General features: G+C 46.1%; 178 protein-coding genes and 2 pseudogenes (2 of these 180 cut by a window edge). 82 read left to right on the top strand and 98 right to left on the bottom strand.

From position 1 onward, the window contains the following. Positions 1-568 carry the 3' portion of a redox-regulated ATPase YchF gene (ychF, locus tag H8K33_RS11320; protein WP_186891143.1) on the top strand. 524 nt of this gene lie to the left of the window's left edge, so only the last 568 of its 1,092 coding nucleotides appear in the window; the start codon falls outside the window, past its left edge; the stop codon is at positions 566-568. 126 nt (positions 569-694) lie between these two features. On the opposite strand, the gene H8K33_RS11325 is transcribed toward ychF, so the two are convergent. Continuing rightward, positions 695-1,519 carry a hypothetical protein gene (locus H8K33_RS11325; RefSeq protein ID WP_186891144.1) on the bottom strand — a complete coding sequence of 275 codons (825 nt, stop codon included), beginning with the start codon at positions 1,517-1,519 and terminating at the stop codon, positions 695-697. Between the two features lie 288 nt (positions 1,520-1,807). Here H8K33_RS11325 and H8K33_RS11330 point away from each other — a divergent pair, with 288 nt between their 5' ends. Both H8K33_RS11330 and H8K33_RS11335 read left to right on the top strand, forming a co-directional pair. Beyond that, positions 1,808-2,545: a hypothetical protein gene (locus H8K33_RS11330; protein WP_186891145.1), complete on the top strand. Its 738-nt coding sequence runs from the start codon at positions 1,808-1,810 to the stop codon at positions 2,543-2,545. A gap of 345 nt (positions 2,546-2,890) precedes the next feature. Next, entirely contained in the window at positions 2,891-4,018 is a 1,128-nt protein-coding gene (locus H8K33_RS11335) for a GGDEF domain-containing protein (protein WP_186891146.1), read from the top strand. Positions 4,019-4,044: 26 nt separating this feature from the next. On the opposite strand, the gene H8K33_RS11340 is transcribed toward H8K33_RS11335, so the two are convergent. The 3 genes from H8K33_RS11340 to rsmD form a co-directional block, all read right to left on the bottom strand. Further along, positions 4,045-4,305, bottom strand: coding sequence for a YfhL family 4Fe-4S dicluster ferredoxin (locus tag H8K33_RS11340; protein ID WP_186891147.1), 261 nt, complete (start codon positions 4,303-4,305; stop codon positions 4,045-4,047). A gap of 53 nt (positions 4,306-4,358) precedes the next feature. Continuing rightward, a complete protein-coding gene (coaD, locus tag H8K33_RS11345) occupies positions 4,359-4,847 on the bottom strand; it encodes a pantetheine-phosphate adenylyltransferase (protein WP_186891148.1) in 489 nt (162 codons plus the stop codon). A gap of 141 nt (positions 4,848-4,988) precedes the next feature. Next, on the bottom strand, positions 4,989-5,669 hold the full coding sequence (gene rsmD / locus H8K33_RS11350) for a 16S rRNA (guanine(966)-N(2))-methyltransferase RsmD (RefSeq protein ID WP_186891149.1): 681 nt from the start codon (positions 5,667-5,669) through the stop codon (positions 4,989-4,991). Between the two features lie 173 nt (positions 5,670-5,842). Between rsmD and ftsY the strand changes: the two genes are divergently transcribed. The 4 genes from ftsY to rpoH all read left to right on the top strand — a co-directional run bounded on the left by ftsY (position 5,843) and on the right by rpoH (position 9,752). Continuing rightward, on the top strand, positions 5,843-6,952 hold the full coding sequence (ftsY, locus tag H8K33_RS11355; RefSeq protein WP_186891150.1) for a signal recognition particle-docking protein FtsY: 1,110 nt from the start codon (positions 5,843-5,845) through the stop codon (positions 6,950-6,952). A 33-nt stretch (positions 6,953-6,985) separates the two neighbouring features. After that, positions 6,986-7,672, top strand: a complete 687-nt coding sequence (locus tag H8K33_RS11360) for a cell division ATP-binding protein FtsE (protein ID WP_186891151.1) — start codon at positions 6,986-6,988, stop codon at positions 7,670-7,672. Between the two features lie 20 nt (positions 7,673-7,692). Beyond that, positions 7,693-8,610 carry a cell division protein FtsX gene (locus tag H8K33_RS11365; protein WP_186891152.1) on the top strand — a complete coding sequence of 306 codons (918 nt, stop codon included), beginning with the start codon at positions 7,693-7,695 and terminating at the stop codon, positions 8,608-8,610. Between the two features lie 242 nt (positions 8,611-8,852). Beyond that, complete coding sequence (gene rpoH, locus H8K33_RS11370) at positions 8,853-9,752, top strand: RNA polymerase sigma factor RpoH (protein WP_186891153.1); 900 nt, start codon at positions 8,853-8,855, stop codon at positions 9,750-9,752. A 94-nt stretch (positions 9,753-9,846) separates the two neighbouring features. On the opposite strand, the gene H8K33_RS11375 is transcribed toward rpoH, so the two are convergent. The 5 genes from H8K33_RS11375 to H8K33_RS11395 are packed head-to-tail and all read right to left on the bottom strand — an operon-like array spanning position 9,847 to position 13,728. After that, on the bottom strand, positions 9,847-10,458 hold the full coding sequence (locus H8K33_RS11375; protein WP_186891154.1) for an SCO family protein: 612 nt from the start codon (positions 10,456-10,458) through the stop codon (positions 9,847-9,849). Between the two features lies 1 nt (position 10,459). Continuing rightward, entirely contained in the window at positions 10,460-11,344 is an 885-nt protein-coding gene (cyoE, locus tag H8K33_RS11380) for a heme o synthase (RefSeq protein WP_186891155.1), read from the bottom strand. Positions 11,345-11,353: 9 nt separating this feature from the next. Then, entirely contained in the window at positions 11,354-12,418 is a 1,065-nt protein-coding gene (locus H8K33_RS11385; RefSeq protein ID WP_186891156.1) for a COX15/CtaA family protein, read from the bottom strand. A gap of 16 nt (positions 12,419-12,434) precedes the next feature. Then, positions 12,435-13,028: an SCO family protein gene (locus tag H8K33_RS11390; RefSeq protein WP_343043817.1), complete on the bottom strand. Its 594-nt coding sequence runs from the start codon at positions 13,026-13,028 to the stop codon at positions 12,435-12,437. Continuing rightward, positions 13,009-13,728, bottom strand: coding sequence for an SURF1 family protein (locus H8K33_RS11395; RefSeq protein ID WP_186891158.1), 720 nt, complete (start codon positions 13,726-13,728; stop codon positions 13,009-13,011). Before H8K33_RS11395 ends, H8K33_RS11390 begins: the two co-directional genes overlap by 20 nt. A 33-nt stretch (positions 13,729-13,761) precedes the next feature. On the opposite strand from H8K33_RS11395, the gene H8K33_RS11400 reads away from it, so the two are divergent. Beyond that, on the top strand, positions 13,762-13,962 hold the full coding sequence (locus H8K33_RS11400) for a twin transmembrane helix small protein (protein ID WP_186891159.1): 201 nt from the start codon (positions 13,762-13,764) through the stop codon (positions 13,960-13,962). 87 nt (positions 13,963-14,049) lie between these two features. Here H8K33_RS11400 and H8K33_RS11405 read toward each other — a convergent pair whose 3' ends face one another. The 7 genes from H8K33_RS11405 to H8K33_RS11430 all read right to left on the bottom strand — a co-directional run bounded on the left by H8K33_RS11405 (position 14,050) and on the right by H8K33_RS11430 (position 19,964). Beyond that, positions 14,050-14,910: a cytochrome c oxidase subunit 3 gene (locus tag H8K33_RS11405; protein ID WP_186891160.1), complete on the bottom strand. Its 861-nt coding sequence runs from the start codon at positions 14,908-14,910 to the stop codon at positions 14,050-14,052. Between the two features lie 67 nt (positions 14,911-14,977). Then, complete coding sequence (locus H8K33_RS11410) at positions 14,978-15,193, bottom strand: DUF2970 domain-containing protein (protein WP_186891161.1); 216 nt, start codon at positions 15,191-15,193, stop codon at positions 14,978-14,980. A gap of 47 nt (positions 15,194-15,240) precedes the next feature. Continuing rightward, positions 15,241-15,810, bottom strand: a complete 570-nt coding sequence (locus tag H8K33_RS11415; protein ID WP_390319664.1) for a cytochrome c oxidase assembly protein — start codon at positions 15,808-15,810, stop codon at positions 15,241-15,243. Between the two features lie 51 nt (positions 15,811-15,861). Next, positions 15,862-15,966, bottom strand: coding sequence for a cytochrome oxidase small assembly protein (locus tag H8K33_RS19750; RefSeq protein ID WP_222613390.1), 105 nt, complete (start codon positions 15,964-15,966; stop codon positions 15,862-15,864). Between the two features lie 43 nt (positions 15,967-16,009). Next, complete coding sequence (ctaD, locus tag H8K33_RS11420; RefSeq protein WP_186891163.1) at positions 16,010-17,623, bottom strand: cytochrome c oxidase subunit I; 1,614 nt, start codon at positions 17,621-17,623, stop codon at positions 16,010-16,012. 17 nt (positions 17,624-17,640) lie between these two features. After that, positions 17,641-18,831, bottom strand: a complete 1,191-nt coding sequence (gene coxB / locus H8K33_RS11425; protein ID WP_186891164.1) for a cytochrome c oxidase subunit II — start codon at positions 18,829-18,831, stop codon at positions 17,641-17,643. A 215-nt stretch (positions 18,832-19,046) separates the two neighbouring features. Then, positions 19,047-19,964 (bottom strand): methyltransferase domain-containing protein, encoded by a 918-nt coding sequence (locus H8K33_RS11430; RefSeq protein ID WP_186891165.1) that lies wholly within the window; start codon positions 19,962-19,964, stop codon positions 19,047-19,049. Positions 19,965-20,112: 148 nt separating this feature from the next. Between H8K33_RS11430 and H8K33_RS20240 the strand changes: the two are divergent. The 11 genes and pseudogenes from H8K33_RS20240 to H8K33_RS11480 form a co-directional block, all read left to right on the top strand. Then, positions 20,113-20,277: pseudogene (locus tag H8K33_RS20240) on the top strand (double zinc ribbon domain-containing protein); the annotation flags it as partial. A gap of 78 nt (positions 20,278-20,355) precedes the next feature. After that, positions 20,356-20,823: a phosphoribosyltransferase family protein gene (locus tag H8K33_RS20180; protein ID WP_186891166.1), complete on the top strand. Its 468-nt coding sequence runs from the start codon at positions 20,356-20,358 to the stop codon at positions 20,821-20,823. 113 nt (positions 20,824-20,936) lie between these two features. Further along, positions 20,937-21,407 carry a tRNA (uridine(34)/cytosine(34)/5-carboxymethylaminomethyluridine(34)-2'-O)-methyltransferase TrmL gene (gene trmL, locus H8K33_RS11440; protein ID WP_186891167.1) on the top strand — a complete coding sequence of 157 codons (471 nt, stop codon included), beginning with the start codon at positions 20,937-20,939 and terminating at the stop codon, positions 21,405-21,407. Positions 21,408-22,122: 715 nt separating this feature from the next. Next, positions 22,123-22,491 carry a response regulator gene (locus tag H8K33_RS11445; protein WP_186891168.1) on the top strand — a complete coding sequence of 123 codons (369 nt, stop codon included), beginning with the start codon at positions 22,123-22,125 and terminating at the stop codon, positions 22,489-22,491. A gap of 10 nt (positions 22,492-22,501) precedes the next feature. Beyond that, positions 22,502-22,783, top strand: a complete 282-nt coding sequence (locus tag H8K33_RS11450; RefSeq protein WP_186891169.1) for an STAS domain-containing protein — start codon at positions 22,502-22,504, stop codon at positions 22,781-22,783. Between the two features lie 21 nt (positions 22,784-22,804). Next, positions 22,805-25,009: a chemotaxis protein CheA gene (locus H8K33_RS11455; protein WP_186891170.1), complete on the top strand. Its 2,205-nt coding sequence runs from the start codon at positions 22,805-22,807 to the stop codon at positions 25,007-25,009. A gap of 191 nt (positions 25,010-25,200) precedes the next feature. Continuing rightward, positions 25,201-27,303, top strand: a complete 2,103-nt coding sequence (locus tag H8K33_RS11460; protein WP_186891171.1) for a methyl-accepting chemotaxis protein — start codon at positions 25,201-25,203, stop codon at positions 27,301-27,303. 9 nt (positions 27,304-27,312) lie between these two features. Then, entirely contained in the window at positions 27,313-27,885 is a 573-nt protein-coding gene (locus H8K33_RS11465; protein WP_186891172.1) for a chemotaxis protein CheW, read from the top strand. Next, entirely contained in the window at positions 27,875-28,708 is an 834-nt protein-coding gene (locus H8K33_RS11470; protein ID WP_186891173.1) for a CheR family methyltransferase, read from the top strand. The genes H8K33_RS11465 and H8K33_RS11470 overlap by 11 nt, the downstream gene beginning before the upstream one ends. Positions 28,709-28,751: 43 nt before the next feature. Then, the gene (locus tag H8K33_RS11475) at positions 28,752-29,243 is read left to right on the top strand and encodes a chemotaxis protein CheD (protein WP_186891174.1); all 492 of its coding nucleotides are present in this window, start codon (positions 28,752-28,754) and stop codon (positions 29,241-29,243) included. After that, complete coding sequence (locus H8K33_RS11480; protein WP_186891175.1) at positions 29,243-30,337, top strand: protein-glutamate methylesterase/protein-glutamine glutaminase; 1,095 nt, start codon at positions 29,243-29,245, stop codon at positions 30,335-30,337. The genes H8K33_RS11475 and H8K33_RS11480 overlap by 1 nt, the downstream gene beginning before the upstream one ends. 117 nt (positions 30,338-30,454) lie before the next feature. On the opposite strand, the gene H8K33_RS11485 is transcribed toward H8K33_RS11480, so the two are convergent. Both H8K33_RS11485 and rfaE2 read right to left on the bottom strand, forming a co-directional pair. Beyond that, on the bottom strand, positions 30,455-31,234 hold the full coding sequence (locus H8K33_RS11485) for an Hpt domain-containing protein (protein WP_186891176.1): 780 nt from the start codon (positions 31,232-31,234) through the stop codon (positions 30,455-30,457). Positions 31,235-31,319: 85 nt separating this feature from the next. Continuing rightward, positions 31,320-31,802: a D-glycero-beta-D-manno-heptose 1-phosphate adenylyltransferase gene (rfaE2, locus tag H8K33_RS11490; RefSeq protein ID WP_186891348.1), complete on the bottom strand. Its 483-nt coding sequence runs from the start codon at positions 31,800-31,802 to the stop codon at positions 31,320-31,322. A 249-nt stretch (positions 31,803-32,051) separates the two neighbouring features. On the opposite strand from rfaE2, the gene H8K33_RS11495 reads away from it, so the two are divergent. Continuing rightward, on the top strand, positions 32,052-32,618 hold the full coding sequence (locus H8K33_RS11495; RefSeq protein WP_186891177.1) for a glutathione peroxidase: 567 nt from the start codon (positions 32,052-32,054) through the stop codon (positions 32,616-32,618). A 110-nt stretch (positions 32,619-32,728) separates the two neighbouring features. Here the strand turns inward: H8K33_RS11495 and H8K33_RS11500 are convergent, their stop codons facing one another. Further along, complete coding sequence (locus H8K33_RS11500) at positions 32,729-33,643, bottom strand: PhaM family polyhydroxyalkanoate granule multifunctional regulatory protein (RefSeq protein ID WP_186891178.1); 915 nt, start codon at positions 33,641-33,643, stop codon at positions 32,729-32,731. Positions 33,644-33,798: 155 nt separating this feature from the next. Here H8K33_RS11500 and H8K33_RS11505 point away from each other — a divergent pair, with 155 nt between their 5' ends. The 3 genes from H8K33_RS11505 to queC all read left to right on the top strand — a co-directional run bounded on the left by H8K33_RS11505 (position 33,799) and on the right by queC (position 36,510). Continuing rightward, positions 33,799-34,926, top strand: a complete 1,128-nt coding sequence (locus H8K33_RS11505; protein ID WP_222613393.1) for a DUF3108 domain-containing protein — start codon at positions 33,799-33,801, stop codon at positions 34,924-34,926. A gap of 5 nt (positions 34,927-34,931) precedes the next feature. After that, positions 34,932-35,678: a DUF3108 domain-containing protein gene (locus tag H8K33_RS11510; RefSeq protein ID WP_186891180.1), complete on the top strand. Its 747-nt coding sequence runs from the start codon at positions 34,932-34,934 to the stop codon at positions 35,676-35,678. 124 nt (positions 35,679-35,802) lie between these two features. Beyond that, complete coding sequence (gene queC / locus H8K33_RS11515; RefSeq protein ID WP_186891181.1) at positions 35,803-36,510, top strand: 7-cyano-7-deazaguanine synthase QueC; 708 nt, start codon at positions 35,803-35,805, stop codon at positions 36,508-36,510. A gap of 54 nt (positions 36,511-36,564) precedes the next feature. Here queC and H8K33_RS11520 read toward each other — a convergent pair whose 3' ends face one another. Further along, positions 36,565-38,790 carry a bifunctional diguanylate cyclase/phosphodiesterase gene (locus tag H8K33_RS11520; RefSeq protein WP_186891182.1) on the bottom strand — a complete coding sequence of 742 codons (2,226 nt, stop codon included), beginning with the start codon at positions 38,788-38,790 and terminating at the stop codon, positions 36,565-36,567. Between the two features lie 158 nt (positions 38,791-38,948). Beyond that, a complete protein-coding gene (locus tag H8K33_RS11525) occupies positions 38,949-40,232 on the bottom strand; it encodes an Hsp70 family protein (RefSeq protein WP_186891183.1) in 1,284 nt (427 codons plus the stop codon). A gap of 347 nt (positions 40,233-40,579) precedes the next feature. Between H8K33_RS11525 and gshA the strand changes: the two genes are divergently transcribed. Continuing rightward, a complete protein-coding gene (gshA, locus tag H8K33_RS11530; protein ID WP_186891349.1) occupies positions 40,580-42,178 on the top strand; it encodes a glutamate--cysteine ligase in 1,599 nt (532 codons plus the stop codon). Positions 42,179-42,233: 55 nt separating this feature from the next. Here the strand turns inward: gshA and H8K33_RS11535 are convergent, their stop codons facing one another. The 5 genes from H8K33_RS11535 to H8K33_RS11555 form a co-directional block, all read right to left on the bottom strand. Next, positions 42,234-42,851, bottom strand: coding sequence for a hypothetical protein (locus H8K33_RS11535; protein WP_186891184.1), 618 nt, complete (start codon positions 42,849-42,851; stop codon positions 42,234-42,236). A 354-nt stretch (positions 42,852-43,205) separates the two neighbouring features. Continuing rightward, positions 43,206-45,344, bottom strand: coding sequence for a DUF4214 domain-containing protein (locus H8K33_RS11540; protein WP_186891185.1), 2,139 nt, complete (start codon positions 45,342-45,344; stop codon positions 43,206-43,208). Between the two features lie 227 nt (positions 45,345-45,571). Beyond that, positions 45,572-46,249: a phage tail protein gene (locus tag H8K33_RS11545; RefSeq protein ID WP_186891186.1), complete on the bottom strand. Its 678-nt coding sequence runs from the start codon at positions 46,247-46,249 to the stop codon at positions 45,572-45,574. 224 nt (positions 46,250-46,473) lie between these two features. Next, a complete protein-coding gene (locus H8K33_RS11550) occupies positions 46,474-47,163 on the bottom strand; it encodes an aspartyl/asparaginyl beta-hydroxylase domain-containing protein (protein WP_246443540.1) in 690 nt (229 codons plus the stop codon). A 42-nt stretch (positions 47,164-47,205) separates the two neighbouring features. Next, the gene (locus tag H8K33_RS11555; protein WP_186891188.1) at positions 47,206-47,709 is read right to left on the bottom strand and encodes a GNAT family N-acetyltransferase; all 504 of its coding nucleotides are present in this window, start codon (positions 47,707-47,709) and stop codon (positions 47,206-47,208) included. 214 nt (positions 47,710-47,923) lie between these two features. Here H8K33_RS11555 and H8K33_RS11560 point away from each other — a divergent pair, with 214 nt between their 5' ends. The 16 genes from H8K33_RS11560 to H8K33_RS11635 all read left to right on the top strand — a co-directional run bounded on the left by H8K33_RS11560 (position 47,924) and on the right by H8K33_RS11635 (position 79,315). Then, positions 47,924-48,241 (top strand): DUF6916 family protein, encoded by a 318-nt coding sequence (locus tag H8K33_RS11560; protein ID WP_186891189.1) that lies wholly within the window; start codon positions 47,924-47,926, stop codon positions 48,239-48,241. 237 nt (positions 48,242-48,478) lie between these two features. After that, positions 48,479-49,021: an adenylyl-sulfate kinase gene (gene cysC / locus H8K33_RS11565; RefSeq protein ID WP_186891190.1), complete on the top strand. Its 543-nt coding sequence runs from the start codon at positions 48,479-48,481 to the stop codon at positions 49,019-49,021. A gap of 7 nt (positions 49,022-49,028) precedes the next feature. Beyond that, the gene (locus H8K33_RS11570) at positions 49,029-49,877 is read left to right on the top strand and encodes a sulfotransferase (protein WP_186891191.1); all 849 of its coding nucleotides are present in this window, start codon (positions 49,029-49,031) and stop codon (positions 49,875-49,877) included. A gap of 2 nt (positions 49,878-49,879) precedes the next feature. Further along, positions 49,880-59,194, top strand: coding sequence for an Ig-like domain-containing protein (locus H8K33_RS11575; protein ID WP_186891192.1), 9,315 nt, complete (start codon positions 49,880-49,882; stop codon positions 59,192-59,194). 302 nt (positions 59,195-59,496) lie between these two features. After that, positions 59,497-59,805 carry a DUF6916 family protein gene (locus tag H8K33_RS11580; RefSeq protein ID WP_186891193.1) on the top strand — a complete coding sequence of 103 codons (309 nt, stop codon included), beginning with the start codon at positions 59,497-59,499 and terminating at the stop codon, positions 59,803-59,805. A 25-nt stretch (positions 59,806-59,830) separates the two neighbouring features. Continuing rightward, positions 59,831-60,298 carry a DUF6916 family protein gene (locus tag H8K33_RS11585; protein ID WP_186891194.1) on the top strand — a complete coding sequence of 156 codons (468 nt, stop codon included), beginning with the start codon at positions 59,831-59,833 and terminating at the stop codon, positions 60,296-60,298. 41 nt (positions 60,299-60,339) lie between these two features. Further along, positions 60,340-60,894 carry a GNAT family N-acetyltransferase gene (locus tag H8K33_RS11590; protein ID WP_186891195.1) on the top strand — a complete coding sequence of 185 codons (555 nt, stop codon included), beginning with the start codon at positions 60,340-60,342 and terminating at the stop codon, positions 60,892-60,894. Between the two features lie 9 nt (positions 60,895-60,903). After that, entirely contained in the window at positions 60,904-61,419 is a 516-nt protein-coding gene (locus H8K33_RS11595) for a phage tail protein (RefSeq protein WP_186891196.1), read from the top strand. 15 nt (positions 61,420-61,434) lie between these two features. Further along, a complete protein-coding gene (locus H8K33_RS11600) occupies positions 61,435-61,962 on the top strand; it encodes a phage tail protein (protein WP_186891197.1) in 528 nt (175 codons plus the stop codon). A gap of 9 nt (positions 61,963-61,971) precedes the next feature. Further along, the gene (locus tag H8K33_RS11605) at positions 61,972-62,493 is read left to right on the top strand and encodes a phage tail protein (RefSeq protein WP_186891198.1); all 522 of its coding nucleotides are present in this window, start codon (positions 61,972-61,974) and stop codon (positions 62,491-62,493) included. Between the two features lie 142 nt (positions 62,494-62,635). After that, the gene (locus tag H8K33_RS11610; protein WP_186891199.1) at positions 62,636-63,217 is read left to right on the top strand and encodes a hypothetical protein; all 582 of its coding nucleotides are present in this window, start codon (positions 62,636-62,638) and stop codon (positions 63,215-63,217) included. An 85-nt stretch (positions 63,218-63,302) separates the two neighbouring features. After that, positions 63,303-70,487, top strand: a complete 7,185-nt coding sequence (locus tag H8K33_RS11615; protein ID WP_186891200.1) for an Ig-like domain-containing protein — start codon at positions 63,303-63,305, stop codon at positions 70,485-70,487. A gap of 354 nt (positions 70,488-70,841) precedes the next feature. Continuing rightward, entirely contained in the window at positions 70,842-71,405 is a 564-nt protein-coding gene (locus H8K33_RS11620) for a PepSY domain-containing protein (RefSeq protein ID WP_186891201.1), read from the top strand. A gap of 100 nt (positions 71,406-71,505) precedes the next feature. Continuing rightward, on the top strand, positions 71,506-72,126 hold the full coding sequence (locus tag H8K33_RS11625; RefSeq protein WP_186891202.1) for a response regulator: 621 nt from the start codon (positions 71,506-71,508) through the stop codon (positions 72,124-72,126). After that, entirely contained in the window at positions 72,127-73,899 is a 1,773-nt protein-coding gene (locus H8K33_RS11630) for an ATP-binding response regulator (RefSeq protein WP_186891203.1), read from the top strand. Positions 73,900-74,260: 361 nt separating this feature from the next. Beyond that, entirely contained in the window at positions 74,261-79,315 is a 5,055-nt protein-coding gene (locus H8K33_RS11635) for an Ig-like domain-containing protein (RefSeq protein ID WP_186891204.1), read from the top strand. 75 nt (positions 79,316-79,390) lie between these two features. On the opposite strand, the gene H8K33_RS11640 is transcribed toward H8K33_RS11635, so the two are convergent. From H8K33_RS11640 to H8K33_RS11750, 23 genes are all read right to left on the bottom strand, one after another. Then, positions 79,391-80,182 carry a TIGR00266 family protein gene (locus H8K33_RS11640; RefSeq protein ID WP_186891205.1) on the bottom strand — a complete coding sequence of 264 codons (792 nt, stop codon included), beginning with the start codon at positions 80,180-80,182 and terminating at the stop codon, positions 79,391-79,393. Positions 80,183-80,326: 144 nt separating this feature from the next. Further along, entirely contained in the window at positions 80,327-81,391 is a 1,065-nt protein-coding gene (locus tag H8K33_RS11645) for an acyltransferase family protein (protein WP_186891206.1), read from the bottom strand. An 8-nt stretch (positions 81,392-81,399) separates the two neighbouring features. Continuing rightward, entirely contained in the window at positions 81,400-82,332 is a 933-nt protein-coding gene (locus tag H8K33_RS11650) for a hydroxymethylglutaryl-CoA lyase (protein ID WP_186891207.1), read from the bottom strand. A 2-nt stretch (positions 82,333-82,334) separates the two neighbouring features. Beyond that, a complete protein-coding gene (locus H8K33_RS11655) occupies positions 82,335-83,264 on the bottom strand; it encodes a 2-hydroxyacid dehydrogenase (RefSeq protein ID WP_186891208.1) in 930 nt (309 codons plus the stop codon). Between the two features lie 36 nt (positions 83,265-83,300). Beyond that, the gene (locus H8K33_RS11660; RefSeq protein ID WP_186891209.1) at positions 83,301-83,723 is read right to left on the bottom strand and encodes an endonuclease domain-containing protein; all 423 of its coding nucleotides are present in this window, start codon (positions 83,721-83,723) and stop codon (positions 83,301-83,303) included. A gap of 58 nt (positions 83,724-83,781) precedes the next feature. Next, positions 83,782-84,786: an IS110 family RNA-guided transposase gene (locus H8K33_RS11665; protein ID WP_246443549.1), complete on the bottom strand. Its 1,005-nt coding sequence runs from the start codon at positions 84,784-84,786 to the stop codon at positions 83,782-83,784. A gap of 463 nt (positions 84,787-85,249) precedes the next feature. Continuing rightward, entirely contained in the window at positions 85,250-87,244 is a 1,995-nt protein-coding gene (locus H8K33_RS11670) for an acetyl/propionyl/methylcrotonyl-CoA carboxylase subunit alpha (protein ID WP_186891210.1), read from the bottom strand. A 163-nt stretch (positions 87,245-87,407) separates the two neighbouring features. Continuing rightward, positions 87,408-88,448, bottom strand: a complete 1,041-nt coding sequence (gene bioB / locus H8K33_RS11675; protein ID WP_186891351.1) for a biotin synthase BioB — start codon at positions 88,446-88,448, stop codon at positions 87,408-87,410. 20 nt (positions 88,449-88,468) lie between these two features. Further along, positions 88,469-89,155, bottom strand: coding sequence for a dethiobiotin synthase (gene bioD / locus H8K33_RS11680; protein WP_186891211.1), 687 nt, complete (start codon positions 89,153-89,155; stop codon positions 88,469-88,471). A gap of 171 nt (positions 89,156-89,326) precedes the next feature. Further along, on the bottom strand, positions 89,327-90,511 hold the full coding sequence (gene bioF / locus H8K33_RS11685; RefSeq protein WP_186891212.1) for an 8-amino-7-oxononanoate synthase: 1,185 nt from the start codon (positions 90,509-90,511) through the stop codon (positions 89,327-89,329). Continuing rightward, on the bottom strand, positions 90,508-91,872 hold the full coding sequence (gene bioA / locus H8K33_RS11690) for an adenosylmethionine--8-amino-7-oxononanoate transaminase (protein WP_343043818.1): 1,365 nt from the start codon (positions 91,870-91,872) through the stop codon (positions 90,508-90,510). Before bioA ends, bioF begins: the two co-directional genes overlap by 4 nt. Before the next feature lie 325 nt (positions 91,873-92,197). Beyond that, the gene (locus H8K33_RS11695) at positions 92,198-92,980 is read right to left on the bottom strand and encodes an enoyl-CoA hydratase/isomerase family protein (protein ID WP_186891213.1); all 783 of its coding nucleotides are present in this window, start codon (positions 92,978-92,980) and stop codon (positions 92,198-92,200) included. A 166-nt stretch (positions 92,981-93,146) separates the two neighbouring features. Continuing rightward, positions 93,147-94,769: a carboxyl transferase domain-containing protein gene (locus tag H8K33_RS11700; protein ID WP_186891214.1), complete on the bottom strand. Its 1,623-nt coding sequence runs from the start codon at positions 94,767-94,769 to the stop codon at positions 93,147-93,149. Between the two features lie 141 nt (positions 94,770-94,910). Then, positions 94,911-95,288 carry a YchJ family metal-binding protein gene (locus tag H8K33_RS11705; protein WP_186891215.1) on the bottom strand — a complete coding sequence of 126 codons (378 nt, stop codon included), beginning with the start codon at positions 95,286-95,288 and terminating at the stop codon, positions 94,911-94,913. Between the two features lie 192 nt (positions 95,289-95,480). Further along, a complete protein-coding gene (locus H8K33_RS11710; protein WP_186891216.1) occupies positions 95,481-95,777 on the bottom strand; it encodes a DUF7660 family protein in 297 nt (98 codons plus the stop codon). 5 nt (positions 95,778-95,782) lie between these two features. Beyond that, a complete protein-coding gene (locus H8K33_RS11715) occupies positions 95,783-96,181 on the bottom strand; it encodes a rhodanese-like domain-containing protein (RefSeq protein WP_186891217.1) in 399 nt (132 codons plus the stop codon). A 109-nt stretch (positions 96,182-96,290) separates the two neighbouring features. Continuing rightward, positions 96,291-96,896: a 2-hydroxychromene-2-carboxylate isomerase gene (locus H8K33_RS11720; protein WP_186891218.1), complete on the bottom strand. Its 606-nt coding sequence runs from the start codon at positions 96,894-96,896 to the stop codon at positions 96,291-96,293. Between the two features lie 217 nt (positions 96,897-97,113). After that, positions 97,114-98,247 carry an acyl-CoA dehydrogenase family protein gene (locus H8K33_RS11725; protein WP_186891219.1) on the bottom strand — a complete coding sequence of 378 codons (1,134 nt, stop codon included), beginning with the start codon at positions 98,245-98,247 and terminating at the stop codon, positions 97,114-97,116. A 137-nt stretch (positions 98,248-98,384) separates the two neighbouring features. Beyond that, the gene (locus tag H8K33_RS11730; RefSeq protein ID WP_186891220.1) at positions 98,385-99,053 is read right to left on the bottom strand and encodes an SDR family oxidoreductase; all 669 of its coding nucleotides are present in this window, start codon (positions 99,051-99,053) and stop codon (positions 98,385-98,387) included. Between the two features lie 212 nt (positions 99,054-99,265). Beyond that, entirely contained in the window at positions 99,266-100,462 is a 1,197-nt protein-coding gene (locus H8K33_RS11735) for an acetyl-CoA C-acetyltransferase (protein WP_186891221.1), read from the bottom strand. A 290-nt stretch (positions 100,463-100,752) separates the two neighbouring features. Beyond that, positions 100,753-102,519 carry a bifunctional isocitrate dehydrogenase kinase/phosphatase gene (gene aceK, locus H8K33_RS11740; RefSeq protein ID WP_186891222.1) on the bottom strand — a complete coding sequence of 589 codons (1,767 nt, stop codon included), beginning with the start codon at positions 102,517-102,519 and terminating at the stop codon, positions 100,753-100,755. Positions 102,520-102,738: 219 nt separating this feature from the next. Beyond that, positions 102,739-103,923 carry an isovaleryl-CoA dehydrogenase gene (locus H8K33_RS11745; RefSeq protein ID WP_186891223.1) on the bottom strand — a complete coding sequence of 395 codons (1,185 nt, stop codon included), beginning with the start codon at positions 103,921-103,923 and terminating at the stop codon, positions 102,739-102,741. A gap of 219 nt (positions 103,924-104,142) precedes the next feature. Further along, positions 104,143-104,544, bottom strand: coding sequence for a MerR family transcriptional regulator (locus H8K33_RS11750; RefSeq protein WP_186891224.1), 402 nt, complete (start codon positions 104,542-104,544; stop codon positions 104,143-104,145). A gap of 222 nt (positions 104,545-104,766) precedes the next feature. Between H8K33_RS11750 and H8K33_RS11755 the strand changes: the two genes are divergently transcribed. After that, positions 104,767-105,840 carry an MBL fold metallo-hydrolase gene (locus H8K33_RS11755; protein ID WP_186891225.1) on the top strand — a complete coding sequence of 358 codons (1,074 nt, stop codon included), beginning with the start codon at positions 104,767-104,769 and terminating at the stop codon, positions 105,838-105,840. 12 nt (positions 105,841-105,852) lie between these two features. Next, entirely contained in the window at positions 105,853-106,755 is a 903-nt protein-coding gene (locus H8K33_RS11760; RefSeq protein WP_186891226.1) for a DMT family transporter, read from the top strand. A 29-nt stretch (positions 106,756-106,784) separates the two neighbouring features. Here the strand turns inward: H8K33_RS11760 and H8K33_RS11765 are convergent, their stop codons facing one another. Together H8K33_RS11765 and H8K33_RS11770 are read right to left on the bottom strand one after the other, a co-directional pair. Next, positions 106,785-107,036, bottom strand: a complete 252-nt coding sequence (locus H8K33_RS11765) for a hypothetical protein (RefSeq protein WP_186891227.1) — start codon at positions 107,034-107,036, stop codon at positions 106,785-106,787. Between the two features lie 148 nt (positions 107,037-107,184). Then, positions 107,185-108,003 (bottom strand): hypothetical protein, encoded by an 819-nt coding sequence (locus H8K33_RS11770; RefSeq protein WP_186891228.1) that lies wholly within the window; start codon positions 108,001-108,003, stop codon positions 107,185-107,187. A gap of 274 nt (positions 108,004-108,277) precedes the next feature. Here H8K33_RS11770 and H8K33_RS11775 point away from each other — a divergent pair, with 274 nt between their 5' ends. Continuing rightward, positions 108,278-109,021 carry a helix-turn-helix domain-containing protein gene (locus H8K33_RS11775; RefSeq protein WP_186891229.1) on the top strand — a complete coding sequence of 248 codons (744 nt, stop codon included), beginning with the start codon at positions 108,278-108,280 and terminating at the stop codon, positions 109,019-109,021. 19 nt (positions 109,022-109,040) lie between these two features. Here H8K33_RS11775 and H8K33_RS11780 read toward each other — a convergent pair whose 3' ends face one another. Together H8K33_RS11780 and H8K33_RS11785 are read right to left on the bottom strand one after the other, a co-directional pair. Beyond that, positions 109,041-110,252 (bottom strand): exonuclease/endonuclease/phosphatase family protein, encoded by a 1,212-nt coding sequence (locus H8K33_RS11780; RefSeq protein ID WP_186891230.1) that lies wholly within the window; start codon positions 110,250-110,252, stop codon positions 109,041-109,043. Between the two features lie 121 nt (positions 110,253-110,373). Then, entirely contained in the window at positions 110,374-110,838 is a 465-nt protein-coding gene (locus H8K33_RS11785) for an FKBP-type peptidyl-prolyl cis-trans isomerase (RefSeq protein ID WP_186891231.1), read from the bottom strand. Between the two features lie 373 nt (positions 110,839-111,211). On the opposite strand from H8K33_RS11785, the gene H8K33_RS11790 reads away from it, so the two are divergent. Then, positions 111,212-111,727, top strand: coding sequence for a hypothetical protein (locus H8K33_RS11790; protein ID WP_186891232.1), 516 nt, complete (start codon positions 111,212-111,214; stop codon positions 111,725-111,727). A gap of 505 nt (positions 111,728-112,232) precedes the next feature. On the opposite strand, the gene H8K33_RS11795 is transcribed toward H8K33_RS11790, so the two are convergent. Further along, complete coding sequence (locus H8K33_RS11795; RefSeq protein ID WP_186891233.1) at positions 112,233-112,709, bottom strand: nuclear transport factor 2 family protein; 477 nt, start codon at positions 112,707-112,709, stop codon at positions 112,233-112,235. Between the two features lie 369 nt (positions 112,710-113,078). On the opposite strand from H8K33_RS11795, the gene H8K33_RS11800 reads away from it, so the two are divergent. The 4 genes from H8K33_RS11800 (at position 113,079) to H8K33_RS11815 (ending at position 117,159) form a co-directional block, all read left to right on the top strand. Next, a complete protein-coding gene (locus tag H8K33_RS11800) occupies positions 113,079-114,350 on the top strand; it encodes an alpha/beta fold hydrolase (protein ID WP_186891234.1) in 1,272 nt (423 codons plus the stop codon). 60 nt (positions 114,351-114,410) lie between these two features. Beyond that, positions 114,411-114,803 (top strand): BlaI/MecI/CopY family transcriptional regulator, encoded by a 393-nt coding sequence (locus tag H8K33_RS11805; protein WP_246443551.1) that lies wholly within the window; start codon positions 114,411-114,413, stop codon positions 114,801-114,803. Beyond that, positions 114,800-116,431, top strand: a complete 1,632-nt coding sequence (locus H8K33_RS11810; RefSeq protein ID WP_186891236.1) for a M56 family metallopeptidase — start codon at positions 114,800-114,802, stop codon at positions 116,429-116,431. The genes H8K33_RS11805 and H8K33_RS11810 overlap by 4 nt, the downstream gene beginning before the upstream one ends. Before the next feature lie 137 nt (positions 116,432-116,568). Next, a complete protein-coding gene (locus H8K33_RS11815) occupies positions 116,569-117,159 on the top strand; it encodes a dienelactone hydrolase family protein (protein ID WP_186891237.1) in 591 nt (196 codons plus the stop codon). A gap of 78 nt (positions 117,160-117,237) precedes the next feature. Here the strand turns inward: H8K33_RS11815 and pbpC are convergent, their stop codons facing one another. Both pbpC and H8K33_RS11825 read right to left on the bottom strand, forming a co-directional pair. Then, positions 117,238-119,622 carry a penicillin-binding protein 1C gene (gene pbpC, locus H8K33_RS11820; RefSeq protein ID WP_390320267.1) on the bottom strand — a complete coding sequence of 795 codons (2,385 nt, stop codon included), beginning with the start codon at positions 119,620-119,622 and terminating at the stop codon, positions 117,238-117,240. Between the two features lie 109 nt (positions 119,623-119,731). Further along, positions 119,732-120,637, bottom strand: a complete 906-nt coding sequence (locus H8K33_RS11825) for a LysR family transcriptional regulator (protein WP_186891238.1) — start codon at positions 120,635-120,637, stop codon at positions 119,732-119,734. Between the two features lie 479 nt (positions 120,638-121,116). Between H8K33_RS11825 and H8K33_RS11830 the strand changes: the two genes are divergently transcribed. The 7 genes from H8K33_RS11830 to H8K33_RS11860 all read left to right on the top strand — a co-directional run bounded on the left by H8K33_RS11830 (position 121,117) and on the right by H8K33_RS11860 (position 129,745). Next, a complete protein-coding gene (locus H8K33_RS11830; RefSeq protein WP_186891239.1) occupies positions 121,117-123,402 on the top strand; it encodes a TonB-dependent receptor in 2,286 nt (761 codons plus the stop codon). 165 nt (positions 123,403-123,567) lie between these two features. Then, positions 123,568-124,440 carry an alpha/beta fold hydrolase gene (locus H8K33_RS11835; protein ID WP_186891240.1) on the top strand — a complete coding sequence of 291 codons (873 nt, stop codon included), beginning with the start codon at positions 123,568-123,570 and terminating at the stop codon, positions 124,438-124,440. A gap of 32 nt (positions 124,441-124,472) precedes the next feature. Continuing rightward, the gene (locus H8K33_RS11840; protein ID WP_186891241.1) at positions 124,473-125,696 is read left to right on the top strand and encodes a substrate-binding domain-containing protein; all 1,224 of its coding nucleotides are present in this window, start codon (positions 124,473-124,475) and stop codon (positions 125,694-125,696) included. 22 nt (positions 125,697-125,718) lie between these two features. Continuing rightward, the gene (locus tag H8K33_RS11845; protein WP_186891242.1) at positions 125,719-126,540 is read left to right on the top strand and encodes an ABC transporter ATP-binding protein; all 822 of its coding nucleotides are present in this window, start codon (positions 125,719-125,721) and stop codon (positions 126,538-126,540) included. Continuing rightward, a complete protein-coding gene (locus tag H8K33_RS11850) occupies positions 126,533-127,300 on the top strand; it encodes an ABC transporter ATP-binding protein (protein ID WP_246443554.1) in 768 nt (255 codons plus the stop codon). The genes H8K33_RS11845 and H8K33_RS11850 overlap by 8 nt, the downstream gene beginning before the upstream one ends. Positions 127,301-127,486: 186 nt before the next feature. Further along, complete coding sequence (locus H8K33_RS11855) at positions 127,487-128,491, top strand: branched-chain amino acid ABC transporter permease (protein WP_186891243.1); 1,005 nt, start codon at positions 127,487-127,489, stop codon at positions 128,489-128,491. A gap of 183 nt (positions 128,492-128,674) precedes the next feature. Next, complete coding sequence (locus H8K33_RS11860) at positions 128,675-129,745, top strand: branched-chain amino acid ABC transporter permease (protein ID WP_186891244.1); 1,071 nt, start codon at positions 128,675-128,677, stop codon at positions 129,743-129,745. 76 nt (positions 129,746-129,821) lie between these two features. Here H8K33_RS11860 and H8K33_RS11865 read toward each other — a convergent pair whose 3' ends face one another. After that, positions 129,822-131,522 carry an alkaline phosphatase D family protein gene (locus tag H8K33_RS11865; RefSeq protein WP_186891245.1) on the bottom strand — a complete coding sequence of 567 codons (1,701 nt, stop codon included), beginning with the start codon at positions 131,520-131,522 and terminating at the stop codon, positions 129,822-129,824. Between the two features lie 270 nt (positions 131,523-131,792). Between H8K33_RS11865 and H8K33_RS11870 the strand changes: the two genes are divergently transcribed. From H8K33_RS11870 to H8K33_RS11885, 4 genes are all read left to right on the top strand, one after another. Continuing rightward, entirely contained in the window at positions 131,793-132,851 is a 1,059-nt protein-coding gene (locus tag H8K33_RS11870; protein WP_186891246.1) for a M14 family zinc carboxypeptidase, read from the top strand. Positions 132,852-132,864: 13 nt separating this feature from the next. Next, entirely contained in the window at positions 132,865-133,647 is a 783-nt protein-coding gene (locus H8K33_RS11875) for an alpha/beta fold hydrolase (RefSeq protein ID WP_186891247.1), read from the top strand. Between the two features lie 122 nt (positions 133,648-133,769). After that, positions 133,770-137,855 carry a DEAD/DEAH box helicase gene (locus H8K33_RS11880; RefSeq protein WP_186891248.1) on the top strand — a complete coding sequence of 1,362 codons (4,086 nt, stop codon included), beginning with the start codon at positions 133,770-133,772 and terminating at the stop codon, positions 137,853-137,855. Between the two features lie 148 nt (positions 137,856-138,003). Further along, entirely contained in the window at positions 138,004-138,996 is a 993-nt protein-coding gene (locus tag H8K33_RS11885) for an alpha/beta fold hydrolase (RefSeq protein WP_186891249.1), read from the top strand. A 110-nt stretch (positions 138,997-139,106) separates the two neighbouring features. Here H8K33_RS11885 and H8K33_RS11890 read toward each other — a convergent pair whose 3' ends face one another. The 10 genes from H8K33_RS11890 to cysC (H8K33_RS11935) form a co-directional block, all read right to left on the bottom strand. Further along, positions 139,107-140,453 (bottom strand): TolC family outer membrane protein, encoded by a 1,347-nt coding sequence (locus H8K33_RS11890; protein ID WP_186891250.1) that lies wholly within the window; start codon positions 140,451-140,453, stop codon positions 139,107-139,109. Between the two features lie 2 nt (positions 140,454-140,455). Further along, complete coding sequence (locus H8K33_RS11895) at positions 140,456-141,811, bottom strand: HlyD family type I secretion periplasmic adaptor subunit (RefSeq protein ID WP_186891251.1); 1,356 nt, start codon at positions 141,809-141,811, stop codon at positions 140,456-140,458. Continuing rightward, positions 141,808-143,622, bottom strand: coding sequence for a type I secretion system permease/ATPase (locus H8K33_RS11900; protein ID WP_186891252.1), 1,815 nt, complete (start codon positions 143,620-143,622; stop codon positions 141,808-141,810). The genes H8K33_RS11895 and H8K33_RS11900 overlap by 4 nt, the downstream gene beginning before the upstream one ends. 534 nt (positions 143,623-144,156) lie before the next feature. Beyond that, complete coding sequence (locus H8K33_RS11905; RefSeq protein WP_186891253.1) at positions 144,157-145,695, bottom strand: class I SAM-dependent methyltransferase; 1,539 nt, start codon at positions 145,693-145,695, stop codon at positions 144,157-144,159. Positions 145,696-145,827: 132 nt separating this feature from the next. Further along, positions 145,828-147,057, bottom strand: coding sequence for a glycosyltransferase family 4 protein (locus H8K33_RS11910; protein WP_186891254.1), 1,230 nt, complete (start codon positions 147,055-147,057; stop codon positions 145,828-145,830). Positions 147,058-147,102: 45 nt separating this feature from the next. After that, a complete protein-coding gene (locus H8K33_RS11915; protein WP_186891255.1) occupies positions 147,103-147,720 on the bottom strand; it encodes a hypothetical protein in 618 nt (205 codons plus the stop codon). A gap of 230 nt (positions 147,721-147,950) precedes the next feature. Continuing rightward, positions 147,951-153,317 carry a beta strand repeat-containing protein gene (locus H8K33_RS11920; RefSeq protein WP_186891256.1) on the bottom strand — a complete coding sequence of 1,789 codons (5,367 nt, stop codon included), beginning with the start codon at positions 153,315-153,317 and terminating at the stop codon, positions 147,951-147,953. Between the two features lie 259 nt (positions 153,318-153,576). Beyond that, entirely contained in the window at positions 153,577-156,069 is a 2,493-nt protein-coding gene (locus H8K33_RS11925; RefSeq protein WP_186891257.1) for a WD40/YVTN/BNR-like repeat-containing protein, read from the bottom strand. Positions 156,070-156,493: 424 nt separating this feature from the next. Beyond that, complete coding sequence (locus tag H8K33_RS11930) at positions 156,494-157,327, bottom strand: sulfotransferase family protein (RefSeq protein WP_186891258.1); 834 nt, start codon at positions 157,325-157,327, stop codon at positions 156,494-156,496. Positions 157,328-157,428: 101 nt separating this feature from the next. After that, positions 157,429-157,962 (bottom strand): adenylyl-sulfate kinase, encoded by a 534-nt coding sequence (gene cysC / locus H8K33_RS11935; RefSeq protein ID WP_186891259.1) that lies wholly within the window; start codon positions 157,960-157,962, stop codon positions 157,429-157,431. A 456-nt stretch (positions 157,963-158,418) separates the two neighbouring features. Here cysC (H8K33_RS11935) and H8K33_RS11940 point away from each other — a divergent pair, with 456 nt between their 5' ends. Continuing rightward, positions 158,419-161,142 carry a TonB-dependent receptor gene (locus H8K33_RS11940; RefSeq protein WP_186891260.1) on the top strand — a complete coding sequence of 908 codons (2,724 nt, stop codon included), beginning with the start codon at positions 158,419-158,421 and terminating at the stop codon, positions 161,140-161,142. A 743-nt stretch (positions 161,143-161,885) separates the two neighbouring features. On the opposite strand, the gene H8K33_RS11945 is transcribed toward H8K33_RS11940, so the two are convergent. The 4 genes from H8K33_RS11945 to H8K33_RS11960 all read right to left on the bottom strand — a co-directional run bounded on the left by H8K33_RS11945 (position 161,886) and on the right by H8K33_RS11960 (position 174,924). After that, entirely contained in the window at positions 161,886-169,736 is a 7,851-nt protein-coding gene (locus H8K33_RS11945) for a DUF4214 domain-containing protein (protein ID WP_186891261.1), read from the bottom strand. 316 nt (positions 169,737-170,052) lie between these two features. After that, a complete protein-coding gene (locus H8K33_RS11950) occupies positions 170,053-171,417 on the bottom strand; it encodes a tetratricopeptide repeat protein (protein WP_186891262.1) in 1,365 nt (454 codons plus the stop codon). 86 nt (positions 171,418-171,503) lie between these two features. Then, positions 171,504-173,465 carry an adenylate/guanylate cyclase domain-containing protein gene (locus H8K33_RS11955; protein ID WP_186891263.1) on the bottom strand — a complete coding sequence of 654 codons (1,962 nt, stop codon included), beginning with the start codon at positions 173,463-173,465 and terminating at the stop codon, positions 171,504-171,506. 106 nt (positions 173,466-173,571) lie between these two features. Beyond that, a complete protein-coding gene (locus tag H8K33_RS11960; RefSeq protein ID WP_186891264.1) occupies positions 173,572-174,924 on the bottom strand; it encodes a FecR family protein in 1,353 nt (450 codons plus the stop codon). 239 nt (positions 174,925-175,163) lie between these two features. Between H8K33_RS11960 and H8K33_RS11965 the strand changes: the two genes are divergently transcribed. After that, positions 175,164-175,868 carry a Crp/Fnr family transcriptional regulator gene (locus tag H8K33_RS11965; protein ID WP_186891265.1) on the top strand — a complete coding sequence of 235 codons (705 nt, stop codon included), beginning with the start codon at positions 175,164-175,166 and terminating at the stop codon, positions 175,866-175,868. Positions 175,869-176,079: 211 nt separating this feature from the next. Here the strand turns inward: H8K33_RS11965 and H8K33_RS11970 are convergent, their stop codons facing one another. Beyond that, the gene (locus H8K33_RS11970) at positions 176,080-179,436 is read right to left on the bottom strand and encodes a glycosyltransferase family 4 protein (protein ID WP_186891266.1); all 3,357 of its coding nucleotides are present in this window, start codon (positions 179,434-179,436) and stop codon (positions 176,080-176,082) included. A gap of 59 nt (positions 179,437-179,495) precedes the next feature. Continuing rightward, positions 179,496-180,974: a class I SAM-dependent methyltransferase gene (locus tag H8K33_RS11975; protein WP_186891267.1), complete on the bottom strand. Its 1,479-nt coding sequence runs from the start codon at positions 180,972-180,974 to the stop codon at positions 179,496-179,498. 322 nt (positions 180,975-181,296) lie between these two features. Between H8K33_RS11975 and H8K33_RS11980 the strand changes: the two genes are divergently transcribed. The 3 genes from H8K33_RS11980 to H8K33_RS20095 all read left to right on the top strand — a co-directional run bounded on the left by H8K33_RS11980 (position 181,297) and on the right by H8K33_RS20095 (position 184,856). Next, positions 181,297-182,748 (top strand): mannose-1-phosphate guanylyltransferase/mannose-6-phosphate isomerase, encoded by a 1,452-nt coding sequence (locus H8K33_RS11980; protein ID WP_186891268.1) that lies wholly within the window; start codon positions 181,297-181,299, stop codon positions 182,746-182,748. 102 nt (positions 182,749-182,850) lie between these two features. Next, positions 182,851-183,603, top strand: coding sequence for an ABC transporter permease (locus H8K33_RS11985; RefSeq protein WP_186891269.1), 753 nt, complete (start codon positions 182,851-182,853; stop codon positions 183,601-183,603). Continuing rightward, the gene (locus tag H8K33_RS20095; RefSeq protein WP_281387342.1) at positions 183,600-184,856 is read left to right on the top strand and encodes an ABC transporter ATP-binding protein; all 1,257 of its coding nucleotides are present in this window, start codon (positions 183,600-183,602) and stop codon (positions 184,854-184,856) included. Before H8K33_RS11985 ends, H8K33_RS20095 begins: the two co-directional genes overlap by 4 nt. 27 nt (positions 184,857-184,883) lie before the next feature. Here H8K33_RS20095 and H8K33_RS11995 read toward each other — a convergent pair whose 3' ends face one another. The 7 genes from H8K33_RS11995 to H8K33_RS12025 all read right to left on the bottom strand — a co-directional run bounded on the left by H8K33_RS11995 (position 184,884) and on the right by H8K33_RS12025 (position 193,773). Beyond that, positions 184,884-185,990, bottom strand: coding sequence for a glycosyltransferase family 4 protein (locus H8K33_RS11995; protein ID WP_186891270.1), 1,107 nt, complete (start codon positions 185,988-185,990; stop codon positions 184,884-184,886). Between the two features lie 93 nt (positions 185,991-186,083). Next, positions 186,084-187,316, bottom strand: a complete 1,233-nt coding sequence (locus tag H8K33_RS12000; RefSeq protein ID WP_186891271.1) for a glycosyltransferase family 4 protein — start codon at positions 187,314-187,316, stop codon at positions 186,084-186,086. Continuing rightward, positions 187,313-188,290, bottom strand: a complete 978-nt coding sequence (locus tag H8K33_RS12005; protein ID WP_186891272.1) for a GDP-mannose 4,6-dehydratase — start codon at positions 188,288-188,290, stop codon at positions 187,313-187,315. The genes H8K33_RS12000 and H8K33_RS12005 overlap by 4 nt, the downstream gene beginning before the upstream one ends. Continuing rightward, entirely contained in the window at positions 188,274-189,311 is a 1,038-nt protein-coding gene (gene gmd / locus H8K33_RS12010) for a GDP-mannose 4,6-dehydratase (protein WP_186891273.1), read from the bottom strand. The genes H8K33_RS12005 and gmd overlap by 17 nt, the downstream gene beginning before the upstream one ends. A gap of 206 nt (positions 189,312-189,517) precedes the next feature. Next, positions 189,518-190,192: an orotate phosphoribosyltransferase gene (gene pyrE, locus H8K33_RS12015; protein WP_186891274.1), complete on the bottom strand. Its 675-nt coding sequence runs from the start codon at positions 190,190-190,192 to the stop codon at positions 189,518-189,520. A gap of 35 nt (positions 190,193-190,227) precedes the next feature. Continuing rightward, on the bottom strand, positions 190,228-193,215 hold the full coding sequence (locus H8K33_RS12020; RefSeq protein ID WP_186891275.1) for a glycosyltransferase: 2,988 nt from the start codon (positions 193,213-193,215) through the stop codon (positions 190,228-190,230). Positions 193,216-193,236: 21 nt separating this feature from the next. Continuing rightward, positions 193,237-193,773 carry a hypothetical protein gene (locus H8K33_RS12025; protein WP_222613396.1) on the bottom strand — a complete coding sequence of 179 codons (537 nt, stop codon included), beginning with the start codon at positions 193,771-193,773 and terminating at the stop codon, positions 193,237-193,239. Between H8K33_RS12025 and H8K33_RS12030 the strand changes: the two genes are divergently transcribed. Next, positions 193,760-194,530: an exodeoxyribonuclease III gene (locus H8K33_RS12030; protein ID WP_186891277.1), complete on the top strand. Its 771-nt coding sequence runs from the start codon at positions 193,760-193,762 to the stop codon at positions 194,528-194,530. The two genes, H8K33_RS12025 and H8K33_RS12030, sit on opposite strands and share 14 nt — an antisense overlap. Before the next feature lie 89 nt (positions 194,531-194,619). Here H8K33_RS12030 and H8K33_RS12035 read toward each other — a convergent pair whose 3' ends face one another. From H8K33_RS12035 to H8K33_RS12055, 5 genes are all read right to left on the bottom strand, one after another. Continuing rightward, positions 194,620-195,546, bottom strand: coding sequence for a M48 family metallopeptidase (locus H8K33_RS12035; RefSeq protein WP_246443556.1), 927 nt, complete (start codon positions 195,544-195,546; stop codon positions 194,620-194,622). Between the two features lie 44 nt (positions 195,547-195,590). Then, positions 195,591-197,111: an MFS transporter gene (locus H8K33_RS12040; RefSeq protein WP_186891279.1), complete on the bottom strand. Its 1,521-nt coding sequence runs from the start codon at positions 197,109-197,111 to the stop codon at positions 195,591-195,593. Next, a complete protein-coding gene (gene metW / locus H8K33_RS12045) occupies positions 197,111-197,719 on the bottom strand; it encodes a methionine biosynthesis protein MetW (protein WP_186891280.1) in 609 nt (202 codons plus the stop codon). The genes H8K33_RS12040 and metW overlap by 1 nt, the downstream gene beginning before the upstream one ends. Then, positions 197,716-198,843 (bottom strand): homoserine O-succinyltransferase MetX, encoded by a 1,128-nt coding sequence (gene metX, locus H8K33_RS12050; RefSeq protein ID WP_186891281.1) that lies wholly within the window; start codon positions 198,841-198,843, stop codon positions 197,716-197,718. Before metX ends, metW begins: the two co-directional genes overlap by 4 nt. Positions 198,844-199,283: 440 nt before the next feature. Further along, on the bottom strand, positions 199,284-199,988 hold the full coding sequence (locus tag H8K33_RS12055) for an ArsR/SmtB family transcription factor (protein WP_186891282.1): 705 nt from the start codon (positions 199,986-199,988) through the stop codon (positions 199,284-199,286). 75 nt (positions 199,989-200,063) lie between these two features. Here H8K33_RS12055 and H8K33_RS12060 point away from each other — a divergent pair, with 75 nt between their 5' ends. From H8K33_RS12060 to H8K33_RS12070, 3 genes are read left to right on the top strand one after another with little or no spacing between them, the layout of a single operon-like run. Beyond that, positions 200,064-201,257, top strand: coding sequence for a cytochrome P450 (locus H8K33_RS12060; protein ID WP_186891283.1), 1,194 nt, complete (start codon positions 200,064-200,066; stop codon positions 201,255-201,257). A gap of 1 nt (position 201,258) precedes the next feature. After that, complete coding sequence (locus H8K33_RS12065) at positions 201,259-201,603, top strand: antibiotic biosynthesis monooxygenase family protein (RefSeq protein ID WP_186891284.1); 345 nt, start codon at positions 201,259-201,261, stop codon at positions 201,601-201,603. 20 nt (positions 201,604-201,623) lie between these two features. After that, entirely contained in the window at positions 201,624-202,331 is a 708-nt protein-coding gene (locus tag H8K33_RS12070; RefSeq protein ID WP_186891285.1) for a DUF6058 family natural product biosynthesis protein, read from the top strand. Between the two features lie 134 nt (positions 202,332-202,465). Here H8K33_RS12070 and H8K33_RS12075 read toward each other — a convergent pair whose 3' ends face one another. The 11 genes from H8K33_RS12075 to rpmH form a co-directional block, all read right to left on the bottom strand. Beyond that, on the bottom strand, positions 202,466-202,690 hold the full coding sequence (locus H8K33_RS12075) for a hypothetical protein (protein WP_186891286.1): 225 nt from the start codon (positions 202,688-202,690) through the stop codon (positions 202,466-202,468). 493 nt (positions 202,691-203,183) lie between these two features. Beyond that, a complete protein-coding gene (locus H8K33_RS12080; protein ID WP_186891287.1) occupies positions 203,184-204,308 on the bottom strand; it encodes a plasmid recombination protein in 1,125 nt (374 codons plus the stop codon). Then, positions 204,305-204,751, bottom strand: a complete 447-nt coding sequence (locus tag H8K33_RS12085; protein ID WP_186891288.1) for a helix-turn-helix domain-containing protein — start codon at positions 204,749-204,751, stop codon at positions 204,305-204,307. The genes H8K33_RS12080 and H8K33_RS12085 overlap by 4 nt, the downstream gene beginning before the upstream one ends. Beyond that, complete coding sequence (locus H8K33_RS12090; protein WP_186891289.1) at positions 204,748-204,990, bottom strand: helix-turn-helix transcriptional regulator; 243 nt, start codon at positions 204,988-204,990, stop codon at positions 204,748-204,750. The genes H8K33_RS12085 and H8K33_RS12090 overlap by 4 nt, the downstream gene beginning before the upstream one ends. A gap of 86 nt (positions 204,991-205,076) precedes the next feature. Then, positions 205,077-205,640: a hypothetical protein gene (locus H8K33_RS12095; protein WP_186891290.1), complete on the bottom strand. Its 564-nt coding sequence runs from the start codon at positions 205,638-205,640 to the stop codon at positions 205,077-205,079. A 54-nt stretch (positions 205,641-205,694) separates the two neighbouring features. Continuing rightward, the gene (locus H8K33_RS12100) at positions 205,695-206,930 is read right to left on the bottom strand and encodes a tyrosine-type recombinase/integrase (RefSeq protein ID WP_186891291.1); all 1,236 of its coding nucleotides are present in this window, start codon (positions 206,928-206,930) and stop codon (positions 205,695-205,697) included. A 176-nt stretch (positions 206,931-207,106) separates the two neighbouring features. After that, positions 207,107-208,519 carry a tRNA uridine-5-carboxymethylaminomethyl(34) synthesis GTPase MnmE gene (gene mnmE, locus H8K33_RS12105; RefSeq protein WP_186891292.1) on the bottom strand — a complete coding sequence of 471 codons (1,413 nt, stop codon included), beginning with the start codon at positions 208,517-208,519 and terminating at the stop codon, positions 207,107-207,109. Between the two features lie 163 nt (positions 208,520-208,682). Then, positions 208,683-210,407: a membrane protein insertase YidC gene (yidC, locus tag H8K33_RS12110; protein WP_186891293.1), complete on the bottom strand. Its 1,725-nt coding sequence runs from the start codon at positions 210,405-210,407 to the stop codon at positions 208,683-208,685. 45 nt (positions 210,408-210,452) lie between these two features. Next, positions 210,453-210,734 (bottom strand): membrane protein insertion efficiency factor YidD, encoded by a 282-nt coding sequence (gene yidD / locus H8K33_RS12115; protein ID WP_186891294.1) that lies wholly within the window; start codon positions 210,732-210,734, stop codon positions 210,453-210,455. Then, positions 210,731-211,186, bottom strand: a complete 456-nt coding sequence (gene rnpA / locus H8K33_RS12120) for a ribonuclease P protein component (protein ID WP_343043819.1) — start codon at positions 211,184-211,186, stop codon at positions 210,731-210,733. Before rnpA ends, yidD begins: the two co-directional genes overlap by 4 nt. Before the next feature lie 199 nt (positions 211,187-211,385). Then, positions 211,386-211,520, bottom strand: coding sequence for a 50S ribosomal protein L34 (gene rpmH / locus H8K33_RS12125; RefSeq protein ID WP_061535510.1), 135 nt, complete (start codon positions 211,518-211,520; stop codon positions 211,386-211,388). A 666-nt stretch (positions 211,521-212,186) separates the two neighbouring features. Here rpmH and dnaA point away from each other — a divergent pair. From dnaA to H8K33_RS12180, 11 genes and pseudogenes are all read left to right on the top strand, one after another. After that, the gene (dnaA, locus tag H8K33_RS12130; protein ID WP_186891295.1) at positions 212,187-213,593 is read left to right on the top strand and encodes a chromosomal replication initiator protein DnaA; all 1,407 of its coding nucleotides are present in this window, start codon (positions 212,187-212,189) and stop codon (positions 213,591-213,593) included. A 369-nt stretch (positions 213,594-213,962) separates the two neighbouring features. Next, positions 213,963-215,069: a DNA polymerase III subunit beta gene (gene dnaN / locus H8K33_RS12135; protein ID WP_186891296.1), complete on the top strand. Its 1,107-nt coding sequence runs from the start codon at positions 213,963-213,965 to the stop codon at positions 215,067-215,069. 439 nt (positions 215,070-215,508) lie between these two features. Then, positions 215,509-218,034 carry a DNA topoisomerase (ATP-hydrolyzing) subunit B gene (gene gyrB / locus H8K33_RS12140; protein ID WP_186891297.1) on the top strand — a complete coding sequence of 842 codons (2,526 nt, stop codon included), beginning with the start codon at positions 215,509-215,511 and terminating at the stop codon, positions 218,032-218,034. Positions 218,035-218,176: 142 nt separating this feature from the next. After that, positions 218,177-218,881, top strand: a complete 705-nt coding sequence (locus tag H8K33_RS12145; protein ID WP_186891298.1) for a phosphoribosyltransferase — start codon at positions 218,177-218,179, stop codon at positions 218,879-218,881. 319 nt (positions 218,882-219,200) lie between these two features. Then, positions 219,201-220,247: pseudogene (locus H8K33_RS12150) on the top strand (PDDEXK nuclease domain-containing protein). 311 nt (positions 220,248-220,558) lie between these two features. Next, on the top strand, positions 220,559-221,629 hold the full coding sequence (locus tag H8K33_RS12155; protein ID WP_186891299.1) for a ParB N-terminal domain-containing protein: 1,071 nt from the start codon (positions 220,559-220,561) through the stop codon (positions 221,627-221,629). Between the two features lie 3 nt (positions 221,630-221,632). Continuing rightward, positions 221,633-222,532, top strand: a complete 900-nt coding sequence (locus H8K33_RS12160) for a hypothetical protein (protein ID WP_186891300.1) — start codon at positions 221,633-221,635, stop codon at positions 222,530-222,532. 27 nt (positions 222,533-222,559) lie between these two features. Beyond that, complete coding sequence (locus H8K33_RS12165) at positions 222,560-223,504, top strand: DNA cytosine methyltransferase (protein WP_186891301.1); 945 nt, start codon at positions 222,560-222,562, stop codon at positions 223,502-223,504. 174 nt (positions 223,505-223,678) lie between these two features. Then, positions 223,679-224,398 (top strand): PmeII family type II restriction endonuclease, encoded by a 720-nt coding sequence (locus H8K33_RS12170; protein ID WP_186891302.1) that lies wholly within the window; start codon positions 223,679-223,681, stop codon positions 224,396-224,398. 223 nt (positions 224,399-224,621) lie between these two features. Then, a complete protein-coding gene (dcm, locus tag H8K33_RS12175; RefSeq protein WP_186891303.1) occupies positions 224,622-225,929 on the top strand; it encodes a DNA (cytosine-5-)-methyltransferase in 1,308 nt (435 codons plus the stop codon). Positions 225,930-226,053: 124 nt separating this feature from the next. Then, entirely contained in the window at positions 226,054-226,281 is a 228-nt protein-coding gene (locus H8K33_RS12180; protein WP_186891304.1) for a PDDEXK family nuclease, read from the top strand. On the opposite strand, the gene H8K33_RS12185 is transcribed toward H8K33_RS12180, so the two are convergent. Continuing rightward, positions 226,267-226,488: a hypothetical protein gene (locus tag H8K33_RS12185; RefSeq protein WP_186891305.1), complete on the bottom strand. Its 222-nt coding sequence runs from the start codon at positions 226,486-226,488 to the stop codon at positions 226,267-226,269. The two genes, H8K33_RS12180 and H8K33_RS12185, sit on opposite strands and share 15 nt — an antisense overlap. Positions 226,489-226,805: 317 nt before the next feature. Here H8K33_RS12185 and dinD point away from each other — a divergent pair, with 317 nt between their 5' ends. Further along, positions 226,806-227,666, top strand: coding sequence for a DNA damage-inducible protein D (gene dinD / locus H8K33_RS12190; protein WP_186891306.1), 861 nt, complete (start codon positions 226,806-226,808; stop codon positions 227,664-227,666). A gap of 282 nt (positions 227,667-227,948) precedes the next feature. Here the strand turns inward: dinD and H8K33_RS12195 are convergent, their stop codons facing one another. After that, positions 227,949-228,920 (bottom strand): GlxA family transcriptional regulator, encoded by a 972-nt coding sequence (locus H8K33_RS12195; protein WP_186891307.1) that lies wholly within the window; start codon positions 228,918-228,920, stop codon positions 227,949-227,951. Positions 228,921-229,025: 105 nt separating this feature from the next. On the opposite strand from H8K33_RS12195, the gene H8K33_RS12200 reads away from it, so the two are divergent. Then, positions 229,026-229,922 (top strand): dienelactone hydrolase family protein, encoded by an 897-nt coding sequence (locus H8K33_RS12200; RefSeq protein WP_390320239.1) that lies wholly within the window; start codon positions 229,026-229,028, stop codon positions 229,920-229,922. A gap of 17 nt (positions 229,923-229,939) precedes the next feature. Continuing rightward, positions 229,940-230,686 carry the 5' portion of a CmcJ/NvfI family oxidoreductase gene (locus H8K33_RS12205; RefSeq protein ID WP_246443558.1) on the top strand. 135 nt of this gene lie beyond the right edge of the window, so the window shows 747 of its 882 coding nt (coding positions 1-747); its start codon is at positions 229,940-229,942; the stop codon falls past the right edge of the window.

Consider the following 230,686-nt stretch of genomic DNA (forward strand, 5'->3'; position numbering starts at 1 on the left):
AAAGCCGATCCGCGCTATGGGCTTAGACAAAGAAGAAATGGCATTAATCAAACCGATGTGTCTGATTACCGCCAAGCCAGCCATGTATGTCGCCAATGTGTCTGATACTGGCTTCACCAACAATCCATTGCTTGATCAACTGACTGAGTTTGCAGCAAAACAAAATGCGCCTATCGTCGCGATCTGCGCATCGATTGAATCAGAAATTGCTGATTTAGATGATGCCGACAAAACGGAATTCTTGGCAGATATGGGCATGGAAGAACCAGGTCTAGACCGCTTGATTCGTGCTGCATTTAAACTCCTCGGCCTGCAAACTTATTTCACTGCTGGTGTTAAAGAAGTACGCGCATGGACGATTCATGTCGGTGACACTGCACCACAAGCAGCAGGTGTGATTCATACCGATTTCGAGCGTGGTTTCATTCGCGCGCAAACCATCGCCTTTGATGATTACATCGCGCACAAAGGTGAAGCTGGCGCAAAAGAAGCCGGTAAAATGCGCGCTGAAGGTAAAGAATATGTTGTAAAAGACGGAGATGTTTTAAATTTCTTATTCAACGTCTAAACTGTTCTGACGCTTTTGATTAGTCTGAATAATTTAAGCAACGAATGATCGGACAGTCTCCCTCAATAAAAAATCCCAGTCTATCTGGGATTTTTTATTGCTGCCAATGTTGGAAGAAGCGCCAAATCAAAATCCAGCTGTCACGTTGAGCCCATTAAAATTGCGTAGGCGTGGTTCCTGCGAATTACCTTCGATGCTCTCATAAATTAATTCAATCAAGGCATCATCCGTGAATTCCGCATTCAATAAACTTAGTGTGTAACTTGATTTAATCTTGTCAACGACCAAATTTTGTCGACGCTCTCCTTGTACTAAAATCGCTTCTTTTAAACCCATGAATTCGGCGGGAAAACTCAAAGTCACTTTTTTTGTATTGCATGGCCCACCTAAAGCGCGCACCAAATTTCTCGCGACGAAAGGCAAATCGTCATAATGTATCGCCCAAAACATTTCGCACTCTAAACGCAAATCACCTAAGCGTCGCTGATGCGGCAACACAGCTGGACTTCGGACTAAAGGCCACCAACGAAATAAGTCTTTCTTACGATTGATCATCAGCTCTGCACTTTGCGCTTCTGCCTGCGAATCACGTGGCAAACTAAAGCTACCGTCTTCACTTAAAACGATAGGACGACTAAATTCATCTGTGGCCAAACGCAAACTGACACCAATCAAACTCGCCTCTTGCTTACGCGGCTTCAAAATAAACTTATGCTCGGCGCGAGGAGCATGAGCGTGATGTTTTTCAAATGCATCCAAGCCTTTCAACATGGTTTTGTATGATTTCCAGTCGGGGTTTTTGACATTATTAATCTCTATCGATTGGGCCGATTCTACTTGATCTTGATTTTGCTCCTTTGCCGCTGACGAAGTCGCCGACGCTTCCTGAGCGAAGCTGTTCGATGTAAAGAGAAATACAAAAACACAAAATGAAAATACAGGTGATTTCATAGACAAATTGTCGTGGTTTGTTTTGATTGAGGCACCATGATTAGTGGTGTGAGAATGAAGGTCAAGACAATTCTCACAAGTCTCATGACGCTGTATTTCTAAATGCTATTTTATGCCACCCAATGTCCTAAATAACAGCGCGATTTTGTTACTCAAGAACCCAAAACAATAAATAAAAGACTAGACTAAATTAATCTCATTTATTATCATACATATCATTATCACTCCCTTAGTTTAGATCACGAAGCCAACTTCAAAAATTTCCCTTACTCAATACTGAAGCGATCAATGCAAATGAAAATTGTAAAATTCATCGGCTATCTATTTTTTTTCCTTTCTACCTTGACGGCAAGTGCGCAAGATGAAAACAAAGACAGCACAAGTAGGGTCGAAGTGTCTTCGCAAAAAGGCCTAGAACTCAAATCGTATTCACAAATGCAGAAAGGCCTAAAAGCCTATGCCGAGTACAATAAACTAGCTCCCAATTCAGAGCTCTTTTTCATCCTTATCCCCAGATCAAAAAAACTAAGCTTAGAAGGCGTCACGATGCGTCTAGCGAGCGATGAAACCTCAATCAATATCCCAATCGATGCAGATGGCAAATTTCAGTTACCGGACATTGCTCTCAAACATGAGGACGAATATGACCTCATTTTGAATAAGCTTAAAGGTCAGTTCCATTTTGTCGCCCATGTCAAAAGCGAGAATTTAGCTAAAGACGTCAAGCGTATGGGGGATCTCAGACTGGAGTGCCAAGTAAGATGGGCAATCGAGAAACAGGATGTCTCAGTAGTATTTAGTTCCTTTGTGAAATTGTTTGCAGCTGGCAACCCCTGCACCAAAACCATAAGCGTTTATTTCTTTGCGCCTGACGGGATGAACACCGTGACACTCGATACACCAAAACTAAAGTCGGTATATAAAGTTAACGAGAAAAGACAATACACATTGCCACTGTCGAACGCTGACATTATTGACGACGACATTCTTCAATACACAAGTAATATAGCCTCGACTGTGAAATAGTAGAACCTAAACAAGCCCTGGTTAGGAAGCAATTCGATTCAATGAAAACGAATTCATAGAAGATTCGACATGAGCGAATTGTAGAATGTATGGAAGATTCTCAGCGATGCTCCGAGCCAACTTTTTGTATCTGGCGAGGGACGAAATTCAGTTTTTCATAACACACAGAAACTATGTCGCATTACAGCGACAAAAATGTGTGCACGACGTAGAACTTCATTGAATTCAAACTTGTTAAACATAGTAAGTTCATGTGCTTGATCAATGGGCTATGGTAAAGTTGTGATGCAGTAGTGACATTACTGCCAAAAGCACCTCTCTTGAATCACAGTACACAAGAACTCTATGGATAAGTCGTTGATCTCTGGCTCGAATCATCTTGTTGATGCTACCCATAATGAAGTGCATCTTGTCCGTGCTCAATTGCAGGACTTATTAATCGAAGCACGGCATAATCAAGACATTTTGAATCGTCATCAGACCTTAGATTTACAACTGATAGGTTCACATAGTTTTCGTGAACTCATTCAACATATTTTCGTGACGCTGGCAGAGTTGTGTGAACTTGATCAAGTCACTTTGAGTCTGGTCAATAGTCAACATAATCTACAAGATATGCTGGCGGATTTAAAAGTAGATAGCACAGAATTCCCGTTTCTATTATTTGTACAAAGTGAAACCGAGCTACAAATCGAAGCACGTCCACTGAAAAAGCCCGTCTTAGGCAACTATGAAACTGACCTGCACCAAACCTTATTTTCCCCTTGCTTTGAGCAACCAGTCAGCGTTGCCATCATTCCGTTAATACGTCAAAGTAAATTATTGGGTAGTCTGAATCTGGGTAGCATGAATCCTGAACGATTCTCCTTCGACATGGGAACCGACTTCATTGAACGACTCGCTTCTATCATTGCCATTTGCCTAGAAAACGTCATCAACAGTGAGCGTTTAACTCAAATCAGCTTAACCGATGCACTCACCAACGTGAGTAATCGTCGCTATGTAGAGCAAAGAATGTTGGAAGAAATTGGACGGGCGCGGCGCCAGCATTACGGCATTGCTTGCATGTATTTGGATATTGATCACTTCAAAAACATCAATGATCAGCATGGCCATCAAGGTGGTGACGATGTCTTGCGTGAAGTCGCAAAACGGATTAAGGCGGAACTCCGGCTGAGCGATACCATAGGCCGTTTTGGTGGCGAAGAATTTGTGGTTTTGTTGGTCAATACATCACATACCAATGCCTTATTGGTCGCAGAACGCATTCGCGCTAGTATCGCTGATAAACCATTTTTATTGAGCTTAAGCGGTATCTGCGATGTGACAATTTCTATCGGGATCGCGACTTTGTCTGATGATCACAACCTAGGGGAAATCGATAGTGCGGCGAAGGCCTTGCTATTGCGCGCAGACCGCGCCCTATATCAAGCTAAAGATCAGGGACGCAATTGCGTGCGTGAGGCAGAGTAAATTAGGCGAAATGAATCAAAGGAAAATTAGCTTTTTTTCGCCGCCGCTTGCAAAACTTCATACTTCGCCATCAACTGCTCTTTCGTTTCGCGCCAAGCAGGATTAAAAGGAATACAGCTCACCGGGCAGACTTGCTGGCACTGTGGCTCATCGTAATGACCAACACATTCCGTACATTTGTTCGGATCGATCTCGTAAATCTCTGGTCCCATATAAATCGCTTCATTGGGGCATTCAGGTTCACATACATCACAGTTGATGCAGTCATCGGTAATTAATAGGGCCATATTGATCTTCGTTACTAACTAATTTTCTTACTTACTTTTTACTTACTTTTCACTTACTTATTTTGCTCTGCGATTTTTTTCTTTAGCCATGCATCGACTGAAGGAAACACGAATTTTGAAACATCTCCCCCAAACTGCGCAATCTCACGCACGATGGTGCCGGAAATAAATTGATATTGATCAGATGGGGTTAAGAACATGGTTTCGACATCCGGCAGTAAATAGCGATTCATGCCTGCCATTTGAAACTCATATTCAAAATCCGATACCGCACGCAGACCACGCACGATCACTCTGGCGTCATTTTTACGTACAAAATCTTTTAGCAAGCCAGAAAAACTTTCTACCTTCACATTGGGATAATGTCCTAAGACTTCATTGGCGATACTCAAGCGCTCATCTAATGAGAAAAACGGTTTCTTATTTTTACTGTCCGCAACGCCGACAATCAAAGTATCAAACAAACCTGAAGCACGACGCACCAAGTCTTCATGGCCACGCGTGAGCGGATCAAATGTTCCTGGATAGACTGCTGTGACCATAGTAATTTCCTTGGTGTAGAGAGTTTATTGGTTAAGTTCATTATGCTTCGTTGACTTAACTTCTTTGACTTTACTGACTTCTTCGCTTAGTTCTTCACTTACTTATTAATTGACTTAGCAAGACGCGCATTATCCCAGATTTTAACCAGCTTCACCGGACTCAGTGTTGCGTTGCAACAAATGAAAGTGCACACTGCCTGCTTTGTCTTGGCGCAAGATACGCCATCCTTGGTAACACGCCGGTGTATCAGCGGTATCCAAGGCGGGAAGCATTTGTTCTGATTCCACATAAATGACACCGCCCTCGGCTAATAATTCAGCACAAATGGGAAATACTTTTTCCAAAAAACCTTGGTTAAATGGCGGATCAAGAAAGATAAGCTGGAATTTGTCTACACGGGTTGCCAAAGTCTTTAATAGTAAAAGCGCATCGCCTCGCTGTAGATGGATCTGTTCAGCTTTCAGTTTCTGTTTTGTTAGCTCAAGTTGTTTGAATGCTGCAGGGAATGCTTCTAACATCGTCACCTTCGCAGCACCGCGACTTGCAGCCTCGAATCCCAAAGCACCGCTACCTGCAAATACATCCAAGCAAGAAATCGATACCCATTGACTATGAAAAACATGGTTTAACCAATTAAACACAGTTTCACGCACACGATCTGGGGTTGGTCGCAATCCTTCAGCATTGATCACCGTCAAAGGCGTGCGTTTCCAATCGCCACCGATAATTCGAATCTGGTGACTAGTCTGGTTATGCTTAACGGGTTTAGCTGGCTTGGCTTGTGATGCGGCTGGATTCGGGCGATTCTTGTTGTGATTCATAGCGGGCAGCGGAAAATCGCGGTTAGGCTCTGTTAGAATGGCAGCATTCTAAAGGTTTTTCGCTCTAGCTTTGCAATTCTCTGGCATCCAATGCCGATCGCACAGATTTGTCTTAGCTTTCAGGACACCATCAGCGAATCATCTCAACACTACTTTTGAGTATAAATTCATCAATGTTTAGCTTTTTTAGAAAAAAAACACCCGAAGTCCTCGCAACTCCAACGGCTTCCGAGACCAGCAATACGGCAAATCAGGTCAATCATAGCGAATCTAACATCAACGCAGACAGTCAACTCGCCCATGCTCCCGCAGCAGTTGAGGTTAAGGTCGAAGCTGAGTTGGAAGCGAAGTCAGCACCAGCACCAGCACCAGCACCAGCACCAGCAAAATTGTCATGGATCGCACGCTTAAAACAAGGCTTAGCGAAAACCTCTTCCAACTTGACCACCCTATTCGTTGGTGCCAAGATCGACGATGATTTATATGATGAGCTAGAAGCCGCTTTATTGACCTCTGATGCGGGCGTCGAAGCTACTATGCATTTGCTCGACAACTTAAAACGCAAAGTAAAAGAAGAAAAGCTGACTGAGGCTGAGCAAGTCAAAGCTGCACTCAAAACCTTGTTGCTCGATTTGCTCACACCCTTGCAAAAGCCATTTGAACTGGGCCGCCATCAACCTCTGGTGATGATGATTTCTGGCGTGAATGGCGCCGGCAAAACCACCACCATCGGCAAACTCGCTAAACACATGCATGCGCATGGTCAATCCGTAGTGCTGGCGGCGGGCGATACCTTCCGCGCTGCCGCTCGTGAGCAACTGATGGTGTGGGGCGAACGCAATAATATTACCGTGATTGCACAAGAATCTGGTGATCCGGCCGCAGTTGCATTCGATGCAGTCGCATCAGCAAAAGCACGAGGTACCAATGTCGTGATGGTCGACACCGCGGGTCGTTTGCCAACACAATTACATTTGATGGAAGAACTCAAAAAGATCAAACGTGTGATTGCCAAAGGCATGGATGGCGCACCTCAGGAAGTCTTATTAGTCATTGATGGCAACACCGGGCAGAATGCCTTGACACAAGTAAAAGCCTTTGACGATGCGCTGCAATTAACTGGACTCATCATCACCAAACTTGACGGCACGGCAAAAGGCGGCGTCTTGGCAGCGATTGCAAAAACTCGTCCAATTCCCGTATATTTCATCGGTGTCGGTGAACAAATTGAAGATCTGCAAGCATTCAATGCCCAAGAATTTGTTGACGCGCTGTTGCAATAAATTTGCTCAAAATACGATGAAGGAAAGCGCACTATGATTGAATTCCAACATGTGACCAAAGCCTATGCCAATGATATCTACGCTTTACGCGATGTTTCTTTAACGATAGGCGATGGCGAATTGGTTTTCTTGGCTGGCCCATCGGGTGCGGGCAAATCAACCTTATTACGCATGATTGCTGGCTTAGAGAAACCCAGCAGCGGCATGGTACTGATGAATGGTCAAAACATCGGCCAATTGAAAAGTAGCAGCTTGCCTTATTTACGCCGCAAGTTGGGCTTGATTTTGCAGGGCCAAGGTTTGTTACTAGATCGTAGCGTATTGGCGAATGTCATGCTGCCGATGATCGTGGTTGGTGAATCCACCAACGAAGCTGAAACCCGCGCCTGTGCCGCCTTGGATCGCTTAAATATTCTGGACAAAGCGCTTGCCTCGCCACTGGCCTTATCTGGCGGCGAACAACAACGCGTCGCCATTGCCCGCGCCATCGTCAATCGTCCCAAAATCATTTTGGCAGACGAACCTACCGCTTATTTAGACCGCGATAATGCCATCATCGTGATCAATGCCTTAAAAGCATTTCAACGTTCGGGCGTCACTTGCATTATTTCTAGTCACGATGAGCAATTTTTAGATCAGGCCAATCGCGTGATTTATTTGAGCAAAGGCGAAGTTACTGACTCCTGGACCTCATCAGTCGAGCCAGCTGTTGCCGCTTAAATCAGATTTCAAGGATAGATATGACCAACTGGTTCCGCCAACATGCTTACGCGATGCGCAGTGCGTTTACCCATTTACGCGCAGCGCCTGGCAATTTTTTGTTTAATGTTTTAGTCATCGCAATCGCCCTATCCTTACCCATAGCGGGCTTAACAGTTTTAGAAAACATACGCCCTGTCGCCTCACAATTATCGATAGAGCCAGAAGTCAGTGTCTTTCTCAAACCTGAATTAGCAACAGCAGATGCAGCGGCTTTACAAACACCGATCAAAAAGACCCTAAAGGATTTACAGATCAATGCCAAGCTACGCTTTGTGGCCAAAGACAAAGCATTGGCAGCGATGGAAGGCACGAATAATCTAGCGGAAGTTTTAGCGACCTTGGGCGGCAATCCTTTGCCCGATGCGTTTGTACTGTCTTTATCTAGTGCGGACAGCACGAAAGTTGAGCAGCTCACCAGAGCATTGCAAGGTCTCGATCACGTCGATGTAGTGCAAGTTGACTCCGCATGGGTAAAACGTCTAGCGGCACTGTTACACGTATTGCAGATGGCCTTACTATTTTTAGCGGGAACTTTAGCAGTGGTTGTGATCGTGGTGATTTTTAATGCGACGCGCTTACAAGTGATTTCCCATCAAGCCGAGATTAGCGTCAGCCGTATGTTAGGCGCGACGAATAGTTTCATTCATAAGCCGTATTACTATACTGGCGCGATGCTAGGTGTGCTAGCGGGTGGCTTGGCCTTAGGTTTAGTTGCACTCTCTTTACAACCGCTGAATCAAGCAATTGCCGAATTCGCCAAATTGTATGCTTCAGAGTTTCACCTCAGCCCACTTGGCATCTTGCCTAGCCTGGGCTTAATTCTCATCAGTAAGCTACTTGGTTTATGCGGTGCTTACCTCTCGGTACGTCGACAATTATCAAAAATAGCCGCCTGATCCTGAGGAAAATTCATGCATCAGTGCAACTTTTAGTACCTGATTTGGTCTTATATGCAAATTTCGGCACTGAAATGCCAGTGAAAATTAATTTTTTTACAGCAGACACCTTGAAATTCCGCAAAATAAACAGATTATTAGCACTCATGCCGATTGAGTGCTAATATTAGAACTTGAAGGTACCAGAAAATGTTTTTGGTACGGCTCTATAGATACAATCTGATTTGATATCAGGAGGAAACATGACACAAACATCAGCACAAGGCATTTTGCGTTCTTCGGACAGCACCGCTTTAGCACTGGGGTTTTCCGGCACCTTAGGCAATATTGATGCCTATATTTCTGCGGTCAATCGTTTGCCTATGTTATCGCACGAAGAAGAAATCGATCTGGCGACAAAATTAAAATTACATAATGATCTGAACGCTGCGCAACAATTAGTTATGTCGCACTTGCGTCTGGTTGTCTCGATTGCACGTGGCTACTTGGGCTATGGTTTGCCACACGCAGACTTAATTCAAGAAGGCAATATCGGTTTGATGAAAGCAGTCAAGCGTTTCGATCCAGATCAAGGTGTGCGTTTGGTTTCTTATGCCATGCATTGGATCAAAGCCGAGATGCATGAATACATCTTGAAAAACTGGCGCTTGGTGAAAGTCGCAACGACAAAAGCACAACGTAAATTGTTCTTTAATCTGCGCTCGAATAAAGAAGGTCTGGATTCCATGACACCTTCGCAGATCGACAGCTTGGCGAGTAAGCTTGATGTCAAACGTGAAGACGTGATTGAGATGGAAATGCGTTTGTCCGGTCGCGATGTTGCTTTGGAAGGTTCTAGCGATGACGAAGATGAAAAATTTGCGCCGATTGCTTACTTAAAAACCGATGCTGGCGAACCAACCAATGTCATCGAAGCGCAGCAATACGATCGCTTGCAAGGTGAAGGCTTAGAATCAGCATTAGCGAAACTAGACCCACGCTCCCGCCGCATCATCGAATCGCGCTGGTTGCAAAATGATGATGGCTCTGGTGCCACTTTGCATGAATTAGCGGATGAATATGGTGTTTCTGCAGAGCGCATTCGCCAAATCGAAAGCGCTGCGTTAAAGAAAATGAAAACTGCACTTACTGAATTTGCGTAAGCGATAGCAATTTCTATTAGGTATACGCAAAAGGCACTCAATTGAGTGCCTTTTGTTTTATACGCTTCACTACTCACAATGCAGATCTGAAGCTCTACTTCAATAAGATTTGCAAATCATGCACGATAGTTTCTGTTTTTTGTCCGTATTGAATATATAAACGAATCCTGCCTTGCGGATCAAACACATAGCTCGCCGCCGTATGATCCATGGTGTAGCTATCAGGTGTTTTGCCAGGGCTCTTTTGATAGAACACTTTAAATTCTTTCGCAACCTTGGCCGTTGCTTCCGCATTCCCATAAAGGCCTAAAAAGCGTTTATCAAAATTCGGTACATAAGCAGCCAATAGCTCTTGCGTATCGCGCTCTGGATCTACTGTTACGAATAATACTTGCACACGCTCAGCCAAAGGGCCAAGCTGAGTCATGACCTTAGACATCTCAAACATGGTGGTTGGGCAAACGTCAGGACATTGCGTATAACCAAAAAACAAAACCACCGCCTTGCCTTTAAAATCTGCCAAGCTACGTGGTTGACCATTCTGATCAATCAAGGCGAAATCCTTAGCGTAAGAAAGACCCGTCAGATCGGTATTCAAGAATTTCTCTTCTGGCTTATTGCATGCACTCAATATCAAACCAGCCGCAAGAGCTAAACCGCCAGAAACAATTCGCGTCCAAACAGAACGTCTAGAAAGTGTTTTCATATCAAAATTTAATGTAATGATCGACCAGTAATGCGGCGAACAATAAGGAGAGATAGACTATCGAAAACGTGAAGGTTTTACGCGCTAACACATCATCGTAATGGCGATAAATGCGCCACGCGTACCATAAGAATCCCAGCCCCAAAATCACTGCGCTCACCAAATAGATGATGCCACTCATCTTGACTGCATAAGGCAATAAGGTCGTTGCGAACAACGCGATGGTGTACAGCCAAATATGGAAACGTGTGAACTCAAGGCCGTGCGTAATCGGTAACATTGGCAAACCTGATTTCGCATAGTCATCTCGGCGATACATCGCCAGCGCCCAAAAATGTGGTGGTGTCCAAACAAAAATAATTAACACCAATAACCAGGCTTGCATTGGCACTTCATTGGCAATCGCAGCCCAACCTAAAGCTGGCGGCATCGCGCCAGATAAACCACCGATGACGATGTTTTGTGGGGTCGCAGGTTTTAAGATAATCGTGTAAATCACAGCGTAGCCAACAAAAGTAACGAAGGTCAGCCACATCGTGAGCGGATTGACCAAGGCATATAAAATCCACATGCCTGCGCCACCTATCAGAAATGAGAAAACGAGAATCTGCTTGGTACTCATTTCACCTTGCGCGCTAGGGCGACGCGCTGTGCGTGCCATGCGCGCATCAATTTCGCGCTCTACTAAACAATTGACCGCAAAAGCAGCACCTGCTAGCAACCAAATGCCTATCGTCGCAGCCAGCACGATGCGCCAGTCAGGCAAATCTGGGGTGGCCAAAAACATGCCGATCACAGCACAAAAAACAGCAAGCTGGGTAACACGTGGCTTGGTGAGTGCCACATATTGAGAAAAGCGATTTAACAAAGTACTTTGAGTTGTCATTGGGTGCGATTAAGATTCATTAGCAACGCTGGAGCGAACCCGATAGTTTAACATGCTCAGCAACAGCACAAGCACTGCGGCACCTGCATTATGCAAAACAGCAATCGCAAGTGGCCAAGAGAAATAGATTGTCGCTACGCCTGTTATCAATTGCATCAGTAAAACCGCCAAAACGGCATTTGATAGTGTTTTTGTATTGGCATGCTTCCGGCTTAAAAAAGCGACATAACCAAGCACAGCAAACACGATCCATGCAAAACTACGATGCACCCAGTGAATCGTAATCAGCGCTGAAAAAGGTAAGAAATCTCCGCTACCAGTGCGCCCTAATTCGCGCCACAAAACATAAGCGTGCTCAAAATCAAGCTGCGGAACAAGTTCGCCATTACACAATGGATAATCGTGACATGCGAGCGCTGCATAGTTAGTACTGACCCAACCGCCAAGTGCAACTTGTATCAATAAAATGATGAAAGCGATCGGTAAGAGCTTATACAAGGGCCGCGAATAATTAGTCTCAGAGCGCGAGGATTCCCGCTGCCATGCCCACGCCAACATCGACAAAATAATCAGTGCCAAGATTAAATGGATGGTGACGATAATTGGCTGCAACTTCATCGTCACGGTCCACTTGCCAAACGCTCCTTGAATGCCAACCAAGACAAACAAACTGGTTGCTAGCCAAGGAGAAAATGGACGGGTCTTACGCTGCCACCAAGCGATACCCATTTGCAGCATAATCAAGAAACCCACGCTCATGGCAAGGTAGCGATGAATCATTTCTATCCATGCTTTCGCTACCGTCACAGGACCAGTCGGCAAAAGACTTTCCGCAGCTTTGATTTCACTATGTGCTTGGAATGGATTCGCCTCTCCATAGCAACCAGGCCAATCGGGACAGCCCAAACCGGAATCCGTTAGACGCGTGAACGCGCCAAAAATAATCAGATCGAAAGTTAAGAAAAGCGTGACAGCGATTAGCTTTTTATACTTATTCTGCTCTTTTGAAAACAGGACGAAAGCGAGCGGAATCACCGCAAACAAGATCCCAATGATGGCAAGTTGAAGTAGCATGATATGGATTAATGAATTAGCCGATTGCCGATGCCCTGAGCAGCTTAGACAAGTCTTTTTTGATCTTATTCGGATCAGCATCTTTTGGATAACGCATCATCAAATTACCCAAAGGATCAACGAGATATATATGGTCATGAAGATTGGTACCCAACTCCGTTGGCAGCCATTTTTCTAACTTGCTTTTATCACTGCGGAGTAAATGTGTGCCGGCGATACCTGGTTTTAATTTTTCTGCGACTGCTTGCGCATCAGTGATCAACCAAACTCTTTCTATGCGATCCATATTCTTGCCTTGCGCCAGGCGCAATTGGCGGATCTCCAGCAGTTTACGCTGGCAAACTTCAGCGCAACTAGCATCATCTATTTGTAATATCAGCCACTTACCTTTTAAACTGCTGAGCTCAATAACTTTGCCTTCTTCACTTTGCAAACCCAAAGTTGGCATAGGATGTTGGCGCGGATCAATTAAGCTACCATAATTGTTTTTCGGGCCTGGCTTAATCACGTAATAAGTGAAATACGATGCGATCAATGGCGATGCGCACACCGCCAAAACCGCTAGCAATTTCCAACGACCAGCAGTTTTTTTATTTTCTGTTTTTTCCACGACGAATTCCTGTAACAACGAAAAAGATGGCTGCCATCAAAGCCAAGCCATACCATTGAAATGCATAAGCACGATGTTTATCTGACCCAGCCGACGGCTTTGGCCAATCACGTATCAAACCATCACTAGCATTGGATGTTTGCTCCAATACCTTATCAACTATTGCCAATCCAGTTTGCTTGCGCAAATCATCAAATGGCACACTTTGAACTATGCTGGCGGGCTTTAAGATCTCAGATTTTCCGAGCTGCATAGTGCGATCTAATTGATCACGAACGACACCCTCGATCTCAATGATGCCTTGATCAGTCAGCAAAGTGGGTATTTTAGTCCGTTCCACTGGATTGCGCTGCAGCCAGCCACGCGCCACCAAGACCGATTGTTTGCTTCCATCAATCTTAAATGGCATGAGAACATAGAATCCGGCCACGCCATAAAGGGGGCGATTATCCAGATACAAAGACCAGTCACGCGCAAACTGGCCTTTAAGTTTTACTTTTTGAAATGCTCGCAAGCGGCCGAAATCTTGCGAACCACTCAGGACAACAGGCGCTTGTCGTAATTGCTCCTGCATGACCGCGGCAATCGCTTCCTTTTCCTCTGCTCGCCTAGTCTGCCAATTTCCCAATGCAATACCAGTCGCACATAATATTGCCGTGGCAAGCAAGGGCAAGATACGAATCAATCGGGACTTAAGCATTACAATAGCTCTTTTGCGGAAAAAGTGATTATCATGAAAATTCTGGTTGCCATCGCCTTCTTACTCATTTTTTTTAGTTTAGGCTCAGCTTTAGTTTATCTAATGAAAGACAAAGGAAAAAGCAATCGTACCGTAAAGGCTTTGGCTTTTCGCGTCGGTTTTTCCGTGAGTCTATTTGTGTTAATTTTGATCGCTAATCACTATGGATTAATCCAGCCCACAGGAATTCGCTAAATCAAACAGTTTTACGATAAGCCACATGAAGAAAAAGCCGCACACAGTGCGGCTTTTTCTTCAACTGTATTAATTCAGCAGTGGCGATTATAACCAGTACACAACGACATACAAGCCCAACCATACCACGTCGACAAAGTGCCAGTACCAAGCTGCGCCTTCAAATGCAAAATGATTCTCTGCTGTGAAGTGCCCCTTCATCAAGCGATACAGAACAACTGACAACATAATCGCGCCCATCGTGACGTGGAAACCATGGAAGCCAGTTAACATAAAGAATGTAGAACCATAGATGCCAGAGGTCAATTTCAAATTCAAATCGCTGTACGCATGCATGTATTCATAAACTTGGAATCCCATGAAAACTGCACCCAACAAAATGGTGGCAAACAACCAAATGGCTGTTTTAGCGCGAAGACCTTCACGAATAGCGTGATGAGAAATCGTTAAAGTCACACCAGATGCCAACAATAACGCGGTATTGATGGTTGGGATTGGGAATGGTCCCATCGTTTTAAACGCTTCAACCGTACCTGCTGGGCCAACATTACCCCATTGTGCAGCAAAATCCGGCCACAATACTTTGTGATCTAAATCTGCCAACCAAGGCATACTGATGCTACGCGCATAAAACAAAGCGCCGAAGAATGCGCCGAAGAACATCACTTCAGAAAAAATAAACCAGCTCATACTCCAGCGGAAAGATACGTCAATACGTGCACTGTATTTTCCACCTTCTGATTCAGCGATCGCATCACCAAACCACTTGTACAATACGACCAAGGTCAAAAAGACACCAGTTAAATTGAGGTAAGCACCCCATGTGATGCCATTCACCCAGGCAGATGCACCGATCATCGTCAGCAATAAAGTAGTAGCACCTAAGACTGGCCACTGTGAAAGACCTGGCACAAAATAGTAAGGTGCACTAGCGTTGTGAGAACTCATTTCCATCTCCCGATACAATTTTTTAGACTCAATTATTAACTAATATTAACTAATTTCTTTAATTTCTTTATTTTGCAACAACCTGCTTCACAATCAAAACCAACACCGTTATGAAGATTGCCGCGCCTATCAATCCTGCAATAATGACATGGACAGGGTTTAGTTGTGCTGCATCCTGTTCATAAGCACTTTTCTTACGTATTCCTAAAAACGACCACAACACCGCTTTCATGGTCGCCAAAAACGATGCTTTACGTTTTGATGCTTGCTTTAAGTCGTCCATATTTACCTGCGCACTTTCGATCTATTCGAAATCGATGTCGTATTATTTTACGATCCTGTTTTACTCGCCGTTGGCTTTAGACCAACTTCAAAAAAAGTATAAGACAGGGTAATTGTCTTCACATCTTTTGGTAATGCGGGATCAATAAAAAACGATACAGGCATTTGACGTGCTTCATTTGCTTCCAATGTTTGCTGCTGAAAACAAAAACATTCCATCTTCTTGAAAAACGTTCCAGCTTGTTGTGGCGCATAGCTCGGAATTGCCTGTGCATCCATTTTATAAGATTGTTTATTCACAACCTCATAAACAACCTGCGCCATTTCACCGGGGTGCACCTGCAAACTAGAAACGGTTGGACGAAAACGCCAAGGTCCCTGGGTATTTGCATCAAATTCAATCGTGATTAACCGGCTTTTATCTACTTGAGAATTCACAACAGCATCAGCAGAGATATCTTTTGGTGTCAAAATATTGATACCAGTAATCTCACAAATCTGCTTGTAAATCGGAATTAAAGCGTAACCAAAGCCGAACATCACTACCGCAATAATCACTAATTTCTTTAGCATCAAGAAATTAAGTTTTTTGGTAACTACTTGATCTTCGCCGCTCACTTCCGCTGCCTTTTGCTTCAATTCCTCAGACATGTAAATCTCGATTCAGTCTTAACGCAAGAAAGTTTGCTTTGCGAACACGCCAATAAAAAACACCAAAACCACCGATGCCAAGATCAATGCAGTTTTGAGATTAGTTTTATTTTGGTTTTTCATTTTTCAGGTGACCCCAGCGTTAGCCGGAGTCAAATTCCATTATTTATTTAAACACAGGTGGCTCTTCAAACGTATGGAATGGTGCTGGGCTTGGCACAGTCCATTCCAAACCTTCAGCGCCGTCCCATGGCTTATCACCCGCTGGCTTACCACCTTTGATCGATGGGATGACCACGAACAAGATGAAATAAACCTGCATCAAACCGAAACCAAATGCACCCACTGAAGCGATCAAATTAAAATCAGCGAACTGTGCTGGGTAGTCAGCATAACGACGTGGCATACCAGCGAGTCCCAAGAAGTGCATAGGGAAGAAAGTGATATTGAAAGTGATCAGAGACATCCAGAAATGAATCTTACCGCGTGTTTCGTTGTACATGAAACCTGTCCACTTTGGTCCCCAGTAGTAGTAACCAGCGAACAAGGCAAACAAGGAACCCGCAACCAAAACATAGTGGAAATGCGCCACAACGTAGTAAGTATCTTGCAACTGAATATCAATCGGCGTTACCGCCAAAATCAAACCTGTAAAGCCACCCATCGTAAATACAAAGATAAAACCAACAGCGAACAACATAGGTGTTTCGAAAGTCATCGAACCTTTCCACATCGTTGCAATCCAGTTAAACACTTTCACGCCAGTTGGAATCGAAATCAACATCGTTGCGTACATGAAGAACAACTGTGCCGTGACTGGCATACCGGTTGTGAACATGTGATGCGCCCAAACGATGAAGGACAAAATCGCGATAGATGCAGTTGCATACACCATCGATGCGTAACCAAACAATGGCTTACGTGCAAATGCTGGGATGATTTGGGAAACGATACCGAAGGCTGGCAAAATCATGATGTATACCTCTGGATGTCCGAAGAACCAGAAAATATGTTGGTACATCACTGGATCACCGCCACCAGCAGCATTAAAGAAAGACGTGCCGAAATGACGGTCAGTCAAAGTCATCGTAATCGCGCCTGCCAATACTGGCATAACCGCGATCAACAAATACGCAGTAATCAGCCAAGTCCAGCAGAACATAGGCATCTTCATCAAAGTCATGCCAGGAGCGCGCATGTTCAAGATGGTAGTGATGATGTTGATCGAACCCATAATGGAAGATGCTCCCATGATATGCACAGCGAAAATCGCTAAGTCCATACCAGGCCCCATTTGTGTCGACAATGGTGCATACAAAGTCCAGCCAGCAGCAGTTGCACCACCTGGAACAAAGAAGGAACCAGCCAACAGCAATGCTGCAGGTGGCATCAACCAGAATGAAAAGTTATTCATACGGGCAAATGCCATATCGGATGCGCCGATTTGCAATGGAATCATCCAGTTAGCAAAGCCAACGAATGCCGGCATAATCGCACCGAAAACCATGATCAAGCCGTGCATCGTGGTCAACTGATTGAAAAACTCTGGCTGCATCAATTGCAAACCTGGTTGGAACAATTCACTGCGAATACCCAAGGCCATGACGCCACCAAGCATCAACATTGAGAATGCGAACCACAGATACAAGTTACCGATATCTTTATGATTGGTTGCGAACAAATAACGACGCCAGCCATGCGGGTGATCATGATGATCGTGTGCGTGGTCGTCGTGACCATGAGAGTGATCGTGTGCGTGATCAGCTACTGTATTACTCATCTCTATCTCCTGTTCAATTACTTACGCGCAGCCAAAACTTCGGCTGGCTGGACGATATTTTCTGCTGCCTTATTCGACCAGCTATTACGGGTATAAGTAATCACCGCAGCAATTTCTGTATCTGACAATGTAGCTTTCCATGCTGGCATGCCTGCTTTACCATTCAACAAGATGTTGATCTGTTCAGCCTTCGGGCCATTGACCATTGCCGAACCATCTAAAGCGGCGAATGCACCTGGAACACCTTTACCGTTAGCTTGATGGCAAGCAACGCAATTGGCTGTGTAGACGCTTTCTCCGCGTTGTTTCAATTCATCGACGGTCCATACTTTTGTTGGATCATCTGCTTTCGCAGCCATTTCTTTTTTCTTGCCATCAACCCAAGCGGTGTAATCTGCATCGGATACCACGCGTACAACGATAGGCATGAACGCATGTTCCTTACCGCACAATTCAACGCATTGACCACGGTATGTACCAATTTTTTCTGCCTTAAACCAAGTATCACGAACGAAACCTGGAATCGCATCTTGTTTTACACCGAAAGCTGGAATTGTCCAACCGTGGATCACGTCATTAGCTGTCGTGATAATGCGGATCTTTTTATTGACTGGCACAACAACTTCGTTATCCACTTCCAACAAATAATTCACACCGCGTGCTTCTGTAGGAGCAAGGCCTGGAGCACCGACTTGAGTACGTGGAGTCGCTAAGGTCGACAAGAATGCAATACCTTCACCCTCACCTTTGAGGTAGTCGTAACCCCATTTCCACTGCATACCCGTTGCCTTAATTGTGATATCAGCATTCGACGTATCTTTCATTGCCACGACAGTCTTAGTCGCTGGCAACGCCATGCCGATCACGATGAAGAATGGCACGATCGTCCACAAGATCTCAACCGTTGTGCTTTCATGGAAAGTCGCAGGCTTATGACCCAAAGACTTACGATGTTTCAAAATGGAATAAAACATCACACCGAACACTGCAACGAAAATCGCCAAGCAAATGTAAAGCATGAGGTTATGGATGGAGTAGATTTGCTCCGCGATTTGTGTCACGGGTGTTTGCAGGTTTAACTGCTTGACGGCAGGACCACCTGGGCTATCTTTAACGGCCCAAGCTGGCATCCCAGCAGTCAAAAGCGAAGCACCGAGCACCAAGGAGGCGCCAAGCGTTCTCGACTTTAATCGCATAGCATGTTTCATGATTTCCCCAAAAACCTATTAGAATTTTCAACAGAAATTGCCAAAAGAAAATACTGACAACTTCCACAACTGCGAGAGTATAAAGCGTAAAGCTGAGCTATATCAAGAAGAAATCATGGTTCAGCTGCGCAAAATCATATTGACAATCTTGATTTTTGCTAAGGAATAAAGGCCATCAAACTTTTTTATTGGCAATAAAAATTGCTGAAATTTATTTATTTTTTCATGGCGTCAAATTGAATAATTGATTCCCCACTGGCAAGTTTTGTGGGAACGGGCTTAAAGGCATGCCCAAATACAACTTCGATTGTTAAAGGAATTCGTCCATCTTCTCCGCGCTTTTTTTCCAACTCAGTCTTTAAATAGGCGAAGGCCGATTTGCCCAATAAACCACGACGACGATTCGAAAGAGGGTTTCCACCAAGTGCCCTAACATCTGCCAACAATCGTTGCACATCTTGATAACGCAAAGTGATGCGCTCAACATCCATCACTGGCGTAGCAAATCCGGCTGCTACTAACATGTCGCCAAAATCGTGCATATCAACAAACGGTAAAGTATGAGAATCATCGTCTATTTGCGCAAAAGCCTGTCGCAATTCCAGCAAGGTATCCGGACCAAAACTGGAAAATATCACGATACCGTTACGCGCCAAAACTCGGAACCACTCTTGCAACACCTGATCTGGTTGCGGATGCCAATGCAATGCCAAATTAGACCAAAGCACATCAACCATATTTGCCGCCAAAGGGAGCTTTGCAAAATCGCCACAAGTTACAGCAAGCTTTGCATCCCTCGCATGCTTACTTTGATCAGGAAGAAAACGGCTGAATAAACCGCGTAACACCGAGCCAGCGGAGACACTCGCGATTTCAGATCGATGCAAGGCCTGCCATGAGGCATCAATTCCCAATACTTGCTGTGCCTGCGGAAAGCGCTCACTTAGACGAAGCAAATCAGCTCCCTCACCACATCCCGCATCGACAACCCGTTTGGCATCAATCCGGATCAAATCAAGCTTTTCGGCCATTCTTTGCGCGACTTCCTGACGCAGAAAAAGAGAGTCTCGCACTCTAGCTGGCGTGGAGAACAAACGACGAACTTCAGACAATTGAATTGGTGCACTTAACATAATTTAAATTAGACATGTCAATTTGTACTTTAATTGTATACTCAGCATGTCTACAGAATCCTTGATGATGAATGCGCAGAAGTGTAACCGTTCAGACTGTCATTTGCTTTATCGCGACGCATCTTTTTAATCCCTACCAATTCGAAATATGCATAACATCTTTCAATTTCTGCTACCAACATATTGCACACTTTGTGGCTCAGTATCAGAAACGAATATCTGCAATGCATGTCACACTCACTTTCTGGTAAATCAAACGCCTCGCTGTACCAAGTGTGCGTTACCACTATTCACTCAACAGACGCAGCTCTGTGGCGCTTGTCTCAGCACCCCACCCTTTTTTGATATCACGCTAGCTTGCACAGATTATCAAGCACCGATTGATAGCATCGTGTTAGCACTAAAATTTGGCGGCCACTTATTTCAGGCTGAAACCATTGCACGACTTTTAGGGAAAACGATCTGTCAGCATCGGGACAGCGGCACCAATATGCCTGCGCTTTTATGCCCGGTGCCACTAAGCCGACAGCGATTAATCTCACGCGGCTTTAACCAGGCAATGGAAATTGCCCGCCCAATTAGCCGATTACTAGCCATACCACTGTATTCAGATCTACTTTGGCGGCTGAAAGATACCTTACCGCAAAGCCAGCTACATCCAGATCAACGCCATCGCAATGTACAAAGCGCATTTTCAATTCATCCCGACTTAGTGCATTTAATCGATGGTCAAAACGTAGGAATTATTGATGATGTAATGACGACCGGAACTACGCTCAATGAAATCGCCAAACTACTCAAGCGGTATGGCGCAGCGCGCGTTTCGAACTTCGTTTTTGCACGCACGGTAAGGCAATAATTCACAAAACAATTTGCATCAATTAATGAACGTGCCGAGATCAAGTCATGCGCGATGCGCTATCATGCGATACTTGATTTACCTCACTTATTCTCTTCATTAAAGGAATCGCCTTGTTTAATGTTGTTTTAGTCGAACCAGAAATCCCACCCAATACTGGCAATATTATTCGCTTGTGCGCCAACGCCGGTGTGCAGCTTCATTTAATCGAGCCACTAGGTTTTCCTTTGGAAGATAGCAAGTTAAAACGCGCTGGTCTCGATTATCATGAATATGCAAAAATGAAAGTACATCAGAACTGGGATGCGTTCATCGCGAGTGAACAGCCACCGGCCTCTCGCCTTTTTGCAATGACGACGCATGGATCATCCACCTTCTCATCGATCGCCTTTCAAGCAGGAGATTATTTTGTGTTCGGCGCTGAAACACGAGGCCTCGCACAGGAGTTACGCGAATCATTTCCGCGATCACAACGCATTCGCCTACCTATGCGTCCAGACAACCGTAGCTTAAATTTATCCAATACTGTTGCGATCGTAGTGTATGAAGCCTGGCGGCAAAATGGCTTTGCTGGTGGTGAATAAAACGAATAAATTCAGCGTCAAACTCGCTGTATATAGCGCAGATACAACACCTGCCTCAATCAAACTCAACGCATTTTACAGGGCATTTACATGTAAAGTAGTCCTGTAAAATTTCTTCATCGTTTGATACAAATCCCACAAAACACAGCGCCAATTCAGACGAAGCCAAGCAAATTAAGTGCGCTGTTACGCCACCGTCATTTCTTGACATCATCAAATTCTCCGTTCTTTTTTACGTTAAAAAAATCACGTCAATTGAAGATTTAAAGATCTTTAAAACTTTACCTGTAAAAACTGCAGAATATCGATCGACAAATATCACAAGTCCATTTGGAAGCATGCTAAGCTATATCTACAAAGCAACAAAATAACAATCTGAATCCATCTTGCCATCAGCCAAAGTCTTAACACATTTTGATTGAGTGGTTTGACAGATTTGTGCAGGTCAGCAAGGTATCAAGGCAGTTCGTAATATTCGTTGTGGTATCAACCATATGCAATAAAGACGATGAACTTAATCACCACGCCAGCTAAATCACGCCGCACCTTGCGGATACTAAACGCGCAAGCGTTTAGCCGTGCATTGATGTTGCGCCAAATCAGACCACAATTCTCAAAGCCCTCACAAATACTCTGCACACATCGCCATTATGTGCGGCAGGTGCTTCACTCGCTTTAGTCAAATTTCAAAAACATTTCATGATCGAGGAATAACATGGCAAAAACAGTAATGGTAGTAGACGATTCCGCATCTGTCAGACAAGTAGTTGGTTTGGCCTTACGTGGCGCTGGTTACGAAGTCATTGAGGGAATAGACGGTAAAGACGCCCTAGGAAAATTGAAGGGGCAGAAGATACATCTGATTATTTCTGACGTAAACATGCCCAACATGGACGGTATTACTTTTGTACAGGAAGTGAAAAAGCTACCTATGTACAAATTCACACCCATCATCATGCTGACTACGGAATCCCAAGAAGGTAAAAAACTACAAGGCCAAGCTGCTGGCGCAAAAGCGTGGGTAGTTAAACCCTTTCAACCAGCGCAAATGCTTGCTGCAGTTTCAAAACTTATCTTACCGTAAAAGGTGCAATGTGAATTCACATGCAATTTCTGGCGAGCTGACAATTTATACCGCCGCGATAGAGAAACTTCAGCTACAAGAATTTCTTGAATCTGATGATGAGTTGGAACTCAATCTTTCGCAAGTTTCAGAAATGGATAGCGCGGGCTTACAAGTACTCATTTTGATGAAACAAGAAGCCATCCGACGCAACAAAAAACTGCGTTACACCATGCATAGCAAAGCAGTATTAGAAGTCTTAGAGATGTGCAATATGACAGCAACGTTTGGTGACCAAGTTATTTTAACTTGAGTAAATCGCGGGAGATTTCGTATGAGTTTTGAAGATGAAATGAAGGCTGCGCTAGATACCTTTGTAGTCGAAAGCCGCGAATTACTACAAGATATGGAAGACGGTTTATTAGGTCTGGAACATGACGATAATCCGCACGATGCCATCGGTGCAATCTTTCGCGCAGCCCATACCATCAAAGGTTCTGCGGGCTTGTTTGGTTTAGACCATATTGTTCATTTCACCCACGTGGTGGAGAGCATACTAGATATGCTACGCAACGAAGAAATTGCCGTTTCCTCTGACTTAATTGCGGTTCTGCTGCCGTGTCGCGATCACATTAGCAACCTGATTGACGGTGTCGCTTCTGGTCATATTGAAGGAACCGCTGAACAACTGTCTGCGGGTACTGCCTTACATGAACAGCTAAGCAAATTCGCTGATGGTAACTCGCCAGATCAACGCTCTGACATTGCGCAACAACACGAACAACATGCGCAATCCTCTGGCGGCGGTTTAGTCGACTCGGGAAACTGGTATTTATCGCTTCGATTCGGATCGGATTGTCTGCGTAACGGCATGGATCCACTGTCATTTATTCGCTATCTGAGCACTTTGGGCGATGTCATTAATCTGATAACCATTACCGACAACATTCCCCAGTTGGATCAGATGGATGCGGAAAGTTGTTACCTTGGATTTGAAGTCGTACTCAAAAGTAGTGCGAGCAAAGAAGCCATTGAAAACGTTTTTGAATTTGTGCGCGAAGATAGTGTTATTCGTATCGTACCGCCGCGCAGCAAAATTGATGAGTACATCGACATTATCAACAACTTACCGAATGATGATGAACTGCTCGGAGAAATTCTAATTAAGAGTGGTGTGCTAACGAAGCATGAGTTGGAAGAGTGTTTGAATTTACAAAAGCAGCGTCAAGGCATCACGCGCGGAGAAACCCATGAGGCGCCGATCGGAGAAATTCTGGTCAAGCAAGAGATGCTGCAAGAACCTATCTTAAATGCCGCACTTCACAAACAACAGCAAGTTAAAGATACCAAAGCAAGAGAAAAACAAAACATTCGTGTTGATGCGGAGAGGCTCGATAGATTGATTGATCTGGTCGGTGAGTTAGTCATCGCAGGAGCCGGTGCGAATCTTCGGGCAACAAAATCAAATGATGTCGCACTACTCGAATCAACCAGTGAAGTCATGCGATTGGTAGAAGAAGTTCGCGATAGTGCATTGCAATTAAGAATGGTTCCCATCGGTACGACGTTCAGTCGCTTCCAACGTGTGGTCCGCGATGTCAGCATCGAACTTGGTAAAGATATTCTGCTTGAAATTTCGGGTGGGGATACTGAGGTTGACAAATCTGTCGTCGACAAAATTGGCGATCCATTGATGCATCTTGTTCGTAATTCTATGGATCATGGCATTGAAGCTGCCTCGATCAGAATCGCACGCGGCAAACCAGCCCAAGGAACTTTACGGCTCAATGCTTATCACGAATCTGGCAGTATTGTGATTGAAGTCAGCGATGATGGCGGTGGATTAAATCGCGACAAAATTTTGGCGAAAGCCATTGAAAAAGGCTTGGTTTCAGAAGGCACCGCATTAAGCGATAAAGAAATTTATGCCTTAATTTTCGAACCTGGTTTTTCAACCGCAGATCAGATCTCAAATCTTTCAGGTCGTGGTGTTGGCATGGATGTTGTCAAACGCAATGTCACGTCGCTACGAGGCAGTATCGACATCGATAGTGAAATCGGCGTAGGGGCAACCATGCGCATCCGCATGCCGCTTACTTTAGCAATTATTGATGGTTTCTTAGTGGGTGTCGGTAAATCTTCCTTTGTCATTCCACTTGACCAAGTAGTGGAGTGTGTCGAGCTACCTAAAGAGTGCGCAGAGCGTGATTTTATGGATCTGCGCGGTGAAGTGTTACCGTTTATTCGTCTACGAAAAATGTTTGAAATTGAGGGCGCAGAACCACGCCGTCAGAATGTCGTTGTCATCGGCAATGGCACGAATAAAACTGGCTTGGTAGTTGATCGACTGATGGGTGAATTTCAAACCGTCATTAAACCTCTAGGAAAACTATTCGGCCATCTGCAAGGTATCGGTGGTTCCACCATTTTAGGCAGTGGCGAAGTCGCCTTAATTTTAAGTGTGACGAGTATGACGCAACACTACTCAAGAATGGAGCAGAAACGACTACTAGCAGTGCCGCAAAATTCTAATAGGTAAAAAGATCATGCAATCAAAGTCATTTAAGGCGATGCCACTTCCATGCATGAATGGATTTAAATTAATTTGATTTAATTTATTAATGACAGCATTGATTCTTCAAGCTGCTATTGATATAGACAAAATCAATATGAACAACCGAATTTCGTTACTTTCATCAGATACGCTCACACTATTTTAGGGGATATGAAATGAGTCAAGTCAATACATCTTGGATTTCAAAACTGGTCAGTGGCGCGCAACTTGAGGCACAGGCCACTGAGCTGGCAGCACTACGAAAACAAATAGCAGAGCTATCACAAGAATTAAAAGTCCGATCTGACATCATGGATCTCACCAGCATCGTCTCATTTGCGGATCTGAAAGGCGACATCGTCACGGTCAATGATAAATTCACTGAGGTGTCAAAATATAACCGAGATGAATTGATAGGCAAACCACATAACACCACCCGTCATCCTGATATGTCGAAAGAGACGTTTAAACAGGTTTGGTCGACCATAGGACGCGGCGGTACATTTCGCGGGGTGATCAAAAATCGCGCGAAAGACGGCACGCCTTACTACGTCGATGCAGTCATCGCACCATTCCTGGGTGAAAACGGGAAACCGACAAAATACTTAGGCGTGCGCTATGACATCACGGTACAGGAACTCGAACGTCAAAATGCCAAGGGCGTGTTAGATGCAATCGACGAATCTTATGGCTATATCGAGTTTGACCTCGGTGGCAACGTTCTGTTGGCAAACAAAAATTTTCTGGCTCTGGTCGAATATCAGCTAGATGAAATAAAGGGAAAGCACCATCGTACCTTTGTCGACCCGTTGCAATCTAACCTGCCTGAATATGCCCAATTTTGGGCGGATCTCAATGCTGGCAAAGCACAAAGTAACGTATTTAAACGGATTACCAAATCACGTAAAGAAATCTGGATACAAGCAGTTTATGCGCCAGTCAAAGATGAGATGGGCCGTATCTTCAAGATCGTTAAAATTGCCACCGATGTCACTGCACAAATAAATGCAGCAAATATGCTCAAAGAAGCCGTCGAGCAGGCGCAAAAAGTTACTTCGGCAGCAAAAGATGGCGACCTCAGTCAACGTATTCCACTGGATGGAAAAACAGGGCCGATTCTTGCGCTTTGTTCTGGCGTCAACTCTTTGATGGAAACTACCTCGATTATCTTCAATGATGTCAGTCGGGTACTGGAATCATTTGCCGAAGGTGATCTGTCACAACGCATAGAACGTGAATACACTGGCATGTTTGACGACGTTAAGAAGAACGCCAACTCCGCTAGTGAAAAATTAACACAAACGATCGAGGACATTGCACGCATATTCGGCGGCTTAGCAACTGGCGATCTGGGACAACGGATTACACGCGATGCGCCGGGAATGTTTAACCAAGTCAAAGAAGACGCGAATACTGCATGCGAAAAACTAGCGACCATCGTAGGCGAAGTGCGCAACGCGACAGATGCATTATCGAATGCGTCAGAACAGGTCAGTGCCACTTCACAAGCACTTTCACAAGCGGCTAGTGAGCAAGCGGCCAGCGTAGAGGAAACTAGCGCCAGCATTGAACAAATGGCTGCGGGAATTAATCAAAACGCAGAAAATGCCAAGGTCACTGACGGCATTGCAGGTAAGGCATCCAAAGAAGCCATTGAGGGTGGCGGTGCAGTCAAACAAACGGTGTCGGCGATGAAAGAGATCGCATCGAAAATCGGCATCATTGATGACATCGCTTATCAAACCAATATGCTCGCGCTCAATGCTGCGATTGAAGCAGCGCGCGCTGGCGAGCATGGCAAAGGTTTTGCCGTCGTAGCTGCGGAAGTTCGTAAATTGGCTGAGCGTAGCCAAGTTGCAGCTAAAGAAATTGGCGATCTGGCCAGCGGTAGCGTCAAGACGGCTGAACGTGCGGGTGATCTGATCGATGAAATTGTTCCCGGCATTGGCCGCACCTCTGACCTGGTGCAAGAAATTGCCGCAGCATCACAAGAACAATCCGCGGGTGTTGGACAAATCAACACCGCGATGAATCAAATGAATCAAATCACGCAACAAAATGCATCGTCGAGTGAAGAGCTGGCAGCAACTGCTGAAGAGATGACAAGTCAGGCTGAACAATTAATTGAATTGGTCAGCTTCTTTCACCTCGGACAAGGTAACAAGTCATCTAATTCAACACAAACTAACGAGCGCAGTGTTGTTCGCGGCACCCCCAAACGAGCCAAACCAAATTTTGGCAGCAGTAGTGTCGACGAAGCAAAATTTGAAAGGTTTTAGGAGAGCGGTATGAATGCAATCAGCACAGCGAACAACGGCGCTCTGACTAGTAGTAAAGACAAGTCATCATCCGAATCAGCGCAGTTCCTCACCTTTGTACTTGGAGGCGAAGTCTTTGCACTCGGTATATTAAATATTAAAGAAATTATTCAGTATGGAGATTTAACGGAAGTACCAATGATGCCGAACTTTATCCGAGGGGTCATTAATCTGCGTGGTCGTGTCGTACCTGTGGTGGATTTAACCGCACGATTTAATCGTGGCACCACCAGTATTTCTCGTCGCACCAGCATCGTGATTATTGAAATGGAACAAAGTGATCAAGCAGATGCACAGAGTATTGGTATCGTCGTTGACGCCGTCAATGAAGTGATTGAAATTGCCAGCGCGGATATCGAACCACCACCCTCTTTCGGCGCCAAAATCCGACCGGACTTTATCAGCGGAATGGCGAAAAAAGATGGTCGATTCATTATTGTGCTGAACTTAGACCGAGTACTTTCTGTGGATGAAATGCTCGCCCTTGGACAATCGATTGCACCTGCGCTGACGAACTCCACTGAGTCGGAGCATGAACACTAAATCCAGTAAATTTACCACCCAGGTCGCGATTAAAAAAAACGAGTTTGAATGGATTTCTCGCTTTTTGTATGAGCGAACTGGCATCGCCTTAAACGAGGGTAAGCAGGCGTTAGTCATGGGGCGTTTGGATAAGCGCCTGCGTAAGCGCAATTTAACGACATATGGTGAATACTTTGCCTTGCTGGGTCGCCCAGGGTACGACGATGAAACGACGGTCGCCATTGATTTACTAACGACGAACGAAACCTATTTTTTTCGCGAACCCAAGCATTTTGATTTTCTAAAAAATATCGCTTTTCCGCAGTATCAACGACAACGTCAAATCCGTATCTGGAGTGCTGCAAGCTCCAGCGGGGAAGAAGCTTACACCATTGCAATCACGCTGGCAGAGTCCTTCCATAGTAACGACTGGGAAGTCATAGGCACGGATATTTCGACACGCATGGTCGAAAAGGCGCGGCGTGGCCTTTATCCCATGCTCGCCGCAGACAAAATCCCACGCCAACTGCTAAAGAAATACTGCTTGAAAGGGCGTGAGGAATTCGAAGATTTTTTTCTGCTCGAATCGGCAATTCGACAACGCGTTCACTTTAGTATCGCCAATTTGATTGAACCATTACCCGACCTTGGAATGTTTGAAATCATTTTTCTACGCAATGTCATGATCTATTTTGATCGCGACACCAAAAAACGTCTGGTGGAAAAGATCAGCGAAAGATTACGTCCGGGAGGCTATTTCATTGTTAGTCATTCAGAATCACTCAATGGTTTAGATTCGCCTCTGAAATTAATCGCCCCTTCAATCTATCAGAAGGCCGCTTAGGGACAACTTCCCTGTGCATATCGCTGACATCTAACGAAACTTTATGAATGAGCCTAGCTTCTATATTGATATTTTTTTACAACCGGGAGAGTTTTACTTCGGCGATCATGAAACACGCATCCGTACTATTTTAGGATCCTGCGTTTCGATTACTATGTGGCATCCGATCAAACGAATTGGTGGTATGTGTCACTATATGCTACCCAAAAATAAACGCACACCACATAGCGTTGGAGTTGATGGAAAATATGCCGAAGATGTGATGCGCCTGTTCCTGCAGGAAATCAAAAATTCTCACACTTCTGTCCATGATTACGAGGTAAAAATTTTTGGTGGAGGCAATCAATTCCCAGGTCAAGACCAACGCGTATTTTCGGTATCCGAACAGAATGTAAAAATAGGTCGGCAACTACTTGAAGAGTACGGTTTTAAAATTAAGTCCGAGCACTTGGGTGGCATCGGACATCGAAATATTATGTTTGACCTATGGTCCGGAGATGTGTGGGTTAAACATGTAGATAAAATGAAAGAATAATGAAATCAAAAATCAAAGTCATGTTGGTAGACGACTCTGCTGTGGTACGACAAGTCTTAACCGCTCTGCTAACAAAAGATAGCGGCATTGAAGTCATCGCGTCAGCGCCCGATCCCATCTTTGCAATGGACAAGATGAATTCAAACTGGCCAGACGTCATTGTGCTTGACGTAGAAATGCCGCGCATGGATGGCATTACTTTTCTCAGGCAGATCATGTCGATTCGGCCCACCCCTGTCATTATTTGCTCAACCCTCACCGAGAAAGGCGCCGCAACATCAATGCAAGCTTTAGCAGCCGGAGCCGTTGCGATCGTTACGAAACCCAAAGCGGGGCTGAAAAATTTTCTTGAAATTGATGCTGGCGATATCGTTCAAGCTGTCAAGGCTGCGGCTGGTGCCAACCTGCGGCCTTTCCGTAATCTCAGTGCGATAAACGCGGCAGCAGCACCACCTAACAAAATAAAAATTGATGAAGTCATGCCTGCTCTTAACGCGAGCTTAACCAGTGCAATGGCGGTGACCACAGACAAACTAGTCGCCATCGGCACTTCAACGGGTGGCACACAAGCACTTGAAGTGGTGCTAAAAAAACTTTCGCGAACAGCTCCTGGCATCGTTATCGTCCAACATATGCCGGAAAAATTTACCGAAGCATTTGCCGATCGCCTAAATAAAATCTGTGAAATGGAAGTGCTGGAAGCAAAGAATGGCGACCGGCTTATTCCAGGCCGCGCGTTAGTCGCACCGGGTGGTCGACACATGCAAGTCAAGCGCAGTGGTGCTCAGTATCATGTGGAAATTATCGATGCCCCGCCAGTGAATCGCCATCGCCCTTCGGTTGATGTTCTGTTTCGTTCAGTTGCAAAATGTGCAGGCCGGAATGCACTTGGCATCATCATGACTGGGATGGGCGACGATGGCGCTCTTGGCATGCGTGATATGCATGAAGCCGGTGCAGAAACTATTGCACAAGATGAGAAGACTTGTGTGGTTTATGGCATGCCAAAAGAAGCAGTGAAATTGGGCGCGGTTGATAAAATCGTCCCGCTCGAAACGATTGCTGGTTTGATTGAGGCTTATGGAAAAAAATAAACCTGTAGTACATCGTATATGGCTTCAAGTTAATGGCGAAAATTTATATTCGCGATCCAAAAAAAGTAGTTCACAAAGCCACACATTGTTCCAACAAAATTCAAGTCAACAGTCATATCAATATTGCGTCAGTTTGTGTATGGTAGCACGCTGAATTGTGCTCTCAATACACGCACGAAATTTACTTTTTAAACTGGCATTTTTCTGTAGAACAAAATCAGGGTGCACATGAGGATCGAGGTGATCTGAGGTGGTTAAGAGTACGGTATTTGTTTTAGCAACCCGCCCTCCTGATTTTTGAATCGCACTGATTAAGGCAATTCCATTCAACCTTGGAATTTCCAATCCGGTGATCAGCAAATCAAAATGCTCTGCTAGCACGCGCCCAAGGGCAACATAGCCATCATTCGCCATCTCAATTCTAAAACCAGCTTCTTGTAAAATATCTCGTAACACACTGGTCAACACTTCGGATGATTCGACTAACAAAGCAGAGTACGCCTTGTTTGAAGCGCGTAACCGCAATTGAGATAGCGCCAGCTGCATTTCTACGCCAGGATCAAGCTGTGCTGAGTAGCTAAAACAAGCTTTACGTAACAAATCTATATATGCCAGTGCTGCGCTAACGAAGCCATGCTCAATTGCCACAGGGTGCTCAATTAAATGGCTCAGTAAGTCCTCCATTGGATGGCACACATCACTAATAAAACTCATTCCATAAGTACCACCACTCCCCTTCAAGCTATGCACTTGTCGATACATTTCCTGGCATAAGGGAAGTTGAAAACCCTCACGTTCAAGCTGCAATAACAATTGCTCAATGTCATCAATATGACCAGGCAGATCACGTAAATAGTTCTCGCGTAAAGCTGCCAACATCGCTTTTACTTGTTGCATCGTAGGCTTCTAAGTCAGTGAGTTAAAAGAATTACTAAACGGCACAATTTTGTTAATCCATGTATCGAGGTGACATTGATTTGCTTTACTCTGGACGACGACGCAACTTTTGCAATGTTTTTGTAGTGGAGCGATCATGTTCAAAATTGATTGCCGCTACTTTTCCACCATATGCCAACACAGCTTGTCCCTCTGGAATGCGATGCATATCATAATCGCCCCCTTTCACATAAATATCGGGGCGCGCCAACTGTACCGTTTCCAATGCGGTGTCATGATCAAATGCGACTACCAGATCAACGGACTCTAAGGCTGCCAGCACTGCCATTCTGTCGGCACAGGCATTGATCGGTCTGTCATCGCCCTTCCCTAATCGCCGCACCGAGGCATCGGTATTGACAGCAACAATCAATGATCCACCTAAGGCCTTAGCTTGTGCCAGATAAGTCACGTGACCACGATGCAATAGGTCAAACACGCCATTCGTCATCACAACGGGTGTTGGTAGTTGCTGCACCCGTTGTGCTAATTCCGTTGCTTCGCAAAGCTTTTCTTCAAATTTTGGTATGTGGTTTTGAATCATTTTCAAATCTATATGGTTTGGTCAAGATGCTAAAGTTCTGTTCATTGTTTATCACTTTAACGTGCGATGGCGTAATCAGCAAATCACGGCCTCAACCAGTAAGGGCAGGCGCCGCCAATTTACGCTAAGATAGTCTCATCACGCACCACGGTTGCTGTGTTCAGATTTGTCTAGTAATCAAAGTTTCAATACTAGGCTTTATCAGAATTTTAATCATTATCATCAGGAGGCAATATGTTTTCTCTATCAAAATTACTTATTCTTAGCGCGCTATTTTTTTCATCGACGACTGTCGTTCATGCGCAAACTGAAAGCTGCCCAGAAGTTTTACAGCATAGTTTTAATCGATTGCAAGACGATGCACCCCAAAATTTGTGCCAATACAAAGGCAAAGTCGCCTTGGTTGTCAATACTGCGAGCTACTGTGGTTTCACCAAGCAATACGAGGGCTTAGAGGCTTTGTATGCGAAGTATCAATCGCAGGGCTTGGTTGTGCTCGGCTTCCCGTCCAATGACTTCGGCAAACAAGAGCCTGGCAGCAGCAAAGAAATTGCCGACTTTTGCTTCAATACTTACGGTGTGAAGTTTCCTATGTTCGCTAAGTCCTCTGTGCGTGGCGATGAAGTCAATCCATTTTATGCGCAGTTAATCAAAGCCACCAACACCACACCAAAATGGAATTTTTACAAATACCTGATTGACCGTAACGGCAAAGTGTTAGCAGCCTATGCGAGCACCACCACACCAGAAAACAAAGGATTGGTTGCTGCCATTGAAAAAGCATTAGGCAATGGACAATAATCCGTTTTTTGAATCAGCAGATCTGCTCAATTTATTGCATGAATCTATCAAATAATTTCATAAAATAATTTCGTAAAATAATTCAGCAGCGTTATTTAAACAATGCTGAATTATTTGCGAACAGATGTTTTCCCTGTCGTTTTTCCAGTCATTTTCGCGCCAGTTTTAGTCGCCACTTTAGCGGCAGAGCGGGAAGGCGTCTTGGCTAAAGGCCGAGCTGCGGTTTTGGCGACAGTCTTAGGTGCAGTGGCTTTCTTTGCGCCAGACTTGACTCCTACTTTCTTCGCAGCGGCGGCCGACGATGTACTTGGTTTTGTTGCGCCAGCTTTTGTACGTGGCTTAGCTGCTGCCCGCTTAGGTACAGAACCACCGTTCGCTTCTGGCTGAAGATCGGTCGGTTTTTCCTCATCTTTCATCGCATGACTCAGAGCTTGCTTAAATTGATCTTGCAATACCGTCCACCATGCGGCTGGGTTATGAAATGCAGGACTGTCTGAACGACTAGCCTGTATCGGGGCATCCTCAGGAACAGGCTTTTCCTCTTCTTTCGGTGTCACTTCCACAGGGGCGTCAAATTCTTCATCCTCGTCGCTTTCCTCGTTCTCTTCGACCGTCGGTTCACGCACGGCAGCGGACGATGTCGTTGCATTAAAAGCGGACGAGGATGCCGCCTCCTTATTGGTGTGCATCGGCCAGTCATGTGTCGTGTCGGCCTGTGCAGCGCTATTGGGTGCGGCACTCTGCGAAGCATTTGCCGCCTGCGAAAAACTTTCTCCCATCGTCTTTAGTGCGGCAATCGTTGCTCGTTGCACTTCCAATGCCTGGATTGTTCCTTTTAACATATTCATGTTAACAACCAACCAAGATTCGACCGTCTTTAAATCCTTGATTTGTTTATCGAGTTCATCAACAGACAATGTCGGCGTCACCATGCCTGGCAATTGCATATCTCCCCACAGTTTTTTGACAAATGCCAACGGATCATTCACATTACTGCCGGCTGTTTGTTGAAAGGGATTTTGCATAATTGCCTCTCCTATAGTGAAGGTCAAAATAAACGCGGTTAAGTCTCAAGAATGACGAAATGATCTATACCAAACAAAACGAATTCGGGAAGCTGCAAAGCGTTCCCAAAATCACAGTGTAGCTTATCGCAAGATTAAGCCAGAACGATTACACTATGCGTATGCACCAAGATTCTTTTCAACTCCCTTTCAAACGACATTTTGCCAAGTTAAGTACTTGGCTATTCGTTCTCGCGACTATCTTACTGCATATTATGTTGCTGGAGTCAGCCTCGTGGAAGGTTTTAAGCCCATCCCAGTCACCGGAGTTCACACCGACAGTCACCGTACATTTACGTCCCGATGCCGAAATTGTCGAACCAGCCCAATCTGAACCTCCATCAGAAAAACCTATCGTTCATTCAAAGCGAAAACCAACGATTACGACAAAATCTGGGGCCGATACCCTAGCCAAGCAAGTTGAAAACTCGCCAGAGCTTATAGAAAAAGAACCAGAAATTCAGGAAGCAAGTCATTCAAGCGTCGTCGAGATGCCAGTGACTCCAGAAGACCTAGCAATCCCCTCAGATGCAGCTGCTACACCGACGTTTTCTTTGAGTTTTCCGAAATCTGCTGAACTACAAATGGAAGTGTCACACACAAAAGTCAACGCGAGCCCGACTACAGGCGTTGGTGTCTTATTGTGGGAGCGCTTCAACGAGAAATATAAAATTTCTATTGAAGTTGGAATGAATCTCCTGATCACTACGCTTAATCTCTTAACCATTACCAGTGAAGGCTATACCGATATCTATGGGCTAATGCCAGTCCTGAGTCAGGATATTCGTAAAACACGCGCGGCAACTGCAATCCATTTCAACCATCAGGATAAGACCATCAGCTTCTCATCTTCCAACAAAAAAGTCGGCATGGAAAATGGCGCGCAAGATGCGGCGAGTATTTTGATGCAATTGGCGGCAATTGGTGCTGCTGATGCAAGTCAACTCGCTGCAGGAAAAGAGTTCTCCATACAAGTTGCAGAAGGACGCGATGCCACACCATTTCTGTTTCGCGTGATTGGCGAGGAAGAAATTGACAGCAAACTAGATACGGATACAGGAAAACTCATGACGGTTCACATTACACGTCCACCCAAGCCAGGATTTTACAATTCACAATTAGACATCTGGCTAGCACCCACCTTAGGTTGGTATCCGGTACAAATCCGAAATACAGAAAGCAACGGCACTGTGACAAATCAAGTCGTCACGATGATCAAGCAGAAATTTAGCAATGAAAACTAATCGACATGCGCATTAATTCATTAATCACTCTGTTCATTTGCCTCACCTCGACATTTTTCCCGATGTCAGCGCAAGCAGAGAAATTCAAACTCGCGCCCTCTGCAGAACTCATATACAGTCTGAAATCGACGCAAAAAGGTATTCCTTTGACTGGTGAAGCCAAAGTGCGTTGGCAACTTAAGCCGCAAGATTCAAAGGCTACGCAATACCGCTTAAATTCAGAAACGAAAGTGGCTGTTCTTGGAAAAATTTTGATCAGTAGCAGTCATGGAAGCATACAAGATTTCGGACTTGCTCCAGATCGCTTTCAAGAAAAACGTTTTCGCCGGAGTGAGGTAACGACGTATTTCGATCGCGAACAAAAGGTCATTCACTTCTCTGAATCAGAATTAAAATATCCTATTCAGGGCGGCGAGCAAGATCGCTTAAGTGCGACTTGGCAGTTAGTTGCCTTGATGCAGAATCAACATGTTCAACATAAATCTGGACAAGAATGGTCGATGTTTGTTGCCGGTTCGCGCGATGCAGATCCATGGGTATTTAAGTTAGTCGACTTAATGAAAATTCGAACCGCACTTGGTGAACTCAATGTAATGCATATCGTTAAAGCACCTCCTGCCGACGCACAAGGACAGCGTATCGAACTATGGCTGGCAATCGATTTAGATTATTACCCAGTACAGGTTCGCTTTCAGGATAGCAATGGCGATGTATTAGAACAGAAAATTATATCAATCACGAAATCAGATTGATTGCTAACTTTAAAGCCTAAGTAAACAAGCTTTGCGTGAGCTTAAAATAAGCTTAAAGTAAGCTACAAGTAAGCTTCAGGTAAGCATTCAAGACACTATCACTACTATTTTTTAAAAACAAAAAATGACAATAGAAAATCAGCGCGCTCTCGTTTTATTCAGTGGCGGACAAGACTCCACCACTTGCCTCGCATGGGCACTAAGTCGCTATCAACACGTAGAAACCATCGGCTTTGATTATGGCCAGCGACACGCCATTGAACTCACTATGCGGCCGCAGCTCTTACAAAAAATACGTGGTTTATCTGCCGATTGGGATCATCGATTAGGCGAAGATCATCTACTGGATCTGTCATTAATCTCACAGCTATCGCAAACCGCGATGACAGAAAATATTGCGATCCAAATGCAAGAGAATGGTTTGCCAAATACTTTTGTTCCTGGCCGGAACTTAATGTTTATGCTGGTTGCGGCGACACTGGCTTACCGTCGCCAACTTGGGGTTTTAGTCGGTGGTATGTGCGAAACAGATTTCTCGGGTTACCCTGATTGTCGCGACGACAGTTTAAAGGCCTTGCAAGTCGCCATCAATTTAGGCATGGCAAGTCGTCTCAATATAGAAACACCACTAATGTGGATAGATAAAGCAGAATCATGGCGCCTGGCTGAACGCCTCGGCGGTAAAGACTTAGTCGATTTAATTCGCCATGATACCCACACCTGCTATTTGGGCGAGCGCGGTCAAATGCATGCGTGGGGCCACGGTTGCGGCACTTGCCCAGCTTGCGAATTACGCGCAAAAGGCTATCAGGAGTTCATGACAGCAAAGTAGTAACATAAGAAACGACCAAGGAGTCACCATGCATCACGCGGAGTTTGGCAACACTTATTTCCACTCACGCAACCATGGTTCGATTGCACTCTCTAACATCGGGCGTGCAATCAAAAAACCCTGACCTTCGTCACAACCTAGTTTCTGTAAAACTTCTAAATGCAATTCGCTTTCTATGCCCTCGGCGATAATTTGCAGGCCAAGTTTCTTTCCTAGTTGGGTGATTAATTCTGCGATACGAGGACCATTCTCTGTGTCTATTTGCATCACAAAAGCACGATCAATTTTCAAGCGATCAACAGGTAGTTTATCTAGATAGCTCAAAGACGAAAAGCCTGTTCCAAAATCATCGATTGCAATCTGTAAGCCCAGAGTTTTAAGACGTGCAAGCGATTCTTCGAACAAACCTGCGCCGCTCATCGTCATCGACTCTGTGATCTCGAGCTCAAGAAAGTGCGGTGCTAATCCACTATCGCGTAAAGCACTCTCGACCAGATCAAAAAAATCAGGCTGACGGAACTGGATCACCGAGACATTGACCGCAATACGATCCAACTGGAATCCTTTATCTAGCAATTGCATCATCGTGAAACAAGCGGTACGTAACACCCATGCACCTAGGCTAATGATCAAGCCAGAATGTTCAGCCAGCGGAATAAAATCTGCAGGCGGGATCATTTGTCCATCGTCAGTACGCCAGCGCAACAACGCTTCAAATCCCAATACACGACGATTCTTCAGATCGATTTGTGGTTGATACATCAGATATAAACGCTCAGCATCAAATGCTTTATGCAAGTGCTGCATCAACATCGCGCGTTCACGAATTTCAATCCCCATCTCGCGCGTGAATAAAGTATACGAGCCACGCTGATAGGCCTTGGTTCGTTTCAATGCGATGCTGGCGTCTTTCAGCACATCGGCACCGGACTGTGTATAGGAATCCAGTGCGACCATACCCATCGACATCGACACTGCATGCGAAGTGTCGTCAATAATAAACGGATCAATGAAGAGCTTTTGTAATTCAAATGGTTGCAGTATTTGGGCTTTACCCAAGAGGCCGAAAACATCGCCACCAACTCGCGCCAAGAAAGCCTGATCACCTAAAGCATGCTGCAAACGCGTCGCCACTGCGCGCAGTAACAGATCACCGTAACGGTGTCCGAGTACATCGTTGATTTCTGCAAAATCATCGATATCAATTAAGACCACCATTTGATCAGGGCTGCGCTTTTCAATTGCTGAACCAATTTGTTCAATAAAGCGCAAACGATTCGGCAACATCAACAACTGATCTCGGAATGCGTAATTCTTGAGCTGACTAACCAAACCAAGATTATCCAGACACACGCCTAAATTGAAACAAAAGATCTCTAGTAATTGTTGATCAATCGACGATAAGGCGTAAGGTAATTCGATGAACGCAGCGATCGCCCGCTTGCCCCTGCCAGAAAAATACAGGGTCATGTTATGTTCTTCGAACAAGGAAGTTCTCTCTGACAATGCGCGACGCAAAGAATCACGGATCACCGGATTATCGATCTCGTCAATTGGGCGATTCATCAGGCTACGGTAATGTCCTGCCGAAGCAATCACGCTATAGCGAAAACTATTATCAAATTGCAGCGCTTCATCGCACTGGGCGCACAATAGGCCTTCAGAAGGAACCCCGCATAAGGCGGCAATTTGGGTGATCACCCCAGAAGCAAAACCCTCAATCCCATCTTGCATGGAGAAAGCCGCACTGGAAGTAATAATTTGATGCAGACCGCGACGACTGGCTTCTATTGTGCGCAATTGGTCGTACGAACGAATTGCCGCTGTCAATGCAGTCAATAATTTTTTGCGTGTGAGTTCGTTCTTCGTTTTGTAATCATTGATATCATAGTCGCGAATCGCGTCTTCCTCTGGTGCATAACCAGGTTGACCGGTGCGTAAAATGATACGGGTGTCGCGCCATTTGAGTTCATCGCGAATAAAACACACCAGATCTAAACCTGCATGTTCAGTCTCCATCACGACATCTAATAAGACCACCGCGATATCGGATTCGACGGCAAAGCGTTCGTGGGTTTCTGCTTTGGAATAGGTATGAATAAACTCAAGGCGACGATTCAATATTTTGACGTCAAGCAAAGAAAACTCTGTGGCGCGATGCACATCTTCATCGTCATCGACAATCGCGATTTTCCAAGTACGTTGCGAGATATTCGCAAGCACCTCGCTTTCAAGGTCTTCTTCGATCAGTATCTCGTCATCATCCAACTGTTCCGACATGCTGCCTCCATTTCATGGAAACTCACGCTAACAAAGTATTTTCAGTATATCGCAACCGCCTTTCCATGCAACAACAAATTAGGAGCATCTTTACAACAGTCTTCATCGTAGTTGTTTTGCAAACCACTTTGCTTGAAGCTCATCTTGACAAAGATATTTTAAATTTCGTTAAAGCGTCGTTTCGCATCCCATGCCAAGCCAGCGCCAATGCTACCGAACACGTCGCCTTGCACCATTTTTGCGTTTGGCAACAACGTTTTTATGTCTTGGCGTAAGCCACGTATTCCACTTGCACCGCCAGTGAAAAACACTGTGGTGATCTGCGAACCGTCAATACCTGCATGACTAATGGCATCAACAATCGTCTTATTCAGTTGTGCAAATAAGGGGGCGATTGCAGCATCAAGCTGTGCTCTATCCATCGATAAAACGTGTTGTTGCGAACGGTCATCTTTACTACACAATCGCTCTAAACTGATCTGTACCATTTCTGCATCACTTAAGCGAATTTTGGCCTCTTCCGCTTTCAATGCCAGCCAATGTCCATCGCGCTGTTCTATTAACTGTAAAAAACAGGCGCAACGGTAGCGCAAGTTGGGATCATTAATATCGCGACTGATATCTTGGATCTCGCGTACTACTTTTTGCGAATACACCAAATTGATCGTGTGCCAAGTCGCCAAATTGAAATAATTTGCCGAAGGCATTTCGATACCATTGCTGAGCCTTCCGCCCATACCCAACAATGGCATTAACTGTTGCAGGCTCAAATATTTGTCGAAATCGGTGCCACCAATATGCACACCGGTATTGCTCAAAATATCGGATTGACGTTCAATTTTATTCCGCCGCTCAGGAGATAAACGGATCACCGAAAAATCTGCGGTACCACCACCGATATCCACCACGAGCACCAGTTCCTCTTGCTCAATACGTGATTCGTAATCTAATGCCGCAGCAATTGGTTCATATTGAAATGCGATCTCTTTAAACCCTGCATCAATCGCAATCTCACGCAACGTCTGCTCTGCTTTTTTGTCGGCGGCAGGATTATCATCAATAAAAAAAACCGGACGCCCAAATACTGCGCATTCAAATCGACTTTGTGCTGCCAATTCTGCTCGTTGTTTTAACTCGGCGATATATTGAGATAACAGCTGCTTGTAAGCGAGACGCCGTCCCTGCACTTCGGTATGTCCTTCGATTAAGGACGTCCCTAATAAACTTTTCATAGAACGCATTAAGCGCCCTTCATAACCATCTAGATAAGCGCCTAAGGCAGCTCGTCCGTAGCTAATTTCATCAAGATCGGCATTAAAGAAAATTACCGAAGGCAAGGTTGCTTTTTGGTCTTCTAAATCCAATAGTCTGACCTGGGATCCATCATGGAAGCCCACCGTCGAATTTGAGGTACCAAAATCCAAGCCACATACACTAGTCATTCAAAATCCTATTCCTGCTCATTAAGCTATTTTTACAAAGCTGAGATCTTAAACTAGTTGGCTCGCGCTGTAAGCAATAAAACCTGTCCAGCAGCGAGATCAACCACCGGCAAACACGATCTTATGCAGATGCCATCACAAAGATTGGCCTTATCACGATGGGGAAATTTTTCGCTCTTATTTTCTTGTGTTAGATCAAAGGAGGCGCTTTGGCTCAGGCGAAGGTAGAAAATTGAGGGAGAATATGCGTTTTCCAAATTTCGGCTATCCTATGCGTACTTTATCTAGTCGATCATTGTTCGCCTCCGATACACTACAAGCAAAGGATGCTTAACTTGAATAGCCCTATCAGTCATTTACTCAAACAACGTCTTCACCTCATCCAAACTCCAGCGCACTTGCCACTCTTACAGCAAGGTTTACGTGGGATAGAGCGAGAGACTTTGCGTGTCGATGCGCAAGGTAAATTGATGCTGACGGCACATCCGCTTGCGCTGGGTTCGGCGTTGACCAATCCATTGATCACAACCGACTATTCAGAGTCTTTACTAGAATTCATCACACCAGCAGAACAAGATATTTCAATTGCCTTAGACAAGCTCGACGCAATCCACCGTTTCAGCTACACCAAGTTAAACGATGAGATGCTGTGGAATAATTCTATTCCTTGCGAATTACCCTCAGAAAAAGACATTCCAATTGCTTGGTATGGCAAGTCGCATATCGGCATGATCAAGCATGTTTATCGTCGAGGTTTGGCACTGCGCTATGGCAAAAGCATGCAGTGTATTGCTGGCATACACTATAACTATTCACTATCAGAAGATCTTTGGAAACTTATCGCAAAAGCAGAAGGCGATACGCGTAGCGCGCAAGATTTTCAGTCCGAAAGTTATATCGCATTGATCCGTAATTTCCATCGTTACAGTTGGCTATTAATGTATTTGTTTGGCGCCTCTCCAGCACTATCAAAAAGCTTTTTACGCGGACGCCAACATAATCTCGATACCTTGTCTGAAGACACTTTGTATTTACCCTACGCTACCAGTCTGCGTATGAGTGATCTGGGCTATCAAAATAATGTGCAAGATGGTTTGGTGCCGCCTTATAACAATCTGCTCGATTACATGCGCAGCTTATCGATTGCGGTAAGAAAACCATATCCACCGTACGCCGATTTGGGGATTAAAAAAGATGGCGAGTGGATGCAAATCAATAGCAATGTACTGCAAATTGAAAACGAGTTTTACGCAACCATCCGTCCTAAACGGGTGATCAAAACTGGCGAACGTCCAGTCGAGGCATTGTGTGCGCGTGGCGTGCAATACATTGAAGTACGTTGCATGGACGTTGATCCGTTTGAACCATTAGGCATCAATCTGGAAAGCTCGCGTTTCTTGGATGCATTCTTGTTATTCTGCGCACTCGATGAAAGTCGACTGACGAATCCAGTTGAAGGTCAAGAGAACCTGGATAATTTTGCCGCGACTGTCAAGTATGGCCGTCAACCGGGCCTGATGTTGCAAAATCAAGGTCGGAAGATTTCTTTACAAGCATGGGGCGAAGAGATTCTGGCAAAGCTGAAACCACTTGCGATACTGCTGGATGAACAAGCGCATTCCAGCGAGCACCAAGATAGTCTTTCGCAGCAAGCGCTTAAATTACAGCGCCCAGATTTAACGCCCTCCGCGCGCGTGCTCGCAGCTATCTCCGAGCACCAGAATTCCTTTGCGCAATTTGCACTCAAACAAAGTCTTCATTTCGCTGAGCAATTCAGAGCGAACCCGCCAAGCGCAGAGGTAATCGCCTATTTTGAACAACTAGCCGCAAACTCGCTAGCGGAACAGGCATCGATGGAAGCAAATCAGACTGGCAGCTTTGATGATTTTATTGAGGATTATCGTTCTCGTACTTCAAGTCAGATTTGTTGTGAGGGATTAGGCTAATAAGTCAATATGCTGATCCAGTCGCATTGAAAGATGCAAGCGAACTGATGTTGACTTATCGACGACTGCGCCCCACAGTTTCACGGAAACGTTTTAATGTGTCGTCGTACTCACGATTCATACGAATAATCTCTTGATCATAAAAAGCCATTGCCTTGCGCGTATTAGTCACATTACTGGATAAATCATTGGCACGACGTTGGATAGACTCAAATTCTTGAGTCGTTCTTTTTGACTGGCTAAGCTCTTTTTGCAAATCAAGAAAAAGCTGATTGAAATTCTCTAGTTGTTCATTCGCCAGTCGTTTCTTATCCAGTAAAACATCAACAGCACGTTTACGCGCCGCTTGTACATCCGCTTCACTTTGATAATGTGCCAGCAAATACCGCTCTTCCCTTTTTCGCTCTTCTTCTGCCAATTGCTCGCGCTGTTTGCGTTCTTGCTCGTCGGCGATTTTTTGTTTTTCTTCAGTACTTAATGGTGGTGCGATATTTTTCTTAAAGCGCCCCGCATCCGTATACACCTTCATACCACGACTAATACATTCAGGAATTGGGCGATCAGAAGTCACCACTTTTCCCTGTGCAGTGGTACAGCGGAAAATGTCTGCGCGAGCGCTTCCCATCACAACAATCGACAGCAAGCTCATAATTGAAAGAATTATCTTTTCCATCTTACATTCTAAGATCTGAAACCAGCCGTTTATTAAAAGTCGCTAGAAAATACCAGTCGCTTAAATTTGACTTTAAATTTACACGATTTCCAAAGCTCCAGTGCAACTAGTTACAAAAGCTGAGCTAAGCCGTTGTGTTTTCACAAGCGTCGGTTAACAGAACGATGAAAATAGCGTGTTCGCGATATTCAGTTGAGTATTCAAAATAGAAATTCAATGCAAGCTCATTGTATTTGTACACACCGGTTTCAAATATAGCGCATCTATTGTTGCAAGCTTTTATTTCCATCCATTACTCACGAATTCCCGCAATTACTTAGAACTACAGGGGACTAATCCCTACAATTTATTGACCTATTGAACTAAACGTATATTTCTCCAAGGATATGGATCACGCTCTTCAATCTGTGTGGGTGGCATAAAGGGCTTTGCCATCCCCGTCGCTGCAGGACACTTACCCGTATGCACGTAGCTAATTGCGGCCGCTAGTCGTTTCTCATTTGGATCACCCAACAGATGATCCAAATCATCAGCCACATTACATTGTGGAGTAAAACCATTGACATAATCTCCTTGTCCAAGTGCATTTACACCGGAAAACTCAATAGCAAAGTAGGCCGTTCCGCAATTATTCTTTTGTCGGAAACCATATGGTTTTCCACAGGTTTTATCGCCGATCAAAATCACCTCCATAAAAGGTGTTAGCCCATTAATGATAGATTCGCTCGCTGAACAAGTACGACTACCCGTCAAGATAAAAACTCTAGGTACATTCAACCATGGCAATGGGCGACTATTTGTGTCATAGGAATAAAACCACGAAGTTGAATTTTGGGTTTTTTCTGGGTATTTATCATTATGAATCAACGTCTCGAAGATACTACCGGCAGTTCTATAACCACCAATCATCGCAGCAAGTTCGTCGGCGATATATAAGTAGCCGCCACCGTTGTATCGCAAATCAAGCACGATTTCGTTAATACCCGACTCACGAAAGGTTCTGATTGAATTAATCAAAGGCTGTTCCGCAGTACGAATATGATCATTGAAGACCATATAGCCAATCTTTTTTCCGTTATCAGTTAATATTTTGGACTCTAACACTGGTGATTTCACAACCAACGTTGAAGTCATTAAAGTGCTCCGAATGCGCCCATCCAAATCGATGATTTCGAAGGTATGTGTCTCAACTTTTGAAGGATAAAGTGCGGCATATTGCGCATCATTTGCAGATTGATCAAGAGAAGTATTGTCAATTTTGCTGATCGTCGCGCCACGCTTCAAACCAACCAAATCAGCAGGAGAGCCGGGTTCGACAAAGAGAACACGCAAACGAGATCCTTGTCTGAGTAAGGAGTAACCATAGCTATAACTTGATCCAGATTGAAAAAAATCATCGATGACAGACTGAGGGGAAGTAAAACTAAATCGGTCTTTTTCTTTCACGAGCAACTTATCGAAATACGCGGAAGTGGTCATTGGTGCATTCTGCGTCACTTCGGCAATGTCCCGATACCACAAATAAACATCATCTAAATGCCCTCGCGCCCAGCCCTTCTCCATCTCAGGCGTACAGATACCCGCAAAATTAGTAGCGTTCGGTGGCGCAACCAGATTAGTAGTCAAATCTTTCACGGGAACCAATTTGAGTGCCTCCGCCGTACTAACTGAAGTTACCGCCGCCGCAATTGCCATCGTTTTCAGAATCGATTGTTCTGGACTTAAATAAGACAGCGCGTGATTGACTGAAAACGTCATCGCAACCTGTAATTTACCATCCAGTAAAGCGGGTACAAATTTCCAAACTGGATCATTCGCATAGGTGCGTGCCGAATTCAACATACTTTGTATCATGCTGCCCTTACTGACACCCCGCACCAATTCATTCGCCCAATAATTAACTTCAGTCGCTGAGGGCGCAAAATTTCCACTTCGCCCTAACACGTTCTTATAAATAACTTTCACAAAGTCGTGATCACTCATGTTGGCGGAGTAGTCCGTTTGCAAAGAGTAGTAAATTGCCGCTTGATAAAAACTATTCGCAATTTGCTCCAGTGTTTTCCCGTCACGTAGCTCGCCCAACCAGTACGCTAAACCATCTGCCTCTGGAACGCGATTAAAAAACGCGATGTAAAGCTCAATGACAGAACGAAGATCCTCAGCCCTAACTTGATTCAGCAAATCGGCCAATGTCAAATTGACAGTAACGTCATCAAAGCGTATTTGTTTTTTATTCTTGACAACCACCACATCGCTATTCTTTGTCATATCGTTTACAAGATAGCCTGCACTCAATTTTGCAATTGTGTAGTTTTCTCGCTTCCCAGCAAAAGTCTGAATGTCGCTGGCGACAGGTGCAGGTGAAAACGGGGCAGCGCTATACACTGCGAGTTCAGAATCACTTTTCCCACCACCGCAGCCACCTAAACTGAGGCTCAGCGCCGTTACAACCGTGGTAAGAAACAATTTATATCTGGTGCCTACAGTTTTCATATTCACAAAACGCCTATCTGCGCCATTAGGTTAACAAAAAGAACTATTATAAGCGCAGCGCTACAGACATGATCGCGAAGTAGTAAGTATTCGCGGACGCACAAATAGAAAAAGCCAATGTCAAGCTGACATTGGCTTTTATGGCGAACTTTAATGTCTAGTCAGACTTGAATAACAGGAACCTGGTTAACAAAAAAGTCCTCTGTTCCTAGATGCATTACAGCGATCTAATTACGTGATGGGAAAATACCTTCCATTGCAATGATGTAATTCAAGCCCAAATAGGGCTGCATGATCGAAACCGTAGCATTGGTAACTACTGGTGCGACCACTGGTGTTCCTGCGCCTGTGTTGCCAGTCGTTACAGTGCCGCTACCTGTGACTGTCGTTGTAACACCACCAAGATCAACAGGGCTCGTAGGCGCTGTTCCCGCTGGAAGATAAATCGCTGCGCCAGACGCACCACTTGCGGTAGCAGTTAAGCCACCATTATTTGGTGCCGCGGTAAATCCACCGGCAGTTGCTGCGCCAACGGTGACATGTGTGGTGGCACTAAGAGTATCCAAGTTTAAGGTTGCCGGATGATTATGCGCAGGCAAATTCGCCAAACTCAAAGTAACGTTCACTGTGCCATTAGCGATCACTGTGACATTGTTTGTGCCTGCTCGTTCACCTTGCGAGACATTCGCCAATCCAGGACCTTGTCCTTGCGAGCCAACAATCACACGACCACGCAAATCAGGTAAAGCAAACGTGTTCTGTCCATCACCACCATACATCGTACCTAACAACGCAAACATTGCTGAATTTTGCTGAATAGGGATGGTCTGTCCATTACAAAACATCCATCCGCGTGGTGGGTAATTAAATGCGACTGGTAATACCGTGCCCATAAATGCATCCATTTTATCTCCTCAGTGTGTTAGTACAACAAGAACAAATGCGCGGCCGCGCTGATTTCATTTTTTAAATATCGCAAGCATAGCCAAAAATAACTCTACCTATTTTTGCAATATAAAAATGCATATAATTACTTAGTTTTTTCTTAATAGCTACTTGAAAATTAGATTTCAGTAGTATTTTTATCTAAGCAATTCACGTGCCAACACTGAGAATTTTCGAACACATTCTATGCCGGACTAAGTGCAATCGCTTCTAACTCATCCGCCAGCACTAATCCAGCTGGGAACCCCGCTTGACGCAAGCGCGCAATCACCTCGGCCACATTGCCATCGTGAATAGAAGGGTCAGGATAACGAGCTTGGGGGCGCGGAATCCATCCGGCCTGACTAAAAACTTGCTCTAACCAAGAATTGCTAACGCAATCTAGCATCAGATGTACACGAGCATGCTGGCTAGCATTTCGCACACCATGCAAACAGCTCGCATTCAAGTACCACGTGTCGCCCGCGGAAAAATGCACAGGAATATGGTCGATGGTAAAAATGACTTCCGGCGTGGTTTGTATCGGAATATGCAATCGGGTAATGCCATCTTCGATACTAGAGCCTGCATCTCGGTGTTCTTTGATCACGCCACCCGCAGCCAAAGACATCAGCCTTATTGAAGTTTTCTCACACTGAAACTGTGCAATCACCTCGCGAAAGTAAGTACATTGCTCAAGGATTTCTGTATCTTGAAATTCCACACTATCAATCGGCAAAATATGATCAATACGTCCACCAACAGAACGTAAAGGAATACACGACCAATCTTTTTCATACGCTTGAATATTAAAGTGCTTAATCCAAGGTGACCGCACAGCCAGCGCAAGATCATGCTGAAGTTTCGCGACATCAAACGAAAAGGGTAATTTCAAGTAAGGACATATCGACATAAATTGAAATCTCTCTTTTGGGGATTATCCGAGCGGCTTGTCAACTGATGCAGGGTGCCAAGCCATTTGATCAAATAAAGTATCGCTGCTGCGCACACTAAATCCTGTACGCCGATAAACATGTAAAGCATCAACATTATTGCATTGGACGGCCAGACTAATCGGTCGACCTAGTTGGATTGCGTAGTCTTGCAAAGCCTGAACTACCTGAGTCGCAATACCTTTTCCACGCCAAGTGGATATCACGGCAATGTCAATTAGGCGAATCTCAAAGTCATTTACATCGATGACCAAACGCCCAATCTCCTCCCTATCCCAAAGCAAAAGCCAATGTTGTGCGTTTGGATAGGTTTCTCTGATACCTCTATCCTGACTCATCTGCTGCATAACAATCATCTGTTGCATGGCAACTGGTGCAAGCGGTATCGTGAGCAGATCAGTACGACTATCGCGATACAGTAAGTCCAGAAAAGTCTTGTCATTCGCATGAACAAGGCGTGCGGTCAGAGGGGAAATCAGGTTTAGCAAGTGGAAAACTCCAAATTTAATTCAATACAAATCAATTCAAACATAGTAAGCAAAGACCATTCCCAATAATTTTATTCACCACAAAATCGCTTATCTTGGCACACCACTTGCTGTGAGTTCAGAGAAAAATATATATTCCATATTTTGTAATGTCCATGGAAATATTGCTAACATCAAGCACAGCAATTAATCAAAAAACTTTTCCGGAGAAATCATGTCTTTAAGTTTTGTTCAAGCGCAGGCTCTTTTACATAGCAGCTTTATCGTCCATACCTCAGTTGGCACAGTGGAACTACGTTTAATTGAAGCGACTGAAATTGCCAGACCTGGATTGCCCGCTGAATACCGTACGCCGATGTTGTTGGTTTTTTCAGCGCCAGCTAGCCCTGTATTGGCGCAAGACAACTATTACTTTGATCACCAAAGTCTAGGACGTCATTTTTGGTCTGTGGCACCTGTGATGCCGCCGACTAACCGTCCAGTCACAGCCAATAATGAACCATTAAATTTCTATCAAGTCTTATTTAATTGAATTACTATCGATTCATAAGTGGCGCTCAAAAACATGTAAATAGATTCATTAAGAATTATCTTACGTGTAATTTACATGCATCAGACCCGCCTTCTACTCAAAAAGCCATTTAAGCAATGGTATGAATTTTGCTTTGTATAAATTATCAATTTTAAATATTAAAGCAAAACATTGTGCGTGCTTTGCGATGATGTTTTCAATAAATTGAATTTCAGGATATGTTTTATTTTTAATCAGATGGAAAATTCAACGTTTATCAAGAACAAAAAGTTGTTAACCTGGTGGTTGACCGGATTATCCGGTGCTGGAAAAACAACACTAGCACGAGCCTTGGCAGAAGATCTGCGAGACCAAGGCTATCCTGTGTGCGTACTTGATGGTGATGAAATAAGGCAAGGACTGTCGAAAGACTTGGGGTTTAGCATGGCAGAGCGGGAAGAGCAAAGTCGCCGTGTTGCAGAGACGGCAAAAATATTGAATCAAAACGGCATATTGGCAATCGTTTCTTTGGTGTCTCCTAGCTTACAAGGACGAAGCCTAGCGCGCGACATCATTGGGAAAGAGCATTTCGTCGAAAGCTACATCTCAACCCCATTGCAAATTTGCCAGCAACGCGATGTCAAAGGTTTATACGCAAAAGCAAAGCTCGATTCTGGCCTACAATTGACTGGGATTGGCGCTCCCTATGAAGCTCCCACTAATGCTGATTGCGTGATCGATACCAGTCAAACTGAATTAACTACCGCAACTCAACAACTCCGAGCATTTTTGAAAGAATAAGAACAACATGTCGCAAGCAAAATACCATTTCATTTCCGGCTTACCTCGTTCTGGCTCTACGCTATTAGCTGCGCTGTTACTGCAGAATCCACGCTTTCATGCAGGCATGACGAGTCCAGTTGGCGCGCTGTATACCAGCATGCTACATCAATTTGGTGCTGGTACTGAGTTCGGTCCGGTGATCACAAAACCTGAACGCAAACGTTTAGTGCGCGGTTTGTTTGACTCATATTACGCAGAGCACAGTGATAAAAATGTCGTCTTTGATACCAACCGTATGTGGACCGCACATCTGCCTATGCTGATGGATCAATTTCCGGGTTCCAAAGTAATTGCCTGCGTGCGCAATGTGGCTTGGATTATGGATAGCATAGAACGCAAATACGCAGCAGACCCCTATGAAATCACACGACTGTTTAATGATGATAGTGAGCGTGCGACGGTCTACAGCAGAGTCGAAACACTAGCCCAACGCAATCGTATGGTTGGCTATCCTTGGGCTGCGTTGAAAAGTGCCTTTTATAGTGAGCATGCCGCCTCGATGTTATTGATCGACTATGATCTTCTCGCCCAGGCACCACAAAAAGTTTTACCACTGATTTACGATTTTATCGGTGCGGAGCCGTTCGAACATAACTTCCATAGTATTCAATACGATGCACCAGAATTCGACGCCCCTTTAGGCATGCGAGGCTTGCACAAAGTCAGACCTGCAGTCAGTTTCGAAGCACGTGACACCATACTCCCACCAGATTTGTTTCAACAATACAGCCAGCTATCTTTCTGGAAAGACACAGCAGGCAGCCGTGCCAACGTAATTACCGCCAAATTTATTCCGACTGCGACAGGAAATTGAACATGATCTCGACTAACACACAACTGAACCAAAACGCCAATGAGGCAAACATTGAGCACGGTAATTCGACTCAATTATCACCCGCGCCATCTCTGCAAACAAAAACCGCATCTGCCACTGTCGTTAGTCATGAAATTGTGTTTGTCGACACCACTTTGCAGAACTGGCAAAGCCTACTCAAAGATATCAAACCTGGCGCCGAAATTATCATCCTAGACCCCTTAAAAAATGGCGTGCAACAAATGGCGGATGCTTTGCAGGGCAAAGTGGATGTTACTGCTATACACATACTATCTCATGGTGGTGATGGCTATTTGGTCATCGGAAATACGATGGTATCGTCATATAACTTAGTTGATTACCAAGCGAGTTTTGCAAAAATACGCGCAGCATTATCGTCGGATGCCGATATTTTATTGTATGGCTGTGATGTCGCAAAAGGTGAAGTGGGTGCAAATTTTGTCAGCCAACTTGCTAAGTTAACAGGTGCAGATATTGCTGCATCCATCAACGACACGGGTATTAGTGGTGATTGGGTATTGGAATATCAAAACGGTGCAGTTGAGACCAACGTGGTCGCTGCAACTGACTATGGCTTTGATTTAGCTACCATTAAAGTAACCAATTTAAATGATAGTGGCGCAGGTTCATTACGTGCTGCGGTTACTAGCGCAACGGGTAATGCGGCAGCCGATACCATCGTATTTGACCCAGCCTTGTTTGCTAGCGGTGCTGCGACATTGACGTTGACTAGTGGAGCATTAAATGTACACGGTGATGGCGATTTAGACGCATTTACTATCATCGGCCCAGGAGAAAATTTACTGACGATTAGTGGAAATAATACATCTCGAATTTTTCAAGCAGATTACGCCAGTTCGACAGCAAATACCTCATCATTAACGCTTTCCGGCATGACATTGACCAATGGCACTTCGGCAGGCGCACGAGATGCTTATGGCGGTGGTGCAGTCATGTCTTATTACTCAGGTAGCCTAACGCTAGATCATGTCGTCATAAAAAATAGTTCAAGTGGAAGTTCCGGTGGTGGACTTAGATTTGGAACAAATAATGGTGATTTAACAATCAGTAATTCTACTTTTGATGGAAATACAATTACGAGCGGTGGCGCAACCGGAAGAGGTGGGGGAATCGAGGTTTTCGCGCAAAATCACATCGTTAATATTTCAAATTCAACAATTAGCAACAACACTAATCCTAGCGGGTTTTATGGTGGGGGCGCCATGATTGGCGGCTCAGGTGCAACTATTACTATCACCAATACGACAATTGCAGGGAATTCGGCAGGTAGTGGAAACATTCCAACGGGCGGCGGCGGCGGGATTCTCATACAAGCTCCTAACGTTACCATTACCAACTCTACCATTGTAAACAATGCATGGAATGGCGGAAGCGCGCCTAATAATGGAGGCGGCGGGCTTTCTTTGTTTAATACAGGCGGCACTGCCGTATTGAAAAATAATATTATTGCCAACAATACGAGCACTAATACCGCATTGGATGATACCGACGCCATCGTTACACATACAGGCGTAATGTCTGGAAGCAATAATTTAATCCCCACACCAGTTGGGTTGCATTATTCTTCGACGAATACAATGACTGGCACAATTACTACACTAGGCAGTGCATTAGGTTCACTTGCATTTAATGGTGGTCCTGTGAAAACAATTGCTATTGCAAGTGGAAGCAATGCCATTAGTGCAGGTACAACTACTGGCGCCCCAACCACAGATGCACGTGGTTTTGGTCGTGGCGGCACGACGGACATAGGTGCTTACGAATTTAGTGACAATAATACCTTCGACTTTACAGGTGTGGTATCTCCCAACAAAGGTGCAATTGATGTACCGTCCAATTACAATCTCAACATTGAATTTGGCACAGCAGTCACCGCTGTTGCTGCAAAAAATATTGTAATTTATCGCCAGTCTGACAACGCAGTTTTGGAAACCATCGCTGCTAACGATACTGGCAAAGTGACGTTCAGTAGTGGCACTGGTGGCGCAAACAGCAAAGTGACAATTAATCCGACTGCAAACTTGGGAAGCAACACGGGTTACTATGTTTTAATTGATAGCGGTGCGTTCCAAGATGGCAGTAGCAATGCTTATAATGGTGTTAGTTCAAATTCAACTTGGACGTTCACCTCAATCGCAATCCCTACCAGCATTACCAGTGCCACATATAATGCCACTACTGGCGTTTTAGTCGTCACGGGTACAGACATTACGAATGGTGGCACAATTGACGTCACTAAATTAAGTCTGACTGGACAAGGTGGCACTTACACACTAACCGCAGCCACCAGCAATCCAACTGCAAGCAGCACTACTTCCTTCACAGTGACCTTGGGCGCAGCCGATAAAATCGCGGTGAACGGCATCCTCAATCAGGATGGCACTTCAGCGGTGAATGCGACTACCTTTAATCTGGCTGCTGCGGCGAACTGGGATATTACTGCGTCCGCAGACGCTGATTTAACTGGTAATGCGATTACAGTGTCTAACGTAATTGATCCGACTATCTCTTCGGCGACTTACAATGCCGCAACTGGTGTATTTACTGTCACAGGAGCCAATCTAGTCAAAACGGTTGGCACCACCAATGACATCACCATCAACAAATTAACCATCACTGGTGAAGGTGGTATTACTCGTACGTTGTCTACGACAAGCAATGTCGAAATCACTGATGCAAGCACATTTAGTTTTACGCTCGCTGGTGCAGATATTGATGCGGTTAATCTGATTTTTAATAAAAACGGTGGTAGCTCTACTGGCGGTGGCACTTATAACATTTCTGCTGCGGATGACTGGAACAGCGTCATTAATGGTGGAAACACACAAGATCTGACAAATGCAGTAACAGTATCAAATGTCGCTGTACCAACTATCACTTCAGCTACCTATAACGCGACTACTGGCGCACTAGTTTTCACAGGCACTGGGTTCACAACACGTAATGGCGCTAGTAACGATATTCTCGCAGATAAATTCACATTAACTGGCGAAGGTGGGGCTACATACACGCTCACAGACACAGCAAACGTCGAAATATCGTCGAACACCAGTTTTACTTTAAATTTGAGCAGCACGGACAAATCCGGGCTCAATCAAATAATCAATAAAAGTGGCACCAGTGCTACTAGCGGAACAACTTATAACGTTGCAGCAGCAGAAGAGTGGGCAGCAGGGGCAGATTCAGCGGTTGTTATTGCAGACCTTACAGGTAACGGTGTAACGGCGACGGTTGCTGCACCTACAATTACCTCTGCTACTTACGATGCAAACACAGGTACTCTGCTTGTGACCGGAACGGGATTCACCCATCGTACTGGCGGAACAAATGACATTATCGCGAGCGCATTTACGCTTACCGGACAAGGCGGAAGCACGTACGCGTTGACGGATACAGCGAATGTCGAAATTAGTTCTGATACCAGCTTCACATTAGTATTGTCAGCGACAGACAAAGCTGGGTTACGCACGCTACTCAACAATAATGGTACACAATCTTCTGGTGGTACCACTTACAACTTAGCTGCTGCTGACGATTGGGCAAACGGCGCGGATGCTGCTCTTAACATCGCGGACGCCACTGGCAATGGCGTTACTGTGTCCAATGTTGTATCGCCAACTATTACCTCTGCAACTTACGATGCCAGCACTGGAATTTTGTCGGTAACGGGCACCAATATGGCAAATGGTGATTCGATTGATGTTTCAAAACTATCTATTACAGGCCAAGGTGGTACTTATACATTGACCAGCGCAGGTGTTGCCGCCAGCAGCGCCACTGCATTTTCGATTACCCTCAACGCGGCAGATAAACTCGCAGTCAATGGCGTACTAAATAACAATGGCACCACTGCCGTCAGCGCAACCACGTTCAATTTAGCTGCAGCAACTGGATGGGACTCTACGGTTAGTACCGCTGCAGATCTGACTGGCAATGGCATCACTGTCTCCAACGTCACTGCACCAACAATCACCTCAGCGACCTATGATGGGACAAGCCATGTCTTCGTCATCACTGGCACGAATCTGGTGAAGACCATCGGTGCAACCAATGACGTAACGATTTCTGCTTTAACCATCACCGGCGAAGGTGGTGCAACACGTACTTTATCTACAACTGGCAATGTCGAAGTCATCTCAAATACGAGCTTCACTTTCACCTTAGCGGGCGCCGATATCGCAGCGGTCGATTCTTTGCTCAACAAGAATGGTCTCTCTTCAGCAAGCAGTAGCACAACGTATAACCTCGCTGTCGCCGATGACTGGAATAGCGTGATCACAGGTGGCAACATTGAAGACATGACTGGTAATAGCATCACCGTCTCTAATGCAGCACCTACCATTTTGAGCTCAACTTACGATGCTGCTACTGGGACCTTATCTGTCTCCGCTGTCAATATCGTTGGCGGTGACACGATTGATGTAACCAAACTTTCTGTTACTGGTCAAGCTGGTTCTTATACCTTAACAACTGCCAGTGTTACCGCAACTAACGCGACTGAATTCTCCGTCACGCTCAATGCTGCTGACAAACTCGCGATTAACGGCATACTCAACAACAACGGTACTTCGGCTGTTGACACCACAACTTTTAATTTATCCGCTGCGACTAATTGGAATCAAACCACTGCCTCGGGTGCCGACACAACTGGTAACGCAATCACCGTCTCGAACGTCACGGCACCAACGATTACTTCTGCAACTTACGATGGCACAAGCCATGTCTTCGTCATCACAGGCACGAATCTGGTGAAAACCATCGGTGCAACCAATGACATTACTATTTCGGCTTTAACTATCACTGGCGAAGGTGGTGCGACACGTACTTTATCCACCACTGGCAATGTCGAAGTCACTTCTGATACAAGCTTCACCTTCACTGTCGCTGGTGCCGACATTGCCGCACTTGATGCCCTGCTCAATAAGAACGGCACCTCTTCAGCAAGCAGTGCCACAAGCTATAACCTCGCTGTCGCCGATAATTGGAATAGCGTAATCACAGGTGGCAATATTGCAGACATGACTGGCAATGGTATTACCGTCGCTAACGCTGCACCAAGCATCCTCAGTTCGACATACGATGCTGCAACTGGAATCTTATCTATCTCGGCCGTCAACATCGTTGGCGGCGATACCATTGATGTTTCGAAACTTTCCATTACTGGTCAAGCTGGTTCTTATACCTTAACAACTGCCAGTGTTACTGCAAGTAGTTCGACAGCATTTTCTGTCACACTCAATGCAGCTGACAAACTCGCGATCAACGGTATTCTCAATAACAATGGTACGTCGGCTGTAGACACAACTACGTTCAACCTGTCTGCAGCAGCCAACTGGAATCAAACTACGACATCGAGCGCAGACCTAACAGGCAACACAGTAACCGTCTCCAACGTCACAGCGCCAACGATCACATCCGCCACTTACAATGGCACCACCCACGTCTTCACTGTCACTGGCACTAATTTAGTCAAGGCCATCGGTGCAACCAATGACATTACTATTTCGACCTTAACCATTACCGGTGAAGGCGGTTCGACACGTACTTTGTCGACAACTGGCAATGTCGAAGTGACCTCCAATACCAGCTTTACATTCACCTTAGCTGGCGCTGATATCGCTGCGGTTGATTCTTTGCTCAATAAAAATGGTACATCTTCAGTTAGCAGTACAACCTACAACTTGGCTGTTGCTGATGATTGGAATAGTGTCATCACTGGTGGCAGTATTGCGGACATGACTGGCAATGCCATCACTGTCTTCAATGCAGCTCCTGCCATTTTGAGTTCAGCGTACAATGCTGCAACTGGAGAATTGACTGTTTCTGCGGTCAACATCTTCGGTGGCGACACGATCGACGTGTCCAAACTCTCCGTTACTGGTCAAGCTGGTTCTTATACTTTAACAACTACCAGCGTGACCGCAAGTAGCTCGACGGCATTTTCTGTCACGCTCAATGCAGCTGACAAACTCGCGATCAACGGTATTCTCAATAACAATGGTACGTTGGCTGTAGACACGACTACGTTCAATCTGTCTGCAGCGGCCAACTGGAATCAAACTACAGCTTCTGGAGCGGATCTGACTGGTAACAGTATTACCGTCGCCAACGTCACTGCGCCAACAATTACCTCAGCAACCTACGATGTCACTACCCATATCCTGACTGTCACAGGTAGCAATCTGGTCAAAACCATTAGTGCTACCAATGACATCACAGTATCGACCTTAACGATCACTGGGGAAGGCGGTGCTACACGTACTCTGACCACCACAGGCAATGTCGAAGTGCTTTCTGACACTAGCTTTGCGATCACTTTAGCCGGTGCTGATCAGGCTGCGGTTGAGGCGCTGTTCAACAAAAATGGCTCAACCTCCACCAACGGGGTTAGTTACAATCTGGCTGCTGCCGATGATTGGAATAGCGTCATCACTGGCGGCAATATCGCCGATGCGACAAATGTCATCACGGTTTCGAATGTGTCTATCCCGACCATCACTTCTTCGACCTATGATGCCAATACTGGCGTACTGGTGGTAAATGGTACAGGCTTTAGTGGCACATTCGGTGCGACGAACGACATCATCGCCAATATGTTCAGCCTACAAGGTGAAGGCGGTGCCAGCTATACGCTCAACACCACCAGCAATGTCGAAATCACCTCTGCGACCTCCTTCACATTAACACTGAGTGCGACGGATCGCTTAGGTGCGAATCTGATCATGAATAAGAATGGTACTAGCGCTACTAGTGCCAGCACTTATAACCTGATCGCTGCGGAGAACTGGAATGCAGGCGCAGACACTGCTGTGGTAATCGCAGATCTGACTGGCAATGGAGTCACCGTTTCTAACGTTGTCGCACCAACAGTCACATCCGCCACTTATAACGTTGCTACCGGTGTATTGGTCGTCACAGGGAATAACTTCCTTTCTCTGACTGGAGCGAACAATGACATCACCGCTGACCGCGTACGTTTATTCGGACAAGGTGCTTTCAATTACACGCTCACAGATACCTCCGACGTCGACATCACTTCCAACACCAGCTTTACCATTACCATGAGCGCCACCGACAAGGCGGCTCTGGCTCTTCGGATGAACAAGAATGGTACATCCGCCACCGACGCGACGACGTACAATATTGGGATGCTTGAAGATTGGAATACTGGTGCTGACACCGGTGTCGTGATTCTTGATCTGTTTGGTAATGGCATTACTGTTTCGGGTGTCAATCCAACGACATCAATTACTGCGTCAAGTTTCTCTGCCGACGCAGGCACTTCCTCAAGTGATTTCATTACCAATACAGCGACACAAACGATTTCTGGCACGCTCAGTGCCACTTTGGTCGCAGGCGAATCGGTAGAAGTATCTACCAATAATGGCAGCTCCTGGACAACAGCAAGCGCCACAGTTGGTCAAAGCAGCTGGTCGCTGGCAGGAGCGATTTTATCAAATGGCACAACCAATCTCAAAGTACGTGTCGTTGATACCTATGCGAACTCAGGTCCCGAATATACTCAAAGTTATACCTTAGATACGGTACGCCCGACGGTCAGCAGCAATATGAGCTTTACAGATAATGTATTAGCGATCGGTGATACCTCTATCATGTCGTTAAGTTTCTCCGAAGCGGTGAGCGGCTTAACGATCTCTGATTTCATCGTGCCTAATGGTGTTCTTTCCAACCTTATCACAAGTGATGGTGGAATTACTTGGACAGCAACATTAACTCCCAATGCTGGTGTCAATGACGCAACCAATACCATCACGCTCAATAACACAGGCTATAGAGATACCGCAGGTAATACAGGTACTGGCAGTACTTCCAGCCTGAATTATGCAATCGATACATTCCGACCAACCGCGACCATCACCCTATCAGACAATTATCTTGGCATCGTCGATACCACCTTGGTGACCTTTACCTTTAATGAACCTGTCACAGGCTTCACAAATGATGATCTAACCCTACCGGTCACCACACCGATGGGCACATTATCTCCGGTAAGTTCGAATAACGGCGGATTAACTTGGACTGCAACTTACACACCGCCATTCGGCGTATTGGATACCAGCAATCTGATTACATTAAATACCGCTGGCGTGATCGATGCATTGGGCAATCCTGGATTAGGATTCATCAATTCACCCAACTTTACAATCAATACGGTGAATGTCGTACCTAGTTTGGGAGGTACCACGCCAGGATTGAGCACAGTAGACTCCATGCGTATTTTGCCGTTTTCCAGCGTTACGGTGACCGATCCCGATATTGATGCAATGGAAATCGCTGCAATTACCATCGATGATGCTGCCAAAGGCAGCTTTACCGCCAATTCATTGGCATTAAGCGGCTTTTACACCAACGATGGTGGCACCACTTACAATCATGACGCAGCTTCGCCAGCAGCAATGCAAGCTGCCATTCGCGCATTGGTGTTTGAACCGAATCCATCTCGTTTGTCGGTGGGAACAAGTGATGTCGCGACATTCACCATCATGATCCGCGATCAGTACATGGCCGTCGCCCTCGACAGCAACACCACACTCACAATCAATAATGTCAATTCAGCACCGACTGACATTAGCCTGTCCGATTCAATTGTGTTGCAATCAGAAGGACTTAACGCGAGCGTTGGCTTACTCTCAGCGATTGACCGAAACGTCGGTGATTCCCACACCTTTGCTTTAGGCACCGCCAATGCTGCAAACGATAATGCGCAATTTACGATCGTTGGCAATAGCCTCAAGGTGATTAATCCTGCCTTGATGGCAGAGCGCGATTACAAGGTCTCGGTACAAGTTACCGATGCCAATGGCTTGAGTTTCTTTAAAAATCTCACGATCCATCTCGATGATGATGTTGCTCCTTACATCACTTCTATCGAAACACTGCGCTCGGCTCGCCCAACCGTCACAACGGGTAGTTATATTGTGAAGTTTAACGAGTCTGTCACCGGCGTTACTCTAGATGATTTCTTCCTCACTTCCAGCGATGGAACCACCGCCAATCTGAGTTCTATCACCGCATTAAGTGGCGGTGCCTATCGCGTATATATGGATCAGATTTCCGGCACCGGGAATTTAGTATTGAACTTGAAATCCTCTGGTACGGGTATTAGTGATTTGTTTGGAAATAGCTTGCCTGCAGTGCCACCAGCGCCACAACAGTTGTCACTACTATCCACTGATAATATCGCTATTGACTTCGTCGCCACCAATGATTTACTCATTGGCATTCAGCAGCATCAGGATTTCTTTCTGATGTAAAAAAATAACCGTCATCGGGGGAAAGCGGGCGGTCAATTTTTGACCGCCTTTTTTTGACCTGAACTGTTTTAACTTTGCGATTGGAGATCGAAATTTAGATTTTCGACAAAACGCAAAATGGCCAAGTAACACGAATTTATTTCCACATGGAAAATAAAGTAAATTTAACTATTTACCTTTCATTCATCTTTTTAAAAATTTTCACAAAAAAGTGAATTTACCCTTTAAAAACATAGACTTAACCTTGACTACCAATCGTATTCGCAATAAGATTACGACTGATTTATTTTTTGATAATTATAATGAATTTGCCTTCTCATCAGACGTTTTGCGATTGCCTCAGGCACAACTTCCGCGTGCAGATTGATGGCGGTTCCAATGAAAATTTGGTGCTAACATCGGTATCAACTTTGTTAGAAAGCGCAGTCAGTACACCAAGTCACCCAAAAGAACATTTTTCAATTATTTTTGAGTGCCAAAATCAAACGCACTTGCCGCAAAAAATCTACAGCTTTACACATCCGACAGTTGGTCAATTTGAGCTATTTATCGTACCAATCGGCCCTGATCGTGTCAGTAAGCATATGTGCTATCAAGCCATATTCAATTAATTTTTGAAGAGAATGGAGTATCAAGATGTCGAGTAAGCAAAATCTAGCGCGTCGTGGTTTTATTTTATTTGGCGGTGCTCTGGCACTTACCTCAATGACGGCGCCAAGCTCCTTAGCAAATGCATTAATGGAGCTCGAGGTTTTGCCAAGTTGCACAGCCAATTTCAGTAATGCAGATCATCTCTGCTTGCGTAGTTTCGGCCTGCAAGACTTTACCCAGCTGTTAGGGCAAAATTTTTTAGTTGGCGCTGGCATTCATAAAGTTCACATGCAACTAACTAACGCAACCTCACATGCTCGCGATGCGGACCCTCGTCCGGCGACTGTGCGCCGCGAGCCTTTCAGCTTGCAATTCTCCGCCCAACAAGGCCTACAGTTACCCGCTGAGATCTATGATGTCAAACACCCAAAACTTGGTGATATGAAAGTGTTCATGACGCAAATTGGTGATCAGAATTCTGACAAATCCCAGTACGAAGTTGTATTCGGTTAACGCCGTTTTTACGCTCACACTCTGCAAAGATTTCATTATTTATGAGCCACGCGATCTCCTCACTCACATATAGCCTGCGTCCCATTGAAGAAGTGGACATGCCTATGCTGCGTGAGATTTATTATTCCTCCCGCGCGGAGGAGATGAAATTTTTTCCTTTTTCTAATGAGCAGAAACAGCAGTTTTTGGCGATGCAATTTGACGCGCAGCATACGCATTATCAGACTTATTTCAAACAAGCACAATTTGATTGTGTGATGCGAGATTCCAAAGTAATTGGACGTTTATACGTACATCGTGGTCTCGAAGAAATGCGGATTATCGACATCAATTTATTGCCAGCATATTGCAATCAAGGAATAGGAACCTTTCTCCTACAACAGTTAATCACTGAAGCGGATACCAAACAACTCAGTATTAGCGCTCACGTCGAATACAGTAACCCTGCGCGTCGTTTATATGCTCGCTTAGGCTTTGATGAGATTGAAGAACGGGGCGCTTATATTTTTGTTGTGAAGCCAGTCGCATCTTTGAATAACCGCCAAGTATCAAATAATATCTATCAAGCAGACAATGTCAGCTCGACACCAATTTAAGAGGATTTTATGGCAGAACCATTTTTATCAGAAACCAGAATATTCAGTTTCGTTTTCGCTCCGCGAGGATGGGCCCTATGCAATGGGCAACTTCTACCTATCAATCAAAATCAAGGTTTGTTCTCTTTATTGGGAACGACATTTGGCGGTGATGGGCGAGTGAATTTTGCCTTACCGAATCTTCAAGGTCGGGTACCGATCCATGTCGGCAATGGCTTTACCCTTGGTCAACAAGGTGGCGCAGCAGCCCACACAATCTCGCAAAGTGAAATGCCAACTCACACGCACCTGATCAATGTTTCGAACAAACGCGCAAATTTAGCCAGACCCGTCAGTGCCACCTTAGGACAAGCGGAAAGTCCTATGTATTCTGATGAGTCACCTGGCAATGTATATGAAACCACTAGTGCAACACAAAATACCACAAGCACCATAGGTGGATCACAAGCACACACTAATTTGCAGCCTTTTTTAACCCTGAATTTTTGCATTGCTCTGCAAGGCATTTTTCCATCACCTACCTAAGACAAGAGGCAAAAAATGGCACAACCTTATGTTGGTGAAATTCGCATTTTTGCTGGCAACTTTGCCCCTGCAGGCTGGATGTTTTGCGAGGGTCAACTGCTTCCAATTTCCGAAAATGAGACCCTATTTCAACTCATCGGCACCACCTATGGTGGCGACGGTGAATCTACTTTTGCATTACCTGATATGCGTGGCAGATTGCCGATACACCAAGGATCTGGCTATGTATTAGCGGAAACGGGTGGAGTCGAGACTGTTACACTAACAGTCAATCAAATACCGGCGCATAGTCACACAGTGCTGGCTAAAGCACCCACTGCGTCCGCACCAAACGGCAATGCAACACATACGATTCCAGGTTCAAAAATGTTAGCTGGGGGTACGATCAAAGCCTACTCGACTGGGGTTCCTGCGTTAACGCTGGACATGAATGCAGCAGTCATCAATTCGACTGGCGGAAGCCAGCCACACGACAACATGATGCCGTATCTCTGTGTTGATTATATTATTTCTTTATTCGGGATATTCCCGAGTCCTAATTAAGGCTCAATCATGGCAGATCCATTTGTTGCTGAAATCCGCATTTTCCCTTTTAACTTTGCACCACAAGGCTGGGCTTTTTGTGATGGACAATTACTTCCACTCTCACAAAACACCGCATTATTTTCCCTGCTAGGTACCACTTACGGTGGCAACGGCGAAAGTAATTTTGCGTTACCAGATCTTCAAGGTCGCGCCCCCATGCACCCTGGTCAAGGTCCTGGATTATCTTTGCATGATTTAGGTGAGTCTGCTGGCACAGAAGCCGTCAGCTTACTAGAAACGGAAATCCCGTCACACAACCATCTGATGAAAGCAAGTGATGCCGCAGGTAATGCTATATCACCTGCAAACAATGCTTTAGCGATTGGCGCCAAAGGTGTCCCTTTATACACGCCAATTAGCGGTGCTAATGCGACAATGAGTCCAAGTACGCTGGCGCCAGTCGGTGGAGGTTTGCCACATAACAATATGCAGCCATATTTAACGATGTATTTCGCAATTGCAATGCAAGGTGTTTTTCCTCCTCGTTGAGTACGAAAGGCGAAGCAGCACCGTCGGATAGTTAGTCGGACAGCTGAACAAGCGAATTGTTTGGGTCAAAGATCCAACTATATTTTGAAGCAAAACTTTAGTCGCTTCAATTTTTTGATAATTTTAAGAATGGTGTGTGAGTATGGCTCGTTTTCATTTCAATATATCAGTGCTGAGCTTCGCGCTTCTGACACTCAGTGCTTGTGGCGGTGGTGGTAGTAGTTCTAGCCCAGGCACGAATAATGTGCAAGCGACACCAGGATTCGTTTGCAATGGTACGGTCAAAGAATTATTTACCGCCATGCAAGGCAGCTATGACGGCGTCGTTGATACCGCGTTCTTACCTGGTGCAGGTGTACCCTTAACCACAGGCGTGGTGTATCCGGTGAGTATTTCTGGGCTAGATTGTTCGATACGGTTTACTGGCAACAAAAATATTAAGTATGTGTTTGCCTTTGGCGACACAAGCAACACGGCGCCTAGCAATTTCGTCGGCTTTAGCCCGACCAAAATTATTCAAAATCCTGATGAGCTCGATTTGAGTAATGTGCAATACAACATCAGTATCAGCACCAGCAGCAATGTAGTCGAACTAGAGCGCAGAGTTGCCAAGAATTCGGCAGGTTCAGGCGTGGTCGATGGCGATTTGCATCTCTTCTCTTTGCCAGGCACCAATTCCTTCGGCGGCATACACATGAAAGTGGCGACCAAACGACCCCTCTAGTAATAAATGCTGGTAAACAAGACATGTAACAGGTGTTCCACACCATTCATACAAGACAATGTAGTGCCTTCATCATGGTTAGAAAATGAAACTAGAATCTCAAGCGACAACAGAAATGACTCTGGCAAATAGCGTGCAATTGGCAGTGATTGACACCCGCCTGAAAGACTATCAACAGATCATCGCAGCCTTATCGCCTACGATGACAATAGTCTTAATAGATAGCGCTAGCGATGGCTTGGCAGAGATCGCTGCAACTCTAGCGCAATATCCTGCGGTGACGGCATTACATTTATTTTCTCATGCCAGTCCAGCAAGTTTACAACTAGGTTCCAGCTACTTAAATTCAAGCACCATTACCACCGCCACATCACTGGCGATGTTAAAAACGATAGGTAGCAGCTTAGTGAAGGATGGCATGATCTTGGTGTATGGTTGCGACCTCGCCGATGGTAGTAGTGGACAAAATTTCGTCAGTCAGTTTGCATCTGCAACAGGAGTCACGGTTGGCGCGTCGTCCAATACCACAGGTGCAATTGCCTTGGGTGGCGATTGGCAAATGGAAGTGTTCGCTTCGCCAAACGGTCAATTTTTAGCGACCCACGCAGGCATACAAAATGCCACACATGCAGTTGCGCTCAGTCTCAGTGACTATCAACAAAGTCTGGCAGGAATAATCACTGCTAGCAATGAAGAAGCGATTGCAACCGGTAACGATTACATCCACACCACACCAGGAACTACTCAGCTCGCGATGCTTGGTGCAGTCGAATTAGATAATGGCAGCCGTGTCGTATTACAAGCCAATAACAAAGCCGACTATTATGGTATGGCGAATTTGGACTATCTGAGTGTCGTTATCGTCGATACCCTAGGCAACACATCCACGATAGCACTGACTGGCACCGTTGCCACGGTCGTCAATAATAATGGCGGCACGAATAATAATAGCAACAGCATACAAACCAATGATGCAGCATCGATTGTCGCTTTACGCAATGGTGGTTTCGTCGTGTCCTCGTATTCCAATGATGGTTACGGCATCCAAATGTACAACAATGCCGGCGTTTCGCAATCGATTACCGCACCTATCGGCTTCACCAGCTCGGTCAATCCATCCGCTAAAGTCTTAGCCAGCAACGATGGCGGCTTTGTATTGTTATGGACAGTTCTCGACACCAATACCAATGCGGTATCGCTAGAATTCCAGCGCTACACTTCTGCTGGTGCCATTTCAGGTGCGCGTTACTCTGAAGCATTCGCCAGCACTAGCCCAGTTGTGCAGAATGCTGCCATTGATATGCATGGCAATATCGCTGTCCCTATCAGTAGTAACGATGTTTATACGCCTAGCCAAGTGAAGTTATGGAATGCTTCCGATGTTGCAGTTGGAATCTACAATACAGCGTATTACCAATCTGCCGCAGTGATCGCGCCGATGTACGGCGGCGGTTTCGATTTGTTTGGCAACGACATCGTTGCTGGTGTCGGCAATACCGCCAGTTCTTACTACGTACAAACCTTGGGTGCAGATGGCAGTCTTGGCTTAACAGTCGCGAGTACGATTCCCGTCGCTAACTTACGCGCAGTCGAACTCTCCTTATCTGGTGACTATCTGGCGGTGGGTGGTAGCACCGACACCGCCAAACTTGGTTATTTTGTTGACGGTTTCAATCCTAGTGCGGGAACCACAACACAGTCGATCGCAGACGCCGACAAAGTTGCCAGCATACCAAGTCTTTCGGAGGACGGTAATATCACCAGTGCTTGGATTACTGGCTCGGTTACCAACGCAAATGGCCTAGTCACCAGTGGCGCAGTTTCGGTGGTGACCTATGGCTCAGCGTTCACTATTCCAGTTGACTACCCGCCGACCATCGCAGGAACTTTCACGACTAGTGGCGCATTGACCGATAAAACCAACATCCTACCGTTCGCCAATTTGACCGTGAGTGATGTCGACTCGGTGACAGGTAAAGTTACCATTACCTACAACGCAGCCAACGGTAGTTTAAGTGGAACGGGACTAAGCGGCACGGCGGGTAACTACGTGTTGGAACTATCGACCACCTCATTGACCACCCTCAATACCGAGCTACGCGCACTAGTTTTCACACCGACAGAAAATCAAATCGTACCAAACAGCACGGTACAAACGACCTTCACCTTAACTCCTGGTGATGGCGTTCGTGATGGCCGCGCAAACACAGCAACCAATGCGATTGCGACCTCAATCAATGATGCCCCAAGCATCAATAACAATAGCAGTGCCGCAAGCGCGACTGCCAATGCGGCAGAAAATCAAACCGCGGTGATGACATTCACAACCGCAGATCCCGATGTCGGACAAACCATTACCTATTCAAAATCAGGTGCAGACGCGGCCTTATTCAATATTCATCCGACCACAGGTGTGTTAACTTTTATTACCGCGCCTAATTTTGAAAGCCCAAGCGATGCGGGTGGAAATAATGTCTACGATGTGACTATCACGGCGTCCGATGGACTTGCCTCCGATAGTCAAGCGATTGCCGTGACTGTGACCAACGTCAACGAGCATCCTGTGATTACGAGTAATGGTGGCGGCAGCAGTGGCAGCACCAGCGCTGCAGAAAATCAACTAGCGGTAACAACAGTAACCGCAAACGACGTCGATGCCGCGACCACACTCACTTACAGCGTATCAGGTACAGATGCCGCATTGTTTGATATCAACGCATCCAATGGCACGTTGACGTTTAAGACCACACCAAATTTCGAAACGCCTGCCGACAACGGTGGCAACAACATTTACGATGTGATTGTGACCGCATCAGATGGCAGCTTGACAGACACACAAACGCTGGCAATCACTGTCACCAATGTTAATGATGCACCCACGATTGTGGGATTATCCGCAGCAGATAATCAATCTGTATTGGCCAGTGCATCGGCGATATTAATTGACCTCGCAAGCGTGGCCACAGTCACGGATGAAGATAATGCCAATTTTAATGGCGGCAGTTTGACCGTAGCATTCGGCTCAGGACGTCAAGTTGGCGATAGTGTGGCCATTCGCACCGGCTCCGGTGTAACACTCTCGAATAACATGGCCGTTGCAAGTTCGATCACCATAGGCGGACAAGTGATTGGCAGCATCGCTACTGGCGGCACAGGTGCGGGAAGTGACAACCTGATTATCAATTTCAATGCGCAAGCAACGCCCGCACGTATTTCTACACTATTGCAAAATATTACTTTTGATGCCACCGATATTAAAGCAGATCGCGTTTTAAATATTCAAGTGAATGATGGTGCTGCTAACTCGAACACGGCAAGCCTGACAATTAGTGTCACGACCAATCCAAGCGTTGCTATCAGTACCAATGCAGGGCCGTTAAAAGCGGGCGATACTGCGCTCATCCAATTCCAATTTAGCGAAGCACCAGTTGGCTTCACCGACAGCGATATCAGTGTCAGTGGCGGTACCATCAGCGATCTGATGGTCGATGGTGTTGACGATACACTCTATACGGCATTGTTCACACCAACAGCAGATACGCAAAGTCTGAGTGGTAGTGTCAGTATTGGTGCAGGCACATTCACCAATGCCGACACTGAGGTTAACCTAGCAAGTACCCCGAACGCAGCTTTGACTGGCGATACACTCCCACCTAGCGTAACTAGTATCGTCCGGGCTGCAAGCGATCCGACAAACGCCACCAGTGTCAGTTTCACTGTCACCTTTGCTGAAAGTGTCACTGGTGTTGGCACCTCGGATTTTAGCTTGACCACGAATGGTGGTGCAGCCGGAAACATCGCCTCAGTGAGCGGCAGCGGTACGACTTACACCGTGACTGTGAATAGCCTAACAGGTGAAGGCACCTTGCGCTTAGATTTGAACGGCAGTTTGACTGGCATTGTTGATTCTCTCACCAATCCTATCGCAGGAGGCTTTAGCGGTGGACAAAGTTACAGCTTTGACCGTACCGCACCTGCCGTCAACACCATCACGCGTGCACAAAGCGACAACACCAATGCCAGCATTCTCACTTTTGATGTGGTGTTCAGCGAAAATATCAGCAATGTCGATATCGGTGATTTTGCATTGAACAGGACAGGTAGTGCCAACGGTACCATCTCCGCAATCAGCGGCAGCGGTAGTACCTATACAGTCACAGTCAGTGGTGTGACTGGTGTAGGTACCCTAGGTTTAGACTTGAACAGCGCTGGCACAGGAATAATCGATAGTGCGAGCAATGCGATCACTGCAGGATTTACTGCTGGTCAGACCTATACCGTGGATCGCGTAACGCCTAGCGTTAGCAGCATTGTTCCAGCAGGCTCCGCGAGCACAAATGGGACGTCTAGTTCTTACACGGTGACATTCAGTGAAAATGTCAGTGGCGTTGATATTTCTGACTTTACGATCACAAGCACCAACTCAGCAACGGCCAATGTCGCGTCGATTTCAGGTAGCGGTAATGTGTACACCATCGTTGTCGATAACATCGACGGTGACGGTACTTTGCGATTGGATTTACAGTCCTCAGGCACTGGGATTATCGATACATTTGGCAATCCGATCAGTGCGGGCTTTACCAGTGGTTCTGTCATCACAGTTGACCGCATAGCGCCAACGTTGGCTTTGCCAATCGCGATCAGTGACAATGCATTAATCATCGATGAAACCTCGACAATTACCTTCACGTTCTCTGAACCAATCACTGGTTTGACTACTGATGATATAAACGTTGAAAACGGAATGATTGATGGTTTAGCCTCATCCAATGGCGGTCTAACTTGGACAGGCACATTGACACCGTCAAGCAACATAACGGATGTCAACAATACCATCACGCTCACACTAAGTGGCGTTACAGACTTAGCAGGTAATTCTGGCAGCGGCACTACTACCAGTCCTAACTACCAAATTGATACTACCCGCCCGATTTTAGCTTCGGCAATCACCATTTCTGACACCGCACTGAAGATTGGTGATACAGCTTTAGTTACCTTTAACTTTTCCGAGGCAGTTGCGAATTTCACGACCACCGATGTTCTCAGCCCGAACGGCATATTATCGAATTTAGTTACTACTGACAGTGGTTTAACGTGGACAGCAACACTAACACCAAATACGACCACTGATTATCTCAACAACTTAACTCTCGACTACAGCGGTATCACCGATCTAGCTGGCAATGCGGGTAGTGGAACGGCAACCTCATCTAATTATGTGGTTGATACAGACCGACCAGTATTGGCAAGTGCGATTACCATTTCTGATACGGCCTTAAAAATCGGCGACACTGCGCTAGTAAGTTTTGTGTTTAGCGAAGCTGTCAATAACTTCACAACGACTGATGTGAATGTCGACAACGCCACGCTATCAAATTTAATTAGCGCAGATGGCGGCATCACTTGGACTGCGAACCTAAACGCATCAGCAAATACCACTGATAGCATCAACAGTTTAACGCTCAATCTCAGCGCGCTCACAGACTTGGCAGGCAATGCTGGTAGCGGAAATTCCAGCGGTCCCAACTACAGTATTGACACAACTCGGCCAGGTGTATCCGGCAACATGAGTTTTTCCGACGCAGCCCTAAGAATCGGAGAGACGTCGACGATGACCATTAATTTCACCGAAGCGGTCGTTAATCTTGATGCGAGTGATTTCAATTTCAGCAGCGGTAGTCTTTCGAACTTTGTCTCCAGTAATGGAGGCCTCACATGGACGGCTACCGTCACGCCAAATAGCAATGTCAATGCCGCCAGCAACAGCATCACATTGAATCACGCAGGCTTCAATGATCTGGCGGGGAATGCGGGTAGCGGCAGCACGACTAGTTCTTCCTTTGCTATCGATACACTGCGACCCAGTGCCACCATTACTCTTTCAGACAGCAATCTGGGTCTTAGTGACAGTGCTATCGTCACTATCACTTTTAATGAAGCCGTGACTAGTTTTAATAATGCCGATATCACCTTGCCCGTGACAGCTCCGCTTGGCGCATTATCACCTGTGAATTCTATCGATGGTGGCAGAACCTGGACAGCGACCTTCACTCCACCATTCGGGGTGTTCGATTTAAGCAATCAAATCAGCGTTGATACCTCTGCTGTGCTTGATCTTGCTGGCAATAGCGGACTTGGCTTCAATAGTTCGGCAAATTTTGTAATCGATACCATCAATACACTGCCAACTATTGGCGGTGCGCTTGCCGCACAAGCTACCAATAATCAAACTCGCATACAACCATTTACCGCAATTACCGTCACTGATCCGGATATTGGGGCATTAGAAACAGCGACCATCACGCTCGATACGCCTGCCAAAGGTAGTTTCACCAGTAATTCACTCGCACTGAGCGGTTTTTATACCAATGATGGTGGACTCTCTTATCTGCATGACCCTGTCACTCCCGCTGCAATGCAAGCCGCTATACGTGCTTTAGTGTTTGAACCGAATCCCAACCGTTTAGCTGTCAATGCGAGTGAAACCACCGTCTTCACTATTGTCGTGCGTGATGAACATGCGGGAACCGCTAGCAATAATGCGACAACGGTCATCACTACTGCCGTCAATCTGCCTCCAACGAATATCTTGCTGTCGGATGCAAGTGTTGCACAGTCAGAAGGTGCAAATGCGACAGTGGGGATCTTGTCAGCGGTGGATAATAATCTTGGCGATATTCACACTTTTACTCTGGGCGCCGCTAATGCTGCGAACGACAATGCGAAATTTACGATCGTTGGCAATAGTCTCAAGGTGATTAATCCTGCCTTGATGGCAGAACGCGATTACATGGTCTCGGTGCAAGTGACTGATGCCAATGGCTTGAGTTTCTTTAAAAATCTCACGCTCCATTTAGATGATGATGTTGTTCCTTACATCACTTCTATCGAAACACTGCGCTCGGCTCGCCCAACCGTCACAACGGGTAGTTATATTGTGAAGTTTAACGAGTCTGTCACCGGCGTTACCCTAGATGATTTCTTCCTCACTTCCAACGATGGGACCACCGCCAATCTGAGTTCTATTATTGCACTAAGTGGTGGCGCTTATCGCGTATATATGAATCAGATTTCCGGCACTGGCAATCTGGCATTGAACTTGAAATCCTCTGGTACGGGTATTAGTGATTTGTTTGGAAATAGCTTGCCTGCCGTGCCACCAGCGCCACAACAGTTGTCACTACTCTCCACTGATAATATCGCTATTGACTTCGTCGCCACCAATGATTTACTCATGGGTATTCAACAACAAGAGCATTTTTGGATGTAAAGAGCGATCACTACGGCGCGGTCATACATTTGACCGCGTCGCAACGCAGTATTTAACCTAGCTTCATGTCAAGGCTACTGAAGTCATCACTCCCAATTCAATCAATCTGCCATACAATAGCCTACCCTCAAAAATAGGCGCGATATCCTCTTATGCTTATCCGCAGGAACTTTTCAAGTATCGACAAATCTGACGCAGTCAACCAGATTCAACTTATCACAGCAATCGTTGAATACGTTCAGTCGAGATCATGCTACTGAAAATGCCAGCCCGATGTCGATCACTCCTATATACGATTAAAGTAAAAGCATGCTTCCTTCCACTCAAAACAACCATAGTGCTCAAGACTACCGTGTGCAAAAAAAAGCTGCTGCGTCACTGAAATTTGCTAAATTTTCTCGCAAAATACATAAATGGTCAGGAATCATCTTAGTTCTGTTTGCCGTAATTATTTCAATTAGCGGCAGTTTTATCGCGTTTAAATCTCACCTAGAATATCTTCAGCCAAGTAGCAAAAGCGGAGCTGCAGGCGACATCAACACGATAATTTCTGCATCAAATGTCGTTAGCATTATTCTTGCGCTACAACTTCCCGAGGCTCAACAGGTTACCGACATCAACCGTATAGAGTTGCGCCCAAACAAGCGTATGTACAAAGTTCGTCTAGAAGCAAAAGATAATTGGAGCTCACCCCGAGAAATCCAAATCGATGCAGTTACCGGCGCTGTTCTGAATGTTGGATTACGTGGCGACCAACTGTGGTCTGATATTCACAGCTTTGCTGTATTTGGAGAATTCACCAAACTCTTCGTGATGAGTATGACAGGCCTATCTTTACTCTGGCTTAGTTTGACGGGTTTCTATTTGTTTTTCTATCCAATTTGGTTCAAAGCACACAAACGACAACATCCAACTTAATAGCGCCGAGAATGGAAAATAGGTACCGCTGCGATGCAAGCATTTAATCGACTACAATTTCTGTCGACCAACTTTGTTCTGATTCGATAAATTAAATTACATGGCAAACAAAACTATTCTACTGATTGATGACCATAGTTTATTCCGTAGCGGACTAAGAGCATTAATTAGCCATAGTTTAACGAGCGTCGAAATAGTAGAATCAGATTCTCTTGAAGATGCCTTACGCGTGCAAAATCCAGTACTAGCGTTGATTTTATTAGACGTAAAACTACAGGGTTTGAATGGACTAGAGGGCGCAATACTTTTAAAACGAAAATGGCCTGAAACACCCATCATTGTAATTTCAGCAGATAATTCTTTGGAGACCTTACAACTCGCGCAGGAGAAAGGTGCACGATATTTCATACCAAAAACAAGCTCTGCCGATGACATTTTGCGCATTATTACTAAAGCGTTAAACGAACCTGAAACACAATTAACAAAGGTACCAAAAGAATTCGGACTGAAGTCAACAAGCCACAAGCAATTACTCACCCCCAGGCAATACGAAGTATTGGATTTGGTTTGCAAAGGGCTTTCCAATAAAATGATCGCCCGCCAACTCGATCTATCAGAAAATACTGTACGTTGTCACGTTCAAGTATTGCTGGCAGCATTAAACGCATCAAATCGTGCTGAAGCCGCATTCACCGCACGTCGCATGGGATTAATCGCATAAATGCTGAATGCTTACGATCCCGTCGAAAAAAAAATCCGCATAGAACTACAATTATTATTAATGCGCAACTTGGGCAGCTCAATGCTACCGGGGATATTGGTTGCACTTGTACTGTTCTTCACCTTAAAAAATGAACACAATGTAATTGGACTCAGCATCTGGTGCATCGCCGTCACCTTATCGAAGTTAATCGATGTTTATGATGCAAAACGTTTTATCCAACAAGGTATCAATCCAGATCAGATCGTCAGCGTACAAAAGCGTCTGATGATATTACATGCAATTGACGGAGCCGTGTGGGGTGCGCTGGCTTGGCTAGCTTTGCAGACCGCGACGACGGCAGGAAGCGTGTTGATATTGGCGGTATTGGCTGGAATTGCCGCCAACTCGATGTCAATTTTATCGCCGGTGCTACCAGCATTTGCACTCTTTCTTTTGTTTGAACTCGGCTCTATGGTGTATGCGGTTATTACACTCAACGATCCTGCATATTGGGCTATCGGCATCGCGGTCGGAATGTACGCGATTACCCTGATGGGTCAGGCCTACAATACGTCGAGAACTGCGCGGGCATCAATACAATTGCGCTTTGAAAATTTGGATTTGATTGAACAGTTAAATTTAGCAAAGAAAAATGCTGAACAAGCACAAGCTGCCGCTGAACGCGCTAACGTCGAGAAATCGCATTTCTTGGCCGCTGCCAGCCATGATTTACGCCAACCAATTCATGCGCAAGGTTTGTTTCTAGAAGTCTTACAGTCAACCAAACTATCGGAATCTCAACGCGAGCTTGTACAAAGCATCTGTGCAGCTGCGAATGCAACGACAGAAATGCTGCATACCTTGCTCGACTACTCACGCATCGAAGCGGGCGTTGTCGAGACTCATATACGACCATTTCGCTTACAAAATTTATTGAGTAAAATCGAAAATGAACTGGCACCGCAAGCCTATATAAAGGGCTTAGTTTATCGTTCACCGGAAACGCATTATGTGATCAATTCTGATCCGGCGTTGGTAGAAATGGTGATCAGGAATCTGGTCAGCAATGCGATTCGCTACACATCAAAAGGTGGCGTACTGATCGTGGCAAGAAAGAAAGAGTCCGAAGTCAGTCTCGAGGTATGGGACAGCGGGATCGGTATCGACAAATCATCATTCGAAGACATTTTCAAAGAATTCCAACAATTAGGAAACAGCGAGCGTGATCGTCAAAAAGGCTTAGGTTTGGGGCTCTCGATTGTTCAAAAGATGATCAACATACTAGGTCTAGAATTACAACTAGCATCACGCCTCGGCAGCGGTAGCGTATTTAAAATTCGATTACCACTGACTTCCGTGACAGTGCTTGAAGATGAAAAAGATACGCCACAATTCATTACACACACACTCAAAGCACGAATTTTGGTCGTCGACGATGACACCATCGTACGCCAAGCAATGGCCTCTCTATTGAATGAGTGGGGTTGTGATTGTGATCTTGCTGCATCGCTTGACGAAGCCACCGCACTTGCTGAAACCAATGTTCCTGACCTGATTATCAGCGATTACCGTTTGCGCGATCACTGCAAAGGAACTGAGGTCATTCAAGCGGTGCGAACGCTCTGCAACGCCGACATTCCTGCCATTTTGGTGACTGGCGATACCGCACCAGTTCGCTTACGTGAAGCAAGTACATCAGCACTGCCATTGCTGCATAAGCCTGTCTCCCCTTCTCAACTATATGCACAGCTCTCACTAATGCTTGCTCAGACAAAGCAACAGATGCGATAGAAAACTTCAGGTATCGCCATACCAAACTCTTTTCACTGTCATCAAATTCGGTTCGACTCACAACCGTTTTAAGCGAAGCCTGTCAATAGGCATACACCCATCGCTAGTCTAATTAGACTATAGACAATTCCTACTCACAGACAGCATAGTTGCTAACTATTTGATCTCGTAAAAACTTTGTAAATGTGAAGCCTTGTTTGCTCATGCTATGGAACACTTTGGAAGCAAAGATTTGATCTGAGAAAGCTGTTTTGCCAATAAAGGCTTACTTGTATTACCAATTGATTGCCAATTCATCACCAACACGATATCGGCAAACTACCTGATTCATATCCCATTTGTTTTAAGTGAAAAGATCGCTATGACCACGCTGCACGTATCACCATTTAATCTATTTTCCGCGAACTTCAACAAAACATCAGGATTAACTCAAGAAAATAAACAAGCATCAGTGACAGCCAGCGAACTGCTCTTACCAGTGCAATCGCACGCATCTACAAATTCCATCGTATTTATCGATAGCCGCCTTCCTGATTTCGAACAATTGCTTGCTGCGGTACCAGTTGGCACCACCGTAGTCATCCTCGACAAAACGCAAGATGGTCTGCAACAAATTGCAGCGGCATTAAAGGACTACCAAAACCTCGACTCGATATCGATTATCTCGCACGGCGCTGATGGCTTACTTTTATTGGGAAATGCGGCTTTACATGAATCAAATCTGGCTAACTATCAAAGTGAATTAGACGTCATCAATAACGCGTTAAACGCAAGCGGCGACTTACTACTGTATGGCTGTAATGTTGCAGCGGGCATTAAGGGACAAAATTTCATTCAAGCACTTGCGCTTGCTACCAATGCAGATATCGCAGCGTCGACAAACGATACAGGTACAGCTGAACGCGGCGGAGATTGGATTTTAGAGATATCCACTGGCAGCATCGACAGCAAACAAAGCTTCATCAACACAGAACAAATCATCGATTGGAATCACCTCGCAGCGACGCTATCCGCTTCCGATCTGGCCAGCTTGCAAGCGGCGATGGCAATGGCGAATGCCAATGGCCTTGATGACACCTTGACTTTAACTGGCGATATTCTCTTTACTGCCAATAACAACACCATCAACATCGCAGCAGACTCAGGGCACAGCATCACTATCATCGGTAGCAAAAACAATAGTGGCGGCACAGTCACCATTGATGGCGGAAATCTAACACGGGTATTTAACGTAGCCAGCGGAGCCAAAGCTAGCTTAGAAAACTTGGTGATCACTAATGGTTTGGCTGCGGGGAACGGTGGCGATAACACAGGAAATGTAGAAGGACCAGGCAGAGCTGGTTTTGATGGTTCGGGTGGGGGGATATACAACGCTGGTGAACTCGTCATCAACAACAGTACGGTTACGGCAAATAAAGCGTCCGGCGGTGGTGGCACTGGTGGAGGTTATCCACGAGGCGGTGGCGGCGGTGGCGGTGGCGGCTTTGGTGATGGTCTAGGTGGTATCGGTGGTAAAGACAGAGTCGGTGAAATGCCGACTTCACCAAGTCCCGGCCATGGCGGCAATGGCTCTGGCACAAATGGTGGTCAGCGTGGCGGCTTTGGTGGCAGCGATACAGGAGGTGCCGGCGGTGGCGCAACCGTCATGTTTCTCGGTCCATCCTATACCGTCGGTGGCGCTGGTGCGACGGCCAATAATGGCACAATGTCCATCGGTGGCGGTGGCGGTGGAAGCGGCGGAATTTATGTCGGTGGTGCTGGAGGGAGTGCTGTTGGCGGCATCTTTAACAGCGGCACTTTAAAAATCACTAACAGCACAATTTCAAATAATATTGCAGCTGGCGGCGGTGGCGGTGGCGGTGCGGCAGCCAACTATTCAGGCACTGGCAACGGCGGTGCTGGGGGGAAAGGTATAGGTGGGATCTGGTCCACAGGCACGCTATTGATGGATGCCGCATCGGTCACTACACTTAGTACTGGTAACAAAGGCGTTGGTGGTCTTGGCGGAACCATTGCCAGTTTAGGTGATGCACAAGGTGTCAATGGTATTAGCATTAACGGCATACTCGGTACCGTCACACCCTACAGTACACCAGCGACGGTCAGTATCAATTTATCTCAAACCACACTCAAAGCAGGCGACACCCAAGGGCTAACATTTACATTTTCCGAAGCGGTCACCGACTTTGGAAGTGCGGACATTTATATTGCGAATGGTGTGCTGTCAGGTTTACAAACAAGCGACAACATCACTTACACCGCTATCTTTACACCGAATGCTCATTTTGAAAGCGCTAACAACCAGATTTCGGTCAACTTGGCGGGCACCTATAATTCAACCAATACACCCGGCGTCGGCATCACTCACAGTAGCAATTTCGTTGTCGATACCAAGCTGCCCACACTGAGTATCAATAGCAGTAACACCAACCTCAAGGCAGGTGAAACAGCAACCATTACTTTCAATTTTAGTGAAGCAGCCACGGGTTTTGCTGCTAATGACGTTGCGGTTACTGGAGGGATTTTAAGTAACTTCGGTGGCTCAGGCAGCAGCTATTCAGCGACCTTCACGCCAACTGCAGGCACCAACCAGGGATCAGCGAATCTCAGTGTTGTATCTGGAAGCTACACAGATGCGGTAGGCAATAGCAGTGCTGCTGGTAGTAGCCTCGCACTTGCTTTTGATACCAGCACACCAACTATCTCTAGCGTTAGCGTCCCAACAAATGCCACATATGCGCTCGGTCAACATCTGGATTTTACGGTTAATTTTAATGAGACTGTCGTTGTCACCGGACTTCCTTCAATACCTGTAACGCTCGACTCAGGTGGCACCGTCAATGCGACTTATCTGAGTGGAAGCAATTCATCCGCATTAACCTTCCGCTACACCATCGCCAATGGCAACACGGATACAAACGGCATTACGCTAGGCACAAGTATCGCTGCCAATGGTGGCAATATCACTGATGTCGCAGGCAATAACGCGACCCTGACTTTAAACAGTGTAGGAAGCACCGTAGGAATATTGGTCGATGGTGTTGCTCCCAGTGTGCTGAGTATCAATCGTGTTTCATCGACACCAACCAATGCGAGCACTGTCGATTTTCAAATTACTTTCTCAGAAAATATCGCCAATGGTGGCGTGAGCCTGGGCGATTTTGCACTCTTTGGCACAGGAACGGCGAACGGTAATATTGCAAGCGTCTTTGGATCCAACAGCACTTGGACTGTTCGCGTAGATAGCATCAGCGGCGACGGCACTTTGAGATTAGATTTAAAGAGTTCAGGAACCGGCATCACAGATAGTGCTGGCAATGCAATAGCGGGTGGGTACACAAGCGGGCAGATCTACACGATCGATCGCGTTATGCCGATGGTCAGCAGCATTGCACCTACAGACCTAGTTAGCACCAACGCAGCTTCTTGCTCATTTACGGTTACCTTTAGTGAAAATGTCTCTGGTGTTGATATCACTGATTTTGTTGTCACAGCTACCAACACGGCGTCAGCCAGCATCGCCTCCATTGCTGGTTCCGGAAAGATCTACACAGTTGTCCTCAACAACGTAGCTGGTGACGGTAATTTACGCCTAGATTTGAAATCCTCTGGAACTAACATCGTCGATATGCAGGGCAACACAATAAGTACAGGCTTCACTAACGGTAGCACGATAGCAGTCGATCGTATCGCCCCGACTCTCGCGAATCCAATCGAGATCAGTGACACGGTTCTGAAAATTGGTGACGCCTCGACGATGACCATTAATTTCACCGAAGCGGTCGTTAATCTTGATGCGAGTGATTTCAATTTCAGCAGCGGTAGTCTTTCGAACTTTGTCTCCAGTAATGGAGGCCTCACATGGACGGCTACCGTCACGCCAAATAGCAATGTCAATGCCGCCAGCAACAGCATCACATTGAATCACGCAGGCTTCAATGATCTGGCGGGGAATGCGGGTAGCGGCAGCACGACTAGTTCTTCCTTTGCTATCGATACACTGCGACCCAGTGCCACCATTACTCTTTCAGACAGCAATCTGGGTCTTAGTGACAGTGCTATCGTCACTATCACTTTTAATGAAGCCGTGACTAGTTTTAATAATGCCGATATCACCTTGCCCGTGACAGCTCCGCTTGGCGCATTATCACCTGTGAATTCTATCGATGGTGGCAGAACCTGGACAGCGACCTTCACTCCACCATTCGGGGTGTTCGATTTAAGCAATCAAATCAGCGTTGATACCTCTGCTGTGCTTGATCTTGCTGGCAATAGCGGACTTGGCTTCAATAGTTCGGCAAATTTTGTAATCGATACCATCAATACACTGCCAACTATTGGCGGTGCGCTTGCCGCACAAGCTACCAATAATCAAACTCGCATACAACCATTTACCGCAATTACCGTCACTGATCCGGATATTGGGGCATTAGAAACAGCGACCATCACGCTCGATACGCCTGCCAAAGGTAGTTTCACCAGTAATTCACTCGCACTGAGCGGTTTTTATACCAATGATGGTGGACTCTCTTATCTGCATGACCCTGTCACTCCCGCTGCAATGCAAGCCGCTATACGTGCTTTAGTGTTTGAACCGAATCCCAACCGTTTAGCTGTCAATGCGAGTGAAACCACCGTCTTCACTATTGTCGTGCGTGATGAACATGCGGGACCCGCTAGCACTAATGCGACAACGGTCATCACTACTGCCGTCAATCTGCCTCCAACGAATATCTTGCTGTCGGATGCAAGTGTTGCACAGTCAGAAGGTGCAAATGCGACAGTGGGGATCTTGTCAGCGGTGGATAATAATCTTGGCGATATTCACACTTTTACTCTGGGCGCCGCTAATGCTGCGAACGACAATGCGAAATTTACGATCGTTGGCAATAGTCTCAAGGTGATTAATCCTGCCTTGATGGCAGAACGCGATTACATGGTCTCGGTGCAAGTGACTGATGCCAATGGCTTGAGTTTCTTTAAAAATCTCACGCTCCATTTAGATGATGATGTTGTTCCTTACATCACTTCTATCGAAACACTGCGCTCGGCTCGCCCAACCGTCACAACGGGTAGTTATATTGTGAAGTTTAACGAGTCTGTCACCGGCGTTACCCTAGATGATTTCTTCCTCACTTCCAACGATGGGACCACCGCCAATCTGAGTTCTATTATTGCACTAAGTGGTGGCGCTTATCGCGTATATATGAATCAGATTTCCGGCACTGGCAATCTGGCATTGAACTTGAAATCCTCTGGTACGGGTATTAGTGATTTGTTTGGAAATAGCTTGCCTGCCGTGCCACCAGCGCCACAACAGTTGTCACTACTCTCCACTGATAATATCGCTATTGACTTCGTCGCCACCAATGATTTACTCATGGGTATTCAACAACTTCCAACTAACTTCATGTGATAGTGCAATCGTGAAGTAATAAAAAAAACGGGAGGCGAGGCTTCGACTTCGTCCCCCGCTTTTCAAATCGATCGACTAGTTACGCTCAAATAAATTACCCAGCCCACCCAATACAGACCCCTCTTCTCCACCGCGACTACCACCGATTTTAGAAGCCCCGACGATACGGTTCGCCATGCGCGCCAACGGTAAAGACTGCAACCAAACGCGGCCAGGGCCACGCAGTGTAGTAAAGAAAATCCCTTCACCGCCAAACAAAGCTGTCTTCACTCCACCAACGAATTGGATATCGTAATCGACGTTGCTCGTAAACGCGACCACGCAACCGGTATCGACGCGTAAGGTTTCTCCTGGTTGTAAATCTTTCGCGATCAATGCGCCACCTGCATGTACAAAAGCGAGACCGTCACCTTCAAGTTTCTGCAAAATAAAACCTTCACCGCCGAAGAAGCCAGCTCCTAGGCGCTTTTGAAATGCAATGCCCAAAGACACGCCTTTCGCAGCACATAAAAAAGCATCCTTCTGACACAAAATCGTTCCACCTAATTGATCCAGATGCATAGGAATAATTCTGCCGGGATAAGGCGCACCAAATGCGACTTTACGTTTGCTATTACCTTGATTTGAGTAAACGGTGGTGAACAAAGATTCACCAGTAATTAGGCGTTTACCCGCACCTAACAATGAGCCAAAGATACCGCCTTGCGAACCAGAACCATCACCAAAAATGGTTTCCATCTGAATCTGGTCTTCCATGTAAAACATAGAACCAGCTTCACCGACCACAGCTTCGCGCGGATCAAGTTCGATCTCTACGAATTGCATGTCGTCGCCAAAAATTTGATAATCGATTACATCCATTGCCATGATAGTTCCCTCATCGTTATATGAAAAAATTCCTGCGAACAATTGATGATCTCGCAGAAAGTGCTATGCATTTTAACCAGAATTGACTGGTGATATCAGAAAAATACCCGGTAAAAGATTTTCTGTAATACCGAAGTGGCTTCGCTAGAGAAATCGCTTACGCAATTGCAAAGCTGGTTGTTCAAGCCAATGCCAAGAACAAATCGCCAGTATAAAAGTCAAACTACCTGCGGTGAAGATTAGTCCAAAAACACTCCAATCAGGAGCGCTCAAAACCAGCGCTTGTTGAATGGGAAATGCATACAAGTACACGCCATAAGAATAATCACCAAATCGATTATACGAACGTAGTTTTCCTGCCGGAATATACGCGAAATAAAACAAGCAATACGGTAGTGCGAGGTAATAAAGCATCAAAAAATGATGTCCGCTAATCGCCAAAGCGATCATCGCTAATGCCGCAATGATGCCCATCAATTTAGCGGACATCCGGATCTGATGACGCAGCAAATAAAAAGAAGTGCCAACAAAAAAGAACCATGCGAAGCGCAACAACTGCTTATGTTCAAGCACATAGAATCGATCTGTGATCCACAGACCAATCGCCAAACCACCAAGACCTGCGATCAAAGCAAGCGAAGCGCTCAGCACTTTTCGCGCATAGGCATAAACGATCCAACTCGAGAGCAGTAATACGTACATGCTCAGTTCATAAATCATGCTCCATAACGAACCGTTCACGACGCCGCGCAGACGATTCGATTCAAACAGGCCGGGCAAATAAAATTCAACGCCAGACATCAGAACGAAATTCTTCCAAAGATAACGCCAAGTTTGTGGTTCATTCAAATAGGTCGTTGATTCAAATCGGGTAAAAATCGCGCCGAGCACAAATACCGTCAGCAATAACATCACCCACAGTGCAGGAAAAATTCGCAGCACACGGGCGCGCAAATAGTCACCAACATCTTGTGTGCGAATCAAACTAGCACCAACCAAAAATCCGCTTGCGATAAAAAAAACATCAACCGCCATTGCCCCTAAATTCTTACCAACACTGGCAGCAAAAGGCTCAGGTTGACCGAGCATGGCAAAGCTATGACTGATTAAGACGGCGAAGGCCGCTAGCAAGCGTAATAAATTAAAATTATTGTCTTTACCGACCGCGAGGTCGCCCAGCGTAGGAGAGGAAGAAAGAAACTTCAGCACATCAAATTTTATGCAAGACGTTTCGCAGCAATGGCGTTACCCGCGCGACTGACGGCTTTACGTCCCAGATGTTGTGAAATGAATTGACCAGCATCGACCACTTGATTCAAATCAACACCAGTGTGAATACCAAGGCCTTGCATCATGAATAGCACGTCTTCGGTAGCGACATTGCCTGTCGCACCTTTGGCATACGGACAACCACCAAGACCTGCGACTGAGGAATGGAAAATACTGACACCGACTTCCATGCTGGCATAGATATTCGCTAACGCCTGACCGTAAGTATCGTGGAAGTGACCAGAAATTTGCGCAATAGGAAATTCTTGCGCAACGAGTTGCATCACGGTTTGCACATGACGTGGCGTGCCGACACCTATCGTGTCTGCTATATCGATTTCATCGCAGCCGAGATCACGCATCAGTTTCACTACATCAGCGACTTGCTCCGGCGTGACTTCACCTTGATACGGGCAACCAAAGGCGCAACTAATACTGCCGCGCAAACGCAAGCCATGTTGTTTCGCTGCTGCGGCGACATCGCGGAAACGCTCTATCGATTCCGCGATTGAGCAATTAATATTTTTTTGCGCAAAAGCTTCTGATGCGGAGCTAAAAATGACCACTTCATCAGCACTTGCCAACAAAGCAGATTCAAAACCTTTCATATTCGGTGTCAATGCCGAATAAATGACGCCAGCTTTGCGCGTGATGCCCGCCATGACTTCAGTCGAAGTTGCCATTTGCGGTACCCACTTCGGCGAGACAAATGAAGCTGCTTCTATATTCACGAAGCCTGCATTCGTTAAACGATTCACCAACTCGATTTTGACTTCGGCGGAGATCGTTTCTTTCTCGTTTTGCAGGCCATCACGGGGACCGACTTCGACGATTTTGACTTGCTTAGGTAAGCTTGCTTGTATGTTCGCTTGCGCATTCATTTTCAATATCCCTTACTTTGATCAACTACGCCAATGACTGACTCACTACGCTGTAAAGCCGCAATCTTATAAGCGATTTGTTTCGCACTCTCTTCACGCACAGTTAATGCTGAAATATGCGGTGTGATATGGATACGTTTTTCACTCCAAAATGGATGAGTGAGTGGCAAAGGTTCTTCGCGAAACACATCGAGTGTCGCACCAGCGATATGGCCTTGCCGAATCAGCGCTAACAAATCTTCTTCCACAATATGCGCACCACGGGCGACATTCACGATATACGCGCCTTGTTTTAGCTTTGCCAGCTTTGCTTTATCCATCAGGTTTTCCGTCTCTGTGGTAAGTGGCAAAATCAAGACCAAGACTTTGGTTTGACTTAAAAAGGCATCCAAGCCATCGTCGCCATGAAAGCACTGTACTCCGCCTATCTGTTTCGCGGAACGACTCCAACCAAGCAAAGGAAAACCAAAACTACGCAGGCCATCAATAATGCAATTGCCTAAAACACCAAGACCCAAAATGCCCACACTAAAATCTTCTTTACGATGTGGCGGCAATGGTCGCCATTGCTTGTCAGCCTGTAAAACATCATATTCATCAAAACGGCGGAAATGGCGCAACACAGCGTGGCTAACATATTCCGCCATCTGCACACCCATGCCCGCGTCATCGACACGGATCAAGGGCACACCTTGCGGCAAGGCGTCGCCTAATTGCAAGATCGCATCGACACCCGCACCGAGATTAAAAATCGCTTTCAAATCGGTGCGTCCACGCAACATGGCGGCAGGCGGTTTCCACACCAGCGCATAATCAGCTGGCGCGTTGTCGCCTTCTTCCCAAATACGGATAGTTGCCTCGGGCAGGTAACGATGAAACGCGTTTAACCAGACTTCGGGATTGGCACCTGCTGCGTAATAAATTATGTTCATTTTTTTCATATACCAATTTGGAAAAGCATTGTGCCGTTACTTGACCGCCCTCACCCCTGCCCCTCTCCCGCTTGCGGGAGAGGGGTTATTCCCAACAAGGTTCAAGTATATCGACTCAAGGACTGCCTCTGTCTCCAGCAACATTTGATTATTCCAGAAACGTAGAACCTCAATACCTTGTTGCTCTAAATAAGCGTCGCGCTGCTGGTCATAGTTCTGTTGCTCACTGTGTTGACCACCATCCAGCTCTACAGCTAGCTTTTTTTCAACGCAATAAAAATCGAGGATATAACTACCTACGGGATGTTGCCTGCGAAACTTCGCTCCCGCCACTCTTCTGTTTCTGAGCAAATACCAAAGCAATTGTTCTGCATCTGGCATGGTCTTACGCATTTCTCGCGCATAGGTTTTCAGATCTTCTGGAATCTTTTGCGGATGGTGGGGAGAAATGTTTTCCATTGTCGCCTTTGCTTTTGTTCCCTTCTCCCGCAAGCGGGAGAAGCAACTGTGTTTGGAATCAAGGATTTTTGATTAAATATTGGTCATCCCATGATTTTCCTGATTTCATTATGGCGTTCAAAATGGTCAACAACTTATGCATACACGCCACTATCGCGACCTTTTTAAGCTTACCTTTGGAGATCAAACGATCGTAAAATGTTTTAATGACCAGGTTGTAACGCATGGCACTTAATGTGGCCATGTATAAAGTATACCGCACGTCAGCGCGACCACCCCAGGTGATGCGTTTACCTTTATGTTTACCACTATCGCAATTTAAAGGAGCCACGCCGACCAATTTGGCAATTTGCTCGTGACTAAGTGAGCCTAATTCAGGTAACGCTGCCATCAGCGAAGCCTTGGTGACAGGGCCGATGCCTTTGCACTTGTCGATTAACTTTAGCTGCTTGGCAAAGTGCTCTTTTAAATGTCCATCCATATCTTGTTCAATTTTTCCAATTTCTTTATTGAGTACCTTTCGCACTGCATCGATACTTTTGCGCTGGGCTTTCTCACTCATCGCAAAGCGGTTATCCTCGGCCACCCGCATCTCAACGAGTTGCTTGCGTCGAATCATCAAAGCATGCAATGCTACTTGCCCTGCATCAGGTAAGTGCATCAATAACTGCACGCCTTTATCAGAGTGGTATAGCGTACGTGCGAAATGACTCAACACTCTGGCATCAATCGCATCGGTCTTAGCGAGATACCCCAAGGATTTGGCAAAATCACGCGCCTGTCGAGGGTTCATCACCATCACAGGCAAACCTGCACTACACAAAGCAATTGCCGCCTTGCGCTCAAAACCACCGGTGGCTTCCAACACGATAGCGGACACGGTACGGGGTGCCTCGTTAGCGTCCACGGGTGTACAGGCAACCATAATCGCCGCGTGAAGCTCGGCAATGCCCTTCTCATCATTGCTGATGTGCAAAGTCTTGCCTTTGTCATCTAAGGCCATCTCTAGGCTATCTTTGGAAACGTCGATTCCGACGAAAATCAATTCAGAAGCGTTCATCATTACCCCTCCTTGCAAATACGAGGTCAATGCACGATTAAATGCACGCCATCAAGCAACTGTTCGGGCTTTAGATCAACGGTTGATATTGCATGCCAAATGCTTCTCCACGGGCTTGGTATCCCAAAGGGCGGACGGGCTATGCAATATCCTCCGAAAACTTTCCGAAACAACGGAAACTCACCAACGAACTACCATTTTTCCCGCGGTAGTAGGTGCCTGCTCCAGTCGCGCTACGCACTCCTTACGCAGGCACCTACTACCGCAAAACCATACAACCAACTACGAGAACATACAATCTATAAAACAGCATACAAGGGTTAGGGATGAGGGTGGTTGATCGTGAAAATCGTATGAAATTCTTATATCATTCAAAAAACTAATCTAACTTTAATTCTATGCAGCTAATCTGAGCTACCCTCACCCCAGCCCCTCTCCCGCTTACGGGCGAGGGGTTCTAAAGTACTTACTGTTTGAAGTTCAACAAAGGCGCACCTTCGGTCACTTGATCACCAACCGCATACAATACTTCTTCCACCACACCATCATGCGGTGCGGAAATCGTGTGTTCCATCTTCATCGCTTCCATGATCAATAGAGCCTCACCTTTTTTTACTTCCTGACCGTTCTTGACTAACACAGCAACAATCTTGCCTGGCATCGGTGCGGTCAAACGGCCACCTTCGGCTTCGGCTTCACCGGCATGTGCCAACACGTCGTTGTAATGTAAATCGGTATGCACACCCTGACTAAACACGTGAAAATGTTCGCCATCACGCACGACCGTACCAGTCACGGTTTGATCAGCGACGGCTAATACAAAATCATTGCCTTGTTGTCGCACCAGTCGCACTGATTGATTACTGCCATTTGCGGAAATTGTCCAAGCATCCTGCACATAAGTCACTTGCACGGCATGCGTTTGATGTTCTTCCACAAATTGCAAACCACGTTGCATTTGCGTATTCATACGCCAGCCTTGATTGCTTTGCCAAGGGTCGCTGCCACCAGTATTTTCTGCACTCATCAATGCCACTGCGGCAAAAGATAGGGCGTTCAAGCTTGCTGGCGCAGGTGTCGGAAACAATGCGGTTTGATTACGTTCAATTAACCCCGTATCCAAATCCGCAGTGGAGAACGCTGGGCTTGTAATCAAACGTGACAAGAAAGCGATATTCGAATTCAAGCCGACGATTTGGTATTGCGACAAGGCTTGTGCCATACGCGCCAGAGCTTCGGTTCTGTCTTTACCCCACACGATCATCTTAGCGATCATAGGATCATAGAAAGGCGAAATCGTATCGCCTTCGCGCACGCCACTATCGATGCGGAAAGCCGCCGGGTTTGGCGAACCACCGAGTTCAAAATTCACCGCATCTGGTGTGCGTGCATGACGCAAAGTGCCGATTGAAGGCAAGAAGCCTTTTTCTGGATTTTCTGCATACACGCGTGCTTCGATAGAGTGACCGTGAATTTGCAATTCAGATTGTTGCAAAGGCAGTTGTTCACCGGCGGCGACACGGAGTTGCCATTCGACCAAATCGGTACCGGTGATCATTTCAGTCACTGGATGTTCGACCTGCAAGCGCGTGTTCATTTCCATGAAGTAGAAAGAGCCGTCTTGATTAGCGATGAACTCGACTGTACCTGCACCAACATAGCCGACCGCTTTCGCCGCCGCTACTGCCGCTTCGCCCATCGCTGCACGACGTTCAGCTGTCATGCCTGGCGCTGGTGCTTCTTCTAATACTTTTTGATGGCGACGTTGTACTGAACAATCACGTTCAAACAAATACACGCAATTGCCGTGGGTATCAGCGAATACTTGAATTTCAATATGACGTGGACGTTGCAGATATTTTTCTGCCAGCACTTTGTCATCGCCAAAAGAATTGATCGCTTCGCGTTTGCACGAAGCCAAACCATCTTTGAAATCCTTGCTGTGTTCGATCACACGCATGCCTTTACCACCGCCACCGGCACTGGCTTTTAACAACACGGGATAACCGATCCTATCCGCTTCATTTTGTAAAAAATCAGGATCTTGATTATCGCCGTGATAGCCAGGCACTAAAGGCACATTGGCCTTTTCCATTAAAGACTTCGCGGCGGATTTGCTACCCATCGCTTCAATTGCAGATGCAGGCGGGCCAATAAATGCAATGCCCGCTTTGGCACAGGCATTCGCAAATTCACTGTTCTCCGACAAGAATCCATAACCCGGATGGATCGCTTGTGCGCCTGTCGCCAACGCGACTTCGATAATTTTGTCGGCGCGCAGATAACTTTCTTTCGCTGGCGCGGGGCCAATCAAGACCGCTTCATCACACACCGCCACGTGCTTGGCATTGGCATCTGCTTCGGAATATACCGCTACTGTTTTAATACCCATACGACGGGCAGTAGCAGCAACACGGCAAGCAATTTCGCCACGATTGGCGATGAGGATTTTGCTAAACATGATTTAGTCTTTCTTTATCTGTTTTGATTTAAAAGCTTTGCCGCAGAGGCGCAGAGAGCGCAGAGGAAAACTTCTTTATTTTCAATATCTTTGGTATTTCAATTCAATATCAGCGCATCAAACAAAAAACTCAGCGTCCTCTGCGCCTCTGCGACGAAAAAAATCAACCGCAACTACCTGCTTTTTTCTCCACCACACCACGCGTTTTCAAACCCAATTTTTCCAACAAAACCTTGTCGTCTTCAGCTTCTGGATTATCTGTCGTCAGCAATTTATCGCCATAGAAAATCGAATTCGCACCGGCGAGGAAGCACATGGCTTGCACTGCTTCGCCCATTTGACGACGACCTGCGGATAGGCGTACGCGGGCTTTTGGCATGGTGATGCGCGCCACGGCTATTGTGCGTACGAATTCCAACGGATCGAGTGGATCAAGACCGTGCAGCGGTGTACCTTCAACTTGTACCAAATGATTGACGGGTACCGATTCTGGATAAGGATTGAGGTTCGCTAATTGCGCGATCAAGCCAGCGCGTTGACGACGCGTTTCGCCCATACCGACGATACCGCCGCAGCATACTTTTAAGCCTGCGGTACGCACGTGGCCGAGCGTATCGAGACGATCTTGATAGTCGCGTGTGGAAATCACGTTATCGTAAAATTCAGGTGCGGTATCGAGATTGTGGTTGTAGTAATCGAGGCCAGCATCTTTCAGACGCTGCGCTTGCTCTTCTTTGAGCATGCCCAAGGTCGCGCAAGTTTCTAAGCCCATGGCTTTGACTTCACGCACCATGGTTTCGACTTTTTCCATGTCACGATCTTTTGGCGAACGCCATGCTGCGCCCATACAGAAGCGGGTTGCGCCGCTTTCACGCGCCGCTTTGGCTGCACTCAAGACTTCACGGACATCCATCAATTTCTTCGCTTCAACGCCAGTATCGTAGCGCGCTGCTTGTGGGCAATAGCCACAATCTTCTTCGCAGCCACCGGTCTTAATTGACAGCAAAGTCGCCAGTTCCACATCGGCATTCGGAAAATTTTCTCTATGCAGAACCTGTGCCTTGAACATCAAATCATTGAAAGGCAAATCAAACAATGCCATCACATCGTCAACCGGCCAGGTTTCCGCTTCTATGGCTTTCACTGGTGCGTGAAACTGTATGCCTTGCACTTGACCTCTATCTTTATCGACCGCTTGTTCCATGTGTTCCATGTTCATTTCCTTTACTTCAATAAATTCAAATCTAAATACTGGCTCGCTTGCACTATATCAATTGCCGCTAAACGCGGCATCACACCAAGGCAAGGTGCGTCTAAACGTTGCTTAAGTGCTTGCACATTCTCTTCAAAAAATTTCATTTCTGGATCAACGGTATTCGCTACCCAACCTGCCAAACGCAATCCACTCGCGGCGATAGCCTGTGCCGTCAAGAGTGCATGATTAATGCAACCCAAACGCATGCCAACCACTAAAATCACCGGCAAAGACAATGCCTGCGCTAAATCTACCGTACTCGTTTCATCATCTAGCGGTACGCAAAATCCACCGACGCCTTCGACTAACACCACATCTGCCAATTGCTGCGCCTGTTGATAGCAACTAGCAATGTGCTGCACATCCATCTTCACATTTTCCATCGCCGCGACGATATGAGGTGCCGCTGGCGTACGCATCAAATAAGGCACGACGATTTCTTGTGGTGCTTTCACCGTCGATGCCGCAACCAAACTATCTACGTCTTCATTATGTAAAACGTCGTTGATTTCATTGGCTCCCGAAGCAATCGGTTTCATTCCCAGCGTCGAACAGTCTTGCTTCGCGAAAGCGCGTAACAAAACCGACGTGATGAAGGTCTTACCGATTTCTGTGTCGGTGCCTGTGATGAAATAATCGTTTGTTCTGTTTTGCATTTCTTAAATCTTATTCTTTTGAGTCTATCTTTACTTCCTAAATTGTCACTCTCGTAGGGCGGGTGCAACCCGCGCTGCTCAGGCGCTCCATGATTCGACGGCGCGGGTTGCACCCGCCCTACAATTTCAAATTCACCATGCATCATTAACGGGAGAGAAATTTCTAATCTTTCAAACTTCCAGCCGATTCACAGCATCGATCAACAATGCCAAATCTTCCGCCGTATGCGCAGCCGATAACGTAATCCGCAAACGCGCGGTCCCAACCGGCACCGTCGGTGGACGTATCGCTGGCACCCAAAAACCTTGTTCGTACAAGCTCGCAGCCGCTTGTAAACTTTCTGCATTATCGCCAATGACGATAGGCTGTACTGCAGTGTCCGACGGCATCAAGGTCCAGCGTTTCAATTTCAAATCACGTCGCAATTGCGTAATCAAGATTTGCAGATGGGCGCGACGTGCTTGCCCTTCTTCACCTTGAATGATGTCCAAACTCGTCAACAACGCATGCGCCAAAGCCGGTGGTGCCGCTGTCGTATAAATATAAGGGCGCGCCTTATTCACTAACCACTCAATCACATCTTTATGCGCTGCAACGAAGGCCCCGCCAACACCGGCGGACTTGCCCAATGTTCCCATATAGACGATGTTGGGCGAATGCAAATCAAAATGTTCTAACACGCCGCGACCATTCGCACCCAAGGCACCAAAACCATGCGCATCGTCGATGACCAACCACGCATTAAATTCTTCACACAAAGCGAGCAACTCAGGTACAGGCGCGAGATTGCCATCCATGCTAAATACGCTATCGCTGACGACAATTTTTGTGGCGGCTGTCGATGCTAGCAACATTGCTCGCAGACTCGCCACATCACCATGCGGATACACCTGCAACTTCGCTCGTGAGAGTTTGGCGCCATCGATCAATGAAGCATGATTCAGCGATTCCGAAAACAATTCTGTTTCTTTACCCGACACTGCAGCCAAACCCGCCAACACGGCAAGGTTCGCCATATAACCAGTGCAAAAATACAAGGTGCGCACATCGACTAAATGCGGTGATACGAACTCAGCGAGCCTATCTTCAAGACTGGCATGAGCGCGACTATGACCACTAATTAAATGCGAAGCACCGCTACCAACGCCATACAAATCCGCACCTTCTTGCAAGGCCGCAATGATCTTAGGATGTGCCGCCAGACCGAGATAATCATTACTACAAAACGCCAGCATGGCTTGTCCATCGACTTTGACACGCGGTGCACTGGGGCTCTCGACATGACGACGGCGACGACGCAAACTCTTGCTATCTAATACCGCTAACTCGTTTTGAATTTGATCGAGCAAAATCATGCCGTTTCTCCCATCACATGATTGAAGACTTTCAGCATGCGTTCACCGACTAAACTAATCTCTTCTTGATTCAAAATATACGGCGGCATCAAATACACGGTGTTACCGATAGGCCGTAACAATAATTCTTCTTGCAAAGCTTGCGTGAAGAAGCGGCGTGAAAATGTCTTCGCCGCTTGTTTATCTTTTGCATCATCAAACTCCACATCAAAGGCCCACATCATGCCCTGCTGACGGAAATGCTTGACTTGAGCGTGCTGTGCCAATGGCTGCAATGCTTGCGTGATGGCATCTGCCTTCACACGATTTTGCGCTAACACATCGTCGCTTTCAAAAATTTCCAAAGTCGCCAATGCGGCGCGACAAGCCAAAGGATTACCGGTATAAGAATGCGAATGCAAAAAGCCGCGACGTACATCCGTATGATAAAAACCTTGGTAAATATTATCGCGTGTCATCACTAAAGACAGAGGCAAATAACCACCACTGATCCCCTTCGACAGACAAACAAAATCAGGCCAAATTTGTGCAATTTCGCAGGCGAAGAAAGTACCGCTACGACCACAACCAACCGCAATCTCATCAGCAATCAAATGCACCTGATATTGATCGCACAAGGCGCGCACCAAACGTAAATATTCTGGATCGTGCATAGCGAAGCCAGTCGCACATTGCACCAAAGGCTCCAAAATCACGGCAGCAATTTTGTCTGCACGCTCTTGCAAACACCGCTCCATATCCGCAGCAGCGCGACGCGCGACATCGATCGCGGATTCACCTTCGGCTGCCTGACGTGCATCGGGTGACGCCACTACATGGGCATTACGTATCATAGGGCCGTAGGCATCGCGGAACAAAGCCACATCGGTGACAGCCAGCGCACCTATGGTCTCACCGTGATAACTGCCTTTGAGGCAAATGAATTCTTGTTTTTCGGTTTGACCATGATTACGCCAAAAATGAAAACTCATCTTCAAAGCAATTTCAGTCGCTGAAGCACCGTCTGAAGCATAGAAACAATGACCGAGTACACCACCCGTTAAGGCTGAAAGTTTTTCTGATAAACGAATCACAGGCTCGTGCGTAAAACCTGCCAGCATCGCATGTTCCAATTGATCCAGTTGCTGTTTTAATGCCGCATTAATGCGCGGATTGGCGTGACCAAATAAGTTAACCCACCATGAACTGATGCCATCGAGGTAACGCTTGCCTTCCATATCGACCAGCCACGCACCACAGCCATGGCTCACCGGAATCAAAGGCATGGTCTCGTGATGCTGCATTTGCGTGCACGGATGCCACACGCTTTGCAAACTGCGTTCTACCCAAGAGTTACTCGGTGTTTTCAATTCGGTATTCACTGTGTTCAATCGTTTCTAGTTCTTTTTGATAACTTACTATGCGACTTGGTACCGCGATTTATAACATGTAAGGTGGGTGCAACCGGCGCTGTTGTTCAACGGTTGTGCGGCGCGGGTTGCACCCGCCCTCGAAATTTGCTTTTAGTCCCCTCTCCCGCAAGCGGGAGAGGGTTAGGGTGAGGGCGATTCAGCGACTTAAAAGTTATCTATAAGCCGTGCAACATTCTGAACCACCCTCATCCCCAGCCCCACATATTCAACTCGCCGCTTGCGGGAGAAGGGAGTTTTACTGCAAAACCGAGCATTATACGTGATCAAAACTTGCTCAACCCAACCAGCTCGCCTTCCGTTTCTCTAAAAAAGACCTTACACCTTCACGCCCCTCTTCCGAAGCACGTATCACAGCGATACCTTCAACAGTACTCGCAATCAATTCAGAAGTAATTTCACGACCACCTACATCACGCACCAAAACTTTAGCTTGCGCTACCGCATTCGGGCTATTTGTCACCAGAGCTTTCACAATTTCCGCGACCTTCGCGCTCAACGCCTCGGCGGTCACGACCTCATGCACGAAACCGATACGCAGGGCTTGCGCCGCATCGAAGCGCTCAGCAGTTAAGAAATAACGACGTGCGGCATTTTCACCCATGGCCTTGATCACATACGGTGAAATCGTGGCCGGAATCAAACCAAGCTTGACTTCGCTCAAGCAAAATTGCGCCGTGTCTACTGAAACAATCACATCACAAGCGGCGACCAAGCCCATACCGCCGGCATAGCAATCACCTTGTACTTGCGCCACCACAGGCTTAGCGCAGGTGTAAATCGCCGCTAACATCGCCGCCAATTGCCCCGCATCTGCAAGGTTTTCGGCGTGCGTATAGTCCGCCATTTTTTTCATCCAATTGAGATCAGCACCTGCGCAAAATGCGGGGCCGTTGGCTGCCAATACAATTGCACGGATGCTGCTATCCTTACTCAATTCATTAAACACCTGCGTGATCTCCGCAATCGTCGTTTCATTAAACGCATTGCGCACGTCGGGGCGATTTAAAGTCACAGTCGCGACTTTGTTCTCGCGGCTTAGTGTTAGGGTTTGGTACATGAGACTTCCTTCTTACGATTTTCTACAACTTCTCTGGAGGTAAGGTCACTGCGAAAAATTCAATTATCGGGATGCAGTGCAAGAAGCAAACCGGAGCAATATGTCGATATTGCGAGGATTTGCGACGCCGCAATGCGCCCGAGAATTGGATTTAGCGCGATGACCGTTACATGCGGAATATCCCAAATTTAGCATCTGGTATCGGCGCATTCAGAGCAGCACTCAATCCCAGTCCCAACACCATACGCGTATCCGCCGGATCAATCACACCATCATCCCACAAGCGCGCTGATGCATAGTAAGGATGTCCTTGATGTTCGTATTGATCTTTGATCGGTTGTTTGAACGCAGCTTCTTCCTCTGCACTCCAACTACCGCCCTTGCCTTCGATACCATCGCGACGCACGGTTGCTAATACGCTTGCTGCTTGTTCGCCGCCCATGACAGAAATACGTGCATTAGGCCACATCCACATGAAGCGTGGGGAATAAGCACGACCACACATGCCGTAGTTACCAGCACCGAAACTGCCACCGATAATCACCGTGAATTTCGGCACATTCGCTGTCGCTACCGCTGTCACCATCTTGGCGCCATTACGGGCGATACCTTCGTTTTCGTATTTTCGTCCGACCATAAAGCCGGTGATGTTTTGCAAAAATACGAGAGGAATTTTGCGCTGGCAACACAACTCAATAAAGTGCGTGCCTTTTAAAGCGGATTCGGAAAACAAGATGCCGTTGTTGGCAATGATACCGACTGGCATACCGTGAATATGCGCAAAGCCACACACCAAAGTCGTGCCATAACGCGCTTTGAATTCGTCAAAATGGCTGCCGTCGACCACGCGTGCAATCACTTCACGCACATCAAATGGCTTACGTGTATCGACCGGAATCACGCCATACAATTCACTGGCTGGATACTTCGGCTCTTCCACCGCTTTCATCACTACGGTTTGCGGTTTTTGACGATTTAGATTCGAGACGATTTGACGCGCCATCGCTAATGCATGCGTATCGTTCTGTGCTAAATGATCGACCACGCCAGATAAACGCGTATGCACATCGCCACCACCGAGGTCTTCAGCACTAACGACTTCACCAGTTGCGGCTTTCACCAACGGTGGCCCGCCGAGAAAAATCGTGCCTTGGTTTTTAACAATAATCGACTCATCACTCATCGCTGGCACATACGCACCACCAGCAGTACAGGAGCCCATTACCACTGCAATTTGCGGAATGCCTTTGGCCGACATATTCGCTTGGTTATAGAAGATACGACCGAAGTGATCACGATCAGGGAACACATCATCTTGATTCGGCAAATTCGCACCACCGCTATCGACCAGATAGATACATGGCAGATTATTTTGTTCGGCGATTTCTTGCGCACGCAAATGCTTTTTCACCGTCATTGGATAATAGGTACCACCCTTCACAGTCGCATCATTACAAACGATAACGCACTCTTGGCCCGCTACGCGACCGATGCCGGTAATCACACCCGCGCTCGGCGCCGCATCCAGATCGTTCTTCTCTTTGTACATATTGAACGCTGCGAGCTGGGAGAATTCAAGGAAAGGTGTGCCGGGATCTAGCAAGTTTTGTACGCGATCGCGTGGCAATAATTTGCCGCGATTCAAATGCTTTTGGCGCGCTTCTTCACCGCCACCCAGAGCGATCTTGGTAACTTTTTGTTTGAGGTCGTCAACCACTAATTGCATCGCTGCAGTGTTGGCTTTGAAGTCCTCAGAGCGAGGGTTTAATTTGGATTCTAGGGTTGTCATAATTTTTCCAGATTACTTATTCGGCATTGCTTGATATTTTTAAAACCCCTCAACGCCGAGACGCTGAGGCGCAGAGAAAATCGAAAACAGAGAAAACCTCTCTTCTAAGGTTTTACTCCGCATCTCAGCGTTGAAGTGTTTTCATTCATAAATTCCATCAACATAAAACCATTTTCCATCAAACTTCACGAAACGACTTTTCTCATGTAGGCGATGTGCTTTACCACCAATTTTGTAACGTGCGACGAATTCGACTGTCGCTTCTTTTTCTTGTGTTATGTGTTTCTTCACTTCCAAACCTAACCACTTCGTCGCACCACCATCGACGATGCGCTCTTTGGGGCAGGTACGCTCATCCCAAGTTGCGCGCAAGTAGGCTTCGTCATTGAGCGTGTAGGCGGTGTAACGCGAACGCATCAAGGCTTCTGCTGTTGGTGCTGCATCTCTACCGCTGATGTAGTGCTCGCAGCAGCTTGCAAATTCTTTGTTTGAGCCACAGGGGCAGATTGTTTTACTCACGCTTTACCTAATCTATTTCTCTAACTGTGCAGCACTTGTACATTCCCTCCCCTTCAAGGGGAGGGCTAGGGTGGGGATGGGTTTTGGCTGAGCGAATAGTGTACTTAGCAAATTGATTGAAACCCATCCCCATCCCAACCTTCCCCTTGAAGGGGAAGGAGTTAAAACCAAATCAGACTACGCTGACTCGATTCACTCGTAAATTTTCCCCATATAAATGATCTCTGCAGCTCGACGCCATAGATTTTCTGGCTTCTTGTAAAGCTCTGCGCCATTCTTAGGTGCTTGAGCCCAAGCCGATGCGGATTCTAAGAATCCACCGATCGTTCCATTTTCCCACCCATTATGACCTCGCCCATATGGCGAACTCGGCGATTCAGCTTCTTTTCTTTCGGCGTCGTACCAATCTTGAGACAAGCCTTCAATGAAACGCACAAACGACTCTTCACTGTCAACTAACCCCAGCAATTCCTGAAGTTTTTCATCCATTATTCTTATACCTTCTTACCTTCTTTCACCGCGGTAAGCGCACCCGCCGCTTTCCACGCACCAAATCCACCATCAATATGCGCTACATTTTCCAAACCCATATCTTGCACAGTCTTGGTCGTCAACGCACTACGCCAACCCGCCGCACAAAACAAAATAAATTCTTTAGCTTCGCCAAACACCGGCTTGAAGTAAGGCGAATCAGGATCAACCCAAAATTCGATCATGCCGCGTGGTGCGTGAAATGCGCCGGGAATAATGCCTTCGCGTTCTAGTTCACGAATATCGCGCACGTCGATAAATTGCACATTCGGATCACCCAATTTCGCTTGCGCCTCTGCCACACTATAAGTTTTGATCTGTGCTGTGGCTTCATCGACTAATTGTTTGTAGCCTTTTTTCATCATGCGTTTCCTTTAAGACCAAATTCTTTGCCGCAGAGGCGCAGAGTACGCTGAAAAATACATTAGTAGCTCTGCGTACTCTGCGCCTCTGCGGCGAAATAACTTTCACTTAAAACCCGCCAGTCGCCAACCACTTTTCTAATTGCGGTAATCGATCATTACCCCAGAATGCTTCGCCATCCACAATCACCCAAGGCGCACCAAAAACACCTTTGCTAACTGCTTCTTCGCAGGCCGCACGTAATTGACTTTTGTAACGCTCATCATTGCAAGCCGCCGCTGCGGCCGTGCCATCGAGTCCCATATCCGTTACATAATTGGATAACCATGCAATATCATTTAAACCTACAGACTCAGAGAAATAAGCTTTGGTCACACCGCGCGTGAATTCTCCTACGCGTTCGGGCGCGACTTCTTTCATCCACAAACAGACTCTTGCTGTATTTTGCGTATTGATGGGAAACGGCTCCGGCAACACAAATGGCAAGCCTGCGTAACGCGCTGAGCGTTCCATATCATGTTTGTGGTAATTCGCCATCACAGGTGGCCGCATCGTTAATGGACTGGAATTGGTCGACTTGAATACGACGCCCAGCAGCATAGGTTTCCACTCAATCTCGCGTCCATATTTTGCCGCGAGCTCTTCTATCACCTGCGTGGTCAGATAGGCGTACGGTGAAACGTAGTCAAACCAGTATTCGATGCGATTGCTCATTTTCATTCCTCTTTTAAGGCCTACCGTTTACTGCAACTTCCGTGTTTGTCATTCCTGCGAAGGCAGGAATCCAGTGTCGTCCGCCGAACTACCTATCATATCTATATTCGACAACCTAACTCCAAAGCCACTGGATTCCCGCCTTCGCGGGAATGACGATTAATTGATTCGCAGCTAACCAAAAAGTGCCAAATATCAATAACAGCCATCAAAAAACTCAATCCATCAACCCACGGCCAATCAAGATCTTCTGAATATCCGAACTACCTTCATAGATCTGACACACACGCACATCGCGATAAATACGCTCAACCGGGAAGTCACTCACATAACCATAACCGCCATGAATCTGTATCGCGTCTGAACAAACTTTTTCCGCCATTTCAGAAGCAAACAATTTTGCCATCGCCGCTTCTTTCAGACATGGTTTGCCAGCATCTTTCATACTTGCTGCATGCCAGATCAATTGGCGTGCTGCTTCGATTTGGGTGGCCATATCCGCTAAGCGAAATTGCACCGCCTGATGTTCAAAAATAGCTTTGCCGAATGTACGACGGTCTTTGGCATAAGCTAAAGCGGCTTCAAATGCGGCGCGCGCCATACCAACCGATTGTGAAGCAATACCGATACGACCACCTTCTAAGCCAGACAAAGCAATCTTGTAGCCTTGACCTTCTTCACCTATCAAGTTCGCAGCGGGGATGCGGCAATTTTCAAACAGGATTTGTGCGGTATCGGAAGAATGTTGCCCCATTTTATGTTCGAGACTGGCGACGATATAACCCGGCGTTTTGGTATCAACCCAGAACGCGCTGATGCCTTTTTTGCCCGCCGCTTTATCGGTCACTGCCATCACAATCGCCACGTCAGCATGCTTGCCACTGGTGATGAATTGCTTCACGCCGTTCAAGACGTATTCGTCGCCTTCGCGCTTTGCTGTTGTACGTAAATCAGAAGCATCACTGCCTGCATGCGGTTCGGTTAAGCAGAATGCACCTAGCATCTCGCCTTGTGCTAAGGGGCGCAGCCATTGTTCTTTTTGTTCTGCATTGGCATACATCATACCGATACTACATACCGGGCAGTTATTCACTGACACCACAGTTGAAGTGCCACCGTCACCTGCAGCGATCTCTTCCAACACTAAAGCCAGCGACAAATAATCCATACCTGCACCGCCGAGTTCTTCTGGCACCGCCACACCATACGCGCCCATCGCGGCTAACTCTTTAAGTTCTTCAGCGGGGAAGTGATGTTCTTTGTCCCAACGTGCAGCATTTGGCGTGATGCGCTCTTGCACAAAGCTGCGCACAGCGTCGCGGATCATTTCGTGTTCTGATGTTAGTTGCATGTCTTACTCGTTTCTAAAAATTTTTTTAAACCCCTCAACGCCGAGACGCGGAGGCGCAGAGAAAATCGAAAACAGAGAAACCTCTTCTTTAAGGTGTTCCTCAGCGCCTCTGCGTCTCGGCGTTGAGGGGTTTTCGCTCACCAATCCAAGCACTCTCCGTCGTAATTCAAAAACTGCCCATTCTGCGCACGACTACTATTCGCAATTACTGCGCGCATTCCAGCCACGCTGACATCGACGCTAATCTCTGCACCTGCGCCGCCCATATCGGTTTGCACCCATCCCGGATGAAAGGCAATGCATGTCACCTTTTGCGTACTGAGCGACACATCTTTCAATACCGAGTTCAAGGCCGCTTTGCTGGCGCGATACAGCCATGCTACGGCGTTCTCACGCAGGCTTATTGAACCCATACCGGACGACAACACCGCTAACTTGCCACCTGCATTTTCGACCATAGGCAATACCAAAGGTAACAAGCGCATCGCAGCTAGCACATTGGTGTGCATCACCTGATCAAATTCGCCTTGCTCTGGCGCTTGCAAACCGCTAGTTCTGGTACCAAACACACCGGCGTTTAAAATTGCGACATCGATTTTTTCATCATCAAGACGCCATGCCAAACCCGCGCAATCGTTCAGATTATTCACGTCCAAAGGTAGTGCCTCACAACCATTTGCAGTCAATTGCGCGAAATCCTCGGGCTTGCGTGCAGTAGCGATCACACGCCAGCCTGCCGCTTTGTATTGCCGCGCAAATTCAAGACCAATACCGCGCGAGGCTCCGATAATTAAGGCTGTGGGCATTGCTTTTGCTCCGTTTTTCTAACTACTCATTTAATCCTCCCTTCTCCCGCAAGCGGGAGAAGGGTCGGGGATGAGGGTGGTTCAGTCTCATGCACATTTCTTAAAACCGATATTTTGTATGCTCGTGATTTGACTCACTAATCAGCTCTGCTGCATCTGAACTACCCTCACCCTAGCCCTCTCCCGCTTGCGGGAGAGGGAACTTAAAACGATTACACCAACTCAATCGCCATCGCAGTCGCTTCACCGCCACCGATACACAGAGAAGCCACACCACGCTTACCGCCACGTGCTTTCAATGCACCAATCAAAGTGACGATGATACGTGCACCGGATGCGCCGATAGGATGGCCCAATGCACATGCACCACCGTGTACGTTCATCTTGTCGTGCGAAATGCCGAGGTCGTGCATAGCTGCCATCGGTACTGCTGCGAAGGCTTCATTGACTTCAAACAAATCCACGTCGGCTGTCGTCCAGCCGATTTTTTTGTAGAGTTTTTCGATAGAACCAACTGGCGCTGTAGTAAACCAGCCTGGTTCTTGCGCATGGGTTGCATGGCCGAGGATTTTTGCGATCGGGGTCAAGCCTAATTCTTTGGCTTTTGATTCGCGCATCAAGACTAATGCTGCTGCGCCGTCGTTAATCGAAGAAGATGATGCTGCGGTAATTGTGCCGTCTTTTTTGAATGCTGGTTTCAAGTTTGGAATCTTGTCGAGCTTGGCTTTCAATGGGCCTTCGTCCTTGTCGATCACAACATCGCCACTACGACCTGAAACCGTTACCGGAGCGATTTCCCAAGAAAATGCGCCGCTGTTCGCTGCATTTTGCGCACGGGTGACTGAGGCAATAGCAAATGCATCTTGTGCTTCGCGTGTGAAACCATACTTAGCGGAACAGTCTTCTGCGAAAGTGCCCATAGAGCGGCCTCCGCCTTTTTCATCCCTACTGTATGCATCTTCCAAACCATCAAGCATCATGTGATCCATGATCGTGCCGTGACCAATACGATAACCGCCACGTGCTTTCGGGATGATGTAAGGCGCGTTCGTCATCGACTCCATACCGCCAGTCACTAAAACCTCGTTGCTACCAGCCAACAGTGAATCGTAAGCCATCATGGTCGCCTTCATCGCGGAACCACACATCTTAGACAAAGTGACGGCACCAGTAGAAAACGGCAAACCCGCTGCCAACAAAGCTTGGCGCGCTGGCGCTTGTCCTTGGCCTGCCATCAAGCAGTTGCCGAACAAAACTTCTTCGACGAGTTCTGGTTTCACACCGGCACGATCAACCGCCGCTTTGATGGCGATAGCACCGAGTTGACTCGCAGTTAAAGAAGCGAAATCACTTTGAAACGCACCCATAGGAGTACGCGCTGCGCCGACGATTACGATAGGGTCATTCATGGTTTTCTCCAAATTATTGATAACGATTTTTGCATTTCGCCTTCCCCTTCAAGGGGAAGGTCGGGATGGGGATGGGTTTCGATCGACAAATGGTCGATATTCCTCACTCAAATGAAACCCATCCCCACCCTAACCCGCCCCTTGAAGGGGCGGGGACTTAATACTCACACGGCCTTCCTACTAGATCTCTGCTTCAAGAGGCTGACGCAATCGCGTCCCAGCTAGGCGTGTCGTCGAAGACAGTGCGCATGCACGGCAAGACGGCACAACAACGCTGGGGCGCGATTTCGTCAGCCGCCTCCAAATCTAATCGATTGAGGATAAGGAAATACATCATCCACTTTTCCTCTCACAATTCTTTCTTTCCTCTCTTGCCAATACTGCGCCGTCAGCAAGTCGGCGTGGTGTTTCATAAAATATTCTTTAACCTTGGCATTGCCCAATAAAAAGGTACCAAACTGCTCTGGAAACACATCGTACTTCCCTATTGGATACCAAGGTTCTGCCGACATTTCATCTTCTTCATTGCGTGGTAGAGGTATCGTCCTAAAATTACAATCGACGATAGTTTCTATCTCATCGTAATCATAAAAAACGACACGTTTATGACGCGTCACGCCGAAGTTTTTATACAGCATATCGCCGGGAAAAATATTTGCGCCGACTAACTCTTTAATTGCATTACCGTATTCAACTATCGCATGCTCCATCGCTGCATCATCGCCCTTTTGTTCGGCTTCTGTGAGCCAGATATTTAAAGGCGTCATGCGACGTTCTATATACAGATGTTTGATGATGACTTCATCATCATTCACTTCTAAAATCGATGGTGCATAGCGGCGGATTTCCGCCAACAGATCTTCCGAAAAACGTGCCCGCGGAAACGCAACATCCGAGTATTCCAAAGTATCTGCCAAGCGTCCAACACGATCATGATTTTTCACCAGTTGGTACTTCTCTTTGATCAAAGCTTTCGAGGTTTCTTTAGGCGGTGGAAAGCTGTCTTTGATCAACTTAAACACATACGGAAACGATGGCAGTGCGAACACCAACATCACCAGACCGCGAATACCTGGCGCAGCTTCAATCATGTCAGACGAATATTTCAGATGATGCAGGAAGTCACGATAAAACAAATTCTTGCCATGCTTTTGCAAACCCAGCATGGTGTAAATTTCACTGCGCGGTTTGCGTGGCAAGATGCTGCGGATAAATTGGACGTAAGCCGACGGCACATCCATATCAACCATAAAATAAGCACGTGTAAACGAGAACAAGACCGTGATGTGCATGTTATCAAACAGCACCGTATCCAAAATCAATTCACGATTTTTGTTGTGAATGATAGGAATCACGAACGGCATTTCTTGATTGCCGTTGATGCTCTTACCTATGATGTAAGCGGTCTTATTGCGGAAGAACAAATTCGCCAGCACCTGTAATTGATGATTCGGCTCGAAGCGTGTATCGCCAAACTGTTCCAACAAACGCGCTTCGACTTTGGCAATATCAGCATCCAGATGCGCGAACGGTGTTTGCAATTGAAAATTCGTGACTATGCGCTTGAGGCTAAAACTCAGGCCATCAGCGGAAGGGTAATACACGCGATAGGTCGCAGGTGTATCGTCACGTTCTATGTAGTCAGTGGCGGTGGCCGGACGCACAAAAATAAAGTCATTGTGGAAATAAGTACGATGCAAGAGCTTGGTGCAGACGGTGTTAAAAAATGTCTCGGCCAACTCGGGACGCAGATGATCAATCAGCAAACCCATGTAATGCAGCTTCACTTCACGCCACACCTCATCGGTCAGATCTTCGCTGTCGTATTCATCTTCCAGAATCTGTACGCATTCCTTAGCGCGCTTGTCGTAGTACGCAATCCGCTCACGCGCATCTTCTTGTGCCGCCTTCCAATCACCGCGTTCGAAACGCTGCTTCGCCATCTGCGTTGTCGCTCGAAACAAGCGGTAATGCTTATCAAAACCGTCGAGTATCGTCCTTGCAATGTCGAATGCAATTTGCGAAGACAACAATTTAGGAAAGGCGATTTGGGGCATATTTTTTCACCGCGGAGGCGCTGAGGACGCAGAGATGTATTTACTGCACATCTTAAACTAATCAGCCATCAACAATTCACGAGGTCTCCGATTTGTAGGGCGGGTGCAACTCGCGCCGCCAGTCCATTGTGCACCCGTGCGGCGCGGGTTGCACCCGCCCTACGAAATGCTATTAACAAAACTCTCTACGTTCTCTGAGCCTCTGCGGCTAAAGCCTTTTTACATAGTTTCGGCAAAAAGCTCACGACCTATGAGCATTCTGCGAATTTCACTCGTACCTGCACCAATTTCATACAACTTCGCATCACGCCACAAGCGGCCAACTGGGTATTCATTGATGTAACCATTACCACCCAAAGTCTGAATCGCTTCGCCCGCCATCCAAGTCGCTTTTTCTGCTGAGTACAAAATCGCACCCGCCGCGTCTTTGCGCAGAGCGCGCACTGCTTCTGGGGTTTTCGCACGGTCACAAGCCTGACCAACTGCATAGACGTAAGCCTTGCATGCCATCATGGTGGAATACATATCGGCGAGTTTGCCTTGCATGAGTTGGAATTCACCAATCGCTTGACCGAATTGTTTACGGTCATGGATGTAGGGAACCACTTCATCCATACAAGCTTGCATGATACCGAGTGGACCGCCGGACAAGACGGTACGTTCAAAATCAAGGCCTGACATCAAGACGTTAACGCCTTTACCTACGCCACCCAATACGTTTTCTACAGGCACTTCGCAATCTTGGAAAACCAATTCACCGGTGTGGGAACCACGCATGCCTAGCTTGTCGAGCTTTTGCGCAATGCTAAAACCTTTGTAGCCTTTTTCAATAATAAAAGCGGTCATGCCGCGTGGGCCGGCTTCCAGATCGGTCTTAGCATAGACCACCAAAGTGTCGGCATCTGGACCATTCGTGATCCACATTTTGGAGCCGTTCAAGACGTAACGATCGCCTTTTAAGTCAGCGCGTAGCTTCATACTAACTACATCTGAACCTGCATTTGGTTCAGACATCGCGAGTGCACCGACGTGATCGCCGGAAATCAATTTTGGTAAATATTTCGCTTTTTGTTCTGCATTACCGTTACGGTTAATTTGATTCACGCACAGATTAGAATGCGCACCGTATGACAAACCAACGGAAGCAGAAGCACGGGAGATTTCTTCCATCGCGATGATGTGCGCCAAGTAGCCCATGTTCGCGCCACCGTATTCTTCGGAAACCGTCATACCATGCAAACCCATGTCGCCGATTTTTTTCCAAAGATGCATAGGGAATTGATCGGTTCTGTCCATTTCCGCAGCGAGTGGTGCGATTTCGGCCGCAGCAAATTGCTGAACAGCTTCACGCAAAGCGGCGATGTCTTCGCCATGATCAAAAGTTAAACCTGGTAAGTGCAGCATAGTGTCCCCAATCTAGGTAGTAATGATGATATGACTTCAAGCTGCTTTAGCTCGCTCGTTCGACTCAAAGTCGGTAGAAAGTGAGCTTGAGATTATATGCCCGCCTGAATGTCGAAAGATTTGGCAAAACGAATTAAAAGACCATTTTGCGTAAGTCAAAAATGATACTTCTAATTGACGTTAACGTAAACGTCAATTCAAACTATTTGTAATTACTTGTTATGAACTTGATTTTGCCTTATTAACAATTCCCAACAAGCGCTGGCTTTCTTCTTCATGCGCGGTGATTTCGTCTAGCATGACTTCGATGTCTTCGCGCTGCTGCTCTAAAGAAGCACGATGCTTCGCCAATACGTCCAAGAAACTTTTAAGCTGAACTTCTGTGTCTTTGGGTGAGTCATACATCGTTACCAGGTGTTTAATTTCAGACAGACTTAAACCCAAACGCTTGCCACGTAAGGTTAATTTCAGGTGTGTGCGCTCACGCGCTGAGTACACGCGATTGCGTCCGCTAGGGCCTTCACGGCTAGGACTAATCAAGCCCTGATCTTCGTAAAAGCGAATTGCACGGGGCGTAATATCGAACTCTTTTGCCAATTCGGTAATTGTATAAGTTGCCATTGCTAAAGTTTTTTCAAAGTTTTTTCTGTATGCGACACAAGAAAGTTATCTTAAAAACACCCAAAAAATCTCGGTGAATTCTCGCAAAAATCGCGATAAGACCAACATCAATTGCGTTTTGAACTTAGAATCTTACCTGAAACGCAGTTAACGTAAACGTCAATTTACATTGACCGCCTAAAACTCTGCATCAATACACTGTTGCGCCACATACACATAGCCATGAATCATCAAGAACAAGCATTGCATTACCCTCTCAGTGACAAACTACCAGAGGCGGGTCAAACCATAGAAATTGCACCAGGCGTGTTGTGGATCAGAATGGGCTTGCCGTTTGCGCTCAATCACATCAATTTATGGTTGATCGAAGACATCTACCAAACCGATGCGGGTTCCGCGCACGGTTGGACTGTGGTCGATTGCGGCATCAATAGCGATGCGACTCGCGATGCCTGGGAAATTTTATTTGCCTCGCATCTCAAAGGTTTGCCTATAGTGCGTGTCATCGCAACCCACTGCCATCCAGACCATGTTGGCAGTGCAGATTGGCTTTGTACTTTGTGGAATGCGCCGCTCTACATGAGCACGGGTGAATACGCCTTTGCACGCATGATGTCGGCCGGCTTGCCGGGGGTCGATGGCTCAGCGATGTTCCCACACTTCCGCAAACATGGCATGGTAACTGCCGACATGCAGGAAAAAATTCAAGAACGCAAAACTTATTACACACGCTTAGTGCCGACCGTACCAACTTCCTATCACCGCTTGCAAGATGGACAGGAAATCACGATAGGCCAACATACGTGGCGCATCATTACCGGTTTTGGACATTCGCCCGAACACGTATCGTTGTATTGCGCAGCATTAAATTGCCTGATCTCGGGCGATATGGTGTTGCCGCGTATTTCAACCAATGTCTCGGTATTTGCGGCAGAACCAGAAGCCAACCCAGTCAAGCAATATTTGGATTCTTTAGAAAAATATGCGGATCTACCAGAAGATGTTTTAGTGCTGCCATCGCATGGCAAGCCTTTCACTGGCATCCACACACGCATACAACAATTGCGAGATCATCATGCCGAACGTTTGCAAGAGGTGTTAGATGCTTGCACGACGCCGCTGTCGGCACATGATATCGTGCCTATCATGTTCAAACGCCCACTCGATGCACATCAGTTGACATTTGCCTTGGGTGAAGCTTTGGCGCATTGTCATCATCTTTGGTTCGAGGGCAAATTGCAACGTCACTTAGATGCAGACGAAGTTTATCGCTTTGTTCGCAGTGCAACTAACTGATCTGTCAGAGCCATGAGCAAAGCACCTTTATCGGTTTACCTCAAGCTGGTCTGTGTCGCGCTATTTTGGGGTGGCACTTTTATCGCGGGTCGTATCGTATCAACTGAAATTCCACATATGATCGCTGCCGCCGGACGGTTTCTAGTGGCCTGTGTATTTTTACTCTTATTAGCCTGGCGAGTCGAAGGCGGTTTACCTAAACTCACCAGACAACAAAAACACGCGACTTTTGGCCTAGGCGCTACCGGTATTTTTCTATACAACATTTGCTTCCTCGCTGCGCTAGAGCGTATGCCCGCGGGTCGTAGTGCTTTGTTCGTTTCGCTTAGTCCTATTGTTACCGCATTAGCGATGGCAATTTTGTTTCGTGAACGTTTAGGATTTTTGAAATGGCTAGGTATTGCGATTGCCTTTGTCGGCGCTGCAGTCGTCATCACACGCGGCGATCTATTGAGTGTAGCTCATGACATCTCTAGCGCGATGGGTGCGGGTGAATTGTTTATGTTAGGCGCTGTCGCTTCCTGGACTGCGTATACGATTTTGGGAAAACACGCACTTAAAGGCTTATCACCAATTGCAGCAACGACTTATGCATCCTTATGGGGCTTGCTGTTACTTTGCATGGGTGCGGTCAATCAGTTGCCCTTGTTAGATACTGCCAAATTGACTTGGCAAGTGTTAAGCGCGATCGCTTTCTTAGGTGTGTTTGGCACCGTGATTGGTTTCGTTTGGTACTACGAAGGCGTTAAGGCCATCGGCCCCGCGCGTACTGCGGTCTTCAACAATCTGGTGCCTGTATTTGGTGTCAGCTTGAGTGCACTACTATTGAATGAAGCAATATTAATTTCTATGGTGTTAGGTGGACTATTGGTGATTGCTGGTGTCTCACTAACAAATAGAACGCCCCCAGAGTGAATTACCTATGAACCAAGGTATAGCTAGGTTCATAGAAAAAACCAAATTGCCAAAGTCGTCAATGTTGCGAGGATGAGTAAAGCTGGAATGGCATGTCGTTGAAGCGCAGATCTATTCGTATTCGATAGCGGCTTCACCGACGCATGTTTTTGATAATGTAATGCTTGCAAAGCTTGCTGTCTGAGTTCAGCCTGCGCCTCCAAACTATGGATCGCAGATGGCATAACGCGCAGATTTTTTGAAGAGTCAAAAACTGGTGGCAATATACGATAGTGGGGCATAGGACAAAACGGATAAACAAGAGATGCGCCATTTGAACACGAAGGTGCTATCAAGTTGCATATTCATATCTATTATCTTAAAAGTACGATATATCGCTACGGCTGGTAGCGTTTTTTGCTACCAGCATTGAGCGCCAACGATCTGCCCTCAAACTGATCGCTTCAAGTCAGTTGTCGCTGCGCTAGCATGCACGCACTTCGCGCTCAGCCAATTCCAAATAATCAATGCAGCAGCGCCGCTCGCCAATAAATGCTTGATCGTATGTCCGCTTATAAAACCTGTGTGAGATAAGATCGCCACATCCAAAATTTCTGCCACTTTTGCCGACACATACATGCCAATCGCGATCGCAAAGACCCAACGTGTTTGGCGCATTGTTGGATAAGTCATCTGCCACAAGGGAATCAATACAATTGCCAGCAACTGCAACACCAGATACAAACGCAAATCGCCAGTATTTTTCCACCAAAGTACCGAAATCAGCGCAAACAAGAGCAACACAAGCACATTCGCTGCGGCGACAGAAAATCGACGAACATTCATTGCTTCGATACGAACCGCAGCCAATAAACTCGCGCAAGCGCAAGCAATCGGCAAGCGATCCCAAAACAGCCGCGCATCATCCGGTGCCCAATGATAAAAACCCGAACCAAAGCTGGTCGCAAAAATCGACACAACAAATACAAGATAAGCGATGTCTCGGGGCTGCCATCGATCTGCAGTCACTTGTGCACCCCATCGTCGACCAAGAATCCAGGCCAAACTTAAGCCGATCAAGCCCATGAGGCCAGTCAAACCGAATGCAATATTGCTGAGCACATCCATCGCATTCGGAATACCCAAATACGTTTTGCTATCTGCAAACACATGATATGCATCGTATTGCGGTATCACGCCATACATCAACATGGATATCGCGCAAACCAAAACTACTACTGCCGGCAACAAACGCCACTTGCTTTCCATCACTCACCCGCTTTCAAGAAAAACTCAAGAAGCTGCAGCATGCCAAACCAGCGTGCGAATCCAAATCGCCATAAACCAAGTTGCATCATCTTTGATACAAAGTCGCAAGAGGCGCTACTCAAGGGGTTTCACACCTGACATATTCAAGGATGGCGCGAAATGGTAAAGTAAGTGTATCGTCCTATCCAAGGCGCAAATCAGCCACTAGGCTGCGAACCAGATTGCCAACGAAGTTACCAAGAAAATCGTCAACAAAATACCAGCACACAACGCTATGACTGAAATCAAACAATTGCTCAACACGATTAAATATCAACTAAAACAGCAAGCCAAAACCTACCGCGATGTTGCCGATGCCTTGCAGTTATCAGAAGCCAGCATCAAGCGCATGTTTAGCGACAGCAGTGAAGCGCCGATCACACTTGACCGCATTATCGAAATTAGTCATTTTTTGGGATTTAGCTTAGCAGAGTTAACACAAGAAGCCAGCCTGACACAGGCAAAGTTAAGCACTTTAAGTAGCGCGCAAGAAACCGAGCTGATTTCCGACAGTGTGTTGCTGATGGTCGCCGTCTGCGCGGTCAACCATTGGAGCATGGCCGATATTCTCAGCACCTATCGATTATCAGAAACCGAATGCTTACGGCATTTGCTCAAGCTAGATCAATTGAAGTTGATTAGCCTATTGCCCGGCAACCGTATTCGATTAAACATCAGCCGCGACTTTGATTGGATACCGGGTGGACCGATTCGCGATTACTTCCGACAAGAAGGAATGCCAGATTTTCTCAATTCACGCTTTCATCATGAGATGGAAAATTTCACCTTTACGCATGGCATGCTAACCGAAGCAGCCGCGAGTAAATTTCAAACTGAATTACGTCATCTCAAACGAAAATTTGCAGAACTGCACGCAGAAAGTCTGCAATCACCGCTGAAGAAACGTCATGGTATCGGCGTATTGATGGCGATGCGCCCATGGGAACCGATCAGCTTTTCTAAACTCAGAAAAAACTAATCGCTCCCCATCCATCTACTTAAATTTTCATCTTAACGATGCGCGGGCAATGATCGCTAGAGATGATCTTCTGCCCTGCTTCTTGAATCACAGGCAATTTAAGCGAGTTAAAACCCTTCGCTTGTTTCGCATGCAGCGCGGTGCTGAACAAAATATGATCTAAGCCAACGAAGCCTTTGCACGCAGATCCTTCTGCTAACGGGATTTGCACCAAGCTTGGCGTGCCATCCGAAATCTCTTGCCACATCACGCGCGATTTCACTTCACCAAATGATCCTGTGCTATTCGGACTCGCGGGATCCGAACCATCCAAGCGCACTTCTTTTGCCGGAATATTCGCAGCGGCTTCTTCATCAATACGACGATTAAAATCGCCCAACAGGATAAACATAGGCGTCTTTGCCGCGACTGCCTCTATCCAATTTTCTAACGGTGCAATTTGACGATTTAATACCTTGCACGCCGCATCGTTATCGGTCAGCAAACGGGCGGGATAACGTTCTGTGTTGACCAGATTCGCGCACGACGATTTCAAATGCACATTCAAGAGACTAAACGCTTTTCCTTCTATCGTTAAATTCAACTCCACGCCCGGACGTAAACGACGAATACCTTTCACGTCATCGGCTTTTTCTTTGATGGCTAAAGCATCTTCATTTTTACAAACGACGGGCTTTTTGCTTAGCGATTTTTTCCAAGCAAACCCAACCGTTTGAAACGCATTATGCTCAGCCACACAAGATTCAAAATCTGCTGCATGTTTACCTAAAATATCTTGGATTGCGGCGCGATTGCTCACCTCTTGAAACGCAAAAATCGAAATCCCTTCGTCGACCACCAGCTTATCGATCGTCGCAGCTAAGCCATGCACTTTTTGCGCATACCACGCATACGCGTTCTGCCAATTATTGCTATTGAGCCGATAAGCATTACAAGGCGCCACCATCATACTTTTTTCTGCACCGCCAGCAGCCGTTTCAAAATTGGCTTGGCATTGTTTAGCACGTTCGACCTCTTCATTCGTTGGGGACTGCGCATCGCGCATGGTTCTGGCGCGGGTTTCACACCAATTCACTTGCGGTGCGGAGCAAACTTCGAGATGCTTTTTAAAATCATCCTTACTCCCCATCCACGCCAAATTAAACGAAGCAATTCCCACTTCAGCGGCAAAAATTGCGGATGAGCTAAAGCTCAGTGCCAAGGCGATGGCAATCTTATTCATTGTTGACATACGAGACTTTCTATAAAAGCTACATTCAATACTGCGTAATTCTTAATCAATTATCGAGATTCATCTGAATACGCGCGGCGCTCAGCATTCGAAGACACTGCTTGGATACAAAATACCTGCCCTAGTTCACCGCAATTAGCTGAATATCAAATACCAATGTCGCCGCCGGAGGAATCGGCCCACGTCCACCCGGACCATAAGCGAGATCCGATGGAATAATCAAATTACGATGCCCACCAACTTTCATACCAACGACTCCTTGATCCCAACCCTTAATCACTTGACCATCACCAAGCTGAAAACTAAATGGCGTGCCACGTGTGACCGAACTATCAAATTGTTGCCCACGTTGTCCAGGCGCTTTTGCGTCATACAACCAACCTGTGTAATGCACAGTCACCTGCTTACCCGACTCGGCGACAACACCAGTACCAACGACCAAATCAGTGCTCTGCATCGCTGCAACAGAATTCGCAGGATCAACCGCTTCGGTTGGACGATTACAAGCGCTTAAACCTAAGCTCAGACTTAGAATTAAACCTACGGCGGAGATCTTGGGAACTAAGGTGGAAAGCTGGTAGTGCATGAATATCCTTGAGGTTGTGCGCTAAGCAAAGCGCTTGAATGAAAGCCGCGATTATAGGTGGTTTTCGTTGGGACGATATTAAACATGTAGTTCAAACGATGTGTCGAATTCAGAGGATTGCTTGTATATTCAAGTCGAAAATTAAAAAAGGCTAGACGAGTAATTACGTCGCAGGTGATGTATATCAAATTGCGCGATTTGGTTTTGGTTAATTGATGCTTTTGTACGTTTGCTTAGAGCTGCATGCTTGATCGACATATTGAAATTTGTGATGCATCCAAGCGACTTGCGAACGTAAAGAAACAAATTGTCTTTATTTTGATGGTCGGTTATCTTTGCAACTTGTCAAATCACGATAGCAAATTTAGAAAACATGACACCTGCAGAGACTCAATTGCTGTCCGATGCTGTAAAAATCGGATTTCCCGTCCTCGGTACCATTGCCGGTACAATCATTGGTGGTGTTTCAACATATTTACTTTCGAAACTTGGTCATAAGCACGATTCAAAGAAAGAACTCTCAAAGCGAAGGTTCGACTTACTAATGCAAACTGCAAATGACGTTACTGAATTTGAACATTTGATTGGTACATATGCGACCGAAGTGAGCAATAAGGTTCAAGGTTTAAAAGGTGCTGTTGATTTCGAAGAAGCAAAGTCAAACATATACAAAAATAATCAGCCACTTCGCCGGGCTAGAATGGCGTTGAAAGTACTTGGACTAAAAGAAGCTGAGATTAGTTTGGAAAAATATATCGAAATCACGCGTGAACTGATTAGGTTTGGCCCGAACCTATCTAAAGAACGAGCGTCTGAATTGGCGAAAAAAATTGTTCTTGGCCCTGTGGAATTTTATGAAGCACTGTCTAAAGAATTATCTATCGTCTGAGCCGTAAATTTGACGCTAACATACTATTCGAAAAGGATGTGCGAGTACGAGCAACTTTCATTTTTACTGTTTGATATGCACACCTTTCGATTCAACGCTATGCATTATGAGTAATCGCACATTTGCTTGCCTACACTGTCGGAAATTGCAAAGAAAGGATCAGAATATTGAAGCGTTTTTCTGTCCGCTTTGTCGACGCGAATGTGTACGCGTTCATTGGAAGTTGCACGTACCAGCTCCGAAAAAAGTGAAGAAATGGAATTCTTTCTGGGATCGCTATTTGCTGGAGCTTCGACAAATTGAAGAGTTTAAAACGAATCCCAATATCCGCGAAGTCCGCCTTCCGCTTCTCAACCAAGTATTCAAGAGAGTGACATAAAGGGCTGTCAACTCGTTAAGGCGCAGTGCATTGCGCCCTATTTCAATGCACCGCCATCGCATCTTGCGAAGCCTTGCTATGGGTTCTACATGCCCCCCCGAAGTTGGTTTACAAACAAGACCTTTGTTATCGAATCCCAGTGTACTGCGCCGAACAGACTTTCCAATCCGCCTTTTCTTTACACAGCATATAGCTAGCGCGGATGGAGAATTGGCGGGTTTGTTCACCGGCTTGCATCTTGTAACGCAATTTGGCGATGACTAGTTTGCCTTCGGCGACCTCACGAAATACTGGCTCTAATACTTCCACGACTGGCACTTGCTTTTTGTTTTCAATCGCATAAAAACCGAGCATCTTGGCACGCTCATCCACTTCTCCGGCGGGAGACACTTCGATGTATTGTGAGTGCGTGATCGCGTCTAAAGTTTTTTGATCGAAGTTAGCTTGTGCCTGCACGTGCTTTTGCACGAGTGCCAATGCATCAGTAGTCGCAGAAGTTGTCACCACTTGTTTAACGGGCATCGCCGAAATGCTGACACTGGCGCCAAAGAGTACGGTCAATAATCCAGTCCAACGAAAAAAACACTGCTTGTTTAAAGTCATGATAAGCCCTTTCAGTTAATGAGCAGCATTACATCGCATTTTGATCAAGCAAGCACATGCAATGTGACGAAACCCAAGATTTCTTGCATCAAATGCGAAGTTCTGACGACACGCATCGCAGCTTCAGCAGATTTATTCAGATAACTGGCACAAACTATCAGCACATGCTACACTTGCAGCATGCTACATAAGTAGCGTTTGTTTTAGACAATTTGTATTATTAGTAGGGCTTACACAAAATTGCACTGGCTAGGCGTGGTGCCGCAGACAGTAAATATGTACGGCAAGGCGAACACGAGGACGCCAGCGTCTGTTTTGCGTAAGTCCTAATTAGTAAATCCTAAGTCTTGAAGACCCAGAGGAAAGATCATGAAAAACTTTTTTAAAAAAATCGTATTCGCGATGGCGGCATTGCTGACCATTAATTTGACGGCACAGGCACAAGACAAAGATGCCTTAGTCGATATCAAAAACGGCAAATTGCACGCGGTTGTGACGGGCGATGGCCCTTACACCGTGGTGTTCGAAGCTGGCTTTATCAGCGACTTGAGTGTGTGGCGTAAAGTCGCGCCCACTGTGGCGAAACAAGCACAGATTTTGGTGTATTCACGTGCTGGTGTTGGGAAGTCTCCGGCGCGTTCTCAGCCTTTAAATCTGCTTCAACATACAGAAGAATTGCAGCAATTAATCGCCGCGCTAGATCTCAAAAAACCTTTGATTCTGGTCGGTCATTCTTACGGCGGCTGGGTAGTACGTCAATTTGCTAGCGCTTATCCTCAACAAGTGGCGGGCTTGGTCTTGGTTGATCCTGCCAATGAAACCCTAGAAATCGAATTAAGAAAAATTGACGCCGCGAAAGTCACACAAGATCAACAGCGCTTCGCCGGCATGGCACCACCGTCTGCAAAAGCAGATCTAGCCTTAGTGCAAGCGATTTTTGATGAAGGCAAATTGCCGAATCAAGCTGCCTTACCAGATGTACCGATGGCGATTCTTAGCTCGGTGCAAGAATTCAAAAACAATCCCTTCTTCCAAGAAACGGCCGTCGCTTTAAAGGTGAAACGCAATTTGCACGCCACACTTACCGATCTCTTTTCTAATGCGACACATGTGGTGACGAACCGTAGCGGTCATCACATCCAAAATGACGAACCACACTTAGTCATTAATGCGATTGAACAAATCATTTCAGGTTTAAACATCGAAGCGCAAAAAATCGCGCGTCAACAAGCCAAACAACAAGCGCGTCAAGCGGTAATGAGCGCATTAGGACAAGCGGGAACAGAACTACAAAATCAGCAAAGTGAAGCCGCCAAAAACACCGTTTTTACAGCATTAAAGACTTCGCAGTTTTCTGAGGGCGAGATCAATCAATTGGGCTTTGATGTCATGACCAAAGGCAAACAACCGCTCATGGCTGAATTCATCTTCCGCTTTAATGTTGAGCAGTTTACGCAATCCGATAATGTGTATGACAGCCACGGCGAGGCTTTGCTAGAATTAGGTCGCTTTGCCGAAGCCAAAACGCAATTCACCAAAGCGATTAGCTTGGCGCAAGCGAATCCACAACGTAGCCCAAAAACCATCAAAGGCTATCAAGATAATTTAGCCAAGGCAGAACAAGCTTTGTTGAAGAAATAAAGCGGCTCTCGCAAGTGACGATGGCGTCCTAGCTACCGCAATACCAACCAAATGAAAACTATGACTACAGAAAAAATTGGACTAGAAGATTTGCCTTGGCGTGAACGGCAAGTGGTGGAAGTTATTTATCGATTACAAGAAGCCACCGCAGCGCAAATTCAAGCGCAGTTGGACGAACCGCCTAGCAACTCGGCGATACGCGCCATGCTCAGCCGCCTAGAAGAAAAAGGCGTGTTGACGCATCGTGAAGAAGGACAACGCTATTTTTATCAAGCAGTGGAAGCGAAAAACAAAGTCGCTGACTCGGCATTAAAAAAACTGGTCGGCGTTTTTTTCAATGATTCTCCTGCCAGCGCCGCAACGGCGTTGCTCGGCATGTCGGACAAATTGAGCAGTGCCGATATCGATCAATTGCAAGCCTTAATTGATAAAGCGAAGAAAGAAGGAAGATGAACCCCACCGCCAATTCCAGCTCATGGGAATTACTCGATCTAATCGGCATCGTCATCAAGATCAGTGTAATTCTGTTGGCGCTGCTATTGGCATTAAGTTTATTCAAGCGACAATCCGCAAGTCGCAAAGTCTTAGCCGGGCAGCTCAGCATATTGGCATTACTGAGTTTGCCTTTACTGTGGTGGCTGTTACCAAGCACACCTATCAGTTTGCCACTAGCCATCTCCGCCATCAGCGACGCCCCTCTGCTATTGCCCGACTTACCGGGCATCGCCTATATTAGTACTAGCATTAGTCAACAAGAAGAGCCTCATTTACTCAAGACCGTGCTGATCATTTATGCGGCAGTCAGTGTACTTTTGCTTTTCAAAATTCTGTTGGATATTCTGCGTCTCCAGCATTTATATCGCGCATCGTCGCCACTGTCGTCGAAAAACATAGACCCGCGTACAGCACAAATGTGGACGAGTAAATTGGCGCAACTTAGTACGCACTATCAGATTCAACGCCCCGTGCAGTTGATGATTTCTGATCGCCTGCGGGCACCTGTGAGTTGGGGTCTGCTGCATCCAGTGATTTTAATCGACCGTGCGACATTCAATCGACTAACGCAACAGGAACAAATTGAAGCCAAAGATATTCTGCGACATGAACTGGCGCACATCGCACATTACGATTGGTTAAGTTTAATCCTAGCGCGCGTGGTCGCTGCGCTGTATTGGTTTCATCCTCTGATCTGGTTAATGCTCAGGGATCTGCAATTTAATATGGAATGTGCTGCGGATGACAAAGTGTTGAAAAGCGGTAGCAGCGCATCAAGCTATGCGCAAACCCTGATGCAAGTCTCAAAACAAGCCGATGCGCCACATGCGAGCGTCAATGCTTTAGCCGCGCGTGGCAAACCCCTGGTGGCAAGGATCATGGCAATCTTGGAACCACATCGTCAACGCGCCGCCGTCCGTAAATCAACTTGGATCGTTAGCGTAATTATCAGCATCGTGATTTTGCTGCCCTTAGCTGCCATTAATTTAACGGGCGAACAGCTACGCTGGCCGCATGCTCTGTTCACACAAACGCAGCATTTAAGCAATGGCGATTCTGGTGGAGCTGAACACGCAGATAAAAACTTGGCTGGCAACTTAGCGGCGAATGAATTAGACAAACTGCACAATCCTAATTTCACCGCCTTAGCACTAGCCCTACGTCGCGCGGATTTTCACAATCGACATGCGCTAGAAGTCGCTTCCTTCAAACAAAGGGCAGCCATCCCGGCCCTAGTCTTAGCCTTACACGATCAACGCGCGACCGTGCGCCGTCTGGCTTTATGGGGATTGAGTGAAATGCGTTTTCAAGAAACCGCCGCGGTAATTGCGATTATGCTCAATGATCAAGACCCGTTCGTACGGGCTGAAGCTGCGCGTGCCTTGGGTGATTTTGCACCACGTCACTGGAGCTTGAGGATCTCCGCTTTACTGCAAGACTCTCACCCTTTTGTACGCGCCAATGCCGCCCATGCACTCGGCGATCTCGCCGACAAACGCAGCCTGCCAGCACTACAAAGTAGCTTGAATGAAAGCGATCCGGCAGCACTGGCGGAAATTCAATGGGCGATTGCGGAAATGCTCTAGCGACTCAACGCACATTTTTAACCGCGGACTTCTATGTGAAGTCCAAGTAAATGCGAAGTAAATGCTAAGCAAGCTTGCATTCCGCATCTCAACCCGCTAAGCTTCGCGCTCTTTTTTGCTTCACCTCAGCTTGTCTGATGTTTACCTCAATGCCTGCAACTGTATTAATTGTCACCGATGTATTCGGTAACACGCCCGCCATCGCTAGTTTACAACGTTACGTAGGATTGTCTTGCATCATTGCCTCACCGTTTGACGCTGGCTATGCAACAAACAATGAGCAGCAAGCATATCAAGCCTTTTTGGCTTCAGGTGGGGTACAAGCTTTTGCAAAAAAACTCAAAACCATCGCACAAGACCAGCAGCAACTCACTCATGTGATAGGTTTTAGCGCTGGCGCCAGTGCCTGGTGGCTGGCGTGTGAAGAACTATCCCTGCAACTAGATAGCGCTACCCTCTTTTACGGATCACGGATCCGCGACCATCTAGACATCCAAAGTCATTGCGATACCCATTTCATTTTCGCCGAACATGAAAATGCTTACCAGCCTAATATTGTCGTCAAAGAATTACGGCAACGCGGCCATCAAGCGGAAGTGGCGATTGGCTGTAAGCATGGTTTTATGAATCCATATTCCGCTGGATTTTCTTTGCGTATGCAGACGCATTACTTAGAAATTTTGGCGCAGAAATTGCATAAGCAAGAGATGCTCGCGTTCGGGACTTAAAGTTGTATTTTTAGCTTAAAAACCAATCTAACCGTGGACGCCTACACATGGTTTGCAGACTATGCCGATACCACATGATTAATCCCGCTTATCCACCACAAACCCCACACTATCGACATGACCCGCAGCATCGATCACCGTAATGCTGTGCGCACCACTCGTATTGATGATAAAGCTTTGCCGCTTTTTACCATTGGCATTCTCAGTCTGTTTGCCGTCCAATAACCAATAATGTTGGCCACTGCCGCCGACGGCATCGAGACTGACGATAACATTTTGTTTGCCTGGCGCAGCGCGTAAGCGACTACCTTGATTAAGTCCCATCAACTTAATACTGCCGACCACATTCAGTTGCGGGCAGTCGGCGCTCCATGCGACTAATCCTAATTCTTGTTTGCGTTGCGGACTAAGCCAAGCTTCCAATAGCGAAGGCCAACGCGCGACTTCGTGTTGTTGCGCTTGTGGGTTGCAAGCTGGCGTAGTGCGCAATTGTGTTTGCGGATCGATCCAGATATTTTCTAACAAGCTACGTGCACGCAGCCGATCTGGTAAAGTTGGCGGTATCGTCTCTTTCAAAATCCACGCGCTACGCTTCACATGACAATGCGTAGCGGCAGTCTGCTCAGCAGCGGTACCTAAGGGCCAACAAATTTGCGCGCTACTCACTTCTGTTGGCTGCGATTGCGGGACTTGACTACGGGGCAGTGCAAAGGCAATTTGCTGCAATAATGGAGCGGCAACATTGGCACCGAAAAAGCCGGGGTTGGGGGTGCCATCTGGTCGCCCCACCCACACACCAAGTGTGTAACGACCACTGACACCAACCGCCCAAGCATCGCGAAAGCCATAACTAGTGCCCGTTTTCCAAGCTAAACGGACACCGCTGCCATCGTCTTCGACAAATGGTTGATCAGGATGTCCACCGGTTTCCAAAATATTGCGAATGATAAAAGCAGCGCCTGCGCTCATCATGCGCGCTTCACGCACTGGCGCATCGGGCGTAATGCGCGGCGCACCAGCCATACCCGCCATCGCCAATGACCGATACGCACCAACCAACTCTTCCAAGCTAGTACCCGCGCCGCCAAGAATCACACTCAGATTGGGGCTGGCGTCTTTCGGCAAACGTAAACGCAAACCCGCGCTCGATAAACGTGCAGTAAAACGACTGGCACCAACACGATCTAACAGATCAACAGCAGGCACATTCAGCGATCTTTGTAGAGCCTCCGACACACTCACTGGCCCTGAAAAATTCGCTTGAAAATTACCCGGATCATATCCGCTAAAAGACTGTGGCGTATCAGCTAATAAGCTTTCAGAATGAATCAAACCATCATCCAAAGCCATCGCATAGAGAAATGGTTTCAGGGTCGATCCGGGTGAGCGAATGCCGCGCACCATATCAACGTGGTTGAAACGACGTTCATCTGAAAAATCAGCGGAACCCGCATAGCCTAAGACTTCCATGCTTTTGTTATCCATCACCATCGCTGCCATCGACACAAAGCGCGGTAACTGACTGACTTTATCTGCCAGCATGCGTTCCAACAAAGTCTGCACTTCGCGATCTAAAGTCGATTGCACAATCGTCGTTTCACTTCCCACTGCTTTAACTTTTTTGCGTTTTACAGCTTGCCGTAAACGCTCTGCCGCCAAAGGTGCGAGCCAAGCTAAGCGCGGTGGATTAGCACCGACCTTTTCGATCAATGCATCATCGACTTCCGCTGGCGTCCAATGCTTTAGTTGCGCCATACGCTTTAAGACTTTGTCGCGATACAACTGCGCACGCGCGGGATGGCGGTCTGGGCGCAAACGTGAAGGTGCTTGCGGCAATACCACCAACAATGCGGCTTCAGCAGCGGAAAGTTGACTAGCACTTTTTCCCAAGTAACTGCGGCTCGCCATTTCTACCCCTTCGACGATGCCACCCATCGGTGCGTGATTCAAATACAGGGTGAGAATTTCGCGTTTAGATAAGCGTATTTCCAATTGCAGTGCGCGGGCGATTTGCTGGAGTTTTCCAGACAAACTACGTGGCACGGGTTCTAAGGCACGTGCCACTTGCATGCTCAAAGTCGAGCCACCTGAAACAATTTCTCCATGTCTTAACCATTGCCAAGCAGCACGTGATAGTGCCAGCGGATTCACACCCGGATGCCAGTAAAACCAGCGATCTTCGTAGGTCAATAAAGCATCGAGATATTTTTCTGAAACTTTGTCCGGCGTCACTGGAAAACGCCATACCCCATCGGCATCAGGCCATGCACGTAAAGGCGTACCATCACGCGCAACGACGACCATGCCAGGCTCATCACGCGGAATTGGTGGTGGGAATATTTGGTCTAACAGGAGCAGAGCAGTCAAGATCAATGCAAGGCTGGCTCGCACTGGATGACCACGACACCAACTCATCACCTGAATGAAACGTAATCGAATGGCAGGTGAGGAAATGAAAGACATGAAAGCGGGTCGAAGAACTCTAGATTTATGCAGAGCACATTGTAAAAGGATTCACGATGACTGTGTTGTCTGTTCAGGTGCAAATCCTAACTTACCTGCTCCCTGAGGACTAATTGGGTATGATGAATAAAGCCGGATTTTTTTCTGCCACATCACGCAACAAATTCCACACCACCCGCACTCTTTGCAATCGATATAAATCCGTTGGCGCAACCAAACAAAACGAGCGCTCTGCATAGAAGTTGTTTTCCAAGACACGGACCAAACGTCCGTCATCCGGCACCGCGTAAGGTGGTGCCATAATCAAACCTAAGCCTAAGGCAGCGGCTTCGCATTGCGCGGCCAAGCTGGTGCAACACATGCGTCGATGTGGCGTAAAACCTAATTCACCCATATAGTTCAATCCACTACTAGCCAAGCGGTCTTGCACATAATCGACAAAGTCATGTTTGATTAAATCTGCATGTACTTTAATCGGCGGATGCTTGGATAAATACGAAGGCGCACCGTAGATGTACATACGAAAACTGGCTAGACGCGTCACCATATAACGACCCGTGCTAGGTGGATCTAACATCACACCCAGATCAGCTTCACGATTCGCTAAGTTAGCAAAGCGCGGTAGCAATAACAAATCCACGCTCAAATCCGGATGCGCTTGTAAAAGATCGACTAAGGCAGGTGCGACCACACGCGAACCTAGAATTTCTGGCACACCCAAACGGACTATGCCTCGTACAGAAATTTGCGCACCAGTCAATTCATCTTGCGCGGCGGTGACCGCACTTTCCATTGCTTCTGCATGCGGCAATAAAGCCAGTCCCATTTCCGTCAATTGATAGCCTTCACGACTGCGATCAAACAAGGTGGCACCGAGTTGTTCTTCTAGCCTATCAATACGTCTTGCGACTGTCGTATGCTCGACCGACAAACGTCGCGAAGTGCCTGACAAAGTCCCTGAGCGTGCCAACTCTAAGAAGAAACGCAGATCGGTCCATTCGGGCAAAGTAGTCATGACATTCCTTGATTATTTTCGGTTTACAGCGTTTCGCAGATAAGTTTGAGTGGAATGCGTCGATTGTGCATCAAAGCACATAAGTTTAGCAATCTGCTTCTTTTCTGCCGAAAATAGACTTTTATCAAGAGAAAAATGCGCCGTCTTAGCGCATTGATCAGTTTGTTGCGCACTTACCACGTGCGTGCACTGCACAATTTTGGGGCTATTTTTGCAAAATTCCGCTTAAATCACTTACTTTCATGCAGAAATGCAGCTTTTCGATAGCAATAAATTATCACTGTGCATTTATGCACAGTGATTGCGCAATTGCTCGTGTTTCTAAGCGCTTTGAATTCATACACACTGCAATCCGTGTTAATGCAATCGCATACCACCTGAATTAAATAAAACAGCAGTACCGCTTCGACAGGCCGCTCATTGCACTCCAATGGCAAGTAACGGTGAACTCGAAACCATAAAAACTCTGGAGACAAATCATGACATCCTCAACAAAATCTAAGCGTAATCTCGTCCTGCTTAGCCGCTCTGCAGCGGCTATTTTTGCGATCTATGGCAGCGGTATGGGCTTTGCCCAAGCGCAATCTAGCGATACAGTGGCGAAAGTCAGCGATGACACCCAAATTTCTAAAGTCGTGGTGAGCGCACGTCGCCGCGAAGAAACTTTGCAGGACGTACCTGTCTCAGTGACTGCGTATAGCGCCGATCAATTATCGAAAAGTGGTGTCGCCGATATCACCGGCTTGGTATTAACTTTGCCGAACACCACGATGAGCGCGTCACGCGGTACTAATTCCACACTGACCTCCTTCATCCGCGGTGTGGGTCAACAAGATCCCCTCGCTGGTTTTGAATCTGGCGTGGGTATCTATCTAGACGATATCTATCTAGCCCGTCCACAAGGTGCGGTTGCCGATATTTATGATGTCGAACGCATAGAAGTGTTACGTGGACCACAAGGGACTTTATACGGTCGCAATACCATTGGTGGTGCAGTCAAATATGTGACGCGCAAAATGGGTCCAGCGACGGATATGCGCTTGAAAGCCTCGATCGGTAGCTATGGCCAAATGGATGGCGTCTTCACGGCCAGCACCGCTTTGTCAGACACCGTACGCGTTGGCGGCACACTGGCAAAATTTAAGCGTAATGGCTTCGGTACTAACTTCACCACCGGTGAAGACAACTACAACAAAGATGTATCGGCAGCGCGTTTAAGTGCGGAATTTTTGCCTAGCAGCGCTTTGTTCATTCGCTTATCTGCTGACACCAGCCAAGATGATTCTAATCCTAAACACGGCCATCGTTTAACCGTGGGTAAAATCAGCGGTGCACCCGTATTGGGCAATGTGTATGACACTCGTGCTAACTTAAACACCGCGCTCGGCAAAAAACAACAAGTGACACAATCTGGCTTCTCGGCTTTAGTTGAATACCAAATTGAATCGGACTTGATGTTCAAATCGGTGACTTCTTCACGTCATGACAAATCCTACGCACCAATCGATTTTGACTCCTTAGGCACGGTCGATTTTGATGTCCCTGCGCTGTATAAAAACAAGCAGTTCAGCCAAGAGTTCCAATTCACTTACACTGGCAAGGCGTTCCAAGGTGTTGCTGGGGTCTACTACATTGATGCCAATGCCTACAATAAATTTGATGTGCGCTTGCTCGGCACATCCACTTTCACTGAAGGTGATATCGATACTAAAGCATGGGCAGCATTTGCTGATGCGAGCTTTGATTTGAGCAAAGATCTGAGCTTATCGATCGGTGGTCGCTATACCATCGACAAACGCGAAGCAACTATCTTGCGTCAGATTTATTTAGGTACAGCAGGTTCACCAGCGATGGGTAACCCAAGCGCAATTTTGTTCAGAACTGATACGAATTTAACGAAATCCGATCTCCATCGTGAAGACAAAAAATTCACGCCACGTATTTCACTTGGATGGAAAGCTAGCGCAGATCAAAACGTGTATGCCTCATGGACTGAAGGCTTCAAAGGTGGTGGCTTTGATCCGCGTATGAACTTAGTCGGCTCCAAACTCAGCTTAGACAAAGCGAAGCAAGGCTTTTTACCAGAACAAATCAGTACCTTTGAAATTGGTTTGAAATCGGCGTTTGCAAAAAATACGGTATTGACTAACATCGCGGTTTTCCACAGCGATTACAAAGAGGTGCAAATCCCTGGCTCAGTCGCGATTGATACCAATGGCGATGGTAAAGACGATAGCTTCGCCGGCGTGACCACCAATGCAGGTAAAGCGAAGATTGATGGTATCGAACTCGAAGCAACTGCACGTTTAACTGATGCGTTTAGCTTGTCTGGTATGTTCAGCTACATCGATGCGAAATATACCAAGTACATTGGTGCAGGCAACATCGATGTCGCGAACTTGCGCGTCTTCCAAAACACGCCAAAGCAAACCGCCAGCATCCGTGCGAACTACGATTGGGATATGGCAATGTTGGGCAACTCTGGCAAACTGACCTTGAGCAGTGGCTTGGCCTTCCGTGGCAAGACCTACCAGTTCGAAACACCGACGCCGATTCTCGATCAAGATAGCTACAAGTTGTGGGATGCAAGTTTAGTCTGGAGCCGCTCAGATAATCGCGTACGCGTTGGCTTACATGGCAAAAACTTGAATGATGCACGTTACAAAGTGGCTGGCTATTTATTCCCAACTTTGGGTGAAGGCAGCACCACCGCTTTCTACGGCAATCCACGCACTTACACCTTGACTTTGGACTATCGTTTCTAAAACGGAGATTTGCAGCAGCTCTGGTATGCAGCTGCTGCACTCTCATCAACGTTTTAGAGAATTTGCGACCGGCTCAACGCTGGGCTGGTCGTTTTTTTGCCAAATTCTTGTGCTGCCAGGCAGCTACTATTCACCTATAAAAAATTCGATTTGGGCTTGAATATCGTGAGCGATTACAAAGACGTTTATTTCACTAGCAAAGATGGTCTGCGTTTGTATGCGCGTGACTATGCTGCTACTTTGCCCTCTTCAAAATTACCGATTATTTGCATTCATGGCCTGACCCGAAATTCAGCCGATTTTAATGAATTAGCGCCGCTATTAGCGCAACAAGGACGACGTGTGATCGCCGTCGATGTGCGTGGTCGTGGCCGTTCACAACATGCACAGCAAGTTGCGCATTATCACCCGTGGGTCTATGCCAACGATATCGTAAGTCTGGCGGACCAACTTGGTATCAAGCGCGCCGTCTTCATCGGCACTTCGATGGGCGGCTTAATTACCATGACGCTGGCATTGCGCAAATCTAAGTTAATCGCTGCAGCAGTATTGAACGATGTCGGCCCCAAGTTGTCACAAAAAGGCTTAGACAGAATCGCTGGATACGCTGGTGATGGTATGCACTGTGCCAACTGGGAACAAGCACGCGAGTACATCAAACGCATTAACCGCTCCGCCTTTCCCAATAACACCGATGCGGAATGGGATAAATGGGCACAGCGTGCTTTTGCTGAGAATGCGCAAGGCGAATTGGAATTGCAGTATGATCCCTTGATTGCCACCCCGCTCAAAACAGGTAAATTGAAAGCGACGTCTTGGTTAGGACGGTGGGCATTTAAGCGGTTAAGTAGAAGTCGCCCATGCTTATTGGTGCGTGGTTCTATTTCCGATCTATTGGAAGATGAGCAGGCAAATTATATGAAACAAGTTTGCCCGCAATTGCAGTATGTTGAAGTTCCACAAATCGGCCACGCGCCTATGCTGACCGAACCGGAAGCGCAACAAGCTTTACAGAATTTTTTACAGCAAGTCGAATAAAAATTCACGATAGAAAAAACCAAGGAGCACTTATGCATACCACTGACAAAAAAACTAAACACTTCAAACTCAAGCAAATCGCACTCGGCTTGGGCTTAGGATTTAGCTTACTCACATCGGCAGGTTTAGCACTCGCACAAGATATCAAGATCGCGCTGATCGCCGGGAAGACAGGCGCATTGGAGCCGTATGCCAAAGAAACCGAAACCGGCTTCATGATGGGCCTGGAATATCTGACCGGTGGCAAAATGGAAGTCAACGGCAAGAAGATCAAAGTCATCATCAAAGACGATCAAAGCAAACCCGATATGGGCCGTGCGTTATTAGCGGAAGCCTATGGTGACGACAAAGTTGATATCGCAGTCGGAACGACCTCGTCTGGTTCCGCTTTAGCCATGTTGCCAGTCGCGGAAGAGTACAAAAAAATCTTGATCGTTGAACCGGCGGTTGCCGACGCGATTACTGGAGATAAATGGAATCGTTATATCTTCCGTACCAGCCGCAACTCTATGCAGGACGCCTTGGCGGCTGCTAGCACGATCAAGTCCGGCGGCAGTATTGCCTTCCTCAGTCAAGATAATGCCTTTGGCCGCGACGCCATCAAAGCTGCGAAAGAAGCACTGGCAACAGCAGGTTCTAAAGCTAAAGTCGTGCACGAAGAATTCGCAGCGCAAAACACGACAGATTTCACGGCACCAGCACAGAGAATTTTTGATGCTTTAAAAAATAAACCAGAACCACGTCTATTACAAATCGTGTGGGCGGGACCTAGCCCTATGAATAAGTTAGCCGATCTTAAGCCAGAACGCTTCGGCATCAATCTCGCACCGGGCGGCAATATTCTGCCCGTGATGAAGTTATGGAAATCCTATGCAGGTACACAGGGAACGATTTACTACTACTATGATTTCCCAAAAAACAAAATGAATGACTGGTTAGTTGCTGAGCACACCAAGCGCTTTAAAGCACCGCCAGATTTCTTTACCGCTGGTGGTTTCGCTGCTGCTAGCGCGGTCTACACCGCACTAAACAAAGCTAAATCGACCAATACAGAAAAACTCATTACCACAATGGAAGGTATGGAATTTGACACGCCAAAAGGCAAGATGAATTTCCGCAAAGAAGATCATCAAGCACTGCAATCCATGTATCACTTCAAGATCAAAAAAGATCAGAAAAACGAATGGGATATTTTGGAATTGGTACGCGAAATTCCTGCTAGCGATATTCCGGTTCCAGTAAAAAACAAACGATAGTTCATTCTAGATCGCACAGCACATGCAAACCAGCAGCACATCATCTGTTAGTACGCCACCTGTTAGCACGCCACCTGTTAGCACACCATCCTTGAGCACCCGCGACTTGAGCATCCACTTTGGTGGTCATGTCGCGGTCAATCAAGTGAGTGCAGATTTTTATCCGGGCAGCTTAACCGTCATAGTCGGACCAAATGGCGCGGGCAAAACCACCTACTTTAATTTGATCTCGGGTCAGCTCAATGCGAGTTCGGGTAGCGTCAGTTTATTTGGACAAGACATCACGAAGTTCGGCGCCGCCAAACGTACCCGCGCTGGCATAGGTCGTGCGTTTCAATTGACGAATTTATTTCCGCATTTATCGGTGATGGAAAACGTACGATTGGCGGTGCAAAGTCGTGCTGGTATAGGCTTAAATATCTTCTCGCTGTGGTCGAGTCATAAAGAATTGATACAACGCGCCGAACATTATCTTGAACGCGTTGCACTGGCGAATCGTCGCGATGACCGCGTGATCACTTTATCGCATGGTGACAAGCGTAAATTGGAAGTGGCGATCTTGTTGGCACTGGAACCAGAAATCATGATGTTTGATGAACCAACCGCCGGCATGAGCGTAGACGAAGTGCCTGTGGTTTTGAATCTGATTCAAGAAGTGAAAGCAGAGAAAAATAAAACTATCCTCTTAGTTGAACACAAAATGGATGTAGTACGTTCCCTAGCCGACAGAATTATCGTTTTACACAATGGCACTTTGGTCGCCGATGGTGAACCAGCGACCGTGATGGCATCGGCCATCGTACAGGAAGCTTATTTAGGTAAAGGAGTCGCGCAAGATGTCTGATGCAGCAACTCAAGCTCCAGCAGGGCAAACTCAAGCAGCTCAAATGCTGTTGGAGTTAACAGGCGTACACACGCACATTGGTGAATACCATATTTTGCAAGGTGTCGATCTGCGCGTGCCACGTGACGGACTTTCCGTTTTACTAGGTCGCAATGGCGCGGGCAAAACCACCACGCTGCGCACCATCATGGGCTTATGGAAAGCCAGCCAAGGTAGTGTTCTATTTGATGGACAAAACATTGCGGCGCTCTCTACGCCATCGATTGCGCAAGCAGGTATCGCTTATGTGCCAGAAAGTATGGCGATCTTTTCGGATTTAACTGTCAAAGAAAACCTGCATTTGGCAGCACGCAATGGCGCGATGAATACCGAGCGACTCGAATGGATTTTTGGTTTCTTTCCGGCCTTGAAAAAATTCTGGAATTATCCCGCTGGTAATTTGTCAGGCGGTCAAAAACAAATGGTGGCGATTGCACGTGCCATGATAGAACCGCGCAAATTATTATTGGTCGATGAGCCAACCAAAGGCTTAGCTCCGGCGATCGTTCAAAGTCTGATGGAAGCCTTCAAGGAACTCAAGGCCAGCGATACCTCCATCCTCTTGGTCGAACAAAATTTCAACTTTGTGAAAAATTTGGGTGACACGGTTGCAGTCATGGACGATGGACGCGTGGTGCACACAGGAACGATGCGTGAGCTGGCAGACAATGAAGACTTACAGCAGAAATTGCTGGGTTTGTCGTTGGCAAGCCATCAGTAACATACTCGGCAAAAATAGGAATTAGGACTTACGCAAAATTGCACTAGCTAGAGCCTGCCCTCGAATGTTTTAGTCGGGGGCGTGGAGCCGAAGACAGTGCAATTGCACGACGAGGTGAACACAACAAGACCAGCGTCTATTTTGCGTAAGTCCAAGATAAATTGAGCGATAGGTAAATGACAGCATATGAACAATCCTGATCTACCAAGCAAGCCACGCGATCTAGCGCCACTCTTTTTAGTGCCAGTATTAGCGTTGGCGATGCTGCCTTTGATAGGCAGTTTTCCGACCTGGCTGACCTTAACTGTTGCGGGTCTCGCGATGGGCATGATGATCTTCATCATGTCGAGTGGACTGACACTCGTGTTCGGCCTGATGGATGTTTTAAATTTTGGTCACGGTGCTTTTGTCGCGGTCGGTGCTTATGCCGCGACGATGGTGCTATTGCCGATGAAGGGCTGGTTAGAAATTGATTCTTTGTGGATCAATCTGGGTGTACTCGGTTTAGCAGTGCTCTTCGCGATGTTGGTCACTGCGATTCTCGGATGGGCGTTTGAACGCCTGATCATCATGCCTGTGTATGGACAGCATTTGAAACAAATTCTGATCACCATGGGCGGCATGATCGTCGCCGAACAAATCATTGGCGTGATTTGGGGAGCTGAACAAATTCCCTTACCGCTACCAGAAAGTCTACGTGGCGCGATTTTTATCGGTGACGCTGCGATTGAGAAATATCGTTTGATCGCCGTGGTCGTTGGCATCGTCGTTTTTCTGTCTATGTTCTTGATTTTGAATCGTACCAAACTAGGCTTACTGATACGCGCTGGCGTTGAAAATGGCGAAATGGTCGAAGCGCTAGGTTACCGTATCCGTCGTCTTTTCATTGCAGTATTCGCCGCCGGTTCTGCACTTGCCGGTTTAGGCGGTGTGATGTGGGGCTTGTATAAAGAGACCTTGACTGCGGCAATGGGAAGCGAAGTGATGGTGATGGTGTTCATCGTCGTGATCATCGGCGGACTCGGCTCGGTAGGTGGTTGTTTTATCGGTGCCTTATTGATGGCTCTAGTCACCAATTACGCGGGATTCTTGGCGCCTAAATTTGCCTTGGTGTCGAATATTGCTTTGATGATGGCGATCCTATTGTGGCGACCTGCTGGTTTGTATGCGATTGGTCGGCGCGGGGCTTAGACGCGCGCTTGAAAGAAATCAATCAAAGTTTGAATAGCAGGAACAAAAACCAAGGAAATATGGCGTGCTTCTGAATACTTTTAGACGAAGCTGAACGTCCCTCATCCCCGGCCCTTCTCCCGCGAGCGGGAGAAGGGTGTGAAGTAGAAATTTGCAGCAATTTACTTAGTGAACGAAAATCTTATGAACCTGTTCCGTCAACTCTTATCCGATGATCTGCCGCGTAGCCGTCTGCTCTCAGCTTTATTGCTGCTAACATTCTTCGGCTTAGCAGCCGCACCATTCATCACCAGCGGCGCTCGTCCTTTGAATACGGCAGCGACGATTTGCGTCTACATTATCTTGGTCACCTCGTATGATTTATTGCTCGGCTATACAGGTATCGTTTCCTTTGCGCATACGATGTTCTTTGGAATTGGGGCCTATGGCGTTGGCTTGGCATTGTCATCGAGTACACCTGGTTGGGCGAGAATGCTTGTCGGGATATTACTCGCCTTGGTCATCACCGTCGCCTTGGCCTTAATGATAGGTCTGTTTGCATTACGTGTACGTGCAATTTTTTACTCCATGATTACGCTCGCAGTGGCGTCCTCGTTTGCCGTATTGGCATCGCAATTGTCCGATTTCACCGGCGGCGAAGATGGCATCACCTTTCGTGTTCCAGAAATATTGACACCGGGTTTTCAACTATTTGAAAATGCTATTTTAGGGCGCAATATCGATGGCAAAGTGATTACCTATTACATCGTATTTAGCATTTGCGTGTTGCTATTCTTGTTCTTACTTCGCGTCGTCAATTCACCCTTCGGTCGAGTCTTACAAGCGATACGCGAAAATGAATTCCGCGCTGAAGCACTCGGCTACCGTACTGTTGTCTACCGTGTTCTCGCCAACTGCCTAGCTGCTTTATTAGCAGCATTAGCAGGCGCTTTGATGGCGCTATGGTTGCGTTACGTTGGACCAAAGACCATGTTAAGTTTTGAAGTGATGACCGATATTTTGTTAATCGTCGTGATCGGTGGCATGGGTACGCTGTATGGTGCGGTGATCGGTGCGGCACTCTTTATCATCGCGCAAAATTATTTGAAGAATTTGATGGCGCAAGGCTCTGAATCGCTGGTTGATTTCCCAATTCTGGCGCAAATATTCCACCCTGATCGCTGGATGTTATGGCTGGGTGTTTTGTTTATTTTGTCGGTATATTTCTTCCCGACCGGGATTGTTGGTAAGTTACGTGGCTATAAATTGAAGTGACCGAAATTGACTAAAGGAGGAAGCGCAGACGTACAACGCTTCCTTCCATAAACATCGTCTTAGTTCACTTTTAAGCTCACACTGCTAACAACTTACGATTCGCTTTGCCAGGCAAGACTTTCAAAGTTTTACCACTGACCGCACTATAAGTTTTTGATTTCACCGTACTGACATAACGCCATTCTGAGCGTGCTTCTGTCGGGGTTGCGGTAACGATCATATAGCCACGGCTCTTGGTTTCTGCGTAAACCAATGGCCCAATGATTTGCTCTAAACCTGCAGCGACTTGCGCTGGATCTTCTTTCGCAAAATATTCTTCAAAACCCGGTGAGCTAACTGACGAAACGCCAAACTCCACGCCAACAGCATTGCCACTCAGGTCAGCCAAATCGCTTGCCCATGAATTGTGCGTATCACCTGCCAAGGAAATCAAGTTTTTATCCAATGCTTTAGCAATACCTAACAAGGTTTCGCGTGCGACCACATAGCCATCCCAAGCATCGAGGTTATATGGAATCGCTGGCTGCGCCAGTATGGCTTTTTCAGTCGCCGTCAATGTCGTTGGCGCTAACTGCGCTTTTCCTAACAGTGTGGTGTAATCAGAAAAACCAATTTGCCCCAACACCAATGGCGCTGGAATATTCATACGCGCCATCAAAATCTGCTGACCAAGAATTTGCCAAGTCGCAGCTGACTTTGTCATTTGTGCTTGCAACCAAGTTGTTTGCTCTGCGCCCATTAACTGGCGACTAGGATTACTCATGTCGGTAGTAAATTTTGCCGCATCAAAAGCACCACCGGCACCCATATAGCTTGCGTAGGACAATTGTTTATCACGCCCGATCAAACGGGTATCCAACATGTGCAAGGACGCCAAACTACCAAAATCAAACGAACGATAAATGCGGTCATTCTTCGTTGCGTCTGGCAAACGAATTGGCATCCATTCATGATAGGCCTGCAAAGCCGCTGCACGACGTGCGCTGAAAGGGCCTTCTTTTGCAGGATCGTGATTTTCTGCGCCGCCATTCCATGTGTCATTCGCAAATTCATGGTCATCCCAAACCGTAATGAACGGATGCTTAGCATGTACCGCTTGCAAATCCGTATCGCTACGATAAATCGCATAGCGTGTACGATAATCGGTCAGCGTCACAATTTCTGTTTTTGGTTCTACCAAGCGATTTAAACTTGCGGCATCTTGTGAAGCATAGCCATCGCGTGGATATTCATAGATGTAATCACCAAGATGAATGACGGCATCGAGATCGTTTTGTTTAGCGATTTCTGCGTACACATGGAAATAGCCTGCAGGATAATTAGAACAAGACACAACCGCCAACTTCACTTGCTGCACACTGCCAACCGGCAAAGTCTTGGTGCGACCGACTGGTGATAAACGGCTATCAAAATTAAAGCGGTAAAAGTAAGCCGTGTTAGCGCTCAAACCAGTGACATCCACTTTCGCGGTGAAGTCGCGGCTAGCGTTGGTCACGATACTGCCTGATTTGACGATTTTGGTAAATTGATCGTCGCTCGCCACCTGCCAAGTCAATTCAAAATCTCTGCCATCATAGTTGCTCGATGGCGAAACACGCGTCCAGATAATCACGCGGTCACTTAATGGATCGCCACTGGCAACACCATGTTCGAAAGTAGCATAAACAGGAGCAGTACCCGAACCACCGCAAGCACTTAATGCCAACGTAGTGGAAGCGGCCGCCGTGGTGGCAGCGAAATGGCGGATAAATTGACGACGAGTATTTTGGGGTTTCATAAGCAGCCTTTGAGTGATGAAGCCCTTGATACTATGAATTGATTATTACTCAATAATGACCAAACTTAGAATGATTGCTCCAATCTTCTCTCGCAGAAAATCAGGCAAATTCAAATTCTTATTTTTGAAAGCGCCTGAAGTTCATTAACACAAGACGTAAAAATACCTACTTGTTGCACGCTTACCTTGCTTTCATCACCCGACTACACTAGCATTGTTGACTTACTTCATCGCTGCCCCTAATGCACGTTTCTGAAAGTCTGCATCAACATGCCTGCACTCCCAGAATTACAAGAATTAGAACGACTTATCCAGTTAGGGAAAAACCATCTCGAGGTCAATGTCACTTGTGAAGTAAAGGTTCGGCATAAATCTTTTCCAGTCTACCAATTGGCACTCGGCAATCCAGACCCGCAGCTTCCCGCCATTGGTTTTTTTGGTGGTATTCATGGCTTAGAACGCATAGGCACGCAAGTGCTGCTTAGCTATTTGCGTGGCTTGTTATCGCAGCTAGTTTGGGATAAAAGCTTGCAAGCCTTATTGCAGCAAGTACGTTTAATTTTTATGCCCTTAATCAATCCTGGCGGCATGTGGCGATCAACGCGCGCGAATCCCAATGGCGTTGATTTAATGCGCAATGCGCCCGTCGAAGCCCATGGCAGAGTGCCATTCTTATTGGGAGGGCACCGACTCAGCCCACGTTTGCCTTGGTATCGCGGCGCCATCGACGCCGAGATGGAAATTGAAAATCAAGCCTTGTGTAAAGTTGTGCGCGAGCAGTTGTTACCACGTCAGTTTAGTATGGCGATTGATTGCCACTCCGGTTTTGGTCTAGTTGATCGAGTCTGGTTTCCACATGCGCATAGTGAGCACCCTATTCCGCACCTAGCGGATATTCTGCGCCTTGAAGAACTATTTCAAGAAACGCATCCACATCATCGCTATCTGTTCGAACCGCAGAGTCTGCAATACAAAACGCATGGCGATATCTGGGATTATCTGTACTTACATCATCAAAAACTAGCGTCTGCAAATACATCGATAAACTCTTCGAACATTTTGAAGACAACGCATACACCCAACACGTTTTTACCTCTGACTTTAGAAATGGGATCATGGCTATGGGTCAAGAAAAATCCACGTCAATTATTCTCTCGACATGGCATGTTCAATCCCACTGCCGAGCATCGTTTACATCGTGTATTGCGACGCCACGCATCGTGGTTAGATTTCTTGGTAAGAGCAAGCTGTGGCTATCAGAATTGGCTCAGCACGGGACCGCAGCGATGCCGTTTGCAAGAACGCGCCGTCGCACGCTGGTATCGCTAATGAGGGCATACGCATGACTACTTGGGTATTGCTGCGAGGGTTGATGCGTGAATCACGTCACTGGGGCGAATTTCCACATCAATTGCAAAAAGTGATCGGTGATGATGACATTGTTTGCCTCGATTTTCCTGGCAACGGTGCCTTGTTCAAACAATCCAGCCTGACGACGATTCCTGAAATGGCAAAGCATTGCCATCAACAGTTACAAGCGAAAGGATGTGAACCACCTTATCACGTATTGGCAATCTCGCTTGGTGCGATGGTCGCCGTGGCATGGGCCGAATTGTTTCCCGATGAATTAGCATCGATGGTCTTAATTAACACCAGTTTTGCGCCCCACAATCCCTTCTATCAACGTTTGCGCCCGCAAAATTATCCTCGGCTCATACGCACCTTACTATTCGGAACAACCCAAAAACGCGAAGCACTGATTTTGTCATTGACCAGTCAAATGACAGATCAGTCGGCCAAAGCTGCGATCATCGATCAATGGATACATTACGCCCGAGAATATCCAATCAAACGCAGCAATATCTTGCGCCAGCTACGCGCGGCTTCGCAATTCCAAGCGCCAAAGCTGGCACCAAAAACCGCACTATTACTGCTAACCGCTAGCCAAGATCAACTGGTAGATGTTCATTGCTCTCAAACCTTAGCAGAGAAGTGGCAAGCGCCCTTGCACATCCATCCGCTAGCTGGACACGATCTGCCTTTAGATGACAGCCAGTGGGTAATTAAGGCGATTCAGGAGTGGCGGCGTGATGTGTTTGGTGATAAGGCATTTGATGTTGCCTAACGTAGATGAAAAACAAATCGCTAGTAATGGATTTAAAAGTAGTGGGCAAGCCAGCGTAAGACTGATTGAAATCACAAATCAGGTAAAATCGGTTTTCTGCTTTCTTCTCACATAATTACCAAATGCACCAATTCGATCACCTGGAAGCGCAAGAATTTCCATTCCTTTACGCCTTAGCGCTACTCGATTCACCATTAAGCCAAAATGTCATGCTGGAATTGTTATTGCAGCGACGTGAGTCATTTGGAAGAGCAGGTGAAGTACCAGGTGTGATCGCGGTGCGAGATCAGCTAGCCGTGCTGCACGAAAAGCACTTGGTCACACCTGTTAGCGGAAAAGGTTATGTGTTGAATGAAGGTTTGCACATGCCCATCATCGCGCATCTACTTGCGCACAGCGATATTCATGCGTGGATCAGCAGCATCAGAGTAATTTTGAATAAGCGTGAGGAATATAAACATTGGAAGGTGCACAATGCGGCCTTTTGCCGACGCGAACTCTTGTTCTCTTGTCTGGTTAATGAGATCGATGGCATCGGCTATTGGCGGCATGAATTTTTCGAAGCACGTACTGGCGACAAAAAAGTTCTGGCAGAGCATTTGTTTGAAACTGAAGCGGGTCAACATATCTTCTCCCAGTTTTCTCAAGTCACTAAGGGCGTGCTGCTATCTGACCTGTTTTATCAAGCAAATTGGGCGGCGAGTGATGCTCGCTTGGCATACGAATATGTGCAAAAACACCTAGCAGAATTTGGCGAAAATATTTATCTAGTGCTTGATCAATTGATCTGGCAAGCCTTACTGCGTGGCGACCTAGCTTTACTTCAACAACTAGAACAATATTGCTTAGAAGAGCAACGCGGTACACATGCGTTTGCCATGGCAATCATGCAGGCTGACTACGCTGAAGCTCTCGCTCAGATTGACATCATTAGCAAAACAATTAAGAAGAATACCGGCAAACGTAAGGTGCACTTGAGTGATGTACTTGGCTTGCTTTATACAGTTTGCTTGCTAGCGATTGATAGTGCAGAGAATCGTAAAAAACTCAAAGAACAGGTAGACGATGGTATTAAACAAAACGATGCTTTTACTTATTATTTATTGGAGTCGCTCAGTAATCATCTGGCTAAGGGCGTTCCATTAACCCCTAAACGTTTTGTCCTGCAACGCGAACTCGGTGTGGAAACGCTGTTTGAATGTCTGGCATTGTTTTGGGAAAGTGAACCAGTACGTGAAGACGCCCACCAACGACTGCGTGCTGCCTATCAGCTTTACCTCAACAACGGCTATCACTGGCTAGCTGCGCAAGCCGACGCCTTACTCATCAAACATTATGGCGATGCTCCTCAAATATCCGCCTGGCAGGCGCAACACACAATCACTCCTTTGTACAAGGCGCTGCAAAGAGAAGAGTCATGGCAACGTGCATTGACTGCATTGAGCCAACTAAATCTCAACACCAATAACGATAGTAGTAAAGTCGTCGCAGAACAAAGACTAGTTTGGTTACTTACGCTACTACGCGATCATGCAGGGCTAGAACCGCGCGAACAAAAAGTCAGTGCCAAAGGTGTGTGGAGTAAAGGTCGGCCAGTTGCTTTAAAGCGTTTAGCGCAAGAACAAGATGGCTTGCCGTATCTGACCTCACAAGATAAACAAATCGCTAATTGCATACGCAAAAGTACAGAAGGCTATTACGGCAATGTCGAATACAATTTGGATAGCGAGAAAGCCTTACCACTGTTGATCAACCATCCACAAGTGTATTGGAGCGATGCACCCGATGTGCGTATCGATGTGGTCAAAGGCGAATTAGCCTTATTCTTAAAAGAAAAAAACGATCATATCAGCCTGCAATTAGAACCAGCGATCACATCGCAACAAGCCTATGTCGTGCGCAAAGAAACACCCACGCGTTTAGCCATTTATAGTTCCAGCGCAGAGATCAAACAAATCGCCGGCATCCTCGGTTCTGGCCTCACCGTACCAAGCGCCGCCAAAGCCCAATTAGTCGATGTGATCGCAGCGATTGCACCGCATCTGGCAATTCATTCTGACCTACCTGAATTAGCACAGCACATCCACACGGTCGCCGCTGACCAGACTCTCTATGCCCATTTATTACCGCTCAAAGAAGGTTTGCGCTTGCAATTATTGATGCGCCCACTAACCGATGCTGGCTGGTTCACGCCGGGCGAAGGTGCAGCCAATGTATTGGGTGAATTAGATGGGCAAACGGTACAAGCGAGTCGTGACTTAGCCCAGGAAAATACTGCATTACAAAGCTTACTCACAAGCTGCACCGCCTTTGATGAAGCCGAAGAGAATAACAATGAATGGCAATGGCAAACACCAGAACAATGTCTGGAATTGTTGAGTCAACTCAAAGCCATCCCAGAAGAGCAATTGCAATTAGTCTGGCCTGAAGGCGAACGCTTCCACCTGCAAGGCCAACGCTCGCTTGGTAATATGCGACTGAGTATTAAGAAACAAGGTGAGTGGTTTGTCGCGGGTGGTGAAGTCACGCTCGATGATGGTCGCGTATTAGCTTTACGCGAGCTAATGCAAATGGCAGAGGCGAGCAAAGGTCGCTTCTTAAAAATCGGCGACAATGATTTCCTCGCTTTGACTGACAGCTTCCGCAAACGTCTAGATGAATTACGCCACTTCGCCGAACTAAGTGGTAAAGACGGCATACGCATCAATTCTTTAGCTGCACCAGCACTAGCCGAATTAGCCGATGAAGTCGGCGAACTCAAAGTTGATAAAGCTTGGCGTGAGCAAGTCGAAAAACTCGATGCGCTCGCTAGCTTTGTGCCGCAGGTACCCTCCACTTTACAAGCGCAATTACGCGACTATCAGCTCGAAGGTTTTCAGTGGTTAGCCAAGCTTGCCAAATGGGGCGTGGGTGCTTGCTTAGCAGACGATATGGGTTTAGGTAAAACCGTACAAACACTGGCGCTATTAGTAGATCGCGCACCGAATGGACCAGCCTTAGTAATCGCACCGATCTCGGTGGCGATGAATTGGCAAAGCGAAGTTGCCCGCTTCGCCCCTACACTCAAGATACGCGCTTATCAACAAGATCGCTCGCTGAATGATCTAGGTGCGTTTGATATCGTGATCGCCAGCTATGGCATGCTGCAACAAGACGCTGCCACCTTTGCTGCACAGCATTGGCATAGTGTGGTGCTAGACGAAGCACAAGTGATCAAGAATGCCGCGACCAAACGCAGTCAAGCTGCGATGGCACTGACCGCAGATTTCAAAATGATTGCCAGCGGCACACCAGTGGAAAATCACTTGGGCGAGTTGTGGAATCTCTTTCGCTTTATCAATCCGGGTTTATTGGGATCAAAAGACAATTTCGCCGACAAATTTAGCCACCCGATTGAACGCGGTGACAAAGCGGTGCGTGCACATCTAAAAAAACTGATTCAACCATTCATCCTACGCCGCACCAAAACCCAAGTTCTAAGCGAATTACCACCACGTACTGAAATCAATCTGCAAGTCGAACTCAGTGATGAAGAACGCCACTTGTACGAAGCCTTGCGACAAGAAGCCATCGACAAGATCGCACAGATCGATCCTACTGCTGGTAAGTCTATGCAGGTCTTGGCAGAAATCACCAAGCTACGCCGCTTCTGCTGTCACCCAAAGTTGGTCATGAAAAACGCCAACATCAGCGGCAGCAAACTCGCTGTCTTACAACACACGGTGGAAGAACTGCTGGACAATCGTCACAAAGCTTTAATCTTCAGCCAATTCGTCGATCACTTAGCCATCGTGCGCGCTTGGTTAGATGAACAGGGCATCGCCTATCAATATCTCGATGGCAGCACACCCGCGCAAGAACGCAAAAAGCGTGTTGATGCTTTTCAAGCGGGCCAAGGCGACATCTTTTTAATCAGCTTAAAAGCCGGCGGCACCGGCCTCAATCTCACCGCCGCCGATTACGTGATTCACCTTGACCCTTGGTGGAATCCCGCTGTCGAAGACCAAGCTTCAGACCGCGCGCATCGCATGGGACAACAACGACCAGTGACGATTTATCGACTAGTCACCCAAGACACCATAGAGGAACGCATCCTCGCTCTGCATGCCGAGAAACGCGATTTGGCAGATAGCTTATTGGACGGCGGTGATGCAGCTGGGCGCATGGATACTGAGGCTTTATTGCGTTTGTTAAAAGAGAGCGTGTGAGAGGATGGTAAAGATGCTGAGCAAGCTTAAGAGCGCTTGAACATTAATAGAAAACTGATGACATTTGTCACTGGTGAGCGTGACTGGCGATCTTTACAATGCATTCCAGTCGCAACACAAACTCACTGACAACAATAAGGAAATCATCATGAAGAACAATGCGCTCGTTTTATCTCGTCGCCACGCAATCGCATTACGCAATGTGGCATTCAGCATCAGCTTATCCTTAGCAGCGACTTCAGCCTTGGCGACGCCAACCAATGCATCAACAAATGCACTAACAAATGCACCGCAGGCAAATCAAGTCAATGTAAGTGGTGATGCCACAACCGCTGCTGTTGCAGCATTCAAAGTGGAAGTTAGCGGTAATGGCCCAGCATTAATTTTGATCCCCGGTCTCGCCTCTTCATCCGCAGTTTGGAAAGAAACTGTCGCCGCACTGCAAGATCGCTATCAAGTTCACGTATTGACCTTGGCAGGTTTCGCGGGAACAAAAGCATTACCAAATAGTGCAATGAGCAAAGGCTTTATCGCGGCACAAGAACAAGCTATCGTCGATTACATCGCGAAGCAGCAATTACATAAGCCAGTCGTGATCGGACACTCCTTAGGGGGATTTTTAGCACTCTCATTAGCAGCCAATCATTCCGACAAAATCGGCGCGGCTATTAACGTGGACGGCTTACCTGCATTAGGCGCAATGTTCGCAGAAGCTCAGGCAAATATGCAGAAATCTGGCAATCCACCACCGCCACAAAATACCGGCTTCGATCCTATGGCGATGGCAAAAAACATGGCAAACAACACAGAATGGCACACCCAAATTGCGAAGGACATGATGAGTTCTGACCCGATGACTTCTGGTCGCACCATGAGCGAGCTAGCCAGCAAAGATTTGCGCCCTGCTTTAAGTAAGGTGCGCGTACCAGTATTGACTTTAGGTGCCTTACAAAATGGTGCGCCATATACACCCGCAGAACAAGTACAAGCCACTTACGAAAAACAACTGGCGAACATTCCAAAAAATCTGAATCACATGGCCTTCGCCAAAGACTCCAAACATTTCATCATGGCCGATGCACCTGCATGGATGCAACAGCAGATTAATGAGTTTTTGAAGCTGGTGGGTTCGGGGAAGTAATCATTCTGATTGCAGAAAAACAAAAGAGTTTAAGCTAGTCGCTTAAACTCTTTTTATTTACGAGCTTATTGGTTACTTATTGACTTCCCATTCACCCAAAATATTCACTTTTAATTCGGAGCAAAGAATCCCGACAAGGTATGCAGATCATCTATATTTGCAACACCCGCTGTCGCCTTGAGCTTGATAAAACCGATCAAATAAGAATATCTCGCTTGCGCTAAATCTCGCTGCGTTGTTACCAATTGCTGCTGCGCATTCAAAAGATCAAGATTAATGCGTACTCCGCCCTTAATACTCTGCTTGGTTGCTTCGACCAAAATTGTTGATGACGCAACCGATTTTTGCAATGCCTCAATTTTCGCGACACTACTCTTTACAGTATTAAATTGTTTTCGTAATTCATTCATTACTTTGATTCGAGTACTGTCCAAGCCGGCTCTAGCTTTATCTTTTTGCGCGACCGCCTGCTTCGATACTGCATTTACATAGCCACCGGAATAAATTGGAATGACCAATTGGACGCCAATACTGCGAACATTATTGTCTTGCGTCTGCGTTACAACGGTTTCTGATTTACCACGATTGTAATTTGCGTTTAGATCGACTCGTGGCACATGTCCAGCTCGACTTTTTGCAATATCATGCTCAGCGATTTCTAGCTCCAATTCCGCCGCAAGCATTTCCGCATTGTTCTTCTCCGCCGTTACTTTCCAGTATTCAAAATCTCCTTGCAATAATGCACCAACATTGAAATTATCTTGCAAGACGTCAAGCTGCGATACTTCCATCCCGATGATGCCGGACAAGGTGTTTCGCGCGTTGTACAAATTATCCGTCGCTTCCAATACCGCAGCCTCTGCAACATCCAGCTTTGCCTGCGTCTCTAACATATCGGTTTTGGTGCCTTCACCTTTTTGAAACAAACGATCATTAACCATCTTTTGTTCAAGGTAAGAATCTCTCTGTGCCTGATAAAGACGTAGTTGATCTTCCGCAAATTTTGCGTCTGCATACGCAGTAATGACACGCACCATCAGGTCTTTACTGCGAACATCAAATTGCGCATCACTCAGTTTTGTTTGCGCCTCTCCTTGTTTAAATCGGGCATACGCATCCAAATTAAATAAGGTTTGACGAATAGTGACATTTCTTGTTGTACTGCGATAATCAAGATGCGTCAGTTTCTGTCTTCCCAAAACATCAGGTGCGATAGACTCACCCATGTTATTTGCGGTCGAGTAGCTATATTGTGCTTGTGGCAATAACGCGGAGCGTCCAATCACTTGAAACTCTTGACCTGACACGTTCTCAGCGATGGCAGCACGATGTTGAGGATCATTTTTTAACGCGGCTTGATAGGCCTGAATCAGACCGATCGCATTAGCACTCCCAGATAGTCCGATCAAAATCAGACAAGCAGAAGACACTAGTGATTTACGAAAAACAGATTGCATAATCACTCCTCTTTCATTGCAGAAGCTGCACGGTCAAGTAAAGGTCTCATCAAATAGTTCATCATTGTTCGTTCACCAGTTTTGACCACCATTTCGACTGGCATACCAGGACGTACTTGAAGGTTTGCCAGCTTCTTAAATCCATCCGGCGTGACTTCAGCACGGACTTTATAGTAAGGCATTCCAGAACGCTCATCGATAGTACGATCTGCAGAGATGTGCGTAACAGTACCCGGGATATGCGGCGTCTTATTCGAATTAAAGGCAGAGAAAATCAATTCCACCGGCAATCCTTTATGTACTTTATCGACCAAGTTCACTGGCAACTGGCCCTCAATAATGAGAGCATCGCCTACTGGCACCAATTCCATCAGCTTAAAGCCACTCGGGACTACCGCACCTAATGTAAAGACATTCATTCCAACAATCGTGCCATCGACAGGCGCTTTAACGTCAACATTATCATAGTCATATTGCAACGCGGTTAATCGACTCTGCAATGCGTCAGATTCTTTTTGAACATCGGTCAATATCGTACGAACTTCTTTTTGATAATCTTGCTGACGCTGTGATTTACGCAACGTCAATTCAGCTATTTGGCGCTTTACTCTGCCAATATTTCCAATGTCTTCTGAAATACTGCCATTCACTTGTGCATAGGTTCGTTCCAGATCAAGCAGACGATTACGCGCAACGTAACCTTCTTTTGCTAGCTCACGCACACTCTCTAACTGCTCTTTCAGAAATACCTGTTGCTGCTTTTTACTTTGCATTGACTCTTCTAAGCCAGTCAGTTGAAAATGAAGTCCGGCTACGGTTTCATCAGCGGCACCTAACTCGCTTTGCAATGACATACGACGGGAACTGAACAACTGCTGTTGAACCATCATATTATTCGCAACTTGTGGAATCGCTTTTGCCTGCAACAATGCTGCTGGGAACACGATGTCCTTCGCATTTTCACGCTCAGCCAGTAAACGAGCCTCTGTCGCTTTCGCCGTATAAAACTGTGTCTTTGCAATATCAAGTGCAGATTTAACTTGAATACTGTTCATTTTTAGCAAAACTTGTCCGGCTTTAACCTGATCTCCATCTTTAACCAAGATGCTCTCAACAGTTCCACCAGATTGATATTGAATCACCTTACGATTCGTCGCCACCGCAACATTTCCTGACAGCGGAACCCCTTGATCCAAAGGCGCGATTAAGGCCCACAGTAGAAATCCACCAAACCCCAAGATAACGATCAACCAACCTAAGCGTGCATAAGAGCTGGCATCTGTATTTAATTCGATCGTTTCGACATTCGTTACTGCGACATCGGTGACGTCACTTTTCTTCAGTGCTAAATTACTCATTTTACGTCCTCTCCTTGCGCCGCAGCTTCTATTCTTGCTTGAGTATCAGCGGGTGCCTCATTCGTCGCACCTGCTTGTGGCGATACAGGTTTACCTGCAGCCTGCTGACTAGCAATTGCCTGCTGTTGCGCTTGCGCCAAAGCTTGAAGCACCTGATCACGTGGACCAAAGGCTTGCGCAACACCATCCCGCAGCAGCAATAATTTATTGGTAATACCTAAAACTGATTGACGATGCGTGACCAAAATAATCGTTTTACCACGCTGACGTAAGTCATTTAAAGCCGCTACCAGCGCTTGTTCACCAACATCATCTAAGTTCGAGTTAGGCTCATCCAATACCAACATCGAAGGGTCATCGTACATCGCTCGTGCTAATCCTATACGCTGCTTTTGCCCACCAGATAAGCCTGCACCACCGTCACCTAATAATGTGTCGTAACCTTTCGGAAAGTGCAAAATCAATTCATGTACACCAGCGCGCTTTGCCGCAATAATTACTTTCTCAGAATCCACTTCACCGAAACGGGCAATGTTCTCAGCGACCGTGCCGCCGAACAACTCAATATCTTGCGGCAAATAACCGATATGTGGACCTAGTTGGTCTTTATTCCACTGATAAATATCTGCGCCATCCAAACGCACTTTACCGACGGCAGCAGGCCAGACGCCGACTAAAAGACGTGCAAGTGTTGATTTGCCTGAGCCAGAAGGACCGATAACACCCAAAACATCACCAGGATTCAAGCCAAAACTCAGGTTTTTCAAAACGGCAACGGTGGAGCCAGGAGGTGCCGCAGTAACAGCTTCAACTGCGATCTGTCCCTGTGGCTTTGGCAGTTCCATTCCAGCTTCGCGGATTGGATTATTGGATAACAACTCGTTCAAACGCTCGTATGCGCTCTTCACAGAACTCCATTGCTTCCAAACGCCAATTAATTGATCAATTGGTCCGGTAGCTTTACCCAACAAAATTGAACCAGCAATCATCATCCCAGGGGTCATTTTATTTTCGATCACCAAGAGCGCGCCGAAACCCAAGACCAAGGACTGCACAGAGATCCGAACAAACTTACTCGCTGCCGTAACCATGCCAGATTTTTCGCTTGCTTCTGCCTGAAGATTCAAAAATTTCGCATGCAACTTATACCATCTAGACATCAAATTTGGGAGCATCCCCATGGCTTCAATGACTTCGGCATTTCGTAAATTATTTGTCGCTAAATTACTCGACATAATCGACATTGTATTGGCTTCTGCTAAAGGTTTTTTTGACACTTGTTCATTCACATAAGCCAGAATAACCATGATAATGACCGCACCCAAAGCAAACAAACCCAGGTAAAGATCAAACATAAAAATCACTGCCAAGTACACCGGAAACCAAGGCGCATCAAAAAATGCAAACAAGCCATTACCCGTTAAGAATTGACGGATTTGCGTCAAATCTTGTAAGGCTTGACCAGCATTGCCGCCACCGCGCTTTAAATTTTGCTCAAATGCCGCTGTGTATATGCGTTTATTCATCTGCATATCTAACTTTGCGCCTAAACGTATCAAAACAAAGCTACGGATAAACTCCAAAGCACTCATCAAACCATAGGCACCAAGCATTAGCAAAGTGAGCATCACTAATGTAATTTCGTTTCGACTCTGTAAAACCCGGTCGTACACTTGCAACATGTACAGAGAAGGAACCAACATAAGTAAATTGATAATCGCACTAAAAACACCGACGGTTTTAAAAGTGCTTTTAAAAGTCGTCAAAATATCGACGATTTCATTTTTGGGGAGTTGAAATTTAGATTTCATAATTCATTTCTGCGCTCAGGTGCGCGCTTGTCGCGGCTTTCGTCTATCGTCAAAAGATCCGATGGCCTCAGTTTGCAAGGAAAATAAAGTTTCGCATTATCCACGTTAGCAATCATTAAAAATGTGACGCACATCACATTTTTAATGATACTACCTTTAGTTTGCGAAATCTACAAATTATTTTATGGGCTTGAATAGGTTCAGAAAAATCAGAGGAAAGTAGAAGCCTCTGCACAACCAAATTTTGAACCGGCGATGGTAGCAAGTGCTCTAGGACAGGCGCACTTCCCGATCCAAACTTCGGTGGCTCGCGAAAGTTACCAAAAAGTTAAAAATACATTTCTTAAATTATTTTAAGGACGAACTAAAGGCAAACCTATCAGGCGTCATTCAAATATCAAATTGACTGCGAATACAAGCAGCCATATAAAGTTAAGATTTAATGCCCCAATACGAAACACTTCATAATCAGATCGTACATCCTTGGTTATAGTAAATAACCAGAATGTACAAATCAAAGTAAACGACCTTAGCTTAAGCAATTACTTGTAAGGCACGCATTGCGGGAAGGCATGTTGAAGCAAATTTTGCCGCTAGTTCTGCTAATTCTGCTAAATTCTCTTGCGCTGTTTCAAGATATTTTTCATTTTTCAATAATACGTGATTGCGTTCTGCCAATATTTTCCATGCAAACTCAGCCCATGCTTGCTGACTTTCCAATTTTTGATGATACGCGGCCAAAAACAGCATCTCCACTCGATCAACCATGACAGCTGCTCCGGTTACCGGACTTGCCAGATATCGATAATCAATATGACCTCCGACCTGTTGAAATATATACGCGTTCAATTTTTCGCTGGCTGACTGAGCTTTGACCATGCGCTCATCGCTTTGAACAGCGGCCAGATAACCGCCGCTAGTCAATGCAATCACGACCTTCACTAAATATGACAAATCTAACTGTTGAGAAGCCAGCTCTTTTTCGATCTCTCCAAGTGATTTGATTTGATAATTTGCAAGACTATTCAGTATCGGCTCGTAAATTTTATCTCCGACATTGAAGCTCCCACGGCTACCCTTCAATTGATATTTAATTTCAGCGGGCGCGGTAGTGAGAATCACACGCTGCGCACGAATGGCGTCACCCCTTTCACGAGCACCTAATTGGCGCGCGCCTTTCATCCAAAAATCACGGCGAAATTGCTGATTCGTCATGAAATCACGGGTACTCTCACGAAATACTTTATCGCTAATTTGCTTCAAGAATTGCTGTTGCTGTGGTGTGATATTCACTTCGTCGATGTGCTCTGCATAATGCGCGGAACAAACAAACTCCAGTTTTGCTGGCGACAGCCATTTATGCATATCATCAAAATGCATAGGCTCCCAATCCTGATTAAAGTACTCGTGCGCAACATATTGACGATTCTGTCCTTTGATTCTCTCAATTCTTTTTGTGATTTGCGGATTGGCTTGCAAATAGGCTGGATTTGTCGCCAACAAACGCTCAGCAAAATCAATCGCTCCATCAATTTTTCCTACAATCCCCTGGCCGCCTGTGCCCATCACTTCCGTATGTTGTGCCAGCAAGTGGCGCATAGGCGCAAATGCTCCCCAACCAGGTTGCGTGTTATAACTAATGTACAAAAGCCCGCCCACTTTTAATTTCCTACGAATAAAATCAACAATGATTGAGCGATTCTCATCATTGATCCAACTCCATATTCCATGCAATCCAATACTATCAAACTGTGGAAGATCTGTTCTCTGCGCAAATTCAGCAAAACTATGATCACTTAAATCAACATCGGCACCAGATACTTGAGCCAACTCTCTTGCAAAACTTACCTGTGATGGATTAAAGTCCGTTCCGTACCAGCGGTCGCCAGATGCCGCAGCGTGCATATTGATGCTTAAGCCCTGACCAAATCCTAGTTCACAATGATCCCCTTGTTGCGACAAGGAATTCCCTACATGCAACAAAGCTAAATTCGCTTTAATCGGGCATAACTCAGAATAATATCCATATGTGTAGCCAATATCGGCAACATAACCTTGTGTCCACGAACTCATACATTCTTCCTTATTTTCAAAATAATTGATTGAGCCGAGTGCGATATAACAAGGCCGAGATCAGCATAAGCGACATACATCAATATACCAATTGATTTAAATATCAAACGTCAAATTCTATATTCTTGAGAATTAACGAAGTGAAGCAATCCATGCTAACTGCTTTGGTAAGCATTGTGTTTTCAAATCGTAGTGCTGTCGCGCAAATTGACGCGCATTTCGCCCAAGTTGCTGACGTGTAGAAACATCGGCGAGTAAGGCAATCGTCTTATTCGCCAATCCTTCAACGTCAAAAAAATCTACCAGAACACCATTAACACCATCCTCAATCACTTCTTTCAAGGGCGCGGTATCGCTAGCAAGAATTGCGCATTCGGCACTCATCGCTTCCAATAAGCTCCATGACAATACAAACGGATAGGTCAAATAGACATGTAGGCTAGAAACCTGCAGCAATCCTATAAAACGAGGATAGGAAATTTTTCCGACAAAATGGATTCTTTCCAACTGCTCAGTGTTCAATTTTGGCAGCAACTCCTCCAGAAAAATTTGCTTCCAACTTTGACCCCGGTCAGGTTTCGCACCATAGCTAACTTCGTCTCCTCCAACAATCACAACACACGCATTCGGGCGTTCCTGCAAAATTTGTGGCAGCGCTCGCAAGAAAATATGGTATCCACGATATGGCTCTAAATTTCTATTCACGAAAGTGATGACTTCATCTTTCTTTGTCAGCACTTTGCCATCAGATAACTCAAATACCGCCTGATCATCTGGGCGAACATGTTCGGTATCGATACCGTCATGAATAACACTAATCTTGTTTCTAAACCTTTCAGGAAACGTACTTTGCTGCCAATGTGTTGGGGATATTCCGGCATCGGCAATTTCAAAATGAAGAAAATTATTATTATTTTTTAGCGTTAAACGACACGCATCTTCAACCGAGCTGCGAGGAAACTCAGGATCAAAACCCATGTCTTGGCCATGATCTCGATAAAAAAATTCACAGTAGATGGCAAGTTTTGTGTCAGGCCAAACCTGTTTAACAAATAAACTTTCTCCCCACCCAGGATGCGCAATCACCAGATCCGGCTGATAACCGCCAGCCTTTAGCTCGGTCAATTTATGGAACACCGCTTCGGCACGAATCACTTTGGTTTCCATATCAATCAACCAAGGGTGAATCTGTGGGGTTGAACTACGAACAGGAAAATAAGTATGAATCGTCAGCGGCAACGACGACGCTAATGGCTTCTGTGACATCACAGTAGCGGATACCTGATGTCCTTGCTGAATTAGTGCTGGCACCAAATGTTTAAATTGTCCGGGAAAATTTTGATGGATAAAAAGGATTTTCATGCAGCCATTCTAGAGAATAATCATATTCAAATTGCGTCAAAAATTTTATTGCCCATCATACAGAACTACTGTGCCAGGACCAACATTGGCGCGGTCATAATAAACCGTGTACCAAACAGGATTTACTCCACAAATCGTAGGTGCCACAATCCCTGGTACGGTATGTTGCGAAACGACGTTCATACCAATCCGGTAAATCAAATGGCCTTCATAAATCCGTCCGATACCGTTCTCATCTTCATAAACAGCATATGACCCCGTAGAACCGTAGCCAGCCAATCCACCGCCAGTCGCGCGACAAACTGCACGAGTCAAAGGATGAAAACGATTATCGTATGGAAAATTCGTCCCCTTCCAGCGTAAATTGGTAGGTTGCCCTTTATTGGGGCCTTCATCGATCAATATTGTGGAAGTGACCGTTTCCGCCAACAGTGCCTGAAATACCGCGGAAACATTCCAGCTAGTCTCCGATACCACTTTCAAAGTCACAGGGTCAACCACCTGCGCGGACTTCAGTCCATCGCCCCAAGCCATCTTCCAATCAGCTCCAGTACCAGAAGGTAATGCTGGATCTGGTGCCACATTATTCGGCGTGTTGTCCGAACCACCGCAAGCACTCAAGCTCAAAACGATCAACAGATAATAAATTGGCTTACGTAGCATTGTTAGCTCCAATCAGATAAGCACAAAAGTAAAGCTAAGCTATCTGATCTCTGTCCCTTTTTAATCTAAGTATCCAAATAAAAAAACAAAAATTAAACAATTATTTGGGTCATTATTTTCATACCAAATAATCGCAAAACCTAGGTACAAATCTGTAATGCCGAAAAAAAACCCTGCCTTCAAAAAGAAGGCAGGGTTTAATTTTACTACGCACTCAAGAATGAACGAACTTATAAAATAAAGTTGGCTGATGTCAGTGAAGCCAAGTTTGTGCCAACTAACTGAACAACCGCGTCATTTGCATCATAACTATTGGCGCCAGCAGTGCTTTCAATGAAAACATACTGAAGGCCTAGATAAGTAAAGCCAACCGCAGATCCATTGCTGCCGTTCCAACTTGCGGCAACTGCCACTAATGCAGCGCCAAGACTGACTTCCCCATCCCAGTTATTTGTGTCATGGATGTAATTATTAGCCGCGACGAATTTGATAAAATCGTTTGAGGAAAAATTGGTCACCTCATCGATGCCAGTGGCACTGGAAGATCCAACGACCACTGTATCCACGCCAGAACTGACATTAATTACATCGATACCAGCTGTCCCCGTGATCGTGTCGTTATTAGCGGATCCTGTAATACTAGACGCAGCACCGCTATTTGTGATGTTCCAACCGCTGGTACCGCCAATTGCGGCTAAGTTCACATTAAAACCAGCAACATCCATATTGGTCGCAGCGCCACTAGTTCTTTCAGAAGATGCTGTCGCAGTCCAATTGCCACCCAAGGTAACATCCAAAGAGCCCCAGTTGGCACTTAAAGTATCAGCACCACCGAAACCCAAGTCGGTAATCGTATCATTACCCTCTGCGCCAAAGGCATCAACACCTCCGCCACCTGTCAAGGTATTGGTTCCACCACGTCCCCATACAGTTTCATTACCAGCACCACCAACAACCGTGTCATTTTGAGCAGAACCGATCAACCAGATCCCACCAGCACCAGAGTTAGTGATACTCCAACCATTGGCACCAGTCGCAGAAGTCATATCGATGGCAAACCCATTAGCATTAATCGATCCAGTTCCGTCGTTACTAGTTGACGCAGCACCATTAAAGCCACCACCCAGAGTTACCACAGCAGCAGAGGCAGCTGCGATAGTCAGAATATCTGCACCGTTACCGAAATCAGTAATAGTGTCAGTGCCGGCAGTGACAGTAAATGTATCTGCACCAGCGCCGCCCGTTAAGGTATCGTCACCAGCATTACCAGTCAATGTATCGGCGCCTTGACTACCAATAAACGTGTCAACTGTATTGCCACCTGTCATGGATACTGCAAAGCCAGCACCCTCTGCAGCGCTTGCGGACAAGGTACCGGTAGTTAACGCAGAAGCCGTCAAATCTCCGCGCAAGTTGGTGACAGTGAAGTCTGTAGCGCCACCAGTGTCGGAAAGTGTCAACACAAGGTTATCAAGCATGGCTGTAGCATCAATGGTAATACCACTCAATACAGGATCATCATTACGAATACTGGTTGTACCAGCACCGGTCAAAATTGTCGTAATGCCAGAACCAACCATGTCGGTTCCAAGATTAATATCATTCGCACCACTTAACTGAACACGCTCAAGGTTTGTGACACCGCCGAAAGCTGTATGGAAATTTTCACCAGAAATACCACTGGTAAATACGATCGTGTCGCCTGTCGTGTGGGCACCACCATCCACTGTTTCGCCAGCTAATTCTGCCCAAGCAGCATAACGGAAGGTGTCATCTCCAGCACCACCACTTAAATTATCTGTGCCACCACCACCAACAATCGTATCATTACCGTTATTGCCAGAAATGGTGTCATCACCAGCGGAACCCGTTACCGAAACTGCAGTCACGGCACTATTCGTCACGGTCCAAACACCGCCTGCGGAACTCAGGTCAACATTAAAACCAGCCGCATTGACATTTGCAGTGCCAGAATTAGTAGTTGAATTCGTTGGTGTCCAATTTGCTGCAAGTGTGGCATTCATTGTCGCACCACCACCGATAGTGACTTGATCTGCACCATTACCCAAATCATTAATCGAATCTGTGCCATCTATCACCCAGAAACTATCCGCACCAGCACCACCAGAAATTGAATCGTCACCGAGATTACCATCGATATCATCATCACCCGCACCACCAGTAATGGTATCGTTCTGTCCCGAACCATCGATATTCACTGCTGTGCCACTGTTAGTGATAATCCAACCATTGGCGCTGGTGCCATCAGCTGATGTTAAGTTAACATCAAAACCAGCAGCATCAATCGATGCGGTACCACGGTTATTAGTCCCTGCAGTTGCTGTCCAGCCATTTGCGAGTGTCGCGTTTGCAGTTGCGCCAACAGCTACGGTCAATACATCAGCACCATTTCCTAAGTCAGAAATAGTGTCGACACCAGCACCGACTGTGAACACGTCCACACCCAGACCGCCTGTCAAGACGTCATTATTTAGTCCACCGTTAATCGTATCATTACCTTGACCACCACCTAAAGTGTCTGCACCTGCGGAACCAGCGATATCAAAATCCTCTGTCTGGTTACTCAAATCAATCAATGCAGCATTCGTTGCCTGCACGGTCGTGATTGTACTAATGTCCGTATTACTTGCACTATTCAGCGAACTGGAAGTCGCGGTCACTTGCAATGTCGTGCCAAATTCACCGCCTATGCGAGTAACTGTATCTAAACCATTACTGAAAATATTGACGTCCAATGTCGTTGCCACCGCATTTGCAGCACCTGTTGGCGTCACTGTGATGGTTGCGACACCATCTTTATACTGCTCTTTCCACAAATTCCACACTGGGCTAGCGATGGTATTTAATACTGCCGTAGAGTTCGCACCGTTTGCAACTGCGGCTGCCATTTCAAAACCATAACCATTGCCATCACCAGAAATCGTGAAGCCAGTTGGCATCGCATTACGGAAAGATAAACTCGCCACATCAACACCCGAAGCATCAATCCCGATATCCGGTACGAAGTAAGGCGCAGCAACAACACCACCATTCACTTCCCAAGCCCAGACACCATTAACCCCCACATTCGACGCGCTAGTTGCAACCGTTGACAGTACTGAACCGTCATTGATCAGACCATAGTTGACCTGGTCACCAGCGGTCCAGCCTGCTGTTGCGCCCGCGCTTTGTTGAGTCACTTCTTCGTAGCGAATCTCCATACCGAAGTTTTGATCCGCAACCGCATCGCCTGTTGGCTTGTGAATGATAATTTGGAACGCAGAACCTAGATTTCCGGAAGTGGATGAACTGGCAGAAGAGTACAAACCCACGTTATCCCATGTGAAGACAATTTTGTCGCCATCGATAAAATAGTACATGTTGTGAGAATTTTGCGAAGTTCCAGAACCCGCGCCGTTCGTAATATTTCGCGCACCTTGATCGGTATACAGATCATCATATTGCGCAGCAATCATCGGCGAGCGAGTAAAGCCAGCAATACCACTTGGAGAATAACCAGAGAAACCCTTACCGAAAGTAACATAACCGTTAGTACCGATATACAAGTTTGTATAGGTGGTTCCAAACATGTTCAAACCTGTACTCCACAATCCTGCTGGAACAGCAACTACGCCATAAGTATCATCGCCACCTTGTACATGCGTCCCAAAATTGCCACCAGCATTGCGTATCAGTTGATTCGTCGCACCATTCACACCATCGCCTTGGGATGTATTTGCATTGCCATCATTACCTGGTGTGTAGCCAGTTGGCGTAGCGCCGCCAGGGGCACCAGTCCAAGAAGTCGTCGTTGGCAACAAAGACAAAGTTGTCGTTAAACCAGAGACCGGTGGTTCGGTATCCAGAGTGACATTGCCAGCGCTGACAACAATTTTATCGAGACTGGATTGACCAGTCAGTTTGACGATCTGGTCATCTGCATTACCGGTCGCGGCACCGGCATAATAAACATAAGAATCTGCACCATCAGAGAAAACCGCAACGGAATTAGCTGCATCTAAACGGGAATCAGCACGAACCGCTGCAATTTTTTCAGCCAGAGTATCGTCTGCAGCATCAAATGTCACTTTACCGTTGGTAGAAGTGCTCACACTTGTCGCAGCGACTACTGCACCGCCAGCACCGACCAAGACTGCATCGCCACCAAAATCGAGTACATCATCTTCATAGTCTATTAAGGTATCAATCGCTGCAGCCAACGAACCTGCTGTTCCAAACACCACAGTATCGGCACGCGCACCAGTCGTTAAAGTATCCGCTGCCTGACCAACGGTAATCGTATCTTGCTCACCACTACCAATAATCGTGAAAGCTTCGCTTTGTGCGCTCAGATTAATGGCAACACCAGTTGTCGCTGTTGCGGCTGTAACGGTTTGTACATTCACTAAAGCAGCATCAGTTGCGGCAGCTAAACCAGCAATCGCGGCTGTCGAATCAACTCGCAGCGTATTAGCACCAGTACCTCCATCAACGATCACCGTACCTGTCGCGAATCCAACCACCAGATCATTATCTTCATTTCCATAAATGGAATCGCCTGAACCGCCGGTGATTGTATCGTCACCGATACCGCCAAACATCGTGTCAGCACCAGCATTGCCAGTCAAATCATCATTGCCCGCAAAGCCATATAGTACGGTCGCATTGGTGGTAGATGCTGCCATTGTGTCAGCGCCTGTGGTACCGATAAACAAGTGCTCTGCAGAATCATCTGTTGAAATACCTGCTTCAACACGAATTACGCCTTCTTCCGCCACAGCACGTGCAGAAATACCAGCTTCTTGCGCCAATCCGACGTTATTGGTAGTGACAAAAACAGCGGAATTATCCAGGAAGGAATTAACACCACCAGTACGGAAATACACATTCACGCTTGGCACGTTCACAATGAAATTAGTATTCGCAACATTAGCAGCCCAATTAAATGTCACGTTACTGATCAATAAATTGGTAGAACCAGGCGTATAAACATCACCGTTGTAAGTTAACTGCTCTGCAGTACTTAAAACATTGACTGTGTAATCACGGAAATTATTGTAGGCTGCGTAGCCCGTAGGCGTTGCATAAATTACCCAAGCGTTCTGAGTGTAGCTGCCACCACCAGGTAAATTAACTACGCGTGTTGCGTGTTCAAAGTTAACCACATCTTGCGTACCACCACCCAAACTTACAGTGACAACACTGTTGCCGTTTGGACGTGTTCCTGCATCTGCAAGACCGTGTTCGAAAGTCACGTGCTCTTTACCACCACCACCAGTAATTTCTTTAATAGTACCGTCAGTTGTAATTGTGGAGCCTGAAGTATTCATTAATTGCAGACTGACGCTTTTCCCAGCACCAGCATAAACATACTCCGTATTCTTTAAGTCTAAACGGGCTTTGGCATTCACATTAATAATTAAGGTATCGCTGCCACCACCCATATCAATCGTGCCGCTCGTACCATAGTAGAGCCCCATTAATTTGAGTGTTTGATTGGTGCTAGTCCCAATCAAGGTATTCCAACTTGTAGAAGAAGTCAGCGTTTCATTTGCCAAAGAAATTCTGTACTGACCTGGACTAATCATCGTCGCCATGTTTAAAGCTCCCGTTAGGTTATCGTTTCAATTGTGTTTTTAGTTCGACCTTAATTACTCGTCAATTAACGTCGAAATGTAACAAAACTTAAATTCCATTTATTTTGAAAAATAAATGTGCATAGCGCTCATAATCCTCGATTGTTTTCCATGGGTCAAGATTTGTTTGTGGCAATAAGCATAAAAAAACCCTCGCTTTTCAGCGAGGGTTTTCATTAATTTCTTGACAGCAACTAAACTGTCAATTTTGCATCTCAAATTACATATTGATTTGCCAGAATCCACGACCAAATGTGGATACACGCAACATTTTTGCATCTGGCGCAGTGTAGATATCTGTCACTTCAACCAAAGGCATACCAGAACCAAAACGTGCCCAGTTTGCACCACCATCAACAGAACGGTAGATACCCAATGTAGTACCTGTGTACACGATATTGCTGTCCACTGGATCTACTTTGACTGTATTAACTGGAACACCAGTTGGCAAACCTGTTTCAATCACGGCCCAAGTATTGCCACCGTCAACAGATTTCCACATATGATTGAACCCTGCGTTTGCTGCAACAGAGCTTACATAAATCACTGAAGTATTTTTTGGATCAAATGCAATCTTGCTCAATGAACTACCATTGTTTGGCAATGCTGCTGTTTGTTTCCAGCTCACGCCACCATTGCTCGTCAAGAATACACGGCCACCATTCGCAACGATACCCATTGCATTAACGTTACTTGCAGCAACACCTACACCACGGATGAATAAACTAGAAGTTGGTAAACCTGTTGCACCAACCGCTGTCCAGCTGCTACCGAAATTAACAGACTTGTACACACGTGTATTTGTCCATGTGTAAACTGTGTCGGCATTTGCAGCACCTTCCCAGTAAGTGATACCAGTGTTAAATGGTGCCAATGACGGATTGTTAGTACCAGAGATGCCTGTAGTTGCAGCAGAGAACAATACACCACCGTTAGTACTCTTCTGAATACGTGTGTAATACAAAGAACCCAACATCAAATTCGCATTAGTACGATGTACAACCGAACCAAAACCGTCACCACCGATGTATTGGTTGTAGGTAGTTGTAGAGCCAGCACGTACGCGCGTTCCGTTATCTTGGAAGCCACCAATCACTGCATTAACATTTGCAGGAGAAGAGCCAACGCTATAGATCAAATGTGTAGTCAAACCCAAGTTCAAAGCATCAGTAAATGTTGCACCACCGTCTGTTGACTTGAACAAGCCACCGTCAGTACCGATGATCATGGTAGAACCTTCGATTGCAGCAGCGTGGAAATCAGCATGAACGTAAGGCAAGTTAAAGCGTGCTAACCAGTTACTTGCTGGCGTAAAGCTCTCGCCGCCATCGGTTGTTTTTGCCATCAAGAGCGCACCACCAAAATAAGCGATGTTTTCATTGAGTGGATCAACCACAACCATTTGGTTATACCAACTTTGACCATTCAGCAAAGTCGACATATTGTCAGCTTCTAAGTTAATCACGTTATATGGCTTCTCGATCGCGTTCAAACGCGTCCAAGATTGTCCGCCGTTTGTTGACTTGAGAATATCAGCCAAATCTGTACCGGTAGCAGTTGGTGTTGCAGCCATCGCATAAACAACATTCGGGTTGCTTGGTGCTGCAGCCAGAGTTGAGCGACCGATACCACTTGTCGCTGCTACACACATAATGCCCATCATGCCAGGCTCACAACCAGTCACATTGTAAAACTTGGATTTGGTCCAAAACGCGCCGTTGTTAGACGATACGAATACTTGTCCATCATCCGCTGCTGGTGCAACTGATACGGCAAAGCTTGTGCCGCCAGTCCAAACGATGGACCATACGTAAACATCGGAACCGTAGCCAGTTGCCAAATTAACTTGCGTGAATGAACCACCACGATTCGTCGAACGGAACAAACCCTTATTCGTTGCAACTAAAATGATATTGCGATCACTAGGGGCAACTGAAATTGCCTTGACCACTGTGGATGTGCCCAAGAATACTGGCGCACTCCAAGTCAAGCCACCATCGTTCGATTTAACAACGCCGAGGCCTGTGCCGTCAAAAGCATCACCTAAGCCCAAATAAATCGTGTCACGATTATTTGGATCAACTGCCATAGAACCTATCGACAAAGTACCTAAACTCTCAGTCAATGGCGTCCAAGTTCCACCGGCGTTAACAGTCTTCCACAAACCGCCACCAGAGAAAGTCGCCAAAATTTCAGCGTGATTTGCTGGATTGATGGAAATACCTGTTACACGACCAGCATCTGTCTTTGGCAAAATAACGCCATTTTTCATCACGTCTGCTTTAGTCGGGCCGATATTTTGCCAAACACTTGCACTTGAAGCCGCTTGTACAATTGAAGACTGTGTTTGATTTAAAGAACTCAAACTACCGCCAGGCAATGCTACCGCTCTCAAATTACCATTTGGGATCATTGGACCCCATTTTTGACGCTCAGCTTGTGCAGCTTCGAGCATTTTTTTACGGAACTCTAAAGGCAGAACGCTACCTTTTGAACGATTTGCCTTTAGATCAACAGCAACACCTTCTTGCTGCCACTCGGCGCGCCAACGTGCGCGCTCTGATGGACGATCCATTTCTTGTGCGAATGAGGCAAGCGCACCAACGCCCATAGTTAATCCGATTGCTGAAGTCAGCAAACGTTTAATCCATGTGCCATTTGCAAGCCGTGATGTCGTCATCGACACTGGCTTACCAGTTTTTTTTGCATTCATGTTTAAAGTCCCTATTTTTCAATTTTGGTAACACAATTCAATCAAATTGATGTTGTAATCCATGTTGGCTATCAATCGTTCGGTCAAACACTGCGGTCTGATATGAACAACAAATTTTTTCTCGACATTTTGATTAAATACATATTCTCAGCATATATCTCACACTAAGAAGCGCATAATATTAAACGATTGGTATTCACTTATGTTAGCTTCCAACAAATATGCAACGTAGATATTCATCAAAAATCGGTACATAAATGAAAAAAGACGATTCTCATTTAGTAAATGCAAATGAATATTGCTCAAAAGTATTTTTTAGCTTGTTTTTTATTTCTTTCGATTAATATTAATCGAAAGAAATCTGAAATCTGGCAATGTCAACGTAAGCGCAAAACCAAACACCCAGAATACGCTTACATTGACCTTACGTTTCCTGCTGCGCAGTAATGACACTGCAACGCGTATTGCTAATATCTTTCCAAAATGAAAGATTGCTAAATTTCTCGAAAATGTCCGGTGGCAGTATCGTCGCACGTTTTTGAAATCCGACCGTTGGTCGAATTTTATGCATCCCATGTATACCAAGCGGCGCATCAAATTCTGGAGCGTCATACGCCAAGTTCTCAAAATCATGGGCAAATTCAGGTTCGCCGAGAAATTTATAAACTAAGGGAATCACTTTTTGCGGTGCCTGCGCTAACAAATCATAATCAACGATCAACAAAGATTTTGCATTTTCACCATAAAATGCTTCTTTCAATGCCGTCCATGGATACCCGACCATGCGATTACTTTTTGCCAGTGTTTCGACACGGTTATATACTGTACTACGCTCCTCTGCTGTACTAAACAGGCGCGTAATTTCATAAGGATTTTCACGATAGCGTCGTTCCAGGCTATCCATTACCCATGCAACATTGCGCACGCAAGCAATAAACTTCGCGTCAGGGAACTGATCCAAAATCAAAGGCATATGCGCCGACCACATACGGTTCGTATCAAAAATAACTTCTTTATCAGCTTTATCTGAATAATACGAATGAAACATTCCACGTGCTAATCGTTGACGCTGCTCAGTGGTGACAACGCTACCAAATTCACTGCCAGCCCCCAACTGATTAATCATTCCCGCCATCAAAGTGCCGACAGGGCTAGTCATGCTCGCATGAAAGCGCGGATTCTGTTGAAAAATAGCGGATAGCAAAGTGGAGCCTGAACGCGGCAAGCCTGTAATAAAGTGAAACTTTGTATTATTCATTTTTAGCTCATCAATAATGGAAGTGAATAAAAAACAGTCGTTCGAGCAGTCCAAAGAGGAGCTACCTTGCTGACCAACATTGGTAAGTCAATTCGGAAAACTCAGTCGCGAACGACCGAAGTGAAGGTTTGCGATAACAGGAAATGAACTGCCTGCTCTAGCGATGTCTGATCCGTGTTAATCACGATGTCAGGACTACAGGGAATTTCGTATGGGCTTTGTACACCTGTCAACTGGATACCACTTTCCACTCGCGCTTTAGCATAAAGGCCTTTGACATCTCGCTGCTGACACACATGCAGCGGCGTCGAAACATAGACTTCACACATTTGATCAGATCCGATAATGGCGCGCGCCTGATTGCGTGAACTAGCGGTTGGCGAAATTAAGGCGGCAATCACCAAAATACCGTTGGCATTGAGTGTTTTGGCAAGCTCGGCAACGCGTCGGCATTGCTCTTCGCGGTCTTCTGCACTAAAACCTAAATCACGTGATAAGCCGCGACGTAGCTCGTCGCCATCCAATACACAAACCGGATGCTCGAGCTCTCGCAACTGAGTCGCAAATGCTTGCGCCAATGTGGTTTTACCGGCACCAGAAAGTCCTGTCATCCACCACGTCTTTGTTCGAATCATGCTTGTTCCACACAAAATTTTTAGATCTGCTTATGCTGCTTATGCTTGTTCCGAATGCCTGCAATACATTGCGGTAACCTGATACTCAGAGTGAATAGCGCTAACAGCACCAATCCTATTAAAGGGCGCAAAATCATACCACAGGGTTTTTCACACACCGCTGTATTGGATCCGCAAAACAACGCTTCCACCACATGATGCCAACAAATGTTTATTGGGTGCTGAACTTATTCAAGCCATCAATGCTCTTAACTTCGCCACCTGTCGTGGCAACTCCACCGGTGCGAAAACACGATCCAAAATGCTAGAAATAGTTTATTAAATTATCTATCTGAGATTGAACTACAAGTGCTTCTTGATTAGACTCACGCGCTTGAACCTATTTGCAAAAAAGATCAATTAATTTCAAATCACACGTTTCCCTTTGTTTCCCCTTCTCAAAAGTCTATAAAAACAATGCGCCGATTTCATTCTTTTACCAAACATCCACTCGCCCATGCATGCTTACTGTTATGCGCCAGCTACTACCAGACGGTGCACGCCCAACAATTCCAAGCGCCGAATGTCGAGCCGCAACGCGTTGAAGTAACGGGTTCTGCGATCAAACGTTTACAAAGCCAAACGGCGCTACCGGTACAAATCATCAACCGCGAAGAAATCGATGCGACAGGCACCACCACGGCGGCTGAACTAATGGCAAAACTGGTTGGCAATATTGGCGCGCTAACCGATGGTGTCAGCTTAAATACCGGCGGTGATCAGCGAGGATTTAATTCAGTCAATTTACGTGGTTTAGGCAGTTCATCGACACTCGTGTTACTAAATGGCCGCCGCTTATCTAATTTTGCTTCGCCAGGCGACGATGCTGGCGTTGATCTCAATAATATTCCAACAGCCGCCATACAAAAAGTTGAGATCTTACTCGATGGTGCGTCCGCTCTATACGGTGCCGATGCAATTGCTGGCGTGGTTAACTTCATCACGAGAAAAGATGTTCAAGGTGCAGAAATAAATGCCCATGTCGGTCAAACTGTTGAAGGCGGTGCGGCAAAACGTACTCTCACCCTAAGCGGCGGCATCGGCGATCTTGCGCAAGATCGCTACAATATTTTTGCGGTACTTGATGCACAACGCAATGGTAGCCTGTTCGCAGCCGACCGGGATTTCATTGATGACTTAAAAGTACCAGAACGTCTGGGGCATTTGCTTTCTGGCCTGAGTAGCCCGGCCAATATTCGCCTAACCGCAAAACAGTTAGAACATCTGCGCAAACAAGGATTTGCCATCAATGGCAAAGCGATCAGTAATCGTGTGATCAATTTTTCCGCTCCCAATTGCAATGCGCCCGCCAATATCAATCTGCCAAATGGCACTGCAGGGCCAGATGCGTGTACTTACAATTACATGAACGATACGGCGCTTATCCCACAATCTGAAAAACTCAATTTTTTCAGTCGTGCCGTATTTCAAACCGCAGCAGACCAACAAGTATATGCTGAGGTGAATTTAGGCAAAGCACGTACGCACTATGTCACTTCACCGACACGCGTAACAGCCAGCATTGACTATAAGCTGGTACCACAACTAGCAAACACTGGTCTAAACACAGTAAAAGATCCGGTGCCTGGCCAGCTCTCGCTCAGAATGCGTTTGTCTGAAGCCGGCAATCGCACGAACGAAGTGATTAGCGAAGGTCAGCGTATTTTACTCGGCACTTCTGGCAAATTAGCCGGCTGGGAATACGATACAGCAATCAGCCATAGCGCGAACACCGCACGTGACTTCGACAAACATGGCTATGTTTTACTCGACAAATTACTAGCGGGAATCTCCAGCGGCACGATTAACGCTTTTGGACCGTCAGGTGCCGCTGGCAAAGCCCTGTATGACAGCATACAAGTAAACGATGAAAGTCGTTACGCGCGCAGCACGATGCGCAGTTTTGATTTCAAAGCGAGCCGAGCACTGATGTCGATGGATGGCGGCGATCTGAATCTGGCCGCTGGAGCAGAACTACGTCGCGAAACTGCAGTATTTCGCCCGTCTGCGCTCTTACTCAGTAACAATATTAATAACGACCCGGCACCGGAAGATGGCAAAAACACGCGTGATGCCAGAAACATTCAGGGCCTGTTTGCCGAACTGCATGCACCATTTGCAAAAAACTGGGAAGCGCAATTTGCCATACGTCATGATCACTATCAGGATATCGGCGGAGCAACCAGCCCTAAGCTAGGTCTGTTATACCAAGCGGCACCTGACTTGTTATTGCGGGCGTCGGCGGGCAGTGGTTTTCGGGCACCCTCGATGTCTGACTTATATCGCCCAACGATTGTCAGCTCGACCGCGACCTTACCCGATCCTGAAATATGCGCAAAAAATAACAATGATTTAACAACCTGCGCTGACAATTGGACTTCGCGCCGTTATAGCAATGCGAACTTGCAAGCAGAACGTAGCCAACAATTTACCTTGGGCGCGATTGCTGAACTTGGTCCACACTGGACTGTCAATCTCGATTATTGGCAAATTCAACGCAATAAAGTGATCAGCGAAATCGGCGACGATGTGATCTTGAACAACCTCGTCAAATATGGCAGCTTGGTCAAACGCGGCGTTGATGGACGCATCACCTCAATAGAATTACGCAAGGAAAATCGTGGTACACAAAAATCGCGCGGACTTGATCTCAATGTGGATCTACATCAAATTCGGACTAGCTACGGCAATTGGCATGCCCATTTGCAAGGCACGTATATGCTGCAATCCAAACTGCAAGTCAATCAGGGCGATGCGTACATCAGTAATCTAGGTAAATTCATCACTGAGGGCGCGGTACCAAGATGGCGTCATCAATTGCTGATCGACTGGCAGCAAGGTGCATGGGCGGCACAATTAAGCAATAACTACACATCGGCTTACGAAGATCAAAATTCGGCCATTAATATCACGGATGGAAAACGCGTCAGTGCCAATCGTGTAAAGGCTTATTCTTTGTGGGATATGTCGGCTGCCTATCAGTTCAGTCCATCGCTGAAGTTGCGCGTCGGAATCCAGAATCTGCTCGATACGCCACCGCCGTATTCGAATCAGGCATTTTTCTTTATTTCTGGCTACGATCCAAGCTACACAGATCCACGCGGGCGCTCTGCTTACATACGCGCGCAATATCGTTTTTAAGGTGGCAGCGTTTTTTTAAGCTTGAAGATTTTAAAGTTTGAAGATTTTAAAATTTTAAAATCTGAAATTCATCATCTTGCAATTCGCTGTTTTAAGTTTGTCGTTTTGACGCTTACTGCTTTGAATATATTCAGGACTTAAATTACTGTTAGTCACCACGTCGTTCTTCTTTCGCCCTTTGCAAATTTCAACTGCTGGGGTGAAGAAGACGTCGGACGCAAATCTGCCAAAATCTTTCCTTAGCATGTACAGTATTTTCTAATACCTGACGCACATTCAGCGTGATCTTTTTATCGGCATCATCTACCTCTAGAACTTCTACGTCTTAACTGCGTTCGCTTGTACGTGTTCTTGCCTGGTTCTCCTCATTCAAACGCCGACCATTGCCTAGCATTGAGCAATCCATTGCGCCCTTGCGTTCGTCACTTTCCATAAACATCGTCCTAGCTTTCAATCTGACGGCAAACGAAATCTTCTGTACAAGCGTCACTAGCGCTTGAAGTTTGGGTCGAGAAATGCATCTGTGCTCAAACACAGCGTCGCATTTGCAAAGCACAGATTCTCAATTTGGTCACGCGGTAGTTTGTACAGAGATCTCAAACTCTCGCGCTATTGCATGATGCGTCACAGAATAGAAAAAGGGCATGTCCATAACAGACATGCCCTTTTTCGTTTTCTATTACTGACGTTTTACTCAGCCTAAGCCATCTAAGCTGAGTAATTCGTTTAGTCCAGCAATCTTATTACACCAAGATTGTTGTACCTTGTGCCAATGAAGGAACACCAGTGATCACAACAGCAGACTGAGTTACTGAAGCACCCGCGTTAGAGTCCCACAATACCAAAGTATCCGCACCAGCTGCATCTGCAGTGAACATGCCTGTCATTGTATCCCAGTCACCGCGAACCATCGTCCATTCGTTGTCGCCAACTTTTTGGTTGTCAGCAACGTACAGAACGTTTGCACTAGCCAAGCTACCCAAGTTGAATGCTGTCAAGTCCAGGATATCCAAAGCACCGAAGTCGATCACGTCAGCTGCACCAGCTGCTGTGAATGTATCACCGTCAGTCAAAGTATTGCCTGCGTCAACATCAATGAAATTGAATGTCACTGTTTGGTTACCAGCTGTGTACTTGATTGTATGAGCAGCAGCATCGAAATCACCACTGTTCAAATCAATTACGTCAGGTGTAGTAGTTGCAAACGCTGTACCGAAAGTGATCACATCAACGCCAGTTGCGTTCAATGTGTTCAACTGAGCGATTGTGCTTGTACCTGTTACAGTTGCATCAGCACCAGCAGCAAATGTGATACCAGCTGATTGGAATGCTGTTGTAACGTCAGCGATAGCACCAGTTACTGTCAACACTGTGTTTGCGTCGATTGCGCCAGATGTCAATGCATCCAATGCGTTCAATGCAGTTGCAGTAGAAGCAACGTCATCCAATGTTACCAATACAGCAGCAGCTGTAGACATCGCAGCTTGGTCGTTCAATGCATTAGTTACATCAGCGATAGAGCCTTCTACTGTAGTAACTGCAGTTGCATTCACCAAACCAGTTGTTGCAGCGTCGATTGCGTTCAAATCAGCAGCAGCAGCTACACCAGCAGATACTGTTACAGCAACGTTAGCAGCTGTAGACATTTCTGATTGTGAATCAACAGCATCTAATACATCAGCAGCCAAACCAGTGATAGAAGTGATTGCAGTTGCATTCACCAAACCACTAGTTACACCGTTGATAGTATTCAAATCAGCTGCAGTAGCAACACCAGCATCCAAAGTGACCAATACTGCTGCACCTGTGGACATTTGTGCTTGATCATCAGTTGCATCGATTACGTCAGCGACTGAACCAGTGATTGTTGTCACTGCAGTTGCGTTAACCAAACCACTTGTTGCATCGTCGATTGCGTTCAAATCAGCAGCAGCAGCTACACCAGCAGCAACTGTGATTGCCACAGTAGCCAATGTTTGCAATTGTGCTTGATCATCGATTGCATCTTCCAACTCAGCAGCTGTACCAGTGATTGAAGTGATTGCAACAGCATTCACCAAACCAGTAGTTGCAGCATCGAGTGTGTTCAAGTCAGCAGCTGTTGCTGTACCTGCAGCCAATGTCAACGCTACGTTAGCCGCTGTATCCATTTGCGCTTGATCGTTCACTGCATCCAACACTGCAGAAACTGTACCAGTGATTGTTGTGTACGCAGTTGCGTTCACTAAACCAGTAGTAGTAGCGTCGATACTGTTCATTGTTGCAGCGATACCGTTACCGTCGTTAGACAAAGTAATTGCAACGTTTGCAGCTGTGTCTGTATCTGCTTGGTTATCAACCGCAGCCCAAACTTCAGTTGCAGTACCGCTGATCGTTGATACTGCCAACGCATTAACTGTAGTAGTTGTGTAACCTTCAACAACAGACAAATCAGCAGCTTGTGCTGTAGTGCCAGTAACTGTAACAGCCGCGTTCGGAGAAGAAACGATACCAGAACCATCATCAAACATCGATGCCAAGTCTGAAGCAGAGCCTGTGAAACCAGTTGTGCCAGTCGCAGCAGTTGCTGTGATTGTACCGCCAGTTACTACGCCTTTGATGCTTACTACGTCAGCAGCTTGTACCAAACCAGACAAACTTACATTAACGAATGCACTTGTAGAGATGGTTGATTGGTTGTCCATCGCATTCCAAACGTCTGCTGATGTACCAGTGATAGTACCAACGTAGTTGTAAGCGTTGACAGTTGCTGTCGTCAATGCATCGATTGCGTTCAATGTAGATGCTGCAACTTGTGCATCGTAGATCCATGCGCCAACATTGCTTGCAACGATCATTTCAGCTGGGTTGCCGTTCATTGCGTTCAATACATCTGCGCCTGTACCGTAGATAGTGCCAACAGACATTGCGTTCACAACACCAGTTGTGCCTGCATCGATTGTGTTGAGCAAACTTGCCTCAACAAAACCACCAGTTGTTGTTGTAACTGCTACGTTTGCAGCTGTATCGATAGTGCCCTGATCATCCAACGCGTTAGCGATTTCAGTTACAGAACCAGTCAACAATGTTACAGAAGTTGCATTCAACAGATTTGTTGTGTTGCCATCGATTGTGTTCAGATCAGCTGCGTTAGCAGTCAAGCTGTTTGTTGCGATACTTACTGCTGCATTCAACACTGCAGATGTACCAGCAGCAATTGCTGATGCTGTGTCAACGATTTCGTAACCTGTCAAGCCCATGTTGTACTGGATAACAGCAGAAGCGTATGTCTTGTCGCTCAGGTTAGTTGCACCGCCCAAACCTTGGATTGGTGTACCTGCTGGAGCTACAGTTGCGCTTGTGTTGCTTACCACTTCCATACGGCCATCAACTGGATCCCAAGCAGCTGTCAATACGCCGTCTGGTGCAGTAATAGTGAATGTTGTGTTCGTGCCAGCAGCAACGAAGAACAACTTAGACAATACTTTAGCTACTGTATCGAGTGCTGTTGTTGCATCAGCTTTCAATGTTACAGCGTGTGGCATGTTGCCGTCGAACACAACTGCGTTCAACGCATTTACTTGAGCGTATGTCAAAGTGATTGAAGAGTGAACAACCAATGTGCCTACGTTCAATGCCAAACCGTCATTGATCTTGCTCAGATCAGCTGTACCGAATGCATGGATAGTATCGCCAGCATCTGTGCCTGCTGAGTTGATCTTGTCGCCATTGTTCACTTCTGTTTCTGAACGGCTTGCAAACAATGTGCTAGAAGACAATACTTTGTTTTCTACGCCTGCCAAAGTTGCGCCTAATACGGAAGCAGCTGTGTTGCCACCAGCTTGGTATGCAGCTGCGTATGCAGCAGCTTCAGCTTCAGACAATGTACCCAACAATACGAATGTATCGTTACCAGCACCACCGTTCAAGTCATCAGAACCTTGACCACCGCGGATAAAGTCGTTACCTGCGCCTGCATCGATTGTGTAATTGATGTCAGATGCTTTGATAGGACCTGTAGATTGGATAACTACGTCAACGCCAGTTGTAATGTCGCCATTACCGTTTACGTCGATAACCAATTTGCCAGTTGCTGTTGAGTAGAAAGCGTCACCCAATACTAATTGGCTAGCCAAAGAGTCACCAGCCAATGAGTTATCACCGTCGCCAGTGTTGTCTACTGTGCTGAAGCTTGCCAAGTTAATGAAGTTTTGGCCGCCATCGCCAGCGATTACGCCATTGACCAAGATCTTGTCTTTGCCAGTTTCGAAGTCGCTGATTGTGTCGAACTGATCAGTACTTTCATAAGACTCTGTATTAGAGTTGTAGATGAATTTATCTGCACCAGCACCACCAGACAATACGTCACCGCCCAAACCAGCGTAGATCACGTCATCGCCGTCACCGCCGCTGATTGTGTCTTTACCGATACCGCCAGTCAAATCGTCGTTACCAGCACCGCCAGTGATAGAGTCATGACCCAAGCCACCAACGATGATATCGTCACCGTCATTGCCTTCTAATGTGTCATTTTGGCTGCTACCTGTGATGTTGTCGTCGTTTTGTGTACCACGAACGATCAATTTTGCATCCAATTCGCCTACGCCATTGAATACCAAACCACCTGTATCACCAGCTTGGATACCAGCAACTTGCGTTACTGCTGGATCGCCAGAACCTTCGATTTCTTCAACTGCTAAATCGTAGCCAGCTTCGTCGTCATTCATGATTGCAGACGCATCGAATTCCAGAGTAGATTTGCTCCAGCTGTTGTGTACTGTGATATTGATTTGACCATTGTCATTCACATCAGCGTCATCAGCAGAGTCAAGCAATGTGACTTTGTCGATAGAGCCTGTTGTCACTTCTAATGACAAGTTACCATCCGCTGCGCCAATGCTATGACCAACTGTATTTGCAGAATTTGCTGCAACTACTGCTGAGATATTTACATTTGCTTTGGAATCGCCTGTGTTGAAGAAATTAACATCAGTACCTTTTTCCATACCAACGATCACGTTCAAGTTGATCAGATCTGTATCTTGATCTGTATCTTGATTGTCGATTGTCAATGTCAATGCACCAGATTTCGCTGCAGCACCTTTGTCGCCTACCAAGCTAGTAGTAGAGTCCAAAGTCAGTGTGTTTGCTACTGTACCGTTGTTGTTAACAAAGTTGTTACCAATTTGTACGGTTGTAGTTTGCGCACCAGCACCAGTGAAGTAGATGTTTTGCAGGTTTGTACCTGTTGTTGCAGCAGCTTCATCGATGATGATTGTGTTTGCGCCACCACCTTGAACTTCGATGCTTTCAACAGATTTGATTTTGCCGAATACGTCATCATCAGTCAAACCGCCCAATGCAGAGAAAATACCCAGGCTGTCGCTACCATTGATGATTACGCGGTCATTACCAGAACCAGCATTGATTGCATCTGCTTCGTCAGTTGTATCAACTGAATCTGTATCGCCGTCATCTGTCAAGTCGTTAGCACGAACATCATCAGCAACCATATTGATAACGTCATTACCGCTACCAGTATTGATTACGTAGTTGTTGCTTGCTGTTACTTTCAACTTCACGTTTGCTGCGCCAGTCGCTTCGATCTTGTCTGCAGATACGTTATCCAACACCAAGTTAGTACCAGCATTGCCGCCTGTTACTGTCAATGATGTGTTAACTACACGGCTGCCTTCAGAGAAAGCGTCAGTGTGAGTTGCATCGCCAAAACCGTTGAAATTGATGTAGTGACCTTTGTCATCTGCAGCCAATTTGATTGTAGCGTGCTCAACGCGCATGTCGTCGTCGTCTGTCTTAGAAGCAGCATTACCAACTGTATCAGTTGCTGTTGCGTTCAAGTTCAAGTTCAAATCAAACGCTTCGCTACCTTCTGCGATGTTCAATGTGAATGTTTCTGCATGACCACGTGCAGATGCATTGTTCACTGTCAAGTTAACGTCAACAACTTCGTCGTTTTTCAACGCACCAGCAGTAACGCCAGTTGCTTCGTTTGCTTTCAATGTCAGAGCGATACCATCACGGAAGTTATTCAATGTGAAGGAAGTTGCTTGACCAGCTTCGTAGATCTCAGTTGCTGCACCTTGCAACATTGTTTGCTCTTGAGATACCAAGTTGATCGCTGCCAATGCGCTATCGAAACGCATGATATCTGCAGTGATAGAACCGTCAGTTTCAACGTTGTCGTTTTCTGTGCTGTCAGTTGCCAACGCAGTAGCTGCATCAATTTGATTTGCTACTGTGAAGTTTGCTGTTTCAACGCCAGTGACGTTTGTATTGATATCGTTGTTAGTTGCGCTTGTGTATGAAGTTGCAGATACAACGCTTACTGCGTCTAATGCTGTTACGTTCAATACGTCATTGCCTGCACCTGCACGCAATTCTGCGTCTGTGCCAACGATTGTTGTTGCTGCTGTTGTCAAAGATACTGCATCAGCTACTGTTACTGTATCGTCGCCATCGCCCATTTCAACGATTGCACCGAATACGTTAACAGAACCATCCAAATTCACTTCTGTGAATGCTGGTGTTGGCGCTGTGTTTTTCGCTGTATCGTCGCCAGCCAAGATTGTGCCGCCATTGATATCAATCTTCAATGTGTCGTTGTCTGCACCAGCATCAACCATTGCGCCTTCGGCCAATGTTGTTACTGTGATTGTGTCAGCGCCAACGCCTGTAGAGATAGAAGCACCTTTGATGAAGTATGTGTCATCGAGATTGCTATCTGTCAATACGCCGTTGTTCCAGTCTCTGTTGCTCGCCAAAGCTGCAACTGTTACTGTGTCGTCGCCTTCGCCAGTAACGATAGAAGCTGCTGTCACTTGGCCGAAGCTTGTGTTACCAGCGGCTACGTCGTTTGCTGTTGCCAACAAGTCTTTAGCGCGCACTGTATCGTTACCTGTACCAGTATCGATCGTGGAAACACCTTCAACGTCAGTCCAAACAGCAGTTGCACCACCGTTGTTGATCAATACTTGGTCATTACCAGCGCCAGTTGTAATGTCGCCAGCTAATGCTGTGTATGTTTCGATGATGTCGTTGCCAGAACCAGAAGTGATGCTCACGTCTTTATCTGTGTGGTTGCCCCATGTGCCAGATGAATTTGCATCAGCAGCTGTAGCAACACCCAGTTTCAACGCGCCAGTCATTGCGGAAGCATCAACTACTAAAGTTGTACCTTTTTCGCCATTGACTGTTGATTTTTCATTGATGTTGCCATCCAAACCATCGATAGTGACGTTGCCAGCACCAGTGATAGTTAATTTAGTCAAATCAGTTGTGGAGATACCATCGTTAGATGATTGCAAAATATTGCGTTCATCAGCAGCGATCAACACGTCAGCATTCGCTGTCAAGTTGATTGTTTCTGCACCAACTGCTGTCAATTGGTTAATTTCTGTCGTTGCTTTTGCAACAATATTAACTGTTTGGCTAGAGTTTGCTGTAGAAACGTCTTCACGTGTGTTAGCACCGATGATCATTGCATCAATGTTAGATGCTTGATTTACGTTAACATTAACTGTTTCAAAGCCGTAACCTTGATCTTCGCCACTGTCGCCAGTTTCGTCGATTTTCAAAGATTTCAAACGTGCATTGGACAAGTTCAAAGTCACTTCATCGCTTGTACCCAACAAGTTATCTTCTTTGTACAAGAAGTTAACTGTGCCATCACGAGTTGCGTTAGATACGGACAACGCTGTTGTTGATTTGTCCAAATCTGTCATTGTGACAGTTGCATTAGTTTGTGTAATGCGGTTGATGTTCAAGTTGGTCAAACCAGTTGAATCTTGGAAGTTGATGCCACCAGCATTGCCAGTGATTTCGAAGTTCGCAGTTTGAACACCGCTCATCTTTGGAACGATAACAGACTCAGCTGCATCATTTACGCTACCCAAAGTTGCATTCAATGTTGGATTAACGCCAACACCAGTCAATTTATCTTCATCTTGCAAGCTGTTGATGAAGTCATTGCCGCCTGGTGTATACACTGGAACAGAAGTGAATACGTTTGCTGTCAGGTTGTCGATGCCGTTTGTCAAAGAAGCTGCCAAAGTGCTGTCGATTGCTGCCAATGCTGCATTCGCGCCTGTTGTGCCAGAAGAAACCATAGGCATCAATGTAGATGCGAATGGAATATCGTTGCCACCCAAATCAACTGCATAGTGCAAACCAACAGCTACTTTGTTGTTGAACAAAGATTGTGATTGCAAACCAGCTGCATCTGTACCGTTGTATGCAACAACTGCTGTCAACATTTCTGTAATCACTGTACCAACAGCGATTGTCTTAGAAGCTGCTGTGCCAGTTGTAGATTCTGTGTTCAAGCGGCCTGTCCAGTATGCCAAACCACCTGCATCTGCTGTACGACCTAAAACGTTAACATAGAACTTAGCGACGATTTCTTCATTCGTCAGGTAAGTTGGGTATGTAGCACGTGACGCATCAACGTTGAACATGTCTTGTGCAACAGTTTGAAACGATTTACCTGCGCTTAATTGCGACACCCAGTAACCCAAGCCGCTAGCCTCTGGCGCGCGGCCGAAGAGGGAAACGTACAATTGAGTCACTTGCGTGCGCATTTGTGTAGTAACAGCCATGTGTGTAACTCCTAAAAGGAAATTAATAATTAAAAAACAGCAAGTCAGCCCTGTTGCGCTACTTGTCGAGCGTATAGTAAATACAGTCAACGCAAATAAACGTGATGGACATCACGTTTACAAACTTTTTTCGTAAAAACAACAAGGCCAACTCAAATTTACTGCCTAACAAACTTTTTATTGTTTGAAACTAATATGCGCAGTAGTCCATGATTCTACTTCAGATCATCATTCCAATGTATACACTTGCTTGTATGTACATTGTAAGAATTTACTTTAAGTGTACAAATACGCCTAAAATTGCCAATAAGACAAATTAGAAGCGGCGCTGCAGGCCAAGATTGAAGTTATTACCCGATTGCTGAAAGAGTAATAAATTAGATTGAATTGTGTTTCGGTCTAATCTGAAGGTCAGATCCAGATCGGTATCCAGAGGAGTAGTAAATTGCAAACGATAATTCCGGCGATATAAATTGCGATTCGCATTATTTTCAAGCAAAGCACTATACCCTTCACTATCGTAGGCGTTTGAGAAGTTCACACTCGCATCTGCTTGCAGACGAGGAAAAAGGCGCGATCCAAGCTGAACCACCAATTCTTTTCGACGTGTTGTTCCTCCCGCCCTTGTAGCAATGGGGTGGTCTAGTCCTAAGCGTCCGATGACTGCGAACTGAAATGTTTTCCCATTCACAGTATGTTCGCAGGCTCCGGCAACTTGCATCCAGCTCACATTTGCATTCAATCCAGCTAAGCTGACATAGCGACGCCATTCTACTTCTGCACCAAAACCATAACGACAAGTTTTCCAGGCACGCTCCAAGCTGGTATTTACCCTCACGTTGCGCATCAATCCTTTACCCGCCAAACTATTAAAATCGCCGTACGCATTAATTCCGATAATGCCTAAAGAACTGGAGGATTGCATACCCACACCGCTTGAAAAATCAGTGCTGGTAAAAGCGTGCTCTTGTTTATAGCCTCGATGCTTCGCAGAAAAGCTGAAATCATAAGCCTTAGATTCACTTGTCCGGCGATAACGAGTACCGATTGACAGCTGTGCATAATTATCTGCACGCGCTCTGAATGCCGGGTCGAGCGGCAATTCAAGCGTGCTGCCGTTAAGAGTCACCGGAATAAAGGCCGACTGCAGACCACTATTAGCGTTTGTATCGCGCCCGATTTGGAACTCCAGCAAGTTTTGCCAATACTTAGGTGGCATACTGGCCAGGTGCATGCGCCTTTTATAGCCAGCGATCAGTTTTTTGACGGTCTCTGGCGGATGAAAATTAAGCTCGATAAAGTCAAAGTAGCTGGTTGCACTTTCATAATTGCCTGATTCGAGCGTGGCTATCGCTAAATCCAGCCATGCGCCTGCGTTATTTGGCTCAATCAGAACCGCGCGCTCGAATGAGGTTGCTGCACCGACGAAGTTCTTATGCTTGAGTTGCAAAACGCCCATTAAATTAAAGAACTGGGCATCATTCTCAAATTGCTCCTGGCTACTTTGCAATTCTTGAACCGCCTCCGCAATTTTTTCTTCAAGATAATATGTGTATGCCTGAGGATGTGCTTTCAACCTGCTCAGTAATACATCTCTCGCAGGATCGTTGCTTTGCGCACTTACTAAATGCGGTAGTGAAAAAAGCAGGCAACTCAAAAAGATTTGCAGAGAAAAACGCATGTATTTAAGGGAGTGTTACATTAATTGGCAGAATTATAATGCGTAACATCGGACTTGCGGCAAACTAAAGCAGTGCTTAAGAGAAATTACTCTAAGTTGCTTTGCACTGGTGCATAAACTTCGATCATTTTTTGGCGGCCACGGATCGATGTTTGCCCCAAGTAATGAATACTATCAGCACTCAAATGCTGCGCACAGGCATCGCCAATCAAGATATGTTGCTTAAATTGCGTAGCCAAGCCTTCGATTCTGCTCGCCAAAACAACCGTCTCTCCAAGTGCCGTATAAGTACGTCGATGTTCCGAGCCGAAATGTCCAACCAATGCAAGTCCGGTTTCAAGACCGATGCTGACACTAACAGGTGCAAGCTTTAATGTACAACAAAAATCTGCGAGCCCATTAATTCTTTGCAACATTTCTTGTGCCGCCTCAAAAGCATGCTGCGCATGAAATTCATCGTCTTCTGGTGCATTCCAGAACGCCATCACCGCATCCCCAATGAATTTATCAATCGTGCCATGATGATTAACGACGGCATGTGACATTTCACTAAATATTTTATGCATCAATGTCGCAACAACTTCGGGGCTTTGAGTTTCGACCAAGCCAGTAAAACCACGAATATCGGCAAACAAAACCGTTATTTCCCGGCGCGATGCATCGATATTGGTATCAATTTTTTTGCCACTAATTGCTGGCAAGCTTAAACGCTGCGCGACTTGCTTCGGCAAATAGGCGGAGAGAAGTCCCAAAACGCCAACTTGCTCAATACTCGACTTGTGCAGCGCGAGTAAAGTACAAATCAAAATAGCAAGAGGAGGGAAAAATAAAATGGGCGTGAGCGGAATCAACAAACTGAAAAAAATATAGCAAGCCAATGCCACAAGAAATCCCAATGCAAGAGAAATCACTAGCCACCCCGGATACAACACAGTCACAGCAATCGGTGATATGACTGTTCTAATTGCCCAATGCAATAATAATGCTAAGGGTAAAAGAATCATGGCAACAATCAGCGTCGCATCACGAGGCTGGTAAGGAAAGTAATTATCAAATAAAGCAGACAAAACTTCAGCATGCGGTGCCAATCCTGCAGTCCCAGAACTGATTGGTGTCGCGATCACATCTGCCATCCCAAGTGCCGTAGAGCCCACCAACACGACACTTCCTCTTAAATGTATAGGATCAATTTTTCGCTGCAGAATATCAGTAGCGGAAAACGACATCCAGTTATCTACTACGTGGCGATATGGAACCGTAATCAAGCCTTGCTTGGTCAAAGGAATTGTCGCGATAGCCATATTGTCGCCATCCATGATTAACATTTCCCAAGCTGGCGAAAACCATCCTGTACCAGCTTGCACTTTGAATGTTGGCCGATCAAGCAAACCTGCAAAGGCTGCGACTTCCAATAATGGCATACATCGCGAAAAACTTGTGGGGGAACATATAAAGGGAGGCAAATGACGAATCGCGCCATCATCATCATGAATCGGGGTGATATGCCCAATTCTTTCTGGCATGATCGCAGAATGATTACCGGTGGTTGGCAATCCGATAGTACGCGGTGCTCCTGCGGCTATTTTCAAAGTAATTGGCAATGGCAAATCTTGCTTTACCTCAGGCAGCTCACGATTTAATAAATCATAAACTACTGCTCCTGTAATTTCAGGCCGCTGAATCTGCTTCGCTAATAACTCATCATTCTGACGAATTTCTGGAAAAACAATGTCGAGCGCTGCCCCCGAAATTTTATAGTCATCAATTAAAGTTTTTAACAGCGTCCCCACTTTGTCTCGAGGCCATGGCCAAGCGCCCTCTTGAGCAACACTTTTCTCATCAATGTCAATGATAACCAAACGCCGCTCTTTACTATCCAAACCCTTCTTCTCAACAATAAAGGCCGTCCAGCTAATAGCGACTTTGCTACGCCAATCACTGAGCGCGTAATCAATAGGCGCAATCAAGCCAGGCAATATCCTATCGAGATATAAAGAGGTAATTAAAGCGAATACCAGCGCCAAAATTCGGATGCGTTCACGTGGCATAGTCAGGTCTTCAAACAAAAAAAATCAGGAGGTGTCTCCTGATTTTTTCCTTAAACTTAGTATTCAAAAGTAATCGATCTACTCGATAAACAGACCAACAGACTAATTATTGTATCCAGCGTGTTGCACCGATAATCAAACCGTTCGCAGTATTTCTCTGGAACAGATAACCAGCCTGATCACTGTTTTTTGACAAACTACCAGCAACGATTGTATCTGGCGTAGTGATCTCACTCATAAACACTCCTTGAAAAGAAATGTCGCCTGCTGCGCGAATTTCTGTCGGCGTAAAACCATTCACATTTACAACCAGTGAGGTATCAAATTTTCTGTTGCCGAAATCAATCACCAAACTTGTGTCAGAAATACGTCCGGCAGTCAGTGTTTTATCTGCCGCCATCAAATAAGATTCGGAATCTGCCAACTTGAACTTGGCAACGCCCTCATTCGGTACATAGGTATCTCCTTTTTCACGCAACATCCCAAAGACGACGTTACTCATAGTAACTTCACGATCTGGTGCTAACGCAGGATTACTAGTATTACCACTGCCACCAACAACTGGCTCCCAACGCCCCCACCAAATTTTTGCGGGAACTACTGGCTCAACTACGACTGGCTTTTCAGGGGGCTTTACTGTGTTAGCCAATGAATCAATCTGTGTTTTGATCGTAGTGACCGTTACCGCCTGATTTGTATCTTGAGAAATATTCGATACCGCAGGTGGTGCAGATTTTTCACCTCGTTCTGTAACTGGCTCTTCTGGTCTCGGCGGTGAAATCAAATTAGGTGAATTTAATGATTTTTCTGCAGGAACCAATACTGGAGCATCTTTCTTATTGCGCAATTCAAGATAGGCATCACGCATAGCAGCAGTTAAAACACGTGCGGTGGAATTGTTGCATGGTCCAAAAGCACTAGAGAGACAATTTTCGTTTAAGGGTGTCATGACAATGGCACCGCTTTGCACTACAACGCGTGTGACGTCACGTTCAGTATGCACCACAAAATCCGTCCCACGAATGCCGATCGCCGCTAATGGTGTATTCAAACGATAGGACTGCTTCGACGCTTCGCCAGCCTTGCCTGTGATACTACGCGCGGTTCCTTGTTCGAGTACGAATTTGATACGGCTATTTTTTGGTTCCACTGCATCATATTTATATTCTTCAATGCGGAAGCGGGACATTGGACGAATGCTGACAAACGCACCATCAATCATCTTGATGTGTACATGTCCATTTGATCCAGTCAAAATAACTTGCCCAGCTTGCAGCTTATCACCTCGAGCAATTACTTGGTTCGCTTTCGCGTCAATCGGGGAGCTTGCATCACCGACGACAAAAGATACCGTACCAACGGCATCACTTGCAAAAGCTGACTGCGGCAACACAAACGCACTCACAGCGATTAGTGATGCCGCTAAATTTTTTTTAAAATGGAAGAAAAAGTTCTGCATAGCGCCCAACATTCTTTAAAACAGCTAAAATTCACTTTAATTGACAACTTATTAGTCAATTTGACAGTCAATGACATGTCATCAAAATATTTACATCTTTTACTTTACACCCGATTCTACCGCATTTCATGTATCGTGTTGTTTTTATGGACGTTTTTTGTTATTAAATTGTTTTTTTCATTAGCCTAATATCACCATTTTCACCATTCACGACCCTTCGACCTCTAAAAAATACATTCATGTCAATTGCAATAGAAGTAGCGGCCAATATTCCCTTATTTAAAGATTTCGACGAAGCATCCTTGCAAAAGGTGGCCAGTCTTATGTCGAGCCGCACTTATTTGAGTCATGACATCGTAATGCGCAAGGGCGAAACGGCTGAGAACCTTGCTTTTTTACTTAGCGGCAAGCTGCAGGTTGTCGATTTGAGTGAAGAAGGCAGAGAAATCGGTATTCACTTCATTCAACCTGGCACATATTTTGGTGAACTATCGGTGATCGACGGCTTACCGCGTTCCGCCTCAGTTATTTCAGTCAAATTGTCGGAAGTGGCTTTTCTCCCTAGCAATCATGCGCGTGAATTAATTTTTCATCATCCGCTCATTGCAAAGCGTTTGATGACACATTTTGCACAGATCGTCCGTGCGGCTTCGAATCAACGTACCTTACTCAGCATTCCCAATGCATTCCAACGGGTATTTGCGCAACTACAAACCTTTGTGCGGGAGTCGAAAGATGGTCAAGTGATTGAAGGACTACCAAAGCAACATGAAATCGCAATTATGGTCAATACGAGCAGAGAAACAGTATCACGTGCGATTCACACTTTAATGAAATTAAACATTGTTGAAAAGCAAGGAGCAATTCTGATCGTCAAGCAACCAGAACAACTCAAGCATGTAGCAACTGTTGGTGTCGACGAAGCGAATATTCCCAAGAAATAATTTCCCCCTGCACCAATTTGAAGACTCTTTGGATGGGCAAAAAAATAGAATTTCATGACATGCTGAAATCCTAGCTTCCACCGAATAGCCATGCTATTCGTGTCTTTGCAAGTAAGTTGCCGAACATCGTAGTACTGGCCATGATCACAATGCATTACTTCTGAAGCAGGATCATAAAAGCCACTTGCCGACTACAACAGTTACTTCATACTCAATCAGATCGCACCAATGGATTAGCGATACCATCAATCAAATTCAATAGCCGTCGCGATAACTCTGGCCAACGTCGCTCTTGCAACCACGACTCAACTTGCGTCATTTTTTCTTGAAATACTAACGGCGCATCTAAAAATTGTTCGATGCCACGAGCCAGATCCCCTGGGCTGGTGCCGGGCAATGTCGTAACGGCATCCTCAACATCTTCAAATATCGTTAAAGGTGTTACTGCCACTGGACGACCGCTAGCCAAACCTACGCGCACTGCCGCGCTCGATGATTCTTGTGTTTGCTGATAGGGGAAAACGATCAAGTTTGCCAGAGCTAAGGCAGTCAAAGTATCTGTGTCTGACAAAAAATCTGTTATCAAGGTCACTTTATCTCTCAATCCAAGATCAGTAATCAATTTGATACAGCGATGTTGCAAATCAGAAGAAACTGAAACTGGATACAGCGCGTTAAGCAGCAGCAAATGATAATTTTTTTGCGAATGATCCAGCAAAGAAAACGCTGCGATAAGCTCTGGAATTCCTTTATGTGGCAACAAAAAACCGTAGGAAGCAATAATCACTTTGTCAGCACCAGCACTCAATGCTCGCGGAATGTTGACAGGCGAGGGAGATAGTGCAATGCCGTGCGGGAAGTAGGTAACATTATCAATCAAATTCCAACTTTTCAGACGATTCATGTCATCGATACCATGTACAAATATTCTGTCTAGCATCGCTAATTGGGTCTGAATACTCGCTAAAGTCTTAGTCTGCTCTGGCAAAATCACATCAGCCGTTGAATGGAAAAATACATAGACCATTTTACCGGTGGCTTTAAGTCGTTCTATCGCTGCCGCCAAAGTTGCTAGGCTAAAAAAACTGAAGTTGTATTGAATCACAATCACTTCTAAATTTTGCTCATCGATAATTTCGATGGCATAATCAAGCTGCGCTGTTTCACTCGCGGTCCAACAACGAATGACATTTTGTTGATCAAGATCCATACGTTCAACGATGTGATTTGCTAGTATCGTCAAGCGATCCACTGGAAATGATTGCGTCAAATAATTCGAATAATTGGCGATGCCACAACGTGCATTCCAGGTACTGATCCAAGCGATTTTTGGCTGCTTCCTTAACAACGGTTGTTGCGCCAAAACGCTCACTGCTGCACGTATCCGCTCAGCAGTATTTCTCCATGTAAAATTCTCCAAAATTCTTCGCCTTGCAACCGCCGTTTTCTTCAATCTTTGTGCATCATCCAAACCTCGCACTTGTCGCAATAATTGCGCTAAATCATGCATGTCTGGCTCAGCCCATAAGGAATGGGTCAACTGCATATGTGTCTGTGCTTTCTGGAATGTATAGTCGCAACACCAGGCGGTTAATTCATCACAAAAATCAGCTTGCCCACCCCAGGCGGTTGTAATCACCGGCAAATTAAATAGCATCGCTTCAGCCATCGGCAAGCCAAATCCCTCACCTCTACTCGGTGCAACGAAGGCTCCTGCGAATTGATACAAGGCGACGATTCGTTGATCGTCCCAATCTTCATTGATTATCAAAACGTGGGGAAACTCTGCGTCTTCTTGTTGAAAGGTCTGCAATTGTTCAAGCACGGTATTATGTGCATTCGGAAAAGTTTTAATAATCAAGCTAACGTCGTCTGCGGCACGAAATGCTGCGCCATACGCTCGGAGTAATACATCAATTCCTTTTCGCGGAAAACAAGAAGAAATATGTAAGAAGCGAAAGCCTTTACAAGTCGCTATCATGGTTGCAGGTAAAGCTTGTGGCTGAATACGCAGCAAGTGATCAACTCCGGCCCCCGTTACGACGATCGGTACACGCACTCCGCTGTCACGTAAAGTTTTCTCAACAACGCTGGACAATACGGTAATCAGATCCAGACGCCGATTAAATTCTTCAACATACGCGGATGGAAACCCTGTTTCCTCCCAACCATAGGAATGAACAACGCGTGCAGTTGCTGGCATGTCGTCCAAAAATGGTGGGTAACAAAACCGTAATGCGGCATAGGGCGGTAATTGCCGATCTAGTGCGGCTTGATGCAAACGCTGGCAAACTGGATCCTCTTGCATGAATTCAGGATTCGGCACGAAATCACCATACCCTTCGTGTGAGCGCAATCGTACGGCGACGTGTTGCTGATCTAATGCCTTAGCTAACTCGCGATTGACGATAGCGAGGCTGTAACTGGAATCGAAAGGGCCTTCAATCTGCCAATCCTCATTCTCATTCGGATGCACGGTAGGCGTGACTGGCAGTGGTAAATTAATTTGTATCGAACACAAATAATTGATCAATTGTGCCTTCACCGTACTCAGTGAAAAACGCTGTAGATTCATTAACTGGCGCTCTATCATTTGGCGTCGCAATCCCGGTTCTCTTGACAATGTCCAAATCGCATTCGCGCAGTCTTGGGCGGTACTATGCGCTGGCAATAAAAATCCTCCCTCACCCAAAGTATCCGCGATATTGCTGCTGGCACGTGCCACCACCGGTAACTTATAACGCATCGCCTCTATCAGCGGCATACCAAATCCTTCATGCGCACTTAGGCAAACAAAAACATCAGCGCTACGATATAAACCAATCAGTTTTTCATCGCTTACTTTCCCTGTGAACAGCACTTGGTTCTGCAGATCCAACGCAATAATTTTCTGATCGATTAAAGCTTTGTAATGTCCACTCGTCACTGCGCCAACAAGTATCAATCTCACTGGCATTGGTGATTTATGCTTTAAGTGATAAATCAAATCAATTAGTTCGAGTTGCTTTTTGTTTTCGCAAATGCGTCCCACAAATAACAAGTTGTAAGATTCACGCAAGTCCGCCAAGCCTTCTACATCAGGCTGAATTTGAGTTAACTTTTCAAAATCCACCAACATTGGTATGGTCGCCACATTACTATATTTATTCGCATGTAGCTCCAGTGTGTTGAATTGAGATACGCCGATTGCTCCAAGAAAATGCGGTGCCCAATCACATAGTTGCTCACGTCCCAAATCCGCCCAGCGACGAATATCCCCTTCTGCAGGAAGAAGTTCAGTCGGCGTAATATTGTGATACACCATCACCTTTTGTATTGGCAATGCAAGCAACCATTGCCAATTGTCATAGCCTAAGCAGTGGTGTGAAAATAGCAGCACATCATCACCAACTGGCAACTGCGAAAAGTCCAGCACTTCGTCGCGCAAGTCTTCAGGAATTGTCTCTGAATAGATGTTGGAAATAAAGCCTAAACTACGCAACAATTTACGAATATAAAACAAACTGTTCGTAACGCCATCGCCGGTATTGCAAGCAAAACTAAATTGATGAATTTGTGTTGGTGACATATTGAGTGACGTAATAGATGGCGTAACAAATAACGTATTAGATATACTGGGTATGCGAACTACTTACGCGCAATGACAGCGTAATCCTGCGCGCTAAAAAGAAATTTATTCAAAGTCTGCGCTAATTGCGTATCGCCCGACATTTGATAATCATCAGGGAAAGGATGAAGTCGTTTAATCTCGACATGACGGAAGCCACGTTGCTTCGCGATAAACTGCGCAACATCAGGCACAATAGGTTTCAGATGAGTAGGGTCGTAATAAAAATTGCAGGCTCCGATAATCAGATTTTCAGGATTTGGCGTTTCGAAAATCAAAATACCATCTTCACTTAATGCTGCATAAGCCGCGTCAAATAAAGCAATCAATTTCTCAAAAGGTAAATGCTCGATAATATGAAAACCACTCACGCCTGAAAGACTAGATTTCTCTTGCCGCTTCAAAAATTCTATCCCGTCAGCAACTTTAGCCGCGTAACCATTTTGCAAGCATGCATCGACCATTTTCGCATTCGAATCAATCCCGATTGCTGGCACTCCTTGCTCGCTCAATAATTCAAGCCATTCACCACGACCACAGCCGATGTCAACGAACATTTTTCGCTGCTCAATTGGTTGCGCAAGTATCTTGTCGAAGTATGATAAATAAACCTGCTGACGCTGTTTTATTTCAGCAGTTGAGCCACGGAATTGCGCCTCAAAATCAAGATAAAACTTCTCCAAATCCACTACGTCATCGCAATGAACGGTTTGTTGATCAGCCTCAACGCCAACACCCGAACCAGTTGCACCATTGACGCTCTTTTCTATTGCCTCTAGACGTCGCAGTATCTGTGCAAATACAAGGTCATCACTTAATTGATCCGCCTGATTTGATTTGATTAATTGCGTAAATTGTTTAATTTTCCGAGCAATCTCTAACTGCTCAATCCGCATAAGCCGGTTACCAACATCCAAATTATCGAACTGATGCAGACGTACCGATGCTCTTACAGCCTCCTGCCGCTCCAGCCTGCTTAATATGATATTAAGCCTATTATTAACTGCGTTGAAACATGGCTCTACTTGGCTAACCCGCTGATTCAGCGCGTACAGTTGTTCACGCAAAAGCGCATTCTGCTGACGTAAAACATCAATCGCAACTGTATGACGATAACGCGTAAGCGGTAAATGCAAAAAAGCATTCAACCAGCCAATGCCATAGCCAAACACAGGCATCGAACGTAATCGACTTTTGAACGACAAACTGGCGTCAAATAACACCTTCGTTCTTGCTTTCACGTACTGATACACACCTGTTGGCCACACCTTACCCGGCGCTTCTTGCGGAACTGATTGACTAAAATTATCAGGCGTCGTAGGAAATACTGAGGCCTGTCTTGATGCATTCACCGTCGCATCATTTGATAAAATATCATTGAGATCGATCGATGTCGTTGGCAAATTAGTGGAGGACATACCTCGTTCGCTACCAGCATTCGATTGAATTCGCTGGAGAATTAACGCATCCTCAGCAACAGCTTGCTCTTGTGTTTTCATAATATAGTTACTCTTCGTTACAATACTAGCGTACTGCTTAAAATACCGCAGTATAAATGATCGTGCACAGTACCAGCCTTTTCAATTGAATCTTTCTACACTATTCAGACAAAGTTCGACAAAGATAAACGCTTTCTGCATGTACAATAATCGACTTTATTATTTGCTTTATTTTTTTGCTTTACTACGCACTTTAAATTCACCTTACGTTTGCGTACTTTTATCTGTCACTAATAAGCAGATATACCGCACTCACGTTTAGATCACAGTAAACTCAACAAAGCATTCAACACATCAGCACGAAACAAACTGAAGGAAGAGCATGTTACTTCAACCGGTAATTCTGTCGGGCGGTTCCGGCACTCGTTTATGGCCACTGTCACGCGAAAAACACCCTAAGCAATTACTCTCGTTATTTAATAACGAAACGATGTTACAAGCGACTGCGCAACGCGTCAGGAATTTTCAGGGTGATATTCAAGTCAGCCCAAAACTCATCGTTGTCTGCAATGAAGAATATCGCTTTATCACCGCAGAACAATTGCGAGAGATTAGCTATCAAAATTGCGCGCTAATTTTAGAACCTTTTGGTAAAAATACTGCGCCTGCTGTCACACTCGCTGCATTGAATGCCTGCACAAATGACCAAGACAGCGTGCTGTTGATTATGCCTGCCGACCACGTAATTGCAGATGAAGAGAAATTTCATGCAGTTGTCGCACAAGGTTTACCACAGGCTTTACAAGGCGCGATGGTCACCTTTGGCATCGTCCCGACACGGCCTGAAACAGGATATGGTTACATAGAAATTGGTGCTCAAATTGATGTTGGAACTCCAGTAGAACTAAAGAACTTTGTCGAGAAACCTTCTCTCGAAGTCGCAAAACAATATGTCACCAGCGGCAACTATGTATGGAATAGCGGTATCTTCATGATGCGCGCTAGCGTTTGGCTTAAAGCGATTCGTCACTTCAACTTGCCGATGTATAAAGCGTGCGAACAATCGATGCAAGAAGCGAAAATCGATTGCGATTTTGTGCGCATAGATAAAACTGCATTTGCTAACTGTCCATCTGACTCTATCGACTATGCGATCATGGAGAAATTGGCAAACGCACCTGAACTTGGCATACACGGCTGCGTTGTGCCATTTGATGCCGGGTGGTCAGATGTTGGTGCATGGGATGCGGTTTGGCAAGTTTCCGACAAAGACGCACAAGGTAATTCACTACGTGGCGATGTCTTGATGGAAGATTCAAATAATTGCTTGGTAATTTCCGATAGTCGTCTGGTAGCCTGCCTTGGACTCGATGACGTGATCGTCGTAGAAACGCCAGACGCAGTATTAGTCACAAACAAACAAAACACCTGCAATATCAAACGCATTATCACGCGCTTGAAAGACAATAATTATCTACAAACTGATAACCATCGCAAGGTGTATCGCCCTTGGGGTCATTATGACTCTGTTGATAGCGGTGAACATTTTCAGGTGAAACGCATAGTCGTCAAACCTGGCGGTAGCTTATCGATGCAGATGCACCACCATCGCGCTGAACATTGGATCGTTGTCTCTGGCACTGCACGCGTAACACGTGGAGAAGAAGTCATGACTTTAGTCGCCAATCAATCCACCTATATTCCGCTGGGTGTTAAACACCGTTTGGAAAATACTGGGACGATAGATTTGGAAGTCGTCGAAGTACAATCGGGCACCTATCTAGGTGAGGATGATATCGTCCGTTTCGGTGATATCTACGGTCGAGTAGATTAGGATGACTGTGCTTGATACCATGTTAAAACCAAATTGTTTTCTAGAATTGCGAGCGATGAATTGAAAGCTCTGTTAGCTTCTATCTGGGCGTTCCGGCATTTTATGCTGTCGTCTATTAAGGCCGAATTTCGAGGCCGTTTCGCACGTAGCAAATTAGGTGCACTATGGATGATATTAAATCCTCTGGCGCAGGCGACCATATTTGCGATTGTCTTATCTGAAGTGTTAGCAGCAAAATTACCGCATGTGGAAAGTAAATCGGCTTATGCGGTATATCTCATGGCAGGAACCGCGGCGTGGGGGTTGTTTGCGGAGATTGTTACCCGTTGCAGCACAGTGTTTATTGATTACGCCAATACGTTAAAGAAAATCGCATTTCCACGCATCTGCTTGCCTTTAATCGTTGGTGGCAGCGCATTACTCAATCATTGTCTATTACTGGTAGCAATTAGCTTCGTGTTTCTGTTTTTAGGCAACACACCAAATATGGCATGGCTAGCGTTACCAGTAGGAATGTTGCTCATCGTCTTATTCGCATTTGGTTTGGGCATCATTCTGGGTTTATTAAATGTGTTTTCACGCGATGTTGGTCAAGTGATGACCATCGTCATGCAGTTGTGGTTTTGGCTAACCCCAGTGGTATACACTGCGAACAGCTTACCAGAGCGCTTTCGTATTATCTTGGAATTGAACCCGATGTCTAGCCTTGTAAAAATTTACCAAGACGCATTATTGTTTGGCAAACTCCCGGCATGGGAATCTTTGCTGACACCACTAGCAATTGGTGGCGGATTATTTCTATTCGCATTCTGGATTTTCCGTCGCGCCAGCGCTGATTTGGTGGATGCATTATGAGTCTATCAAATCACACCGTTTTAAACATTGATCATGTTGGTAAATGCTATGCCAAATATCATGGAAACTTTTCACGCTTGCTTAATTGGATGGGATTAAGTGTTAAGCCAATCTATGAATATTGGGCAAACAAAGATATCAGCTTTACTGTGCAGGCGGGCCAAGCCGTCGCGATCATTGGTCAAAATGGCGCCGGTAAAAGTACCTTATTGAAAATGATTACGGGCACCGTACGTCCAACTCAAGGTTCCATTACTGTCAATGGCAGGATTAGCGCCATGCTGGAACTTGGGTTAGGTTTTAACCCTGAATTTACAGGGCGTCAGAACGCGTATATGGCGGGTGGCTTGATGGGTCTAAGCAATCAGGAGCTCAATGCCCTGATGCCTGAAATTGAAGATTTTGCAGAAATCGGTGACTTTTTCGATCAGGCTCTCCGTGTGTACTCTAGTGGTATGCAAGCACGTCTGGCGTTCGCTGTCGCTACTGCAGTTCGCCCCGATATCTTGATTGTAGATGAAATTTTGTCTGTCGGTGATAGCTATTTTCAGCACAAAAGTTTCGACCGTATTCGTCAATTTAAAGAACAGGGCACCTCAATTATTTTAGTCACACATGGCATGGGCGATGTACGCTCCTTATGCGATCATGTAGTCTTGATCGACAAAGGGCAAATGCTCAAACAAGGTGCGCCAGACGAAGTGGTAGATTTTTACAATGCATTGATAGCGCAAAAGGAAAATGAAAAACTTGCGATTGAACAAAGCAGGGACCAACAAGGTTGGTTAAAAACCCGATCAGGTTCTGGTACCGCCATCGTCAAACGCTTAACTTTACAAGATCAAATAAGTGGTGAGGAAGTTGCCGCAGCACAGGTTGGGCAAGCACTGCAATTAGTATGTGATGTCGAAGTTTTAGGCGCCATCCCCGAACTTGTTTTGGGCATGATGCTACGTGATAAACAAGGCAGTGTAATTTGGGGCAGCAACACCTGGCATACGGGTCAACTACAAACAAACTTAAATGCTGGAGACAGCTTGCGCTATGTATTGCCGTTTAATTGCAATCTTGGTCCGGGTTCCTACTCGGTAACCACCGCTTTAACGCGGGGCGAGTCACATTTGGATCAAAATTTTGAATGGTCAGACAATCTATTGGTGTTTGATGTGATCAATGTCGATAAAGCGATTTTCATCGGTAGTCAGTGGCTCGACACCACATTCTCAGTTGCACTAAATCGACAAGCTGATTGACATCTCATTACTATAGTTGTCACACAATTACAGTAATTTCTGATACAAAGCTTGATAGCTGAGTGCCATGCGTTGCGCGGTAAAACATTCCGTGTAACGTAGTGCTGCCTGCCGTCCCATCTCCTGTGCCAACAGAGGGTTTTCCAGAAGATATTGCATCGCCTCTCTAAACGCCTGCGGATCACTCGCTGGCACGACCAATCCTGTTAGTCGATCCAGATTAACATAGGAAGTGCCGGTTCCTATCTCGCACGAAATCATCGGTTTTCCAAACATAGCGGCTTCCAGCAAAGTAATTCCAAAAGCCTCAGAGCGCAAATGCGATGGAAATGCTAAACCATAGCAAAGCTGCATCAGGGCGACTTTATCTTCTTCCGGTAGAGCGCCAAGAAAATGCACGTTATCCAAGCCTAAGCGTTGTGCCTGTCTTTTTAATTCAAGTTCAACCGGACCATCACCTAAAATAACGATAGGAATTTCTGTGCCTGCCGCAGCTTCGAGTAAAACATGCAAACCTTTGTAATAACGCAGCACGCCAACGAACAAGAAAAATGGTTTCGGAAACTTGGCCTGCCATTTTGCCAACAATCCTTGATCAGGCGAAGGGTATATCGTCGAATCAAGGCCGTAAGTAATGACGTCAGTCTTTGCTTGATACTTGGCCAAGGTTGGGCTTGTCGCCAAATAATTTGGTGAAGTGGCAACAATACGATCAACGCTGTTCAAAAACTTATTCTGCAGCGGTTGATATAGCTTTAAAAGGTATTTTTGCCGGACGATGTCTGAGTGATAGGTGACTACGCTAGGCTTATCGATCTGGCAGGCAAAATGTGCCAAATCCATAAACGGCCAAGGAAAGTGGTAGTGAACGACATCTGCGGTTGCAGCAAGTTGTTTAAAACGCGCAAACGCTGACCAAGAAAATCCCGTCGAAGCGATTTCAATATTTAGAGGAACACGATGGACAGCATGTCCTTCAAATTCGAGCTCCAAATTATTGGAATCACGCGTCAAGGTCAAAACCTCGGCCTGAATACCTAGGCGAATTGAACCCGTCACCATTTGCCGGATAACTTGTTCTACACCACCAAAACTATCGGGATAGTAGGTGCGATAAAAATGGAGTACCTTCATTGTTGGGTATTTCTTTAACTATTTTTTGCGCATTCACTTTTACAGACTATCACTGTTAATCGGATACAGGCGATTAACATCCCCATTACCAATTCAATTCGATGACACTATTTGGTAAGCTGCCACCGTGTTATGCACGCAAGCATCCCAAGTTAATTCAGCAGCGCGTTGCATACCTCTTGCAATTGCTTCTGAACGCCACTGTTCATCTTCTAAGCCACGCACCAACGCGCTCTGAATTTCATTGACATCCGCTGGATTCACCAACAAAGCGGCTCCACCAGCAACTTCGGGCATCGAAGAAGTATTTGAGGTCAATACTGGGACACCACTAGCCATCGCCTCCGCGATCGGCAACCCAAAACCCTCATACCAAGACGGATAAGTAAACAAACGGCAACCTGCATACAAATACGGCAGCGCATTTTGCTCAACAAAACCAAGATATTTCAACCACCCTTCAGCCGCTCCCTGCAAAATAGCTATATGAATAGCTTCACTTTCCCACCCGCGACCACCGGCTAATACTAAAGGCCAGCGCTGACGTACAGAAAGTGGCAATGCACGATAAGCGGCTAATAAATTTTGCAAATTTTTGCGCGGCTCTATCGTCGATACAAACAAAGAATAACCATTCGCGCTCAAAGAAAATTTGTTCAGATATGGCTGCAATTCAATGGCACTGCGAGGAAAATAAATCTGATCGACGCCAAGTAAAACCGTTTTCAACTTATGTTCTGGCAAATTAAATTGCTGAATCAATTCAAGCCGAATCGCCTCTGAGTCTGTCAGGATCAAGCTCGCTCTTTGTATCGAATCTGGTATTGTCGCCAACATCCGCTCAACTCGTGCTTTTGGATGCCATTGAGGATAACGATAAATCGATAAATCATGAATCGTCAACACAGTTGGTAAATGCGTTTTTGGAACAAAATAGTTCGGTCCGTGAAAGATTCCTTCCTTCACTTTATTTAACTGCCTCCCAACTAATTCAGGCATGAACTTGCTATAAGCCCTCGACACAATAGGAAGCTGTCCAAGATGGTGACGCAACTTGGCGGGAATACTTTCGATACGTTGACGTATCCGTTTTTTGTAATTTAGTGGAACGGGGGCAGACGAAGAATGAGAAGCAATTTGATGCTGTGACGCGCTGCCGGTGTCGTCAACCTCAATTGTCGGCAATTCGACCCAGCGGCCATCCGAAATAAACCGCATACTCTCTACTGCAGGATGTGATGGAGCCCGAGTTGCCAATTCCCATACATAACGACCAATGCCGGCAAGAGGTGGATGTATTGCCTCTGTCGAGAGGATGATTTTCAAGCGGCAGCCTCAATTGCCATCGCGCGTAAATTTACAGTCGATGCAATCCCTAATGAGCAGGGCGATTCTTCGCTCAACATCCACTGCAATGTTTGCTGCAACTCAATTGTCGGTAGATCCCCAATGCATTCTCGTAATTTGTTTGGATCCCCTACCAAAATCCGCACTTCATTGGCTCGCACAAATGCCGGATTAACCTGCACCTGAATCTGATATCCAGCAATGTCTTCAACCAATTGAATCACTTCACGCAACGTGTATGCCTTGCCGGTACAAATATTAAAAGTCTCTCCAGCCGGTGCTTTGAGTAATAACTCACAGTATGCTTTAGCGATCGTTCTAACATCAGAAAAATCACGAGCAACATCTAGATTACCTAATTCAATCTGGGTCGCTTTGCGTTTGAAATGACTGATAATTTTCGGTAACAAGAAATTATCAGCCTGACCGACGCCCGTGTAATTAAATGGGCGGGTGATGAAAATCGGCAATTTATCCATCCATAATCGTGCCACGTGTTCCATGGCCAATTTACTTACAGCATAATCATTTGCTGGTTTTGGTGCCTCGTTTTCTGCTATCACACCAGCATTAGAATTACCGTAAATATTTGCACTGCTGGCAACCAGCACAGCGCGTGGCGACACCTTCAAATTACTCAAGGCCACCAATAAATTCCTGGTGCCGACGACATTAATACGATAAATATCTTCCACATTACCATGCCCCACAAATGAAATCGCCGCCAAATGGGCGACGATTTCAGGCTGGACTTGATTCACAACCTCTTGCAAAGCAAGAGGATCGCAAAGATCAACATAATACACACCTTGGCCCAAGGCTTCATTACCGAACGCTGTACCAAATACGTCATATCCACAGGCACTCAGTTCGCGCGCCAAATACTCGCCGGTAAAACCGCGTAAGCCAGTAATCAGTGCGCGAGGTCGCGGATGTTTAGAAGGAGTGGCCATGCGTATTTCGCTGTATATCCGCTGCAACCATCATCTGGCACAACTGTTCTAATGTGGTTTTTGGTTCCCAACCCAATACATCTTTTGCTTTTTGTGGATTACCAATCAACAATTCAACTTCGGCTGGGCGATAAAATTTTGGGTTCACTTTCACGACAAGCTGTTTTGATGCGAAACAGCGCGCAGTCTCATTTTCTGCACTACCCTCCCACTCCAATTGAATATCCGCCGCTTTGAATGCCATCGTGACGAAATCGCGCACTGTTTCGGTACGATTAGTTGCCAACACAAATGTATCAGGCTCATCCGCTTGCAGCATACGCCACATGCCCTCTACATATTCTTTCGCAAAACCCCAATCGCGCTTCGCATCCATATTGCCTAACTCCAGGCAATCAAGCTTACCTAGTTTAATCTTGGCGACTGAATCAGTAATTTTACGTGTCACAAATTCACGCCCACGCAACGGTGACTCGTGATTAAATAAGATACCACTACACGCAAAAATACCATACGATTCACGATAATTAATTGTCATCCAGTGGGCATATAATTTTGCAACACCATAAGGACTACGCGGATAGAAAGGCGTGGATTCCACTTGCGGCACGGCCTGTACTTTCCCAAACATCTCTGAAGTCGATGCTTGATAAAAACGAATCTTTGGATTTACAACACGTATTGCTTCCAATAAATTCAGCGCACCTAATCCTGTAATTTCTGCCGTTGTTACAGGCTGCTCAAAAGATACGCCAACGAAACTCTGTGCTGCAAGGTTGTAGACTTCACTGACCCCAGATGATTGGATCAAACGTATGCTCGACGACAAATCCGTCAAATCATATTCGACTAAATGCAACTGCGGATGTTTTTCTATCCCTAACTCTTCTATGCGCCAAAAGTTCACCGAACTGGTACGACGATAGGTACCATACACGGTATACCCTTTTTCCAGCAACAACTGCGCCAAGTAAGCGCCATCTTGTCCTGTAATACCAGTAACTAATGCTTTCTTATTCATTCAATAAAACCTTACACGCTCGCGACAATTAACTTTGACAGATTGAATCTGATATACAGCATGGTTTCACGATGTAGTAACAGACTCTGTGACTTATGTCACACTTTAACAGTATACCTTCTACATCTCGTATTTGCCGTGAATATTTGTCATCTAAATGTATGTATTTGTCCGTACTTCAGCGGATCAAAACGTCAAAAAACCATTTACTTATTGGCTACAACCCCATAACGCTGGCGATAATCGGCTACAGCGTCTTTATATTGCGTCATTGCGACATCGGCATTTTCCGCGGATAAACAGGTGAATAAATCATTAAGATTAGCAATTGCTAAAACCGGAATACCATAGCTCTGACTAACTTCTTGCACCGCTGAATTAGCAGACAATGCGTCATCAGCACCAACCCGTTCCATACGATCAAGCGCAATTAATACTGCTGCTGGTTCGGCACCTGCTGCACGAATCAACTCTACTGACTCTCGCACCGATGTTCCCGCCGAAATCACATCATCAATAATCACAATACGGCCAGCCAATTTTGCGCCAACGATAGTACCACCCTCACCGTGATCTTTCGCTTCTTTACGATTATAGGCAAATGGCACGTTTCGACCTTTATTTGCTAGCGCAACCGCAGTTGCCGACGCCAACGTAATTCCTTTATAAGCAGGACCAAATAGCATGTCGAATTCCACGCCGGAATCGAGCAAAGTTTGCGCATAAAAATTCGCAACCTTACCTAAATTGGCGCCGTCATTAAATAACCCTGCGTTGAAAAAATACGGTGAAGTACGTCCAGCTTTAGTAACAAATTCACCAAAGCGGATGACTTGGGCATCAACGGCAAAACGAATAAACTCTTCAGTTAAAGCTGACACTATAGTTTCCTTTCAATCTATCTGAGTATTGATAATCAAATCTGAAAAAGACCGAGCAACTGCGTCATTGCCGGACTATAGATACCAGAGGCATCCAAGGCAGACTGATCGGATAGAACAATTACACCTTGATATTTGCACAAGTCTGAAAATTGGATGTGATTTTGCTTATTATTAATCGCCGCAAGCAAAAAATCACCCGCCTCCAACTTCACAAGATCATCTTCCAAACTTGCTGCGCGCAAACCAAAATTGCGCCACGCCCATCTCCATGCATAACGCAAACCAGTTAGACTAAGGCGGACGAATTCGAAACGCCAGTTTGTCTCTTGCAATAACAGTTTTTCAACCAGCAACTGAGTCTCCTGATCGAGGTCAAACGCGTCCGTATCGGAAGCCGTCACCAACACATACACCACTGATAAAGATATACGTTTTTTATTCTGAGCTAAGGCGCTCGCGGTATCCGTAATATCTTGCGCTTCAAGAATAGGCTCATCGATTTCAGCAATATTTCTTACAGTGATATGCATTAAAGCATTGGCATTTTTTTTAGCTTGCCCCTCGATGGCTTCCCAATAGCGCATCGCAATTTGAGCTGGCTGCCTTGTTTCCGCAATATACGCGTAACCAGCACTACGCAAACGTAGTCGCAAATGCTGGTCAGAGAGAATCAGCTCCAATGCATTTTGTAGTTCTTGCACTGTAAATTGATCTTCCAATCCCCATGCCAATCCTTCTGGTATCTCAGCCATCGTACCATGTTGGTTATAAATTAATGGCAAGCCATACGCCATGCAATCAATCACTGTACCTGAGGTTTCTCCACGCGACTGCGTTCTTAATTGTACTGCTGTATCAGCAGCTTGTAAGTAGGTGCGATAAAGTCCAATATCCGCAAAACCAGTAATTTTAATTCTCTGAGGGAATCGGCTCGCATTCACCAGCGCCTGAAATTCCCTGCCATAGTTAGCTTCGTCGTTTTGACCAACAAAAATCAAAAAACAATTCTCTCTTCGTGATAGATCACTAGCATTCCACGCCGCCAACAATTCCTTATTCAATTTGCTAGGGCCTAACATTCCAAAACTGCAGACCAAAAAGCTATCGTCTTCTAAACCTAAACGCTGACGAGCCTGTTCCTTGTCGATACGCTGTGGCAGCTCCCGCAAATGCGGAATAATTTTCCATTGGTCGGCGACTTGGCTTCCTTGCCATTGTTTGGCTAAAGTACACGAGTATTCAGAATGCACAATGACGCCATCCGCAGCATGTGTCAACGCGGGGCTACAAGGAAATTGGCGAATCAAATCTGGATGTTTTACCTCGTCACGCTGCGCTAATAAAGCTTGATATCCATGTGCTTTATAGAGCATCTTTGTCCAGATTCCAGCCGCCATGCCATTCATTTCTGCATACGCAAGCGCATCGCCTAGAAAAAAATCATGCAAAACTATCGTGCCTGGAATTTTCTCAAACAGATCATACATGTACAAATGTGCTGGCGAATTCCCGAAGTGATAAATTACACGATCAAACTTAGTGCGATATTGTACAAACCAATCGGCATCTTTAATTGGGAAGCCAGCCCGCAACCAAGCATTATCCACTTGATCTTGTGACACGATAAGAGTGAGATCATAATATTCAGCCAGCGCTGGAATTAATTCTGCACTGTAATCGGCGATCCCTGAAGGCAATGCGGGTAATGGCGAAACATAAGCACAACGCAATTTTGTAATCGGAGGATCAATTGGGCTCCCACTCAAAAAAATTCGCTGCGGATCTTGCCTTCTCGCATGCAAATCCTCTAATGCAGCAATCGCTTTCTTCCCAGATGCGTCCCAAGAAAAATGTTTAGAACGTTGTACGCCATGTTCACTTAAAAATCTTAAAAATTCCGGATTACTTAATGCTTGTGCCATCTTATTTGTGATAGACGACCTATCACGCGGATCAAATAAAGCATCGTCACAAGCCAGCACTTCTGGCAAGCTACTGCAATTGGCCGCGATCACCGGTGCACCACAAGACATCGCCTCTAATGCTGGAAGTCCGAACCCCTCATGCCATGAAGGAAACACAAATAATTTGCACTCCTGATAGAGCAAAGGTAAATCGTGATCAGGAACAAACCCAGTTAAAATGAGATCTTGTTCTGTCAGTCCATGTTGGCGTGCCAGCTTCATTAAGCGCTGGCGGTCATCCGCTCGCACGCTACATACGATAGCTAATTGATGTTGCTGTCGTATCTCGCTAGGAAGCGCCGCATAGGCAATGATCAGACCATCAATATTCTTGCGTAAATCAATTCCCCCTGTGTACATCACGTAAGGTTTTGATAAGCCATATCGTTGGCGCATTGCCAACATGCTGGCATCACTAATATGACTTTTATTTCTTGCTTGAAATTGCGCATCCACCGCCGAAGATATGTTGACCACTTTCTCAGGTACCAAATGCAAAAATTCAATACCTTCCTGACGTGATGCTTCGGAAATCGCCAGTAGTAAGTCCGCGCGTTTAGCGCTCAACAATTTTCGATAGTACCAATTTTTAAACGGCACATTAGTTAAATATTGGTTTTCATAAACCAGCGGAATGAGGTCATATAAAGTGACAGCCGTTGGCAAATGATTGCCGTTCACGCCGATACTTGTAACAGCATCATCGCCCGAACCCTCAAACAAACTACTGACATGAACCATGTCTGGACGCAATTCTGCCAATGCTTGTTCACGTACGAATTCAGCAGCTCGACAACGCCACATATTTCCAGGTAATATTTCAGCAACTGGTTTAGCCGCCTGCCAAACATGAATATTCTTCACTGGAACATCATGCGCAAAGGCTTCGCGCAAATTGGCAACAGTTTCAGGAAACAAACCACTCAACAGCAGGTGGCAATCATGCTCACCCGCATTTGCTAACATCGCCTTTGCCAACGAAAGCGAATAACGACCTATGCCTCGGTCGCGACTCCCAGTTGATTGGCAAGCTTGTAAATCTATTAATAGGCGCATAAGGTTCGGTATTTTATTTTTTTATCTCTTATTTTGAAGAGCGGCTTCCAACTCAGACAAAATCTGCATAGAAGCGTCTGACATACTATCCGCACGCTTCGATGCCACACGCTCGTTTACAAGTCTATGCTTAAACTGAGGTTCCACTGACTCAAAACTAAAAACATGCCCACGTATCCGTTTTCTTATCCCCGGAAAATAATCTAATACATACTTAGCCGAAATGACGATCCATTGATACCGAGTCAAAAAGCGTAAGACGCGAATCATTGATTTTTTTGGTGAGCCAATCGAATACATACAGAATTTCAGTCCTGCCATAAGCAAGCGTAGAGGGGCTGTCATCCGCCAAGAAGTGCTACGATAAACGGCGTCGAGCTCTTCTCGCAATTTCTGTTCGCTCATAGAAACAAAGGTAGTAAAAGTGTGAGGGCAGTAGTATAAACGATGAACCGACAATATCTTAATGAAAAGCGAGGATAAGCCAACTTCTGTTATTCTTCGATTACATTCTTCACCGCTTTCAACAAAAATAGAATCAACTATGACAAAAATCATCTCCGCCAATCTAAACGGCGTGCGCTCTGCAGCGAAAAAAGGCTTTTTTGATTGGATGAAAAAAGAGTCCCCTGACTTTCTTTGCGTTCAAGAACTGAAAGCGCAACAAGCAGATATGACCGAAGAGTTTCTGCAGCCGCACGGCTATCATGGTCATTTTCACTATGCCGAAAAGAAGGGATATTCTGGTGCTGGGGTGTATAGCAAGAAAAAACCTGATGCGGTTCATATTGGGTTTGGTAGTCCAGAATTTGATGCTGAAGGGCGCTATGTGCGCTGTGATTTCGGAGACTTATCTGTTATTTCTGTCTATTGCCCGTCTGGATCATCCTCTCCGGAACGGCAAGAAGCGAAATTCCGTTTTATGGGGGAATTTGCGCCGCATTTGAAAGACTTAATCAATGCTGGCAGAGAACTGGTCATCTGTGGCGATTGGAATATCGCACACAAAGAAATCGATCTAAAAAATTGGAAAAGCAACCAAAAGAACTCTGGCTTCTTGCCAGAAGAACGCGCTTGGATGACGCAACTTTTTGAAGAAATGGGCTGGGTTGATGTATATCGTCGTCTACATCCTGATACCACTGGCGATGCCTACACATGGTGGAGCAATCGCGGTCAAGCTTGGGCTAACAATGTAGGTTGGCGTATTGACTATCATGTGGCAACACCGGGCATTGCATCCAAGGCGAAGTCCGCAGCTATTTATAAAGAAGAACGTTTTAGTGATCACGCTCCATTAATCATCGACTATTAAACGCGATTAAGTTCCATATTAAGTTCTCTATAAAAAAAGCTTGGTGAACTGAGGTTCTCCAAGCTTTTTTTATTGAAAGACGCATCCGATTAATTCACATCGGGGATGCCTTTGACATTACTGCGATAGGGCGGCAACTTCGCAAGGTTGGCACCTTTAGCACGAGCATATAAAGGCATTACTTCAGGAAAATGTTTACGAATTTCTTTGATACGGTCTTCTCCGGCTGGGTGCGTAGATAGCCACTTCGGTGGTGCTTTTTGATTCACCAAGCCCATCTTCTGCCATAAGGTCACGCCAGCACGTGGATCAAATCCTGAACGTGCTGCTAAGTCCATACCGACGATGTCACCTTCCGTTTCGTCCTCGCGAGAAAATTTCAGCATGGCGAAATTACCTGCGGTACCTGCCATTCCGGCAACCATATTGCTGTCATAGCCTTTCGATTCAGCAAAAATACCGAGCAATTTTGCCACGCCACTCATCGCCATCGATTTGCCTGCGCGCTCAGCGCCATGTTCACGCAATGCGTGGGCGATTTCGTGTCCCATGATCATCGCAACTTCATCGTCCGTCAGTTTGAGTGTATCGAGGATGCCGGTATAAAAGGCGATTTTCCCGCCCGGCATGCAATACGCATTGATCTGCGGGGATGCAATCAAATTTACTTCCCATTTCCACTCTTTAGCGCGCGGGTTCCACGGCAAGGCAAATGGGATCATTTTCTTTGCGATCGCACGTAGGCGTATGACTTGCGGATGATTGTCTGGTGCTAGCTCACGCTTTTGCTGTGCCGTCTGCATTGTTTGCGTATATTGTTGGGCAGCTTGTTGATCTAAAGCGCCACCCAGATTACCCAGCTTACGCATCATCGACATTTTTCCAACATTGACGCCTTCTTGAGGTGCGCTGGTTTGCGCCATCAGCGGTAGGCTATAAGTCAAACTTACAGCAAGCAACAAAGGAATAGACAAAGATTTCATAGCAAAATGATGATGTTTAAGTCTTTTCATCATAACACTCTCCATTTTTTCTGACTGCAAAGTATTGTGAATTTAAATCACGCGGACTCTTTAGCCGTCGATGAGGCGGGAGCAACCGCGACCGCATTGGCTAATACTTGCTTGATCCACGGCAGCATTAGATACGCTGGAAACGCGAGCACAAAGGTTAGCAAGAAGTAAGATGTATAACCCATTTCTTGCGCGCCGACACCGCCAGCCCATCCTGCAATGGAACGCGAGAAAGCGAAAATGGATGACAAAATTGCGTACTCCGTCGTCGCTTTCGATTTATCAACAATCGCCATCATGAACGCTAAGAACGCACCCGTGCCCAAGCCCTGCGTCAAGGACTCAATCGCACTCGCACTGTACATAATCGCCTGATGTGACAGCGCAATTTCCGTACCCTGCGCGACTTGCGGAATCGTCATTGCAGCGATTACATAACCTAAATTAGAAAAAGCCTGCGTTAATCCCAGCAACCACAAGCCCTTGTAAATACCAACACGATCCGTATACCAACCACCGAGCACGCCGCCCGCAATTGATAATGCCAAACCTAAATTGACAGAGATCATACCAATCTGCGTATTCGTAAATCCGCTATCCACCCAGAACGGCTTGATCATAAAACCAATTGATGAATCGGCTAACTTGAAGATCAAAATAAAACAAATAATCACAAACGCGTGTTTGCGGTTTAGTAGCGAAATCAAAGCGCCGAATACGGGGCCATTTTGCAGCGACTCCCAATGCGTGGCCGAGATACGCTGAAAACCATAGCGGAAGATAAATGCCGCTAGCAAAATCAAGGCAACTGGGATCGACTTAAACCACCAAGTCTTCTTCAATAAAGCAATGGATTCAATGCTAAGCGCGTTAAAGATTGGCCATAGCAAGGCCAAAATAAACATCGCAATCGACAACATCAACGCGGGGCTTTCAGTCAGAAAACCAAATTCCTGATTGGTGCTCACTTTGCTCGAACTCTCAATGCGTGCGTCTTCTTTTGGTGCCGACAAACTCAGTACCGCCATCCCGACAAAAATCGCAGCAGACAACCAATAAGTCGCGTTCCAACCTGCATAATCCGAGAACCACAACAAGGCGCCAGCGGTCAGCATACCGACTCGGTAAAAACCGATTCGGAAGCCATTCGCCAAGCCGTATTCCTGCTTGTCCAAGCGTTCTATCGTGTAGCCATCAATCGCAATATCGTTGGTCGCGGACAAAACTGTGAACACGCCAATTGCCACCCAAACACCAGAACCAAATCCAGCGTTGTAGGCGAAGTACATCATCACCAGCCCCATGCCAATATCGACCGCAGCCATCCAATAACGATGTCGACGCGTGTAGTCAATAACCGGTGCCCATAAAAACTTCAGGGACCAAGCCAAGCCTAATAAACTCAATAAACCAATCTTAGATAATTCGACGCCCTGCTGCCGGAAATACACCGGAAATAAATCGTAAAACAAACCCAAAGGAAAGCCTTCTGAAAAATACAAAAGGCTTACCCAAAACAGTTTGGAACGTAATAAATGCGATTTCGCAGCAGGTTCGATTTGACTCATTATGCAGACTTCTTGCGTAAACGGAAAACCGCAAGACTACCACGCAAATTCGGTAACCAGTGTATCTGTTTGCCTTCGTGGAGTGCGACACATTCCATTACTTCTAAACCGACATCGTCAGCCAAATCGGCAAAATCATAAATCGTGGCGCAACGTACGTTCGGCGTGTCGTACCACTCGAATGGTAAGGATTTCGAGACTGGCATCTTGCCGCGCAATAAAGCGGTACGGTGTGGCCAATAGCCAAAATTGGGGAAAGAGACAATCGCTTCGCTACCAACCCGGGCGATATCTCGCAATAAAGGTTCGACATGCTTCATCATCTGTAAGGATGACAAACACAAGACCGTATCAAATGCATGTTCGGCGAAGATGCTCAAGCCGTTTTCCATATCTTGTTGAATCACATTGATGCCGCGCTTCGCACACTCCAACACTTTATCGTCAGCGATTTCAATGCCATAACCCGTACATTCCTTAGCGGTTTGCAGATAATCGAGCATGACACCATCACCGCAGCCCACATCTAACACATGCGCCTGTGGCTGAATCCAGTCTGCAATAAAAGCGAGATCTGGCCGCAACAACTTTAATTCTTGAACGTTCATGCGAACTCCTGCGCGATACGGTTGTAATAAGCAGCGACAAAATCCAGATAGCGCGCATCATCCAATAAAAAGGCATCATGCCCATGTGGCGCGTCGATTTCGGCGTAACTCACGGTGCGCTTGTTATCGACGAGTGCTTTGACAATCTCGCGGCTGCGCTCCGGTGAAAAACGCCAGTCGGTCGTGAAGGATGCGAGTAAGAATTGTGCTTTCGTAACCGCCAAAGCCTTGCTCAAATCGCCACCATGCTGACGTGCTGGATCGAAGTAATCGAGTGCTTTGGTAATGAGCAGATAGGTATTGGCGTCGAAATAATCCGAGAATTTGTCGCCTTGATAGCGTAGATACGATTCAATTTCAAACTCGACGCCATAACCAAACTGGTAGTCAGCAGTTTTTAATTCGCGCCCGAATTTTTCAGCCATATCATCGTTCGACAGGTAGGTAATATGACCGATCATACGGGCAACACGTAGGCCATTTTTTGGCACGACTTTATGGGCATAAAAGTCACCGCCATGGAAATCGGGATCGGTCAAAATCGCCTGACGTGCGACATCATTAAACGCAATATTTTGCGTGGAGAGTTTGGGTGTCGATGCAATCACCACGCAATGACGCAGGCGCTCAGGAAATAAAATACTCCAAGCTAAAGCCTGCATACCGCCAAGCGAGCCACCCATCACTGCGGCAAATTGGGTAATACCCATTTCGTCAGCGACACGCGCTTGCGCCCGCACCCAATCTTCTACTGTCACAACCGGAAAATCCGCGCCATACTGCTTGCCAGTCGCTGGATTGATGTGCATAGGACCAGTAGAACCAAAACACGAGCCTAAGTTATTGATCCCAATGACAAAAAACTTATTCGTATCGAGCGGCTTGCCCGGCCCCACCATGTTGTCCCACCAACCAATATTTTTGGGTTGATCGGCATAATAACCAGCGACATGATGTGAGGCGTTTAAGGCATGACAGACCAACACCGCATTCGATTTATCAGCATTCAATGTGCCGTAAGTTTCCACCATCAAGGTGTAATCGGCGATACTCGCGCCGCTTTGCAAAGGCAAAGCTTCGGTGAAGCGATACGCTTGTGGCGTGACGATTCCAACGGATGACATAAGCTATTCCCTAGAGACCAAACTGGTCTCAACTTTAAAAAACATATTTTAGAACTTATGCAAAATTGCGCTGACTAGGCACGGAGCCGAGGACAGTACAATTGCTTGGCCTGCCCCTGCGAAGGCAGGGGGCGAGGCGAACAAAACGACGTCAGCGTCTGTTTTGCGTAAGTTCTAATTTAAAAAGGGGCTAAAAGGTGGGCTGAATGAAGGGAGGTACTGCGGCATTCAAGCTCGCTTTAGCCGTATTTATTTGCTCAAATATCTATTTAGATAATTAAACCGCGCCCGCAAGCTGATTTCAAATCGGCGCAATGTGCGAAGGATAACCAAGTTAACGCCGTAGGTCAAATTGCCTGACCTGCAACGAAAAGGCTTACTGTGCACTTTTTTATGTGAACGACGACGTCATTTTCTGCCATATTTTCCACAATAGGCAGTCAAGTTTGAGGAACAACATCGAACAACTTCTTTAGCTGACGCTTGCCTTTACTGGTAAGACTCAGCGCGCGGCCTTCCAGATCTGCTTCGAACCACTGCTGCTGCATGGCGTATCGCAACAACAACGCGCCTAGTGCCCCACCCAAGTGAGGTTTGCGCTCACTCCAATCCAAACAGGCGCAAGCCTTTTTGCGACGCGATTTATCAATGTTCGACAAATTCCATCCAAGTTCAGAAAACACGACATGACCTTGCTCGCTGATTGCATATTTTGTGCTGTCTTCTGCATCAATCAGTAACCAAGCTTTCCGCAACATTGCATCATGTATACCGACTGCAATTTCACCAGCTAAATGGTCGTAACAAGTGCGTGCCTGGCGCAATCGTTGCGGTGTCGTTGGCGAAAACTTTGGCGTGGGAATGGCTGCGATATGGAGCAGCGCCTCTATAGCCGCCGCCACTTGCTCACCAGCCAATTGATAATAACGATGCTTACCTTGCGCGAGGACTTGCACCAATTCCTGATCGCGCAACTTACTCAAATGCGTACTCGCTGTTGAGGCAGTCACTTCCGCGATCGCCGCCAATTCAGTACTGGTTCGGGCGCGCCCATCCATCAAAGCACACAACATGCGCGCACGTGCCGGCTCGGCAATAGCAGCGGCAATTTCGGCAAGACGGGTATCGGCAAAATGTACAGACATAGTTTGATGGTAAGCGAATTGTTATTGCTAGACAAGTCCTATACTGGAACTATTCAAGTCAGCAAATATACTCTTATGCCAACAATAACAAACCCACTAACTCTGGCTAGTCATGCCAATCCGTATCCACATTATCGAGCGCTACGAGACTTAGCCGCATTAGGTTACGACCCTGAACTCCAACTTTGGATCGCTAGTAGTGCTGAAGTAGTGCAAGCGATACTGAGCTCTGAGGTCTTTGTGGTGCGACCACCTGCTGAAAAAATTCCTTCGAATATTCGATCGGGAAATGCTGCGGAAGTTTTTGGGTACTTAGTTCGCATGAACGAAGGCGTCCAACATCACATCCCAAAACAGGTGTTACTTACTTCCTTGCGCAGCATCAATTTCAGCCAGCATCAAAGCGCAGCGAAAGAATTATTCCAAGGTCTTGCTGGTAATTTTCCATTGCAATCGAGTGCCCACATCAATGCATGGCAAATGGCGTTTCCTGTCAGTCTTGTGGCACATCTCTGTGGTTTCTCGGATGATGACTTGGCGCAAGTTGTCGATTGGACGCATGATTTCGTTTCGTGTTTGTCTCCGCTTAGCACAAACGAACAGATTCAAAATGCACATGCCGCCGCGCGTGAACTGCAAACATGCTTTATGGAATTGTTGCAAACGTCGACAGCGTCGCCACTGAGTTTTTTAGCGGGCTTGCAAGCGGAAGCAGGGACAAAAGGCTGGCACAACAGCGATGCTACTATCGCCAATCTGATCGGCCTACTATCGCAAACTTATGAGGCCACAGCTGGTTTAATCGGCAATAGCATCGTCAATTTACATACGCAGCCGCAACTTCGCGAGCAACTTGTGGCCCAGCCAGAACGCATCACAGATTTCATCGCTGAAGTCGTGCGTTACGATCCACCAGTACAAAATACCCGCCGCTTTGTGACACAGGATATCGAAATCGCTGGTCAGCATTTGCGTGCAGGCGAGGCTGTTTTACTGCTGTTAGCTGCTGCCAATCGCGATCCACAGGTAAACCAAGATCCAGAGACTTTTCAACTACAAAGAGATGACAGATGCAGCTTCACTTTCAGCCACGCGCGACATCAATGTCCGGGACAGGCGTTAGCGTTTTCAATGACGGCACTTGCGCTGTCGCATGTGATTTCGCATAGCACAGCAGAACAATGGCAAGGATTAGAATGGCAGTACCGCCCTTCACTCAATGGGCGCATACCTTTGTTTCGCGAAGCATACATACCTGAAGGGAAATAATATGATCGCCGTTATTTTCGAAGTCTTGCCACATGTTGAACATAAACAAGCCTATTTAGATATCGCCGCAGACTTGAAACCACTGCTAGCCGATATGGACGGATTCATTTCGATAGAACGATTTCAAAGCCTTAGTGATCCCCATAAAATTTTGTCTCTCTCTTTTTGGCGAGACGAAGACGCTGTGAAAAACTGGCGCAATGTCGAGTCGCATCGTGCAGCACAAAGTATCGGACGTGGCACTATTTTCTCTGACTACCGTTTGCGCATCGCGGCAGTTATTCGCGATTACGGACTGACTGATCGAGACCAAGCACCAGTCGATAGCCGTACAGTCCATCAATGATGCAAAGTCACAAAACAACCATGAATTCAACCCAAGCTTATCTCGACCAGTATTACCTCAATCAAACACAATTCGCCCTGCACTGCGAGCTCAGTCCACAAGACATAGAAGAACTGGTGGATGCCCAACTTATCCCTGCACCATCGTACCAAGTCAGCGAATCACGGCACTGCAAATCCGTCGTCTTTGGTGAACTGATCGATCCAGATTCTGTCGAGGAATTGAAAGCAGGAAGCTACTTTCATCCAGCGGCTGCAACGTGGACTAGGTATGCTTACACCACCTTACAACGTCACCCTAAAGACGAAGCAAAAGGGATTGTAAAACGACGTTTTGTCGAAGAGTTTGTGCAGGCTTTAGCGATCAAAAACAATTCCACGTATCGATTAAAAGATTGTTTTAATGAGACTGGTGCAGCGCTCGCGGATGGTATAGCGCAAAGAGTCAACACCAACTGGCAGCACTTTTTGAATGGCGTTTTCAGCCTATGTGTAGCGAAGCCAGAGTGCATCGCCAATATCGTGCATAAAGAAATTTTGCAGGAAAAATTGAGTGTTATCACCAACAACGGAAGTCGTGTTGATTACCAAAACGAAGATTTGGCAACGCTGAAGAAACTCATCGATGACTATGCCAATAGCACCATGCCATTTTCACCTTTGGAATATCCTCGCAGTAGTCGTAAGCGCCTAGTGGAGGATTTGCGAAATACGCTCAGTGTCCTCTAGCGAAGACACTGAGAATACGATACAGAAGCTAGATAGCATCTTAAAAGTCAATGATTGCAATGGTCTTGACTATGCATCGTCATTTTGTGTACTAACTTGTGTACTAAAAACCAAATGTGACTACACGGCTTTGGTTATTTTCCAGTCAATTTCGCCAAGCGGTCTAATGCATAGAAAAAATCCTTCTTCGCTTGCTCAATTTCAATTTGTCGCTTTGCTGTACCGATAGCACGATTCTTTGAGACTATCGCTTTGCCTTCTAGTGTCTTTGCCCCAGTACTTAATCGCCAAGGCTTCCAAGTGCGAATTTTTGCCGCCTGTATTGCCTTTTGTTCGTCAGTCCAATTTCTTGCCGCCATGCTGCACCTCTAATAGTTTGTTTATGCGAACATCGCGTACATACCTGCGCGGAAACTAATCACCAGCCACCAATGGTGGATACTCTTTTTAGTTGTACGCACAACTTATACCCGCCTTGCACAACTTGCCTGCTTTTTACTTGCGCGCGCCAAGGTTAGACAAGTTATTTTTTGGCACTATGCCTGCCAGTACCCCCAAAGACACCCTATAGTTTGCAATAGGGGTTCGTAGCGTGGTTCGTAATGGCTTCGTAATCGCGCCTCTTTTTTACTTTGTATCGGTTACTTTTTGGTTACTTTCCAAAGGCAACATTTTGGCAACTTTCGCTATCTCGTCAGTTTTGAATACATTTCCCGCTTTTGTCTTACGTGCGTATTCTTGCGCACCTTCCCCATTGAAGTACCTCATTGAAGGAGGTCACCCCCGTGGTATTTCAATTTTTTCTCCTTTCGGCTTTATTCGGCTTTAGAGAAATATCGCTTGCATAACTTCTCACTGCGAAGGTTTCGTAATGCAAACCTTTTGCAAACCCTCGCTTTCAAGCCATGACTCCACCTCTTTTTGAATAGCTTGCTTCTTTGAGACTTTCACCGAAGGCTTCACAAACTCGCCTGTCACTTCATCAAAGCAATTTGCCAAATGTTCGTTATCAGATTCTCGAGTGAAATCATCTTGAATCAACTGCTCATCACTTGAAATTTCAGCTTCAGAAAATCGAACCTCTACACAGGATAGAGGTTGACTTTTTGGCGTGTCATTTAATTGATGAATGTCTATAGAAGTTGGCTTTTGAACCTCTATAGATATTGCTTCGAGGGTATGCCTTGTTCTGCTTGGCTTCCTTTCCTTAACTGGCTTAGTCATGATTCCCGCGAACGTACCTTTAACTTTTGGTTTTGGCATGACTAAACTTAGTGCTTGCATTATTGGCTCAGGGTTTTTGAAATGCGGCGCTAACAGGACGTGCAGAATGTCGCTACATAGTCCGCTATTCGCTTCCAAGACAGCAAACGCCGCATCTATCGCTTTAGTTCGTATCGCTGCACTGAAGCGCTTTAACGAGCTTTGGTGAACTAACCCGTACTGCTTGCCTACCTGCTGATAAAAATCATCTTGCATAGCAAGGATGCGCTTCTTATTGCCCATTACCTCGCTTCCACAAAGTCTGTCGCTTTTTATCGGGATCAGGATCGTGTGGCAGTGTGGCGCGTCCTCGTCTAAGTGAATCACGGCACTAACAATCGGGACTTGAAAGAAGCGCTCTGCCCACATCACGGCATCATTAAAATACGCATGGTGCGCAATAGGGGCATCGTTAGGTAAGCTAAAGATCAATTCAATCGCGCTTATGGTGTCTTTACGCCACTTACTTACATGCACATTCTGCATAAGTGCTTGCACTGCCATACCCACCGCTCCGGAGGATGTATTGCCTCGCAAAATGATGTTGTCCTTTGTTTTGGTCGGGTCGATATGACTACCACTCGATACGCCAAACTCCGCTATGCTCTCACGTAGGTTGTGCGCCATGACACGCGGCATCACTAATTCACGCCTAGTTGATCGCGTGCTTTTAGCGCTTAATCCTTTGATGCGCAAAAAGTGAGTATGACTCATTCTGCATCCCCCAAATCTAATTCGCCTTGCGGGTTAGGTTCGGTGTTTTCACTTAGAAGCACGTAACGTGCAATTCGAGGATGCACCAAGCCATCTGCGCCAATGATCGTTTCTCGCTTTGATGCAATAACGTAGTTGCGCGCTTCCAGCTCTTGAATGCGTGTGGCGATACGATAATAGCCGCACCCTTCAGCCTCTTTGGTATTGATGCCACGATTACCCAAATAACGAAGGACTTTAGGTAAGGTGCGGACTTGCGCTTCGCCACTCGCATTCAATAGCGCTAAGCCTTCTTTAGCTAGTTCTTTCCTTAATTTGCTGATATGCTTGGTATCGCATCGAAGTATATTTCCTTGCAATTTCACGTTGCCTGCCAGCTTTGTGATTCTTACGCCTCCCTTGCCGGAGGCGTTTTGTTTTTTGGGTCGCTTTGGAAATGTCATTTCACCACCTCCACTTTGTAATTCAGTGGGTCTGCAAAGAAGCGGTGCAGTTCTCGATTTGGGTAAGCCGTGCAGCGCTCAGAGAACTTGACGGGCTGCGGTGCTCTACCTGCTTTGACTAGTTGGCGGAATTTCTCACGACAGAACGGTGAGAAGGGGGCTATTTGATTCCAACGGCTCATACCGTCCGCTGGTAATGTTTTGCTGGGGTTTGCTACTGGATTTGTGGTGTTGTTCATATTTGCCTATATTGGGTTTGTTACAGCTTTGTATCGCTGCTTGTAACCATAATATTGGCGTCATGTGAAAAAATCTGTACCGTGGACTAGTCAACTGTATGCTGGTCGATCTTTCTTTTTTTGAAGTCTTTTGTCACGTACTTGGCTAACTCTCTCTCGGATACTTTTACCTGTTTGGCTAGTATTGCGGCAGCTTTGTTTCCACTTAATTTGGGGTCGATGTGCTCTACCCAATACTGATAAGCGTACTCTCTAAGCTTGTCGTTTTCTTGGTTCCCCTTTTTTCCATTCAAATATGCGCGATGCGATTTTGACTTCGAATGTGCGCTTCTAAGTATGTTCGCAATGATGGGGTTTTTGAAGTGCCCATCATATTCATTAGCCCAATCGAGTAGCCCAGTCTTATTTGTCTTTGGTAAATTAAATAGGTCAGGTAAAAAGCTTAAACCTGCATTAATCGAATTAAATTTTTTGGTTAGTTTTAGTCGTTGCTGTTGTTGAAACTCAGCCTCACTTGCCCAACTAGCTGCAATTTCTATTAATTTCTCATTGCTAAGGCTCGATAAACTATTTTTGAAATTTGATAGCCACTGCACCTTATCGCCGCCTACATCTATCAGCCCAATAGTGGTGTCGATACTGTTATTCATATTTACCTCAGAACGCTTGTTTCCCATCCTTAGCGATAGGCATGATTAAATTGGTTATGCTGCAGTCTTGCCAAAACCACCGATCACTACTTTTCTCTGTGTTTCGATCTGTGCATCTACAAAATCCGCCCATAGCTGCAAAATCTTCCTTCGTTCGTCTGCATATTCTGCGCGGTTATATACGCCCTTAATGCCCTTGATGCTGTGCGCAAGTGCCTTTTCGATTGCATCCGAAGATTGACCCATCTCGTGCAAGTGGGTTGATGCAGTACGCCTAAAGTCATGAATCACAAAGTGCTGCACGCCAGTATCCATTGCTCTAACTGCTGCATTAAGCGTAGATTTTGAAATAGGACGATCTTCATATCCGCGCCGCATAGGGAAAACGTATTTTTGACTGTGTGACAGTTCTTTTAACTCTGCGAACATTGCGAGTGCTTGCCGTGACAGGTGTATCCAATGCTCTTTATCTTTCTTCATGCGTTCAGCTGGTATGCGCCATATTCCATTGTCAAAATCAATCTCTGACCATTCAGCCTCGATCATTTCTGACTTGCGTACCATCGTAATCACTAGCAGGTGTAGTGCCAGCTTTGAGGGGCGCGCCATATCGGAGGCGTAGATTTTGCGTAACATCAAGCCTAATTCATCCGGTGACAATACACGGGTTCGACTCTGCGGCGTTGCAATGAATCTTGCTACTAGCTGGTGTGCTGGGTTGATGGTGGCGACTTGGCGCGATATGGCATATTCAAACATGCGCTTGATAATATTTCTGGTAAGCAGGGCAGCTTGTGGTGAACCTCTGGCTTTGATCTTGTCGCAGATAACCAGAATATCCCCTGCATTCACCTCTGCTAGTTCCTTACTGCCTATCGCTGGGTAAATATCTTTATCCAAAACTCTGCGCGTAACATTGCGGTACGATTCAGATTTATCGGCGATTAATGATTGATACCAATGCTCAGAAAATTCACGCACAGTAGTTAATGACTTGGCAAACCCTCTGTCTTTTTGTGCGTCCGCAATCGGGGAAACACCTTTCGCTACGATCTCGGTATATTTCACAGCCAGCTTGCGCGCCTCTTTTAATCCGACTGCTGGGTATTCGCCAATGGTGACTAGGGGCTGCTGTTTGCCGTTTAGTGAATAACGGTAGCGCCAAATTTTAGTACCTGAAGTCATTATCTCTAAGTACAAGCCTTCACCATCCGCTATAAGGTAACGCTTTTCCTTAGGCTTCAAAGCAAGGATTTTTGTGTCGTTCAGTGGGGTAGCTGCTTTAGGCATTTTAAGTACACAGGTTAGTACACAGGGTGAAAATTAATGATCTTGTGTACTAAAGTGTGTACTAAAAACTAGTGGTAGTCAATGGTCAATGATGGGCAAACTTTGCGTAAGTCTATTTATTTTCATAGGTAAATCTACTTGAAAACGGGCAAGCTTTGCAAACCATAAAACACTGTTTATTTTCCGATACAAAAACGCGAAAAGATCACACCCAGCAAATCGTCAGAAGTGAACTCACCCGTGATGCTATTTAAACGATCTTGAGTTAAGCGCAATTCTTCTGCAAACAAATCTAAGGACTGATCATTCTGCGCAGCATAAGCAGCGGCTTGTTCCAAATGTTCATGTGCATGCTTTAAGGCGATCAAGTGACGTTCGCGCGCCAAATACAAAGACTCGCCTGTCTGCTGCCAACCGGCGATTCGCAATAATTCATGGCGCAATAAATCCATGCCTAAATGTTCTTGTGCGGACAAATACACTTGGGTTAAATCACCGACCGTATCAACACTTGCGTGATGTCCAGAAATATCGATCTTTGTCCAAACACAAATCACCGGAACTTCACTAGGAAAACGCGCCGCGATATCTTCATCAGCGCGGGTCGGCCCTCTGCTCGCATCAAGCAAATGCAAAATCACATCGGCTTTTTGTACTTCGTTCCAAGTGCGTTCAATACCGATACGTTCGACCGCGTCGATCTTGTCAACAACTTCACCAAACTCCGGCTCATCATGATCATGGCGTATGCCGGCGGTATCAATAATATTGAGCGGAATGCCTTCAATATGAATCGTCTCTGTGACCTTATCGCGCGTGGTACCTGCAATCGGTGTCACAATCGCGATGTCATCACCCGCCAATGCATTCAACAAAGAGGATTTACCAACATTTGGTTGCCCTGCCAGCACCACATTCAAACCTTCGCGCAACAAAGCGCCTTGCGCTGCTTGTTCGAAAACCGCGCGTAGAGATTTTTGAATTTCACTAAGTTGGCCACGCGCATCAGACTTCTCTAAAAAGTCGATTTCTTCTTCAGGAAAATCTAAAGTCGCTTCCACCAACATGCGCAGATGCACGACTTTTTCAACCAAGGTATGGATCACTTTGGAGAACGCACCTGACATCGATTGCGAAGCCGACTTCGCCGCGGCCTCAGTCGAGGCTTCAATCAAATCCGCCACCGCCTCAGCTTGCGCCAGATCGAGCTTGTCATTCATGAACGCGCGTTGTGTGAATTCACCAGGCTCCGCCAAACGTAGTCCTTGCTCTTTGCCTGCCTCTAAACAACGCGTCAATAACATCTGCATCACAACAGGGCCGCCATGTCCCTGCAACTCCAGCACTTCTTCACCTGTGTAAGAGTGCGGTGCCTTAAACGAGATTGCCAAACCTTGATCAATCACCGTGCCATTGGCTTGGGTAAAATCTAAGTAGGTCGCGTGACGTGGCTTAAATACGGTGTCACCGAATAAAGCGCGCACAATGCCACTGAGATCTTTACCAGATATTCTAACCACACCGATACCGCCACGGCCAGGTGCGGTGGCAATTGCGACGATGGGCGTGCTGTCATAAGTATGTGTCATGAGGAAATTTTATCCTTGCTATCAAGAAAGCTGTTGCATTTTCGTTGCTTTGCATACTGACAGATGTATCGTAAACACGACATGATCTGCAGCAAAAAAGAAGGTACTGATAATAAAAAAGCCCATGAAGCATGGGCTTTTTTTGATGGAGTCAACTTAAGATTTATCGATGCTCAGGAGGCACGATTTTATTATTGATAACCCATTGTTGACCGATTGATAAAACGTTATTGACTACCCAATACAATACCAAACCCGATGGGAAGAAAACGAACATCACAGAGAACAACAAAGGCATAAACAACATCATTTTCGCCTGAATCGGATCAGCTGGTGCTGGACTCAATTTAGTCGTGATATACATGGAAATCGCATACAACACTGGCAAAACAAAATACGGATCTGGTTTGCTCAAGTCAGTAATCCAGCCTATCCACGGTGCGCCACGCATTTCGACGGATGCTTGCAACACCCAATACAAAGCCAAGAAAATCGGCATTTGGATCAAGATCGGCAAACAACCGCCAAGCGGATTAATCTTCTCGGTTTTATACAACTCCATCATCGCCATATTCAACTTCTGCGGCTCGTTTTTGAATTTCTCTTTCAAAGCCGTCATTTTTGGCGTGACGAGTTTCATCTTCGCCATACTGCGATAACCAGCAGCAGACAATGGGAACAGCGCAAGCTTGATCGCAATTGTAAATACGACGATAGTCCAACCCCAGTTACCGAGGAATTTATGCATAAACTCCATGATCCAGAACATTGGTTGTGCGATCATCGCGAAGTACCAATAATCTTTCACCAAGTCGAGGCCCGGTGCGATCTTTTCCAATACGGCGGATTCTTGTGGACCAGAATACAAGCGGGAATCCATGGTGGCAGTAGCGCCGGGAGCAACATTGCCGAGTGCCAAAATGCTACCAACCGCATATAAGTTGGTATCCACTTTTTTGGTGAACACTTCGCGCGCAACTTTATCTTGTGGAATAAAAGCAGAAACAAAGAAATGCTGGATCACAGAAACCCAACCATCATTCGCCTTAGTCGAGAGTGCTTCTTTACCAGATTCGATTTTTTCGAAATCTAATTTACGGAATTTCTCAGCATCGGTGTAGACAGCAGGCGCATAGAATTCAACATTACCCGTGAACATGCTGCCGCCTGTTGGCTTGGTGCCATCGTGAATTAATTGCATGTACAAAGACGGTGCAATTGGTGCCGCAGAATTATTCGTTACTGCATGCTTCACATCGATTAAATACTCACCTTTTTTGAAGGTATAAGTCTTAGTGAGTTTCACACCGTTTTGCTCAGAAACCAATACCAAACTGACTTCCTTCGCATCACCTAAAGTACGATTGCCTGGCTGTGCCACGAAACCAGATTTGTGATTTGGGAAATTACCACCAAGCAAACCAGTTTGCGCTTTATAAATACGCGCAGGTACGATGACGTCTTTTGTACCCTTAAAGAAACCCAAAAAGTCAGTTTCTACTTTACGAATCTGATCGCCGCGTTGATCGAACAACACTACATTCTTTTTTGCGTCATCACTATCCGCGTACTTCAATAGTTCTAAACGCTTGATTTCACCACCGATGGTGTCGATCTCTGCTTTCACGACATCCGTAGTGATCGTAATTGTCTCGCTCTTAATTTCTGCAGGCACTTCAGCGCCTGCAACAGCGGTACCCGAAACTGCATTTGCCGTCGCAGATGCGGCTGTGGACGCAGAGGCAGATGCGCTTGCGCTCTTCGCTTGTTGCGAAGTAGTCGCAGGAGAAAACATAGATTGTTTTCCATTGTGACGCATCCAGTTATCCCATAGGAGTAACAGAGACATCGAGAAAATAACCCAGAGGACGGTACGCTTTATATCCATTTTATCCACTTGTGTATGTGTTAAAGATCGGGAAGGTTAATGAAATTAACTAAGGCTTGATGTGGGGTGACTTGCTGATTTTTCATCCCCATCATCTAGATTTTTTTTACCAGACTTGGGTGGTACTAAGTCGATCCCACCCGGATGCCAAGGATGGCATTTGCAAATGCGTTTGCCTGCCATCAAAGAGCCTTTGGCTGCGCCATACTCACGAATGGCTTCGATCGCGTAGTTTGAACAGGTAGGATAAAAACGGCAACTTTGTCCCAACATAGGACTAATTCCCAACTGATATCCACGCAAGATCAGCAGCAATAAGGGTTTCATGAGGAAGACTCGGGAGCAGAGACAGCTTGCGCAGCGATAACAGGCTTGACTGTCCGCTGCGAAACAAACAGACGTAAGACTTCATGCCGCAAAGCACGCTTTAATTGCGCATTCGTGGCAGGACCGGCTTTGCTATTGACTGGCTTAGATAAGCGCACAATGCAATCCACCTTCATCAGTTCAGACTGTCGAAAAATCTCGCGTGTAACACGCTTAATCATATTGCGCGTAGCAGCGCGCGGTGCAAAACGTTTTGCAGCGACCACGCCAAGACGGGCATGCGGCAATTCATTTGAGCGCGCATATAATACAAAATGCGCTGTTCTTTGCACAGGGCGCAAACGAAAAACGGATGAAAACTCATCCGTTTTAAGTATTCGTCGCTCCCGCGCAAAATCACCGCCGGACAACTGGTTTTGAGCTAGGTCAGGAGTTGTAGTCAAATTAGTCACAATAAAAATTTCAGCCTATTGAACAAACTAAATTGACGAGGTACAAAAAATTAAATTAATTTAGAGCACCACACCCAAGCGCGCTTTAGAAATTCAATTATAGGGATGCAGTGTGAGGCGCTTCCCACAGCAATACCGAAGTATTGCGAGGACAAGCAACGAAGCAATGCGCCCTAGAATTGGATTTATAAAGATGCGATTAAGCTGCGAGGCGCTTACGGCCTTTAGCACGGCGTGCGTTCAAAACTGCGCGGCCACCACGTGTTGCCATACGAGCGCGGAAACCGTGAGTGCGCTTACGACGAACTACGGAAGGTTGATAAGTACGTTTCATGTTGATCTCACTATTTGAGCAAAAAATAAATCGGAATTACGGGTAATAGTGCATTGCGCCGTTGCTTTGATGATGCCCCGTTATGGAGAAGCACTATATAAACAATAGCAACACGCTATTCACACGATTACTGCCCCAAAACCGCTGCTCATGCTTAGTTTCATCTTGCGGCTTCGCTCTGAACATCAACAAACTATCAAGATAGCGTCAATACAATAAAAGCACACATCTAACAAAACAGGGTAGGGAACCCGTAATTAGACACCATTTCGGAAGCCGCTGTCAATCCATTTGGCCGCTTTTCTTCGTTTTCCAGAAGTGTTAATGAAAAGAAATTTCACCTCGCCTGTGGATAACTATGCTCGCGAAGGGTAGAATAGCGGAGGCTGAAGTAGTGCTTCAACATGCGCTAACGTAAGCAAAATTTCATCATTTAATTCCTGAGCAACTTTGTATTTGACTAAAGCAAATTAATGCTAGCGTTGAGCAAAGTGCTGCAGATTGCTCCGCTATAATTATCTGCCGCAATTAATCAGGCAAAGCGGAGGGAATATGATGAAAGTAGTAGCGCTAGCTTTCCAATAAAAAGTGGAATCGATCAAGTAATCATGTATCGATTTTGAAAAGAACAAAAACCTAAGTATTAAGTAAACAGTAAAGCGATTCATGGAAAATTTCTGGCAAGCATGCTCCTCACAACTTGAACAGGAACTCACGCCTCAGCAATTTAGTGCTTGGATTAAGCCATTGACGATGGTGGACTTTGAAGAAGGCCATCTGCGCATTGGCGCGCCTAATCGCTTCAAATTAGATTGGGTTAAAGCCCAATTCGCCAGCCGCATCGCCGAATTTGCTGCGCAATTTTGGGATGACACCGTCGATGTCGAATTCATCATCGATCCACGTGCAGGAAAAAAGCCCGTTTCAACCACAACAGCACCGACGAACGCCGGTCAAGGCAACGGCGCCGATCATGGACAACGCACTTCGCAAATCGGACAAGCTGATGGCATTCCTAACGAACCGCCGCCAGAAACCGCGCCACGTCGTGACAATGCGCGGATCAACTTTGATCTGACCTTTGATAGTTTTGTTACTGGTAAAGCCAACCAACTGGCACGTGCCGCTGCGATTCAAGTAGCAAATAATCCGGGCATATCGTACAACCCGCTATTTTTATATGGTGGCGTTGGGCTCGGTAAAACGCATTTGATCCACGCGATCGGCAATCAAATTTTGCACGACAAACCAAATGCAAAAATCCGCTACATCCACGCCGAGCAATATGTACGCGACGTGGTTACAGCGTATCAACGCAAAGGTTTCGACGAATTTAAACGCTATTACCATTCGCTCGATTTGTTGCTGATCGATGATATTCAATTTTTCGGTGGCAAGAGCCGTACGCAGGAAGAATTTTTCTACGCGTTTGAAGCTTTGATCGCTGCGAAAAAGCAAATCATTATCACCAGCGATACCTATCCGAAAGAAATCACGGGCATGGATGATCGCTTGATCTCACGTTTTGATTCGGGTTTAACAGTGGCGATTGAGCCACCAGAACTTGAAATGCGCGTCGCGATTTTGCTGAAAAAAGCGTACACCGAAGGCGTGAGTTTTTCAGATGATGTGGCCTTCTTTGTTGCGAAACATTTGCGCTCCAATGTGCGTGAACTCGAAGGTGCTTTGCGCAAGATTTTGGCGTACTCACGTTTTCACGGCAAAGACATCACGATTGATGTCGTCAAAGAAGCATTAAAAGATTTGTTGTCAGTACAAAATCGCCAGATCTCGGTAGAAAATATTCAGAAGACCGTTGCTGACTTTTTCAATATCAAAGTCGCCGACATGTATTCCAAACGTCGTCCGGCAAATATTGCCAGACCACGTCAGATTGCCATGTACTTAGCGAAAGAATTGACGCAAAAGAGTTTGCCAGAAATTGGTGAACTATTTGGCGGGCGCGATCACACCACGGTGTTGCATGCGGTACGCAAGATCACGGCGGATCGGGCTAAGAGTCCGGAATGTAATCATGAGATTCATGTGTTGGAACAGACTTTAAAGGGGTAGGTAGTAAAGGATTTGCCGCAGAAATTTGTTTCTCTGTCATTCCCGCGAAGAGCCTGTCCTCGAATGCTTGAGTCGGGGACGGGAATCCAGTGACGTAAAAACGGCGAAGACACTGTTACTGAACGAAAGACACTGGATCCCTGCCTTCGCAGGGATGACAGTAAAAAGGATACGGAATTTTTTGTGTAGCCTGCAGCAAAAATTAGATATAGCAGTAAGTAATCAGCAGCAAAGATCGGCGTAGGATTTACGTAAAATTGGCCGCAGAAGTTTGGGCAGTTTTTCGCAAGTCCTCCCAATGCAAAGAAGTAATGAGTTGCGATAGATGCAGCATCCTTTAACATTGAATTCATTAGTGAGGATATAAAAATGCAATTGGTAAAAACTCACAGGGATACCCTATTACGGCCCCTGCAAATTGTGAGTGGTATTGTCGAGCGTCGGCACACATTGCCGATTCTGGCCAATATCCTCATCCGTAAAGACGGCGAAAAAGTATCCTTCTTATCGACGGATATCGAAGTGCAGATTACGACGCACGCGGAAATTGGTTCTGGTGGCGAGGTCACAGCAACCACGGTTGCAGCACGTAAGTTGCTCGATATCTTGCGCGCGCTGCCAGATGACAATGATGTCACTCTCAAGCTCGACAACAAGAAGATGACCGTTCAATCCGGTAAATCACGTTTCTCTTTGCAGACTTTGGCCGCGGAAGAATTTCCGACGGTAGCGCAAGCGGAACATTTCAATGCCAGCGTCAGCCTGCCGCAAAAAGCTTTGAAGCATTTGTTCAACATGGTGCATTTCTCCATGGCGCAGCAAGATATTCGTTATTACCTGAACGGCTTATTATTAGTCGTCGATGGCAAAAACGTGATTGCCGTCGCAACGGATGGTCACCGTTTGGCGTATGCGCAAGTCGAAGTCGAACAAGAATTCGCGCGTCAAGAAGTCATCATCCCACGTAAAACGATTTTGGAATTGCAACGTCTGTTGGAAGACAAAGACGAACCAGTCCAACTCGACATCGCTAACAATCAAGTCAAATTGACGTTTGCTGATATCGAATTGATTTCCAAATTGGTCGAGGGCAAGTTCCCTGACTTCAACCGCGTGATCCCTAAAGGTTACAAAAACAATTTCACCTTAAGCCGTGAAAAACTCCTACGCTCTTTGCAACGCGTCGCGATTATGACCTCCGACAAATTCAAAGGCGTGCGTTGCGTGATCGAGCCAGGTTTAATGCGCGTCTTGTCCACCAATGCGGATCAAGAAGAAGCGGTTGAAGAAATCGAAATCGATTACGGTGGAGACAGCGTCGATATCGGCTTTAACGTCACGTATTTGTTAGATGTATTGAATAACCTCAAAGTCGATCAAATCAATGTCGCCTTGGGTGATTCCAATTCATCAGCCTTGATCACGATTCCTGAGAATGGTGATTTCAAATACGTTGTGATGCCGATGCGGATTTGATGCACTTCCCCCCTTCTCCCGCTCGCGGGAGAAGGGTCGGGGATGAGGGGCGTTCAGCGCACGATAAAAATCTTCGTAGTCAAAACTCTGACTTCGCTAAATTTTCAACTTAATTCGTGATTTAACCACCCTCACCCCAACCCTCTCCCGCTTGCGGGAGAGGGAGTATAAAAAACAAATGTAGGGCGGGTGCAACCCGCGCCGCCAACCCACCGAGCACCTGAGCAGCGCGGGTTGCACCCGCCCTACATAAGAAGCACATTAAAGCACGAATGAAGCATTGGTTAAGCGTAGCGAGCGGCCTAAGTTTGGATTGAGAAGCGGAGCTGTACTCGAGTACAGCGAGCATCGGAAATTCAAAATTTGGTCGCGCAGTAGCTTAAGCAGTGTTTCAAAAAAACCGCAGCCAAAAGCTGCTTGTTAATTTCAGAAGGTAGCCATGTCCGAGAATACCCAAGACAACACAGCAACGCCAGCAAACGTACCAACAACTGAGTCAGCCACATCCGCTGGCTATGGCGCATCGTCCATTCAAATTCTCGAAGGTCTCGAAGCCGTACGTAAGCGTCCCGGCATGTACATCGGCGACACCTCTGACGGCACCGGTTTGCATCACTTAGTTTTCGAAGTTTTGGATAACTCCATCGACGAATCCTTAGCCGGCCACTGTACAGAAATTAACGTGACCATCCACAACGACAATTCAATTTCGATTACCGATAATGGCCGCGGTATTCCTACTGGTATTAAGTGGGATGACAAGCACGAACCTAAGCGTAGCGCGGCTGAGATTGTCATGACCGAACTGCACGCAGGTGGTAAGTTCGATCAAAACTCCTACAAAGTGTCCGGTGGTTTGCACGGCGTGGGTGTGTCTTGCGTGAATGGTCTTTCGAAATTATTAAAGCTGACGATACGTCGTGATGGCAAAAAATACGCGATGGAATTCGTCCGTGGAGTACCGCAAAATCGTGAAATCGAAACCATCGATGGCGTCGTTTGCTCACCGATCAAAGTCTTAGGCGACACCGACAAACGCGGTACCGAAGTCCATTTCTGGGCCGATGAAGAAATCTTTACGCACGTTGAATTCCACTACGAAATTTTAGCGAAACGTATCCGCGAACTCTCCTTCCTGAACAACGGCGTACGCATCAAGTTGAACGATCACCGCACAGGCAAAGAAGAATTGTTTGCGTTCGAAGGTGGTACACGCGGTTTCGTTGAATACATCAACAAAAACAAATCAGTCTTGCATCCTACGATTTTCCAGGCAACTGGCGAAAAGATGTCAGACCAAGGCACCAACATCACGGTTGACGTTTCCATGCAATGGAACGACGCCTACAATGAACAAGTGCTGTGTTTCACCAATAATATTCCGCAACGCGACGGTGGTACACATTTGACCGGTTTGCGCGCAGCGATGACACGCGTCATCAACAAATACATAGACGAACACGAATACGCGAAAAAAGCCAAAGTCGAAGTCACTGGCGACGATATGCGCGAAGGTTTGACTTGCGTGTTATCGGTAAAGGTGCCAGAGCCAAAATTCAGCTCACAAACCAAAGACAAACTCGTCTCCAGCGAAGTGCGCGGCCCGGTGGAAGAAATCGTCACTAAGACCTTGACCGACTATTTAGCAGAACGTCCAAACGACGCCAAAATCATTTGCGGCAAAATCGTCGAAGCCTCACGCGCTCGTGAAGCCGCTCGCAAAGCGCGCGAACTCACGCGTCGTAAAGGCGTAATGGACGGTTTGGGCTTGTCCTCTAAACTGGCCGACTGCCAAGAAAAAGACCCAGCGCTGTGCGAACTCTACATCGTCGAGGGTGATTCTGCGGGTGGATCTGCGAAGCAAGGCCGTGATCGTAAATTCCAAGCGATCTTGCCACTGCGCGGTAAAGTTTTGAACGTAGAAAAAGCACGCTTTGAAAAAATGCTGTCTTCCGAACAGATCACCACACTGATCGCGACACTCGGCACCAGTATCGGCCCTGACGAATTCAACGCCGACAAATTGCGCTACCACCGCATCATTATCATGACCGATGCGGACGTCGACGGTGCCCACATTCGTACACTGTTATTGACGCTGTTCTATCGCCAAATGCCACAATTGGTAGAACGCGGCCACATCTACATCGCGCAACCACCGCTGTACAAAGTCAAAGCCGGTCGCGACGAACGTTACTTGAAAGACGATGCCGAAGAAGCGATCTACATGACCACCGTTGCATTGAACGGCGCAGCGCTCACACCAAGCACAGGCGCAGAGCCTATCGTCGGTGAAGCACTGGGCGAGTTAGTCCGCCAGTTCAACTTGGCCAACGCCATCATGATGCGCTTAACGCGCGTCATTGACCGCGCCGCATTGACCGCGATCATGACCGGTGTCGCACTGAAAATGGACACACCAGAAAACGCCGAATTGTCCGCACAAGAGTTGACCAAAACCATGAACGACCCAGCCGTCAAAGCTGTCGTTCGCAGTGACGAACTCTCTGGCATGCTCAGCCTGCGCATAGAACGCATGTACCACGGCAACATCAAAGTCAGCAGCATCGACGCCGACTTCGTCGAAAGCAGCGATTACAAAGTATTAGAAAACGCAGCACAAACCTTCAAAGGCTTATTAGGCGAAGGCGCATTCATCCGCCGTGGCGAAGGCGAACGCATGAAGGAAATCGCAGTACAAGACTTCCACCACGCCATGCTCTGGCTACGCGAAGAAGCCGAACGCGGCGTTTCCAAACAGCGCTACAAAGGATTGGGCGAGATGAACCCAGACCAATTGTGGGAAACCACGATGGACCCGAAAGTACGCCGTTTGCTCAAAGTACAAATCGAAGACGCGATTGCAGCGGATCAGATCTTTACGACATTAATGGGAGACGATGTGGAACCGCGTCGTGCGTTTATTGAGTCTAATGCTTTAAGGGCTGGGAATATTGACGTTTGATGATGTCGAAGTGGGAATCAAAACTTATGCGGAAAACTCGGCTAACTTGTTTTCTGCGTCGCATAAGGTTTGAGGAAAAGTGAAATGTTAAGAAGAGATTTTTGACAGTTCTAAACAATTCTACATTGCGGAGGTTCAATTTATGATCGCGCAACGCACAGCTTGGAACAATTTCCCTGATGTGATCTTGCACGCCGAAGAACTCGCAGTTAAAAAACATCCCACTTATAGCGCCGCCAAATCTGGCGATGCCGATGCTGCATTTGCATTGGTGCAAGATACCATTTCTACCGATGCTGTTAGCAAATTACGCGATCTCATTGCTGATAGAAAAATTATCTTGGTTTCTGCACATGCGTTTGAAAGAGACGGCGTAAACGCAATACCTGAAGCATTTGCCGACGAGCTTGGCCGTCAACTAGAACAAAGTACCGACGATAGCATCGTCCAAGTCAATGTAGTCGCGCACACTGGCGCCAATGGCTTTGCGCGACTTGCCCGGCAAGCGCTCTTTGATGGCGTCGTTGTCGCCGGCGCCGACTATATTCTCGTAGATGATTTTATTGGGCAGGGCGGCACCCTGGCAAATATGAAGGGATTTATCGAAAATGCTGGTGGCAAAGTCATTGGTGCCACGGTATTAACTGGCAAACCCTATTCAGCTATACTAACGCCATCAGCAGAGCAATTAACGGAATTGAGAGACAAACATGGAAAAGAATTTGAACACTGGTGGCAAGACAAATTCGGTCACAGTTTCGACTGCCTTACTCAATCAGAAGCAAGGTACCTTGCGCGGACCGAGAATGTTGACACCATCAGAAATCGTCTTGCTACGGAAGAGTAAGCAAGAGATTGCTGAGCGGTTCCATGAAAAGCGCTGATGCGAATTTTGATTTTTTCTGCAAAACTTCATCTCAGACAATTTGATGATTTGAATCATCATGCGCAGTGAGGAACTACCAATTGGCCCCAACCGTATATCGCTTACTCAATGTACAGATAGAAGACGCGATTGCTGCGGACAAATCTTTATGACCTTGATGGGTAATGATGTGGAACCGCGACGTGCGTTTATTGAGTCGAATGCTTTGCGGGCTGGGAATATTGACGTTTGATGACTACCTAAGATGAAGCCCACGCCGCCACCGTCCAGTGATTTGCCAATGCAAAAAAGCGAATTGTTGACATCGAAATTAGTCAGCGATATTCACAGCTTGATTAATGCTGCAAAGGCCGGGTTAGCGGCAACCGTCAATTCAGCACTAACCAATCTGTATTAGCGCATCGGCACACGAATCCACACAGAAGTTCTGCAAGGTGAACGTGCCGCCTACGGCGAGCAAGTGATTACCCTACTGGCGGGACAATTAGAAGCAGAACACGGACGCGGCTTTAGTGTAAAAAATCTGCGCCACATGCTACGGTTTTCTGAGACATTTACCTCTGAAGACTTTGTCTACGCACTGAGTAGACAATTAAGCTGGCCCCATCTCCGCAGCATTATTTACATCGACGATCCGTTAAAGCGCGATTTTTACCTAAGCATGTGCCGCGACGAAGCATGGAGCACTCGCACCTTACAAGGTCGTCTAGACTCGATGCTATTCGAACGCACCGCATTGTCTCAACAACCCGATGCTTTACTCAACACTGAGTTAGCTGCGCTAAGGGATGAAGGTAAGCTCAGCCCAAACCTTATCCTCAAAGATCCTTATATCTTGGATTTTTTGAACCTACAAGATCGCTATCTCGAAAAAGACTTAGAAGACGCCATCCTGCGCGAACTGGAAAGTTTTTTACTCGAATTGGGTCTAGGCTTCAGCTTTGTCGCCCGTCAAAACCGCCTACAAATTGACAACAACGACTTTTACATCGACCTCCTATTCTACAATCGGCGCTTAAAACGTCTAGTCGCCATCGAGCTAAAGTTAGGCGAATTCAAGGCCGCCGATAAAGGGCAAATGGAACTGTATCTACGCTGGCTAGCAAAGTATGAACAAGAGCCAGGCGAAGCACCACCACTGGGCATCATCCTTTGCACCGGAAAAAATAAAGAACAGATTGAGTTATTAGAATTAGATCAAAGCGGCATCCACGTCGCGGAATACATGGTCGGTCTTCCTCCTCGCGATTTGCTGGAAAAGAAATTGCATGAGGCCGTTGCCTTGTCTAAAGCTAGGCTAGATAATCGGGTGCAGCCGGATAACTAAATTAAGTTTGTGCACTAACTTCAATCAAAAGCACATGCATCAAATACAATTTATCAAAAAAGGATCGGCACTGATAACGTTTAGTCGATGTTCACTCTTTTGGTCGTAATTCAGCATTGATCTCTAAAGTAGCAATTCGAGGAACTAATTCATGTATACTTTTTTATACACGTATCCAATTCGAATTTGTAGTTTCGGAAGTAAAAATTAAAGAATCTTTCCCGTATTGGGTCAAAGATAATCTCATTACCACACATGTAATTTCGATTAAGATCGATAATTTGTGGACGGTATCGTAATAGGGGAAAAATATGAGTCCAGAAATGCGCGAAATTAAGCTTCAAGAGCTTCATTTTGACCCTGAAAATCCACGCTTACCGATGCATCTGAGGTATGCACCAGAAAGAGAGGTTCTTGATTACTTGCTACTAGAATGCAATTTAATTGAGTTAATGCTATCAATTGGGCAACAGGGATTCTTTATTGGGGAGCCACTCTTAGTCGTAAAAAAAGATGATGGCTATATTGTCGTTGAAGGAAATCGCCGCCTAGGGGCATTAAAACTACTTCAGAAATCTGCTGTCAGTAATGTGAAACCGGCTCAGGTTCGTCGAGTTCAAGATGAGTCGACTATTCAACCTGACTTAATTCCTTCACTTATTTTTGAAAAACGCGAAGAGATCCTAACGTACCTTGGTTATCGGCATATCACAGGAATTCAGCCTTGGGACGCTCTAGCTAAGGCGCGCTATTTAAGACAACTCCGTGCCAGAATTCCGAACGAACATGCCGAGGCACACAAGATTTTGGCAAAAGAAATTGGAAGCAAAGCGCCGACAGTCGCAAAATTGCTAACAGGTCTAACGTTAATAGACAAAGCTCGTGACTTGGGAATTCTATCGGAATTGAAATTGAAAGAGGAAGAGATACCATTTTCACTACTCACGACTGGTATTGGATACGAAAATATCTGTCGCTTCATTGGCATCGAAAATTCGAGTGATGTTGAAGCAAACAACATAAATGAAAGCAATTTTAAAGAATTCCTAACTTGGGCTTTCGTCAAAAATTCCGGTTCGGCAACTGTACTTGGAGAATCTAGAAATTTTGACAAATTAGCACGTATTGTAGGTAACGATCAGGCATTAAAAGAATTACGACGAGGTACTCCTATAGAAGCTGCTGATTTGTATACTAGCGGCCCATTAGAAGCAGTAAGAAAGTTGATGTTAGAGGCAGAACACAGAATTAACAGTGCTCAAGCTGGCCTTTCTTATGCTGATGGATTTGATTCTAATGATGTTATCCAGTCTGAACGATTGAAAAGAGCAAGTGCGGCACTTTTCGGAGCATTGAATAACCTTGTAAATCCTGTCGACTAGTTCATGATAAATATTGATAAACCCCGAGATCACGATATACATACATTATGTGACTATGCAGAGCTAATTTGTTTACTAACAGAAGATCGAACTTGCAGTAGAGAGACCATTTCCGATCAAGGCCGTGATGTAGGCGAAACCGAATTTCAAGATAATTTTCTTGACGATTGTTTTAACCAAATCCAGTGGCGTATCAAAGAGTTTGGAGAATTTTATCCATTTTCATTAAGCGCACATGCGCGATCTTTTTCCGCGCCAGAACTCCTCACGGAAAAGCAGAATCTTTACGCCTTAATTTTACTATGCGCGAACCTGCCATTCGTTCAAGAAAAAAGAGGATCATTAACAGAAGCCTTTGAAAGAATATCATTTTTAGCGCTCAAAACGTTTTGGCCTGCAAAAGGAACCGTAAAACCATTTGGCAAGAACGAGTCGGAATTCACCGGAACAAAGTGGGAAAGAATAAATAAATTAGCAGACGAAATAGGTGGTATTGGATCTAGTTCTGCGTCTTCTTTTAGGAGAGGCGATTCTGGTGATGGTGGAATTGATATCGCTGCTTGGATGACCTTTGATAGTTCAAATGAAAAACGAAACATAATGTCAGCGCTTGCTCAATGCGCATGTTCGCGTACTGACTGGAGTTCCAAACAAAGCGAAATTTCTTTTGATCGCCTTTCAAATTTAATACACCCAACCCATCGTTGGAATCAAATATTATTTATTCCCCAATGCTTTAGAGATAATCGAGGATTTTGGGCAGTCCCAGGTGAAATTGGACAAACAATTTTGTTTGACCGGTTGCGAATAATTTCACAATTTTCTGATTCTGTGAATTGGAGTGTTATCGCACCACCTGAAATTTTTCAAACTTTTTTAGAAAAAAGATTTGATCTAGTTTGAATAATTATTTAGTTAAAAGGTAAATGTATGCCGCATGCTGTGTCCTTGTTTTCTGGGTGTGGTGGTTCAGACGCTGGAATTATTGCGTCGGGATTTGATGTGTTAATGGCCAACGACCGATTGTCGTACGCTAGAGACGTCTATTTAGCAAACCATCCAACAACCGATTATCAAGTTTGTGATATAAAAACCATATCTAAGTTTCCAAAGGCGGAACTATTAGTTGGCTGTTATCCCTGTCAAGGTTTTAGCCAAGGGGGCGCGCGCGATGCCTCTCGTACAATCAATACCCTATATCTTGAGTTTGCTCGAGCACTGAAGCAAGTCAAACCAAAAGCATTTATTGTAGAAAATGTCTCAGGAATGGTTCGGACAAATTTTAGGCACCTGTTAAACGACCAGTTCAAAGTATTTTCTGAAGCTGGCTATGATGTAAGTGCTCAGGTATTGAATGCAGTAGATTACGGTGTAGCCCAAAACCGTAAACGTATCTTTATCGTAGGCATAAAAAAGAAAATTGGTGTTGAATATGCTTTTCCGTCACCAACGCATGGAGTTCAACTTGCAAATCCACACAATACGCTTCGAGACGTAATTGGTGATTTGCCGGTGTGGCCGGAGGGTGAATTTTATGATGCTGACTTTCATTGGTATTATCTTTCGAGAAATCGTCGACAAGACTGGGATTCCGCATCGAAAACGATCGTTGCAAGTCAACGGCATATGCCCTTACATCCTATTAGCCCACAATTAATAAAATTAGGAACAGATGAATGGAAATTTGTCTCGAATGAAAGAGCAAGAAGATTTAGTTATCGAGAAGCAGCAAGAATTCAAGGTTTTTGTAAGGACTTTATATTCCCTGATACGCCAGCAAGTAATATGAATATGCGTTATACCGTTGTTGGGAATGCCGTACCACCACAGCTTTTTCAAGCTGTTGCAAATGCTCTACCCAATATTTGGGACTAGCGACAGTTATTTTTTTGCATTAATTAATGAACGAGGAGTACATCGTTTCTTTGCTCAATGACGACCTTTTTATCTTGGTTTTCTATCTCTTTATCGGTTGAATTTACGCAAATTCGTTTATCAATTCTAAGAAAAGTCAATCAATACATCTTGGCAAAAGAATGAAGTAATGCAATGATCGAAAACAAAAACACCATCCTAGCTAAAGCAAAAACCTGGTTCCGAGAAACCATCGTCATCAATCATGCGGGCAATTCTCAAAAACTGGTTGATCCTAAAGAGTTCAACATCAATCCTTTTCTAACGGTCTATTTGGCGAATTTTTTGACGGGTAATTCTTCACCGCAAAGTATCGCTAAGGCATTGATTTATCCGCGCGTTTTGGGTAACTCAATTACGACTTCGTTTGGGGCGAATATTCAAAAATTTGCTTCGGATGTGTTGGATGGTTTTGCTAGTACGACTAGTGGGATTGATATTGAATTTATTGATCAGGTCGACGGCGTTCGCAAATATTGCCAGCTCAAAGCAGGGCCGAATACGATTAATAAAGATGATGTGGAATCGATCGCTGGGCATTTTAAGGGTGTGATTAATCTCGCCAAGGTGAATGGCTTGCGTGTGAGTTATGACGATATGGTGGTGGGTTTGATTTATGGTGAGGCGCATCAGTTGAGTGCGCATTACAAACGGATTACGTCGCAATATAACTACCCGGTGTTGGCGGCGCATGATTTTTGGTTTCGCTTGACTGGTGATGATGGTTTTTATGGTGAGCTGGTGACTGCAATTGGTGAGGTGGCGATTGAGGCTGATTATAGTCAGGAGTTGAATAAGATCATTGATGAGTTGGCTCAGCATGATGAGATTATTCGCTTGTCGCAAATTAAGTAGGTTTTGCGCAGATTTACCCTAGTGTTGGACAACTTTGCCCTATTACTTTTTATCGAATTACTGAACCTCCCTCATCCCTGCCCTTCTCCCGCCTGCGGGAGAAGGGTGCTTTAATTCCAATGTGCGAGACGACTTTCTTAATATTCCTAAAAATAGGTTGACAGATTTACTGAATAAAAATACAGTAGTAACCATGTATAAGGTTTGCGTAAAAGGATGAAACATGGAAGATCGTGCTGAGTATTATTCTATCGCCCAGGCGGCGGATATTTTGGGCGTAACGAAAGAGACTTTACGCCGTTGGGATGAGAATGGCACGATGGTGGCGCAACGCGTGGAGTCGAATAACTACCGCGTTTATCATAAGTCGCAACTAGAGTTTTTTGAGAATACGCAGCACATGTTCAAAAACGCTTGGGATGCTGAGCTGGTGGCTAAGCCAAATCGCGAGTATAAATTGTTGGAGCTATTCGCGGGTGCGGGTGGGTTGGCGATTGGTATGGAGCGTGCTGGGTTTGAATCTGTTTTGCTCAACGAGCTCGATAAGCATGCGTGCAATACGCTGCGCAAAAATCGCCCTGATTGGAATGTGGTTGAGGGCGATATTTCTAAAATTAGTTTCACCCAATATCGCGATCAAATCGATATTCTCTCTGGTGGATTTCCTTGCCAATCATTTTCTTATGCGGGTAAGCAATTAGGTTTTGAAGACACACGCGGCACTTTGTTTTATGAATTCGCCCGCGCTGTGCGTGAGACCAATCCTAAGGTGCTGCTGGGTGAAAATGTGCGAGGCTTGCTCAATCACGATAATGGTGAGACTTTAAAAACTATCAGCAACATTATTCGCGACTTGGGCTATACCTTGGTCGAGCCGCATGTGCTCAAGGCGATGTTTTATCAAGTGCCACAAAAACGTGAGCGTCTATTTTTAGTCGGCATCCGCAATGATCTGGCAGACAAAGTGAAATTCGCTTGGCCTTCTTCGTACAAACGCATTTTGACGATGCGTGATGCGCTGAAAAAAGGTGAACTGTACCCGTGTGATGTACCAAAATCAGAAGGCCAAACCTATCCAAAGCGCAAAGCAGAAATTCTCAAGATGGTGCCACCAGGCGGCTACTGGCGCGATCTACCGGATACGGTACAACGCGAATATATGATGAAGAGCTACTACCTCGGTGGTGGCAAAACAGGCATGGCACGCCGCTTGTCATGGGATGAACCAAGTTTGACTTTGACTTGCGCGCCTGCACAAAAACAAACCGAACGCTGCCATCCTGAGGAGACGCGTCCACTCACCGTCAGAGAATACGCACGAATTCAAACCTTCCCCGATGATTGGCAATTTGCTGGTCCGGTGTCTGCGCAATACAAACAGATTGGTAACGCCGTGCCGGTGAATTTGGCACATGCCATGGGGCGCGCTTTAGTACGTTTGTTGAATCAAATTGATGATCAGCAAAGCGTGCCAGCGAGTTCGAAGCAGAAAAAATCCTCAACAAAGAATCTAGAGGAAGTCACCGCGTAAAACTTTCTAACAAGTGCAACAAGTCGTTGCACTTGTTATGTTTGATGTGGCTTAAGGGCGAACAGCAAGCGACTTAACGCATTTGTTCGCAGCTCTCTCGGCGAAACGACGAGACACCTCCGGCATGCCAAAAACAAGACAAGAATTCTGGCTGGGTAAGATCTCCAATAATATGAGCCGCGACCGCGTCGTACACGATCAATTGCTGGATGCCGGCTGGCGCCTGGGCATAGTGTGGGAATGCGCGATCAAAGGGCGTACCAGGCAAACTCTTGATTCGGTGATCGACGAATTAGAAGATTGGTTGCATGACCCGACTTCGCTCGGCATTGAAATTTCAGACATGGCTTAAGTCTAGTTCCTCAATCGCCCGCTGCGCCTCGGCCATCGCCTCGTTTTCCGTCAATGCCAGACCGCAATCAAGTTCATTCTCTTCCCGGCAAAGAGACCACGCAAAACCACCACGGTAATGGTCTGGATTTGCTTCGATATAAATCGCCACGCCACGATAAATATTGTCGTAACTCCGCCTGTCTCCCTCGATGTTTTCGATGTTCATTGCATGCTCCATTTCTCAACAAAATTTAGTCGCCAACCGCTGATACGGTAAGCCCATCATGCGGCGATACGGTTTTGCTGTCTACGGACTATGAGTCACATTGGTGGTTTTTCTTTGATTGAATCAGGGTTATTTTGATTGAAGCAGTGATTTTAAGGTCACTCAAAACAACTGAACATTAAATCAGTGTTAATTTGCATTTTGGGGTAAAATTTGTTTTACGTTTCCCGTATTAATACATATTTCAAGCATTCGCAATTCGCCATTCGCGAATAGCGAATGCTTAACATTGATCCGATATTTTTTCATGGGCACTTATGGATACGCAACAAATACAAATAATGCAGAAGCAATTTGATGCTATGGCGCAGCGCGTGCCAGATGCAAATATTGAATTTTGGTTTGCGCGTGATTTGCAAGAGCCCTTAGGTTATATCCGTTGGGAGAATTTTTCTACCGCTATTGCCCGGGCGATTAGTTCTTGTGAGACGACGGGTTTTGATCCTGCCGATCATTTTCGTGGCGTCACGAAAATGATCGAGTTGGGTAAAGGTGGGCAACGTCATGTCGATGACTTTATGCTAACCCGCTATGCCTGTTATTTGATCGCGCAAAATGGCGATCCGCGCAAGGCACCGATTGCTTTTGCGCAAAGTTATTTTGCGCTACAAACGCGCAAACAAGAACTGGTCGAAGACCGCATGCGTTTGCAGGCACGTATGGAGGCGCGGGAGCGTTTGCGCGAGTCAGAGAAAGAATTGTCACAAAATATTTATGAACGTGGCGTCGATGATGAGGGCTTTGCCCGCATTCGCTCTCGTGGTGATGCTGCTTTATTTGGCGGCAATACTACGCAGGCCATGAAGAACAAATACGGCATCATTAAAAGCAGGCCGTTGGCCGATTTCTTACCAACATTAACAATAGCCGCAAAAAACCTTGCCACAGAAATGACCAATCATAATGTGTTGCAGATAGATCTGCAGGGCGAAAAAGCAATTACGATAGAACATATTCAAAATAACGAAAGCGTACGCGATATGCTGGCGCAAAGAGGAATACAACCAGAACAATTGCCGCCTGAAGAAGACATCAAGAAATTAGAGCGTCGGGTTAAAGCGGAAGATAAAAGCTTAGCAAAACAGTCGCCGAAATTACCTGGTGCAATTAATAAATGAAAGTTAGTTTCCGTAAAAGCTAGCGATCACATGAACAGTACCGAGCTAGCTGTAAATTGGTTTTGCACGACGCAAGCGGAAGATAAATTAGAACGCGACGAAGTCAGCGGAAAACAGAAAACTGAACAAACCCATTTTAAGATGTGACAAGAAGTAGGCAAGCCATCATAGATCTAGATGGCGCCATGCTTGAGGACTAACGAACGGGGTCAGTATTAATTAATTTGTTATCGATGCATCTTTTCACTCTATATACAAAACCCCAACCATATTCTATTCAGATTACCGAATCCCCCCCGGCAAAACCCCTAACTCCCGCTTAACCAAATGCCGCAGCATCGTGCCATTCTGATAGCCGACACGCTCTGCGACTAACTCGATGGATAAGTTGGTCGACTCTAACAAATGTACCGCCCGCATCAGTTTTCGCCTTTGAATAAATTTGATCGGTGAGTCGCCTGTGGCTTCTTGTATTTTTCTTGATAGCGTTTTAGTAGACACAGCAAATTGCGATGCGAGCTCTTGTACTGTGAGTGGGCGGGCGATGTTTTTGTCTATCCATTTTTCGGCCGCGATGACGATGGGGTCGAGGTGTTGATTCTGGGTGGGAATCATAAATCGTGCTTGCGATGAGCGTTGTTCGATCAAGAGATAGCGCGAGCACAAATAGGCGATGTTTGGGCCCACTACCTCCGCGACGATATCTAGCACCACATCCATTTGTGAAAAAACCGCGCCCGCTGTCAGGATGTTGCCGTCGCGCACCAGCATTTTGGCTTCATCTAGGATGACATCAGGGTAGCGTTGCCTGAACGCCGTGGCTAGCCACCAGCTGGTGGTTGCTGCTCTGCCTTTGAGTAAGCCCGCTTCTGCGAGCATAAAGGTGGAGGCGCACGAGACGCTGAGGCAGCTTCCTTGTTTTGCATAGCGTTTAAGTACGTCCATGACTTGCGAGACTTCTTTACTGCTCAGACTCTCCTCTAGTTCTGCGAGCAATTTTTTGCCTGAGCCTGGTAGCAGTACCCAATTGGCTTCCACTTCGCCGCGTAGTAGTTGTTGAAACGTGTAGTCACATGTGAGCTCTAATCCCGCTCCTGTGCGTATCTTTTTGCGATGTCCGGCGGTGATGATACGAAAGCTTTGCGATTCGTGGTTGCGCTCGAGGAGGAAATTGGCCGTACGCAAAATGTCGAGCGTAATTGCCAGACCGGAATCCAATATGCCTTCTGTGGCTAAAACAAGAAAGGTTTTCATTTGTCCATTATCACATGAAATATGTCAGATTCGACACTTCAAAATCAGTCACGTGCATCTTATAGTTTGCCCACTATCGAGTTATTGAATACGAGGTGAACTGTCATGAGCCAGATTCCACAATCCAACGCACAACTACTACACGCCGACCAGCCACATCCCTTGCTAGAGGGTTTTCAAGTGAAGATGTGTAGTTTCATTGGCAGCACGAAGAAAGTCTATGTTGCAGGTGATGGCCCAGCAGTCATTGTGCTCACTGAGATGCCTGGCATCAGTCCGCAAGTGATCCGTTTCGCCAAGTGGGTGATTGATGCCGGCTTTACCGTGTATTTGCCGTCTTTGTTTGGTGTCGATGGCGCGGTGCCGAATGCCGAAGACGGTGCTGCGATTTTGAAACGCGCTTGTGTCAGCGCAGAATTTCGCGCCTTTGCCAGTAATGAGTCCAGCCCGGTGACGCAGTGGTTACGGCATTTGGCCAAGCACGCGCATCAAGAGTGCGGCGGTATCGGTGTGGGCGCGATTGGTATGTGCTTTACCGGTAACTTTGCGCTGACCATGATGTTGGAGTCGGCCATGTTAGCGCCAGTGTTGTGCCAGCCTTCGTTGCCGTTCGATGATCCGTCAGCGATTAATATGTCGGACGATGAACTGCATGCCGTTGCCGCTAGACTAGAGAAAGACGATCTGTCGGTGCTGGCCTACCGTTTTGAAGGCGATCGCTATTGCCGCGCTGAGCGCTTTGATGCGTATAGCAAGACCTTAGGCAAACGATTTGTCGCCAAAGTCTTACCTGATAGCGCCGCGCATCCTCATCCACCGCCGTTCTTCGAAAAAATCGTCGCTTGTCCGCATAGCGTGGTGACTGCGCATCTGATTGATGAGCTGGGTCAGCCTACCATCGCCGCACGTGACGAAATTCTGCAATTTTTTATAAGTAAATTGCTGCCTACTACGGACGCCACGCTGCCTGAAACAGCGCCAGTGTCATCCAACCACCATTGATCCTGAAGAATGCGAAAATGATGACCGACCGAGCAAACTTATCCTTAGGTGCAGATCAACCGGTACGCACCCTCGCGGCGCATGTGGTCGCTGAGCTTAACTATTATCAACCTACCCCTATCCGCCCAGTGAGCTATACCTTCGAGCCACCTTTGGGAGTGCCATGGGAGAGTGGCGACTATGATGTGCACAGAATGGAGATACACGACGCTCGGCAATTAGCCACGAGACCGCGACTTCAGGTGGAGGGATTTGAGTTGTGGGATGCCAGCACCGAAGTGAGCGATTTTAGTGATCGTGCAAGTATTGAAGACGTGTACTACCGAGAAGCCCGGCAACTTGCACTCGCGGTGACAGGTGCTAAACAGGCCTATGTGTTTGATCATTTACTTAGGCGTCGCGCGCCGAGAGACAATCCTCTCGATTTTGGTAAACGTGGCGCGAATGGTTATGCGGCAGCGAATGGTCGCATTCATAATGATTACACCGAGGAATCAGGGCAACGACGACTCGCACTCGTGATTGAGGATTTGCACCAACGCGAACAAATCACACGTTTTAGCATCATCAATATGTGGCGCGCACTTAATGGTCCAGTGCAAGACGCGCCTTTGGCAATTTGTGACGCTAGAACGGTGTCGAGCAAGGAATTATTCCATTGCGATGTACGCTATCCAAATCGCACTGGTGATATCTATTTGCTCCAGCATTGTCCTCAACATCGCTGGTTTTACTACCCGACTATGCGTAAAGAAGAAGTACTG

The organism is Affinundibacterium amnicola, assembly GCF_014284275.1.
Classification (GTDB): domain Bacteria; phylum Pseudomonadota; class Gammaproteobacteria; order Burkholderiales; family Burkholderiaceae_D; genus Undibacterium; species Undibacterium amnicola.

What these genes read in the sequence shown, in the direction of transcription:
- H8K33_RS11325 (WP_186891144.1), bottom strand. Translation starts at nt 1,519, where the DNA reads ATGAAATCACCTGTATTTTCATTTTGTGTTTTTGTATTTCTCTTTACA.
- H8K33_RS11330 (WP_186891145.1), top strand. Translation starts at nt 1,808, where the DNA reads ATGCAAATGAAAATTGTAAAATTCATCGGCTATCTATTTTTTTTCCTT.
- H8K33_RS11335 (WP_186891146.1), top strand. Translation starts at nt 2,891, where the DNA reads ATGGATAAGTCGTTGATCTCTGGCTCGAATCATCTTGTTGATGCTACC.
- H8K33_RS11340 (WP_186891147.1), bottom strand. Translation starts at nt 4,305, where the DNA reads ATGGCCCTATTAATTACCGATGACTGCATCAACTGTGATGTATGTGAA.
- coaD (WP_186891148.1), bottom strand. Translation starts at nt 4,847, where the DNA reads ATGGTCACAGCAGTCTATCCAGGAACATTTGATCCGCTCACGCGTGGC.
- rsmD (WP_186891149.1), bottom strand. Translation starts at nt 5,669, where the DNA reads ATGAATCACAACAAGAATCGCCCGAATCCAGCCGCATCACAAGCCAAG.
- ftsY (WP_186891150.1), top strand. Translation starts at nt 5,843, where the DNA reads ATGTTTAGCTTTTTTAGAAAAAAAACACCCGAAGTCCTCGCAACTCCA.
- H8K33_RS11360 (WP_186891151.1), top strand. Translation starts at nt 6,986, where the DNA reads ATGATTGAATTCCAACATGTGACCAAAGCCTATGCCAATGATATCTAC.
- H8K33_RS11365 (WP_186891152.1), top strand. Translation starts at nt 7,693, where the DNA reads ATGACCAACTGGTTCCGCCAACATGCTTACGCGATGCGCAGTGCGTTT.
- rpoH (WP_186891153.1), top strand. Translation starts at nt 8,853, where the DNA reads ATGACACAAACATCAGCACAAGGCATTTTGCGTTCTTCGGACAGCACC.
- H8K33_RS11375 (WP_186891154.1), bottom strand. Translation starts at nt 10,458, where the DNA reads ATGAAAACACTTTCTAGACGTTCTGTTTGGACGCGAATTGTTTCTGGC.
- cyoE (WP_186891155.1), bottom strand. Translation starts at nt 11,344, where the DNA reads ATGACAACTCAAAGTACTTTGTTAAATCGCTTTTCTCAATATGTGGCA.
- H8K33_RS11385 (WP_186891156.1), bottom strand. Translation starts at nt 12,418, where the DNA reads ATGCTACTTCAACTTGCCATCATTGGGATCTTGTTTGCGGTGATTCCG.
- H8K33_RS11395 (WP_186891158.1), bottom strand. Translation starts at nt 13,728, where the DNA reads ATGCTTAAGTCCCGATTGATTCGTATCTTGCCCTTGCTTGCCACGGCA.
- H8K33_RS11400 (WP_186891159.1), top strand. Translation starts at nt 13,762, where the DNA reads ATGAAAATTCTGGTTGCCATCGCCTTCTTACTCATTTTTTTTAGTTTA.
- H8K33_RS11405 (WP_186891160.1), bottom strand. Translation starts at nt 14,910, where the DNA reads ATGAGTTCTCACAACGCTAGTGCACCTTACTATTTTGTGCCAGGTCTT.
- H8K33_RS11410 (WP_186891161.1), bottom strand. Translation starts at nt 15,193, where the DNA reads ATGGACGACTTAAAGCAAGCATCAAAACGTAAAGCATCGTTTTTGGCG.
- H8K33_RS19750 (WP_222613390.1), bottom strand. Translation starts at nt 15,966, where the DNA reads ATGAAAAACCAAAATAAAACTAATCTCAAAACTGCATTGATCTTGGCA.
- ctaD (WP_186891163.1), bottom strand. Translation starts at nt 17,623, where the DNA reads ATGAGTAATACAGTAGCTGATCACGCACACGATCACTCTCATGGTCAC.
- coxB (WP_186891164.1), bottom strand. Translation starts at nt 18,831, where the DNA reads ATGAAACATGCTATGCGATTAAAGTCGAGAACGCTTGGCGCCTCCTTG.
- H8K33_RS11430 (WP_186891165.1), bottom strand. Translation starts at nt 19,964, where the DNA reads ATGTTAAGTGCACCAATTCAATTGTCTGAAGTTCGTCGTTTGTTCTCC.
- H8K33_RS11445 (WP_186891168.1), top strand. Translation starts at nt 22,123, where the DNA reads ATGGCAAAAACAGTAATGGTAGTAGACGATTCCGCATCTGTCAGACAA.
- H8K33_RS11455 (WP_186891170.1), top strand. Translation starts at nt 22,805, where the DNA reads ATGAGTTTTGAAGATGAAATGAAGGCTGCGCTAGATACCTTTGTAGTC.
- H8K33_RS11460 (WP_186891171.1), top strand. Translation starts at nt 25,201, where the DNA reads ATGAGTCAAGTCAATACATCTTGGATTTCAAAACTGGTCAGTGGCGCG.
- H8K33_RS11465 (WP_186891172.1), top strand. Translation starts at nt 27,313, where the DNA reads ATGAATGCAATCAGCACAGCGAACAACGGCGCTCTGACTAGTAGTAAA.
- H8K33_RS11470 (WP_186891173.1), top strand. Translation starts at nt 27,875, where the DNA reads ATGAACACTAAATCCAGTAAATTTACCACCCAGGTCGCGATTAAAAAA.
- H8K33_RS11475 (WP_186891174.1), top strand. Translation starts at nt 28,752, where the DNA reads ATGAATGAGCCTAGCTTCTATATTGATATTTTTTTACAACCGGGAGAG.
- H8K33_RS11480 (WP_186891175.1), top strand. Translation starts at nt 29,243, where the DNA reads ATGAAATCAAAAATCAAAGTCATGTTGGTAGACGACTCTGCTGTGGTA.
- H8K33_RS11485 (WP_186891176.1), bottom strand. Translation starts at nt 31,234, where the DNA reads ATGCAACAAGTAAAAGCGATGTTGGCAGCTTTACGCGAGAACTATTTA.
- H8K33_RS11495 (WP_186891177.1), top strand. Translation starts at nt 32,052, where the DNA reads ATGTTTTCTCTATCAAAATTACTTATTCTTAGCGCGCTATTTTTTTCA.
- H8K33_RS11500 (WP_186891178.1), bottom strand. Translation starts at nt 33,643, where the DNA reads ATGCAAAATCCCTTTCAACAAACAGCCGGCAGTAATGTGAATGATCCG.
- H8K33_RS11505 (WP_222613393.1), top strand. Translation starts at nt 33,799, where the DNA reads ATGCGTATGCACCAAGATTCTTTTCAACTCCCTTTCAAACGACATTTT.
- H8K33_RS11510 (WP_186891180.1), top strand. Translation starts at nt 34,932, where the DNA reads ATGCGCATTAATTCATTAATCACTCTGTTCATTTGCCTCACCTCGACA.
- queC (WP_186891181.1), top strand. Translation starts at nt 35,803, where the DNA reads ATGACAATAGAAAATCAGCGCGCTCTCGTTTTATTCAGTGGCGGACAA.
- H8K33_RS11520 (WP_186891182.1), bottom strand. Translation starts at nt 38,790, where the DNA reads ATGTCGGAACAGTTGGATGATGACGAGATACTGATCGAAGAAGACCTT.
- H8K33_RS11525 (WP_186891183.1), bottom strand. Translation starts at nt 40,232, where the DNA reads ATGACTAGTGTATGTGGCTTGGATTTTGGTACCTCAAATTCGACGGTG.
- H8K33_RS11535 (WP_186891184.1), bottom strand. Translation starts at nt 42,851, where the DNA reads ATGGAAAAGATAATTCTTTCAATTATGAGCTTGCTGTCGATTGTTGTG.
- H8K33_RS11540 (WP_186891185.1), bottom strand. Translation starts at nt 45,344, where the DNA reads ATGAAAACTGTAGGCACCAGATATAAATTGTTTCTTACCACGGTTGTA.
- H8K33_RS11545 (WP_186891186.1), bottom strand. Translation starts at nt 46,249, where the DNA reads ATGGATGCATTTATGGGCACGGTATTACCAGTCGCATTTAATTACCCA.
- H8K33_RS11560 (WP_186891189.1), top strand. Translation starts at nt 47,924, where the DNA reads ATGTCTTTAAGTTTTGTTCAAGCGCAGGCTCTTTTACATAGCAGCTTT.
- cysC (WP_186891190.1), top strand. Translation starts at nt 48,479, where the DNA reads ATGGAAAATTCAACGTTTATCAAGAACAAAAAGTTGTTAACCTGGTGG.
- H8K33_RS11570 (WP_186891191.1), top strand. Translation starts at nt 49,029, where the DNA reads ATGTCGCAAGCAAAATACCATTTCATTTCCGGCTTACCTCGTTCTGGC.
- H8K33_RS11575 (WP_186891192.1), top strand. Translation starts at nt 49,880, where the DNA reads ATGATCTCGACTAACACACAACTGAACCAAAACGCCAATGAGGCAAAC.
- H8K33_RS11580 (WP_186891193.1), top strand. Translation starts at nt 59,497, where the DNA reads ATGAATTTGCCTTCTCATCAGACGTTTTGCGATTGCCTCAGGCACAAC.
- H8K33_RS11585 (WP_186891194.1), top strand. Translation starts at nt 59,831, where the DNA reads ATGTCGAGTAAGCAAAATCTAGCGCGTCGTGGTTTTATTTTATTTGGC.
- H8K33_RS11590 (WP_186891195.1), top strand. Translation starts at nt 60,340, where the DNA reads ATGAGCCACGCGATCTCCTCACTCACATATAGCCTGCGTCCCATTGAA.
- H8K33_RS11595 (WP_186891196.1), top strand. Translation starts at nt 60,904, where the DNA reads ATGGCAGAACCATTTTTATCAGAAACCAGAATATTCAGTTTCGTTTTC.
- H8K33_RS11600 (WP_186891197.1), top strand. Translation starts at nt 61,435, where the DNA reads ATGGCACAACCTTATGTTGGTGAAATTCGCATTTTTGCTGGCAACTTT.
- H8K33_RS11605 (WP_186891198.1), top strand. Translation starts at nt 61,972, where the DNA reads ATGGCAGATCCATTTGTTGCTGAAATCCGCATTTTCCCTTTTAACTTT.
- H8K33_RS11610 (WP_186891199.1), top strand. Translation starts at nt 62,636, where the DNA reads ATGGCTCGTTTTCATTTCAATATATCAGTGCTGAGCTTCGCGCTTCTG.
- H8K33_RS11615 (WP_186891200.1), top strand. Translation starts at nt 63,303, where the DNA reads ATGAAACTAGAATCTCAAGCGACAACAGAAATGACTCTGGCAAATAGC.
- H8K33_RS11625 (WP_186891202.1), top strand. Translation starts at nt 71,506, where the DNA reads ATGGCAAACAAAACTATTCTACTGATTGATGACCATAGTTTATTCCGT.
- H8K33_RS11630 (WP_186891203.1), top strand. Translation starts at nt 72,127, where the DNA reads ATGCTGAATGCTTACGATCCCGTCGAAAAAAAAATCCGCATAGAACTA.
- H8K33_RS11635 (WP_186891204.1), top strand. Translation starts at nt 74,261, where the DNA reads ATGACCACGCTGCACGTATCACCATTTAATCTATTTTCCGCGAACTTC.
- H8K33_RS11640 (WP_186891205.1), bottom strand. Translation starts at nt 80,182, where the DNA reads ATGGCAATGGATGTAATCGATTATCAAATTTTTGGCGACGACATGCAA.
- H8K33_RS11650 (WP_186891207.1), bottom strand. Translation starts at nt 82,332, where the DNA reads ATGAATGCGCAAGCGAACATACAAGCAAGCTTACCTAAGCAAGTCAAA.
- H8K33_RS11655 (WP_186891208.1), bottom strand. Translation starts at nt 83,264, where the DNA reads ATGAACATAATTTATTACGCAGCAGGTGCCAATCCCGAAGTCTGGTTA.
- H8K33_RS11660 (WP_186891209.1), bottom strand. Translation starts at nt 83,723, where the DNA reads ATGGAAAACATTTCTCCCCACCATCCGCAAAAGATTCCAGAAGATCTG.
- H8K33_RS11665 (WP_246443549.1), bottom strand. Translation starts at nt 84,786, where the DNA reads ATGATGAACGCTTCTGAATTGATTTTCGTCGGAATCGACGTTTCCAAA.
- H8K33_RS11670 (WP_186891210.1), bottom strand. Translation starts at nt 87,244, where the DNA reads ATGTTTAGCAAAATCCTCATCGCCAATCGTGGCGAAATTGCTTGCCGT.
- bioB (WP_186891351.1), bottom strand. Translation starts at nt 88,448, where the DNA reads ATGGAACAAGCGGTCGATAAAGATAGAGGTCAAGTGCAAGGCATACAG.
- bioD (WP_186891211.1), bottom strand. Translation starts at nt 89,155, where the DNA reads ATGCAAAACAGAACAAACGATTATTTCATCACAGGCACCGACACAGAA.
- bioF (WP_186891212.1), bottom strand. Translation starts at nt 90,511, where the DNA reads ATGATTTTGCTCGATCAAATTCAAAACGAGTTAGCGGTATTAGATAGC.
- H8K33_RS11695 (WP_186891213.1), bottom strand. Translation starts at nt 92,980, where the DNA reads ATGTACCAAACCCTAACACTAAGCCGCGAGAACAAAGTCGCGACTGTG.
- H8K33_RS11700 (WP_186891214.1), bottom strand. Translation starts at nt 94,769, where the DNA reads ATGACAACCCTAGAATCCAAATTAAACCCTCGCTCTGAGGACTTCAAA.
- H8K33_RS11710 (WP_186891216.1), bottom strand. Translation starts at nt 95,777, where the DNA reads ATGGATGAAAAACTTCAGGAATTGCTGGGGTTAGTTGACAGTGAAGAG.
- H8K33_RS11715 (WP_186891217.1), bottom strand. Translation starts at nt 96,181, where the DNA reads ATGAAAAAAGGCTACAAACAATTAGTCGATGAAGCCACAGCACAGATC.
- H8K33_RS11720 (WP_186891218.1), bottom strand. Translation starts at nt 96,896, where the DNA reads ATGAGCAATCGCATCGAATACTGGTTTGACTACGTTTCACCGTACGCC.
- H8K33_RS11725 (WP_186891219.1), bottom strand. Translation starts at nt 98,247, where the DNA reads ATGCAACTAACATCAGAACACGAAATGATCCGCGACGCTGTGCGCAGC.
- H8K33_RS11730 (WP_186891220.1), bottom strand. Translation starts at nt 99,053, where the DNA reads ATGCCCACAGCCTTAATTATCGGAGCCTCGCGCGGTATTGGTCTTGAA.
- H8K33_RS11735 (WP_186891221.1), bottom strand. Translation starts at nt 100,462, where the DNA reads ATGAATGACCCTATCGTAATCGTCGGCGCAGCGCGTACTCCTATGGGT.
- aceK (WP_186891222.1), bottom strand. Translation starts at nt 102,519, where the DNA reads ATGCCCCAAATCGCCTTTCCTAAATTGTTGTCTTCGCAAATTGCATTC.
- H8K33_RS11745 (WP_186891223.1), bottom strand. Translation starts at nt 103,923, where the DNA reads ATGCTGCACTTACCAGGTTTAACTTTTGATCATGGCGAAGACATCGCC.
- H8K33_RS11750 (WP_186891224.1), bottom strand. Translation starts at nt 104,544, where the DNA reads ATGGCAACTTATACAATTACCGAATTGGCAAAAGAGTTCGATATTACG.
- H8K33_RS11755 (WP_186891225.1), top strand. Translation starts at nt 104,767, where the DNA reads ATGAATCATCAAGAACAAGCATTGCATTACCCTCTCAGTGACAAACTA.
- H8K33_RS11760 (WP_186891226.1), top strand. Translation starts at nt 105,853, where the DNA reads ATGAGCAAAGCACCTTTATCGGTTTACCTCAAGCTGGTCTGTGTCGCG.
- H8K33_RS11765 (WP_186891227.1), bottom strand. Translation starts at nt 107,036, where the DNA reads ATGCCCCACTATCGTATATTGCCACCAGTTTTTGACTCTTCAAAAAAT.
- H8K33_RS11770 (WP_186891228.1), bottom strand. Translation starts at nt 108,003, where the DNA reads ATGGAAAGCAAGTGGCGTTTGTTGCCGGCAGTAGTAGTTTTGGTTTGC.
- H8K33_RS11775 (WP_186891229.1), top strand. Translation starts at nt 108,278, where the DNA reads ATGACTGAAATCAAACAATTGCTCAACACGATTAAATATCAACTAAAA.
- H8K33_RS11780 (WP_186891230.1), bottom strand. Translation starts at nt 110,252, where the DNA reads ATGTCAACAATGAATAAGATTGCCATCGCCTTGGCACTGAGCTTTAGC.
- H8K33_RS11785 (WP_186891231.1), bottom strand. Translation starts at nt 110,838, where the DNA reads ATGCACTACCAGCTTTCCACCTTAGTTCCCAAGATCTCCGCCGTAGGT.
- H8K33_RS11790 (WP_186891232.1), top strand. Translation starts at nt 111,212, where the DNA reads ATGACACCTGCAGAGACTCAATTGCTGTCCGATGCTGTAAAAATCGGA.
- H8K33_RS11795 (WP_186891233.1), bottom strand. Translation starts at nt 112,709, where the DNA reads ATGACTTTAAACAAGCAGTGTTTTTTTCGTTGGACTGGATTATTGACC.
- H8K33_RS11800 (WP_186891234.1), top strand. Translation starts at nt 113,079, where the DNA reads ATGAAAAACTTTTTTAAAAAAATCGTATTCGCGATGGCGGCATTGCTG.
- H8K33_RS11805 (WP_246443551.1), top strand. Translation starts at nt 114,411, where the DNA reads ATGACTACAGAAAAAATTGGACTAGAAGATTTGCCTTGGCGTGAACGG.
- H8K33_RS11810 (WP_186891236.1), top strand. Translation starts at nt 114,800, where the DNA reads ATGAACCCCACCGCCAATTCCAGCTCATGGGAATTACTCGATCTAATC.
- H8K33_RS11815 (WP_186891237.1), top strand. Translation starts at nt 116,569, where the DNA reads ATGTTTACCTCAATGCCTGCAACTGTATTAATTGTCACCGATGTATTC.
- pbpC (WP_390320267.1), bottom strand. Translation starts at nt 119,622, where the DNA reads ATGTCTTTCATTTCCTCACCTGCCATTCGATTACGTTTCATTCAGGTG.
- H8K33_RS11825 (WP_186891238.1), bottom strand. Translation starts at nt 120,637, where the DNA reads ATGACTACTTTGCCCGAATGGACCGATCTGCGTTTCTTCTTAGAGTTG.
- H8K33_RS11830 (WP_186891239.1), top strand. Translation starts at nt 121,117, where the DNA reads ATGACATCCTCAACAAAATCTAAGCGTAATCTCGTCCTGCTTAGCCGC.
- H8K33_RS11840 (WP_186891241.1), top strand. Translation starts at nt 124,473, where the DNA reads ATGCATACCACTGACAAAAAAACTAAACACTTCAAACTCAAGCAAATC.
- H8K33_RS11845 (WP_186891242.1), top strand. Translation starts at nt 125,719, where the DNA reads ATGCAAACCAGCAGCACATCATCTGTTAGTACGCCACCTGTTAGCACG.
- H8K33_RS11850 (WP_246443554.1), top strand. Translation starts at nt 126,533, where the DNA reads ATGTCTGATGCAGCAACTCAAGCTCCAGCAGGGCAAACTCAAGCAGCT.
- H8K33_RS11855 (WP_186891243.1), top strand. Translation starts at nt 127,487, where the DNA reads ATGAACAATCCTGATCTACCAAGCAAGCCACGCGATCTAGCGCCACTC.
- H8K33_RS11860 (WP_186891244.1), top strand. Translation starts at nt 128,675, where the DNA reads ATGAACCTGTTCCGTCAACTCTTATCCGATGATCTGCCGCGTAGCCGT.
- H8K33_RS11865 (WP_186891245.1), bottom strand. Translation starts at nt 131,522, where the DNA reads ATGAAACCCCAAAATACTCGTCGTCAATTTATCCGCCATTTCGCTGCC.
- H8K33_RS11870 (WP_186891246.1), top strand. Translation starts at nt 131,793, where the DNA reads ATGCCTGCACTCCCAGAATTACAAGAATTAGAACGACTTATCCAGTTA.
- H8K33_RS11875 (WP_186891247.1), top strand. Translation starts at nt 132,865, where the DNA reads ATGACTACTTGGGTATTGCTGCGAGGGTTGATGCGTGAATCACGTCAC.
- H8K33_RS11880 (WP_186891248.1), top strand. Translation starts at nt 133,770, where the DNA reads ATGCACCAATTCGATCACCTGGAAGCGCAAGAATTTCCATTCCTTTAC.
- H8K33_RS11885 (WP_186891249.1), top strand. Translation starts at nt 138,004, where the DNA reads ATGAAGAACAATGCGCTCGTTTTATCTCGTCGCCACGCAATCGCATTA.
- H8K33_RS11890 (WP_186891250.1), bottom strand. Translation starts at nt 140,453, where the DNA reads ATGCAATCTGTTTTTCGTAAATCACTAGTGTCTTCTGCTTGTCTGATT.
- H8K33_RS11895 (WP_186891251.1), bottom strand. Translation starts at nt 141,811, where the DNA reads ATGAGTAATTTAGCACTGAAGAAAAGTGACGTCACCGATGTCGCAGTA.
- H8K33_RS11900 (WP_186891252.1), bottom strand. Translation starts at nt 143,622, where the DNA reads ATGAAATCTAAATTTCAACTCCCCAAAAATGAAATCGTCGATATTTTG.
- H8K33_RS11905 (WP_186891253.1), bottom strand. Translation starts at nt 145,695, where the DNA reads ATGAGTTCGTGGACACAAGGTTATGTTGCCGATATTGGCTACACATAT.
- H8K33_RS11910 (WP_186891254.1), bottom strand. Translation starts at nt 147,057, where the DNA reads ATGAAAATCCTTTTTATCCATCAAAATTTTCCCGGACAATTTAAACAT.
- H8K33_RS11915 (WP_186891255.1), bottom strand. Translation starts at nt 147,720, where the DNA reads ATGCTACGTAAGCCAATTTATTATCTGTTGATCGTTTTGAGCTTGAGT.
- H8K33_RS11920 (WP_186891256.1), bottom strand. Translation starts at nt 153,317, where the DNA reads ATGGCGACGATGATTAGTCCAGGTCAGTACAGAATTTCTTTGGCAAAT.
- H8K33_RS11925 (WP_186891257.1), bottom strand. Translation starts at nt 156,069, where the DNA reads ATGAATGCAAAAAAAACTGGTAAGCCAGTGTCGATGACGACATCACGG.
- H8K33_RS11930 (WP_186891258.1), bottom strand. Translation starts at nt 157,327, where the DNA reads ATGAATAATACAAAGTTTCACTTTATTACAGGCTTGCCGCGTTCAGGC.
- cysC (WP_186891259.1), bottom strand. Translation starts at nt 157,962, where the DNA reads ATGATTCGAACAAAGACGTGGTGGATGACAGGACTTTCTGGTGCCGGT.
- H8K33_RS11940 (WP_186891260.1), top strand. Translation starts at nt 158,419, where the DNA reads ATGCGCCGATTTCATTCTTTTACCAAACATCCACTCGCCCATGCATGC.
- H8K33_RS11945 (WP_186891261.1), bottom strand. Translation starts at nt 169,736, where the DNA reads ATGGCTGTTACTACACAAATGCGCACGCAAGTGACTCAATTGTACGTT.
- H8K33_RS11950 (WP_186891262.1), bottom strand. Translation starts at nt 171,417, where the DNA reads ATGCGTTTTTCTCTGCAAATCTTTTTGAGTTGCCTGCTTTTTTCACTA.
- H8K33_RS11955 (WP_186891263.1), bottom strand. Translation starts at nt 173,465, where the DNA reads ATGCCACGTGAACGCATCCGAATTTTGGCGCTGGTATTCGCTTTAATT.
- H8K33_RS11960 (WP_186891264.1), bottom strand. Translation starts at nt 174,924, where the DNA reads ATGCAGAACTTTTTCTTCCATTTTAAAAAAAATTTAGCGGCATCACTA.
- H8K33_RS11965 (WP_186891265.1), top strand. Translation starts at nt 175,164, where the DNA reads ATGTCAATTGCAATAGAAGTAGCGGCCAATATTCCCTTATTTAAAGAT.
- H8K33_RS11970 (WP_186891266.1), bottom strand. Translation starts at nt 179,436, where the DNA reads ATGTCACCAACACAAATTCATCAATTTAGTTTTGCTTGCAATACCGGC.
- H8K33_RS11975 (WP_186891267.1), bottom strand. Translation starts at nt 180,974, where the DNA reads ATGAAAACACAAGAGCAAGCTGTTGCTGAGGATGCGTTAATTCTCCAG.
- H8K33_RS11980 (WP_186891268.1), top strand. Translation starts at nt 181,297, where the DNA reads ATGTTACTTCAACCGGTAATTCTGTCGGGCGGTTCCGGCACTCGTTTA.
- H8K33_RS11985 (WP_186891269.1), top strand. Translation starts at nt 182,851, where the DNA reads ATGCTGTCGTCTATTAAGGCCGAATTTCGAGGCCGTTTCGCACGTAGC.
- H8K33_RS20095 (WP_281387342.1), top strand. Translation starts at nt 183,600, where the DNA reads ATGAGTCTATCAAATCACACCGTTTTAAACATTGATCATGTTGGTAAA.
- H8K33_RS11995 (WP_186891270.1), bottom strand. Translation starts at nt 185,990, where the DNA reads ATGAAGGTACTCCATTTTTATCGCACCTACTATCCCGATAGTTTTGGT.
- H8K33_RS12005 (WP_186891272.1), bottom strand. Translation starts at nt 188,290, where the DNA reads ATGGCCACTCCTTCTAAACATCCGCGACCTCGCGCACTGATTACTGGC.
- gmd (WP_186891273.1), bottom strand. Translation starts at nt 189,311, where the DNA reads ATGAATAAGAAAGCATTAGTTACTGGTATTACAGGACAAGATGGCGCT.
- H8K33_RS12020 (WP_186891275.1), bottom strand. Translation starts at nt 193,215, where the DNA reads ATGCGCCTATTAATAGATTTACAAGCTTGCCAATCAACTGGGAGTCGC.
- H8K33_RS12030 (WP_186891277.1), top strand. Translation starts at nt 193,760, where the DNA reads ATGACAAAAATCATCTCCGCCAATCTAAACGGCGTGCGCTCTGCAGCG.
- H8K33_RS12025 (WP_222613396.1), bottom strand. Translation starts at nt 193,773, where the DNA reads ATGATTTTTGTCATAGTTGATTCTATTTTTGTTGAAAGCGGTGAAGAA.
- H8K33_RS12035 (WP_246443556.1), bottom strand. Translation starts at nt 195,546, where the DNA reads ATGATGAAAAGACTTAAACATCATCATTTTGCTATGAAATCTTTGTCT.
- H8K33_RS12040 (WP_186891279.1), bottom strand. Translation starts at nt 197,111, where the DNA reads ATGAGTCAAATCGAACCTGCTGCGAAATCGCATTTATTACGTTCCAAA.
- metW (WP_186891280.1), bottom strand. Translation starts at nt 197,719, where the DNA reads ATGAACGTTCAAGAATTAAAGTTGTTGCGGCCAGATCTCGCTTTTATT.
- metX (WP_186891281.1), bottom strand. Translation starts at nt 198,843, where the DNA reads ATGTCATCCGTTGGAATCGTCACGCCACAAGCGTATCGCTTCACCGAA.
- H8K33_RS12055 (WP_186891282.1), bottom strand. Translation starts at nt 199,988, where the DNA reads ATGTCTGTACATTTTGCCGATACCCGTCTTGCCGAAATTGCCGCTGCT.
- H8K33_RS12060 (WP_186891283.1), top strand. Translation starts at nt 200,064, where the DNA reads ATGCCAACAATAACAAACCCACTAACTCTGGCTAGTCATGCCAATCCG.
- H8K33_RS12065 (WP_186891284.1), top strand. Translation starts at nt 201,259, where the DNA reads ATGATCGCCGTTATTTTCGAAGTCTTGCCACATGTTGAACATAAACAA.
- H8K33_RS12070 (WP_186891285.1), top strand. Translation starts at nt 201,624, where the DNA reads ATGAATTCAACCCAAGCTTATCTCGACCAGTATTACCTCAATCAAACA.
- H8K33_RS12075 (WP_186891286.1), bottom strand. Translation starts at nt 202,690, where the DNA reads ATGGCGGCAAGAAATTGGACTGACGAACAAAAGGCAATACAGGCGGCA.
- H8K33_RS12080 (WP_186891287.1), bottom strand. Translation starts at nt 204,308, where the DNA reads ATGAGTCATACTCACTTTTTGCGCATCAAAGGATTAAGCGCTAAAAGC.
- H8K33_RS12085 (WP_186891288.1), bottom strand. Translation starts at nt 204,751, where the DNA reads ATGACATTTCCAAAGCGACCCAAAAAACAAAACGCCTCCGGCAAGGGA.
- H8K33_RS12090 (WP_186891289.1), bottom strand. Translation starts at nt 204,990, where the DNA reads ATGAACAACACCACAAATCCAGTAGCAAACCCCAGCAAAACATTACCA.
- H8K33_RS12095 (WP_186891290.1), bottom strand. Translation starts at nt 205,640, where the DNA reads ATGAATAACAGTATCGACACCACTATTGGGCTGATAGATGTAGGCGGC.
- H8K33_RS12100 (WP_186891291.1), bottom strand. Translation starts at nt 206,930, where the DNA reads ATGCCTAAAGCAGCTACCCCACTGAACGACACAAAAATCCTTGCTTTG.
- mnmE (WP_186891292.1), bottom strand. Translation starts at nt 208,519, where the DNA reads ATGACACATACTTATGACAGCACGCCCATCGTCGCAATTGCCACCGCA.
- yidC (WP_186891293.1), bottom strand. Translation starts at nt 210,407, where the DNA reads ATGGATATAAAGCGTACCGTCCTCTGGGTTATTTTCTCGATGTCTCTG.
- yidD (WP_186891294.1), bottom strand. Translation starts at nt 210,734, where the DNA reads ATGAAACCCTTATTGCTGCTGATCTTGCGTGGATATCAGTTGGGAATT.
- rpmH (WP_061535510.1), bottom strand. Translation starts at nt 211,520, where the DNA reads ATGAAACGTACTTATCAACCTTCCGTAGTTCGTCGTAAGCGCACTCAC.
- dnaA (WP_186891295.1), top strand. Translation starts at nt 212,187, where the DNA reads ATGGAAAATTTCTGGCAAGCATGCTCCTCACAACTTGAACAGGAACTC.
- dnaN (WP_186891296.1), top strand. Translation starts at nt 213,963, where the DNA reads ATGCAATTGGTAAAAACTCACAGGGATACCCTATTACGGCCCCTGCAA.
- gyrB (WP_186891297.1), top strand. Translation starts at nt 215,509, where the DNA reads ATGTCCGAGAATACCCAAGACAACACAGCAACGCCAGCAAACGTACCA.
- H8K33_RS12145 (WP_186891298.1), top strand. Translation starts at nt 218,177, where the DNA reads ATGATCGCGCAACGCACAGCTTGGAACAATTTCCCTGATGTGATCTTG.
- H8K33_RS12155 (WP_186891299.1), top strand. Translation starts at nt 220,559, where the DNA reads ATGAGTCCAGAAATGCGCGAAATTAAGCTTCAAGAGCTTCATTTTGAC.
- H8K33_RS12160 (WP_186891300.1), top strand. Translation starts at nt 221,633, where the DNA reads ATGATAAATATTGATAAACCCCGAGATCACGATATACATACATTATGT.
- H8K33_RS12165 (WP_186891301.1), top strand. Translation starts at nt 222,560, where the DNA reads ATGCCGCATGCTGTGTCCTTGTTTTCTGGGTGTGGTGGTTCAGACGCT.
- H8K33_RS12170 (WP_186891302.1), top strand. Translation starts at nt 223,679, where the DNA reads ATGATCGAAAACAAAAACACCATCCTAGCTAAAGCAAAAACCTGGTTC.
- dcm (WP_186891303.1), top strand. Translation starts at nt 224,622, where the DNA reads ATGGAAGATCGTGCTGAGTATTATTCTATCGCCCAGGCGGCGGATATT.
- H8K33_RS12180 (WP_186891304.1), top strand. Translation starts at nt 226,054, where the DNA reads ATGCCAAAAACAAGACAAGAATTCTGGCTGGGTAAGATCTCCAATAAT.
- H8K33_RS12185 (WP_186891305.1), bottom strand. Translation starts at nt 226,488, where the DNA reads ATGAACATCGAAAACATCGAGGGAGACAGGCGGAGTTACGACAATATT.
- dinD (WP_186891306.1), top strand. Translation starts at nt 226,806, where the DNA reads ATGGATACGCAACAAATACAAATAATGCAGAAGCAATTTGATGCTATG.
- H8K33_RS12195 (WP_186891307.1), bottom strand. Translation starts at nt 228,920, where the DNA reads ATGAAAACCTTTCTTGTTTTAGCCACAGAAGGCATATTGGATTCCGGT.
- H8K33_RS12200 (WP_390320239.1), top strand. Translation starts at nt 229,026, where the DNA reads ATGAGCCAGATTCCACAATCCAACGCACAACTACTACACGCCGACCAG.